General features: G+C 61.1%; 206 protein-coding genes and 7 tRNA genes (2 of these 213 cut by a window edge). 124 read left to right on the top strand and 89 right to left on the bottom strand.

All coding sequences use genetic code 11. From position 1 onward, the window contains the following. Positions 1–836, top strand: partial view of a hypothetical protein gene (locus KQ659_RS18370; RefSeq protein ID WP_216679754.1) — the 3' portion only. It extends 4 nt beyond the left edge of the window; only the last 836 of its 840 coding nucleotides appear in the window; the start codon falls outside the window, past its left edge; it ends in the stop codon at positions 834–836. 62 nt (positions 837–898) lie between these two features. On the opposite strand, the gene KQ659_RS18365 is transcribed toward KQ659_RS18370, so the two are convergent. Both KQ659_RS18365 and queA read right to left on the bottom strand, forming a co-directional pair. Next, complete coding sequence (locus KQ659_RS18365) at positions 899–1,627, bottom strand: 2-C-methyl-D-erythritol 4-phosphate cytidylyltransferase (protein WP_216679755.1); 729 nt, start codon at positions 1,625–1,627, stop codon at positions 899–901. Between the two features lie 151 nt (positions 1,628–1,778). Then, a complete protein-coding gene (gene queA / locus KQ659_RS18360; protein ID WP_216685888.1) occupies positions 1,779–2,828 on the bottom strand; it encodes a tRNA preQ1(34) S-adenosylmethionine ribosyltransferase-isomerase QueA in 1,050 nt (349 codons plus the stop codon). A gap of 317 nt (positions 2,829–3,145) precedes the next feature. On the opposite strand from queA, the gene KQ659_RS18355 reads away from it, so the two are divergent. Together KQ659_RS18355 and KQ659_RS18350 are read left to right on the top strand one after the other, a co-directional pair. Beyond that, on the top strand, positions 3,146–4,408 hold the full coding sequence (locus KQ659_RS18355; RefSeq protein ID WP_216679756.1) for an ABC transporter permease: 1,263 nt from the start codon (positions 3,146–3,148) through the stop codon (positions 4,406–4,408). A gap of 166 nt (positions 4,409–4,574) precedes the next feature. Next, a complete protein-coding gene (locus tag KQ659_RS18350; protein ID WP_216685889.1) occupies positions 4,575–5,693 on the top strand; it encodes a mechanosensitive ion channel family protein in 1,119 nt (372 codons plus the stop codon). A 118-nt stretch (positions 5,694–5,811) separates the two neighbouring features. Here KQ659_RS18350 and KQ659_RS21605 read toward each other — a convergent pair whose 3' ends face one another. Next, the gene (locus tag KQ659_RS21605; protein WP_216685890.1) at positions 5,812–6,714 is read right to left on the bottom strand and encodes a TerB family tellurite resistance protein; all 903 of its coding nucleotides are present in this window, start codon (positions 6,712–6,714) and stop codon (positions 5,812–5,814) included. A 254-nt stretch (positions 6,715–6,968) separates the two neighbouring features. Here KQ659_RS21605 and KQ659_RS18340 point away from each other — a divergent pair. Next, positions 6,969–7,043 (top strand) — tRNA-Val (locus KQ659_RS18340). 106 nt (positions 7,044–7,149) lie between these two features. Further along, positions 7,150–7,224 (top strand) — tRNA-Val (locus KQ659_RS18335). A gap of 51 nt (positions 7,225–7,275) precedes the next feature. Here the strand turns inward: KQ659_RS18335 and KQ659_RS18330 are convergent. Together KQ659_RS18330 and KQ659_RS18325 are read right to left on the bottom strand one after the other, a co-directional pair. Then, positions 7,276–7,944 (bottom strand): DUF6134 family protein, encoded by a 669-nt coding sequence (locus KQ659_RS18330; protein ID WP_226915733.1) that lies wholly within the window; start codon positions 7,942–7,944, stop codon positions 7,276–7,278. Continuing rightward, on the bottom strand, positions 7,934–8,632 hold the full coding sequence (locus KQ659_RS18325; RefSeq protein WP_394370837.1) for a DUF547 domain-containing protein: 699 nt from the start codon (positions 8,630–8,632) through the stop codon (positions 7,934–7,936). Before KQ659_RS18325 ends, KQ659_RS18330 begins: the two co-directional genes overlap by 11 nt. 364 nt (positions 8,633–8,996) lie before the next feature. Here KQ659_RS18325 and KQ659_RS18320 point away from each other — a divergent pair, with 364 nt between their 5' ends. The 5 genes from KQ659_RS18320 to KQ659_RS18300 all read left to right on the top strand — a co-directional run bounded on the left by KQ659_RS18320 (position 8,997) and on the right by KQ659_RS18300 (position 14,486). After that, positions 8,997–9,689 (top strand): TIGR04283 family arsenosugar biosynthesis glycosyltransferase, encoded by a 693-nt coding sequence (locus KQ659_RS18320; RefSeq protein WP_216679760.1) that lies wholly within the window; start codon positions 8,997–8,999, stop codon positions 9,687–9,689. After that, a complete protein-coding gene (locus KQ659_RS18315) occupies positions 9,689–10,678 on the top strand; it encodes an NAD-dependent epimerase/dehydratase family protein (RefSeq protein ID WP_216685892.1) in 990 nt (329 codons plus the stop codon). The genes KQ659_RS18320 and KQ659_RS18315 overlap by 1 nt, the downstream gene beginning before the upstream one ends. After that, the gene (locus KQ659_RS18310) at positions 10,671–11,510 is read left to right on the top strand and encodes an SDR family oxidoreductase (RefSeq protein WP_216679762.1); all 840 of its coding nucleotides are present in this window, start codon (positions 10,671–10,673) and stop codon (positions 11,508–11,510) included. The genes KQ659_RS18315 and KQ659_RS18310 overlap by 8 nt, the downstream gene beginning before the upstream one ends. 78 nt (positions 11,511–11,588) lie before the next feature. Next, positions 11,589–13,229, top strand: a complete 1,641-nt coding sequence (locus tag KQ659_RS18305; RefSeq protein ID WP_216679763.1) for a hypothetical protein — start codon at positions 11,589–11,591, stop codon at positions 13,227–13,229. A gap of 87 nt (positions 13,230–13,316) precedes the next feature. Then, complete coding sequence (locus KQ659_RS18300; protein ID WP_216688080.1) at positions 13,317–14,486, top strand: hypothetical protein; 1,170 nt, start codon at positions 13,317–13,319, stop codon at positions 14,484–14,486. A gap of 99 nt (positions 14,487–14,585) precedes the next feature. On the opposite strand, the gene tamL is transcribed toward KQ659_RS18300, so the two are convergent. Together tamL and KQ659_RS18290 are read right to left on the bottom strand one after the other, a co-directional pair. Next, the gene (gene tamL / locus KQ659_RS18295) at positions 14,586–16,997 is read right to left on the bottom strand and encodes a translocation and assembly module lipoprotein TamL (RefSeq protein ID WP_216688081.1); all 2,412 of its coding nucleotides are present in this window, start codon (positions 16,995–16,997) and stop codon (positions 14,586–14,588) included. 77 nt (positions 16,998–17,074) lie between these two features. Continuing rightward, positions 17,075–22,324: a translocation/assembly module TamB domain-containing protein gene (locus KQ659_RS18290; RefSeq protein WP_216688082.1), complete on the bottom strand. Its 5,250-nt coding sequence runs from the start codon at positions 22,322–22,324 to the stop codon at positions 17,075–17,077. Positions 22,325–22,565: 241 nt separating this feature from the next. On the opposite strand from KQ659_RS18290, the gene KQ659_RS18285 reads away from it, so the two are divergent. Then, entirely contained in the window at positions 22,566–25,382 is a 2,817-nt protein-coding gene (locus KQ659_RS18285; RefSeq protein ID WP_216688083.1) for a 4-alpha-glucanotransferase, read from the top strand. A 233-nt stretch (positions 25,383–25,615) separates the two neighbouring features. Here KQ659_RS18285 and KQ659_RS18280 read toward each other — a convergent pair whose 3' ends face one another. Further along, the gene (locus KQ659_RS18280) at positions 25,616–26,170 is read right to left on the bottom strand and encodes an RNA polymerase sigma factor (RefSeq protein ID WP_216679768.1); all 555 of its coding nucleotides are present in this window, start codon (positions 26,168–26,170) and stop codon (positions 25,616–25,618) included. Between the two features lie 434 nt (positions 26,171–26,604). Here KQ659_RS18280 and KQ659_RS18275 point away from each other — a divergent pair, with 434 nt between their 5' ends. Then, entirely contained in the window at positions 26,605–27,312 is a 708-nt protein-coding gene (locus tag KQ659_RS18275) for an alpha/beta fold hydrolase (RefSeq protein WP_216679769.1), read from the top strand. A gap of 40 nt (positions 27,313–27,352) precedes the next feature. Here the strand turns inward: KQ659_RS18275 and KQ659_RS18270 are convergent, their stop codons facing one another. The 5 genes from KQ659_RS18270 to KQ659_RS18250 all read right to left on the bottom strand — a co-directional run bounded on the left by KQ659_RS18270 (position 27,353) and on the right by KQ659_RS18250 (position 32,727). Next, positions 27,353–29,662: a patatin-like phospholipase family protein gene (locus KQ659_RS18270; RefSeq protein WP_216685898.1), complete on the bottom strand. Its 2,310-nt coding sequence runs from the start codon at positions 29,660–29,662 to the stop codon at positions 27,353–27,355. Positions 29,663–29,916: 254 nt separating this feature from the next. Further along, positions 29,917–30,582, bottom strand: a complete 666-nt coding sequence (locus tag KQ659_RS18265) for a response regulator transcription factor (protein ID WP_216688084.1) — start codon at positions 30,580–30,582, stop codon at positions 29,917–29,919. Between the two features lie 7 nt (positions 30,583–30,589). After that, positions 30,590–31,297 (bottom strand): efflux RND transporter periplasmic adaptor subunit, encoded by a 708-nt coding sequence (locus KQ659_RS18260; protein WP_226930137.1) that lies wholly within the window; start codon positions 31,295–31,297, stop codon positions 30,590–30,592. 54 nt (positions 31,298–31,351) lie between these two features. After that, positions 31,352–31,501 carry a hypothetical protein gene (locus KQ659_RS18255; RefSeq protein WP_216688085.1) on the bottom strand — a complete coding sequence of 50 codons (150 nt, stop codon included), beginning with the start codon at positions 31,499–31,501 and terminating at the stop codon, positions 31,352–31,354. A gap of 209 nt (positions 31,502–31,710) precedes the next feature. Continuing rightward, entirely contained in the window at positions 31,711–32,727 is a 1,017-nt protein-coding gene (locus KQ659_RS18250; RefSeq protein WP_216688086.1) for an ATP-binding response regulator, read from the bottom strand. A 227-nt stretch (positions 32,728–32,954) separates the two neighbouring features. Between KQ659_RS18250 and KQ659_RS18245 the strand changes: the two genes are divergently transcribed. Further along, positions 32,955–33,863: an ion channel gene (locus KQ659_RS18245; protein WP_216679774.1), complete on the top strand. Its 909-nt coding sequence runs from the start codon at positions 32,955–32,957 to the stop codon at positions 33,861–33,863. Between the two features lie 81 nt (positions 33,864–33,944). Here KQ659_RS18245 and KQ659_RS18240 read toward each other — a convergent pair whose 3' ends face one another. The 3 genes from KQ659_RS18240 to ruvX form a co-directional block, all read right to left on the bottom strand. Beyond that, positions 33,945–34,922, bottom strand: a complete 978-nt coding sequence (locus KQ659_RS18240) for a zinc dependent phospholipase C family protein (RefSeq protein ID WP_226915735.1) — start codon at positions 34,920–34,922, stop codon at positions 33,945–33,947. Between the two features lie 143 nt (positions 34,923–35,065). Further along, positions 35,066–35,674 (bottom strand): peptide deformylase, encoded by a 609-nt coding sequence (gene def, locus KQ659_RS18235; protein ID WP_216679775.1) that lies wholly within the window; start codon positions 35,672–35,674, stop codon positions 35,066–35,068. A 135-nt stretch (positions 35,675–35,809) separates the two neighbouring features. After that, on the bottom strand, positions 35,810–36,235 hold the full coding sequence (gene ruvX, locus KQ659_RS18230; protein ID WP_216679776.1) for a Holliday junction resolvase RuvX: 426 nt from the start codon (positions 36,233–36,235) through the stop codon (positions 35,810–35,812). Between the two features lie 429 nt (positions 36,236–36,664). On the opposite strand from ruvX, the gene KQ659_RS18225 reads away from it, so the two are divergent. Together KQ659_RS18225 and KQ659_RS18220 are read left to right on the top strand one after the other, a co-directional pair. Beyond that, positions 36,665–38,338 carry a S41 family peptidase gene (locus tag KQ659_RS18225; protein WP_216679777.1) on the top strand — a complete coding sequence of 558 codons (1,674 nt, stop codon included), beginning with the start codon at positions 36,665–36,667 and terminating at the stop codon, positions 38,336–38,338. Positions 38,339–38,405: 67 nt separating this feature from the next. Continuing rightward, complete coding sequence (locus KQ659_RS18220; protein WP_216679778.1) at positions 38,406–39,611, top strand: homogentisate 1,2-dioxygenase; 1,206 nt, start codon at positions 38,406–38,408, stop codon at positions 39,609–39,611. A gap of 96 nt (positions 39,612–39,707) precedes the next feature. Here the strand turns inward: KQ659_RS18220 and KQ659_RS18215 are convergent, their stop codons facing one another. The 5 genes from KQ659_RS18215 to KQ659_RS18195 all read right to left on the bottom strand — a co-directional run bounded on the left by KQ659_RS18215 (position 39,708) and on the right by KQ659_RS18195 (position 43,810). Next, a complete protein-coding gene (locus KQ659_RS18215) occupies positions 39,708–40,439 on the bottom strand; it encodes a hypothetical protein (RefSeq protein ID WP_216679779.1) in 732 nt (243 codons plus the stop codon). 215 nt (positions 40,440–40,654) lie between these two features. Next, the gene (locus KQ659_RS18210; protein ID WP_216679780.1) at positions 40,655–41,401 is read right to left on the bottom strand and encodes a hypothetical protein; all 747 of its coding nucleotides are present in this window, start codon (positions 41,399–41,401) and stop codon (positions 40,655–40,657) included. A gap of 42 nt (positions 41,402–41,443) precedes the next feature. Beyond that, positions 41,444–43,006, bottom strand: a complete 1,563-nt coding sequence (locus KQ659_RS18205; RefSeq protein ID WP_216679781.1) for a hydroxymethylglutaryl-CoA reductase — start codon at positions 43,004–43,006, stop codon at positions 41,444–41,446. A gap of 75 nt (positions 43,007–43,081) precedes the next feature. After that, a complete protein-coding gene (locus KQ659_RS18200; RefSeq protein ID WP_216679782.1) occupies positions 43,082–43,534 on the bottom strand; it encodes an energy transducer TonB in 453 nt (150 codons plus the stop codon). Positions 43,535–43,549: 15 nt separating this feature from the next. After that, a complete protein-coding gene (locus KQ659_RS18195) occupies positions 43,550–43,810 on the bottom strand; it encodes a hypothetical protein (RefSeq protein ID WP_216688087.1) in 261 nt (86 codons plus the stop codon). A 374-nt stretch (positions 43,811–44,184) separates the two neighbouring features. Between KQ659_RS18195 and KQ659_RS18190 the strand changes: the two genes are divergently transcribed. Next, complete coding sequence (locus KQ659_RS18190; RefSeq protein WP_216688088.1) at positions 44,185–45,000, top strand: phytanoyl-CoA dioxygenase family protein; 816 nt, start codon at positions 44,185–44,187, stop codon at positions 44,998–45,000. Positions 45,001–45,165: 165 nt separating this feature from the next. Next, the gene (locus KQ659_RS18185) at positions 45,166–45,948 is read left to right on the top strand and encodes an SDR family NAD(P)-dependent oxidoreductase (RefSeq protein WP_216679785.1); all 783 of its coding nucleotides are present in this window, start codon (positions 45,166–45,168) and stop codon (positions 45,946–45,948) included. 64 nt (positions 45,949–46,012) lie between these two features. On the opposite strand, the gene KQ659_RS21940 is transcribed toward KQ659_RS18185, so the two are convergent. Next, complete coding sequence (locus KQ659_RS21940; RefSeq protein ID WP_216685907.1) at positions 46,013–46,693, bottom strand: phosphatase PAP2-related protein; 681 nt, start codon at positions 46,691–46,693, stop codon at positions 46,013–46,015. Positions 46,694–46,847: 154 nt separating this feature from the next. On the opposite strand from KQ659_RS21940, the gene KQ659_RS18175 reads away from it, so the two are divergent. The 3 genes from KQ659_RS18175 (at position 46,848) to KQ659_RS18165 (ending at position 53,105) form a co-directional block, all read left to right on the top strand. Continuing rightward, on the top strand, positions 46,848–48,170 hold the full coding sequence (locus KQ659_RS18175) for an amidohydrolase (RefSeq protein ID WP_394369617.1): 1,323 nt from the start codon (positions 46,848–46,850) through the stop codon (positions 48,168–48,170). A 229-nt stretch (positions 48,171–48,399) separates the two neighbouring features. Beyond that, on the top strand, positions 48,400–50,820 hold the full coding sequence (locus tag KQ659_RS18170; RefSeq protein ID WP_216688089.1) for a M4 family metallopeptidase: 2,421 nt from the start codon (positions 48,400–48,402) through the stop codon (positions 50,818–50,820). 269 nt (positions 50,821–51,089) lie between these two features. After that, positions 51,090–53,105: a M4 family metallopeptidase gene (locus tag KQ659_RS18165; protein WP_216688090.1), complete on the top strand. Its 2,016-nt coding sequence runs from the start codon at positions 51,090–51,092 to the stop codon at positions 53,103–53,105. A 218-nt stretch (positions 53,106–53,323) separates the two neighbouring features. On the opposite strand, the gene KQ659_RS18160 is transcribed toward KQ659_RS18165, so the two are convergent. Both KQ659_RS18160 and KQ659_RS18155 read right to left on the bottom strand, forming a co-directional pair. Next, positions 53,324–54,058, bottom strand: coding sequence for an outer membrane beta-barrel protein (locus tag KQ659_RS18160; RefSeq protein WP_216679789.1), 735 nt, complete (start codon positions 54,056–54,058; stop codon positions 53,324–53,326). An 81-nt stretch (positions 54,059–54,139) separates the two neighbouring features. Next, positions 54,140–54,907 carry a tetratricopeptide repeat protein gene (locus KQ659_RS18155; RefSeq protein WP_216679790.1) on the bottom strand — a complete coding sequence of 256 codons (768 nt, stop codon included), beginning with the start codon at positions 54,905–54,907 and terminating at the stop codon, positions 54,140–54,142. Between the two features lie 199 nt (positions 54,908–55,106). Between KQ659_RS18155 and KQ659_RS18150 the strand changes: the two genes are divergently transcribed. After that, positions 55,107–55,997, top strand: coding sequence for an alpha/beta fold hydrolase (locus KQ659_RS18150; RefSeq protein WP_216679791.1), 891 nt, complete (start codon positions 55,107–55,109; stop codon positions 55,995–55,997). Between the two features lie 132 nt (positions 55,998–56,129). On the opposite strand, the gene KQ659_RS18145 is transcribed toward KQ659_RS18150, so the two are convergent. From KQ659_RS18145 to KQ659_RS18130, 4 genes are all read right to left on the bottom strand, one after another. After that, positions 56,130–56,618: a methylated-DNA--[protein]-cysteine S-methyltransferase gene (locus tag KQ659_RS18145; protein WP_216679792.1), complete on the bottom strand. Its 489-nt coding sequence runs from the start codon at positions 56,616–56,618 to the stop codon at positions 56,130–56,132. A 53-nt stretch (positions 56,619–56,671) separates the two neighbouring features. Continuing rightward, positions 56,672–57,865: an amine oxidase gene (locus KQ659_RS18140; protein ID WP_216679793.1), complete on the bottom strand. Its 1,194-nt coding sequence runs from the start codon at positions 57,863–57,865 to the stop codon at positions 56,672–56,674. Positions 57,866–58,013: 148 nt separating this feature from the next. Next, positions 58,014–58,952, bottom strand: coding sequence for a cation diffusion facilitator family transporter (locus KQ659_RS18135; RefSeq protein WP_216679794.1), 939 nt, complete (start codon positions 58,950–58,952; stop codon positions 58,014–58,016). Between the two features lie 44 nt (positions 58,953–58,996). After that, positions 58,997–59,944, bottom strand: a complete 948-nt coding sequence (locus KQ659_RS18130; RefSeq protein WP_216679795.1) for a cation diffusion facilitator family transporter — start codon at positions 59,942–59,944, stop codon at positions 58,997–58,999. A gap of 143 nt (positions 59,945–60,087) precedes the next feature. Here KQ659_RS18130 and KQ659_RS18125 point away from each other — a divergent pair, with 143 nt between their 5' ends. Both KQ659_RS18125 and KQ659_RS18120 read left to right on the top strand, forming a co-directional pair. Next, positions 60,088–61,488 carry an APC family permease gene (locus KQ659_RS18125; protein WP_216679796.1) on the top strand — a complete coding sequence of 467 codons (1,401 nt, stop codon included), beginning with the start codon at positions 60,088–60,090 and terminating at the stop codon, positions 61,486–61,488. Between the two features lie 27 nt (positions 61,489–61,515). Continuing rightward, a complete protein-coding gene (locus tag KQ659_RS18120) occupies positions 61,516–62,202 on the top strand; it encodes a hypothetical protein (RefSeq protein WP_216679797.1) in 687 nt (228 codons plus the stop codon). Positions 62,203–62,272: 70 nt separating this feature from the next. On the opposite strand, the gene KQ659_RS18115 is transcribed toward KQ659_RS18120, so the two are convergent. The 8 genes from KQ659_RS18115 to KQ659_RS18080 form a co-directional block, all read right to left on the bottom strand. Then, the gene (locus KQ659_RS18115; protein ID WP_226915904.1) at positions 62,273–62,944 is read right to left on the bottom strand and encodes a DUF92 domain-containing protein; all 672 of its coding nucleotides are present in this window, start codon (positions 62,942–62,944) and stop codon (positions 62,273–62,275) included. A 47-nt stretch (positions 62,945–62,991) separates the two neighbouring features. Further along, complete coding sequence (locus KQ659_RS18110; protein ID WP_216679799.1) at positions 62,992–63,498, bottom strand: GNAT family N-acetyltransferase; 507 nt, start codon at positions 63,496–63,498, stop codon at positions 62,992–62,994. 56 nt (positions 63,499–63,554) lie between these two features. Next, entirely contained in the window at positions 63,555–64,751 is a 1,197-nt protein-coding gene (locus tag KQ659_RS18105; protein WP_216688092.1) for a transglutaminase domain-containing protein, read from the bottom strand. A gap of 97 nt (positions 64,752–64,848) precedes the next feature. Beyond that, the gene (hemB, locus tag KQ659_RS18100; RefSeq protein ID WP_216679801.1) at positions 64,849–65,835 is read right to left on the bottom strand and encodes a porphobilinogen synthase; all 987 of its coding nucleotides are present in this window, start codon (positions 65,833–65,835) and stop codon (positions 64,849–64,851) included. 95 nt (positions 65,836–65,930) lie between these two features. Then, positions 65,931–66,482, bottom strand: coding sequence for a hypothetical protein (locus tag KQ659_RS18095; protein ID WP_216679802.1), 552 nt, complete (start codon positions 66,480–66,482; stop codon positions 65,931–65,933). A 57-nt stretch (positions 66,483–66,539) separates the two neighbouring features. Continuing rightward, positions 66,540–67,679 carry an NAD(P)/FAD-dependent oxidoreductase gene (locus tag KQ659_RS18090; RefSeq protein WP_216679803.1) on the bottom strand — a complete coding sequence of 380 codons (1,140 nt, stop codon included), beginning with the start codon at positions 67,677–67,679 and terminating at the stop codon, positions 66,540–66,542. Between the two features lie 108 nt (positions 67,680–67,787). After that, positions 67,788–69,041 (bottom strand): ornithine--oxo-acid transaminase, encoded by a 1,254-nt coding sequence (rocD, locus tag KQ659_RS18085; protein ID WP_216679804.1) that lies wholly within the window; start codon positions 69,039–69,041, stop codon positions 67,788–67,790. A 164-nt stretch (positions 69,042–69,205) separates the two neighbouring features. Further along, positions 69,206–69,718, bottom strand: a complete 513-nt coding sequence (locus tag KQ659_RS18080; RefSeq protein ID WP_216679805.1) for a hypothetical protein — start codon at positions 69,716–69,718, stop codon at positions 69,206–69,208. A gap of 80 nt (positions 69,719–69,798) precedes the next feature. Here KQ659_RS18080 and KQ659_RS18075 point away from each other — a divergent pair, with 80 nt between their 5' ends. The 8 genes from KQ659_RS18075 (at position 69,799) to KQ659_RS18040 (ending at position 74,728) form a co-directional block, all read left to right on the top strand. After that, complete coding sequence (locus tag KQ659_RS18075) at positions 69,799–69,981, top strand: DUF5522 domain-containing protein (protein WP_216679806.1); 183 nt, start codon at positions 69,799–69,801, stop codon at positions 69,979–69,981. 87 nt (positions 69,982–70,068) lie between these two features. Then, positions 70,069–70,308, top strand: coding sequence for a 50S ribosomal protein L28 (rpmB, locus tag KQ659_RS18070; protein ID WP_168674977.1), 240 nt, complete (start codon positions 70,069–70,071; stop codon positions 70,306–70,308). Positions 70,309–70,558: 250 nt separating this feature from the next. Further along, positions 70,559–72,199, top strand: a complete 1,641-nt coding sequence (locus KQ659_RS18065; RefSeq protein WP_226930046.1) for an aminopeptidase P N-terminal domain-containing protein — start codon at positions 70,559–70,561, stop codon at positions 72,197–72,199. A gap of 256 nt (positions 72,200–72,455) precedes the next feature. Continuing rightward, the gene (gene rpmG, locus KQ659_RS18060) at positions 72,456–72,638 is read left to right on the top strand and encodes a 50S ribosomal protein L33 (protein WP_168674975.1); all 183 of its coding nucleotides are present in this window, start codon (positions 72,456–72,458) and stop codon (positions 72,636–72,638) included. 8 nt (positions 72,639–72,646) lie between these two features. Further along, on the top strand, positions 72,647–72,811 hold the full coding sequence (locus KQ659_RS18055; RefSeq protein ID WP_072008680.1) for a DUF4295 domain-containing protein: 165 nt from the start codon (positions 72,647–72,649) through the stop codon (positions 72,809–72,811). A 220-nt stretch (positions 72,812–73,031) separates the two neighbouring features. Further along, entirely contained in the window at positions 73,032–74,003 is a 972-nt protein-coding gene (gene ftsY, locus KQ659_RS18050) for a signal recognition particle-docking protein FtsY (RefSeq protein ID WP_216679808.1), read from the top strand. A 129-nt stretch (positions 74,004–74,132) separates the two neighbouring features. Then, positions 74,133–74,543, top strand: a complete 411-nt coding sequence (locus KQ659_RS18045) for a Rieske (2Fe-2S) protein (RefSeq protein ID WP_216679809.1) — start codon at positions 74,133–74,135, stop codon at positions 74,541–74,543. Positions 74,544–74,654: 111 nt separating this feature from the next. After that, positions 74,655–74,728: transfer RNA gene (locus tag KQ659_RS18040), tRNA-Asn, on the top strand. Between the two features lie 174 nt (positions 74,729–74,902). On the opposite strand, the gene KQ659_RS18035 is transcribed toward KQ659_RS18040, so the two are convergent. Next, positions 74,903–75,862: an IS3 family transposase gene (locus KQ659_RS18035; protein WP_226930044.1), complete on the bottom strand. Its 960-nt coding sequence runs from the start codon at positions 75,860–75,862 to the stop codon at positions 74,903–74,905. An 11-nt stretch (positions 75,863–75,873) separates the two neighbouring features. Continuing rightward, complete coding sequence (locus tag KQ659_RS18030) at positions 75,874–76,050, bottom strand: hypothetical protein (protein WP_216688094.1); 177 nt, start codon at positions 76,048–76,050, stop codon at positions 75,874–75,876. Between KQ659_RS18030 and KQ659_RS18025 the strand changes: the two genes are divergently transcribed. Further along, positions 76,031–76,909, top strand: coding sequence for a HipA domain-containing protein (locus tag KQ659_RS18025; RefSeq protein ID WP_226930043.1), 879 nt, complete (start codon positions 76,031–76,033; stop codon positions 76,907–76,909). The two genes, KQ659_RS18030 and KQ659_RS18025, sit on opposite strands and share 20 nt — an antisense overlap. A gap of 54 nt (positions 76,910–76,963) precedes the next feature. Here KQ659_RS18025 and KQ659_RS18020 read toward each other — a convergent pair whose 3' ends face one another. From KQ659_RS18020 to KQ659_RS18010, 3 genes are all read right to left on the bottom strand, one after another. Beyond that, the gene (locus KQ659_RS18020) at positions 76,964–78,373 is read right to left on the bottom strand and encodes a T9SS type A sorting domain-containing protein (protein ID WP_216688095.1); all 1,410 of its coding nucleotides are present in this window, start codon (positions 78,371–78,373) and stop codon (positions 76,964–76,966) included. 222 nt (positions 78,374–78,595) lie between these two features. Continuing rightward, on the bottom strand, positions 78,596–81,895 hold the full coding sequence (locus tag KQ659_RS18015; protein ID WP_216688096.1) for a beta strand repeat-containing protein: 3,300 nt from the start codon (positions 81,893–81,895) through the stop codon (positions 78,596–78,598). A gap of 295 nt (positions 81,896–82,190) precedes the next feature. After that, entirely contained in the window at positions 82,191–82,355 is a 165-nt protein-coding gene (locus KQ659_RS18010) for a helix-turn-helix domain-containing protein (RefSeq protein WP_216688097.1), read from the bottom strand. Between the two features lie 24 nt (positions 82,356–82,379). Here KQ659_RS18010 and KQ659_RS18005 point away from each other — a divergent pair, with 24 nt between their 5' ends. From KQ659_RS18005 to KQ659_RS17950, 12 genes are all read left to right on the top strand, one after another. Next, positions 82,380–82,580, top strand: coding sequence for a hypothetical protein (locus tag KQ659_RS18005; protein ID WP_216688098.1), 201 nt, complete (start codon positions 82,380–82,382; stop codon positions 82,578–82,580). A gap of 630 nt (positions 82,581–83,210) precedes the next feature. Further along, on the top strand, positions 83,211–84,548 hold the full coding sequence (locus KQ659_RS18000; RefSeq protein ID WP_216679815.1) for a DUF2254 domain-containing protein: 1,338 nt from the start codon (positions 83,211–83,213) through the stop codon (positions 84,546–84,548). Positions 84,549–84,677: 129 nt separating this feature from the next. Continuing rightward, on the top strand, positions 84,678–85,358 hold the full coding sequence (locus KQ659_RS17995; protein WP_216688099.1) for a response regulator transcription factor: 681 nt from the start codon (positions 84,678–84,680) through the stop codon (positions 85,356–85,358). Between the two features lie 69 nt (positions 85,359–85,427). Continuing rightward, positions 85,428–86,804 (top strand): sensor histidine kinase, encoded by a 1,377-nt coding sequence (locus KQ659_RS17990; protein ID WP_216688100.1) that lies wholly within the window; start codon positions 85,428–85,430, stop codon positions 86,802–86,804. Between the two features lie 254 nt (positions 86,805–87,058). Next, complete coding sequence (locus tag KQ659_RS17985; RefSeq protein WP_216679817.1) at positions 87,059–87,289, top strand: hypothetical protein; 231 nt, start codon at positions 87,059–87,061, stop codon at positions 87,287–87,289. Between the two features lie 33 nt (positions 87,290–87,322). After that, complete coding sequence (locus tag KQ659_RS17980; RefSeq protein WP_216679818.1) at positions 87,323–87,688, top strand: four-helix bundle copper-binding protein; 366 nt, start codon at positions 87,323–87,325, stop codon at positions 87,686–87,688. 54 nt (positions 87,689–87,742) lie between these two features. Continuing rightward, a complete protein-coding gene (locus tag KQ659_RS17975) occupies positions 87,743–88,039 on the top strand; it encodes a hypothetical protein (RefSeq protein WP_216679819.1) in 297 nt (98 codons plus the stop codon). Positions 88,040–88,114: 75 nt separating this feature from the next. Beyond that, positions 88,115–89,272 (top strand): efflux RND transporter periplasmic adaptor subunit, encoded by a 1,158-nt coding sequence (locus tag KQ659_RS17970; RefSeq protein ID WP_216679820.1) that lies wholly within the window; start codon positions 88,115–88,117, stop codon positions 89,270–89,272. 150 nt (positions 89,273–89,422) lie between these two features. Further along, complete coding sequence (locus KQ659_RS17965; RefSeq protein WP_216685927.1) at positions 89,423–92,581, top strand: efflux RND transporter permease subunit; 3,159 nt, start codon at positions 89,423–89,425, stop codon at positions 92,579–92,581. Positions 92,582–92,767: 186 nt separating this feature from the next. Further along, a complete protein-coding gene (locus tag KQ659_RS17960) occupies positions 92,768–94,183 on the top strand; it encodes an efflux transporter outer membrane subunit (protein WP_226915740.1) in 1,416 nt (471 codons plus the stop codon). Between the two features lie 106 nt (positions 94,184–94,289). Then, positions 94,290–94,610, top strand: coding sequence for a DUF202 domain-containing protein (locus tag KQ659_RS17955; RefSeq protein ID WP_216679823.1), 321 nt, complete (start codon positions 94,290–94,292; stop codon positions 94,608–94,610). 326 nt (positions 94,611–94,936) lie between these two features. Next, complete coding sequence (locus KQ659_RS17950) at positions 94,937–97,117, top strand: bifunctional alpha,alpha-trehalose-phosphate synthase (UDP-forming)/trehalose-phosphatase (RefSeq protein WP_216685929.1); 2,181 nt, start codon at positions 94,937–94,939, stop codon at positions 97,115–97,117. A 238-nt stretch (positions 97,118–97,355) separates the two neighbouring features. Here the strand turns inward: KQ659_RS17950 and KQ659_RS17945 are convergent, their stop codons facing one another. From KQ659_RS17945 to KQ659_RS17900, 10 genes are all read right to left on the bottom strand, one after another. After that, the gene (locus KQ659_RS17945; RefSeq protein WP_216679825.1) at positions 97,356–97,952 is read right to left on the bottom strand and encodes a carboxymuconolactone decarboxylase family protein; all 597 of its coding nucleotides are present in this window, start codon (positions 97,950–97,952) and stop codon (positions 97,356–97,358) included. Positions 97,953–98,256: 304 nt separating this feature from the next. Further along, positions 98,257–100,044 (bottom strand): glycoside hydrolase family 15 protein, encoded by a 1,788-nt coding sequence (locus KQ659_RS17940; RefSeq protein ID WP_216679826.1) that lies wholly within the window; start codon positions 100,042–100,044, stop codon positions 98,257–98,259. A 190-nt stretch (positions 100,045–100,234) separates the two neighbouring features. Next, on the bottom strand, positions 100,235–101,116 hold the full coding sequence (locus KQ659_RS17935) for a mechanosensitive ion channel family protein (RefSeq protein ID WP_216679827.1): 882 nt from the start codon (positions 101,114–101,116) through the stop codon (positions 100,235–100,237). 103 nt (positions 101,117–101,219) lie between these two features. Then, positions 101,220–101,600, bottom strand: coding sequence for a mechanosensitive ion channel family protein (locus tag KQ659_RS17930; protein ID WP_216688101.1), 381 nt, complete (start codon positions 101,598–101,600; stop codon positions 101,220–101,222). Further along, positions 101,584–102,210 carry a mechanosensitive ion channel family protein gene (locus KQ659_RS17925; protein ID WP_216688102.1) on the bottom strand — a complete coding sequence of 209 codons (627 nt, stop codon included), beginning with the start codon at positions 102,208–102,210 and terminating at the stop codon, positions 101,584–101,586. Before KQ659_RS17925 ends, KQ659_RS17930 begins: the two co-directional genes overlap by 17 nt. 76 nt (positions 102,211–102,286) lie before the next feature. Then, complete coding sequence (locus KQ659_RS17920) at positions 102,287–102,568, bottom strand: hypothetical protein (protein WP_216679830.1); 282 nt, start codon at positions 102,566–102,568, stop codon at positions 102,287–102,289. A 58-nt stretch (positions 102,569–102,626) separates the two neighbouring features. After that, positions 102,627–103,613 (bottom strand): endonuclease/exonuclease/phosphatase family protein, encoded by a 987-nt coding sequence (locus KQ659_RS17915; RefSeq protein ID WP_226930035.1) that lies wholly within the window; start codon positions 103,611–103,613, stop codon positions 102,627–102,629. Positions 103,614–103,949: 336 nt separating this feature from the next. Next, on the bottom strand, positions 103,950–104,177 hold the full coding sequence (locus KQ659_RS17910) for a hypothetical protein (protein ID WP_216688104.1): 228 nt from the start codon (positions 104,175–104,177) through the stop codon (positions 103,950–103,952). A gap of 164 nt (positions 104,178–104,341) precedes the next feature. Further along, positions 104,342–105,754: a DUF389 domain-containing protein gene (locus KQ659_RS17905; protein WP_216679833.1), complete on the bottom strand. Its 1,413-nt coding sequence runs from the start codon at positions 105,752–105,754 to the stop codon at positions 104,342–104,344. A 45-nt stretch (positions 105,755–105,799) separates the two neighbouring features. Continuing rightward, complete coding sequence (locus KQ659_RS17900; protein ID WP_216679834.1) at positions 105,800–106,702, bottom strand: mechanosensitive ion channel family protein; 903 nt, start codon at positions 106,700–106,702, stop codon at positions 105,800–105,802. Positions 106,703–106,825: 123 nt separating this feature from the next. Here KQ659_RS17900 and KQ659_RS17895 point away from each other — a divergent pair, with 123 nt between their 5' ends. Together KQ659_RS17895 and KQ659_RS17890 are read left to right on the top strand one after the other, a co-directional pair. Then, positions 106,826–107,215 (top strand): COG3415 family protein, encoded by a 390-nt coding sequence (locus KQ659_RS17895; protein WP_216688105.1) that lies wholly within the window; start codon positions 106,826–106,828, stop codon positions 107,213–107,215. Positions 107,216–107,217: 2 nt separating this feature from the next. Next, positions 107,218–107,775 (top strand): IS630 family transposase, encoded by a 558-nt coding sequence (locus KQ659_RS17890; protein ID WP_262905480.1) that lies wholly within the window; start codon positions 107,218–107,220, stop codon positions 107,773–107,775. 473 nt (positions 107,776–108,248) lie between these two features. On the opposite strand, the gene KQ659_RS17885 is transcribed toward KQ659_RS17890, so the two are convergent. Further along, a complete protein-coding gene (locus KQ659_RS17885) occupies positions 108,249–109,490 on the bottom strand; it encodes a cation:proton antiporter (protein WP_216679836.1) in 1,242 nt (413 codons plus the stop codon). Positions 109,491–110,377: 887 nt separating this feature from the next. Here KQ659_RS17885 and KQ659_RS17880 point away from each other — a divergent pair. Further along, a complete protein-coding gene (locus KQ659_RS17880; protein WP_216688107.1) occupies positions 110,378–112,840 on the top strand; it encodes a TonB-dependent receptor in 2,463 nt (820 codons plus the stop codon). Between the two features lie 69 nt (positions 112,841–112,909). On the opposite strand, the gene KQ659_RS17875 is transcribed toward KQ659_RS17880, so the two are convergent. Continuing rightward, positions 112,910–113,395 carry a DUF305 domain-containing protein gene (locus KQ659_RS17875; protein ID WP_226930029.1) on the bottom strand — a complete coding sequence of 162 codons (486 nt, stop codon included), beginning with the start codon at positions 113,393–113,395 and terminating at the stop codon, positions 112,910–112,912. A gap of 178 nt (positions 113,396–113,573) precedes the next feature. Between KQ659_RS17875 and KQ659_RS17870 the strand changes: the two genes are divergently transcribed. Together KQ659_RS17870 and KQ659_RS17865 are read left to right on the top strand one after the other, a co-directional pair. After that, positions 113,574–114,977, top strand: a complete 1,404-nt coding sequence (locus KQ659_RS17870; RefSeq protein ID WP_216679838.1) for a chloride channel protein — start codon at positions 113,574–113,576, stop codon at positions 114,975–114,977. Positions 114,978–115,136: 159 nt separating this feature from the next. Beyond that, positions 115,137–115,844 carry a GAF domain-containing protein gene (locus KQ659_RS17865; RefSeq protein ID WP_216688108.1) on the top strand — a complete coding sequence of 236 codons (708 nt, stop codon included), beginning with the start codon at positions 115,137–115,139 and terminating at the stop codon, positions 115,842–115,844. Between the two features lie 231 nt (positions 115,845–116,075). On the opposite strand, the gene KQ659_RS17860 is transcribed toward KQ659_RS17865, so the two are convergent. From KQ659_RS17860 to KQ659_RS17845, 4 genes are all read right to left on the bottom strand, one after another. Beyond that, the gene (locus tag KQ659_RS17860) at positions 116,076–116,954 is read right to left on the bottom strand and encodes a DNA/RNA non-specific endonuclease (RefSeq protein WP_216679840.1); all 879 of its coding nucleotides are present in this window, start codon (positions 116,952–116,954) and stop codon (positions 116,076–116,078) included. Between the two features lie 206 nt (positions 116,955–117,160). Then, the gene (locus KQ659_RS17855) at positions 117,161–118,093 is read right to left on the bottom strand and encodes an NAD-dependent epimerase/dehydratase family protein (protein ID WP_216679841.1); all 933 of its coding nucleotides are present in this window, start codon (positions 118,091–118,093) and stop codon (positions 117,161–117,163) included. 8 nt (positions 118,094–118,101) lie between these two features. Beyond that, on the bottom strand, positions 118,102–119,262 hold the full coding sequence (locus KQ659_RS17850) for a DegT/DnrJ/EryC1/StrS family aminotransferase (protein WP_216679842.1): 1,161 nt from the start codon (positions 119,260–119,262) through the stop codon (positions 118,102–118,104). 50 nt (positions 119,263–119,312) lie between these two features. Then, positions 119,313–119,570 carry a hypothetical protein gene (locus tag KQ659_RS17845; RefSeq protein ID WP_216679843.1) on the bottom strand — a complete coding sequence of 86 codons (258 nt, stop codon included), beginning with the start codon at positions 119,568–119,570 and terminating at the stop codon, positions 119,313–119,315. A gap of 250 nt (positions 119,571–119,820) precedes the next feature. On the opposite strand from KQ659_RS17845, the gene KQ659_RS17840 reads away from it, so the two are divergent. After that, entirely contained in the window at positions 119,821–120,318 is a 498-nt protein-coding gene (locus KQ659_RS17840) for a hypothetical protein (protein ID WP_216679844.1), read from the top strand. Positions 120,319–120,424: 106 nt separating this feature from the next. Here KQ659_RS17840 and KQ659_RS17835 read toward each other — a convergent pair whose 3' ends face one another. Next, positions 120,425–120,883: a BLUF domain-containing protein gene (locus tag KQ659_RS17835; RefSeq protein WP_216679845.1), complete on the bottom strand. Its 459-nt coding sequence runs from the start codon at positions 120,881–120,883 to the stop codon at positions 120,425–120,427. Between the two features lie 760 nt (positions 120,884–121,643). On the opposite strand from KQ659_RS17835, the gene KQ659_RS17830 reads away from it, so the two are divergent. The 11 genes from KQ659_RS17830 (at position 121,644) to KQ659_RS17785 (ending at position 136,403) form a co-directional block, all read left to right on the top strand. Continuing rightward, positions 121,644–123,041, top strand: a complete 1,398-nt coding sequence (locus KQ659_RS17830) for an exopolysaccharide biosynthesis polyprenyl glycosylphosphotransferase (protein WP_226915742.1) — start codon at positions 121,644–121,646, stop codon at positions 123,039–123,041. A gap of 156 nt (positions 123,042–123,197) precedes the next feature. Further along, complete coding sequence (locus KQ659_RS17825) at positions 123,198–123,938, top strand: WecB/TagA/CpsF family glycosyltransferase (RefSeq protein ID WP_216679846.1); 741 nt, start codon at positions 123,198–123,200, stop codon at positions 123,936–123,938. Between the two features lie 109 nt (positions 123,939–124,047). Next, positions 124,048–124,941 (top strand): glucose-1-phosphate cytidylyltransferase, encoded by an 894-nt coding sequence (gene rfbF / locus KQ659_RS17820; protein WP_216679847.1) that lies wholly within the window; start codon positions 124,048–124,050, stop codon positions 124,939–124,941. A 163-nt stretch (positions 124,942–125,104) separates the two neighbouring features. Beyond that, positions 125,105–126,211: an NAD-dependent epimerase/dehydratase family protein gene (locus KQ659_RS17815; protein ID WP_216685936.1), complete on the top strand. Its 1,107-nt coding sequence runs from the start codon at positions 125,105–125,107 to the stop codon at positions 126,209–126,211. A 191-nt stretch (positions 126,212–126,402) separates the two neighbouring features. Continuing rightward, positions 126,403–126,966 (top strand): dTDP-4-dehydrorhamnose 3,5-epimerase, encoded by a 564-nt coding sequence (gene rfbC / locus KQ659_RS17810; RefSeq protein ID WP_216679849.1) that lies wholly within the window; start codon positions 126,403–126,405, stop codon positions 126,964–126,966. 188 nt (positions 126,967–127,154) lie between these two features. Further along, complete coding sequence (locus tag KQ659_RS17805; RefSeq protein WP_216679850.1) at positions 127,155–128,513, top strand: NAD(P)H-dependent oxidoreductase; 1,359 nt, start codon at positions 127,155–127,157, stop codon at positions 128,511–128,513. Between the two features lie 59 nt (positions 128,514–128,572). Next, positions 128,573–129,781: an ATP-grasp domain-containing protein gene (locus tag KQ659_RS17800; protein WP_216679851.1), complete on the top strand. Its 1,209-nt coding sequence runs from the start codon at positions 128,573–128,575 to the stop codon at positions 129,779–129,781. A 106-nt stretch (positions 129,782–129,887) separates the two neighbouring features. Continuing rightward, a complete protein-coding gene (locus tag KQ659_RS17795) occupies positions 129,888–134,813 on the top strand; it encodes an InlB B-repeat-containing protein (protein ID WP_216688109.1) in 4,926 nt (1,641 codons plus the stop codon). A gap of 152 nt (positions 134,814–134,965) precedes the next feature. Next, complete coding sequence (locus KQ659_RS21595) at positions 134,966–135,088, top strand: hypothetical protein (RefSeq protein WP_262905500.1); 123 nt, start codon at positions 134,966–134,968, stop codon at positions 135,086–135,088. A gap of 129 nt (positions 135,089–135,217) precedes the next feature. Beyond that, the gene (locus tag KQ659_RS17790; RefSeq protein WP_216688110.1) at positions 135,218–135,655 is read left to right on the top strand and encodes a hypothetical protein; all 438 of its coding nucleotides are present in this window, start codon (positions 135,218–135,220) and stop codon (positions 135,653–135,655) included. A 469-nt stretch (positions 135,656–136,124) separates the two neighbouring features. Next, positions 136,125–136,403, top strand: coding sequence for a T9SS type A sorting domain-containing protein (locus tag KQ659_RS17785; protein ID WP_216688111.1), 279 nt, complete (start codon positions 136,125–136,127; stop codon positions 136,401–136,403). Between the two features lie 58 nt (positions 136,404–136,461). Here the strand turns inward: KQ659_RS17785 and KQ659_RS17780 are convergent, their stop codons facing one another. The 18 genes from KQ659_RS17780 to KQ659_RS17695 all read right to left on the bottom strand — a co-directional run bounded on the left by KQ659_RS17780 (position 136,462) and on the right by KQ659_RS17695 (position 162,908). Continuing rightward, positions 136,462–137,835, bottom strand: a complete 1,374-nt coding sequence (locus KQ659_RS17780; protein WP_216679855.1) for a T9SS type A sorting domain-containing protein — start codon at positions 137,833–137,835, stop codon at positions 136,462–136,464. 299 nt (positions 137,836–138,134) lie between these two features. Then, complete coding sequence (locus KQ659_RS17775) at positions 138,135–139,142, bottom strand: glycosyltransferase family 2 protein (protein ID WP_216679856.1); 1,008 nt, start codon at positions 139,140–139,142, stop codon at positions 138,135–138,137. 169 nt (positions 139,143–139,311) lie between these two features. After that, on the bottom strand, positions 139,312–140,541 hold the full coding sequence (locus KQ659_RS17770; RefSeq protein WP_216679857.1) for a glycosyltransferase family 61 protein: 1,230 nt from the start codon (positions 140,539–140,541) through the stop codon (positions 139,312–139,314). A 55-nt stretch (positions 140,542–140,596) separates the two neighbouring features. After that, positions 140,597–141,805, bottom strand: a complete 1,209-nt coding sequence (locus KQ659_RS17765; protein ID WP_216688112.1) for a glycosyltransferase family 61 protein — start codon at positions 141,803–141,805, stop codon at positions 140,597–140,599. A 111-nt stretch (positions 141,806–141,916) separates the two neighbouring features. After that, positions 141,917–142,867: a GDP-L-fucose synthase family protein gene (locus KQ659_RS17760; RefSeq protein ID WP_216679859.1), complete on the bottom strand. Its 951-nt coding sequence runs from the start codon at positions 142,865–142,867 to the stop codon at positions 141,917–141,919. Positions 142,868–142,919: 52 nt separating this feature from the next. Further along, a complete protein-coding gene (gene gmd, locus KQ659_RS17755) occupies positions 142,920–144,035 on the bottom strand; it encodes a GDP-mannose 4,6-dehydratase (RefSeq protein WP_216679860.1) in 1,116 nt (371 codons plus the stop codon). A gap of 248 nt (positions 144,036–144,283) precedes the next feature. After that, positions 144,284–148,492, bottom strand: coding sequence for an Ig-like domain-containing protein (locus KQ659_RS17750; RefSeq protein WP_216685944.1), 4,209 nt, complete (start codon positions 148,490–148,492; stop codon positions 144,284–144,286). Positions 148,493–149,131: 639 nt separating this feature from the next. After that, on the bottom strand, positions 149,132–150,439 hold the full coding sequence (locus KQ659_RS17745) for a right-handed parallel beta-helix repeat-containing protein (protein ID WP_216679862.1): 1,308 nt from the start codon (positions 150,437–150,439) through the stop codon (positions 149,132–149,134). Continuing rightward, a complete protein-coding gene (locus KQ659_RS17740) occupies positions 150,436–151,365 on the bottom strand; it encodes an alpha-1,2-fucosyltransferase (protein ID WP_216688113.1) in 930 nt (309 codons plus the stop codon). The genes KQ659_RS17745 and KQ659_RS17740 overlap by 4 nt, the downstream gene beginning before the upstream one ends. 41 nt (positions 151,366–151,406) lie before the next feature. Then, entirely contained in the window at positions 151,407–152,246 is an 840-nt protein-coding gene (locus tag KQ659_RS17735; protein WP_216679864.1) for a glycosyltransferase family 2 protein, read from the bottom strand. A gap of 39 nt (positions 152,247–152,285) precedes the next feature. Further along, complete coding sequence (locus KQ659_RS17730) at positions 152,286–153,293, bottom strand: nucleotide-diphospho-sugar transferase (protein WP_216679865.1); 1,008 nt, start codon at positions 153,291–153,293, stop codon at positions 152,286–152,288. Beyond that, positions 153,259–154,590: an O-antigen ligase family protein gene (locus tag KQ659_RS17725; RefSeq protein WP_216679866.1), complete on the bottom strand. Its 1,332-nt coding sequence runs from the start codon at positions 154,588–154,590 to the stop codon at positions 153,259–153,261. The genes KQ659_RS17730 and KQ659_RS17725 overlap by 35 nt, the downstream gene beginning before the upstream one ends. A 51-nt stretch (positions 154,591–154,641) precedes the next feature. Further along, positions 154,642–155,772, bottom strand: a complete 1,131-nt coding sequence (locus KQ659_RS17720; RefSeq protein WP_216679867.1) for a glycosyltransferase family 4 protein — start codon at positions 155,770–155,772, stop codon at positions 154,642–154,644. Between the two features lie 95 nt (positions 155,773–155,867). Then, positions 155,868–156,980 carry a glycosyltransferase family 4 protein gene (locus KQ659_RS17715; RefSeq protein WP_216679868.1) on the bottom strand — a complete coding sequence of 371 codons (1,113 nt, stop codon included), beginning with the start codon at positions 156,978–156,980 and terminating at the stop codon, positions 155,868–155,870. Positions 156,981–156,994: 14 nt separating this feature from the next. Further along, on the bottom strand, positions 156,995–158,659 hold the full coding sequence (locus KQ659_RS17710) for a lipopolysaccharide biosynthesis protein (RefSeq protein ID WP_216679869.1): 1,665 nt from the start codon (positions 158,657–158,659) through the stop codon (positions 156,995–156,997). A 122-nt stretch (positions 158,660–158,781) separates the two neighbouring features. Next, positions 158,782–161,166 carry a polysaccharide biosynthesis tyrosine autokinase gene (locus tag KQ659_RS17705; RefSeq protein ID WP_216679870.1) on the bottom strand — a complete coding sequence of 795 codons (2,385 nt, stop codon included), beginning with the start codon at positions 161,164–161,166 and terminating at the stop codon, positions 158,782–158,784. Between the two features lie 104 nt (positions 161,167–161,270). Then, positions 161,271–162,053: a polysaccharide biosynthesis/export family protein gene (locus tag KQ659_RS17700; RefSeq protein WP_226915743.1), complete on the bottom strand. Its 783-nt coding sequence runs from the start codon at positions 162,051–162,053 to the stop codon at positions 161,271–161,273. A gap of 372 nt (positions 162,054–162,425) precedes the next feature. Then, entirely contained in the window at positions 162,426–162,908 is a 483-nt protein-coding gene (locus KQ659_RS17695) for a carboxypeptidase-like regulatory domain-containing protein (RefSeq protein ID WP_216679871.1), read from the bottom strand. A 275-nt stretch (positions 162,909–163,183) separates the two neighbouring features. On the opposite strand from KQ659_RS17695, the gene KQ659_RS17690 reads away from it, so the two are divergent. From KQ659_RS17690 to KQ659_RS17680, 3 genes are all read left to right on the top strand, one after another. Next, positions 163,184–163,978: a hypothetical protein gene (locus tag KQ659_RS17690; RefSeq protein ID WP_216688114.1), complete on the top strand. Its 795-nt coding sequence runs from the start codon at positions 163,184–163,186 to the stop codon at positions 163,976–163,978. Positions 163,979–164,001: 23 nt separating this feature from the next. Next, the gene (locus tag KQ659_RS17685) at positions 164,002–164,643 is read left to right on the top strand and encodes a hypothetical protein (protein WP_216688115.1); all 642 of its coding nucleotides are present in this window, start codon (positions 164,002–164,004) and stop codon (positions 164,641–164,643) included. Between the two features lie 279 nt (positions 164,644–164,922). Further along, positions 164,923–166,236 (top strand): alpha/beta fold hydrolase, encoded by a 1,314-nt coding sequence (locus KQ659_RS17680; RefSeq protein ID WP_226930028.1) that lies wholly within the window; start codon positions 164,923–164,925, stop codon positions 166,234–166,236. A 13-nt stretch (positions 166,237–166,249) separates the two neighbouring features. Here KQ659_RS17680 and KQ659_RS17675 read toward each other — a convergent pair whose 3' ends face one another. After that, positions 166,250–166,606, bottom strand: coding sequence for a glyoxalase superfamily protein (locus KQ659_RS17675; RefSeq protein WP_216679875.1), 357 nt, complete (start codon positions 166,604–166,606; stop codon positions 166,250–166,252). Positions 166,607–166,755: 149 nt separating this feature from the next. Here KQ659_RS17675 and KQ659_RS17670 point away from each other — a divergent pair, with 149 nt between their 5' ends. Next, entirely contained in the window at positions 166,756–168,252 is a 1,497-nt protein-coding gene (locus tag KQ659_RS17670) for an amidase (RefSeq protein WP_216679876.1), read from the top strand. 70 nt (positions 168,253–168,322) lie between these two features. On the opposite strand, the gene KQ659_RS17665 is transcribed toward KQ659_RS17670, so the two are convergent. From KQ659_RS17665 to KQ659_RS17655, 3 genes are all read right to left on the bottom strand, one after another. Further along, a complete protein-coding gene (locus tag KQ659_RS17665; RefSeq protein ID WP_216679877.1) occupies positions 168,323–171,157 on the bottom strand; it encodes a M36 family metallopeptidase in 2,835 nt (944 codons plus the stop codon). A 212-nt stretch (positions 171,158–171,369) separates the two neighbouring features. After that, positions 171,370–174,120, bottom strand: a complete 2,751-nt coding sequence (locus KQ659_RS17660; protein WP_216688116.1) for a T9SS type A sorting domain-containing protein — start codon at positions 174,118–174,120, stop codon at positions 171,370–171,372. A 521-nt stretch (positions 174,121–174,641) separates the two neighbouring features. Further along, the gene (locus KQ659_RS17655; RefSeq protein WP_216688117.1) at positions 174,642–175,451 is read right to left on the bottom strand and encodes a S1/P1 nuclease; all 810 of its coding nucleotides are present in this window, start codon (positions 175,449–175,451) and stop codon (positions 174,642–174,644) included. Between the two features lie 228 nt (positions 175,452–175,679). Here KQ659_RS17655 and KQ659_RS17650 point away from each other — a divergent pair, with 228 nt between their 5' ends. The 4 genes from KQ659_RS17650 (at position 175,680) to KQ659_RS17635 (ending at position 180,218) form a co-directional block, all read left to right on the top strand. Next, entirely contained in the window at positions 175,680–176,075 is a 396-nt protein-coding gene (locus tag KQ659_RS17650; RefSeq protein WP_216679880.1) for a hypothetical protein, read from the top strand. Between the two features lie 75 nt (positions 176,076–176,150). Further along, on the top strand, positions 176,151–177,137 hold the full coding sequence (locus KQ659_RS17645; RefSeq protein WP_216679881.1) for a glycoside hydrolase family 43 protein: 987 nt from the start codon (positions 176,151–176,153) through the stop codon (positions 177,135–177,137). 99 nt (positions 177,138–177,236) lie between these two features. Next, complete coding sequence (locus KQ659_RS17640) at positions 177,237–177,992, top strand: hypothetical protein (protein WP_216679882.1); 756 nt, start codon at positions 177,237–177,239, stop codon at positions 177,990–177,992. Between the two features lie 102 nt (positions 177,993–178,094). Then, positions 178,095–180,218, top strand: a complete 2,124-nt coding sequence (locus KQ659_RS17635; RefSeq protein WP_216688118.1) for a T9SS type A sorting domain-containing protein — start codon at positions 178,095–178,097, stop codon at positions 180,216–180,218. A gap of 26 nt (positions 180,219–180,244) precedes the next feature. Here the strand turns inward: KQ659_RS17635 and KQ659_RS17630 are convergent, their stop codons facing one another. The 3 genes from KQ659_RS17630 to KQ659_RS17620 all read right to left on the bottom strand — a co-directional run bounded on the left by KQ659_RS17630 (position 180,245) and on the right by KQ659_RS17620 (position 182,419). Continuing rightward, the gene (locus KQ659_RS17630; protein ID WP_216688119.1) at positions 180,245–181,357 is read right to left on the bottom strand and encodes an IS4 family transposase; all 1,113 of its coding nucleotides are present in this window, start codon (positions 181,355–181,357) and stop codon (positions 180,245–180,247) included. Positions 181,358–181,467: 110 nt separating this feature from the next. Next, positions 181,468–181,998 carry a GNAT family N-acetyltransferase gene (locus tag KQ659_RS17625; protein ID WP_216679884.1) on the bottom strand — a complete coding sequence of 177 codons (531 nt, stop codon included), beginning with the start codon at positions 181,996–181,998 and terminating at the stop codon, positions 181,468–181,470. A 190-nt stretch (positions 181,999–182,188) separates the two neighbouring features. Continuing rightward, a complete protein-coding gene (locus tag KQ659_RS17620) occupies positions 182,189–182,419 on the bottom strand; it encodes a hypothetical protein (protein WP_216679885.1) in 231 nt (76 codons plus the stop codon). A gap of 115 nt (positions 182,420–182,534) precedes the next feature. On the opposite strand from KQ659_RS17620, the gene KQ659_RS17615 reads away from it, so the two are divergent. The 6 genes from KQ659_RS17615 to nadD all read left to right on the top strand — a co-directional run bounded on the left by KQ659_RS17615 (position 182,535) and on the right by nadD (position 186,930). Beyond that, positions 182,535–183,302 carry a glycosyltransferase family 2 protein gene (locus KQ659_RS17615; protein WP_216685959.1) on the top strand — a complete coding sequence of 256 codons (768 nt, stop codon included), beginning with the start codon at positions 182,535–182,537 and terminating at the stop codon, positions 183,300–183,302. Continuing rightward, the gene (locus tag KQ659_RS17610) at positions 183,299–184,351 is read left to right on the top strand and encodes a glycosyltransferase family 9 protein (protein WP_216688120.1); all 1,053 of its coding nucleotides are present in this window, start codon (positions 183,299–183,301) and stop codon (positions 184,349–184,351) included. Before KQ659_RS17615 ends, KQ659_RS17610 begins: the two co-directional genes overlap by 4 nt. A gap of 287 nt (positions 184,352–184,638) precedes the next feature. Then, complete coding sequence (locus KQ659_RS17605) at positions 184,639–185,283, top strand: sigma-70 family RNA polymerase sigma factor (protein WP_216688121.1); 645 nt, start codon at positions 184,639–184,641, stop codon at positions 185,281–185,283. 73 nt (positions 185,284–185,356) lie between these two features. Then, complete coding sequence (locus KQ659_RS17600) at positions 185,357–185,647, top strand: hypothetical protein (RefSeq protein ID WP_216688122.1); 291 nt, start codon at positions 185,357–185,359, stop codon at positions 185,645–185,647. An 18-nt stretch (positions 185,648–185,665) separates the two neighbouring features. Beyond that, positions 185,666–186,250, top strand: coding sequence for a guanylate kinase (gene gmk / locus KQ659_RS17595; protein ID WP_216679890.1), 585 nt, complete (start codon positions 185,666–185,668; stop codon positions 186,248–186,250). Positions 186,251–186,345: 95 nt separating this feature from the next. Next, positions 186,346–186,930, top strand: a complete 585-nt coding sequence (gene nadD, locus KQ659_RS17590; RefSeq protein WP_216688123.1) for a nicotinate (nicotinamide) nucleotide adenylyltransferase — start codon at positions 186,346–186,348, stop codon at positions 186,928–186,930. 84 nt (positions 186,931–187,014) lie between these two features. On the opposite strand, the gene frr is transcribed toward nadD, so the two are convergent. From frr to KQ659_RS17570, 4 genes are all read right to left on the bottom strand, one after another. After that, the gene (frr, locus tag KQ659_RS17585) at positions 187,015–187,578 is read right to left on the bottom strand and encodes a ribosome recycling factor (protein WP_168672203.1); all 564 of its coding nucleotides are present in this window, start codon (positions 187,576–187,578) and stop codon (positions 187,015–187,017) included. 99 nt (positions 187,579–187,677) lie between these two features. Then, on the bottom strand, positions 187,678–188,475 hold the full coding sequence (pyrH, locus tag KQ659_RS17580; protein WP_216679892.1) for a UMP kinase: 798 nt from the start codon (positions 188,473–188,475) through the stop codon (positions 187,678–187,680). 185 nt (positions 188,476–188,660) lie between these two features. After that, positions 188,661–188,900, bottom strand: coding sequence for a hypothetical protein (locus tag KQ659_RS17575; protein ID WP_216688124.1), 240 nt, complete (start codon positions 188,898–188,900; stop codon positions 188,661–188,663). Between the two features lie 30 nt (positions 188,901–188,930). Continuing rightward, positions 188,931–189,434, bottom strand: a complete 504-nt coding sequence (locus tag KQ659_RS17570) for a biotin/lipoyl-containing protein (RefSeq protein ID WP_216679894.1) — start codon at positions 189,432–189,434, stop codon at positions 188,931–188,933. A gap of 147 nt (positions 189,435–189,581) precedes the next feature. Between KQ659_RS17570 and KQ659_RS17565 the strand changes: the two genes are divergently transcribed. From KQ659_RS17565 to rpsN, 35 genes are all read left to right on the top strand, one after another. Further along, on the top strand, positions 189,582–192,116 hold the full coding sequence (locus KQ659_RS17565) for a M1 family aminopeptidase (RefSeq protein WP_226930027.1): 2,535 nt from the start codon (positions 189,582–189,584) through the stop codon (positions 192,114–192,116). A 171-nt stretch (positions 192,117–192,287) separates the two neighbouring features. After that, positions 192,288–192,370, top strand: a tRNA-Tyr gene (locus tag KQ659_RS17560). 79 nt (positions 192,371–192,449) lie between these two features. Beyond that, positions 192,450–192,522, top strand: a tRNA-Gly gene (locus KQ659_RS17555). A gap of 15 nt (positions 192,523–192,537) precedes the next feature. Next, positions 192,538–192,609 (top strand) — tRNA-Thr (locus KQ659_RS17550). A gap of 171 nt (positions 192,610–192,780) precedes the next feature. Beyond that, on the top strand, positions 192,781–193,971 hold the full coding sequence (gene tuf, locus KQ659_RS17545) for an elongation factor Tu (RefSeq protein ID WP_216679896.1): 1,191 nt from the start codon (positions 192,781–192,783) through the stop codon (positions 193,969–193,971). Positions 193,972–194,121: 150 nt separating this feature from the next. Then, positions 194,122–194,192 (top strand) — tRNA-Trp (locus KQ659_RS17540). A gap of 64 nt (positions 194,193–194,256) precedes the next feature. Beyond that, positions 194,257–194,451: a preprotein translocase subunit SecE gene (gene secE / locus KQ659_RS17535; protein ID WP_168672196.1), complete on the top strand. Its 195-nt coding sequence runs from the start codon at positions 194,257–194,259 to the stop codon at positions 194,449–194,451. Between the two features lie 12 nt (positions 194,452–194,463). Continuing rightward, positions 194,464–195,030, top strand: coding sequence for a transcription termination/antitermination protein NusG (gene nusG, locus KQ659_RS17530; RefSeq protein WP_216679897.1), 567 nt, complete (start codon positions 194,464–194,466; stop codon positions 195,028–195,030). A 226-nt stretch (positions 195,031–195,256) separates the two neighbouring features. Beyond that, on the top strand, positions 195,257–195,700 hold the full coding sequence (rplK, locus tag KQ659_RS17525; protein ID WP_216679898.1) for a 50S ribosomal protein L11: 444 nt from the start codon (positions 195,257–195,259) through the stop codon (positions 195,698–195,700). Between the two features lie 19 nt (positions 195,701–195,719). Then, the gene (rplA, locus tag KQ659_RS17520; protein ID WP_168672193.1) at positions 195,720–196,418 is read left to right on the top strand and encodes a 50S ribosomal protein L1; all 699 of its coding nucleotides are present in this window, start codon (positions 195,720–195,722) and stop codon (positions 196,416–196,418) included. Between the two features lie 15 nt (positions 196,419–196,433). Then, the gene (gene rplJ, locus KQ659_RS17515) at positions 196,434–196,982 is read left to right on the top strand and encodes a 50S ribosomal protein L10 (RefSeq protein WP_216679899.1); all 549 of its coding nucleotides are present in this window, start codon (positions 196,434–196,436) and stop codon (positions 196,980–196,982) included. Positions 196,983–197,047: 65 nt separating this feature from the next. Beyond that, a complete protein-coding gene (rplL, locus tag KQ659_RS17510) occupies positions 197,048–197,428 on the top strand; it encodes a 50S ribosomal protein L7/L12 (RefSeq protein ID WP_216679900.1) in 381 nt (126 codons plus the stop codon). Between the two features lie 290 nt (positions 197,429–197,718). Next, on the top strand, positions 197,719–201,564 hold the full coding sequence (gene rpoB / locus KQ659_RS17505) for a DNA-directed RNA polymerase subunit beta (protein WP_394369642.1): 3,846 nt from the start codon (positions 197,719–197,721) through the stop codon (positions 201,562–201,564). A gap of 391 nt (positions 201,565–201,955) precedes the next feature. Beyond that, positions 201,956–206,308, top strand: a complete 4,353-nt coding sequence (rpoC, locus tag KQ659_RS17500; protein WP_216679902.1) for a DNA-directed RNA polymerase subunit beta' — start codon at positions 201,956–201,958, stop codon at positions 206,306–206,308. Between the two features lie 76 nt (positions 206,309–206,384). Next, a complete protein-coding gene (locus tag KQ659_RS17495; protein WP_216679903.1) occupies positions 206,385–206,849 on the top strand; it encodes a hypothetical protein in 465 nt (154 codons plus the stop codon). 54 nt (positions 206,850–206,903) lie between these two features. Next, entirely contained in the window at positions 206,904–207,227 is a 324-nt protein-coding gene (locus KQ659_RS17490) for a DUF3467 domain-containing protein (RefSeq protein ID WP_035567389.1), read from the top strand. Positions 207,228–207,531: 304 nt separating this feature from the next. Further along, on the top strand, positions 207,532–207,954 hold the full coding sequence (gene rpsL / locus KQ659_RS17485) for a 30S ribosomal protein S12 (protein WP_035567920.1): 423 nt from the start codon (positions 207,532–207,534) through the stop codon (positions 207,952–207,954). A 96-nt stretch (positions 207,955–208,050) separates the two neighbouring features. Next, positions 208,051–208,518: a 30S ribosomal protein S7 gene (gene rpsG, locus KQ659_RS17480; RefSeq protein ID WP_035567919.1), complete on the top strand. Its 468-nt coding sequence runs from the start codon at positions 208,051–208,053 to the stop codon at positions 208,516–208,518. Between the two features lie 108 nt (positions 208,519–208,626). Further along, complete coding sequence (gene fusA, locus KQ659_RS17475) at positions 208,627–210,765, top strand: elongation factor G (RefSeq protein ID WP_216679904.1); 2,139 nt, start codon at positions 208,627–208,629, stop codon at positions 210,763–210,765. Positions 210,766–210,804: 39 nt separating this feature from the next. After that, positions 210,805–211,110, top strand: coding sequence for a 30S ribosomal protein S10 (rpsJ, locus tag KQ659_RS17470; protein WP_035567915.1), 306 nt, complete (start codon positions 210,805–210,807; stop codon positions 211,108–211,110). Between the two features lie 96 nt (positions 211,111–211,206). Further along, positions 211,207–212,475: an O-antigen ligase family protein gene (locus KQ659_RS17465; protein WP_216688126.1), complete on the top strand. Its 1,269-nt coding sequence runs from the start codon at positions 211,207–211,209 to the stop codon at positions 212,473–212,475. 187 nt (positions 212,476–212,662) lie between these two features. Continuing rightward, complete coding sequence (rplC, locus tag KQ659_RS17460) at positions 212,663–213,283, top strand: 50S ribosomal protein L3 (protein WP_216679906.1); 621 nt, start codon at positions 212,663–212,665, stop codon at positions 213,281–213,283. An 8-nt stretch (positions 213,284–213,291) separates the two neighbouring features. Further along, positions 213,292–213,930 (top strand): 50S ribosomal protein L4, encoded by a 639-nt coding sequence (gene rplD, locus KQ659_RS17455; protein ID WP_168672184.1) that lies wholly within the window; start codon positions 213,292–213,294, stop codon positions 213,928–213,930. Then, on the top strand, positions 213,930–214,217 hold the full coding sequence (gene rplW / locus KQ659_RS17450) for a 50S ribosomal protein L23 (RefSeq protein WP_216679907.1): 288 nt from the start codon (positions 213,930–213,932) through the stop codon (positions 214,215–214,217). Before rplD ends, rplW begins: the two co-directional genes overlap by 1 nt. Positions 214,218–214,268: 51 nt before the next feature. Continuing rightward, complete coding sequence (rplB, locus tag KQ659_RS17445) at positions 214,269–215,096, top strand: 50S ribosomal protein L2 (RefSeq protein WP_168672182.1); 828 nt, start codon at positions 214,269–214,271, stop codon at positions 215,094–215,096. Positions 215,097–215,099: 3 nt separating this feature from the next. Beyond that, a complete protein-coding gene (gene rpsS / locus KQ659_RS17440; protein ID WP_068191730.1) occupies positions 215,100–215,378 on the top strand; it encodes a 30S ribosomal protein S19 in 279 nt (92 codons plus the stop codon). A 1-nt stretch (position 215,379) separates the two neighbouring features. Beyond that, entirely contained in the window at positions 215,380–215,826 is a 447-nt protein-coding gene (gene rplV, locus KQ659_RS17435) for a 50S ribosomal protein L22 (protein ID WP_216679908.1), read from the top strand. A gap of 6 nt (positions 215,827–215,832) precedes the next feature. Continuing rightward, on the top strand, positions 215,833–216,723 hold the full coding sequence (rpsC, locus tag KQ659_RS17430; RefSeq protein WP_092676431.1) for a 30S ribosomal protein S3: 891 nt from the start codon (positions 215,833–215,835) through the stop codon (positions 216,721–216,723). 106 nt (positions 216,724–216,829) lie between these two features. Further along, the gene (gene rplP / locus KQ659_RS17425; RefSeq protein WP_035567899.1) at positions 216,830–217,255 is read left to right on the top strand and encodes a 50S ribosomal protein L16; all 426 of its coding nucleotides are present in this window, start codon (positions 216,830–216,832) and stop codon (positions 217,253–217,255) included. Between the two features lie 3 nt (positions 217,256–217,258). Then, positions 217,259–217,471 (top strand): 50S ribosomal protein L29, encoded by a 213-nt coding sequence (rpmC, locus tag KQ659_RS17420; protein WP_035567897.1) that lies wholly within the window; start codon positions 217,259–217,261, stop codon positions 217,469–217,471. Positions 217,472–217,476: 5 nt separating this feature from the next. Continuing rightward, on the top strand, positions 217,477–217,776 hold the full coding sequence (gene rpsQ, locus KQ659_RS17415; protein ID WP_168672178.1) for a 30S ribosomal protein S17: 300 nt from the start codon (positions 217,477–217,479) through the stop codon (positions 217,774–217,776). Positions 217,777–217,785: 9 nt separating this feature from the next. Then, positions 217,786–218,154, top strand: a complete 369-nt coding sequence (gene rplN, locus KQ659_RS17410) for a 50S ribosomal protein L14 (protein ID WP_188561967.1) — start codon at positions 217,786–217,788, stop codon at positions 218,152–218,154. A gap of 3 nt (positions 218,155–218,157) precedes the next feature. After that, positions 218,158–218,502: a 50S ribosomal protein L24 gene (gene rplX, locus KQ659_RS17405; RefSeq protein WP_216679909.1), complete on the top strand. Its 345-nt coding sequence runs from the start codon at positions 218,158–218,160 to the stop codon at positions 218,500–218,502. 15 nt (positions 218,503–218,517) lie between these two features. Next, positions 218,518–219,072, top strand: a complete 555-nt coding sequence (gene rplE / locus KQ659_RS17400) for a 50S ribosomal protein L5 (protein ID WP_216679910.1) — start codon at positions 218,518–218,520, stop codon at positions 219,070–219,072. 12 nt (positions 219,073–219,084) lie between these two features. Then, positions 219,085–219,354: a 30S ribosomal protein S14 gene (gene rpsN / locus KQ659_RS17395; RefSeq protein ID WP_035567891.1), complete on the top strand. Its 270-nt coding sequence runs from the start codon at positions 219,085–219,087 to the stop codon at positions 219,352–219,354. Between the two features lie 296 nt (positions 219,355–219,650). Here rpsN and KQ659_RS17390 read toward each other — a convergent pair whose 3' ends face one another. Further along, entirely contained in the window at positions 219,651–220,301 is a 651-nt protein-coding gene (locus KQ659_RS17390; RefSeq protein ID WP_216679911.1) for an IS630 family transposase, read from the bottom strand. Next, positions 220,298–220,762 carry a helix-turn-helix domain-containing protein gene (locus tag KQ659_RS17385; RefSeq protein WP_216688127.1) on the bottom strand — a complete coding sequence of 155 codons (465 nt, stop codon included), beginning with the start codon at positions 220,760–220,762 and terminating at the stop codon, positions 220,298–220,300. The genes KQ659_RS17390 and KQ659_RS17385 overlap by 4 nt, the downstream gene beginning before the upstream one ends. Positions 220,763–221,103: 341 nt before the next feature. On the opposite strand from KQ659_RS17385, the gene KQ659_RS17380 reads away from it, so the two are divergent. From KQ659_RS17380 to rpsD, 14 genes are all read left to right on the top strand, one after another. Continuing rightward, the gene (locus tag KQ659_RS17380) at positions 221,104–222,669 is read left to right on the top strand and encodes an aldehyde dehydrogenase family protein (RefSeq protein WP_226915744.1); all 1,566 of its coding nucleotides are present in this window, start codon (positions 221,104–221,106) and stop codon (positions 222,667–222,669) included. A 370-nt stretch (positions 222,670–223,039) separates the two neighbouring features. After that, positions 223,040–223,438: a 30S ribosomal protein S8 gene (gene rpsH / locus KQ659_RS17375; protein WP_168672173.1), complete on the top strand. Its 399-nt coding sequence runs from the start codon at positions 223,040–223,042 to the stop codon at positions 223,436–223,438. 27 nt (positions 223,439–223,465) lie between these two features. Further along, the gene (gene rplF, locus KQ659_RS17370) at positions 223,466–224,020 is read left to right on the top strand and encodes a 50S ribosomal protein L6 (RefSeq protein ID WP_168672172.1); all 555 of its coding nucleotides are present in this window, start codon (positions 223,466–223,468) and stop codon (positions 224,018–224,020) included. A 9-nt stretch (positions 224,021–224,029) separates the two neighbouring features. Beyond that, positions 224,030–224,380: a 50S ribosomal protein L18 gene (gene rplR / locus KQ659_RS17365; protein WP_168672171.1), complete on the top strand. Its 351-nt coding sequence runs from the start codon at positions 224,030–224,032 to the stop codon at positions 224,378–224,380. Between the two features lie 90 nt (positions 224,381–224,470). After that, positions 224,471–224,962 (top strand): 30S ribosomal protein S5, encoded by a 492-nt coding sequence (gene rpsE, locus KQ659_RS17360; protein WP_035567955.1) that lies wholly within the window; start codon positions 224,471–224,473, stop codon positions 224,960–224,962. A gap of 5 nt (positions 224,963–224,967) precedes the next feature. Continuing rightward, the gene (gene rpmD / locus KQ659_RS17355; protein WP_168672170.1) at positions 224,968–225,147 is read left to right on the top strand and encodes a 50S ribosomal protein L30; all 180 of its coding nucleotides are present in this window, start codon (positions 224,968–224,970) and stop codon (positions 225,145–225,147) included. A 12-nt stretch (positions 225,148–225,159) separates the two neighbouring features. Then, entirely contained in the window at positions 225,160–225,609 is a 450-nt protein-coding gene (rplO, locus tag KQ659_RS17350; RefSeq protein WP_168672169.1) for a 50S ribosomal protein L15, read from the top strand. A 16-nt stretch (positions 225,610–225,625) separates the two neighbouring features. After that, positions 225,626–226,945, top strand: coding sequence for a preprotein translocase subunit SecY (gene secY, locus KQ659_RS17345; RefSeq protein ID WP_216679913.1), 1,320 nt, complete (start codon positions 225,626–225,628; stop codon positions 226,943–226,945). A 9-nt stretch (positions 226,946–226,954) separates the two neighbouring features. Next, positions 226,955–227,740: a type I methionyl aminopeptidase gene (map, locus tag KQ659_RS17340; RefSeq protein WP_168672167.1), complete on the top strand. Its 786-nt coding sequence runs from the start codon at positions 226,955–226,957 to the stop codon at positions 227,738–227,740. 5 nt (positions 227,741–227,745) lie between these two features. Next, positions 227,746–227,964 carry a translation initiation factor IF-1 gene (infA, locus tag KQ659_RS17335; protein WP_035567874.1) on the top strand — a complete coding sequence of 73 codons (219 nt, stop codon included), beginning with the start codon at positions 227,746–227,748 and terminating at the stop codon, positions 227,962–227,964. Between the two features lie 175 nt (positions 227,965–228,139). Further along, positions 228,140–228,256 carry a type B 50S ribosomal protein L36 gene (gene ykgO, locus KQ659_RS17330; protein WP_035567872.1) on the top strand — a complete coding sequence of 39 codons (117 nt, stop codon included), beginning with the start codon at positions 228,140–228,142 and terminating at the stop codon, positions 228,254–228,256. Positions 228,257–228,367: 111 nt separating this feature from the next. Further along, entirely contained in the window at positions 228,368–228,745 is a 378-nt protein-coding gene (rpsM, locus tag KQ659_RS17325) for a 30S ribosomal protein S13 (protein WP_035567870.1), read from the top strand. 133 nt (positions 228,746–228,878) lie between these two features. Continuing rightward, complete coding sequence (rpsK, locus tag KQ659_RS17320) at positions 228,879–229,271, top strand: 30S ribosomal protein S11 (protein WP_035567868.1); 393 nt, start codon at positions 228,879–228,881, stop codon at positions 229,269–229,271. 26 nt (positions 229,272–229,297) lie between these two features. Beyond that, on the top strand, positions 229,298–229,518 hold the beginning of the coding sequence (gene rpsD / locus KQ659_RS17315; RefSeq protein ID WP_168672166.1) for a 30S ribosomal protein S4. 385 nt of this gene lie beyond the right edge of the window; only the first 221 of its 606 coding nucleotides appear in the window; its start codon is at positions 229,298–229,300; its stop codon lies beyond the right edge, outside the window.

Raw genomic sequence — 229,518 nt, 5'->3', positions numbered from 1 at the left:
GTACCGCAACTCTCCGTTCCTTCGCCCTGGCCTGCCTGGCCAGCGCTGCCCTGCTCACCACTGGCTGCAACCGCAACAACGACGCTACGCCCACTGACGACATCACCACGGCCGAAGACCGCACCGACGACAACTCCGAAACCGGCATGAGCTCCGAAGCCGCCCAGATGGCCGGCCCCACCGACCCGCAGGTGCAGGGCTCAACCAACATCATCGGCGATGCCGATTTCCGCGCCCGCTTCGGCAGCTGCGCCACCCGCAGCTATGATTTTAACACCAAAACCCTCACCATCGATTTCGGCACTACCAACTGCCTGTGCGCCGATGGCCGCTACCGCCGCGGTAAAATCCTGGTGCGCTTCACCACCGACATAAACCGCCGCACGGCCGGCGCCGTGGTTACCCGCGTCGATTACTTCGTGAACGATAACCAGCATACTGCCACCCGTATCTTCACCGACATGGGCAGCGGCTCGTTCACCGTTGATGTGACCAACGCCAGCATCATCCGCGCCAACAATGGCGGCACCCATTCCTGGACCGCCAACTGGACCTTTACCCGCACCGCCGGCTTCGGCACCCCGCAGGTTTCCGACGACGTGTACAGCGTAACCGGCTCGGCCACCGGCACCAACCGCAAAAATGTAGGCTACACCGCCACCATCCAGAACCCCCTCATCAAGCGCGCCGACTGCCCCAAATACTTCGTGCAGGGCACCACGGTCATCACCAACACCAGCAGCAAGTCGATGACGCTGGACTATGGCACCGGCACCTGCGACAACGTGGCCACCGTCACCGTGAACGGCCATACCCGCACCATTGCCCTGCGCTAGTTGCGGGGTTGAGTTTCGCGCGAAACAAAAAAGCCGCCCCGATGAGGGCGGCTTTTTTGCGTTTAAATGCCCGCTGCCAGCAGGGCTTCGGCCACCACTAGGTCATCGGGCGTCGTTATTTTCAGGTTGCGATAGTCGCCTTCTACCAGCTGCACGCGGCACAGGTCGTCTACCACCGTCGCGTCGTCGGTGAAGGTGGCCAGTTCGGGCATGGCGTAGGCGCGGCGCAGCAGGTCGATTTCGAAGGTTTGAGGCGTTTGCATCAGGCGCAGGCGGCTGCGGTTCTGGGCCGCCGAGTCGTGCTGCGACACCAGTCGGACCGAGTCCTTGGGCATCACGGCGGCAGCGGCGGCGGCGTGGGTGGCGGCGGCGGCGTAGGTACGTTCCACCACCAGGCGCGACACTAGCGGCCGCACGCCATCGTGCACCGCCACCAAGCCTTCGGGGTGCCCTTGTAGCGCCGCCAGGCCCGCCTTCACCGAGGCCCAGCGCGTGGCCCCGCCCGCCACCAGCCGGTGCGGAACAGCAATGCTGAACTGCGCGCATAGCGCCTGCCAGATATCAAGCTGGTCGGCGGGCAGCACCACCACAATGTCCGCCACGCCCAGGGCTGGCTCGGCAAAGCGGCGCAGTGTGTGCAGCAGTACGGGCTCGCCGCGCAGCAGCAAAAACTGCTTGGGCCGGTCGGCCCCCATGCGGGTGCCGCTGCCGCCCGCCACCAGAATGGCAAACCTGGGGACTTGGTTGTAAAGGGACTTAGGGTCTTGGGAACTTGGGGACTTGGGTTTCATTGGTGCGAAGTTCTGACAAAAGAAAAGCGCCGACGTTCCGGAAAGAACATCGGCGCTCAAAAAAAGCGGCGCTCAAAAAAGTCAGTAGTCAGTCAATAGGAAAGACGGGCCGGAAAAAAACCAAGTCCCGAAGCCTCTAAGTCCCCAAAAACTACAGAATCAGCATCGCGTCGCCGTAGCTGAAGAAGCGGTACTTCTCCTTGATGGCCTGCTTGTAGGCTTCCATCATCAGGGGGTAGCCGGCGAAGGCCGCCGCCAGCATGATGAGCGTGCTCTCCGGCATGTGGAAGTTGGTAAGCATGCAGTTCGCGATTTTGAAATCGTGGGGCGGGAAGATGAACCGGTCAATCCAGCCCTGCGTGGGCTTCATGCGGGCATTTGCCGACACCGAGGCTTCCATGGCGCGTACGGTGGTGGTGCCCACGGCGCACACTTTCTTCTTGGTATCGAGGGCCTTGTTCACTATCTCGCAGGCCGGAGCCGTCACGATGAAGTTCTCCGAGTCCATTTTGTGCTTGGTCAGGTCTTCCACATCTACCGTGCGGAACGTGCCCAGGCCCACGTGCAGCGTCACAAACGCCGGCTCGATGCCCTTGATTTCCATGCGCTTCATCACCTCGCGGGTGAAGTGCAGGCCGGCCGAAGGAGCCGCCACGGCGCCAATGTTCTCGGCGTAGATGGTCTGGTAGCGCTCCTTGTCGGCGGGCTCGGTTTCGCGGTTGATAACCTCTTTCGGAATCGGGGTTTCGCCCAGCTCGTACAGCGCCTTACGGAACTCCTCGTCGGTGCCATCAAACAAAAATTTGATGGTGCGGCCGCGCGAAGTCGTATTGTCAATTACTTCGGCAACCATGTCCGACTCGCCGAAGTACAGCTTGTTGCCGACGCGGATTTTGCGGGCGGGGTCCACCAGCACGTCCCACAGGCGGAGCTCCTTGTTCAGCTCGCGCAACAGGAAAACCTCGATTTTGGCACCGGTTTTTTCCTTATTGCCGTAGAGGCGGGCCGGGAAAACCTTGGTGTCGTTGAACACCATTACATCGCCCTCGCTGAAATAGTCGAGAATATCCTTAAAGTTACGGTGCTCAATTTGGCCAGTGGCGCGGTGCACCACCATCAGGCGGCTCTCGTCACGGTTGCGGGCGGGGTGCAATGCCACCAGCTCCTCAGGGAGTTCAAATTTGAACTCGTGCAATTTCATCGCCATAGGGCAGTATTTGGGGGAATATACGGAAATTTGGGGAGGCAAAAGTACGGCTTTTATTTGGATATTGTTTTTTTGGTGAAAACGGTTCGTTCCTTATCCATCTGTCATCCTTTAATCTGGCCTCCGCGCAGCGAAGGACCTTGGTAGGTTTGCTCGGCCTGAATTAATCCAAACTGCTCAAACGTGATAAGGTCCTTCGCAAGCTCAGGATGACAGATGGACGATAGCCGCAAGCCCTCGTCGGCGCAACTTCCCCGTAGGTTTCCGTCTTTTGAGCTCGGAAGCAGCTTTATCCGTGTCCGCCCTCCCTTATGCTGAACCTGCGCCTCACCCTCGAAAGCTTTCTGTTTGCCTGGGATGCTTTGAAATCCAACCTGTTGCGTACCATTCTGTCGCTGCTGGGCGTCACGGTCGGCATCTTTGCCATCATTGCCGTCTTCACCATCGTCGATTCGCTGGAGGCCAACGTGCGCAGTAGCCTCGACTTTGTGGGCGACAAGATTATCTACGTGCAGAAATGGCCCTTTGAGTTTAGTTCCGATTTTCCATGGTGGAAGTATTTCCAGCGGCCCGTGCCCACGCCGCGCGAATACCAGCAGCTGCGCCAGCAGCTGGGCCCCAATAACAAAGGCATTGCCATCTTCGCCGCCAATAGCGGCAACACCCTGAAATCCGGATCTAACTCGGTGTCCGACTGCGTACTGCAGGGCGTGAGCTACGATTTTCGCGTGGTGAGCAACGTGCCCATCAAGGAAGGCCGCTACTTCACCAACCAGGAAATGGACGCCGCCCGGCCCGTAGCCATCATCGGGGCCACCATTGCCGAAAACCTGTTTCCGAACGGCAATGCGCTGGGCCGGCAGTTCAAGGCACGCGGCCAGAACTTCACGGTGATTGGCGTGATGGAAAAGGAAGGCAAAAAACTCATCACCATTTCCAGCAACGACGCCAACTGCATCATTCCGTTCCCGATGTTCATGAAAATGTTTGCGCTCAGCACCACCGGCTTCGGCGGTGGTCCCAGCGCCAGCATTGCCGTGAAAGGCCGCGACCAGGACGAGGGACTGCTCGATTTGGAGTACGAAATGCGCGGCGTTATGCGCAACATCCGCGGCCTGAAGCCCCGCGAAGATGACAACTTCGCCCTGAACCGGCCCGAAATGATTGCCTCGGCCGTGGGCAAGCTCTTCAGCGTCATTGGGTTGGTGGGGGGCGTTATCGGCTCATTCGCCATTCTGGTGGGCGGCTTCGGCATTGCCAACATCATGTTTGTGAGCGTGCGCGAGCGCACCAACATCATCGGAATTCAGAAGTCGCTGGGGGCCAAGAACTTCTTTATCCTGTTTCAATTTCTGTTCGAAGCCGTATTTCTGTGCCTGATTGGGGGCGCGGCGGGCATTGCGCTGGTGTGGCTCGTGACCCTGATTCCGCAGGATGCCCTGCCGCTCACCATGTCGGCGGCCCGGGTGATGCTGGGGCTGCTTATTTCGGTGGCCATCGGCATCATCGCCGGCATTGTGCCCGCCGTGCTGGCTGCTAATCTGGACCCGGTAATTGCCATCCGGGCCAAGTAGGGAAGGCCCCCGTCTCGTAACCGGCTGCCCCAAACGAACGTCATAAAGCAAAAAGAACGCGATGCTGAGCGCAGTCGAAGCATCGCTACCGCAGTAGTAATTACTCGCATGGTGGCGATGCTTCGACTACGCTCAGCATCGCGTTCTGAATTCAGCAAACCCATACATGACGCTACCTCCCTTTCTGAGCTATGAAATACTGGGCAACACGCTCGGGCAATACCTCATCGCGACGCTCATCCTGCTGGTAGGCAGCGCGTTCCGACGCCTTTTTTCGCGGTTACTGAGCAAGCTGCTGTTTTCCCTCACCAAACGCTACACCGCCGGCGTAACGGAAGACGAGCTGCACGAGCTGCTCATCCAGCCGCTGTCTACGCTGCTGCTGGTGGTGACGCTGCAGCTGGCCGGAGCCACGCTGATGTATCCGCACAGCCCCACGGCCGGCCCGGGCGTGCTGCCCTGGCACGAGGTGCTGCTGCTGCGCATTCTGGCGCTGGCCTTCATCGTAGCGGCGGCGCGGGTGGCCCTGCGCCTCGTCGATTTTGCCCTGCTAGTGATGGCCCGCCGGGCGGCGCTACGCACGACAGCCCACGGCCCCACGCGCCTCGACAACCAGTTCCTACCCTTCGCTAAAGACTTGCTGAAAGTGTTTTTCATCATCATCGCGGTGCTGGTGGCGCTGGGGCAGGTGTTTGGGGTGAATGTCACAGCCCTCATCGGCGGCCTGGGCATTGGCGGGCTGGCGGTGGCTTTCGCGGCCAAGGAAAGCCTCGAAAACCTCATCGCCTCGTTCACCATCTTCCTCGACCAGCCCTTCGGCGTGGGCGACCTCGTGACTGCCGGCAGCGTGAGCGGTACCGTGGAAAAAATCGGTTTCCGCAGCACCCGCCTGCGTACGGCCGAGAAAAGCTACGTCACCGTGCCCAACAAAAGCATGATTGACAAGCCGCTCGATAACCTCTCGCTGCGCACCTCGCGCCGGGTGGGCTTCACCCTCACCTTCGACCAGAAAACCACCAGCGCCCAGCTCCACGCCATCATCGCGGCCGCCGTGGCGGCTATGCAGGCGCACCCACTCGTGACCCCCGACGCCCAAATGAAGTTTAGTGCCCTCACGCCTGCCGGCAAGGAAGTGACCGTGCAATACTTCGTGCAAACCACGAGCTACGACGAATACCTCAACGTGAAAGAAGACCTCAACTACAGCATTGTGGAAGTGGTGGAGCAGCACGGTGGCTCTTTCGCCGGCGCACCCATGGTGGTGGCCTCCGCCGACAAAGCCTGAGCCGGGAAGGCCGGCTGCCGCCGCTCCACAACGGCGAACCGAAGTGATGGCTACCCTACTAAAAAAGGCTTACCGGTTGGCAAGCCTTTTTTAGTTTCTTGCTGATTCGGCGAGGATGCTACCGGCCACCAAACAGGCCGCCGAGCATTCCGCCCAGGCCGCCGTTCAGCAGTCCACCCAGACCCGAGCCGCCCGCGCTGGCCGGCTGCGAGTTGGGCCGGCCACCCAGGCCGCCCAGAATAGACATCATCGAGCCCAGCCCACCGCTGCCGATGGCCGAGCCCTGCTGTGGCAGATTGGCCGTTTCGTTGGAGTTGCTCCCGCCCAGCAGCCCGCCCAGCATGCCGCCGCCGAGCAAGCCACCCAGCAGGCCACCCATGCCGCTCTGGGCCGCGCCACCCAGCAGGCCACCCATGCCGCTGCTGAGCAGGCCGCCGCCGGAGCTGCTTTGGTTGCCGTAGCCGTTCTGGCTGCCGCCGCCCATTACTTTTGAAATTACCATGGGGGCTACCACCCCCAGCAGGCCAGCCATGAGGGCACCTTTGGGAATGCCCACGCTGGAAAGTTTGTCGCCAATACCGTTCAGGAAGCCGGTTTTGGCTGGGTCCTGCGGGTCGTGGGGCACGCTGGCGGCCTGGTCGACGACTGTTTCGAGGGTTTGCTTCTGCTCGGGGTTGATGCCGAGGTATTGGGCCATTTTGCTAATCATAGCTTCCTCGTCGTTGGCATAGGAGCCATCGGCACGCGCGAAGCTGATGAGGTCGGTAACGAGCGAGAAGCGCAAGTCGCTGTTCTTAAGCACGTCCAGATTCTGCTGGATGCTTTGGTTATTAGCATCCTGGGCGGCGGCCATCACCTGCTGGGTGGCCCCGCCCGAGAGGCCGGCCTGCTGCGCCAGCGCCTGCAGGAATTGCCCTTCAGCTCCTGAGGCCTGCCGGTCGGCAGTAGCCAGGCTGGCAATGGCGCTCAGGTAAGCAGTTTTTTCCTGTTCCGAATAATTCTGGAGGAGTTTGGTATCCATCGGGAAGCGAGTACTGAGTGAGAAAGGTTTTTTAACTCGTTAACGAAGCGGCCCGGAATACGTTGCCTCCGGTGATTAGGGCTGGTAAAACAAGTTTTTTCTAAAATTATCCGAAATTTTCTTGCGCTGAAAATGAATTTGTTGCTGCCGGATTTGGGCGAAAAACAAAAAAATATGCGCCCAAATGCAGCAGCAGGTTTTGTGTTTCCAAAAAGTCCCCCCATCTTTGCAATCCCAAACGGAAACAACTACTCGGGGGATTAGCTCAGCTGGTTCAGAGCATCTGCCTTACAAGCAGAGGGTCACTGGTTCGAACCCAGTATCCCCCACACTGAAAAAAAGCCACTTAGGTTAGAAACTAGGTGGCTGTTTTTATTCTGATTTAAACGTTGGTTTAAATCAACCCCTTGGCTGCTTGTTAGCCAAGTATTATTTGGGAGGTTAGCTCAGTTGGTTTAGAGCGCTTGCTTCACACGCCAGAGGTCGAAGGTTCGAATCCTTTACTTCCCACACCGAAAAACAGCCACCTGGTAGCAATACCAGTTGGCTGTTTTTTTTGGGCTACGGCAGCAGGCGGATAACGAAGTTTTTCAGCGGGTTCTTCTTGATGAGCGTTACCAGCTGGCCGTTGGCGTAGCGGTACTCGTCTTCGCGGCCGTCGCGGTGGGCGCGGTAGGTGCCATCGGGGGCATGGGCCACGGTGAAATAATCGCCGAAATATTCGGCAAAGGCGGTGGTATGGCCGCCGGGCTCACCAAAAAACATGTCCGTGACGGTGTAGGTGATGGGGTGCTTTTCGGTGGCCTGATAATGGTGCTTGTATTGGTCGGCGCGAATGTCGTAATGGTCGCCTTTCCACTCGGCACGGGACGAAAAATCGCCCTGGTTGGTGTGCGCCTCCACCGTGGAAAGCTGTAGCTGGCCACCCCGCACGCGGTTGGTAACCTTGTAGTAAATCTTCAGGTGGTAGAACAGAAACGTAACCTGCACATCGCTGATGAGCGTGGAAACTACTTCGGTGGTGCCGGGCTGGGGCTGGCGCGTGGCCGTCATGGTGCCCACGCGCAGGCCGGCCACCTCAATGGCGTAGTGGCGGGTTTCGGTGGGGGCCGCCGGGCGCGGGGTTGTACCCGGCAGGGCCTGGGCGTGCGCGGCGCCGGCCGGCCCCAGCCACAATAGCACCAGCAGCTGGCCGGCGCGGAGTGGTACCCGGTAGGGCCTATTGCTCATTCAGGCTCCAGTTGTAGTCGAGGTAGGAAACCTTGGTTTTGGCGTCGATTTTGGTGGTCGAATACTTGTTTACCCACTTCTCTACCGACTGGCCGTTCTTCTCCCAGTCGCCCTTGTACCAGTCAAAATACTTGGAAAGCTGGGCGCTGGCGACGCTGATTTTGTTCTTGGCGGGGTTGTTCAGGAAATCGCGGGCCTGGTCGTCGAGCTGGCTTTCCAGCTTGGCGGCGGTATAGGCCTCGGGGCGCAGGCTGGGGCACGACATGGAGGCGCACACCAGCGCGAAGTGAATGCGCGGGTCGTTGTATTTTTTGCGCAGGATACCGTGCTCAATGTTATCGAGGCTCATTTTTTCGCCGCCGATGCTGAAAAACTTGATGGCCCAGGGCGTTGTCACGAAGGGAATCTTGATTTTCGAGCCAATGTCCTTGATGCTCGAAACGGGGTAGTGGTCGAGCACCAGGCGGATGGTGTACGCGTTGTAGGCGTTAATCCAGAAGGCCATCTGGTCGGCCTTGCTCCACGAGGCGGCGGGCGCACTCTTGCTGAGCAGGTCGAGGTAGCTGTTGAGCTCCTGCTGGTTCGCCTTCAGGCCCTTGTAATTGACCAGGCCTTTGGCGCTCACGTATTTCTTGAGGAGCTTGTCGTAGCTGCTATGGTCTACTGCGGCGGGGCTGGCCGTAGCCATGCCGGCCAGGGAGTGGGCCGGGGCCGAAGCAAAGGCGGATGAGTCCACGAACAGGGCTCCGAGCAGGGCAATGGTGAAAAATGGAGTGGTTTTCATGGGAAAATACTGGCTGAAAAGCGCGTGGATGCCCGAATGTGGGCCCGAGCTGCGGCAATAGACGCAGCTCGGTTCGTTATTTTACAGCATACGAGAAATAAAGCTGTGCCGATTGACGAGATTAGCGGGGCGCAGCATTGTTCACTGTAACGATAAAGATTTCGCCTGTAGCAAACTTCCGGCCACGGCCTTTGCGTAAGCACAAAGAGCTGCCAGTAGCGCGAGCGCGGCGAAATGAGGAAATTATACCCTCGTCCCTTCCCTGATTATGAAACTGAGTGTTATTATTCCCACCTTCAACGAAGCTGCCAATATTGCCCGCCTGGTGGGCGAGCTGCGCCGCCACGCCGCCGACCGCCCGGTAGAAATAGTGGTAGTAGATGCCCACAGCCCCGACGGCACCGCCGAACTGGCCCGCCAGGCCGGGGCCACCGTGCTGCTGCCGCCCCGGTCCGGCCGCGCCTTCCAGATGAACTACGGGGCTGCCCACGCCACCGGCGACGTGCTCTACTTCGTGCACGCCGACGTGAGCATTCACCCCGACTACGTGGCTACCCTTGGGCAGGCTGTGGCGCAGGGTCACGCGGCGGGCTGCTACCGGTTTCGGTTCGATTCTACCCGTCCGCTGCTGCGCATTAATAGCTACGGAACTCGCTTTAAAGGAATTATGAGCCGGGGTGGCGACCAGACCCTGTTTGTTACGCGGGCGCTGTTTCAGCAGCTGGGTGGGTTCAACGAGCATTTTGTGGTGATGGAGGACTTTGAGATTATCCAGCGCATCCGGCGGGTGGCCTCGTTTCTGATTGTGCCGCAGGATGTGCTGGTTTCGGCCCGCAAGTACCAGAACAACAGCTGGCTGCGCGTGCAGGCGGCGAACCTGACGGCTTTTTCGCTGTATTTTCTCAAGGTGTCGCCGGTGCGAATTGCCCGCACCTACAAGGCCATGCTAAACACCTACTAATGGCCGAAACCGTGCTTGTGACCGGTGCCAATGGCTTTCTGGGCCGGCACCTCGTGGCTGGGCTGTGCCGGCGCGGCTATGCTGTGCGGGCGCTGCTGCGGCCCGGCACGCCCGCGCCGTTTCCGGCCGAATGGGGCATCGAATACCGCGAGGCCGACCTTACCCGGCCGGCCACGCTGGCCGGCGCGGCCGACGGCTGCGGGGCCATCATTCACGCGGCGGCGCTGGCCCAGGTGAACCCTGCCCGCAATCCCGCCGTGTGGGCGGCCAACCTGGGCGGCACCGAGGCGGTGCTGGGGCTGGCGCGGCAGGCGTGCGTGCGCCGGCTGGTGTGCGTGGGCACCGCCAACGTCTTCGGCTTTGGTACCAAAGCAAACCCCGGCGACGAAACCCGGCCCTACGCCGGCCAGCACTACGGCCTCGACTACATGGACAGCAAGCGGGCGGCTACCGACCTCGTGCTGCGCGCCGTGGCGCAGGAGCAGCTGCCGGCCGTGCTGGTACATCCCACCTTCATGCTCGGCCCGCAGGACGCCAAGCCGACGTCCAATGCCCTGCTGCTGGAGCTGTTGCGGGGCCGGCTGCCGGGCTACCCGCCGGGCGGCAAAAACTATGTGCACGTCCGCGATGTGGCCACGGCTACCGTCAACGCCCTCACGCAGGGCCGGGTGGGCGAATCGTATATTCTGGGTAATGAAAACCTGAGCTACCGCGAGGCGTTTGGACTAATGGCGGGCGTGCTGGGCGTGCGGCCACCGCGCTGGCCCATTCCGGCGGGCCTGGCGGTACTCTACGGTGATATTTGCGACGTGAAAGCGTGGCTCACCGGCCGGCCGGCGCAGCTGAATTCGGCCATGGCGGCCGTGGCCAACGACGGCCATTATTTTAACGTGCAGAAGGCTCGCCAGGAGCTGGCCCTGCCCCAAACTGCCATCGGGCAAGCCGTAACTGAGGCGCTCGACTGGTTCAAAACCAACCATTATGTTTGATTCAAACCCGGCCAGGCGCCCGGAGCCGCTGGCCGGCAAGGTGGCCATTGTTACCGGCTCGGAATCGGGCATTGGCCGCGAAACGGCCCGCGCATTGTGCGAAAGCGGGGCCGCCGTGGTCCTCAACGGCCGCAACGGCGAGTGGCTGGAGCACACCCGGCAGGACCTGGCCGCCGCCGGCCACACCGTAGCAACCTGCGTGGCCGATGTAACCGACTACGCCGCTTGTGAGCAGCTCGTGCAAACGGCCCTCGACCACTTCGGTCAGCTCGATATTCTGATAACCAACGCCAGTATTTCGATGCGGGCCTACTTCGCCGACATGGCCCCGGAGGTGTTTCGGCAGGTGCTCGACAGCAACGTGTACGGCACAGTTTACCCGCTCAAGGCCGCCCTGCCGCATTTGGTGCGCACGCGGGGCAGTGTCACATTTATCTCGTCCATTTCGGCGCTGAATGGGATGCCCAGCGGCTCGGCCTACTGCGCCGGCAAGGCCGCCGTGGCCAACCTGGCCCACACCCTGCGGTTGGAGCTGGTGGATACCGGCATTCACTTCGGCGTGGTCCACATCGGCTTCACCCAAAATGACTCCGAAAAACGCGTACTCGATGCCGCCGGCCAGCCCGTACCCATTGCGCACCGCCCGCCGCGCTGGCAGAAATCGCAAGCTGAGGTGGCCGCCATCATTGTGCGGCACGTGCGGAAGCGGCGGCAGCGCACCGTGATTTCGGCCCTGGGCCGGCTCATCTTGCTGGTGCACACCTACCTGCCGCGTCTGGGCGACTGGGTGGTGCTGTCCACTATCCGGCGGATGCGGAAATTTTATGAGTAGTGGCCGGGAGGTGTCGGCACGACCGTAGTTGGGGCTACATTCGTGGCTATTCCATGCCGTATTTATCCCCGCGCCGCTTTGCCTGACTCTGTTTTTCCTGCCTTTATTCGTTCGCGTCGCTGGGTGGTGGGCGTCTTTTTTGGCCTGCTGGCGCTGCTGGGTGTGGCTCTGCATCGCGACTACGGCATGGGCTGGGACGAGCCTGCCGAGCGCCTCAACGCCTTCGTGAGCGCCAAGTACGTGGCCCTGAAACTCGCCCCTGAGCTGGCCCGCCGCCAGCCCCGCCTGGTCGACATCCCCGACCTGCGCCGGCACCGCGACGCCGACCACGGCGTGTTGTTTATGCTGCCTTGGGTGGGCCTGGAGGCTCTGCGGCCCGGTCCCGACCCCGCCGAATGGGCGTACCGGCGGCATCTGGCCGGTTTCCTGCTGTTTGCGGTTGGGGCCTGGAGTGTGTACCGGCTGGGGCGGGCGCGGCTGGGCAACTGGCGCTGGGGCCTGGTGGGCGCCGCGCTGCTGGTGCTGTCACCGCGCATCTTCGCCGAGGCGTTTTACAATTATAAGGACGTTGTTTTTCTGAGCCTGTTTGCGCTGGCCGTGCTCACGCTCACGCGGCTGCTGCGGCGGCCCACGGCAGGACGGGCGCTGGTGCACGCGCTGGCCACGGCGGCGGCCATCGACGTACGGGCCATGGGCGTGCTGCTGCCGCTGCTCACGCTGGGTTTTGGGGCGCTGGAAATGTGGGCGCGGCCGGTGCGGCGGCGCGGGCTGGCGGCGATGCTGGCCTTGTACCTGCCCGTGCTGGCGGCGCTGGTGGTGCTGGGCTGGCCCTACCTGTGGGAAAGCCCCTGGGACAATTTCCGGGCAGCACTCAGCAGCTTCGGGCATTATGCCAAGCCGCTGGAGGTGTTTTACCTGGGGCAGTTTGTGTCGATTCAGGCTTTGCCGTGGCACTATGCGCCAGTGTGGCTGCTCATCACTACGCCGCTGCCCTACGTGCTATTGTTCGCGGTGGGGCTGGTGGGCGAGGGGCGGGGGTTGCTGAAAACCGGAGTTGGGTGCTGGCTGCGGCGCACGGCCAGCCGCCGCGATTTGCTGGTGCTGGCCTGGTTTTTTGGCCCGCTGCTGGGCGTGATGGTGCTGCATTCGGCCGTTTATGATGGCTGGCGGCATCTTTATTTTATCTATCCGGCTTTTGTGCTGCTCGTGGTGCAGGGCTTGCGGCTGCTCTGGCAAGCGTGGCAGCAACGTAGTGCCTTCCTGCGCTGGCGGCCTGCTCCGGCGGCGGCCGGCGCGGCGCTGTTGTTCGTGGCCGCTGGCACTGCGCAAGTAGCGTGGCGCATGGCCACGGAGCATCCGTTCCAGTACGCCTATTTCAGCTTTCTGCCCGGCCACGTTATCGAGCAAAACTTCGAGCGCGACTACTGGGGCCTCTCCGTGAAGCAGGGGCTGCAATGGGTGCTGGCCCACGATGCCCGCCCGGCCGTACCCGTGAGCATGGACAGCCGCACCGAAATGACCCTGCGCATCAACGCCAAAATGCTGCCGCCGTCCGCCCGTGCCCGCCTGCGTATCGTGCCGCCGGATTCGGCGGCTGGCGGGTATTTCCTGAGCATTCACCGCTGGCATCCGGGGGCGTACCCGGCCAGGGCGGGGCAGCCGGTGCACGTCATTCGGGTGGGGGGAGCGGTTATTCTCACGGTGCTGCGCCGGCCCTGAACGACGGCGCGGACGTTTCTTTGCGGCCCCGTTGGGCCTTTTTTGCTTGTGGTTTGTTGGCCGGCGGGGCCTTTATTGTTTTAGCTTATGCCGCTGCTTGAAGTTACAGATGCCCGCCTGGCGCGGCAGTTTTTGGAGTTGCCCGCCCGCTTGCACCAAGCGGTGCCGCAGTATATCGGGATTCTGGAAAACGAGATGGAGGTCGTTTTCGACCCTGTCAAAAACCCGAAATTTACCAACGGTGAGGCCATCCGCTGGGTGCTGACCGATGCCACGGGCACGGTTATCGGCCGGGTGGCGGCCTTCCTCAACCGCGACGCGGTGGACGTGCAGAACGCCGACCTGCCCACTGGCGGCCTGGGCTTTTTCGAGTGCATCAATGACCAGTCGGCGGCCAATGAGCTGTTTGATGCCGGCCGGCAGTGGCTGGTCGCGCGCGGTATGCAGGCCATGGACGGCCCCATCAACTTCGGCGAGCGCGACCGCCTCTGGGGCCTGCTCATTGACGGCTTTGACCGGCCGCCCAACTACGGCATGTTCTGGCACCCGCCGTACTATCAGCAGCTGTTTGAGCAGTATGGCTTTCAGCTCTACTTCAAGCAATACACCTGCTACCGCACTACGGCCGCGCCGCTGCACGCCCGCTTCGCGCAGCAGGCCCAGGAGCACGCGAAGGAATTTCGGTTTGAGCACGCCCGCGTGGCCGATGCCGAAAAGCTGGCCTACGACTTCCATCATGTGTATAACCTAGCCTGGGCCAAGCACTCGGGCGTGAAGCCGATGACGCTAGACCAGGCCCGCAATATCGTGAAGGAAATGAAGCCCGTAGTGGACGAGCGCCTGCTCTGGTTTGCCTACCACGGCTCCGAGCCGGTGGCGTTTTTCATCAGCTTGCCCGAGCTCAACCAAATTTTCCGGCACGTAGGCCGCCGGCTGAATCTGCTGGGCAAGCTGCGCTTTCTGTGGGCGCGCTGGCGCTTCATGCGCCGCTCGGACAAGCGCCTGTTCGGCATTATCTACGGCGTGGTGCCCGAGTACCAGGGCAAGGGCGTGGACGCGGCCATGCTGACGTATGCCCGCCCGTCGTTCGTCGACGCGGGCTACGCCGATATTGAAATGAATTGGATTGGCGATTTCAACCCGCGCATGCTGGTGACCACGCGCTCCATTGGGGCCACCATCGTGAAAACCCACGCCACGTTCCGCTACCTGTTCGACCGTGAGCGGCCGTTCGAGCGGATGCCGATAATTCGGTAGGTGGTGAAATGGTGAAATGGCGAGGGGGTGAGTTTGATGTTTAAACTGCGCTAAATACGCCATTGAAACATCAAACTCACCCCCTCGCCATTTCACCACTTAGAATGGGTACCCGATGGCCAGGTTTAACCTGGGCGCTTTATCGGGACTGCGGGTGCCGTCATTATTGAGCTTAGTGGGCGTGCCGTAGGGTGCCTGTATCGGAAAGGCCAGGTCGAAGCGGATGACGAAAAACTGCACGTCGATGCGGATGCCGGCCCCGGCGCCCACGGCCAGCTGGTTGAGGAAGGAGCTGGCTTTGAACTCGCCGCCCGGGCGGCCGGGGTCGGGGTTGACCAGCCATATATTGCCCGCATCCACAAACAGTGCCCCTTTCACGTAGGGAAACAGGTCCTGGCGGTACTCCAGGTTACCTTCGAGGCGGATGTCGCCCACCTGGTCGTAGAACTGGTTGGCTCTTTGGTCGGCGGTTTGGGCCTGGTACACGCCGGGGCCAATGCCGCGGGCGGCGAAGGCTCGCACCGAGTTGGGGCCGCCAATTCCGTACTGCTTGGGGTAGGGCAGCACCCGCGAGTTGCCGTAGGGGTTGCCGATACCGGCCAGCAGGCGGCCCACAATGCGGTTGCCGGAAGTGGGGTCGGCGCTGATGCGGTAGTATTCGCGCACCTCCAAATCGAGCTTGAGGTACTGGCTGTACTCCTTGCCCAGAATGGTGTTGCCGCCTGAGGGCCCTTTGGGCGTGCCAATGGACGTGGCGATGCCCTGGGCCAGGTTGCCACTGCCTTCAATCTGGCCGCTGAAGTAAATCTGCTGGCGGCGCTGCTCCAGCGACTGCTGGTTGTAGGTGTAGCGGTAGGAGCTGGCCAGGATAAACTGCTGCTGGAAGGCGCTTTTCAGGAAGCTTTTCTCCGGCGTGTTCAGGATTTCGGTAAACGTCTGGGAAGGGGTGAACTGGACGTAAGTAATGTCGATGGGCCGGATTTCCTGCTCGTTGGTTATCTTGGTTTTCCAGGTGTAGCCGTAGTTCACGTTGAAGAAATTCTGCGAGAAGTAGCTGGCGCGGGTCACGGCCCGCACGCCTACCGCGATGCTGGTGCGGGGCTGGAAGTCGGAGTTGGGCAGCTTCACATCGAGCAGCGGCAAATCGGGCGTCACCAGGCGCGGGATGAGCAGCTGGGCGTTGATGCCGTACTCGAAGCTGGTGAGGCCCAGGGCCCCGTTGCCACCGCCCGTCTGGGTTTCGGTCGAGGCCAGGGCGTTGATGAGCAACTGCTCAGCGCCGCGCAGAGCTGAGCGGTTGCGGAAGGTCACTTTCAGGGCCGGGCCGGTGAAGCCGTTGGTTTTAGTGGTGAGCTGGACCTCGGCGCGCAGGCTTTTCTTTTTGAGCTGGGTCATGAGCACCTCGGCATCGAGGCGGTTGCGCAGGCCCACCGAGCGGTTGCTGCCGGGCACGGCATCGGCCGGTACGGTTACGGTGGTGTCGCCGGCGGCGGCCGGCTTGAAGCGGATTTCCACGAAGCGGAACGTGCCCAGGCTCATGAGGCGGCTCAGGGTCTGGTCGCGGCGGTGGCGACGGAACACGCTGTCGGGGTACAGGAAGGTGGCGCGGGTAATGGCCTGCGCCTTAAATATTTCCTCGTCCGGAAAATACTGGTAACCCCGGAAAAGCATGGGGTTGCGCATGGTGGTATCCGTGAGCACGTAGCTGGTATTCAGCTTCACCTGGTCGAGCCAGTAGGGGCGTACGGCCTTGGGCGGCGCGCTGGGCTTGAGGCGCACGTCCACGGTGGCCTTATGGTCGAGGGTGCTATCAACCTTGAAAACGATGTAGTCCGGCGCGAAATAGTAGTAGCCGCGCTCCTTCAGGGCGGCATCTATGCGCACACGCTCGTTGGTGAGCGTGGCGAGATTATAGGCGTCGCCCACCTTCACCAGGCTTTCGCCTTGCGTGGCCCGAATGGCCGCCCGCACCAGCGAGTCGCCCTGCGGGAACGTGACCTCCGTGAAACGGTAGACCTTGCCCGGCAGGGCCGTGTAGTCGATTTCGGCCGTTTTCTCCTGCTTTTTTACTTCGTAGGAAGTGGTGCCGTTGAAGAAGCCGTTGTTGTGCAGGCGGTTGGTTATCAGGTCGCGCACGGCGGCGGGCTTGGCCTGCGACAGGTAAATGGGCGGCTCGCCAAACTTGTCGGCGAAGAACTTGCCCAAGCCTTTTTTCTTGTTCATGCCCATGTGCCAGAAGTAGAGCTTAGGCCGCAGCCCCAGAATGGAGCTATTGGGCTTGGGCCCCAGCACCGACACCAGCTCGGTTTGCAGGGCGCTCTGGTTGTTCACCGTTTTCTCGTCGGCCGGTGGCTTAATGGTCACCTTGCTGCCGGTGTAGAGGCGCTCGCCTTCGGGCACAAATTTCAGACCCGAGCAGGAAGCCAGCAGCACCACAACCGGGGCCAGCAACAGGGTAGCCCAGGTGAAAGAGGGGATAAAACGCTTCGTTAACTGGCGAACTGGAATCAAAACGGTAGAATTAAGATATCGGCCAACCGAAAGCTGGCGGTGTTGGAATGAGGGGCGGGAGGGGCGGAGCAGCTGTCTCATTTAGTCTTGCTGCTGGTGGTTTTGCTGCTGTCGAGGCGGGCTGTGGGCGGGGTTTGCAGGGAATTCTGCAAGGCCTTTTTATCGGCTTTTTCCTCCTTGCGCTGGCGCTTGCGCTCCTCCTTCACGGCGGGCGGCAGCTTGGCAAACAGCTCCTGCAGGTTGTCGTACTCGCGCTGGAACACCAGGGCCGCGCCGGTCTTAACCAGCTGGCCGTCGATGTCCTCGTAGGCATTCTGTCGGAAGGCGCGCAGGCGCAGGCGGCCGTCGCGCAGAATGCTGTATTCAATGCTGATGTCGCCGGCAAAGTTGCTGGCCGAGCTGCTGCCCTGTGTGGCCTGCGAGCCCGCGCCGCCCAACGGAATATCGGTGCCGAGGCGCACGGACAGGCGATTGTTCAGGAACTGGCGCTTCACAGCCACGTTCAGGTCGGTGCGGCTTTTGGCCGAGCCGCTGCTGTAGTCGGCCTGGTTGGTCACGCCCAGGTCGAGGCCCAGACCCGACAGGTACTTGCCGGTCAGGTTGTTCAGTTGGTCGGTGAGCACGGCGCTGGCCGAGCCTCGTAGCTGCGTGGCCACGAAGCTCTCCCTGGCACTGGCATCAAACGGGTTTTGCTGCAGGAAGCGGCCCAGAATCAGCAGCGAGAATACCTGCTTGTTCTGCTCCGAGGTCTGGTTGGGCAGGCGCAGCTGGGCCAGCTTGGCTTCCACCTGGCCCCCGAGCGCCCCACGCTGGCTTTCGGGTAGAATGATGTCGAACCCGATGAGCGGCTTGCTGAGACTCTCCGTCACGTTCAGCAGTACGTTGAAAGGGAGGCGGTTGCGGGCAGTGGTGTTGGCCACGGCATTGTCGAGGCCCTGGGCGGCCAGCAGGTCGGCGGGGGCAGCTTCTACCTTGTACACGGCCGTCACGTCGAGGTCGGCATTGTAGGGGTCGCCGCTCCACGTCAGGCTGGAGCCGGGCCGGATGATGAAGTCGCGCGAAGCCAGGTCGTAGAGTGACAGATGGTAAGAGCCCCGCGCCACTTCCAGCCGGCCGCTGAGCGTGATAGCGCCCGTGGGGTCGATGTTGGTATTGAGCGTACCGTTGGCCCGCACCTTTAGGTTGTCGCCGCTGATGGGGTCGATAACCACGGTGAAGGGCGTTTTTTCGGTCACCGTCACCACGGCCGTGATGTCGTAGCCGGTGGCCGTTCTCGCGGTGTCCAGCGCCAGCTGCCGCTGCAGCATGGTGTCCACGGGCGCGCTCTTGTCAATCCACTCCACAATGCCTTCGGAGGCCACCTTGTTGGCATCCGTGCCCGGCGATTCAATGGTCAGGTTGGAGCCCTCGACCACCGTCACGTTGGTGTCGATTTTGAGCAGCTCCAGCGGGCCGGTAATGCGGGTGCGGGAGTCCACCACCAGCTTGCCGTAGAACAGCTGGTTGTTCTTGCGGGTGCTGTTCACGGCCGTGAAGTTGTCGGTGGTGGCCGTGAGGTCGAAGGCGTAATTGATGAAATCCTTGGTCAGCAGGTAGCCGTTGGCCACGGCCTGGTTGTCGGCCGAGTCGCGCACCGTAAAGTTGTCGAACCTGATGCCCCGGTCGTCAAACGTCAGGTCCTGGCCCGGCAGGCGGTAGAGCGCCCCGAGCTGCGTCACGGTAAACGCCGCTTCGGGCGACGTAGTGAGTGTGCCGCGCACCACCGGGGCCGAGGGGGAGCCCTTCACCGTGAGTTGGCCGCGCACGTAGCCCGCCGCCTGCTGGAGCTGGCCGGCCGAGAAGGCCTGGGCCAGCTTCAGCGTCAGGCGCTGGGCATCCACGGTCAGGTTGAGGGGCTCCTTGCTATCGGCCTGGTAGTAGCCGGCTATGCGCACATCGTTGCCCTCGCCGCCAATAGAACCGCTGGCCCCGCCGGTCAGGCGGGCATCCAGGTCGTAGCGGTTGGGCGTGGGGTTGGTGGCTTTCACGGCAATATCGCCGATGAGCACCTTCTGGAAGGCCAGGCCCGTGACAGTGGCATCGGCAGTAAAGGCCATGTTTTTCTGGCCCAGGTTGCGCAGCTTGGCCTGGCCGTTGAGGGTGCCGGCCACCAGCGAGTCGGTGCCCTGCAAGGCTTTGGCCAGCTCGGCCAGGTCGAAATCGGTGAAGCGCACGCCCAGCGGCGAGGTTTTTACCCGGGGGTTATCGCTCTGCACGGCCAGCGAGCTGCGGCCGTTGGTCAGGTTCAGGGCGTCGGCCACGATGGCGCCACTGGGGAAGTAGCGCACGTAATTGTTGGCGCCCGCCGTCCAGTTTTCGTAGTTGATAATCTGCTCGGGCGCGGCTTCAAACTGGTACACCACGCCTTTTTCGCCGGGTAAGGTGCCGTCGGGGCGGGTGCTAAGGGTGCCGGCCACGGCCAGCCGCTCGCGGTTGGCCGAGTCGCCGAGGATGGCCACGCGGGTGAAAACCTTGTTGTTCGCAATGTTGCCCACGATGCTGGGCCGGCGCAGCTTCAGGGTTGTATCCTGCGCGGCCTTGGCCATTCGGAGGCCGTAGTCGAGCTTGCTCGGGTCCGAATCCACGGCCAGCTTCAGCGAATCGATGCGGTAGTTGGCGTAGCGAATAATGGGAATGCTGGTATTGGCCGTGAGGCGGGCCGCCTGCCGCGAATAGTCGCCGGAGAGCGTGAAGGGCGAAATCTGCTTCAAATCCTTCACCAGCTTGGTGGCCAGGTTGGGGTCTTTCAGCTGCAGCGAGTAGGTGAAATGCCGGTCGGCGTTGCTGGCCACGTACTTCACGCCGGGCACGTCGAAGTAGCGGTCCAGATGCTGCTGCAATTCGGTGGCGAGGTCGCCGAGGTGCACGTTGCCATCAAGGCGCACATTGGCAATGTCGGAGGTGATGACGGCCAGCGTGCGGTTGGCGTTCTGCACAATGCGGCCGTTGAGCGAGTCGAGCGGAAACTTCTGGTTGTCGCGCACAATCACAATCTTAGTCCCGCTGAACGTGCCGTTGATAGAGTTCAAATCCGAGCCGCGCAGGTTGGCCACCAGGTTGCCCTGCACGCGCAGGTCGCCGCCGGTATAAAAGCCCAGCGCCGTAAGGTTAGCCCCGCGCAGGTTTAGCTTCGTGACTTCGTAGGTGGGGTTTTTGGCGTCGCGCAGGTTCACCACGGCCGTCAGGTCGAGGTCGAGGTTGGGGTCGTCCTTGCTGCTGGCGTTGATGACGTAGCGGTTGCGGTCGAGGTCCACCGTGGCTTTCACGCCCTTGTAGGTGTAGCCGTTGTAGCGGGCGCTCTGCACGTTGGCATTCACCTGGCCCACCAGCGTGCCGGGGTCTTTCAGGTTGCCGGTGGCGTTGATGCGGCCCGTGGCCGTGACGCGCCCGATGGTGGGGTCCTTCAGCAGCTTGCCGAAATCGAAGGCCTTCACCGCGAAGGTGCCCACCAGCGGCTGCCGTCCATTGGCCTGCGCCTTGCCCAGGTTGCCCGAAAAGGCCAGGTCGCCGTAGCTGGTGCGGGCCTGTAAGTTGGTGTTGAACTGCAGCGTGGTGGGGTAGCCCTTAAAAGTGCCGTTCACCGCGAACGTGGGCGGAATGCTGATATTGTTCGGGATGCTGCCCTTCGGCGCAAGGCTCATAATATCGGCTCGCGAGGAGCTGAACTGCTTTAGATTCGCATCAACATAGAGTCGCCCGTCCACTTCCGGCAGGCCGGTGATGTGGATGCGGGGCGCTTTCACAATGGTGTTGCGCAGGCCCACAAACTCGAAGTTGCGGATGGTCATGTCGCCCACGCGGCCGGCAATCAGCCCGTTCACCAGCACGCTCTGGTTGGGGCCGGTGTTGAAAGGCGGCGTGCCGGCCAGCTGCGGGGCCAGGTACAGAATGTCGCGGAAGCCGATACGCACGTCGCGCAGGTCGCCTTCAATCTTCAGGTTCGCCAGCTGCTTGGTATCGCTCAGAGCTGCCAGGTTTTTGTAGCCAATGGCCAGCTTGCGCCGGATGCGGGTGTGCGGCGTAATCAAATCGAGGCTATCGAGGCGGATTTGCACCGAGTCGTACACCACATTCGCTCGCCACGACGTGATTTCAAAACCGCTCTGCTCCTTGCCGGCCAGGTTGTCGACCTTGGCGGTGGTGCGGTTTTCGGTGTAGTTCAGGTCGTGGGTGTTCAGCACCAGGTCGCTGAAGGCAAGGTGGTTGTAGTCCAGCGCCGGCAGGCGGGTCTTCTGTTTGGGCTCGTTGAAGTTGTCGAATTTCACGTCGAGCCCGCTGATGTCAGACTCGTTCAGCGTCACCTTCCAGGCCAGGCGCTGGCCGGTGGCGGCCTTGTTCTGGTCGGCAGCCTCATCAAGCTTGCGCACCACCTCGGCGGGGTTCACCACGCGCTCTTCCACCGCAATGTCCTTGTTCTGGGCGTAGGCAAAAGTGGTGTTTTTGAGCGTGAGCTTATCCAGCGCCACCAGCTCTTTCTGCAGGTCGATATTCTTAGCCGTGATGTCGGCCAGGCCGATGGTGGTGCTGATATACTGGCCCGAGGGCGCGTTTTTATACACAAACCCCACGCTGTCGAGCGTGGCCTGGTTGATGCCGAACTGTACCTCAATGGGCGTAGATGGGGCGGGGTTATCCACCTGCGGGGCCGTTTTGGTCTGCACGATGCTGATGGCCGAGCGGTGTAGCGCGGCTTTACCCACCTTGTAGATGGACTTATCCACATCTACCTCGTCCATGTTGGCCGCAAACTCGCCGATGCGGGCCCGAATGTCGGAGCCTGTCACCTGGTCGAGCTGCGTGAAGTAGATATTCGTGAGCCGCGCCTTGCCGATGTTGTACTTCAGGGTCGATGCCGTGGTATCGACCGGCGCATTCGGGTCCACGAAGGCATCGATGATGAAGTCGTAGTTGTTCACCGAGTCGGGTTCGGTGCGCGTGAGGCGCACGCGGCCGTCGTTTAGCTCAACATTGGAAATATTTATCTGGCTGTGCAGCAATGCCCATATATCAATGTCGACGCCGAGGTGGCCCACCGATAAAAGCGTGTCGCGCTGCTGGTCGGCCAGGTACACACCGTCGAGGTTGATGGCGTGGCGAAAATCAGTCCGGAATTTCCCGATTCTGACCTCCGTCTTGAGCTTGCCGCGCAGGTAGCTTTCGGCGCGGCTGGCCACAAAGTCCTGGCCCGATGGGAATTGTAAGAACACCACCACCCCGATAACGAGGAGTAGCACCAGAGCTATTAACCCTAGAATTCCGTAGAGGGCACGACGCAGAAAAGTGGACAAAGCAGGAGGTAATTAGCGGCAACACAAAGCAGAGGCATCTTCCAAACGCAAAACCAACTGCTGGGGTTGGCTGGCGCCGCGCCGCCCTGCCGGCCGAACGCGACCCGGCTCAGCTGCGTGAGCCCTGGCCCGTTTGGCTGTCCGTGCGCAACCGTTTGAGCATAATTACTCCCGCGCTGCTTCGTAAATCCTCTCTTGGTAAGTCCCTATCTTGCATCTCCCAAACCCCACCGCGTGCCCCATGATACTACGTTTTTCCCTTCCCTACCGCACCGTATTCGGCCAGCATCTGGCCGTGTGCGGCTCCCATCCCGACCTCGGCAACTGGCAGCCCGCCGCCGCTGCCGACATGCACTACGACGAAGCCAGCACCTGCTGGAGCATTGAGTTGACCGTGCCCGACGCCGCCGGCGAGCTTACCTATAAGTATGTGCTGCGCGACGCCAACACCAGTGGCGAGCACTGGGAGGCCGGCCCCAACCGCGCCATCGCCTACGATGCCGCCCGCACGCCTCGCCTGCACCTGGCCGACTACTGGCGCGCCCCCGGCCAGCCCGAAAACGAGCTGCTGACCGCCGCCTTCACCAAAGTTCTGTTCCGCCGCCCTACCGGGTACGACCCGGCCAAAGCCCCCGCCGAAACCCCGGCCGCCAAAGCCAAAAAAGCGCCCGCCGCCAAAACCAAGACTGCCAAAGCTGCTGCCGAAACAGTTGTAGCCGGGCCAGGCACCACGTATCCCGCCGCTGGCCAAACCACCTTCCGCCTCTTGGCCCCGCGCGTAGCGCCGCAGCACGGCCTCTGCATCCTCGGCTCCGACCCCGCCCTGGGGGCCTGGGACAACACCAAAGCCCTCGTGCTCGCTGATGCCGACTACCCCACCTGGAGCGGCACCGTGACGCTGCAAAATCCCGGCGAGGACTGCCACTATAAATACGCCATGTGGGACGCCGCCGCTGGCCACGCCCTCGACATGGAAGGCGGCGAAAACCGCGTGGTGCCCGCCACGCAGGACTACATCGTAGCCCGCGTCTTCAACGACGAGGCGTATCAGTACGCCACCACCTGGCGCGGGGCCGGCGTGGCCCTGCCCGTGTTTGCCATGCGCAGCGCCGCCGGCCTCGGGGTAGGGGAGTTCTCCGACTTGATGCTGCTCACCGATTGGGCCGTGCAAACCGGTCTCAAACTGGTGCAGATTCTGCCCATCAACGACACCACGGCTACGCATACCTGGGTCGATTCGTACCCCTACGCGGCCATCTCGGTGTTTGCGCTGCACCCGCAGTTTATTCACCTCGAAGGCATTGCCGCCCTCAAAGACAAGAAAGCCGCTAAGGAGCTGGCCACGCTCAAAGTCGAATTCAACGCCAAGGATTTCGTAGACTACGAGCCGGTGATGAATGCCAAGTGGAAGTTCCTCAAGCTGCTGTACAAGCAGGAGAAAGCAGCCTTTCTGTCCGATGCTGAGTACCGCGAGTTCTACGCCAGTCAGGCCGACTGGCTGGTGCCCTACGCGGCCTTCTCGGCCCTGCGCGACCGGTACCACACCGCCGATTTCCAGGAGTGGCCCGCGCAGTTCCGCACCCCGCAAAACCTGGCCGAGCTCACCGCCGAAACCGCGCTGGACTACGACGAATACGGCCTGTTCTTCTTCACCCAGTACCACCTCGACAAGCAGCTGCGCGCCGCCGTGGCCTATGCCCGCTCCCGTGGCGTGGTGCTGAAAGGCGACCTGCCCATCGGCATCTACCGCCACTCCGTGGACGCCTGGACCCAGCCCGAGCTCTACCACATGGACAGCCAGGCCGGTGCCCCGCCCGATGATTTCTCCACCACCGGCCAGAATTGGCGCTTCCCCACCTACAACTGGCAGCGCATGGCCGAAGACGGCTACCTGTGGTGGAAGCAGCGCATGGGCCACCTCGCCCGCTACTTCGACACGCTGCGCATCGACCACATCCTGGGCTTCTTCCGCATCTGGGAAATGCCCATTGAGTCGGTGGAAGGCCTGCTGGGCCACTTCGCGCCCGCCCTGCCGCTGCACCGCCACGAGATTGAGCGCCGCCTGGGCTGGTTCGATTACTCGCGCCTCTGCGAGCCCTACATCCGCTGGCACATGCTCCAGGATATCTTCCAGGGCGAGGCCCAGGCCGTGTTCGACGAGTACCTTAACGATGCCAGCTTCGGCCGCATTCACCTCAAGGAAGCCGTAAGCGACCAGCGCAAAATAGAAGCCTACATCGCCCAGAAAGTATCCGCCCAGCCCGAGCACGCCGAGTATTTTGCCTGGCTGCAAAAAGGCCTGTTTGCTTTGGTGAACGAAGTATTGTTCGTACCCGCCGGCGACGACTTCTACCACCCGCGCATTACCCTGAACAAGAGCTACTCGTTCCGTGAGCTGGACGCCGACCAGGACCGCCGCCGCCTCTACGACGACATTTACGTGGACTTCTTCTTCCGCCGCCACGAGGAATTCTGGCGGCAGCAGGGCCTCGTGAAGCTGCCGCCCGTGCGCTACGCCACCGACATGCTCATCTGCGGCGAAGACCTGGGCATGGTGCCCGCCTCGGTGCCCGGCGTGATGAAGGAGCTCGGCATCCTGGGCCTCAACGTGCAGCGCATGCCCTCGAATCCCGAAACCGAGTTCAGCCACCCCAACGATGCCGCCTACCTGAGCGTGGTCACGCCCAGCAGCCACGACACCAGTACCATCCGCGGCTGGTGGGAAGAAGACCGGGTGCGCACCCAGCGTTTCTTCGAAACCATCCTTGGCCACTGGCGCGAGGTGGCCCCGTTCTACTGCGAGCCCTGGGTGGCCCGCGAAATCCTGGTGCAGCACCTGCACTCGCCGGCCATGTGGGCCATCTTCCCGCTCCAGGACCTACTGGCCATGGACAGCCACTTGCGCCGCGCCAACCCGCACGAGGAGCAAATCAACGTGCCCAGCAACCCCAATCACTTCTGGAAATACCGCCTGCACTTCCCGCTGGAGGAGCTGGTGGACGCCGTCGGCTTCAACGAGCCGCTGCGGGCGCTGGTGGCCGCCAGCGGCCGGGGGTAACTTCAGGCGGATGCTAGCGGTTGCGCCAGACCAGTGTGCAGCAAGGCCCCTTTAGTTAGTAAAGGGGCCTTGCTGCGTTTTGCTCGGTTGAGTTGGAGGCAAAGAAGCTGTTTAGAAAGTCCTCAAACGGTCATGCAGCGCGCAGCGAAGCATGACCGTTTGAGGACCTTTTGCGACTTTCTAAACAACTCCGTTATATCGTTGCGAAGGATGATAGATGCCTTGCTGTCTGTTTACCTCGCCATGTGGGCCAGTACTACCAGGGCGGCACGGGCGCGGGTTTTCACCGTGGCCAGGGGAATACCGAGCTGCTCGGCGGCTTCAACCTGCGTGCAGCCGCCGAAGTAGAGCAGGTCAATTACCTCGCGCTGTTTGGGCTTGAGCTTGAGGGTGAGCTCGCGCAGACCGATATGCTCGGGGTTGAAGGAAGGGGGCGCCTGGGCGCGTTGCGCTCCGCCTACTTCCAGCGACTTGGTGCCGCTGTTGAAACGGTGCCGGGGGCTGCGCATGGCGTCGATGGCCTGGTTGCAGCACACCCGAACCATCCAGGTAAACAGGCGGCCCCGCGCGGCATCGTAGCGGTCGATGCTCAGCCAGACCTTGAGCAAGCCTTCCTGCAGCACATCCTGAGCCAGGGATTCATCGCGCACCAGACGCACGATAACTGCCAGCAGATTGCGGGAATACCGGTCGTGTAGCTCGCGCAGGGCTTGCTCGTCGCGCCCTATCAGGCGCTGCACGAGCAGCTCTTCGTCCGTTGCGGGCAGCAACGTCGGAGTTGTGTTCATACAGGGGAAGGATGAAGGAGCCTGGCTGGTCGCCCACAATCAATCATGGGCCGGGTCAAACGCCTGAGGGTTAGGATAAGCGGAAATAAATAGTAGCTTGTACGGGAATAAGTGGCGGGGTGAGGGGTGAGAAGAAGGTAATTATCGAATAGTCAATTGGTAATTGAACCAGAACCCACGGTACTTTCCCAAAGCCGGATTGTGCTGGCGTGGCAGTAGCGTGAGCGGCAGCCCCCAATCACGCCTTCTAATATAAGTTAATTCAATGATTAATATAGATTAAGCCTGGAACGCTATTGCATCGGGAACAAAGTAAAAAAAGCATTGCCGGGTTTTGGCAAGCAGTTCTGCGTAAGCGCCTTGCTATTGTTGCGTTCGCATTTTCAACTGCTGCTAGCGTACTGCCGTACAGCTTTGCATACTGCTTCATCTTTATGACTCCTACGCTCATTGCCCTTCACTATTGGGCCGGCTCCGGCCGCGAATACGACGTGCTGCGCCCGCTCCTGCCCGGTGCCAACCTGCTGGCCCCGGACCTGCCTGGCTTTGGCGCGCAGCCGGTGCCACCGGGCTTCGACTACTCGGTGCAGGCCTATGCCGATTGGATAGCCGCCTATATTCAACAGCAGCAGGTAACGGATTTTACCCTCATCGGGCACAGCATGAGCGGCAAAATGGCCCTGGCCCTGGCCGCCCGGCAGCCAGAAGGCCTGCGCCAGCTGGTGCTGCTCTCGCCCTCGCCACCGGCGGGCGAGCCCATGTCCGAAACGGCCAGGGCCGCTGCGCTGGCCGCCTACGGCAAACCGAATGAAGCGGAAAAAACCTTCCGCGAAATCACCCGTCAGCCCCTGTCGGCGCTTGTGCGCGACCACGTAATTGCCGATAACCTGCGCAGTACCGAAACCGCCTGGGCCACCTGGCTGCTAAAAGGTGCCCGCGAGGACATCAGCTCCCTGATGCCGCAGCTGCGTGTGCCCTGCCATTTGCTGGTGGGTGCCGGCGATACGTCCATCACGCCAGCCACGCAGCAGCGCCTCACGCTGCCGCTGCTGCCGACCGGCACTTCGTTCGAAGTGGTGCCGGCTGCCGGCCACCTGCTGCCGTTGGAGGCCGCCGCCGAAGTGCGCCAGGTGCTGGGCTGAACAGCTGTTCAGCCCAGCACTTCAGGCCAAACCCGGCCGCCTATTCCAGCGCCCGGCTGCGGAATAGCAGGAAGCCAAGGTGCCCGTAGATGCCGAATCGCTCGGCCGGGTCGTCGTAGAAGCGGGCGTGCACGGCCAGCGGCCCTACCGGCGTCTGGAAAATGAGGCCCGTGCTGGCCGTGATGCGGGGGCGGTCGAAGCCCGACTTGCGCACGGCCACCTGCTGCTCGCCCTGCACCAGCGGCTGGGCATTGAGGTGCACGTACACTTCGGTGCGCCATTCCAGCTTTTTGAGGAAGGGCTGGGTGTAGCGCAGGCCCGCCGCCGCGTAGCGCGCCGAGCGGTACGTGTCCAGAAACAGGGTGCGCGAGTCGGTCAGTGGCGCAAACACCGGCGCCATGGTTTGCGACGAGCGGTAGTTGGTGAACGTGGGCTGGTTGCTGGCCATCAGCTCGCCAAAATAACCCCAGGCGTGGCGGTCGCCCTTCAGGGCGAAGAAGCGCTCTACGGTGGCCCGAAACTGGAGCCACTCGCGGTGTTGCGAGCTGCTGGGCTGCTGGGCCGTGGAGCCCGGCGTGTAGGTAGCCGCCCCCGTTACGCCGCGCAGTATGTACACGTAGCGGTGGCCGCTGGTCGAGTACTGCTTGCGGTTGAGGGTGTTGCGGGCCAGGCGCAGGGCCCCGGTCACGCCCCGGAACACGGTGGCGTCGAGCACGTCGGTGGTGTTGATTTCCTTGGAGTTGGTGTATTCATCCTTGGTCACGAAGGTGGCCAGGTCCACCAGCAGCCGGCTGCGGTAGGTGGGGCTGATGCCGAACTGCCCGCCCAGCTTGGTGTCCTGCTGCCGTACCTGGGTGTTGAGCACGTTGCGGCCCAGCACGCCGCCCGTGTTCTGAAAATCCCACTGGTTATACGTCACCTCGGGCTCGAAGAAAAACGGTAGCCGGGCCGGCACGTTGATGCGAAACGAGCCGTGCGCACCGGTGTAGAAGCGGCCCAGGCTCACATCGGCCGAAGTGGTGTAGAGCAGGCTGCGCAGGTAGCGATATTCCACGCCGAGGAAAATATTGTCGATGGGCCGGTTGCTGAGCACGAAGCCGATTTCGGTGCTCACGTTGTTGTTGCGCTGCGCATCGACGCTGAAAATGTAGCCCTTGCGCGCCGCGTCGTAGCGAATGCGCGGGTAAATATTCTTGAAAAAATCATCCGACGCCAGCCGGTAATAGCCCTCCTCAATGTCGTCGAGCGAATACTCCCGGCCCGAATGCGGGAAAAAGCGCGCCGCGTACTCGTTCTGGTCGGGGCGCAGGCCGTTCACCTTCACCTCAATAAAGCGCGGCTTGGGGGCCAGGCCCTGAAATGCCAGCCGCCGCTTTTGCAGCGTCACCGAGTCGATACGGCGCGGGATGCGCTGCTTAATCAGGGCCATCTCGCGCAGCGCGGCGGTGTCGCCTTCGGCAATAAAGTCTTTTACACGGTCGAAATCGCCCACGCCCAGGCCATCGAGGTTGGGCTGAATGTATATACCGTTTTTGCCCACGCTGCTCGTGTCGGCCACGCTGGTGCCCAGGAAAGCCACCGTGCTGGCCAGCAGGGCATCATCGTTTTTGGGGTATTTCTTGAAGGCCACATCGCCCACGTTCACCCCGATGATGATGTCCGGGGCGAAGGTTTTCTTCATCGTGTTGGTGGGGAAGTTATCGTACACCGCGCCGTCGTAGTAGTACTTGCCGTCGAGGTTGCGGATGGGTCGGAACGCCAGCGGAAACGACATCGAGTTGCGGATGGCATCGGACAGCGACCCGCTTTTCTGCTCCACCAACTGCCGCGTAAACACCTCCGACGCCATGCAGCGAAAGGGCACAAACAGGTTGTTGAAGTTGTAATCCGCGCTGGCTCCGGCCGGGGCCAGCAGGCGCGTCAGGGCTAGGTTCAGGTTCAAATCGTTCACTAGGTTGGTGCTGATGCGGGCCTGGAATGAAGAGTCGATGGCAATGCCCAGGCGCAGGGCCGAGGGCGAAGGCTCGGCCGTGAGGAAATTGAACGTTTTGCTTTCCAGTGGCTTGCCTGATGTCCAGCGCTGAAACTCGGGGCTAAGTACAATCTGCTCAATCTCATCGGGTGAGTAGCCGGCCGCGTACATGCCGCCAATCACCGCGCCCATGCTCGTACCCACGATGTAGTCGATGGGAATGTGGTTTTTTTCGAGCTGCCGCAGCACGCCCACGTGGGCCAGCCCTTTGGCCCCGCCGCCGCTGAGGACCAGCCCTACCTTTTGGGCCGAAACGGTGAAAATAGAAAACGCCGCCAGCAAAAAAGCCAGCGGTAAGCGAGTACAGAAATGACGCATAAAGAACCAAAAATAACCAGCGCCGGAACTGCGCTGCTGCCGCTGGTACGCCGGGCCGGGCCGTGGGGTTTTTGCGGGTTGGGCGGGCGGCGTTTTTACTTCTGTTATGGTTGGGTAAAATGCTTGTGATTAGACGTGTCAGGTAGGGGCGGGGCTTGCCCCCGCCCGGCGTTCGTACTGTGTTCACGATTCCGTGCAACGCCGGGCGGGGGCAAGCCCCGCCCCACCTCATATGAGCCCGAAAATGACAATCCTTACGCCGCCTGATACCCGATGCCGCGCACGGTTTGCAGGAAATCGGGCGGGGCGAAGCGGGCCAGCGCCCTGCGCACGTTCATACTATGTACGTCGATGTAGTTGGAGCCCTCGGAGCCTTTGCCGATGTGCGCGCCCAGCTGCTCGCGGGTGAGGGGCCGGCCCCGGTGCCGTAGCAGGTGGTGCAGCAGGTCGAACTGCGAGCGGCTCAGGTCCACGGCGTGGGAGCCGTGGCGCAGGCGGCGGCCGGCCAGGTCCAGCTCAAACCCCGCCCCGAAGCTGATGCGGGGCCGGGGCCGGCCAAATCGCTGCCGGGCAATGCTGCGCAGCCGCCGCCCCAGTTCCAGCAGGGTGGTGGAGCGGGCCACGCAGTCGTCGGCCCCGGCGGCGAAGCCGTGCAGGCGGTCCTCCACCGCGTCGGTGGCCATGAGCAGGATGAAGGCGGCCGCCTGGTAGTTGCGGCGCTTGGCTTCGTGCAGCAGCGTTAGGCCGTTGCTGTCGGGCAGGGTTTGGGCCAGCAGCACAAATTCGTAGTGCCGCACGGCCAGCTTGGTGGTGGCGGCGGCCAGGCTGGGGGTAAGGTCGGTGAGGTAGCCGGCGCGCTGCAAAAACCGGTGCACGGTGGCGCGGCGGCTTTCATCGGTTTCAATAATGAGAATGGCCATGTGATGCTTAGTTGGCAGGGGTGGCCAGCACGCGCACCTGGGCGTGCATGCCGGGCTTGAGCAGGTGGCCGGGATTGGGCAGGGTGCAGCGCACTTTCATCACTTTGCTGTCGTGGTCGAGCAGGTGAAAAAGCTGGTCGATGCGGCCCCGCAGGGGCTGGTTGGGGTAGCTCAGGGTGGTGATTTCCACGACCTGCCCCCGGCGCACCTGGGTCAGGTCCGACTCAAACACGTTGGCCATCACCCACACGCTGTCGAGGTTGGCCACGGTGAAGGCGGCCGGCACATGGGTCGCGTTGAAACGCATGCCCGTCGCCAGGTTTTTCTCAATAATGTAGCCTCCTACCCGCGCTTTCAGCTCGTACTGCCCGCCCCGGGCCAGGCCGTACACGTCGAGCTGGCGGTGGTTGCGGGTGGCGGTGCCGGTGGCGCGGGCCAGCTCGGCGCGGGCCCGAAACACGTCCTGCTCGGCCCCGAGGCCGCTTTGCATCAGCTCTTCGGCCACGGTCAGGTTCTTGCGGGCCACGGCCAGGTCGGCGGTGCCGGCGGTGCTTTGGTTTTCAAGCTCGGCAATTTCGCGGCTTTGCAGCACGGCCAGCACCTGGCCCTGGCGCACTTCATCGCCCAAATCAACCCCCACGCGCAGCACCTGCCCACCCACCCGGGGGAACACCCGCACCGTGCGGTTGGCATCGGCCGCGATTTCGCCGCTCAGCAGCAGTTCGGGGGCCGCGGGCTCGGTGGTGGCTTTTGCTTCGGTGCTGGCTTGCTAGGGCGCGGGCTCGTCCAGCGCATCGGCCTCGGAAGAAGTGCAGGCAGAGAAGGCCAGCAGCCCGAGCATCGTGCTGAACGCGAGCATGCTGTTGCGGTAGGGGAGGCGGCTGCGGCGGGTCGCAAGCGGCTGGGTAGTTGGGAACATGGAGCGCGGCAGTGGTTAAACTGCTGCAAGGCTACCGGCAAGTCATTCAGAATGCGATTAGAAACGCATTAATAGGTGACCTAAGTGCCGAACCATTAGCTTTTAGCTGATAGTCCTTGTATTTCTTGTTTACTATCAGTTAGTTATGTAAAATGTATCAACTGTTTAATTTGGAGCAAGCACTTAAACGCAGCGTTCATGGTACAGGGTTAGGCCGTAGGCAGGTGCACTTCCACGGTGGTGCCGTGGCCCAGCTGCGAGGTTAGCTCCAGCTGGCCGCCGTGCTGCTCAATGATTTTGCGGGCCAGCGGCAGGCCCACGCCATGGCCCGTCACCGGCCGGGCATTGCCGGCCCGGAAAAACGGCTGGAACACCTGCGGCAAATCTGCTGCCGCAATGCCGATTCCTTCGTCGCGGATGCGCAGGCGCACGCCCCCGGGTTCGTATTCCAGCTCAACGGCCACGGGCTGGGGCTCCGAGTATTTCAGCGCGTTTTCGAGCAGGTTGATGAGGGCACTGTTGAGCAGGGTGCGGTTGCCGGTAAGCTCCAGCTGCTCGGGCTCGGCGGGGAGGTGGCCGGTGTGCAGGCGCAGGCGCGGGCGCTGGTCCGGGGCAATGGCAGCACAGGCCTCGGCCAGTAGCTCATCAACCCGAATGCGGGTGTTGTACTCGGGCAGCGGGGTTTCGGCCTGGGCCAGCTCCAGCAGGTGGTTGAGCAGGGCGTTGAGCTGGGTGAGGTCGGTGAGCAGCGCGTGCAGGGCGGCGCGGTAGGCGGCGGGCTCGCGCTCGCGGGCCAGTGCCAGCTGGGCCTCGCCGATGCTGGCGGCCAGCGGCGTGCGCAGCTCGTGCGAGGCATTGCGCACGAAGGCGCGCTGGCCGTCGAAGCTGCTTTCGAGGCGGTCGAGCAGGCGGTTGAAGGTGTGGGCCAGGCGTGAGAGTTCGTCCTGCTCGCGGCCCGATAGGTTTTCGGCCACCCGCCGGTGCAGGTCGTGGGCCGAGATGCTTTCCATCTGGCCGTTGAGGGCCGCGATGGGGGCCAGCACCTCCAGCCCGCTGCGGTGGGGCAGAATCACGTCGAGAATAATGAGGTCGAAGGGCTGCGCGAGGGCCAGCTCCTGGCCGCGCTCGCCGTCGGCGGCCACGGTCACGGTCAGCTGTTCTTCCTCCAGCCCCCGCTTGATGAGGGTCGAAAGCCGGGGGTCGTCTTCAATCAGCAGAATGTGCATGCGCGGCCAGGGTAAGTGGTGATTGGAGCCTCAAAGGTCGGCAGCGAACCCTATGCCAGGAAACCTGCGCCTGCGCCAGTGTCTTTCCTGCTGCAATAAGCTGATTGAGATACCAAAACGACGTAGCTGCTTTGGCGACGCGAACGTGTGACGAGCAGCGCGTTCTTTTGTACAATTACTTTTGGCCGGGTATTTACCAGTTTCATCCAACGTACGCACCCCCTCACATGCCCACCCTCGACCCCGGTATTGGTGAAAAATTCTCGCGCCGCACCCGGCGGGCCATCAACCACGACGGCTCGTTCAATGTGCGGCGGCGCGGCGGCCCCCACCGCCACGACCCCTACCAATGGCTAATCCAGATGGACTGGGGGCCGTTTATTGGCATGGTCGTGGTGTTTTTTACGGTGCTGAATGTGGCCTTTGCCGGGGCCTACATGGCCCTGGGCCTCGAAGACCTGCTCGGCGTGGCCGCCCCGCGCGGGGCCATGCAGGATTTCCTAAGTGCCCTGTTTTTCTCCATCCAGACGTTCACGTCCGTCGGCTACGGGCATGTGTACCCGGGCACCAATGCCACCGGCTTCCTCAGCAGCGTAGAGGCGCTGGTGGGCGTGCTCACCTTCGCACTGGCCACGGGCTTGCTGTATGGGCGGTTTTCGCGGCCCACGGCGCGCATTCATTTCAGCCGCACGGCCATCATCAGCCGCCGGGCCGACGGCACGCCCTGCCTGCAGTTCCGTATCGCCAACCAGCGCAACAATATCCTCATCGACCTGCAAGCCCGCGTACTGCTCAAAACCGTGCACCCCACCACCAATGACCAGGCCTACGCCCTGCTGCCGCTCGAGCGCAGCGCCATCAGCTTTTTCCCCCTAAGCTGGACCATCGTGCACGACATCACCCCCGAAAGCCCGCTCCACGGCTTGCTAGTAGTTGATTATGAGCGCCTCGACATCGAAATCATTATCCAGCTCAAAGCCTACGACGACACCTTTGCCCAGGACGTGCACGCCCGCAACTCCTACACCCACGACGAGATTGAGTGGCACCGCCGCTTCATCCGCGCCTACGAAGTGGGCAACGACGGCATCGCCGTGCTGGACCTGGATATGGTGCACCGGACGGAAGCCTTGTAGCACATGCTTTAGCTTGTGCCCGAATGAACGGATAAATCGCTCCTGCTCCATGCCGGCACAAGCTAAAGCATGTGCTACAAGCTACTCGTCGTGGCCCGGCGCGGCCGACACCGGCGTGCCGGCCGTTTGTTTGGCTTCCAGCTCCAGCCGCTGCTGCTCTTTGGTCGAGGGCGTGTAGGGCAGCTGGCGCAAATCAGGCGAGCCGCCATCTACCCAGCAGGTAAACCAGAAATCGCCGATGAGGGCCGCCGCGTAGCGCAGCTGCCGCTCGACCTGGCCATTGAGCCGGGCGTGGTAGGTCTTGCTGAACTCGCGCGAGTAGGCCCGCACCGTCTGGCTGCCGCGCTGCTCATAGCCAAATTTCTGGTCCTCCTGGTACTCGGCGGTGAGCTGTTTCTCGAACCGCAGGACCGAATCGACGGCCGCGTGCGAGCGGACGATGGCGGCCCAAATCGCGTCGCTGGGCCGCTCCAGGTATTCAGCCTTGCCGCTGAACAGGTCGTAGTCGGCGCTCAGCAGCTCGGGCAGGCGCGATTCCCACAGGCCATGGATGCCGCGCTGGTTCGTGAGCTGGCCGTTGTAGTTGCGGGTGGTGTGCAGCGGCACGCAGGCATCGGCCACGTAGTGGCCCATATCAGCCGAAAGGCTCAGAATGCGGTCGGTATCCTTGGCCTTGAAGGCGGCGGTGAGCTGGTTTTTCATGCTCACCACGTTCCAGGGCACAATGCCGTGGCGCAGCAGCGAGTCCTCGCCGTAGTGGGCCACGGCATCGGCATACTTGCGCGGCAGCTTAAACTCGGCGCTGTCGCCGTAGCGGTCCACGTCGAGGAAGTGCTTGGGGGCCTCGCCCGGTACCACCGTACGCCGCGAGTCGGGCCGCGTGGCGTTCACCGTTAAGTAGTCAATATTGGCCTTGTAAAAGCCAATCATGCCCGGCGGCAACGTGTACACAGCCAGCCGGTTCAGAAGGCGGTGGCCAAAAAAGCCCCACGCCTGCGCCTGGCGGGCAACAAAGAGCAGGGGCAAACAAATCAGGAGCAGGTAGCCGTATTTTTTCACGGCTAACAAGGTACGGAACGTGGGCCGGAATCATGCTTTCAGTTAGTGCTATCGCCGGATATGCCAGTAAAAACGAAAAAAACTGGCATACCGCCCAGGGTATGCCAGTTTTGCTGTCATAGTAATTTGACCGGCTTTACGGCCTACCGCCGCCGCCCGTCACCCACGAACTTCATGCGGTACTCGTGCCGCACATCGCCCTTGCTAATGCGGGCCAGCTTGCCCTTTAGCAGCTGCTTCTTAAAGCCCGAGAGCTTGTCGGTGAACAGGATGCCTTCCAGGTGGTCGTACTCGTGCTGAATGACGCGGGCGGCCATGCCCGAGAAAGCTTCCTCGTGCACCTGGCGGTTTTCATCCTCGTAGCGCAGCACGATGTCGGCGTGGCGCGTCACCAGCTCCCGCACCCCCGGGATGCTCAGGCAGCCTTCCTCGAAGCCCCATTCCTCGCCGGTTTCGCTCACCATTTGGGGGTTGATGAAGGCGCGCTTCACGGCCGGCTCGGGCACTTCGCCTTCTTCCAGCTCGGCCAGGTCTTCCTCGTCGAGGTCCACCATCGGGCCCGAATCCATCACGAACAGGCGCACGGCTTTGCCCACCTGGGGCGCCGCCAGGCCTACGCCGCTGGCCGAGTACATGGTTTCGTACATGTCGGCAATCAGCTGCTTGAGCTCAGCGGCCGGCAGGTCGGGGGCAATGTTTTTGGCTTTGGTCTTGAGGACGGGGTCGCCGATGGCAACAATGGAGTAAATCATGGTAATGGTCAGTTTTAAAACAGAACGTCATGCTGAGCACAGCCGAAGCATCTCTACTGCTTCGTTGTGGTTAGCATTGATACTTCAGCATGCGAGATGCTTCGGCTGCGCTCAGCATGACGTTTAACGAAACAACTATACTTCCCGCATCAGCGGCGATTCGAGGAATGACTGGAGAATAATGGTGGCACTGATGCGGTCCACGGTGGCCTTGTCGCGCCGGGCCTTCTGGCCGAGGCCGCCGGCCAGCATGGTGGCGTGGGCCATGCGCGAGGTAAACCGCTCGTCGAGCTCATGAACGGGCAGCTCGGGCAGCTCGCGGCGCAGCGTGCGCAGCAGGCCTACCACGGCGCTGGTCACATCGGTAGGCTCGTTGAGCAGCGTGCGCGGCATGCCCACTACCACGGCGCGCAGTGGCTCGCGCAGGTGGTAGGCCTTCACGTAGGCCAGCAAATCTTTGCTGTGAATGGTTTCCAGCGGCGAGGCAATCATGCACAGCGGGTCGGTCACGGCCAGGCCCACGCGCTTATTTCCGTAGTCGATGGCAAGGATGCGACCCATGTGGCGGCGGTGTAAAGCGAGGGAAATGAAAAGAGCCAGTCGGTGCGGCCGGGCGCAAAGATACGGCGGGCCGAAAGGTCCCAATCCAGCGGGCCGCCCCGGCCGTAGTTGCTTCGGGGTCTGGTGGCTGCCGCACTCAAACCGGAAAAAGCCGTGTCCAACGGGTAAACACCCGGCCTGATCGAAGTCCATCTAAAAAATTATGGGTAAAATTATAAATTGTATCGATATTAAAAGGGGGGTCAGCAAGCGAAAAATTGTAATTTGCCACTAAAAATGTTCTTTTTTGCTCTTTTATCGTAAATTGTTGTATTTATTATAGAAATCTGAAAATGGCTACCTTTCGGCACTTGAAACTGGGAAAATTTCAATAATTTTGAATTCTATCTAATACTATCCTATTGATTATTAACGCTACGCTTATCTCGCATGCCCACTTCTACCCCTGCTAACCAGGCAACTGGTGTGCTCGTCGGCTCCGGGCGGCGCGGCTGGCTGCGGCAGGCATTATTGCTGGTGCTGGCCATGGGCTGCGGCGTGTTGGTGGCCAATAATCCCTTCCAGCCCTCGTCGGAAAACCCCGATGCCACGGCCCGGGGCTACCTGCGCTTCAAGGAAATACTGAGCTACGTGGACCGCGACTACGCCGATTCCGTGGATACCGAAGGCCTGGCCGACTACGCCGTGGCCCAGATGCTGGAAAAGCTCGACCCGCACTCCGTCTACATCCCGGCCCGCGACCGCGAAAAAACCGATTCTTTCCTGCAAAGCGACTACGACGGCATCGGGGTCGAATTCAACACCTTCCGCGATACCGTGACGGTAGTGGCCCCGCTCAGCGGTGGCCCGGCCGAGCAGGCCGGCGTGCAGGCCGGCGACCAGATTCTGAGCATCGGCGGCAAGCGGGTTTCGGGCGCGCATCTCACCTCCGGGCAGCTGTCGCAGCTATTGCGCGGCCCCCGGGGCAGCAGCGTGGCTATCGAGCTGCGCCGCCACCGGCTGGCGCGCTCGCTGAGCTTCAGCATTGCCCGCAGAAGCATTCCCAATAGCTCGATTGATGCCGCGTACCTGGTTGATGACCAGACCGGCTACATTAAAGTAAGCCGCTTCGCTTCCAATACCTACGACGAGTTTAAGGCCGCCCTGGCCGACCTGCGCCGCCAGGGCCTCACCCGCCTCGTGCTGGACCTGCGCGGCAACCCCGGCGGCTACCTCGACCGTGCCACCCGCCTGGCCGATGAGTTCATCGCCGGCTCGCGCAAAATCGTGTACACCGACGGCAAGGGCGACCAGTACGACTCGCAGACCTACGCCAAAGTAGCCGGCGAATTTGAGGAAGGCTCCCTGGTTGTGCTCGTGGATGAAGGGAGCGCCTCGGCCGCCGAAGTAGTGGCCGGTGCCTTGCAGGACCACGACCGCGCCACGCTGGTGGGCCGTCGCACCTTCGGCAAAGGCCTCGTGCAGCAGCCTATCGCCCTGAGCGACGGCGGCGAGCTGCGCCTCACCATTGCCCGCTACTACACGCCGGCCGGTCGCTCCATCCAAAAACCCTACGGGGCCAACTACGCCGAATACAGTGCCGAGCTGAGCGGCCGCTCCGACCGGGGCGAGCTGCAATCGGCCGACAGTATCCACTTTTCCAACAAGCTGCGCTTTCGCACCGACCACGGCCGCACCGTGTATGGCGGCGGTGGCATCATGCCCGATGTGTTCGTGCCGCGCGATTCGGTGGCCCATTCCGTTTACTATACCAAGCTGCTGAGCCACGGCGTGGTCCGCGCCTTCGCCCTGAGTTTCTACCAAGGCCACAAGGCCGAGCTGGAAGGCCTGCGCTTTGAGCAGTTCAACGCCACCTTCCGCATCACCGATGCGCAGCTGCTGAGCCTGACCGCCCAGGCCACCCAGGATGGCGTGAAGGCCGACGCGGCCGCCGTGCGCCGCTGCGCGGCGCTGCTGCGCAACCAGCTAAAGGCCTACATTGCCCGCAGCGCCTACGGCACCGTGGCCTACTACACCGTGCTCCGCGAGCAGGATGCTGAATTGCAGCGCGCCCTGCACGTGGTGAGCGACAGCACCGCGCAACTGGCCCTGCTGGGGAAGTAGGGGAGGAGTTTCGCGCGGGCAGAGCCGTGTTCCGTAACTTCACAGCTCCATCCCACCCTCGTTTGTTATGTCGCATTACCACCGCCTCGGCCAGATTCCGCGCAAGCGCCACACCCAGTTTCGCCAGCCTGACGGCTCCCTGTATTCGGAGCAGCTGGTGGGCACGCTGGGGTTTCACGGCGTGTCGTCGCTGCTCTACCATGTGCATCCGCCGACCCAGATTAAGCACGTCGGCACGCCCCGGCCTTTTGCCCCGAAGCTAATTAAGGACCGGCCGCTCCAGCCCGAGCACCTGCGCACCTTGGCCCAGACCAGCACCGGCGGTGACTACCTGGCCGCCCGCCAAACCCTGCTCGGCAATGCCGACGTGACGATGAGCATCTGCAATCCCACGGAGAAGCGGATGGACTATTACTATAAAAATGCCCAGGCCGACGAGGTGATTTTCGTGCACGAAGGCCGGGGCGAACTGTGGAGCCAGATGGGCAAAGTAGCCTTCGAGCCCGGCGACTATGTGGTGGTGCCGCGCACCGTTATCCACCAGCTGCACTTCGAGGAAGGCCCCGTGCGGCTCATGATTATCGAGTCGTTCAGCCCCGTGGAAACCGTGCGGCGCTACCGCAACCACTTCGGCCAGCTGCTGGAGCACTCGCCCTACTGCGAGCGCGACATGCGCCCGCCGAGAGAGCTCATTACCGAAGAATTCCCGGAAGGCGATTACCTGGTATATACCAAAAAGGAAGGCCTGCTGCACGAGTTGACCTACGCGCACTCGCCGTTCGACGTGGTGGGCTGGGACGGCTATTTCTACCCCTACGCCTTCAGTATCCACGATTTTGAGCCGATAACCGGCCGCCTGCACCAGCCGCCGCCCGTCCATCAGACATTTGAGGGGCATAATTACGTTATCTGCTCCTTCGTGCCGCGGCTGTTCGACTACCATCCGCTCAGCATTCCGGCCCCCTACAACCACTCCAACGTCGATTCGGATGAGGTGCTGTACTACGTGGCCGGCAATTTCATGTCGCGCAAGGGCGTCGATTTGGCCTCTTTCACCTGGCACCCTACCGGCCTGCCGCACGGCCCGCACCCCGGCACCGTGGAGGCCAGCATCGGCAAAAAAGAAACCCACGAGCTGGCCGTGATGCTCGACACGTTCCGCCCGCTCTACCTCACCGAAACGGCCCTGCAATACGTGGACGGCCGCTATCCCATGAGCTGGAACCCCGGCTTCGTGCCCGACCCACCCCGCTCAGCCGATATGATGGACTAGGCGGTGAGGTGTGAGAGATGGTGAGTTTGATGTTCGATTGATGCAGTTGGCGCAAGTACAACATCAAACTCACCATCTCACCATTTCACACCTCACCTACTTTACCACCGCCACGCGGTTGTAGTGGTCCAGCATCTTGGCCACGTCGGCGGGTTGGTCGTATTGCAGGTGCTGGGCGTTGGCGAAGGTGCTGATTTCGGTATCGCGCTTGCCAAACAGGCGCAGCACGTCGCCTTGGTTGAGGGTGATGGGGTGCAGCGGCTCCGTGGGCTCGTTGCCCACGCCCACCAGCAGCATTGGAGCCATGGAGAGGCGGCCGGCCGTGGCATCGGCTCCCGAGGAGTAGAGGCGGGCCAGCAGCAGCGGGCCGGCATCCACGGCCGTGAGCACTTCCACGAATTCGCGGCGGGTGCCGGCGCTGCCTTCCTTCACCAGGCGGGGGCGGAAGCGGCGCAGGGCATCGGCCCCGGTACCGCCCATCTCGCCTATATCGAAGCCGCGCAGGCTGCCCACCGGCCACAAGTGCGTCGAATCGGTATTGATGGAATCCTGGGCTTCGAGCAGGCGCATGCCGGCGTGGAAGCGCACGCCCGGCACGGGCCGGTAGCGCCCGTCGAAGGTGCGCAGGGCGCCCAGCTGAAAGGTGCCATCGCCGAGGAAGCCGGTGGCCTGGGTTTTCAGGCTAGCCCGCAGGGTGGCGGTGGTGGGGTTGCGGTTGCTTTGAGCGTAGATAGTGCGGGCTTCAGCCTGTTCCTTCGCGGCCTGCGCGTTTGCTTGTTGCCCGCTGGCGAGTAGGAAAATAGCAAATAAGTAAGGATGAAGTTTCACTAAAGACAATAAAAGAAGGTGAACGTTACAGAGGACGTCAAAAATACGATAATTAGGCGGTTACGCACTGTTTAAGCCTCGATTTCAAGCACCGTGCCAGTCCGGGGCCAATTGTTATTCCGGCAAAGCAGGAATCTGGATGCAGTCGTCGAAACACAGTCCTCAGGTTCCTCCTTTGTCGGAATGACAAGTCCTGCTCGGCTATGCAAAGCACTTCAGGGTTGTTTGAAGGATATCTGATTATAATATTCCACCATGCGCAGCACCTGGCCCAGGTCGGTGTAGCTCAGGTGCTGTTTGGCGGCCCAGGCCGCTACTTCGGGACCGCGGCTGCCAAAGAGCTGGCTCACATTTTTTTGGCTGAGGGGCAGTGCCCGCAGGGATTCTTTGGCCACAAGGTCGGTGCCGGCCAATACCGTTTGACCGATTTCGTTGCGCTCCGGCTGAATTTCGGTGCGCAGGATGGGGTCGAGGCGGGCATCTTGGTGCCGGTAGCTGTGTAGCACGGCCAGGGCCAGGGGGCTGTTGTCGGACTGCGTCAGTACTTCCACAAAATCGAGCCGGGTGCTGCCGTTGCGCACCAGCTTACTGCGGAAGTGCCGCGCCTCGCTGCCCCGGCCCAGGTAGAAGCCGTCGAGGCTGCCGGGCGGCCATACGTGGCTGCCGGTCGAGTCGCGCACTTCGAGCAGGCGCAGGGCCACGTTGTATTTCAGGGCCGGCACCCGCACCCGGCGCTTATCGAGCAAGACCAGGGTGCCGGGCTGCTCCGCGCCCTCCAGATAGGCTTCGGGGGCACTCACTAGGTCCTTGCGCATCCGGGCCAGGGCATCGGGCGAATTGGCCCGCTGGTATAGGTCCATCCCGAGCTCCCCAAGCTCGCGCGAGGATTGCATCTGCGCTTGCGCACGGCCTGCCCCCAGCCACAGGCCAACGACCAGGAAGGCTAGTTTTTGCAGTTTCATTGAGTAGAGGTAGGAAAGGGTAACTGTTTGTATCAGATGCTTCTACCGGTTGCGGCCGTACTGCTCGTGGCTGCTCACCCAGTCGGAGCTGCTGATGGCCGCGCCCAGGCTTAGCTCGCCGGCCAGCACCACGCCGGCCACTATCTCGGCAAACTTGCGCACCGTGCCCCGGCCCACGCAGCCCAGCATTTGCAGGCACTCGTTTTGGGTGGCCAGGCCGGTGCCGCCGCCGTGGGTGGCCACAATCAGCGACGGAATGGTGATGCTGATGTACAAATCCCCGTCCTTATTCACTTCCGAATACAGGATGCCGGCCGAGGACTCGCTCACGTTGGCCACGTCCTGCCCCGTGGCAATGAACATGGCCGTGATGCCGTTGGCCGAGTGCGCGCCGTTGTTGTTGGCCCCCGAAATGAACGCGCCCACGTTGCTCACCTGCCCGTGGTAGGCCAGCTGCTCGGGCGTCACGCGCATGCGTTGCATCAGGATGTCGCGCTTGATGACGGCTTCGGCCACCACGCGCTTGCCCCGGGTGCGCATTACGTTGATTTGGGAGGCCTTTTTGTCGGTGGCGAAGTTCGATTCGAGGTAGAAATGCTCCACTTTCGCGCCCTTGTAGTTTTCCAGAATCCAGGAGCAGGCGGCGAAGGTGGCGCGGCCCACCATGTTCTGGCCGGCTGCGTCGCCGGTGCTGAAATTGAAGCGCAGGTAGGCGAATTTGTTGCTCAGGTACGTGTCGATGTACTGCAGCTTGGCCACGCTGGAGGTGCTTTCGGCCTGCGGCCGAATCAGGCCAATGTGTTCTTCCACCCACAGGCCAAAGTCGCGCGCCCCGCGCGCATCCTCGAACACGAACACCGGAGCCCGCTGCATGGCATCGCCCACCACGGTGCACTTCACGCCGCCGCACAGGTTGAGCACCTGCATGCCGCGGTTGTAGCTGGCCACGAGCGTACCCTCGGTAGTGGCCATCGGAATCAGAAAATCGCCCTGGGCGTGCTCGCCGTTCACGGTCAGCGGCCCGGCCAGGCCCACCGGAATCTGGGCCACGCCCAGGAAATGCTCGCAGTTGCCCTGCAACTGGTGGGCATCGAAGGAATAGTGCTTGAGGTGCTTAAATTCTTTGTCCGCAAATTGCTCGGCGAAGCGCTGCCGGGCCGCGATGGCGGCTTCGGAGTAGTCGTCTTCCTCGGAGCGCGGAATGCGGGGCTGGGAGCTGGCCACGCCCACGATGGCATCTTCCACTTCCACATGAAGGTCGCCGAAAACGTCGGTCGAAAACCACATCTGCACCGGATGAATGCCCTCGGGCAGGGCCGGCATGTCGACCATTACCGTGATGGCGCGGCCCACGGGCAGCTCCACGGCCTGCCCGTCGGCATCGATGGCCGTGGCAGCGCGATGCTCGCCATTGCCCAAATCAACCCGGATTTTCTCGGCCGGCACCACCACATCACCAATCTGCACTTGCTTGAACGCCGTCACTTTCACGGTGTCGAGCCGGTTTTTGAGGCTGAAGGCCACACCTGCGTTCTCGGGCAGGTTGTGTAGGCTGCCACGGGTGTAGAGCAGCTTGAGAAGCATGGGGCTGGGCGTGAAAATCATTGCGGGGAGGGTGGGGGTTAGGTGTGGAAGGGTGAAGGTGGGGAATTTTGGTCGGAATGCGTAAGCAGGTCGGGTTTATTTCAGTTTGAAGGTAATCGGCAACGTCATACCCACAGGCACAGGTAGTCCGTTTTGTGAGCCAGGCCTGAACGGCGGTAGGCTCCGTACCACCAGTAACACAGCGTCATCAAACTTGGGATTGAATGTTTTGATAACCCTTGCATCACGAACCTGACCAGTAATATCTATGGTAAAAGAGACGAAAATCCGGCCTTCTGCTGCTACGATTTTGCCATTTTCCTGGGGCCATGCTATTCGCTGCTGGATATAGTCAATTACCTCGCGGTTGCTGCCACCGTGCTGAAATACGGGCATTGCTTCTGTCATTTCTCCATACACTCGGTCTTCAGACTTGGGCGAGGCTAACACTGCCTTATCAGCTCTTGGCAAGGATGTTTGCTGTTTTACCGGCCGCCGCACCTGCGCCAGCGCCTCCCGCGCCGTCAAGCCCTGGCCCACTACCAGCACCAGCGCCAGCAGGAACTACTTTAGGCACCGCGTCAGTGTTACCGGCACCTGCTGCACCTGCTGCACCTGCGCGGACCGAAAGCTGCCGCAGACCCGGCCATCGGGGGCGGCGGAGCGGGCGGCAGCCAGGTCAGCCACGGGGTTTGCCGACTGGCTGAAATCCTGCACCACCCGCTGGCAGCTGGCGCAAAAATGGCCTTGTGCGTGGGCCTGGAAAGCCGCTGGCCCTACGGCATACGGCTGTAAAACGGCGTTAAAAGTGGGCAGCAGGAGCATCGGCCGGGCAGATTGGAGGGAGAAAAGATAGGAGTTTTCGCGATTAGTACCCTCTTCCCAACGCCGTTGCGGCCGTTTCCTTGCGTGCGACGGCCCCGGCTCCGTACTCCCGGGTCGGGGCCGGTATCAGAAGAAGGATTGAGCGTTAAAGCATTGCAGGCCGGTAGCCGTTAGCGCGCGGGAGCACCGGGGCGGTAATTCATCATCGGTTCACGTGCCTAACGCGTATTTGCCGCATCGAAACTACTGCGCGGCGGCGCGGTTATAGCCGCCGTGCTGCTCCCGGTCCGTGTCCAAAAATCGGCACAGGCCACGCCGGACGTATTACCTTTGCGTGTCGCCCGGGAATACCCGGCGGCCGCCAAATTTCTGTTATGGCCTTATCCTCTGATTATCCACGCTTCACGCTCGGCAGCACTCTCACCGCCGAGCAACGGGCCTTTTTTACTAAATACGGTTTCCTGCACTTCCGGCCTTTTGCCTCGCCCGAATATGTTCAGCAAATCCTTCAGGCTACCCAGGAAGTGCAAGCCAGATGGCTGGCCGAAGGCGTAGAAAAGGTGAACGGCGTACCCATTAAGTACGGCCACGACGTGGACGGCTCGCGCATTGTGCAGCGCTTCGCCTTTGCCTCGCAGCACCATCCTGTGTTGCACGAGTTGCTTCAGGACGAGCGTTTCGAGGCCCTTTTTCCCCTCCTCGAGGCCGAAGGCGGCCGCGTGGGCGAGAATGAAAAGGACGGCCTTGTGGTGAACCATTACGTGAACGTGCCCGGCTCCGAATTCAGCCAGATGGGCTGGCATACCGACTCGCTGCGCGACGTATTCTACGGCAAGCGCATCGGCCCCATGCTCAACGTGGGCCTGCACCTCGACGGCACCAAGGCCACCAACGGCGGCCTGCGCGTGATACCCGGCACTCACCGCCAGGGCCTGCACAAGATGCTGTTTCGCAAGAAGTACTACAAGGACGTGTACTACGACCCCAACGAAATGGCCATCGAAACCGAGCCCGGTGACCTCACCGTGCACGATGGCCGCATGTGGCACCGCGTAGCTCAGTCGCCGCTCATCGGCCTCGAAAGCCGCCGCCGCGTGATGTATGTGCCCATCATCTCGGGCAAGTACCAGCCCAAGAGCGAGGACAGCCCCACGCCGTTCTACCTGCGCTTTTTGCACTTGGTGAAGTAAGCTGGACGAAGAAAAAAGGCCGTCATGCTGAGCGGAGTCGAAGCATCTCTACAGCGTAACTAATCCCAATCGACAGGATTTAGTATTGAGGTAGAGATGCTTCGACTCCGCTCAGCATGACGGCCTTATAGCAATACTAAATACTGCATTATCCCCATCGAAAAAATGGCCTACGCTCTCGTTACCGGCGCTTCGCGCGGCATTGGCCGGGCCATTGCCCTTCTTCTGGCCCAGCGCGGCTACGACCTGCTGCTGGTGGCGCGGTCCGAAGACCAGCTCACCAACCTGGCCCTCGAAATCGGCACCCGGCACAAGCGCCAGGCCCACGTACTGGCCACCGACCTGGCTGCCCCCGCCGCCGCCGAAACCGTGGCCGCCTGGGCCATTCAGCAAACCGAGCAGCTGGCCGTGCTGGTGAATAATGCCGGCTACGGCCTCTGGGGCCGCTTCGAGCAGCTCAGCCTGGCTGAGCAGCAGAATATGCTGCAGCTGAACATGCACCTGCCCGTGGCTCTTACCCACGCCCTGCTGCCGGCCCTGCACAAAACTCCCAAAGCCTACATCCTGAACGTGGCCAGTACCGCCGCCTACCAGGCCGTGCCTTCGCTGACGCTGTATGCGGCCAGCAAGGCGTTTTTGCTGAGCTTCAGCCGGGGTTTGCGCTACGAGCTGAAAACCAGTAATATATCCGTTAGCTGCCTGAGCCCCGGCGCCACCACCACCAGCTTTGCCGACCGCGCCGGCATGGGCGCCGAGCTGCAAGCCACCGCCAACAAAGTGTCGATGACGCCCGAAGCCGTGGCTACCGCCGCCGTGAACGGCCTGCTGGCCGGCGAGGCAGAAATCATCCCCGGCGTACTCAATAAAGTGTCGGCCGGCCTTACCAGCGTGGTACCCAAAGGCATTGTGGAGAAGATTGCCGCCGGGATTTACGAGAAGTATTTGTAGCGCGGACTTTTAGTCCGCGAGTAGCCCGGTTCAGGCCATTCAACTCGCGGACTAAAAGCCCGTGCTACTTCCGGCACACGCGCCCGGCCAGCCAGTAGGCGGCCCCGGCGAAAAACGGCGCGGCCAGCACATCATACGAGTAGTGCACGCGCTGCACCAGTACCAGCACGCCCACGGCCACGCTCATCAGGCCCAGCACCCAGCGCCAGCTGCGGCCCCGGCCTACCAGTGTGAGGAGCACCATGGTGGCGGTGTGGCCCGAGAAAAACAGGTCGCGCACGATGGGCTGGGTGGTTACTTCGAAAATGCGGTCCATCACCGGGTCGTGCAGAATGACCAGCGTGGTGGGCGGCTCCAGCGGCAGCAGCCACAGCGTGCCCATGCGCAGCAATTGCAGGAAATAATAGGCCCACAGCGCCGGTAACAGCCGTTGCGGCCGGGGCAGCAGGTAGGCCAGCGTGGCCGCGATGGCCCCGTAAATGAGCGCAAACGTGAGGGCCGAAACATCGTGCACCGGCAGCAGCTCCAGCAGCGGGTCGGGGAGCCGCTGGCCGGGCCGCGCCTGAATGAAATGATAGAAGCCCGGCACCACCGGCAGCAGGCACAGCAGCAGCAGCACCACTGCGCCCAGCCGCAGGCGGAAACCCTTTGATGCCCAGGCCGCCGGCCAGGAGCGTGGGCGGCCCGGCTGATGCGGGGCACTCACGGGGTGGGGCAGGGGGGCAGGCGTCAGAATCGTAGCCACAAAAAATAACGGGTTCAGATAATGGAAAGGCAATAAACCAACGCGCAAAAATACGTCCCGGGCTGAACAGTAGCGCGCTGGTTGGCCACGGTGGCGTAACATTGCCTACCGGCCGAAACGTGCCGCCCGGCTTTCATTCCTCATTCTTGATTTTATGATGCGCTTTTTACTTTCTGCTTTGCCGGCCGGCCTTGTGCTGGCGCTGGCCGCCGCCCCCACCGCCCACGCCCAGAATGCGGCCCTCGATGCCCGTATTGCCCAGCTGGCCACCCAGGAAGAAAGCAAGGTCATTGCCTGGCGGCGCGATATTCACGAGCATCCCGAGCTGGGCAACCAGGAAACCCGCACCGCCGGCATCATCGCCGCGCACCTCAAAAAGCTGGGCCTGGAAGTGCAGACCGGCGTGGGCCGCACCGGCGTGGTGGGTATTTTGCGGGGCGGCAAGCCCGGCCCCGTGGTGGCCCTGCGCGCCGATATGGACGGCCTGCCTCTCACCGAAAACAACGACTTGCCCTTCGCTTCCAAGGTTAAAACCACCTACCTGGGCCAGCCCGTGGGCGTGATGCACGCCTGCGGCCACGATACCCACGTGGCCATGCTCATGGGCGCGGCCGAGGTGCTGAGCCAGGTGAAGGCCGACCTGCCCGGCACCGTGAAGTTCATTTTTCAGCCCGCCGAGGAAGGCTCGTTGCCGGGCGTGGAGGGCGGGGCCAAGCTCATGGTGCAGGAAGGCGTGCTCGACAAGCCCAAGGTCGATGCCGTGTTCGGGGTGCACATCAGCGCCGGGACCGAGGTGGGCAACCTCACGTACCGCCCCGGCGGCGAAATGGCCAGCTCCGACCGCTTCACCATCAAGGTGCACGGCAAAGGCTCGCACGGGGCCTACCCCTGGAACAGCGTGGACCCCGTGGTGACGGCCGCCCAGATTATCATGGGCCTGCAAACCATCGTGAGCCGGCAGGTGAAGCTGATTGACGATGCGGCCGTGGTCACGGTGGGCACCATCAACGGCGGGGTGCGCTACAACGTTATTCCGCCCGATGTGGAGATGTCGGGCACCATCCGGGCGCTGAACCCGGCCGTGCAGCAGCAAATATGGGCCAGTATCCGCCGCATTGCTACCAACATTGCCGAGAGTGCCGGGGCCACCGCCGACGTTACCATCGACCCCTACGTGCCCGTGACCATCAACGACCCCGCCCTCACGGCCCAGATGCTGCCCACCCTGCAAGCCGCCGCCGGCCCGGCCCACGTGCGGGAAATAAAAGCCGTGACCGGGGCCGAGGATTTTGCCTTCTATCAGGAGAAGGTGCCCGGCCTGTTTCTCTTCGTGGGTGGCATGACCAAAGGCCAGGACCCCGCCACCGCCGCCGACCACCACACGGCCGGTTTTCGCATCGATGAAAGCGGCCTTACGCTGGGCGTAAAAACCCTGGCCACGCTGGCCGCCGACTATCTGAATGCTGGTAAACGGTAGCAAAAATCAAACCATGTAATGGTTCTGGCTAAAGGAATATTACAATTTGGTTAAGTGCAATTGTGTCTTCATTGTTTTTTCATGAAACGTACAAAATTCGGGTATTATTGTCGAATTAATGGTAATTGAGGCCTTTCGCTAATAAAGTTGCCTATGTTGCGGCAGGTTTAGTGCAAAACGTTAAAAAATTGCTAAGCCTCGATTTCTCACCATTAACCTGAATAGTTGCATGAAAAAACAATACTCAGCTGCTGCATTGCTGATGCTCAGCTCACTGGCTGTCAATGCCCAGGATGCGTCGCGCATTCAAAGTAAGGTACTGGGCGACGACAGCCAGCCATTGCTGGTTGCGTTCAATGCCGAAGGCAAAATGGCCCTCCGTGGGCTGGACGCCAACCAGGTGCTGCGCCAACAGCTGGCCCTCACGCCAGCCGACGAAATGCGCGTAGCCCGCGTCGAAACCGACCAGCTCGGCTTCACGCACCAGAAATTTGCCCAGTACTACCAGGGCATTCGCGTAGAGCACGCCGACTATACGGTACACGCCAAGGGCGGTACGGTGGAAAGCATCAGCGGCGACTTTGAGCGCATTTCCAAGCTCAATACCACGCCTGGTATCAGCGCCACCGCCGCCCTCACCCAGGCGCTGGCCTCGGTGGGCGCCCGCAAATACATGTGGCAAACCACCGAAGCCGATGCCGCTTCGTATGCTCCGAAGGGCGAGCTGGTAATTGTGCGCGACACGCGCACCAGCTCTACCGGCCCGCTCGTGCTGGCCTGGAAATTTGACGTGTACGCCCAGCAGCCCATCAGCCGCGCCTACGTTTATGTAAATGCCAGCACCGGCGAGGTGGTCCTCACGGATGCCATCATTAAGCACACTGCGGCTACGGGCACGTTTGCCACGGCCTACAGTGGCAGCCGCTCCATCAACGACGGCACTACTACGGGCGGCTATTTCCTGCGCGAAGGCACTACCCGCGGTCTGGGCATCGAAACCTACAACTGCAAAAAGGGTAATAGCTATACCTCTGCTACCGACTTCATCGACGCCGACAACAACTGGACGGCCGCCGAATACAACAACACCAACTTCGACAACGTGTCGGGCGATGCCCACGCGGGTGCTCAGGCCACTTACGATTACTGGAAAAACGTGCACGGCCGTAATTCCTACGACAACGCCGGTGCCAAAATCAAGAGCTACGTGCACTTCGATGATACCCCTGGCGACGGTGTGGGCTACGAGAATGCGTACTGGAACGGTTCGGTGATGACCTACGGCGACGGCGCAACGCGCTTCCGCCCCCTGACGGCGCTGGACGTGTGCGGCCACGAAATCGGCCACGCCGTGTGCGAAAAAACGGCCAACCTGACCTACTCCAACGAGTCGGGCGCGATGAACGAAGGCCTGTCCGATATCTGGGGTGCTTCGATTGAGGCCTACGCTGTGGCCAGCCTGGGCTTCACTTCGGGCGGCGTGAAAGCGAAGTCGACCTGGCTCATTGGCGAGGAAATCGACAAGCAGCAGGCTGCTTTGCGCTCGATGAGCGACCCCAAATCCCTGGGCCAGCCGGCCTACTACAAGGGGGTTAACTGGTACACTGGCACCGGCGACAACGGCGGCGTGCATACCAACTCGGGCGTGCTCAACCACTGGTACTATATCCTCGCGGCCGGCGAGTCGGGCACCAACGAAGGCGGTGGTACCTACAGCGTGACCGGCCTAGGCCTCGACGCGGCTGCCAAAATTACCTACCGCATGGAGAGCGTGTACATGGTCGCTTCCTCGACCTACGCCCAAGCCCGGACCTACTCCATCCAGGCCGCGACCGACCTCTACGGAGCCGGTTCGGCCCAGGTAATAGCCGTGACGAACGCGTGGTTTGCCGTGGGTGTGGGCGCTGCTTCGGGCGGCACCACTACGCCTACCTATTGCACCATCAAAGGCACCAGCCAGGCGTTTGAGTGGATTGACCTCGTGAATATCGGCAGCATCAACCGTACTTCGGGTTCCGATGCCGGCTACTACAACGGCACCGCCCTGAGCACCAGCCTCGCTGCCGGCTCCAGCAATACCATCTACTTCAGCGCCGGCTATGCCTCTACGGCTTACACCGAGTACTGGAAAATCTACATCGACTACAACAAGAATGGTGTCTTCACCGATGCGGGCGAACTGGTTGTAAGCGGTTCGGCCGCCAGCACCGGTACCCTTAGCAGCACCTTCACGGTGCCCACAACGGCCCGCAACGGCACTACCCGCATGCGCGTGGTGATGAGCGACAACTCGGCCACTACCAGCTGCGGCACTTTCAGCTACGGCGAAGCCGAAGACTATACCGTGAACATCACCGGCGGTGCGGCGCTCACCGGCGTGGCTACCCTCAGCGGCAGCAGTGCTACGCCGCTCGGCAACGAGGCTGCCCGCACCTTGGAAGTGTACCCGAACCCCGCTTCGGAAATGCTGAACATCTCGGTACCCGGTGAGGCTACCAGCGTGCAAATCTCGGACGTGCGTGGTGCTCGCATGAGCGATGTTTCTTTCGCCAATGGCCAGGTAAACATCAGCCGCCTCGCGAAGGGTATGTACACCATCACCGTGAGCAACGGCGAGAAAGTGTTCCACCAGCGCTTTGTGAAAGAATAGTCACTCTTTCACAATTTATAAAAAGGTCCGCCAGCAATGCTGGCGGACCTTTTTTTCTTTTAGTAGCCGATAATATTTTTTAGTGGTTCAATTTTATCTAGTTGAAATTCAATTTATTGAGTTGCTGGTAATAAAATTCGGACATTACTGTAATTATGATGTTAACATGAAGTATTTAATGAAAAAATCATTAAGTTGCGGCGTAAACACTGATGAAATCTGACCCTCAGCGTTGCCAACAAATTCCACCACCATCTTTCCCATTCGTTATGCTTAATAAATACTCTGCTGCCACGCTGCTGCTGCTTAGCTCGCTGGCTACTAATGCCCAAGCGCAGGATGCCCGCCGCATCCAAACCAAAGTTTTGGGCGACGACAACCAGCCCGTGCTGGTGCAGTTCAGCGCCGAAGGCAAAGCCGCCTACCGTGGTGTCGAAAGCAGCCAGGTACTGCGCCAGCAGCTGGCTCTCACCGATGCCGACCAGATGCGCGTGGCTCGCGTGCAAACCGACGAGCTCGGCTTCACGCACGAGAAGTTTGCCCAGTACTACCAGGGCATTCGCGTAGAGCACGCCGACTACACGGTTCACGCCAAGGGTGGCACCGTGGAAAGCATCAGCGGCGATTTTGAGAAGATTTCGGGCCTGAACACCACGCCTGGCCTGAGTGCTTCGGCCGCCTTGGACCGGGCACTGGCTTACGTGGGGGCCCATAAATATATGTGGCAGGACCTGGGCGAGGAAACGCTGCTGAAGCAGGAAACGGGCAAGTCGTCGGCCAGCTACTACCCTCAGGGCGAGCTGGTGATTGTGCGCAACGAGCGCTCGACCAAAGCGGAGGTGATGAACAAGCCGGTACTGGCCTGGAAGTTCGACGTGTATGCCCAGGAGCCGGTGAGCCGGGCCTTTGTGTACGTAGATGCCCGCACCGGCGAAGTCGTGCTACAGGACAACATCATTAAGCATACCAGCGCCACGGGCACGTTTGCCACGGCCTACAGCGGTAGCCGCTCCATTGGCGACGGCACCACCACCGGCGGGTATTTCCTGCGCGAAACCGGCCGGGGCCTGGGCATCCAGACCTACAATATGAAGAAGGGCACTCAGTATGCCCGCGCCACCGACTTCATTGATGCCGACAACAACTGGACGGCCGCCGAATACAACAACGCCAACTTCGACAACGTGGCCGGCGACGCCCACGTGGGAGCCGAAGCAACCTACGACTACTGGCAGAACGTGCACGGCCGCAACTCCTACGACAACGCCGGCGCCATCATCAAGAGCTACGTGCACTACAGCCGCAGCTACGAGAATGCCTACTGGGACGGCACGCGCATGACTTATGGGGACGGCGCCACCCGCTTCCGCCCCCTGACGGCGCTGGACGTGTGTGGCCACGAAATCGGCCACGCCGTGTGCGAAAAGACGGCCAACCTGACTTACTCCAACGAATCGGGCGCGATGAACGAAGGCCTGTCCGACATCTGGGGTGCTTCGATTGAGGCCTACGCCGTGGCCAACTTAGGCTTCACCTCCAGCGGCCCCAAGGCAAAGTCAACCTGGCTCATTGGCGAGGAAATCGACAAGCAGCAGGCCGCTCTGCGCTCGATGAGCGACCCCAAATCGCAGGGCCAGCCCGATTACTACAAAGGCATCAACTGGTACACCGGCACCTCCGATAACGGCGGTGTGCACACCAACTCGGGTGTTATCAACTACTGGTACTACCTCATTGCCGACGGCAAAGCCGGCACCAACGAGAAAGGCGTGGCCTACTCGGTAGCCGGCCTCGGCCTGGATGCCGCCGCTAAAATCACCTTCCGCATGGAAGACGTGTACATGGTGGCCAGCTCGACCTACGCCCAGGCCCGTACCTACTCCATTCAGGCCGCTACGGACTTGTACGGCACCGGCTCGGTGCAGGTGCAGTCGGTAACCAACGCCTGGAACGCCGTGGGCGTGACCACCGGAGCCGCCCTTGTAGCCCAGACGGGCCCTACCGGCGCCCCCGCCATCAGCGGCGCGGCTTCGCTGACGGGCGTGGCTTCGGCCCATGCCCTGAGCCTGTACCCAATGCCGGCTACCAGCGAGCTGCATCTGCTGCTCGACGGCAATGCTGAAATCGTGCGTGTGAGCGTGAGCGACCTGCGTGGTGCCATGGTGGCCACCACCCGCTACAATGGCAGCGGCACCCTCGACGTGAGCAGCCTGGGCAAGGGCATGTACGTTATCAACGTGAGCGACGGGGTGCAGACCTTCCATCAGCGCTTTGTGAAAGAGTAGTTCTCTTTTTGAGTTAGTGAAAAAAGGCCCGTCAGCATTGCTGGCGGGCCTTTTTTTCTATCATCCTGAGCTTGCGAACCGAAGGTCGGCGTAGCCAAGGACCTTATCACGTTTTGCCCGTTTGGATTACTGTAAACTGAGCTCCGGCGATAAGGTCCTTGGCTACGCCGACCTTCGGTTCGCAAGCTCAGAATAATATACGCAATTAAACCAGGAACTTACTTCAGCGCATAGTCCAGCTTTAGCATTACCGTGCCAAAGCCGTCTTTGCTGGCCGAAGCCCCGCCGAGACGCAGGTTGATGTCGTCGAGCTGGTCGGTGGTGGTGAAGTAGTAGTTGCCTTCGAGGTTGGCGCGCAGCTTATCGGTGAGGCGCACGCCGAAGCCCGCGCCCACCGGGAACGCGCCGGCCAGGGCCGGGTAGTCGTTGCGCTCGGGCGGTAGGAAGGACGTGGCATCGTTGGCGCGCTCCGTGCCGTAGTAAGCCTGCGGATTGTAGAGCAGCAGCCCCGCGCCGCCCTGCACAAACACCTGGAAAACGGGCGCTTCGGCCATGGAGGACGCGAAAACGGACTCGTCGGGCAGTAAATCGAACCGGAAGAAAACCGTGCCCAGGCCGTTGGTGCTGGTGAAGGCCAGGCCGCGCTCCTTGGCTTTGTCGCGCGCGCCCATCTGCACGTAGGAAAACTCACTGCCCAGGTGCAGGTGTGGCGTGAGGCGGTAGAGCACGCCCAGGCTCAGGGCCGGGCCCAGGAAATTATCGCTGGGGCTGTTGCCCAGGTCGCCATTATAGAGGGCCGTGCCGCCGCCGAGCGTGACGTGCAGCGGCCCCCGGAAGTAGGCCCGCTCCTGGCGGTTGTAGTGCCGCACGGGGCGGTGGTACTGCGCCAGGGCCGGGTGGCTGCTAAGTGCGCCAGCCGCCAGCCCTCCAAAAATCAACGAGCGAAACCGCATACTATCCAACTAAAGTGAAGCAAAAAATGCCTATTCGGAACCCAACGCCCAAACCGCTGAAATCCGTCTGCCGGCCGGGGTTTATTTGAAGATGCCCTGCGGGTCGGGTAGCTTGGTCAGCAGGTCGGTGACGAGGTCGAAATCGAGGCTGCCGACGCTGGCGTTCTGGCCTTTGTGCACAGCATCCCAGGCTTCGGCATACTTTTCCTGGTAGTAGAGGCCGCGGGCCAGCTGCTGCCAGCCGTTGGCGTTGGTGGGGTCGGCGGCGGTGGCGCGCTGCAACAGGGTCAGGCCCATGGCGAGGTCCTTTTTCTTCTTGGTCTGGCCGTAGCGGATGAGGTAGCTCGCGCCCAGGTCGCTCATGAGCAGGGTGCTGGTGGGGGCAATGCCGAACCCCTTGCTCAGCAGGGTAATGGCGGCGTCGGGGGTGGGCTGGCCGCTGGCAATAATGCCCAGGCCGCGGTAGGCTTCGGCATTCTGTGGGTTGAGGAGCCAGGCCAGGTTGAAGCGGTAGGCAGCGGTGTCGGGCTGGTTTTCGCGCAGGTATTCGTAGCCCTTATTGGTGAAGAACGTGCTGGCTTCGGTCGTGGAGGCGAAGCTGGCGGCAATGGCCTTGAGCTGCGCCTCGCCGATAACCTGAGTGGCCTGCGTGGGGCTGAGGCCACCGAACAGGGGCTGCAGGCGCATGGGCTTGCTCGGGGCCGGGGTGGCCAGGCTGCCATCGGCGTTCACGGTGGGGGCGGCCGCGCCCTTGCGCTGGGCCTGGGCGGGCGCGGCTCCCAGCAGGCCTGCCAGCAGCAGGGCGGCCAGGGCCGCCGAAATATTCTTAGGCAAAGCAGAAATCGACACGGGTGCGAATAAATAAATGAGGGAAGCCCGGCCCGGCAAAAGCCAGCCAGCAGCCGTTCTGACAAAGATAAAGCCAATGCTGCCAAGCACCCGACCCCGGTGCCACGCCACTGCCGGGCAAACTGCCGTCCCGGCCCGGGCGTAGGTGTAGCTCCTGCGCCGGCATTCGGCCGCAGGCCCCTCTGCTTAATCCCCGCGCATGCGTCGTTTCTCTTTGCTGACCCCCATGGTCGTACTGCTGGCTGTTGTGGTCATCATGCTGGCCACCGAATACGTGGTGGCCCGCCCCAGCCACCGCACCAAAGACGTGGCCTACGTGCCCGCCACCGCCCCCGATTTCGACAAGGAGCGCCATATTCTGGATGTGTATTCGCCCAAAAAAGCCGCGCCCAACGGGGCCGGGTATCCAGTCGTGCTGTTCATCCACGGCGGGAGTTGGACGAGTGGCAACAAGAATATTTACACCTTCATTGGCCGGCGGCTGGCCAAGCAGGGCGTGATAGCCGTGGTGATTAACTACCGCCTCGCTCCGCCCGTGCACGTGCCCGAGCAGGCGGCCGACTGTGCCCGCGCCCTGGCCTGGACGGTAAACAACATCAAACAATACGGCGGCGACCCGCAGCGCGTGTTCGTGATGGGCCACTCGGCGGGCGGCGGTCTGGCCGCCCTGCTGGCTACCGATGATGAATTATTAGCGAAAAATGGCTTGCCTCAGAATCCGGTTAAAGGGGCCGTCATGGACGACCCGGCGGGGCTGGATATGTATAGCTACCTCACGGAAATGAAGTACGAGGGCGACGCCCAATACCTCGTGCCCTTCGGCAAGGACCCGGCCGTGTGGAAGGAAATGTCGCCCATCTATAAGATTAAGCCCAACCTGCCGCCGTTCATCTTCTACATCGGCGGCGAAACGTACCCAAGCATCAGCGGCAGCTCGGGGCGCTTCCGGGACCGGTTGAAGCCGACGGGGCAGCCCGCGCCGTACACTATTATTCCCGGCCGGCACCATATTCCCATGGTGCTGCAGCTGTACTGGCAGCACAACATTATTTATAAGGGGCTGCTCAAGCTGGTGGGGGCACCGGGATAAACGGGGGTGGGGGAGAACGTCATGCTGAGCGAAGTCGAAGCAACTCTACCGCGAGAGTAAATGAATTACGTGCACGGTAGAGATGCTTCGACTTCGCTCAGCATGACGTTTTTTATTCTGAATAAGGGCACCTTACCCAAACAGCCCGCCCTGCCTGACCGGCTGCTCAAATTCCAGTAGCCACTTCTTGCGGTGCATGCCGCCGGCGTAGCCCGTGAGGCTGCCATCGGCCCCGATGATGCGGTGACAGGGCCACACAATGGCCAGCGGATTCTGGCCGTTGGCCGCCCCCACGGCCCGGACGGATTTAGGATTGTTCAACACCTTCGCCACGTCGAGATAGGAGGCCGTGCGGCCGTAACCGATGCCCAGCAGCGTCTGCCACACTTGCCGCTGGAAATCGGTGCCGAAATCGGAATCATAAGTAAGGTCAAACTCCCGCAGCTCGCGGCCGAAATAAGCTTGCAGCTGCTGATGCGCCGGACGCAGACAGGCGGGCACGGCGGCAAACGGTGTGGTGGCTACTTCAGCATCAAGAAACGAAACGGCCCGAAGGCCCGCATCGGAGCTAATGATAGCGAGCGGGCCGAGGGGCGAAGGGAGGTAAACTGTAGCATCCATGGGCTGAAAATACGGCCGGGCCGGCGGCCAAAACACAAGCTGTGCAGTTTGCGCTACACCAATATTGCCCGGGGACGGCGCTGGGGTACGGCTTCGGTTACCAGAGCCTGGGCAGCCAGCAAAGCCTCGGCGCTGGGCTGGTGCAGCACGCGGGCGGGGCCGGGCTGGCTGAGGTCGGCATCCCAGAGGCCGGACTGGTGCCACTGGTCGAGGTGGTCCCAGTCGGGCCGGTCGATGATGGGGTAGAGGCAGATGCCTTGCAGCGGCAGGCCCTCGCGGAGCACGGCGGCGCATTCTTCGGCAATCATGCGCAGCCACTGGGGGCGGTCGACGCCGGGGTGGCTGGTTTCGGTGAGGGCGAAGGGGCGGTGGTAACGCTTGTGGGCCGAGCGCAGCAGGTTGCGCAGGGGCACCCAGCGCGGGTCGGGCACGTCGTCGCGCCAGCCCAGCTTGTTGGGCGTGCCGTTCTGCCACTGGTTGTCGTAGTAGTAGTTGAAGCCCACGATATCGAGCAGGTCTTCGTGGCCGCCCAGCTCGGGACACAGGCGGCCGGCGAGGATGTCGGTGGCCTGAAACTGGTTGTCGTGGGCTTCGCGGGCCCAGCGGCGCTCGCGGGGCGTGGCGTGCAGCGGCGGCACAATGTGCACCAGCGGCTCGGTGCTGAGCATGCGGATGCTGGGGTCGGCCTCGCGCAGGGCGTGAGCCCCTTCGATGTAGGCGCGCATGAGGCCGTATTTCACGTCCCAGCCCTGGCCATGGCAGTAGGGGGTAGTGCCGCGGGCATCGCCCCCAAGCCAGCTGATGAAGCTAACCTCGTTGATGGGCGTGACGATGAGCACATCGTCGGGTCGCACAGAGCGGTAGAAATCGACGAAGGCGCGGCACAGCGCGGCAAAGCGCCGGGCAAATAGCGGGTGCAGCGGCGAGAGGTCGTCGGGGTAGCCGAAGTGACACAAGTCCCACACCTGCTGAATGCCGTGGCGCTGCCCGGCGTCGAGCATGATTTTTACCGTGCTGAAATCGTATTGATAGGGCGTTTTTTCAATCTGCGCCCAGCGAATGCCCTCGCGCACGGTGCGGACGTTGAACGGGTCGAGAGCGGTATAATCTTCGTCAATTAGCTGCAAATGGCCCGTGAGGGGCAGGAAATCGACGCGGTGGCCGAAGGCGTTAAGCTGGTCGGTGCACTCGTAGCCGCCCCACCAAAAGGAGCGAAACGGCGAGGCAACGGGGGTAGGAACTTTCATAGCAAAGGGGCTGTGTGGAACAGGCGGCCGCCCGCGTCAGCCCGGTAGCTGCGGCGGGCGCACCGGGGGTTTACCGCGAAAGTGGGATTGGGGTTAATATTGGGCTTATTTTGATCATCATGCTTCGGCTCCGCGCGGCATGATGGTTTTATTTTATCCCTACCGGGGCCGCATTTGCCAGGTTTTTGGCCTCGATGAAAATGCGCTTTACCTCCGGATGCTCCACCCGAATAGCATCCTGCAAGCGCTCGACGGCGGTGGCTACTTCGCTCGACGTCAGGTTGTCCGCAAAGTCAACATCGAGGGCCAGCATCACGTCGTTTGGGCCGAGGTACATGGTGAGGGGCGAGCGGATGTTGCGCACCTGCGGCTGGTCGCGGGCAATGCGCTCCAGGTTGGCCAGCGTGGCGGCATCTACGCCGGTGCCCACCAGTAGGCCCTTGGTGCGGCCCACCAGAAACATGGCCACCAGCATCAGCAGCAGGCCGATGGCGATGGACGCGCCGCCATCGAAGTAAGGATTGTTCAGCAAATGCCCCAGGAATACCCCCAGGCCCGCCAATGCCAGGCCCACGAGGGCCGCCAGGTTTTCCATCACCGAGGCAAATACTGCGGGGTCTTTGCTCGTGCGCAGCATTTTTACGAAGCCCACGTTGGCATCGGCCTGGGCCAGTAGCGCTTTCACCGAGAGATAAAAGGCAATGCCTTCGAACAGAAAAGAAATGCCCAGCACCACGTAGTTCCAGCCCGCGTCTTCGATGGGCTCGGGGTGCTGAATGTGCTTGATGCCCTCGTAAAACGACATGCCGCCGCCGATGGCGAAGATGAGCACGGCCACAATCAAGCCCCAGAAATACAGCTCCTTGCTGTGGCCGAAGGGATGCTCGGCATCGGGCGGGCGCTGGCTCTGGGCGGTGCCGTAGAGCAGCAGGCCGCTGTTGCCGGTATCCACGAGCGAGTGAATGCCCTCCGAGAGCATGGCCGATGAGCCGGTGAAATACGCCGCCACAAATTTGCTGATGGCAATAGCCACGTTGGCAGCAACGCCGCCGTAGAGGGATATTTTGGATGCGTTCGCGTCTGACATAGATGCGCAAGTACGCAGGAAATGGGGTTGCCGTTGGCAGAAGTCTAGCCAGGAGTTAGCGGAGAGGCCTTCTGGCGCTGCTGGCCATTGAGGGACGAGGCTTCGATGAAGACGCGCTGGAACTCGGGGTACTTGCCTTTGATGGCGGTTTGCAGGCGCTCCACGGCCTGCTCTATCTCCACGGCCGTAAGGTGGTCGTGAAAGGCAATGTCGAGGGCCAGGATGGCATCGGTGGGGCCGAGGTACATGGTAAGCGGCGCGCGCAGCTTCGTGACGGCGGCGTCCTGGCTGGCCAGGGCTTCGAGCCCGCGTAGCACCTCGGGGCTGGCCCCTTCGCCCACCAGCAACCCCCGGGCTTCGCGCAACATGAATATCGACATGCCCACCAGCAGCGCGCCAATGGCCACGGAGGCGGCCCCGTCGAAGTAAGGATTATTGAAATAATGCCCGAGAAATATGCTGGCCAGCGCAATCACCAGGCCGACCAGGGCGGCCATGTCTTCGAGCAGAATGGCAAATACGGCTGGGTCGCGGCTGTCGCGCAGGGCTTGCCAGAAACCTGCCGCGCCCTGGGTTTTGCGAAATTCGCGGTAGGCCAGCGCGCAGGCCGTGCCCTCAAACAGCATGGCCAGGCCCAGTACCCAGTAGTTCCAGGTGGGGTCGGTGAGGGGCGCGGGGTGCTGCAGGTACTGGTAGCCCTTGTAGAGCGACATGCCGCCACCCACGGCAAAAATCATCACCGCCACAATCACCGTCCAGAAATACAGGTCCTTGCTGTGGCCAAAGGGGTGCCGGGCATCGGCCGGCCGCTCGCTGCGGTTCAGCCCGAAAAGAATCAGTCCGCCGTTGCCGCTGTCCACGAGCGAGTGGATACCTTCCGACATCATGGCCGCGCTACCGGTGAAATAGGCCGCCACAAATTTGGAAATGGCAATGGCCACGTTAGCCCCAATGGCTCCGTAGACTACGATTTTAGAAGAGTTGCCAGCCATTGGTTTTCGATGAACATTGTATGAAATGATGCATTGGGGTACGAAGGTGGGCGGGCGGAGGTTGGTAAAATGTAGCGCGGACTTTCAGTCCGCGAGGGGGCCAATGCAGTCGCGGACTGAAAGTCCGCGCTACTTTCGTTCCTATGTCCGCACCTACTTTGCAGCGCCGTCTGGGCCTGGTTCAAGCTACCGCCCTCAATATGATTGACATGGTGGGCATTGGCCCCTTTGTCACCCTGCCGCTCGTGATGGGCTTTATGGGCCCGAATTTCCTGCTGGCTTGGCTGGTAGGCGCGGCCCTGGCTTCCGTCGATGGCCTGATTTGGAGCGAGCTGGGCGCAGCCTACCCCGAAGCCGGCGGTAGCTACCGTTTCCTCAAGCTGGCGTATGGCGAGCAGAAATGGGGCCGCTACATGTCGTTCCTCTACGTGTGGCAAACGCTCATTCAGTCGCCGCTGGTGCTGGCCTCTGGCGCCATCGGCTTCGCCCAGTACTTCGGCTACCTCGTGCCCATGACCGAGTGGTGGCAGCCCAAGGCCGTAGCCGGCACGGTGGTTTTGCTGCTGGTGGCGCTGCTCTACCGCCGCATCGAGGACATTGGTAAGCTGGGCGTGGCCCTGTGGGTGGGCGTACTGAGCCTCATGGGCTGGCTGATTTTCGGCGGCGTTACGCACCCCAACCACCACGTCGATATTTTTCCGGCCGGCGGCTTTTCGGCCCTGCCGGGGCTGCTGATTTCGGCCGCCATGGGCCAGGCGGCTGTCAAAACCATCTACTCCTACCTCGGCTACTATAATGTGTGCCACCTCGGGGCCGAAATCAAAAGGCCGGAAAAGGTTATTCCGCGCAGCATTTTCCTAAGCATTCTGGGCATCGCGGTGCTGTACCTGCTCCTGAACTGGAGCGTGGGCACCGTCATTCCGTGGCAGGAAGTGCAGAGCTGGCAGGCCGGTGCCGGCGACAAGTCGCAGTTCATCATCAGCGTATTTATGGAGCGGCTGTACGGGCCCACGGCGGCCAACGTGGCCACGGCCATGGTGCTGCTGGTGGCATTTGCCTCGCTGTTCGCGGTGTTGCTGGGCTACTCGCGCATTCCCTACGCGGCGGCGGCCGATGGCGAGTTCCTGCCCGTGTTCGGCAAGCTGCATCCCACCAAAAACTTCCCTTACGTATCGCTGCTGCTGCTGGGCGGCGTGGGCTTTGTATTCAGCCTGCTGTTCCGGCTGGGCGAGGTCATTTCGGCCATTCTGGCCATGCGGATTCTGGTGCAGTTTGTGGGCCAGGCCGTGGGCCTGATATTGCTGCGGAAGCGGCGTGGCACCAGTGCGCTGCCGTTCAAGATGCCGCTCTACCCGCTGCCCGTCATCCTGGCCATCATCGTGTGGCTGTTCGTGTTCGTGGGCATCGCGCCGGCCGAGGTAGAGTGGTTTGGGGTGACCTTCAAACTCTACTTCCAAGTGGCCGCGCTGGGCATGATGGCGCTGGGCACCGGCGCATTCCTGCTCTGGAGTCGGCGGCTGGGCCGGTGGCCGTTTGCGCGGTAGCTTAGCATTTTCGCCACTTCGAACACCATGATGCAAAAAATGCGCTACGCTGTGATTCTGGTAACGCTCACGGGGCTGCTATCATCCTGTGCCACCACTTCTGGCATCCTGCGTCCCGGGTTTCAGCCCAAGGCTATCCTTGAAATGTCCTTTGCTTCGCCAGTAGTGCAAGTATCTACTATTCAGCGTGGTAATCAGCCGGAATTCAATCCGGAAGCATCAGCTGAGTCGGTGCGGCTGATGCGAAAATTATTGGTTAATCATCAGGTCGAGCTGCATCTGCGAAATGAGCTGGTGATTCCTGATTCGCTTCAGCAACAGGCCAGACAAGAGATTTACCGGGCGGTGAACGGGATTGAAAAGCGTCAGCGTTTGGATACGGGAGCACATTTGCCGGTGCTGGACCATCTATTGGCAAGTCAGAATCAACGTTATGTACTGGTAGCGGCAACTCAAGGCTTCACCCGACTGGAGGGTAATTACGGCAATCAATTGGCCAAAAGTATTGGGGTTGGGCTGCTGACAATGGGAATGATGGTGCCGATAGCCATCAAGGCCAAGTCAGATATCTGCTTGTTTATCTATGATGGGGAGCAAAAGAATATCGTTTACTATAACCATACGCCTCCGCCCGCCGAGCGGGAACCATTAAATGAAGCGGTGCTGGAGAAACAATTGCGCACGATGGTGGCAAAGGATTTCCCGATGCGCTAGCAGCACTCACCGCAGCCAGAAAATATAGTTCTGGCCGAGGTATCGGCATTTTTTCGCTTGTAAAGCTCAGCTAACCCAACCACTTCATCAGCCCACCCGCCACTAGCGCGCCGGTCAGGGTATTGATAAAATTGACAGCGTTATTACTCAATAATCCGCGCCGCTCCAGTGTAGCGCCCAGCACCGAATCGACCAGATTGCCGGCCGTGCCCGCCACCAGCAGCCACCCAAACGCCGCCCCCCAGCCGAAGCCCAGGCAGTAGGCCGTGGCGATAACGGCCGTGCCCGCCAGCCCCAGCGCCGTGCCCTCCAGGCTCACCACGCCGTTGAGGCCGCGCGTGTCGGGCCGCAGGGTGAGGATGTTGTAGTAGCGGCGGCCATACACGTTGCCTAATTCTGAGGACAACGTGTCGGCGGTGGCGGCGGCGAGGCTGCCCGCCAGCATGAGCTGGGCCAGCGGAGCGGCGGGCGGATATTGCCAGGCCAGTAGCCCCAGCAGGCCCGCCACGCCAGCATTGGCCACTACCTGCCCGGCGGTGCGGCGGCCCCGGTTTTCCTCAGCCAGCCCGAGGCGGCGCTTGTCGGCCACGCGCCAGCTGGAAGCCGCCGTGCCGAGGCCGAAGAATAACGCCAGCAGCGCCAGCCCCGCAAACCCGCTGCCCAGGTAAATCAGCAGTTCCAATGCTCCGCCAGTTCCGGCCGCGGCCGCAGTCAGTTTGCCCGCTCGCTCGCTGTAAAGCATGCCTAGCCCGAGCAACACCACTACCAAGCCGACCCGAAATAAATCCATTACCCCAGCCGCTTTTCGTAGCAAAAAAATCGCAGCCCCGGCCGAAATGCCAGCGTAATCTCGCCCGCAAATCGGTAGCCCAGCTTCGGAAACAGCCGTTGCGTGGCGGCATTCTCCGAGTTGGTGTCCACGCGCAAAAACTTCAAACCTTGCGCCACGGCCTGCCTTTCGGCCTGCGCCATCAGGGCCAGCGCCACGCCCCGGCCCTGGGCCGCGGGGTCCACGGCCAGGCGGTGCGTCACCAGGGCAGGCTCGGTCACGTCCCAGTCGGCCTGGGCGTATTCGGCATCTTGGTCCTGGGTGAGGGCGGCCACGCCGGCCACTGTGCCAGCCAGCTCGGCCACCCACAGGTGGTTGTGTGCGATGTCGGCGATGAATACGGCTTCGTTGGGGTAGTCAGCCGACCATTGGAAGTTGCCGCTGGCGTGCATCAGCGGCACGGCCCGCCGGATGAGGGCCAGAATGGCCGGCAGGTCGGCAGCGGTGGCGCGGCGGATGGTGGGCATGAGCAGTGAAATGGGAGTGCGGTTGCTAGAATAGTGCTGCTTGCTACTTGGTCCGCTCAGTGCGACAGCGACCCCGTAGCGGCCGGATTAGCAAAGAGCATGAGCCGCAAAAGTTTGTTGGTGCGTTGGTAACGCGCCACGAAGGCCTGGCCATCATGGAGCTTGGTTTCGAGTAGCTGCACCGAAACAAGAAATTCCGTCAGCGAAGCCTGTTGGACTGGGGCAACCGGCTGGGCCGTAGCTAGTAAGCGACGCACCTCGGCCAGCTGCGCGGCCAAAGGCACCAGCACCTGCTGCAGCTCTTGGTCGGTCCGGCGGGGCAGAAATTGATGATTGAAAAAAACGATAAACGCATTAAACTCCTTGGTGCTCACGTTGAAGGCATCGATGGCACTGTTGTACGCATCGACAAATTGGTTGGACTTCTGCTGGCGAATGTGAAGCAGAAAGCTATACGTCAAGTCGTTTTTCACGCCGTTCTGCTCCACCCGGCGCGCCGTGGCTCGTAGTCGTTGCTCCGGGCTTTGCAAGGCGTAGGCGGCTACTGAGTCGGCAAAGGCGAAGGGGAGGCCGGGCGGGGCGGGGCGCGTGCCTTGCTGAAACTGTTGGGGCGTGCGCGGCGCTGGTAGCAACTGCCATAGCGGGTCGAAGGGCATATGGGTAGCGATGAACGTGGCCGGTGCTACCCGGAAAAAGTAGTTGTTCAAGCGAAACGCGAACTTCTCCTTTTCCAGGTAGCCTGCTGCCCAGGTAGGGTCCATCAGCCACCACTGGCTGGCTATGCGGCTGGCACACCAGGCATGACCCACCGGGGCGCGCAGGCTGGTGTAGCCGGTTACCACGTAAGTCAGTACGCCCACTTGGTTGGCCAGCGCACTATACAATTCGGCGTAGTGCTCGCACGTCCCGCGTCGTTGGTCCAGCGTTTGCTGCGCAGAAATGGGGTGTTCGCCCTGCAGGTCCGGCACATACATGTCCTCCACATCGTAGCGGATGTTGCGGGCCACCCACACGAAGGCCGCCCGGGCCCGGTCGCCTTCCGTCGGAAACGAGGCCGTGATGAAGCGTGCCAGCCCGCCCACCGTCCGCGCCGACGAATCGGGCACGGCCCGCATCCGGGCATCCACGGCCTGATAGGGCACCGGGACAGCCGGGCGGGGCTTCGGCTTGCTCCCCTGCGCCCGCACGGGCTGGGCCAGGCCAGCCCACGCCAGCAGCGCCAGCAGCACACAACGGTAGAAAAACGATGTCATAAGGACAAACAGGTACACTGCCCACCAACAAAATTGGGCAAATCCGGTGGTATTACCCACTGCATTTGCCCAACGCTGCTAAATAATACAAGCCGTGCTACCCGCGCCGCAGCACGGCGGCCGCTTCCTTGGCAAAGTAGGTCAGGATGGCATCGGCCCCGGCGCGCTTGATGCTGGTCAGGACTTCCATCATCGTCTTTTCGCCGTCGAGCCAGCCGTTTTGGGCGGCGGCTTTCACCATGGCGTACTCCCCCGATACGTTGTAGGCCGTCACGGGCAGGTGGGTGCGCTCCTTCACGGCATGAATCACGTCGAGGTAGCTCAGGGCGGGCTTTATCATCACCATGTCGGCCCCTTCGGCTTCGTCGAGGGCCAGCTCGCGCAGGGCCTCGCGCTTGTTGGCGGGGTTCATCTGGTAGCTTTTTTTGTCGCCTTTTTTGGGGGCCGAATCCAGGGCGTCGCGGAACGGACCGTAGAAAGCCGAGGCGTACTTGGCCGTGTAGCTCATGATGCTCACGTGGCTGAATGCATTCTCGTCCAGTACCCGCCGAATCCAGGCCACGCGGCCGTCCATCATATCGCTGGGCCCGATGATATCGGCCCCGGCGCGGGCCTGGGCCAGGGCCATCTGGCCCAGTACTTCCAGGGTGGCATCGTTGAGGATTTCGCCCGATTCGGCATCTACCACGCCGTCGTGGCCGTCGCTGCTGTAGGGGTCCATGGCCACATCGGTCATCAGCACCACTTCCGGGAACTGGCGCTTGATGTCGGCCACTACTTTCAGGTACAGGCCTTCGGGGTTGGCCGATTCCTTGGCCAGCCGGTCCTTCAGCGCATCATTGATGCTGGGAAAAGGGGCGAAGGTTTTGATGCCCAGCTCCACGCACTGGCCCACTTCTTCGATAATGCGGTCGGCCGAAAACCGGTAGATGCCGGGCATGGACTTCACTTCCAGCTTTTGACTCTCGCCTTCAATAATGAAGAGCGGAAAGATGAAATCGTGGGTGGTGAGGCGGGTTTCCTGCACCATGTCCCGAATAACTTCGGACTTGCGGTTGCGGCGGGGGCGGTGGGTTGGGAGCATATATCGATGACGCCGGGCCTGCGCCCGGAACGTGAAAAAAGAAAATCAAACGTTCTGTAAAAGCAAAACGAAGCCACAAAGTTCGGCCCGAAACCCTACCGCCGCCCAAACGGGTCGATGTACGCCACCAGCACCGCCAGCGCCGCCGCGCCCGCCACAATGCCCCACACCAGCCCGCCACCGCTCAGCAGCAGGCCCAGCAGGGCAATGGGCAGCACCACCAGCCCCAGCACACCCAGCACCGTGGTGCCCAGCCCGGCCTCGGCCGGGGCGTGCGCCCGGGCCAGCAGGGGCCGCCGGTGCGTGGCGGCCGGGCGCACCATCGGCAAAGTCGCAATATCAGCGGTTTTTGTTGATGCCATCAATGGTTCAGGCTGCGGCAATGCACGGCGGTATTCTCGGGCAGCGGGCAAAGCAAGGATTGGCTGAGCGGCCGTTTTGGCTGCGGTCACGGCCAGCGGCGCGGCGGCTGCTTCCGGCGTGGCAGCAGCTGCGGCGGCGGCTTTCACCGCCTGCACCCGCCCCGGCATCGGCTGAAACGAGAAGCTGCGCCGGCTACTCTGGCAGCCACTGGCCAGGCCGCCAATGACCACCAGCAAAGCCAGCAAACGGGAGTGAAACAGGCGGGGGCGCGTAGCAAAAAGCATAGAGGAAAGCCGGAAGTGAGGTCTGAGCAGGGCTGTACGAATATTGGCCGGTTTCCGCTACCCGTCGGTCAGCTTTTGCGCCGCCTCCCAGCCAATGCCCGCTCCCAGGGCCACACCCATGCCGTTGCAGCGCACGGCGGCCAGCACGCCCGGCCGCACCCAGTCGATGATGGGCGCCAGCGCCGGCCCGAACCCCATCACCCCGCTCCAGCGGTAGTCGATGCGGGGCCGCTGGCCGGCCACAATCACCTCATGCAGCAGGTTTTCGAGGTAGTGCTGCACCGTGGGCGTGAGGCCGGACGCGGTGGTTTCTTCGGCCGGAAAATCCAGGTTGCGCCCGCCTCCCAACAAGATGCGGTGGTCGGCCAGCTGGCGGAAATAGGTGTAGCCGTGGTCGTAATGAAAAGTGCCCGGCAGGCGCACGTCTGGCAGCGGCTCGGTCACCAGCACTTGGCCGCGGCCGGGCGTCACGGCCAGCTCCGGCAGCAGCTCTGTAGCGAAGGCGTTGGTGGCCAGCAGCACCTGGCCGGCTGTCACGGCCACGCCATTGGCCAGGAATAAGATGTGGCCGGCGGCGGTGCTTTCCACGCTTTCCACGGCGCAGCTGGTGAGCACGGGCATATCGGCGGCCCAGGCGCGGGCCAGCAGGGCGCGCATCATGCGGCCGGCGTCGAGGCTGCCTTCGTGCTCGTTTTTCAGCAGTGTGCCCACGCCTCCGAAACCGAATTGCCCGGCTTCGGCACTGGCGTCGCGAAAGGTGCGGGCGTGGCCCACCACCGGCGCCAGCAGGGTGTTGAAATAGTCAATTTTATCCCGGCACTCAGCTGCCAGCGGTGCTTCCTCGTGCCGAAATAGCTCATAGCCGCCCACCGGCTGATAGTCCAGCGCGGCATCGCCCAGCAGCGCACGCAGCCGGCCTAGTCCGGCCCAGCGGGCGGCCACCACGGCCTGCAAGTCGCCCCGCTTTTCCTGCTCCAGCAATTCCGAAATCGACCCAAAGCACGCGAAGCCGGCGTTTTTAGTCGATGCGCCGCTGGGCAGCGCGCCGCGCTCCAGCACCACCACGCGCCAGGTGGGCCGCTGCTGCTTCAGGTAGATGGCCGCCGTGAGGCCCACCAGTCCCGCGCCGATGATGGCGACATCGGCCGGGCCGAAGAAGGACCGTTGTTCCCAGTAGGAAAGGTTGGTGTTGGGCATGAGGACACAAAAAACGGTCATCCTGAGCGCAGCGAAGGACCTTGGCACATCTGAACGTTTTGTTCGGGTGTGCCAAGGTCCTTCGCTGCGCTCAGGATGACAGACAGCTTAAAACGCCAGAATCACTTCCTCAATCACATCGCAGGCGGCGTGCAGCTGCTCCTCGGTAATCACCAGCGGCGGGGCGAAACGGATGATGTCGCCGTGCGTGGGCTTGGCCAGCACGCCGCGCTCCATCAGGGTCACGCACACGTCCCAGGCGGTGCGGCCGTCCTCGGCGGGCATAATAATTACCGCGTTCAGCAGGCCCTTACCGCGCACTAGGTCCACCGTTTCGGGGCGCTGGGCCTGGATTTGGCGCATGCGCTGGCGGAATATCTCGCCCAGTCGGGCGGCATTCTCGGCCAGCTTCTCGTCGATGAGCACATCCAGCGCGGCGCGCATCACAGCGCAGGCCAGGGGGTTGCCGCCAAACGTAGAGCCGTGCTGGCCCGGCTGAATGGTGAGCATGATGTGGTCGTCGGCCAGCACCGCCGACACCGGCAGTACGCCGCCGCTCAGGGCCTTGCCCAGGATGAGAATATCGCCGCGCACGGCCTCGTGGTCGCAGGCCAGCAGCTTGCCGGTGCGGCCCAGGCCGGTCTGGATTTCGTCGGTAATCAGCAGCACGTTGTGCGCCTTGCACAGCGCCGCCGCCTGGGCCAGGTAGCCCACCGAGGGCACCATCACGCCCGCCTCGCCCTGAATGGGCTCAATGAGAAAGCCGCACACGTGCGGGTCCTGCAAGGCCTCTTCCAGCGCCTCCATATCGTTGTAGGGCACCACCCGGTAGCCGGGCGCAAACGGCCCGAAGCCGCCCGTGCTGTCGCCGTCGGTGCTGAAGGAAATAATGCCCGTGGTACGCCCGTGGAAGTTGTGCTCGGCCACGATGATTTGGGCCATGTTCGGGGCAATGCCTTTTTCTTGGTAGCCCCACTTGCGGGCCAGCTTCAGGGCGGTTTCCACGGCCTCGGCCCCGGAGTTCATCATCAGGGCTTTTTCGTAGCCAAACAGTTCGCACAGCTGCTTTTCGGCCGCGCCCAGCTGGTCATTAAAAAAAGCCCGCGACGTGAGCGTGAGCTGCTGCGCCTGCTTGGTCAGCGCATCAATAATGCGCGGGTGGCAGTGGCCCTGGTTGACTGCCGAATAGGCCGAAAGGAAGTCGAAATACTGCTTGCCGTCCACGTCCCACAGGTACACGCCTTCGCCCCGGTTCAGCACCACAGGCAGGGGGTGGTAGTTGTGCGCGCCGTACTGGTCTTCGAGCTGCATGAGCTGCTCGGCGCGGCTGGACGTGGCGGTGGGGGAGGCGGTGGTTGACATGGCACGGGCGGGAGTTGGTGAAGCCCGAAATTACGGGTTTTCGGCCCATACTATTTGGTGTAGAGCCTGTCATTCCGACGCAGGAGGAGTCTGAGAACTGTGCGTGACCGTTTTACTCAGATTCCTCCTGCGTCGGAATGACAAGCAGCCCGCTTACCAGTCTACTAGCGAAGGCGCATGCCTTCCACCTGGCGCGCGGTGTCGGTGTAGCGGCCCACGTAGTTGCCTTCTTCGCGGCCGCTGGCCCGCAGCAGGGTCCAGTCCACCACGGCGGTTTCGGGGAAGGTCACCGCCGTGGGCTCGGCCGGAGTAGTGGCTACAGCAGCTTTATCGGGCAGCAGCAAGGCCTGCACCGTATTGCCGTGCCAGCCCAGCACCCGCACCGAGGCCTGTCGGAAGCTGGTATCCGTGGCAATCACCCGCACCGACAGCAAAAACTGGTCGCCGATGGGCAGGCCGGCCAGGAATTTTTTCTTGGCTTGAGGCAGCGTGCGCAGGGCCTCGCGCACAGGGTCGGCCAGGGCCGTTTCGTCGCGGGCCAGGGCCGGGCGTACCCCGGCCGGGGCCGTGGCGATAGTTAGTACTACTGGCGTAGCAACCTGGGCCACAGCCGGCAGGGCCAGCAATACGGCGGCCGCAGCTAGGAGCGACAGCGTGAAACCAGTAGGCGTTTTCATGGATTTAATTAGAAATTTCAGTAGCACAAGGTACAACACCTCAGCTATTCAACGCCACCGGACCTACCTTTGATTCCCCGATGCCCGCTCCCGTACCCCAGCCGCTCCAGCCCGGCGATTTTTACTACACGCCCGAAGGCTACCTCGTCTTCACCGAGCAGTACCACCGTCGTCGGGGGAGCTGTTGCCAGAGTAGTTGCCGCCACTGCCCCTGGAATTTTAAGCCCAAACCAGGCGCTCAGGGCGCATCCGACCAGAAATAAGGGTGGGGTGTTTGGTGAATGCCAGACTTTTGCCGATATTTGCGGCCCGTTTACCTGCTTTGCAATAAAATTTAACCCTCCGATATCATGGCCCGTGTTTGTGATTTGACCGGCAAGCGTACCCGCGTTGGTAACAACGTTTCGCGCGCTAACAACAAGACTAAGCGCAAGTTCTATCCGAACCTGCAGAAAAAGCGCTTCTACATCCCCGAGCAAGATGCTTGGGTAACCCTGAAAGTAGCTACCTCCACCATCCGCACCATCAACAAGAACGGCATTATGGCCGTCCTGAAGAAGGCAAAGGAGCAGGGCTTCATCGTTTACTAGCAATTTAGGTTGCTCGTTTCCTGTTTCCGGTCCGACTAAAATAGTCTGAAACCAGTCACTGAAAACGCTAATCTGATTTAAAGCCAGCGCCGATACGTTTGCCCTCCAGGGCAAACGTATCGGCGCTGGCTTTGTCTGTTGGCGGCTACCTTGCATGGTAGTCTGATTGTTATCATAATTCCTGATGCTCATGCGGCTCCGGCTCTCTCCCCGTTTTTGGTCGCTCCGGCCGTGGCTACAAGCTTCCTCAGTGGTTTTTGTCGGTTTACTGGGGCTGCTGGGCTTCGCGGCTTCGGCCCAGGCGCCCACTTCCATCCCCGAGCCGCTGACGAACAACCCGGCCCCCGCCCGGCCCACCAATTTCCTAACGCCCGCCTTCCATAAGCAGCGGCGCGAGCTGCTCCGGGCCCAAATGCCCGCCAATAGCGTGGCCGTGGTGTTCGCCGCACCTGTCCGCAATCGGGCCAACGACGTGGACTACATCTACCACCAAAACCCCGATTTTCACTACCTCACCGGCTATGAAGAGCCCGATGCCGTGCTGCTGCTTTTCAAGGAGCCGCGCACCGTGGGTGGCCAGCCCGGCGTGACCGAAGCCCTGTTCACCCAGCCCCGCAACCCCGCCCGCGAGCAGTGGACCGGCCGCCGCCTGGGCGCTGCCGGGGCCAAATCGCAGCTGGCCCTGCAATATGCCGCCGACAATAAAGACTTCGCCGCCGCCGGTATCAAGTGGGCTGGTTTTGATAAAATACTGGTTCCCAACCTGCCCGCCGACACCCGCGATGACTTCGCCAACCCCGCCGATTTGCACAGCCTGGTGGCCACCTTCCGCCAGCAGGCTGGTGTGCCGGCCGACTACAACCCGGCCGTCACCGAATTCAACAGCATCATCCGCCGCAACGGCATGCGAAATGCCAGGCGCGTTGCCGAATACCTGAGCAGCCAGGTGAAGGAAACGCCGGCCCTCGGCACCACGCCGCTCATCGGCGCCTACCTGGCCGCCACCACCGATGCCGCCCGTCAGGCGGCCATCGCCGCCAATCCGCCCGGCCGCCTGGACGATGCCACGCTGGGCGAAAAGCTCGGCGACCTGCGCGCCATCAAAACGCCCGAGGAGCTGGCCCTGCTGCGCCGCGCCATCCGCATCAGCGCCCAGGGCCAGCGCGAGGTGCTGAAGCTGCTGCGCCCCGATATGGGCGAAATGGCAGTGCAGGGCCTGCACGAGTACGTGTACCGCCGCTACGGGGCCGAGTTTCAGGGCTACCCCAGCATTGTGGGCGGCGGGGCCAACGGCTGCATCCTGCACTACGAAACCAACGACCGCCAGCGCCTCGACAACGACCTCGTGCTCATGGACTGCGGGGCCGAATACCACGGCTACTCCGCCGACGTCACGCGCACCGCGCCGCCCTCCGGCACCTTCAGCCCCGCCCAGCGCCAGATTTACGAGCTGGTGCTGGCCGCCCAGGAGGCAGGTTTCGACGCCTGCCGGCCCGGCGCACCCTTCGATGCCCCCAACAAAGCCACCCAGGAAGTAGTAGCCGCCGGCCTGCAAAAGCTCGGCATTATCAAAAAGAAAGAGGAATTTCGTAACTATTACCCCCACGGGGCCAGCCACTACCTCGGCCTCGACGTGCACGACAGCGGCAGCTACGGCCCGCTGCAAGCCGGCAACGTCATCACCGTCGAGCCCGGTATCTACATCCCCGCCGGCTCGCCCTGCGACCCCAAGTGGTGGAATATCGGCGTCCGCATCGAAGACGATGCCCTGATTACCGCCACCGGCTACGAGAATTTATCGGCCGAAGCCCCGCGCACCGTGGCCGACATTGAGAAGCTAATGGCCGAACCCAGTGCCCTGGAAGGCTTCAAACTGCCGGAATTGAAGTAGCTAGTGGCCGGGTGCTGGGTGTCACTGAACGTCATGCAGAGCGCAGCGAAGCATCTTGCTCGCAGTAAGTAAGTCATTAGATTGGTTTAGTGGTGGCGGGCAAGATGCTTCGCTGCGCTCTGCATGACGTTGTTTGGCACACATTTACCTCCGTTCTGCTTCTCCAACTGAAAGTTGCGGCTGAGTCCTTTGGCATTTCCAAAAATCCCCGTACCTTTGCAGTCCTAAATTTTAAAACACATACACCCCCGTCGAGATGGCCAAGAAAGGAAACCGGGTGCAGGTTATCATGGAGTGCACCGAGCATAAAACCTCGGGCCTGCCGGGCACCTCGCGCTACATCACCACCAAGAACCGCAAGAATACCCCCGAGCGCATCGAGCTGAAGAAATTCAACCCGATTATGCGGAAAATGACTGTTCACAAGGAAATTAAATAACCTGAACAATGGCTAAGAAAGTAGTAGCAACGCTGAAAACCGTTGAAAACGCCAAGAACTGGGCGAAAGTAATTCGTGCCGTTAAATCGGAGAAAACCGGAGCCTACACCTTCCGCGAGGAAATGGTGTTGCTCGACAAAGTGCAGGACTACCTGGCTACCGGCAACAAATAGTTGCCAGCCTGCTTCGGCTTTGTAAAAGTTTAAAAAGTCCCACCTTCGTGGGACTTTTTGCGTGTAATACCTTTTGGTATGCTCACTTTTGTTCTGCTGACGAGCCGAAGGTCGGCGTTAGCCAAGGAAGCATCTCAGCCGGGGTGCTTTCAGTAGAGTTACCAATCCGAGTGCTGCGAGCGTGATAAGTTGCTCCGCAGGCTCAGCATGACAGAACCCCATGGGCCTCTTCGATTTTTTTAAAAAGGACAAGGAAACTCCTGCCCAGCAAGCCTCGCTTGATGCTGGCCTGGAAAAAACAAAGACCAACTTCTTCGAGCAGCTGAGCAAGGCCGTGGTGGGCAAAAGCACCGTGGACGAGTCTGTGCTCGACGACCTGGAAACTCTGCTGGTGCACGCCGATGTGGGCATCGACACCACGGTGAAGGTCATCGACCGCATCGAGGCCCGGGTGGCGCGCGACAAGTACGTGAGCACCGGCGAGCTCGACCGCATACTGCGCGAGGAAATCGTGGCCCTGCTGGAGGATAATGACTCCGGCTCAACCGCCGTGCTGGACCGCGCCGGTAGTACCGGCCAGCCCTTCGTGATTATGGTGGTAGGTGTGAATGGTGTGGGCAAAACCACTACCATTGGCAAGCTGGCCCACCGCTTCCACTCGGCCGGCAAAAAGGTGGTGCTGGGCGCGGCCGATACCTTCCGCGCCGCCGCCGTCGACCAGCTCATCATCTGGGGCCAGCGCGTGGGCGTGCCCGTGGTGAGCCACGGCATGAACACCGACCCCGCCTCCGTGGCCTTCGATGCCGTGAAAACCGGCGTGGAAATGGGGGCCGATGTCATCATCATCGACACGGCCGGCCGCCTGCACAACAAGGTGAACCTGATGAACGAGCTGAGCAAAATCAAGCGTGTGATGCAGAAGATGATTCCCGACGCGCCCCACGAGGTGCTGCTGGTGCTCGACGGCAGCACCGGCCAGAATGCCTTCCTGCAAGCCAAGGAGTTCACGAAAGCCACCGAAGTTACGGCCCTGGCCATTACCAAGCTCGACGGCACGGCCCGTGGCGGCGTGGTAATCGGCATTTCGGACCAGCTCAGCATTCCGGTGCGCTACATCGGGGTGGGGGAGAAGATGACGGATTTGCAGCTCTTTGACCGGCATACGTTCGTGAACTCGCTGTTTAAGAAATAAGCAGGGCTGGTTTGCGTTTGCAGCAAGCGGCCTCGCGGAAATTTGCAGCCCTCGGCAAACGCTTCGCAAGCCACTCATTTAGTTCATCCTCCTATGCAGCGCCTCTCCGTATTTATAATTTTGTGCCTAATGCTAGGCACAGCAGCATGCGGCGCTAAAAACGATGACCAGCCGCTCATTCCCTACGCCCCGGTAAACCTGAGCCTGGTGCTCACCAACCAAGAGTACGTGAACCTACGTGCCAATAACGGGGCCGTGACGCTGCCCGTGCAGGGCCCGGCTGGTACCGGTGGCGTAAAAGGCGTCATCGTCGTGCGTCAGAACGCAAACAGCTATTTAGCCTTCGAGCGCAACTGCCCTTACCGCCCGTACGATGCCTGCGCGACGGTCAGCCTGGACAAGTCGCGGCTTTTTATGCGCGATTCGTGCTGCAACTCGCAATTTGATTTGCAGGGGCAAATAACGGGCGGCCCCGCCCCGCGGCCACTTAAACAATACAGTACCAGTCTGCAAGGCAATATTCTCAATATTACGAACTGAGCCGGCGCATATTTTTTTGAAAAAAAATGGGCGAAGGCTTGCGTTTCTTTAATAGCCCGTTGTAAGTTTGCACTCCGAAACAACAACAACCGGTGTTTCGGCTAGAAAAAAGCTTCCTTAGCTCAGCCGGTTAGAGCATCTGACTGTTAATCAGAGGGTCCCTGGTTCGAGCCCAGGAGGGAGCGCTACAAAGAAAAACCCCCATGTAAACCAAGCGTTTACATGGGGGTTTTTCTTTGTGTGCTCGTTGGTGTGCCTATATGCCCTCAGCGCCTCGCCACATATTCACCTGACGGGCATCTACTCCGCGGCCACTTTAATGAACAAGCTTGCTTTTGGTCCATCACCTCTGCTTTCGTTTAGTGCCTTACCCACACCCACGGTTTTAAGTATCCAGCGTAACTACGATACTCGAGGCCTGGGGTGGTCCAATAAAAACGGATAGTAAGCGAAGGCAGGTTGCTTTTGAAGTCGCATTCAAATTGATGCGGTGAGCGGTCGTCAAGGGCGGAGTGGCGGCGGTCGAGATTGAAGTAGGTGTCGAGGTAATGGGCGACCTCCAGCCGGGCCTCTTCCAGGGAAGTAAATGGGCTGCCGCCGGGTAGTAATTCGGTTTTGAGGGTGCTCCAGCCCGCTTCGGCCTGGGCATTGTCGTAAGGGTTGCCCGGCCGACTAAAGCTGGGCAGGGCCCCGGCTTGTGTGATACGGGTGCGGCAAGCGGCGCTGGTGTATTGGCTGCCGCGGTCGGCGTGGATGATGAGCCCGGGTGCCGGCTGGCGTAGCGGCAGGGCTTGTTCGAGCGCGTGGAGCACGAGCTCGGTGGGCATCTGCGCGGCCAGGTGCCAGCCCACGACCCGGCGCGAACAAGCGTCGCGCCAGGTGGCCAGGTAGCACCAGCGCCCGGCCACCAACGGCAAATACGTGATGTCGCCGACCCAGACCTGGTTGGGGGCGGTGGGGGCCGGCTGGCCCAGCAGTCGGTTTTCGGCCACGATGGCCGCTGGGTCAGCCACGGTCGTGCGGAGACGTTGGGGCCGGGTGCTCAAGGCCCACAATCCCTGCCGGTACAGCCACGAGCGTAGCGCGTAGCGGCCGATTGCGTGGCCTTCGGCGCGTAACTCCGCCCGCAACCGGCGGGTGCCGTAGCGGCCGGCATGGCGCGTAAAGGCCTGTTGGGCCGCAATATGCCAAGGTGCCGGGGCCGCAGCGGGCCGTTGGCGCCACTGGTAATACCCGGCCGTGCTCACGGCCAACAAGCGGCAGAGCACCTGCACCGGCCAGGGCTCGGCGCAGTCCTCGATGAACTGGTAACGCCTCATGATTGAGGCGCTTACGCAAAGATGGTTACGGCTTTTTTTAAAATATCGCGCTCCATTTCCACGCGCTGGAGCGCGACGCGCAGCTGCTTGATTTCGTCACGCTCGACGCTACTGGGCACGGCTTGCTCCAGCGCCTGGCGCTGCCAGCAGCCCAACAGGGCGGGCGAAATGCCCTGGGCACGGGCCACGCCGCCGGCCTTCCCCTACTCGGAAGCGCAGATGCTGGGTTTGGCTGAGGAGATAGTACGCCAGCACATGACGGTGACAGGCGTGCAGCCCAAGCTTTCGCTATCCCTGGTGCCGGGCAGCGCCGCGGATGGTCCGGCCCGGCTGACCATCGTGGGGGCCCTGGGCGGGGAGTATATTCTGAAGCCGCCGACTTCGCGCTACCTGCACCTGCCGGAAGTAGAAGACGCCACCATGCACCTGGCCGCGCTGGCCCGCATTACCACCGTGCCGCACGGCCTGCTGCGGCTGCAGGACGGGGCCTTGGCCTACGTGACGCGGCGCATCGACCGCCGGAAGGGTGAAAAGCTGCACATGGAGGACATGTGCCAGCTGACCGAGCGGCTGACCGAAAACAAGTACGACGGCTCGCATGAGCAGATAGCCCGCGCCCTGCGCACCTACTCGGCCAATCCCGGTCTGGACGTGGTGAATTGCTATGAGCTGATGTTGTTCAGTTTCCTGACCGGCAACGCCGACATGCACCTGAAGAACTTCTCGCTGCTGCACACGTCGGGCCTGGGCTACGGGCTGGCCCCGGCCTACGACCTGGTGGCCACGGCGCTGGTGAATCCGGCCGACACGGAGGAGCTGGTCTTGACGCTGAACGGCAAAAAGAAGAAGCTGCGGCAGGAGGACTTCCTGGCGGCGGCGCGGCGGGCTGGCGTGGAGGACAAGGTGATGACGGGGGTATTTACCCGGTTTGTCCGCGTCCGGCCGGCCTGGGAGAAGCTGCTGGCGGAAAGCTTTCTAACGCCCGAGTTGAAGGAGGGCTACCTGGCGCTGCTGCAGCGTAAATTTGAGCAGCTGGGGCTGGCGTAGATGGCGGGCGGCTATTGTTGAAAGCTTTCGGAGCTGCTCAAATGTCAGTATATCTTACTCCACCGTGAGGCGCAGGGCTTTACTGCCCGCACGCACCACGTATACGCCCGTGGCAAAGCCGTTGGGCAAGGTGAGTACGGCGGTGCCGGCGGCATCGGCCGGGAGGGTCAGTACCAGCCGGCCCACGGCATCGAACACGGTGACGGCCACGCCCGGCTCCGCGCCGGTGAGCGTGGCGGCCTGTTTGGTCGGGTTCGGGAACAGGGCCAGCCCGGCCAGCCCACGCACGGCCACGGTGCGCACGGGCGAGTAGGCGAACGTGCCGTCGGCATCAACCTGCCGCAGGCGGTAGTAGACCAGGCTGGCGGCGTAGCGGGCAATGGCCGGGTCGACGAGCTGGTACTCGTGGGGCTGGCTGCTGCTGCCGTGGCCGGGCACCTGGCCGATGCGCCGGAACGTGCGCCCGTCGGCGCTGGCTTCCACCTCAAACCGGTCGTTGTTCTTTTCCGAGGCCGTGGCCCAGCGCAGCAGCGCGTCGGCCCCCAGCGGCTCGGCCGTGAAGCGGGCCAGCTCGACGGGCAGCGGGTTGGCCGTGTTGCTGATGGTGAGGCGGCCCAGCGCGGCGGCGGCAAACGAGAAGCTGCGGCTGCTGCCGGCTACCGTGGCGGCGGCCGGGCTGCCGGCCTTGCCCCAGGCGCTGGTGCCGGGGTCGGCGCGCCAGGCCTGGGCGGCCGCGAAGCTGCTCAGGCTGTTGTCGTCGTCGGCCAGCCAACTCAGGGTCACGGGCACGGGGGCGGCGGGGGCGGCGGCGGTTTCCACGGTCCAGATGCGGTCGATGCCTTGGTAGGCGGTATTGCCCAGGTTCACGCCCCGGCTCAGGTTGTCCGTCAGCAGGCCGGCGGTGCGGGTGGCCGTGACCTGACCCAGGCCGCTGCGGTCCAGGCTCAGGCCGTGGCCGAAATCGAGCACTCCGGTGCCGGCGGCCCGGATGATGCGCAGGTTGCCCTGCACGTACTGGCCGGGGCCTTCGCCGCTGAGCGTAGCGCCGTCGGGCAGGGTGAGGGTGGCGGCGGGGGCGGTGCGCAGCAGGCCACTTTGCAGCGTCAGGGCGGTGCCCACCACCAGGTTGGCGGGCAGGGCGAGGGTGCGCTGACCGGCGGCCCCGGTGTTATTCAGCACGAGCGTGGCCACGGTAGCCGTACCGGGCGTAAACACCTGGTTGGCGGCCCCGCCAAACAGCAGCGTGCCGGTCGAGGCGAGGGTGCCGGCGTTGGTCAGGTCGCCGGTGAGCTGCACGGTGCCGTCGTTGAGGAGGGTGCTGCCGGCGTTGTTCTGCACGGCACCGGCCACGTAGAGCATGGTGCCGGGGCCGACGCTCAGGGTGGCCCCGTCGTTGGTGAGGGTAGGCTGAGCCAGGCCGGCGAGGGCGGGCAGCAGCAGGGCGAGGGTGAGTGCTATTTTCATCGGAAGCAGTTGATGACAAGTGGAGGAAAAGCGCCGGGGCAGCTCGGCCGTGAGGTGCGGCGGCCTGGGTTAGCGTTGGGCTTGCCCTTGCCCCGCTTCGAGCCGCCGCCTCGTAGCGTACCCCCCGGTTCAGCCGGAGAGCACCTGAGGCGGCCCGTACCCTACCTTCCGGCTGAACCAGGAAGTAGGGTACGGGCCGCCGCCGGCCTCCCGGCTGGCCCCTTAGGGCGTAAACACCGAGAAGGAGAAGAGGTAGGCTGAGCTGGGGGTGGGGGTAAGGCCAGTGTTGAAAGTCCGCACCCTGATGAAGCCCGAGCCAGCGTCGTAGCTGATGAAGCCAGGTGCGCCGCCGTAGAGGCTCACGTTGACGGCGGCGAAGCGGAAATCGACTCCGTTCAGGCCACTGCTGGCCGGGAAGGTGATGGTGTACACCCCCGGACTGGTGACGGTCACCGTGTAGTTGCCGCTGCTGCCGAACACGTCGGGGGCGTTATTGCCGGCCAGGCCGTAGGCCACGGCCAGCATGTTGTTTGTGCCGGTAGTGTTGGTGAGTATCTCGCCTACGGTGTTGGCGGCGCCCACGCGTACGTTGCCCACCACGTCGAGCTTGGTGGCGGGGGCCGCGCTGGTGCCGATACCCACGTTGCCGCCGTTAGTAAGCACAAACTGGTTGGTCACGGCCCCATTGGCGGCCAGGTAGAGGTTGCCTGCGGTGGTGTAGAAGCCCACGTTGTTGTCGGCGTTGAGGGTGGGGAAGCCGCGCTGGATGCCGTGGCCGGTGTTACCGAAGGCAATGCCGCCGCCCGTGTTGGCGGTGGTGCCCACCACGATGCGGGCCGTGCCGTCGCTCGTGCGCACGTCCAGGCGCTGGTTGGGGCTGGCCGTGCCCACGCCCACGCTACCGCTGCTGCTAATGACCAGGCCGGTGCTGCCGCCGTTGCCCACCAGCTGGTTCGCGCCGAGCTGCACATTGCCCCCGGCTATGATGGTGCTGGCCGAAGTAATGGCCCCCGTGCTGCTAATGACCAGGCCGGTGCTGCCGCCGTTGCCCACCAGCTGGTTCGCGCCGAGCTGCACATTGCCCCCGGCTGTGATGGTGCTGGCCGAAGTAATGGCCCCCGTGCTGCTAATGACCAGGCCGGTGCTGCCGCCGTTGCCCACCAGCTGGTTCGCGCCGAGCTGCACATTGCCCCCGGCTGTGATGGTGCTGGCCGAAGTAATGGCCCCCGTGCTGCTAATGACCAGGCCGGTGCTGCCGCCGTTGCCCACCAGTTGGTTCGCGGCCAGGTTGAGGTTTTGGGTGGCGGTGTGGTTGCCCAGGTTGTCGCCGGGCACGTTCACGAAGTTGCTGCCGTCGAGGACCGGGGCGGCGTACACGGTGCCAGGGCTAGGGGTGAGGATGAGGCTGCCGTCGCCGGCATTGGCCCCGGCCGTGAACGCGGTGGCCGAGATGCCCGTGAGCGTCACCCACGACGAGCCGCCGCCGCCGCCGCCGCTGTTGGTGCCGCCACCGCCGCCGCCGTAATAGCCGCCGCCGCCGCCGCCGCCAAGGCGGCCGCCCGTGCTGCCGCCCGTGCCCAGCCCGCCGCCCGTGCTGCCGCCCGCCGCCTGGGTGCCCCCGGTGCCCGAAGTGGTAATGCCGCCGCCGCTGTTCGTGTAGCTGCCGTTGCCTCCGTCCGGCGCCCCGCCCGCGCCCCCTAGCGAGCTGCTCGGGTTCCCGTAGTAGCCGCCGCCGCCGCCGCCGCCCGCCACCAGCAGGCGGTCGGCGAGGGTGCCACCGGAGCCGCGCAGGTCGGTGGCCCCGCCCCCGGTCCCGCCGGCACTGGCGGACCCGCCGCCGTTGTAGCCGCCGCTAAGCACGGCGCCCGTCGTGTAGCCCCCGCCTGCCCCCACCAGAATTTGCAGCACCTGGCCCGGACTCACGCTCAGGGTGGCTTGCACCCGCGCCCCGGCCCCGCCCACGTTGAGGCCGAACGTCGACCCGCTCCCGGTGCCGCCCGCCGCACCTTTGGCATCCACTTGCAGGCTGGTCACGCCCGCCGGCACGGTGTAAGTCTGCACCGTGCCGGTGTAGACGAAGGTGACGCTGGGATTTATAATGGGCTGCTCGGTGGCGCTCAGGGCCGCGTCCCAGCTCGTGCCGTTCCAGGTGTTGAGCTTGCCGGTGGTGGTGTTGTAAAGGGTCAGGCCGGCTGCCGGGCTGGCGATGGCATCGCGCTGGGCCGTGGTCAGGCGCGGGGGCAGCAGGCCCTTGTTGGCGCTGCTCACTTCCAGCGCGGCCGAAGCCGCGGGGGCGGTGGTGCCGATGCCCACGCTGCCGGTGCTGCTCACGGCCAGGCCGGTGCTGCCGCCGTTGCCCACCAGCTGGTTAGCGGCCAGGTTGAGGTTTTGGGTAGCGGTGTGGTTGCCCAGGTTGTCGCCGGGCACGTTCACGAAGTTGCTGCCGTCCAGGTTCGGGGCGGCGTACACGCCGCCAGGGGTGATGGTGAGGCTGCCGTCGCCGGTATTGGCCCCGACCGTGAACGTTGGGGCCGAGCTGCCCGCGGGCGTCACCCACGACGAGCCGCCGCCGCCGCTACCGCCGCCGCCGCCGTTGGTGCTGACGCCACCGCCGCCGCCATAGTAGCCGCCGCCGCCGCCGCCGCCGGTGCTGCCGCCGCTGCCGCCCATGCCCAGCCCGCCGCCCGTGCTGCCGCCCGCCGCCTGGGTGCCCCCGGTGGCCGAAGTGGTAATGCCGGTGCCGTTGTTGAAGGTGCCGTCGCCCCCGTTCGGCGCCCCGCCCGCGCCCCCTTGCGAGCGTCCCGGGCTCCCGTAGTAGCCGCCGCCGCCGCCGCCGCCCGCCACCAGCAGGCGGTCGGTGAGGGCGCCACTGGGGCCGCGCAGGTCGGTGGCCCCGCCCCCGGTCCCGCCGGCACTGGCGGACCCGCCGCCGTTGTAGCCGCCGCTAAGCACGGGGCCGTTCGTGTAGCCCCCGCCTGCCCCCACCAGAATTTGCAGCACTTGGCCCGGACTCACGCTCAGGGTGGCTTGCACCCGCGCCCCGGCCCCGCCCACGTTGAGGCCGAACTGCCCGCCCCCGCTCCCGGTGCCGCCCGAACCTGCCCGCGCATCCACTTGCAGGCTGGTCACGCCCGCCGGCACGGTGTAGGTCTGCACCGCGCCGGTGTAGTTGAAGGTGGCGCTGGGGCCCTGAACGGGCCGCTCGGTGGCGCTCAGGGCCGCGTCCCAGCTCATGCCGTTCCAGATGTTGAGCTTGCTCGTGGTGGTGTTGTAAAGGGTCAGGCCGGTGGCCGGGCTGGCGATGGCATCGCGCTGCGCCTGGGTCAGGCGTGGGGGCAGCAGGCCCTTGCTGGTGCTGCTCACGTCGAGTGCGGCCGAGGTAGCGGGGGCGGTGGTGCCGATGCCTACCGAGCCGGTCTGGGCGAAGGCGGCGGGCGCGGCGGCCAGCAGCCCGCAGAGTAGCACCAGGAACCGGCCAAGACCGCGCCGCGGCGGGGCCGTAATTTGTAGAAAGTGCTGCATAGAAAACATGAAAGTGAGATGAGCAAAAAGCAGTTGAGCGGTGGTGCGCGCGCACGTTACAAACCGTCGGCGCGCGGAATATCGGACCTTGGTCCCCGAAAAAAGAAACCTCGACAGTTAATTATTGTTTTATAAAATTGGGTATAGTGATATTGGGAACAGGTTAAATTCCTGACAATTTTTGCCCAATGCCCCAATTTCAATCATTTTGACAAGGATTTACCCCTCTTTGACCAGCGGATGGGCGGATTTTCCACCAGCGGGCCCGGGCCCGCTGGCGCGGCTCCACGTTCCGTCAGAAGCGCTGGTTTTTGGGCGCTCGGTAGTCGCTGGGCCGGCGGCCAAACCGCTCGGCGTAGAGGTTGCTGAAGTGCTTGGCCGAGGCAAAGCCCACCGCGTCGGCCACCTGCGCCACCGTGCCGAAGTCGCGGGCCTCCAGCCGCTGCCGGGCCAGGGCCATGGGCTGGCTCCGGCCTACGACCTGGTGGCCACGGTGCTGATGAATCCGGCCGACACGGAGGAGCTGACGCTGACGCTGAACGGCAAAAAGGAGAAGCTGCGGCCGGAGGACTTTCTGGCGGCGGCGCAGCGGGCTGGCGTAGATGAGAAGGTGATGACGGGGTATTTAGCCGGTTTGTCCGCGTCCGGCCGGCCTGGGAGAAGCTGCTGGCGGAAAGCTTTCTAACGCCCGAGCTGAAGGAGGGCTACCTGGCGCTGCTGCATCGTAAATTCAAGCAGTTGGGGCTGACGTAGGTGGTGGGGTGGAGAAATATGATATTTTAGTGAATTGTATTTATCAGGGACCGGAGCGGGCACACAAAACCGGGATACAACCTGATTTCGGGACATAAACCGGGACAAAATCGACCTGAAAACCGCGTTTTTGACTGCATTAGGGCATATGGCGCACCCAGGAGGGAGCAAAGAAAAGGCCCGCTAACAAACTGGTTACAGTTTGTTAGCGGGCCTTTTCTTTGCTCAGGTCACACCTACTGACTTCACGCCAAACCCGGGCCTGTGAAGGCGATGCCGAGGCGTATATACCCCATAATTATGTGTGGAATTCCAGACCGGAAAACGCACTGTTACTTCTTGGGCCTATGGAGTTGGTTAGAAAGGTACTCAAACGGTCATGCTTCGCTGCGCGCTGCATGACCGTTTGAGTACCTTTTGTGACTTTCTAAACAGCTTCTATACATCTAGCCAAATGGGCGCGCCAGGTTTGACATCAATTCAGGTGTCTGAGGTTGGCAACACCGCACCGCCGGCCCCGCCCGCACAACCGTAAGGCCGGGGAGGCAGTAAACCGGAACATATGAATAAACTGAAAGCCTTGTGGCTGAAGCTGGATTCCAGCCTCTGGTTTGTGCCGACGATGATGGTCGTGGCCTCGCTGTTTGCCGCGTACTGGCTGGTAGTGTTCGACGTGTACATCGGTGCGAAGTGGACGGCGCGGTTTCCGCTGCTGTTTGGGGCGGGGGCCGATGGCGCGCGCGGCATGCTTGCGGCCATTGCCGGCTCCATGATTACGGTGGCGGGCCTCACCTTCTCGCTCACGCTGGCCACGCTGGCGCAGGTGGCCAGCCAGTACACCTCGCGCCTGCTGCACAATTTCATGCGCGACCGTACCAACCAAGTGGTAATGGGCTTTTTTGTAAGTATTTTCGTGTACTGTCTGGTGGTGCTGCGCACCATTCGTGGGGGCGACGAAGGTTCGTTTGTGCCGCCCCTGGCCGTGGCCTTCGGGCTGGTGCTGGCCTTGGTGAGCATCGGCATGCTGATTTTCTTTATCCATCATATTGCCACCTCCATTCAGGCGGCCAACATTGTGGCGGGCGTGGCGGCCGAAACGGAGAAGCTGCTCGACAAGGTGTTTCCGGCCCGGCTGGGTGAGCCCGCCACCCCCACCGAGCGTGCCGACCTGGCCGCCGGCCCGGACCTGCGCTGGCAGCTGGTGCCGGCCCCGGTCACGGGCTACATTCAGGGCGTGGATTATGATGCGCTGCTGGCTTTTGCCGAGCAGGCCAATGTGGTGGTGCGCATGGAGCAGGCCATTGGCAGCTTTATTGTGAAGGGCGCGCCGCTGGTAGCGGTAGCCAGCCCCGACGGCCACACCCTGCCCCCGGCCGATGAGCTCGCCGACCGCCTGGACGACAGCTACCGCTTCGGCGACCAGCGCACCCTCGACCAAGACGTGGGCTTCGGCCTGCGACAGCTGGTGGATATTGCCATGAAAGCCCTTTCCCCGGGCATCAACGATACCACCACGGCAGTGATGTGCGTGGACCGGCTGGGTGCGCTGCTGCGGCTGCTGGCCAATCGGCAGCTCGCCAGCCCGCTGCGGGCGGCGGAAGGGCAGGTGCGCGTGCTAACCACGGGGCCCGACTTTGCCGGTTACCTGGGCACGGCTTTCGACCAGATTCGCACCAACGCGGCGAACGCGTTGGCTATTTACCTGCGCCAGCTGGTGGCGCTGCGCACCATCGCGGCCGAATGCCACGCAACGGCCAGCCGTGCTGCCCTGCGCCAGCAGGCCGACCTCATACTGGCAGCGGCCGAAGCCACCCTCACCACCAGCTACGACCTTGACCAGGTACGGGCCGACTACCGGGAGCTACGCGACGATTTAATGGGGTTGTCGGCGGCTGTTTAGTAGCGAAGCTGTTTAGAAAGTCCCCGAACGGTCATGCTTCGCTGCGCTCTGCATGACCGTTCGGGGACTTTCTAAACAACTCCACCATGACGTTCCGACCTTTCGCTCTTCAGCATATTTTTCTTTGCCATGAAACTACTACTCGTTGAGGATGAGCCCAAGCTCGCCACGTTTGTCAGCAAAGGCTTTCGGCACGAAGGCTACGAGCTGGATGTGGCCTACGACGGCCAGATGGGGCTCTCGATGGTGCGGCAGCAGCCCTACGACCTGGTGATTCTGGACGTGAACCTGCCCCACATCAACGGCTTTGAGCTGTGCCGGTTCATCCGGGCCGACTACCCGCGCCTGCCGGTGCTCCTGCTCACGGCCCTAGATAGCCTCGACGACAAGGTGACTGGCTTCGAGGCCGGGGCCGACGACTACCTCGTCAAGCCCTTCGAATTCAAGGAATTGCTACTGCGTGCGCGGGTGCTCACCCGGCGCGGCACCGAGGCCACCGCCGTGAAGCAGGTGCTGCGCCTGGCCGATTTGGAGCTGAACCTCGACACCAAGGCCGTGACCCGCGCCGGCCAGCGCATCGAGCTCACCACCAAGGAATATGGCTTGCTCGAGTACCTGCTCCTGAACCGCAACCGGGTGATTTCGCGGGTCGACATCGCCGAGAAAGTCTGGGATTTGAACTTCGATACCAACACCAATATCATTGACGTGTACGTGAGCCACCTGCGCAAGAAGATGGACAAGGGGTTCGGGATGAAGCTGATTCATACCGTGGTGGGCATGGGCTACGTGGCCCGGGAGGGTGGGTAAAGTAGCGCGGACTTTTAGTCCGCGAGTTGAACAACAATACTCACGGACTAAAAGTCCGCGCTACAATTCATGCTGATTCGCAACAAGTTGATTCTGCGCTTTACGCTGCTCGTGCTGGCCATTCAGCTCGGGTTTTCGGCGTTTGTGTACTACTTCCACGCGGCGGCGCGGGAGCAGCGCTTCACGCGGCGGCTGGCGGGCAAGGCAATTATGACGGCCCGCCTGCACCTGCGCACTGCGCCCGCCGACTCGGCCGGGGCCGTGCGCCGCACCTTTAGCCGCAGCGACTTGCTCACCATCGAGCAGGAGGAAATCAGCATTTACGCGCCGGATAACCGGTTGATTTACGTGAGCGCCGACACCGTGCCGCAGCAGGCTAACCAGAGCCAATTGCCACGCTTGGCCACTGGCGCACCGCTGGTGCGCTTCCGCGCCGGGCCACTCGATGCGGTGGGTTTCAATTACGGACCGGCGGGGCAGTCCTACCGGCTGTTTGCGGCCGGCTACGACGAGCTGGGCTGGGCCCAGCTGGCCAGTCTGCGGCTGATTTTGCTGGCCGGCAACGTGGGGGCGCTGGTGCTTATCATTCTGGCCGGCTGGTACTTCGCCGACGAGTCGCTGAAACCCATTGCCCGGGTGGTGAAGCAGGTGAAAAAAATAACCGCCCGCGAGCTGAGCCGCCGCGTGGATGAAGGCAACGGTACCGACGAAATCGCGCAACTGGCCATTACCTTCAACCAGATGCTGGGCGGACTGGAACAGGCTTTCGAGGCCCAGCGCAGCTTCGTGAGCCACGCCTCGCACGAGTTGCGCACGCCCCTCACCGTGGCCCTGGGCACCCTGCAAACCGCCCTGGCCTACGATGAAACTCTGCCCGACGCCCAAGAAAGTATGGCCTCGGCCGTAGAAGATTTGCGCCAGTTGGTGGGCATCACCAACGGCCTGCTGGCCCTGGCCCAGGCCGGCGAGATGGGTGGCCGCCGCGAACCCGTGCGCCTCGACGAGTGCCTGACCCAGGCCGTGGCCCAGTGCCAGGCCCGCCACCCCGGCCGGCTGGTGCAGGTGGCTTTCGGCGATGTGCCCGACCAACTGGATACGCCCTTTGCCGTGGCCGGCAATGCTCAGCTCCTCACCACGGCCCTGCTCAACCTGCTCGACAACGCCTGCAAATACTCGGCCGCTGAGGTGCGCGCCACCCTGGGCTACGCCAACCCCGAAACCGTGCAGGTAGCCGTGGCCGATACCGGCATCGGCATTGCCCCCTCTGATTTGGCGCGGGTGTTCGAGCCGCTGTACCGAGCCGAAAACGGCCGCCAGCAGCCTGGCTACGGCATCGGCTTGGCCGTGACGCAGAAGATTGCGCAGCGCCACGGCGGCACGCTGGTGCTGGCCTCGGAGCCGGGGCAGGGTACCACGGCCACGCTGCGCCTGCCGGTGGTGGGGTAGGGGGTAACGGAAAACGACTGTCATCCTGAGCATTCTGCGATTAAAGCAGAGACGAAGGACCTTATCATGCTGGAACGGCTTGCAGTAATTCTGTCGGCGCGGACGTGAGAAGGTCCTTCGTCTCTGCTTTAATCGCAGAATGCTCAGGATGACAGTCGTTTTCCGCGCACATTTTAATGTTTTTTAATCTCGCATTCAGGCCAGGTTAATACCGGTTGGGGTCCTTTGTAGCCAACACTGCCACTGGCTTTGCTATGAAGAGAACCGCTCAAACCCGTCCGCGCATGCTGCTCTACCTGTTGGTGGGGGCCCTGGTGCTGTCGACGGCGTTCAACTTTTACTGTTTGCTGCGGCTCGAAACTCATGCCTTTGACCAGGAGCTGGAGGCCCAGCTGCGTGTGCCCACTGCCTTGCTGCTGCCGCCCGATTCGCTGCGGCAGCCCGCCGCCGCACCGGCCGATTCGCTACTGGCCGTCCGTCCCTGATACCTCACGCTATTCTTAACCCCGCCCAACACCATGTTTCCTCCTTCCTATTCGACTGCTCCGGCACATGCCGAAATGCTGCCCCGCCAGCAGGTGCTGCTCGATGCCCTCTTTACCTGCGCCACGGCCTGCAACGAGTTCATTGCCTACAGCTGGAATGAGCCCGACCTCCCGAGCCGGGCGCGCAGCATGCGCCTGGGCCGCGACTGCGCCGACCTGTGCCAGCTGGCCGGCGTGTTCGTGGCGCGCGGCTCCGAGCACTTCCGCTACATCCTGCGCGAGTGCGCTGAGCTGTGCCGCGCTTGCGCCGACGAAACCACCCAGCATCCCGGCGACTTCAGCCGCCGCTGCACCGATGCCTGCCGCATGGCCGAAGACGCCTGCCGCACCAGCTACTAGCGCTTCATTTCTACTCCCTTCTCCTTTCTCATTCATCCTTTTTCCGCCGTTGCCATGACGACCACCAGCTTCTCCGCCCTTTCGCCCGCCGCCCAGTGGCAGGCCGTTATCCAACTGCGCTGCGACATGGTGCGCCGTCTGGGCCGTTCGGCGGCTTCGCTTTCGTGGTGGCACCGCGCCATTCTGGCCGCCGACCCGGTGGTGGAATGGTCGGCCGACCAGCACACGGCCGTTGTGCACCAGGGCCAGGTGCTGCTCGATTTCATGGCCCGCTGCTACTTGGTCACGCCCCGTGCCTCGGCCGTCCGGCCCGATGCCGTGGATGAGGAGCTGCTGGCCCTGCTGCCCTGAGTACGAGTATATCGATTCTTCCATCTATTTTGATGTAATGATACCCAAGCGTCTAAATTTTTCGTTATTCCCTCTATGTCTGTACCATTGCCCAGCTTATTCCGCCACTGCCTTGTTTTACTGCTGCCCGTGCTGGGCGGGGCCGCTCTCACCGGCTGCGGCAGTGGGGAAGGCAACACGCCCACTAAAGACGACCAGCCGCTGGAGTTGCCCGTGGTGCGCCTCGTAGCCCACGATACCGTGCTTACCCGCGAATACGTGGCCGAGATTCAGGCCGAACGCAACGTGGAGCTGCGAGCACGGGTGAAGGGCTACATCGAAAAAATCTTTGTTGATGAAGGCCACGTGGTGAAGAAGGGCCAGCCCCTGTTCCAGATTTCGGCCGCCGAATACCGCACCAAGCTGGCCCGCCTGCACGCGGGCCTGAGCAATGCCATTGCCCAGGCCCGCGTGGCCGCCCTGCAGCTGGACCGCGTGAAGATGCTCACCGCCAAAAACGTCATCACCGCCTCGGAGCTCGACGTGGCCCGCGCCCAGCTGAATGCCGCCGAAGCCAACGTGGCCCAGGCCCGCTCGGCCGAAAGCAATGCCGCCCTCATGCTCAGCTACACGCTGGTACGCGCCCCCTTCGACGGGGTGGTAAACCGCGAGCTGCTGAAAGTAGGCAGCCTCGTGGACGATGGCACGCTGCTCACGACGGTATCGGACGCGAGCGAGGTATTCGCCTACTTCAACGTGTCGGAAGCCGATTACCTGGAGTTCATCAAAACCCGCGCCCAGGACTCGGCCCGCAGCACGAATATGGTGCGGCTGGTGCTGGCCGACGGCTCCCTCTACTCGCCCCCCGGCAAGATTGAAACCGTGGAAAGTGAGTTCGAGTCTAACACCGGCGCCATTGCCTTCCGGGCCCGTTTCGGTAATCCGAAGCGCATTCTCAAGCACGGCGCGACCGGCAAGGTGCGCCTGGCCAACACCGTATCCGATGCCGTGCTGGTGCCGCAGAAAGCGGTGTTTGAGCAGCAGGATAAATACTACGTATATGTGCTGGATGCCAAGGGCATCGTGCATCAGCAGAGCTTCCTGCCCAAAAGCCGCCTGGCGGCCTACTATGTGGTGAAATCCGGGCTGAAGCCGGGTGAGCAGGTGGTGTGCGAAGGCATCCAGGACCTGCGCGACGGCACCCACATTGCCGGGCGTGCGGTGACGCTGAAGAGCGTGGCGGCGAACGAGTAAACGCTTCGCATCGCCCTAAAAGAACGTCATGCTGAGCGTAGTCGAAGCATCTCGCGTGCTACCACTAATCCATTTCTCACGATTGAATTACTACCCTATGCGAGATGCTTCGCTGCGCTCTGCATGACGGTCTGATAAAATCCCGATTCTATGTTCAATATCTTCATCCGGCGGCCGGTTTTATCGCTCGTTATTTCCCTATTCATCACCCTACTGGGGGTGGGGGCACTGTTTGTGCTGCCGGTTACGCAGTTTCCCGACATTGTGCCGCCATCCGTCACGGTGCGGGCCAAATACAATGGCGCCAATGCCGAAGTCTGCGCCAAGGCCGTGGCCACGCCGCTGGAGCGCGCCATCAACGGCGTACCGGGCATGACGTACATGAATACGGTGACGACCAACAACGGCACCACGCTGGTGGAGGTATTCTTCGAAGTGGGCACCGACCCCGACCTGGCTGCCGTGGCCGTGCAGAACCGCGTGACCACCATTATCGACGAATTGCCGGAGGAAGTTATCAAGGCCGGCGTGACCACCGAGAAGGAGGTAAACTCCATGCTACTCTACCTGAACGTGGTGAGCGACGACAAGAGCGTGGGCGAGAAGTTTATCTACAACTTTGCAGATATCAACGTGTTGCAGGAGCTCAAGCGCATCAAAGGCGTGGGTTTGGCTGAGATTATGGGCAGCCGCGAATACGCCATGCGCGTGTGGCTCAAGCCCGACCGGATGCTGGCCTACAAGCTGGGGGCTGATGAGATTGTAACCGCCATTCAGGCCCAGAATATTGAGGCGGCTCCCGGGCGTTCGGGCGAAAGCTCGGGCCAGGGCGCCCAGGCGCTGCAATACGTGCTGCGCTACACGGGCAAGCTTTTCGAGCCGGAGCAGTACCGCCAGCTGGTGGTGCGGGCCAACCCCGACGGCTCGGTGCTGCGCCTGCAGGACGTGGCCGACGTGGAATTCGGCGCGCAGACCTACCGCATGACTTCGAAATCGAACGGCCAGCCCTCGGCCGCCATCATGCTCAAGCAGCTGCCCGGCTCCAATGCTTCGGACGTAATTGACGCCGTGAAGGCGCGCATGGCCGAGCTGCAGAAAACCAACTTCCCGCCCGGCATGCGCTATAGCATCAGCTACGATGTATCACGCTTCCTCGATGCCAGTATTCACGAAGTGCTGCGCACGCTGGTCGAGGCATTTTTGCTGGTGTTCGTGATTGTATTCCTGTTTTTGCAGGACTGGCGCTCGACGCTGATTCCGGCGCTGGCCGTGCCGGTGGCGCTGGTGGGCACGCTGTTTTTCATGAAAATCATGGGCTTCAGCATCAACCTGCTCACCCTGTTTGCGCTGGTGCTGGCCATTGGCATTGTGGTCGATAACGCCATTGTGGTGGTGGAGGCCGTGCACGCCAAGATGCACGAGGAGCACCTCAGCGCCATGGACGCCACGTTGGCGGCCATGGGCGAAATCGGTGGGGCCATCATCGCCATCACGCTGGTGATGTCGGCGGTGTTTATTCCGGTGTCGTTTATGAGCGGGCCGGTGGGCGTGTTCTACCGGCAGTTTTCGCTCACGCTGGCCATTGCCATTGTCATTTCGGGCGTGAATGCCCTGACGCTCACGCCCGCCCTTTGTGCGCTTTTGCTGAAAGAGCCTAAAGAAGACAGCGAGCGCACGGGCCTGATGGGCCGGTTTTTCGCCGGCTTCAACCGCCGCTACGAAGCCTTTGCCGACCGCTACCAGGGGCTGGTGCGCACGGTGGCTTCGCGCCGCCTGATTACGGTGGCCATGCTGCTGTTCTTCTTCGCCGCCACCTGGGGCGTGAGCCGGATTCTGCCCACCGGCTTCATCCCGAGCGAGGACCAGGGCATGGTGTACATCAACGTAACCACGCCGCCCGGCGCCACCGTGGAGCGCACCCAGCGCGTGCTCGATAAGGTGCAGCGCGTGGCCAGCAAGCTGGGTCCGGTAGAGTCGGTTTCGACCCTGGCCGGCTACAGCTTGCTCAACGACGTGTCGGGCGCCAGCTACGGCATGGGCATGATTAACCTCGCCGCCTGGGACAAGCGTGAGCAGTCGACCACCGACATCATCAACGAGCTGAAAGCCAAAACCCGCGGCATCACCGATGCCCAGATTCAGTTCTTCACGCCGCCCACGGTGCCGGGCTTCGGCAACGCCGGCGGCTTCGACTTCCGGGTGCTGGACCGCACCGGGCGCGGCGATTTGCAGCAGACCGCGAAAGTTACGCAGCGCTTCATCAAGGCCCTGAACGCTACGCCGGCCATCGAGGGCACGTTCTCCGGCTTCGACCCCAATTTCCCGCAGTACCTCATCCACCTCGATACCGACCTGGCCGCCAAAAAAGGCGTGACCGTGGAGCGGGCCATGAGCACCCTGCAAACCCTGATGGGCGCGAACTACGCCTCCAACTTCATCCGCTTCGGCCAGATGTATAAGGTGATGGTGCAGGCCCTGCCCAGCGCCCGCACCCAGCCCGAAGACGTGCTGAAACTGTACGTGAAAAACGACCGGGGTGAGATGGTGCCCTTTGCCACGTTCCTGCGCCTGGAGCGCGTGTACGGCCCCGAGCAGCTCACCCGCTACAACATGTACACATCGGCTCAGGTGAACGGCGACGCCGCCCCCGGCTACTCCTCCGGCGATGCCGTGAAGACCATTCAGGAAGTGGCCGCTAAGGAATTGCCGCGCGGCTACAGCTACGAATGGAGCGGCATGACCCGCGAGCAAATCATCTCCGGCAACCAGGCACTCTACGTGTTCGGCGTGGTGCTCATTTTCGTGTACCTGCTGCTGGCGGCGCAGTACGAAAGCTTCCTGCTGCCCCTGCCGGTGCTGCTGAGCCTGCCCACGGGCATTTTCGGCGCCTTTCTGGCGCTTAAGCTGCTGGGCCTCGAAAACAACATTTACGCCCAGGTGGCGCTGGTGATGCTGGTGGGCCTGCTGGGCAAAAACGCCATCCTCATCATCGAATTCGCGGTGCTGCGCCGCAAGGAAGGCCTCTCGGCCCTCGACGCGGCCGTGGAAGGCGCCCGCTCCCGCCTGCGCCCCATCCTGATGACGTCGTTCGCCTTCGTGGCTGGCCTCATCCCGCTCTGCATTGCCGATGGCGCGGGCGCGATGGGCAACCGCTCCATTGGTACCGCCGCTGCCGGCGGCATGTTCATCGGCACCATCTTCGGGGTAATCCTGATTCCGGGGCTGTACGTGCTGTTTTCGCGTGGGAAGAAGGAGAAAGTGGAAGAGCCGCTTTCAGAGGAGGAAGTGCGCGAGGCAGCCCACGCGTAACCTCACCCCCCGGCCCCCCCTCTCCCGCAGAGAGGGGGAGCCAGACGACTTGTAGCACATGCTTCAGCTTGTGCAATAGAAAACTAAAACTGATTTATGTCTCTGATTCACTCATTCCTTTTTTCTGATACAAACTCAACAACGAGTCGTCAGGCTCCCCCTTTCCAGCGGAGAGGGGGCCGGGGGGTGAGGCGAACGTTAGGTGGCCTCCTGCTTTTCTTAACAAGCTGCACTGCCTCCCTCCCCCTCGTCACCCAGCCCCGCGCCACGGCCGTCCCCACCGCCTTTCAGAACCCGGCCACCGACACCGCCACCATCGCCCGGCTCGACTGGCAGCGATTCTTCGCCGACTCAGCCCTGGTTTCCCTCATCGACACCGCCCTCCGTGCCAACCCCGACCTCGCCATTGCCCTGCAACGGGTGGAGCAGGCCCGCGCCGGCCTGCTGGCCGCCCGGGGTGCCCTGTACCCGCAGGTGAGCGCCGGCGGTGTGGGCAGCCTCGATAAGTTTGCCGACTACAGCGGCGTGGGCAACACCGACACCAACGACGGCCGCCGCCTGCCCAGCCTCGTGCCCGACCTGTTTGTGGGCTTCCGCAGCACCTGGGAGATTGACCTCTGGGGCAAGCTGCGCAGCCGTCGCAAGGCCGCCTACGCCCGCTTGCTGGCCACTGAGCAGGGCCGACGCCTGGTGCAAACTGCGTTGGTAGCCCAGGTGGCCAGCGGCTACTACGAGCTGCTGACCTACGACAACCAGTTGGCCGTGCTCGAAAAAAACCGCGCCTACCAGGAGCGGGCCCTCGAAGTGGTGAAAATCCAGAAGCTGGGTGGGCGGGCCACCGAGCTAGCCGTGCAGCAGTTTGCCGCCCAGCTGCTGCGCACCCGCAGCCTGGCGGCTGAGGCTCGCCAGCGCATTGCCGCCGCCGAGAACACCATCAACCGCCTGTTGGGCCGCTACCCGCAGCCCATTCGGCGCGGCCGGGCCCTCACCATGCAGGCGGTGCCCGCTGCGGTATCGGCTGGCCTGCCTGCCACCATGCTCCTGCGCCGGCCCGATGTGCAGCAGGCCGAGCTCCAGCTCACCGCCGCCCGCGCCGACGTGGCCGCCGCCCGCGCCGCCTTCCTGCCCTCGCTCACGCTGGGGCCCTACCTCGGCGTGAATGCCTACACGCCGGCTCTGCTCTTTAGTGCGCCCGGCTCGCTGGCCTACGGCCTGCTGGCCGGCGTGGCCGCCCCGGTATTCAACCGCAGCGCCGTGCGGGCCAACTATGCCCGTAGCGCCGCCGAACAGCGCGCCGCCTACCTCAACTACCAAAAAAACATTCAAATCGGCTTTGAGGAAGTGACTACCAACCTGCGCGGCCTCGAAAACTACCGCGAAGTAGCCGACCTGCGCCAGCAAGAGGTCAACGCCCTCACCAATGCCGTGGCCACGGCCAACGACCTCTACCGCGCCAACTACGCCACCTACATCGAAGTCATCACCGCCCAGCGCAGCGTGCTCGATGCCGAGCTGAACCTGACGGCCGCCCGCCGCCAGCAGTTCCTGCTGCTGATTGACCTATACCGCGCCCTCGGCGGCGGCTGGACGGCCGCGCAGTAACCGCCTGATTTGCCCACGCTTTTGCCTGCGTATGCTACCAGCACGCGCCGGCAAAAGCGTGGGCAATCCGTTTCTGATGGCCAATATCCCGTATACCCTTTTTCCTATGCCCACTTTGCCTCCGCTGCCTGCTCCCCACCTCACCCTCCGCGACGAGCTGGCGTTGGAGCGCACCAACCTGGCCAACGAGCGTACCTGGCTGGCGTACCTGCGCACGGGCATGGCGCTGGTGATTGCGGGCCTGTCGCTAATTAATTTCTTTCGGGAGTATGTTTTTGTGTGGATTGGGGCCTTTTTCATCCCATTTGGGCTGGCCCTGGTGGCGCTGGGCTGGGTCCGGTTTCGGACCAAGTACCGCCGCATCAACGCCGCATTGCGGGCCCGGCAGGTACGTGAAGCCGCGTATGCTTCACTGGCTCCGGTCTGACCGCCCCAGGCGGTCTGACTGGTTGTTGTAACAACGATTTCGACCTCACTTCAACCGGTCTGACCGCCTGGGGCGGTCAGACCGGTGGTCCTGCCACACTGATAATTAAAACGGGCTTCCGCCCGCTCCTTTTTTTCTCGCGTTCTGTCTTTGAAGCTGTTTAGAAAGTCCCCGAACGGTCATGCAGCGCGCAGCAAAACATCTTGCTCGCATCGTCAGGCCCGTTCAACGATGCGAGCAAGATGCTTCGCTGCGCGCTGCATGACCGTTTGAGTACCTTTTGTGACTTTCTAAACAACTCCTTTGGCTGATTCAGCCCTTCTGCTATGTCAAAAACGATTATTGTTTCTAACCGTCTTCCCACCAAAGTTCAGCGTACCGACGACGGCCTCACTTTTCAGCCCAGCGAGGGCGGCTTGGCCACTGGCCTGGGCTCCATCTATCGCCAGGGCGACAACGTGTGGGTGGGCTGGCCCGGCCTGTTTGTGCACGACGAATCCGAGGAAAGCTTCATTACCCAGGAGCTGCACGCCGACAACATGGCCCCGGTTTTCCTCACCGAAGACGAAATCAGGGACTATTACGAGGGTTTCAGCAACTCCACGCTCTGGCCCACTTTTCATTATTTCACCGAGTTTTCTACTTACGTCGACGAGCACTGGGACGCCTACGTGGCCGTGAACGAGAAATTTTGCAAGGCCGTGCTGGCCCAGTCCGGCCCCGACGACATTATCTGGGTGCACGATTACCAGCTGCTGCTGCTGCCCGAGCTGCTGCGCCGCGCCCGGCCCCGGGCCACCATCGGCTTCTTCCTGCACATCCCGTTTCCGTCGTACGAGCTGATTCGGGTGCTGCCCTGGCGCACGGAGCTGCTGCGCGGCATGCTGGGGGCCGATTTGATTGGCTTTCACACCTTTGGCTACATGCGCCACTTCCTCAGCGCGGTATCGCAGCAGCTGGGCCTGCCCAACCAGAACGGCCAGATTGAGACGCCCAGCCACACCGTGCGCGTCGATGCTTTCCCGATGGGCATCGACTACGAGCGCTACGCCACGGCCGCCGCTTCGGAAGAAGCGCAGGCCCACACGGCCGAGTACCGGCAGGCGCTGGGCAACACCCGCGTCATCCTCAGCATCGACCGCCTGGACTACACCAAGGGCATTCCGCAGCGCCTGCGGGCCTTTAATGAGCTGCTGGAGCGCTATCCCGAGTGGCGCGGGCAAGTGAGCCTGATTATGGTGGTGGTGCCCTCGCGCGACCAGGTAGCGCAATATGCGTCGCTAAAAGAGGAGGTCGATGAACTGGTGGGCCGCATCAACGCCCAGTACCGCACCATCAGCTGGAGCCCGGTGCACTACTTCTACCGCTCGTTTCCGTTGCCCGAGCTGGCGGCACTTTATGCCATGGCCGACGTGGGCCTGGTAACGCCTCTGCGCGACGGCATGAACTTGGTAGCCAAGGAGTACGTGGCCAGCCGGCTCGACCATCGGGGCGTGCTCATCTTGAGCGAGCGCGCCGGCGCGGCCCGCGAGCTGTCCGATGCCCTCATCATCAACCCGACCGACACCCGCGCCCTAGCCGAATCCCTGCACGAGGCCCTGGTGATGCCCGACGACGAGCAGGAACGCCGCATGCGCAACATGCAGGCGCTGGTGCAGCGCTACAACGTGTTTGCCTGGACCAAACTTTTTATGAACCAGCTGGCCTATACCAAGATGAAGCAAGAAACCCTGGCCACGGCCAACCTCGACGAAGCCGCCACCGCCATGCTGCTGGCCGATTACCACGCTGCCGAGCAGCGCCTGCTGCTGCTCGACTACGACGGTACGCTCGTGCCCTTCCACCCCGACCCCACCCGCGCCGCCCCCGACCAGGAGCTGCGCCTGCTGCTGCGTGCCCTCACCGACAACCCGCAGAACCGCGTGGTGGTGATTTCGGGCCGCGACCGTAACACCCTGCAAAAGTGGCTGGGCCACCTGCCGCTGCACTTCATTGCCGAGCACGGCGTGTGGCTGCGCGGGGCCGAAGCGACCGAATGGGAGCTGTTCCAACCCCTGCGCAACGACTGGAAGCGCGAGCTGCGCCCGGTGCTGGAAGTGTACGTGGCCCGCACCGCCGGCTCCTTCATCGAGGAGAAGGACTACTCGCTTGTCTGGCACTACCGCCGCGCCGATGCCGAGCTGGGCCCGGTACGCGCCCGCGAGTTGCTCAGCCACCTCAGCTTCATCACCGCCAACACCGATTTGCAGGTGCTGGAAGGCAATAAAGTGCTCGAAATCAAGAATGCCGGCATCAACAAAGGCACAGCGGCCGTGCGCTGGCTGGGCCAATACGAGCCCGGCTTCATGCTGGCCATCGGCGACGACCGCACCGACGAGGATACCTTCCGTGCCTTGCCGCCCGAAGCCTACACCGTGCGCGTGGGTCAGGCCCAACACTCGGCCGCCCGCTTCCACATCGCCTCGCCCACGGATGTGCGGAAGCTCCTGCGACAATTGATTGTGTGATAACGAGGTAGAGACGCGACACTTCGCGTCGCGTCGTTGAACAATTCGAGTTGAACGACCAAAACCATGACGGATACAAACGACATCAGCAACGAATAGAGGCGTGATACTTCACGTCTCTATTCGTTGCTGATGTCGTTTACACGCTGGTTGAATCAGTGCGTTTAGCTCATTGGCTGCGTCAAATGGCCAGCCTTCGTTCAACGATGAGACGCGAGGTGTCGCGTCTCTACACCGTTCAGGCGTGCTTGCCGGGCGTCCAGCCGTGGCTGGCCAGCTGCTGCTCGCCCAGGGCCACGGCGCCGGGCTCCAGGTGCGTGCCCATTGAGTCGTTCCAGCGGTTTAGGTAGCCAAAGAGGCTGACGACGCCCAGTATTTCCACGATTTCGCCCTCGTTCCAGTGCTGGCGAAGGTTGCTGGCAATGGCCTCGTTCACGGCGTTGGGCACGGCCGAGGCGGCCACGGCAAAGTCCAGGGCCGCGCGCTCGGCCGGCGAGAAGGCGGCGTGCGTGGCATATTCCCAGATGTGGTCCATCTGCTCCTGCTCGGCTCCGTAGCGGCCGGCAGCCAGCATGGTGTGGGCTTGGCAGTACTGGCAACCCGCCGCCAGGCTGCTCACGTAGCCGATGAGGCGCTTGAGGGCACTGCTCACGCGGCCGTGGTTGGCCATCACGGCCTTATTCAGCTCAATAAACGCCGTGGCAATGGCCGGCCGGTGCTGCATAGTAAGCACGCTGTTGGGGCAGAAACCCAGCGTTTCGTTGAAAAAAGTGGCCAGCTGCGCTACTTCGGCATTGGCATCGGGAGGCAGGGGCGCTACGAGGGGGAGGGACATGGGAGGAGAAATAATGGCAACGAATGGCCGCGCAAAGCTGCGTCAAAATAAGCGTTTCCGCTTTAGTCCGGCAGATTGCCAGTCCATGAAGCTATTTAGGAAGTCGGCGCTGGTTCGTTGCTCCGGTCCGACCGCCCTAGGCGGTCCGACCGGTTGCCGCCAGAACGCCGCCAGCGGTTGTGCGACCGATGCTAACGACAACCGGTCGGACCGGAATAACGCGACGTCCTAAACAGACTCCAACAAAAAGGACGTCCTGCTGAGCCAGTTCAGCAGGACGTCCTTTTTTATTGGTCTACTCACTTCAGCCCACGAAGCTCGGTTTATCCAACCGCTGAGCGATGCGGTAAGCCGCATTCACCAGCCCCACGTGGCTGTAAGCCTGCGGGAAATTGCCCCACTGCGAGCCAGTTTTGGCGTCCACGTCCTCGCTCAGCAGGCCGAGGTGGTTGGCGTAGGACGTGAGGTGCTCAAACTCGCGGATGGCCTCGTCGAGGCGGCCGACGCAGGCCAGGGCCTCCACGTACCAGAAGGAACAGATGAGGAACGTGGTTTCGGGCGTGCCGAAATCGTCGGGGTGGCGGTAGCGGTAGAACAGGCCCTCGGGCGTCATTAGCTCCTTTTCCAGCTCGACGAGGTGGTTTTTGGCCTTTTCTGATGAAGGGTCGAGGTAGCCCATGGTGATGAGCTGAATGGTGCTGGCATCGAGGTGCGGCGAGCCGATGGCGTTGGTGTACACGCCGCGCTCGGCATTAAAGCACTCTTCCAGACGCGTTTGGGACTTCTCCATCAGGCCGGTGGCCCGGATTTCCATTTCGACATCGCCCAGACTTTGGGCCACGCGGCGGGCGGCGTGGCTGCCAGCCCAGTGAAAAAGGTAGGTGTAGCAGTGCTTCTGGGCAATGTGGCGGAACTCCCAGAGGCCGGCGTCGGGCTGGTCCATGGTGGTTTCGATGAGGCGCAGGCACTCCTCCACCAGGCCCAGCGGGGCCACGCGCTCGGGGTCGCGGAAGCGGCTATCCACGTACAGCGGCAGCAGCGCCACCAGCACCTGCCCGTACACGTCGTTCTGAATGTGCGTGTACGCATCGTTGCCGATGCGCACCGGCTGGTTGCCGAGGTAGCCGGCCAGCGGCAGTTCCGTTTCCGTCAGCTCCGAGGCCCCGCCGATGCCATACAGCGGCTGAAACTTATCCTTCACCTTGGTGCTGATATTGGCAATGAAGTGGAAATACCGCTCCAACTCCTCAAAGTGGCCGATGTTGTTGAAGGCCGTGAGGATGTAGTACGTGTCGCGCATCCAGCAGAAGCGGTAGTCCCAGTTACGGGTGCTGCCGGGGGCTTCGGGCAGGCTGGTGGTGCTGGCCGCAATCACGGCCCCGGTGTCTTCGTACTGATGGATTTTCAGGGCCAGGGCCGAGCGAATGACCTGCTCTTGGTGGAAGCTGCCGATACTGGTGCTCTTCACCCAGTCGCGCCAGTAGGCGGCGGTGGCCAGCAGAAACCGCTCGGCAGTGCTTTCCAGGGGAGCTTCCAAAGGCGCGCCGTAGGTGAGCACGAGGTACTTGGTTTCGTTCAGCACGAAATCTTCCTCGTCGAAAATGTAAGTGAGCGGGATATTGGTGGTGAGGCGGATTTCCTCTTCCAGACCCAGAAAGGCAATGTGGTTAGAGCTGCGGCGGGGCGTGAGGGCGAGCTCGCCGTACTTGCCCACCGGCCGGCAGGCCACCCGGATACGGGGCGCGCCACTCAGCGGCTCCACCTTCCGGATAAACATCAGCGGCTTATAATACCGCTCATACTGCGGGAAGCGGGGCGCGAAGTCGGTGACGCGGTAGCGGCCGTCCTCGGTTTCGATTTCGGTACACAGCACGTTGGTGTTGGGCTGGTAATACTGCCGGCCCGGCCCGGTAATGCCGGCGGCGGGCCGGATGCTGTACTCACCGCCCTTGTCCTCATCGAGCAGGCTGCCAAACACAAAGCTGCTGTCGAAGCGCGGCCAGCAAAGCCAGCGCACGGCCGTATCGGTGCCAATGAGGCCCAGAAAGGCGCAATTGCCAATCAGGCCCATGTCATAGGTATGTTTCGTCATCAGGTTGCGGAGTTGGTATGCGTGGGCCCCGCGGTGCGGGGCTAGTTCCTTATAGGGTACCCCGTTCGGGGGGCTGGGGTTGTGGTTGGAGCGCTGACCCGCGTGTAGCTCCGGTGCATTGCGCCGGTCCGACCGCCCTAGGGCGGTCGGACCGGCGCAATGCGACTTTCTAAACAGCTTCGCTATATGGCTACACGGCGCCGCCCAGGCGGGCCAGCACTTCGGCCGGCAATTCCAGGGTGCGCATGGGGAAGGGGATAACGATGCCGGCCGCGTCGAAGGCTCGCTTAATGCGCATAATGGCCTCGCTCTTGGCCCCCACGTAGTCGACCTGCCGGCGGTACGGAATCCAGAAGCGCAGGCTGAACGTGATGGCGCTGTCGGCAAAGCCGGTGAACATTACCTGCGGCGGTTGCTCGGTGAGCAGCTCAGGGAAATCTTCCATCGCGGCCAGCACCACGGCGCGCACTTGGTCCAGGTCGGAGCGGTAGGCCACGCCGCACTCCACGTCCACGCGGCGGCGGGTGGTGACGCTGTAGTTGGTCACGGCGCTTTCGAACACCTTGCGGTTGGGCATACGCACCAGCTCGCCGGTTACCTGGCGCAGGTCGAGCGTGCGCAGGTTGATGCACTCGATGGTGCCAAAAAAGGCATCGGTCTGAATCACGTCGCCCACCGTGAAAGGGCGCTGCACGGCGATGATGATGCCGCTGATGAAGTTGGCCGCAATGTCCTGAAACGCAAAGCCCAGCGCCAGGCCAATAATCCCCACGCCGGCCAGCAGCGACGTTACCGTTTTATCGAGCCCCAGCACTTCGAGCCCGAAAAAGATACCCACCAGCAGCACCGCCACATACGCCAGCGTGCTGATGAGGCTATGCAGCGTGACAGCCCCCGGCGACATCCGGGGCAGCACGCTGGCCAGTGCCCGCCGCGTGAGCCGGGCGGCAAATACCGTGGCCGTGAGGACCAGTATAGTAATGAACAGGTTGGGCAGCAGTAGGATAAACTGCTCCACCCAGCTCATAACCTTGTTGGAAAGCAAATTAAAGGTGCGGTGAATCTCAAGCATGCAGTAAAAATAGAAGTGTATGGTACCCGTTGATACGTGGCCGCGCTCGGCCCCGGTTTATTCGGGTCGCATCGGCGGGCCTGTTGCGGGTAGGGGGCAGGCTTCAGCCGGCAGCTTTTCCCGCTTGCTCCGGTGGCGCGGCGGCATCGGAGGCGGCTTGCTGTTCCTGCTGCGCGGCGGCCCACGACTGGGGCACGTCGCCTTTACCGGCGGGCCAGCCTTCGCGCTGGCTTTTGCGGTCGCCGTCGGTGGCTTCGGTCTGGTCGTGCCACAGAATTTGCTGGGTGGGGAAGGGCAGGTCGATGCCGTGGGCGGTGAGCGTGTTTTTGATGGCTTCCAACACCCGGTCCTGCGCGCCCATAATGTCGGCGCGGCGCGGCGGGTTAATCCACCAGCGGGCGCGGATGTTGACGCTGCTGCCGGCCAAATCCACTACCAGCGCCTCGGGGACGGGGTCGGCCAGCACGCTATCCACGTCCTTCATGGCCTCCATAATAGAGCTGGCGGGTCTTGTCGATATCGTCGCCGTAGCCAATGCCGATGTCGTATTGCAGGCGGCGCTTGTCGTAGGCCGTGTTCACCGTTACGGCGTTGATAAACAGCTCGGCGTTGGGAATAACCACCCGCCGGCCGTCGTAAGTTTTGATGGTGGTGGCTCGCGTCTGAATCGTTTCGACCGTGCCCTCAAAGTCCTTGTACTTAATCTGGTCATCGATTCGGAAGGGCTCGGTAACCAGCGGCAGCACCCCAGCCAGGAAGTTCTGAAAAATGTCCTTGAAGGCAAAGCCGATGGCCACGCCCCCCACGCCCAGCGCGCTGATAAGGCTGGCCGGCGTGAAGCTGGGCACCATGATGGTAACCGTAACCAGGATGCCCAGCAGCAACGCGGCCACGTAGGATAACTGGCTCTGCAGCAGCTTCAGGCTTTGGCTTTGGCCCCGGTTCTGCACCAGCCGCTCGACCAGTGCTTTCACCCCGCGGACAATGAGAATAAACACCACGAACACCACCAGCCCAAAGAGCAGGTTGGGCAGTAGGGCCATGAAATTGCGGCCCATCTGGTTGATTTTCTGCCAGGCGATGGAAAAGTCCATGTAGCTAAATAAGGAGGTGCAGGGAAACAGCGAAGTGCGGAAAATATTTCTGCGCCAGCCGCAGTAGCGCGGGCCGTTAGGGAGTAGCCTGTACTTCTTTTTTGATGCCTTCCAGGTTCTGCTTCGACCCTTCCAGCTGCTGCTCGATGGCGGTGAGCTTATTTTTCTCGGTTTCGATAACGGCCTTTTGCTGGGCAATCTGGGTGGTTAGCTCCTGCACTTTACGGGCCTGCTCGGCCACGGCCGGGTTAGCCGAATTGAGGTCGGCCGCTACGGGTGCTTCGGTCCCCGATTGGCAGCCCGCCAAGGCCAGGGCGCCGACCAGGAGTAAGATGCTGGAAAAAGAAGAGGTGCTCATCGGTTGGGTGCGTTAGAAGGTTGAGTAAATATAACGTGATGCTTATCAGTGAAAAGGCTTATCGGTCAGGCAGCGCCAGCTCGATGTACAAAGGGAAATGGTCGGAGCCCACATCAGGCAGGCGCTTCAGCGCTACTACCTGAAACGGCTCACTGACAAAAAAGTGGTCGAGCGGCCAGCGGGCCAGCGTCGAGCGGGCATCAAACGTGTTGTAGAGGCCGCGTCCGAGGCGCACGTCGTGCAGCTCGCCCTCGCGGGTGAGCTGATGAATGGTACCCGACCAGCTCACGTCGTTGAAGTCGCCGGCCACGATGGTGGGGCGCTCATTCTGCCGCACCGCATCGGTTACCTTCTGCAATGCCTTCCCGCGCAGGCCCACGCCGTCGGGGTAGGTATCGGGGATGGGTGGCGTGGGGTGAATGCCAAAAAACGTGACCTGGCGGCCATCGGGCAGCCGCAGCCGCGTGCGAATGGACGGCACGCCGTGCTGGAGCAGGTTTTGCACCTGCGTATGGGCCAGCGGCAGGCGCGAGTAGAGTATCATGCCGTAGGCATTATCGCGGGGCAGTTCTACGCGGTAGGGGTAGGCGGGTTGCAGGGGGCGCAGGGCCCGTGCCCACCAGGCATCGGGTTCCAGGGCCAGCAGCACATCGGGCTGCACGGCCTGCACCAGCTGCCGTAGGCGCTCGTCCTGCCGGTTTTTCATCAACACGTTGATTATCAAAATGCGAATCCGAGTGCTGGCTCCGGCCGGGGCATTGGGCACCTCTTTGGGGGCAAAGGGCAGGTAGGGCCACAGAAAAAAGACCTGCACGCCAATGCCTGCTCCCAGGCCGATAAGCAGCCCCTGCCGCACCCGCCAGTGCGCTGGCCAGCGCAGTGCCAGCCACCCCAGCAGCAGTGCCGTCAGCACCACCAGCGTCTGGAATCGGGGGAAGCCCAGCATCTGCACCCACCATTCACTCGACGGCACCACCGAAACCAACGTCAGCAGCAGTGCCAGGGCGCTCAGCATGGCCAGCAGGTAGCGGAATCCGGTCAGCAAGTGCCTCATGGATAATGGTTTGGATGTAAGTTAATGAAGCTATTTAGAAAGTCCCCGAACGGTCATGCAGCGCGCAGCGAAGCATCTTGCTCGCATCGTCAGGCCCGTTCAACGATGCGAGCAAGATGCTTCGCTGCGCGCTGCATGACCGTTTGAGTACCTTGTGACTTTCTAAACAACTCCAATGGGTATCCATTATCAAGAATGCTTATTTCCTGGCAACCGGCCACTCTATAACCGACAATCGATACCCGCCCGCTACTGGGTTTTGGCCTGCGTTTTCACGCCTTTTAGGTTCTGTTTGGCACCGTCGAGCTGGCTTTTCAGGGCATCGAGTCACTTCTTATCGACATCGGCTTCCTCTTTCTGTTTATCGACGGCTCGTTCCCGGTCTTTCACGGCGTCTTTCTGGTCGCTGTAGGCTTTCTCCTGCGCATCTACCTGCTGCTGGAGGTCACCCACCTTTTGGGCCTGCAGGACCACGGCGGGATTCGTCGATTTGAGGTCGTCGCTGGCCGAATGGCCCAGCGAATAGCCGCTCCCGGCAAGGCCAAGCCAGGGCAAATAAGCAGCTGAAGCCTGTGGGAAAATGCTTCATAGTGTGAGGGGTTATTTTTTGAGAATGAGAATAGAAGCCTGTATGACTCTTTAGCTTTACGCGGTTGGGGCCGGCAAGTTCGTTTCGGCGCCCGTAGGGGTACATCCCTGGCCCATTTGCGACGTTGCGCCTACCTGCGGCGCGACGATTTCCGGCGGGTTGGGGACGGTCGGGGGGGCGGGGCGTTCTGCGGCTCAACGAGCAGGCGCACGTGCTGGCGGTTGCCGGCCCGCAGGCTCAGCCAGGCGGCCAGGCGGCGCTCCTCGGCGGTGGGCAGCGGGCGGCGGGTGCGCACGGCTACCAGCACGGTGGTATCGGCCCGCAGCGAGTCGGCGGCGGGGCGCACCAGGCGGCTCAGGCCCAACTGGCGCACGGCGGGGTGCTCTATCTGCACTTCGCGCAGCAGCGAAACCGCGCCGGGCAGGCCAACGGCGGCGCTATCGGGGTTGGATAGCAGCTTTTGGAGCTGGGCCAAACGGGTTTCGTAGCCCACCAGGGTTTGCTCCTGGCGGCTGCGCACGTCTTCGAGCACACTGCTGCGCAGAGCCTGCGTGTCGGTCGAGTCGAGGCGGGCCAAGCCCTGGCGCACGGTGAGGCCAGCACCGGCCAGGCGGTAGCTATTGAGTTGCGTGCGGGCCTTTTGCAGCTGCGCCGCCGTGAGCCGCTGGCCGGCCAGCAGCACGTTGATGGTGTGCGCCCGGGGCTTGATGCGGCTGGTGACGACGTAGGTGCCGGGCAGGTTCAGCTGCTCGTCTACGAAGCGCTGGGCGTTGTGCGTAAAGGTGCCGTCGCGCACGATGCCCACGGCCAGGTACACGCTGGGCGCGGCCGTGAGCAGCGCCACCGCCCAAATGCCCAGCTGCACCCGCCGCGCCCGCTTCACGCTCACGAAGGTGTGCTTGGGCAGCGGCAGCACCCGGCACACCAGAAACGTGGCCAGGGCAATGAACACGCAGTTGATGGAAAATAAATACAGCGCTCCAAACAGAAACGACCAGTGCGCCGTGGCCAGCCCGTAGCCGGCCGTGCACAGCGGCGGCATCAGGGCCGTGGCAATGGCCACCCCGGGGATGGCGTTGGTGTGGCCCTTGCGGGTGAGGGCCACGGCTCCGGCCGCCCCGCCAAACAGGGCAATGAGCACGTCCCAGGTGGTGGGCACGGTGCGCGACAGTAGCTCGGAGCCGGCATCGGTGAGGGGCGTGAGGCGGAAATACAGGGCCGAAACCAGCAGGCTGAACGTCGAGGCCGTGAACAGGCTTTTGAGCCCGCGCTGAATCAGGTTCAGCTCCAGCGTGGCCGCCCCGTAGCCGATGCCCACGATGGGGCCCATCAGCGGCGAAATCAGCATGGCCCCGATGATAACGGCTGTCGAATTCACGTTCAGCCCCACCGATGCCACCAGAATGGCGAAAATCAAGACCCACAGATTGGTGCCCCGAAACGCAATTCCGGCCTCTACGTCCGCCTGAATCTCGGTCGGCTCGGCCATGTCATCGGTGAGCAGAAAGCGAATATGCAGAAAGCGAAGCAGGACGTCAAACATGCGGCAAGATAGGCGCGGGAGCCGCACCGGAGGGTAGGGGCATATTTAAGCAGCGGGCGGGCCGGCCGGGGCCTGGTCTATTATCCGTACGCGTAGCTCGGGCAGGTTTTTGGGGAATTGCATCTCCACAATGTCGGCGGGCAGCGACACATTGTCGGCGGCCATGAGTACGGTTTTCACGCGGTTCATCACGCGCGAGCGCAGCTCCAGCACGCCGCGTCGGTATTCTTCCGATTCCGTCCAGAAAAACACTTTCAGGTTTACGGTGCTGGTAGCCAGCTCGTGCACGATAATAAAGGGCTCATGCGGAATCGTCTGAAGCACTTCGTCCTCCTGCCGCAGCTGGCCGCTGATGGCTTCTATCACGGTGGGCACGTCGGCATCGTAGTCGATGCCGACCAGGAAGTTCTGCCGAATGAAACCGTCGCGGGTGAAGTTCGTGACCGATTCTTTCAGCAGCACCGAATTGGGCACGTAAATATCCTTGCCGTCGTAGGTTTTGATGCGCGTCGTGCGCAGGTTCAGCTCCATCACCCGGCCCATGTGGTCCTTCACCTGAATGCTGTCGTTGACGTTGAAGGGCCGGTTGAACGCCAGAATGACGCCGGCTAGGAAGTTCTCCGCAATGTCCTTAAAAGCGAAGCCAACCAGGAATGCCGACAAGCCCAGCCCGCCCAGCAGCCCGCCCACCACGCCCGAAAACCCGATGATTTGCAGGGCCAGCAGTAGCCCGCTCAGCACCAGCAGCCAGCGCCCCACTTGGGTGAGGAAGTTGGTGAGCAGTGGGTCGGCCGAATGAGCCGCGAGCCTGGCCGTAAGGAAGCTGCGCAGCCGGCTCGAAGCCAGCCACGTCACGGCCAGCAGCACCGCCGCCATCACCAGGCGCGGCAGCACAAACAGAAACTGCGTCCAGTAAGTATGGAATACAGTGGTAAATTCCGCTAGCATAGATGCAACTGGTTGAGGGAGTGGGGCTCGTTAAAATCTAGGAAAATCAACGGGAACAACATGCTCATCGGGTGCCTAGAGCGGTTTCCAATTTAGTGTACAGAATCTGATGCACCTTGCGTTATGAAAGCATATTCGATTGATTTGCGGGAACGGGTAGCGGCGGCATGTGCCGCACCGCAGGCCCGGATTTATCAGGTGGCGGCGCAATTTAGCGTCTCCATCTCCTTCGTGGACAAGCTTTTGCGCCGGCAGCGCACGAGCGGTTCGCTGGCGGCCCTGCCCGCGAACGGCGGCCCACTGCCGCGCCTGGACCCGGCTGGCCAGGACCTATTGCGGGCCTGTCTGGTGGCGCAGCCCGACGCGACCCTGGCCGAACTGGCCACGGCCCTGCTCGCCGCCGACGGTCCGGCCCTGAGCCGCACGAGTACGTGGCGGGCGGTGGAGCGCCTGGGATGGGGGCGCAAAAAAAAAGCGTCCACGCCGCCGAGCGTGACACCGAACGCGTCGTAGCCATGCGCCGCTTATTTTTGGAAGCCATTCAGGAAGAAGATGTGCGCCGTTTCGTGTTCGTGGACGAGACGAGCACCAACCTCACCTACTGCCGCCGTTACGGCCGGGCCCCGGCCGGCCAGCGCCTGGACCAGGCCGTGCCGTTGCACGGCGGCCCGAACGTGACGCTCATCGCCGCCCTGACCCCGGACGGGCTCGGAGCCTTGTTGAGCGTTAACGGGGCCGTTAATGGCGACGTGTTTGCCGCCTACCTCGACCAGGTGCTCGGCCCCAACCTGCGGCCGGGCGACGTAGTAGTGCTCGATAATCTGTCGGTACACAAGGTGGAAGGCTTGGACGAAATCGTGAAAAAGTACGGGGCTCGGCTGCGCTACCTGCCGCCCTATTCGCCGGATTTCAATCCCATTGAACTCGCTTTTAGCAAACTCAAGACCTGGTTGCGCACCGCGAAAGCCCGCACCCGCGACTTGCTGGAGGAAGCCATCCGGACCGCCGCCGACTGGATAACCGAACAGGATGCCAAGAACTGGTTTGACCATTGCGGATATCATGTACAGTGATTTGGAAACCGCTGTAAACGGCCTTATCCGCTCGCAGCCATTCTGTGGCGGGCGGAATCTCCTCAAAAAAGGCCGTGGTGACTGCCCGGCGCATCTGCGCGGCCATGGTGGGCGTGTGCAGGCGGGTTTCGGGCGTGAGGGTGGGCACCACGGCGTAGCGCTCAAGGGCGGTGTCTTCCAGCACGGCCGGCAGCCAGGTATTCAGCAGCCAGTCGCGGTCGGCGGGGTCGGGGGCGGCGGGCATGGCGCGGTGGTCGGCCAGGAGGCCGCGCAGCGGGTAGCGGCGCAGCAGGTTGTGGGCATGCGTGTAAAGGGCCCGAAACTCGAGGCTCGTCATGGACGTGCCCGACCAGTGCAGGTGCACGTAGCCGTCTTCAGGGGAGAAATCGACCGAGCCAACGGCGTTGGCAAAATAATTTTGGGTGGGGAGCATTATAAAGGGGACAAAAACAAACGCGGGCCCGGTGGCCCGGTTAAGCTGGGCGGCTGGTGAGCCAGCCTAATAGCCTCTTTAACGTAAGCCCCTGCACAACGGCCGAAAACAGCACCACGGCAAACGTCATGGGCACAAATACTTCGGGGTGCATGCCCGTGGGCAGGCCCAGGGCCAGGGCCAGCGAAATGCCCCCGCGCAGTCCGCCCCAGCTCAGAATGGCCAGCGTGCGCGGCGGCAGCTGCCGCGACAGGCCCAACAGCCCCGTGGTAAGCGTGAGCACCACGTAGCGCACCAGCAGGGCCAGCACGGCCGCCGCCACGCCCAGCCCCAGGTAAAACGGGCTGACCCCAATCACGACCAGCTCCAGGCCCATGAGCACGAAGAGCACGGCGTTGAGCACCTCGTCGAGCGCCTCCCAGAACTTTTCCAGGTAGTCGCGCGTGGTGTCCGACACCGCCCCGCTGCGGCTCACGTTGCCAATGGCCAGGCCCGCCACCACCATGGCCAGCGGCCCCGACACGCCCAGCGCGTGGCACAGCGCGTAGCCGCCCATTACCAGGGCCAGGGTCAGCATGACTTCGGTCTGGAAGTGGTCCACGGTTTTGATGAGGCGGTAGCCCACATAGGCCAGCACCCCCCCGGCCAGCAAGCCGCCGCCGGCCTCGCGCAGCAGCAGCAGGGCCGCCGAGCCGGCGCTGGGCGTGTCGCCGGGCGTGGCCAGCTCCAGCAAGGTCACAAACACCACTACCCCGAAGCCGTCGTTGAAGAGCGACTCGCCGGCCAGGTTGGTTTCAATGTTCTTATCGAGGTCGGTGGTTTTCAGAATGCCCAGCACGGCAATGGGGTCGGTGGGGGCAATGAGCGCCCCAAACAGCAGGCAGGGCAGCAGCGGCAGCTCCACGCCAGCCAGGTTCAGCAGGGCATAGGTGCCCAGGCCTACCAGCCCGGTAGCCAGCAGCACTCCCAGCGTGGAGTAGGCCGCAATGCTGCGCCACACCGCTTTCAGGGCATTTACCCGCACGTGCAGCGAACCGGCAAAGAGCAGAAAGCTTAGCACCGAGCCCATGAGAAACTCCGTGAAATCGAACCGTAGCAGCGCCCCGCGCACGGCAACGGTGAAGCTCGGCACAATGTGGCCCCAGGCCAGCACGCCCAGCGCCACGGCCACGCCCAGCAGCAAAAACATAATGCCCGCCGGACGGCGCATAAACCGGGCATTCAGATAGGAAAATAACGCTGCTAGCGTTAGTAGCGAGGCGGAAAAAGTAAATAAGCTCATCAAGAAAAAAAAGTAAGTGGGGGGTGCCGCCCACCGGCCGCCTGCCCGTGCGCTGCCAGTGGCAGCAGGTTTGCCCGGCTGGCAAGTTAACAGCCCGCCCGCCCGCCGGACAGTAAAGCGCCGGCCCGGAGCTTTCCGGCTACTGAAGGCGTGGCCGCGGCCGGCGGCTTTGTGCCGGGCAGGGCCTGCCTGTTCCGGCCGAGCGGTTGCTGCAGGGCCCGCAGAGTAGCCGGCCCGGCCTAGGTGGTGGCTTGCAGCCGTTGCACCCTACGGGCCTGGGTCATCAGGCTGGGGTTGTTCGAGTTAAGGTCGGCGGCCAGAGTTGCTGTGTCTTCGAAACGGAATTTCGGGTACTAAAGTTGTATGAACCGTCGAAGCCGGCAACGCTCCGTTTTTGCAGCATTTCGATAATATGCGATGGCTTGTTGGCGTGAGTCTGGGCTGATTCGCGCCATTTATCGGCTTATTATAAGTGGATTAGGGTGCGGAAACCGATTTCTGGTGTTAAGGGGAGGGCACAGTCATAAAAGCAGAACCCATCGGGAGGCCCACAGGGCAGGTGCCTCAACTGATTCGGGTGCGCCAGGGCTCCAATTGTCCCGCCATGCTGCCTTCGGGCTAAGAAAAAACAAGGGTTGCGCATTTGCACAAGTACCCAAACATCAGCAGCAACGACGAGATGCAAAGGGTTACGTGTTCAGTATTGTTTGATTTGCGTAATATTCTGTATAACAATATTATGAGGTCTTTTATCAACGCCATTAGATATAATTTTTAGTACATGCTAAATTAATTTTTAGACTAACCTAAAAAATGTACGTACTTTTGTTCGGCTTGTTAGTAGGGCAGGGGCACTCCTTGGTTTTTTACGCCAAGCCATGCCTGCCATGTCTGTTAAGTGCTTGTATCTGTTTGTTCTGCTGTTTGTATGCCCATTTGCCCTGCGGGCCCAAAGCCTGAGCGGGCAGGTGCTGGACGCGGCCGGCCGGCCGCTGCCCTTCGCCAGCGTGGCGGTGCCGGTGCTGAGCCGGGGCGCGACGGCCGACGAAAACGGCCGCTTTGCCCTGCCCAACCTGCCCGCCGGCTCCCACCAGCTGCAAGTGAGCGCCGTGGGCTATGCCACCGCTACGCCCTCGGCAACGGTGCCCACCGATAAGCCCCTGACCATTCGCCTGACTGCCGAGGGCAAAACCCTGAGCGAAGTGGTGGTGACGGGCGTGAGCCGGGGTACCGAAATCCGCCGTTCGCCAGTGCCCATCGCGGCCCTGTCGGGCCGGGAAATCCGCCTCAATGCCAATGCCAATGCCATTGATGCGGCCGTGCGGGGCATTCCGGGCCTCAGCGCCGTCACCACCGGCCCCAACGTCAGCAAGCCGTTTATCCGAGGGCTGGGCTACAACCGGGTGCTCACCATGTTCAACGGCCTGCGCCAGGAGGGGCAGCAGTGGGGCGATGAGCACGGCATTGAAGTGGATGGCTACGGCGTGGACCGCATTGAGGTGGTGAAGGGCCCCGCCAGCCTGCTCTACGGCTCCGATGCCGTGGCCGGGGTGGTGAACTTGCTGCCGGCCCTGCCCGCCGGCCCCGCCGGCCAGCTGCACGGCGAGGCGCTGACCGAATACCAGAGCGTGAACGGCTTGATTGGCAACTCGCTGGCCTTCAACTACCAAAAAAACGGGTTTCAGGCCAGCCTGCGCGGCAGCCACCGCCTGGCCCGCGACTACCAAAACCCGGTGGACGGCCGCGTGTACAACACCGGCTTTGCCGAAACCCAGCTCACCGGCATGGTGGGCCTGGCCAGGGCCTGGGGCGGGGTGCACCTCTGGCTGACCAGCTACGACGACCGCCAGGAAATTCCCGACGGCAGTCGCGACTCGCTCAGCCGCCGCTTTACGCGGCAGGTGTTTGAGGCCAATAGGGATGATATCGGGAACCGCCCGCTGGTGAGCGACGACGAGCTGATAAGCTACCGCATTGCCGACCTGCGCCAGCGCATCCGCCACTACCGGGCCTTTGCCACCAGCGAGGTGAAGCTGGGGGCCGGCGAGCTGCGCCTGCTGCTGGGCGTGCAGCAAAACCACCGCCAGGAATTCAACCACCCCACCGCCACCAGCCAGCCGGGCCTCGACCTGCAGCTCACCACCGTGAACTACCAGGCCCGCTACCTGCTGGCCGCCGTGCGCGGCTACGAACTGACGGTGGGCGCCAACGGCATGAGCCAGGCCAACCAGCACCTGAACGCCACCGATTTCGCCATTCCGCCCTACCAGCTGTTCGACCTCGGCGGCTTCGGAGTGCTGAAAAAAACGTTTGGCGGCCTGGAGCTGACCGGCGGCCTGCGCTATGACGTGCGCCGGGTGCGCTGGGACGACTTTTATGTGGCCCCCAACCCCGCCACGGGCTTCGATGCCGTGGCCGACCCGGCCACGGCCGGCGCTGACCTGCAGTATCCCGGCTTTGGCCGTACCTACACCGGGCTGTCGGCCAGCCTGGGCGGCAGCTACGCGCTAGGCGAGCGCCTGGTGCTGCGGGCCAACGTGGCGCGGGGCTACCGCGCCCCGAACGTGCCCGAAATCGGCTCCAATGGCCTCGACCCCGGCGCGCACATCGTGTACCTGGGCAACCGCGACTTCACCCCCGAATTCAACGTGCAGGAAGACCTGGGCATCCTCTACAAAACGCCCGGCTTTGAGGGAAGCGCGGAGGTTTTTTACAACCACGTCGATAACTTCATTTACCAGGCCCGGCAGTACGATGCGCAAGGCCAGCCCCTGCGCGACGCGGTGGGCAACTCCACCTACCAGTTTCAGCAGGCGGCGGCCAGCCTCTACGGCGGCGAAATAGCGCTCAATTTCCACCCCACGGCCCTGCCCTGGGCCAGCCTGCGCACCGGGGCGGCCCTGGTCATCGGCCTCAACGAAAATGCGGCCCTGCGCGAGCGGGTGGGCGATGCCGGCCGCTACCTGCCCCTGATTCCGGCCCCCACCTCGCGTTCTGAGCTGCGCTTGGTGGCACCCGAACGCGCCGGCCGCCGCCTCACCAACAGCTACTTCCGCTTCACGGTGGATGTCACCGCCGCCCAAAATCGCTTCTACGCCGTGGACGGGGCCGAAACCCGCACCCCCGGCTACGTGCTGTGCGGCACCGGTGTGGGCACCACTTTCCGCACCAAAGCCGGCCGCGAAGCCATGCAGCTGGTATTGCAGGCCGATAACCTGTTCGACGTGGCCTATCAGGCCCACCTCAACCGCCTGAAATACTTTGAGTACTACCGCGCTTCGCCCACCGGCCGGCTGGGGGTTTTCAGCCCCGGCCGCAGCCTGAGCGCCAAGGTAGTAGTGCCGTTCTAGCAAAGCTGTTTGGAATGCGTCACTGCATCGGCCCGGCGAATTGCCAAACCGGTACCAGACTATCAACGGCTATTGCTGCTCCAGGCGCTTTATCATGGCCTGCATCTTGGAGATTTCCCGCTTTTGGGCGGTGATGATGTCATCGGCCAGCTTGCGTACTTCGGGGTCCTGGATGTTGGCCCGCTCGCTGGTGAGAATGGCAATGGAGTGGTGCGGAATCATGGCCTTCATCCAGCGCGTGTCGTTCACGAAGGTCTGGCTGCGCACCATTATCAGGGCACCCACAAACAGCGTCAGGCTGGCTCCCATGATGATGCCGTTCATGGTTTTGTTGGGGTACATCATGGGCATCATCAGCAGCATGACCACGGCCATCACCGTCACCATCAGTACCGTCATGTAGAAGCGGGTGAGGCTGAAATAGACGTGGCCGAGCGCGTAGGTGTTGAGGTACATTACCACGTACATGATGACGAAGGAAATGGCCATCATCAGCAAAAACTTGCGATAGTGGCCCTGGGGCGCGGGGGTAGTAGATGTAGTGGGATGCATCATCGGGAAAAATGGATAATTGGCAAACGCGCGCCGATTCTAACCCTTGGAACGGCGGCCTCTGGTAGCCAAACGGACGATAGATAACGTTGGTTGTGTCACTATCCAGCCGCCAAATCGGTTAGAAACAGGCGGTGGCTGGCGGCTCCCCGCTCGATTTACCTGCACCTTTGTACAGTATATGCCCGATTCTCCCTTCCGATACGCCCGCGTCCTGGCCTGGTTCGACCACGTTTTCATTCAACCACTGTACACGGCGCGGGTGCGGCGTCTTATCCTGCAAAGCTTCCCCTTCTGGATTGCTTCGCTGTTGACCGGGCTCATGGCCGTGGGCTACGAAAAAGTATTTGCCTGGGCCGAAGAAATTAGTTTTTCCTGGCTGCGCCGCGAGCCACTGCTGGCCTTCGGGCTCACGCCGCTGGCCTTTCTGGCCTCGTGGGCGCTGGTGAAGTGGCTGGCCCCGGCGGCGCGGGGCAGTGGCATTCCGCAGGTAATGGCCGGCATCGAGCTCTCGACGCCCGTGCAGCACCGCCGCACGGCCTACCTGCTCAGCCTGCGGGTGGCCGGCGTGAAGGTGCTCAGCAGCGTGGTGCTGCTGCTGGGGGGTGGCGTTATCGGCCGCGAAGGGCCGACGATTCAGGTTTCGGCGGCCATTTTCCGGGCCATCAACCGGCTGCAGCCGGCGGGCTGGCCCCAGCTCTCGCGCCAGATTGCGCTGGTGACCGGCGGCGCGGCCGGCCTGGCGGCGGCCTTCAACACGCCCCTGGGCGGCATCGTGTTCGTGGTAGAGGAGCTGACCCAGATTCACATCTCGCGCTTTCGCATGGCCGTGTTCAGCGCCGTGATTATCGCGGGCCTCACGGCCCAGCAGTTTCTGGGTTCCTACCTGTACCTGGGCTTTCCCAAAATTACTTCGCCGGCCGGCTGGTACCAGGCCCTGGTGATGGTGGCAGCCGTGGCCTGCGGGCTGGCAGGTGCGTATTTTGCCAAAACCCTGCTCTGGCTGAACAGCTACCGCAAGCGCTTCACCACGCCGCTCACGCAGGCGGGCTGGGTGGTGGGCTGCGGCCTGCTGCTGGCCGCAATGGCCTACCTGGTGGGGCCCGATGGCGTGGGCACGGGCAAGCCCATCATCAACCGGCTGCTGTTTCAAAACAGTGGCGTGATGCCCGGCTACCTGTTTCCGGTGCGCTTCGTGGGCATGGCCCTGAGCTACAGCAGCGGCGGGGCGGGCGGCGTGTTTGCCACTTCGCTGAGCGCGGGTGCGCTGCTCGGCGACGGCATTGCGCAGCTGGCGCACGTAGCCGTGGCCGACCGCAACCTGCTGATTCTGGTGAGCATGGTGGGCTTCCTGACGGGGGTGGTGCGCTCGCCGTTCACGGCCGCTATTCTGGTGCTGGAAATGACGGACCGGCACTCGGCCATTTTCCAGCTGCTGATTGGGGCCATGCTGGCCCAGGCCGTGGCCGCGCTCGTGGACCCGCACTCGCTGTATGAGCACCTGCGCCAGGGCTTCATCCGCGAGACGCTGAGCCAGGAAGCCGCCACGCCCGCGCCGGAGCCGGAAGCCGTGCTACCTTCCTGAAACCAGGGAACTGAGGAGCCGATAATGCATTAGGAAGCAGATTTATCCGTATCAGGAAATAAGCCTGTCCTCGACTGGCCGGCGTTTATTCATTGAGCCCGGAAAGCTATTGGCCTCAGTAGCCGCTATGTTTGCAGGCTTTCCATTCGCCCGTCGCCCATGTCCGCTATTCCTGCCCATTTGTTGCCCGCCAACGAACCCGAGCGGCTACAAAGTATTCGCGCATATGATGTGCTGCCCACCCTCAGCGAGCCGTTGTTCGATGAGTTTGTGGCCCTCACCGCCCAGGTATTCAGCCTACCCATCTCCCTCATTGCCGTGGTTGAGGAAGACGAGGTGCACTACCCCGCCAACCACGGCATGCCCGGCAACGACCAGCAGCCCCGCGTCGAAGCCCTGTGCTCTACGGCCATTCAGCAGGCCCGCACCGTGGTTTACCACGACCTGCTCCTCGAAGACAGTGCCCGGCTCACGCCCGAAGCCGTTCGCGCCGCTCAGGATAATAAGCTGCGCTTTTATGCCGGGGCCCCGTTGCGTCTGCCCGACCAGCGCCTCCTCGGCACGCTCTGCATCATCGACCGCCAGCCCCGCACCTTCAGCGCCGATGAGCAGCAGGTGCTCGACCATCTGGCTGCCGTGGTTGGCCAGTTCATTGCCGTGCGGCACACCTGCCTGGCCCGGGCTGCCGTGGGCGCGGCGCAGTGGGAGCAGCTCCGCACCATTCTACAGGAAGAACTGCGCGAGCTCACGGCGTTGGTGCGGTACCTCTTTACCCGGTATGGCATTCAAATCCCCGTGCCCGCCGACCTGCTGGCCCAGGTAAAGCGCCGCCTGTTCGACCTGCAACACTTGCTTGAGGAGGCGTAGCGCTGATTGAGTTTTTGCTGATTTTCAGCTATCTAAATACTTATGCAGAAGTGCTTGTATGCTCCGGTCGGACCGCCCTAGGCGGTCCGACCGGTTGTCGTAAGGACGAAATCGAAGGTGCTTCAACCGGTCCGACCGTCTAGGGCAGTCGGACCGGCAGGCCCGTTTTCGCCAGCATCCCGCAACAATGGCGCTGTATGCCAGTCTGCAAGCCGCTCTAGGCACGCCCGCTCAGTTGGTAGGGCCGTTATCGACGCGGGCTTCGATGACCTGCTGTACGGCGGTGGGCACGGCCGAAAGCAGGTCGAGGCCCGTGGCCGTTTCAATGGCATCGACGCTGGTGCGGTAGGTATCCCACGCCGTGCTGAGGGAGTTGTCGTTGGGGGTGTCGATGGCAATAATGCGGGTGCTGGCGCTGACGCGGGCGGCATCGTTGGTGCCGGTGGGCAGCACCACGATGACTTTCCAGCAGCGGGCCGGTACCGTCACGCGGCCCTGGTCGAGGGTGGTGGCGTAGCCGTTGCTGCCCGTGCCGCCGCGCCCGTAGCTCCCGCAGATGAGGTAGACCTCATTGCCGGCGTCGAGGAAGGTGCGGCAGTAGTTTTCCAGGGTGGCCCACGTCTGCTGGTTGTTACGCGGGGCCTGGGGCATCATGTTGGTCATGAGAAACGTGGCCGAGTTATCGGCCACGGTGCTGGTGCGGTCGGCGCTAGGGCAGTTGTGGCCGCGGTCGAAGCCCGAGCCGGTGTAGCTGTTGGCCTGCACCTGGTACCAGCCGGCGGGCAGGGTGTTGTCGGGCCGGAAGTCGTCTTGGCGGGCGGCGCTGCCGCGCCAGTCGGCGCTCAGGTGCCAGCTCACCCAGTTGGGAATGCCCCGGTCGCGGTGGTAGCTGAGCGCATATGGAGGTTTCATCAGCAGGTAGTTAGTGGGCTGCGCGATGTCGGCGGTAGCTCCGCTGGGGTTGCCCATTGTGAGATGCTCAGGCAGCGGCTGGGTGGTTGCGGTGGGGTTGCCGGGCGTGGGGGCCACGGCTTCTTTCTGGCAGGCAGCCAGCAGCAGGGCCAGCGCTAGGGCGGGCAGGCGGAAGTACCGCAGGAGAGTGTTGTGCATCGGTTGGCAAGAGGGTAATGGCCCTTACTACGTGAACAGGGGGCAAAAAAGTCCGCGTATTCGCCAAGCTGAGCTATTTTGGAGATTCCATTCTGGTTTTGAGGGCGCTTCGTTAATGAAGCCATTTAGCAATTCGGCTGTTGCGCACATTTGTCATCCTTCGCAAGCTCAGGATGACAGGTCGTTTTTGCGGCATTCCCGGCAACTCAATACGGAAACACCGACTCGTAATACTTGACAGTCTCGGCGATGCCGTCCTGAAAATCGGTGAAGCGGAACAGCGGGAATACCTGGCGGAATTTGGCGTCGTCCATCACCTTTTTGGGCGCGCCATCGGGTTTGCTGGCATCCCAGCGGAGTTGGCCGTGGTAGCCGAATTTGGCCTGGATGATGTCCACCAGCGCCCGCACGCTCAGGCCGTCGTTCTGGGCTAGGTTGGTGGGCTGGTCGAGGCCGGGGCGGGCAGGGTTTTGCAGCACTTCCCACACCAGGCGGGCAAAATCGGCCGCGTAAAGCCACTCGCGGATGGGCAGGCCCGTGCCCCAGATGGAGAGCTCGGGCTGGCCCAGCTTTTCGGCCTTCACAAACTTCGAAATCAACGCGTTGAGGGCGTGCGCTTTGTTGGGGTCGGTTGAGTCGAACGGCCCGTACATGTTGGGCGTGAGCAGGTGGATGCTGCGCACGCCGTATTGCATCTCGAAGCACTCGGCGGTGGCCCATAGCAGGCGACGGCTGGCCCCGTAGCTCAGCACCGAGCGGTGCAGGTGGCCGTTCCACCAGCCGCTTTCCTCAAACACATCGGCCTCGGCCGGGTAGGCGCAGTTGGCGATGGGGTTCACCACTAGGGCGTCCGGACATTCCTGTGCCACGGCTTCGTACATGCCCAGAATCATGCGCGAATTATCAGCAATTACCGTGGCGGCCTTCTCCGTCACGTAGTTGAGGCTGCCTACGTGGGCCGCGCAGTTCACGATGTGCGTGGGGCGCTGGGCGCGCAGAAAAGCGGCCGTGGCCGCCGCATCGCGCAGGTCGAGGCCGGTGCTGAGCGACGCGCCCACGTAGGCCACGCCGCGCTGGCACAACTCCCGGGCCATGTTGCGGCCGGCAAAGCCGGTATGGCCAAACAGTACGACTTTCATGGCCGGGCTCACCATCCTTGCTTGATTACATCCACGATATAAGCGGCCTGCTCGGCGGTCAGGGCATCGTGCAGGGGTATGTGAATCTGGGTTTCGTCGAAGTGGCGCTGCCGGGTCAGGTCGGGGCGCTTGCCCCCAAACAGCGCGTTGTGGTCGATGCCATCGTGCACCACCGATGCCGCTACGCCCCGGGCCCGCAATGCCCGAACGAAGCCCAGTCGGTTCTCGACGTGGAAGCCGAACAGCCAATGGGCGCTTTCGCGGTCGGGCTGGTGCACAAAATGCGTGAGGCCCGGCACCCGGCACAGGCCGTCGCGGTACTGCTGCACGCGGGCGCGGCGCGCCGTCATGCGCCCGGCAAAGCCGTCGAGGTTGGCCAGCCCAAGGGCGGCGGCGTAGTCTGATAGATGGTATTTGTAGCCCACGTCGGTGAGGTCGTATTCGCGTTCGCCCAGCTCATTCACCGGCGAGTGGGCCCGGTCGATGCCAAACCAGCGCCGCCGAAACACCTCGCGGGCCAGCTCCGGCGAGCGGGCGCACAGCGCGCCCCCATCGCCGGTGGTGAGGTGCTTGATGGCCTGAAACGAGAAGCAGGTGAAATCCGAAATGGCCCCAATGGCCTGGCCCCGGTAGCTGGCCCCGGGGCTGTGGGCCGCGTCCTCAATCACCACCAGCCCGTGCCTGTCGGCCAGGGCCTGAATTTCGGCCAGGTCGCAGGGGTAGCCGCTCCAGTGCACCGCCATAATGGCCTTGGTGCGTGGCGTGATGCGGTGCTCGATGTCGGCCGGGTCGATGTTGCCGGTTTCGTACTGAATATCGGCAAACACCGGCCGGGCCCCCACCTGCACTACCGTGAGGGCCGAGGCGATGAAAGTCTGCGGCGCCAGGATAACCTCATCGCCCGCCCCGATGCCGGCCACTTCCAGGGCCAGGTGCAGCGCACTGGTGCCCGAGTTCAGGGCCGCCGGGTGGCGCATGCCCAGCTCGGCACTCAGCCGGGCTTCGAATTCCTGCACCAGCTTGCCCTCGCTCAAGTAGGTGCTGGCCAGCACATTGCCAACACGTTGGGCTGCACTGGGGTGTACAAACGTGCTGAACATGGGCAGCAGTTGGCCCGCCGCCAGAGCCGGAGCCCCAACGGATGGGGCAGGGAGGTAAGGGTTAATCATGTGGATAATGTAGAAAGGTATAGTTTAAATGTAATAATATATTTTTATATTTATCTTCTGATTATGCGCATTTGCTTTTTTAATGAAAAAATAGTGGTCTGGTATGAGCGCCCGCCTGTTGGTGCCGCGCCATGCTTTGCCACGAAACAGGTCGGCGACTTGCTACAACACTGCACCGTGGGGCTGGCCTTGGGCCGGCCAGGGCTGCCGGCCGCCGGCACACTGCCGCTGCGTAATAATAAAAGTGGATTTAAAACAAAACCAATATCACCATAAGAGAAATGTAAGGTAAATTGGCTGATAGCCATATTTTGTACTTATAATGTGCTGCAATAGAGCCTTTTTATCTAAAAATATTCAATGTAACTTTCCAAATAGAAAATTCTAATAATAGGCTTTTTCCGCGAATGGCTGAACCAAAATAAAATGAGAAAAGTTAGGCTCCCGAGTGTCAGATATAGTCCTGATGCTGAATCCGAATGCTTACCCGTTAAATAACTAGATGTTTCACTATGTTCGTCCCTGTTGCGGGACGGCGTAACCCCAAAAGTTGTTTGCATGAAAAAAATGCCCCTATTCCTGGGTGTAGCCCTCGCCGCGCTGACCTTAGCTTCCTGCGAAAAAGAGCTCGAGCAAGTAAATAGCTCGCCTCAATCGTCCACTGCGGCCTCCACGCTGGCCAAGCCGGACCTGCTCACCACCGGCAACTGGCGCCAGACCGGCCTCACCGTGAGTGCCCCCGCCGAAGGCACGGCCCCGGCCGCCACCTCCGACCTGTTTGCCCAGGTCCGGCCTTCCATGCTGGTGCAAAATGCCATGTATAAGTCGGACGGCACCTATACGCTGCTGCGCGGCCCGCGCCCCGGCAAGCAAACCGCCGAGCCCGTGAGCGGCACCTGGCGCCTGACGGCTTCGGCCGACTCGCTCATCCTCACGCAGGCCGACCGCACCCGCCGCTTCGCCGTGGCCGAGCTGACGGCTACCACGCTGCGCCTCGCTTATTCGGAAGGCGATGCCGGCAAAGCCTCAGTGTATACGTCGGTGTTCTCGCGCTAAGCCCGCCTTCATTTTTCTGGGTATGCTGCACCGCCCGGCCAATTTGGCCGGGCGGTATTTTTTTGGTCCCTACTCGCAGTATCTACGGTACAAACCGGGGTTGAGCTTAGCGCCGGCTGCCAATCATGCTCTCAGCCATGGGGCTATCGTCGTAGCCCGCCGTGAAATCCAGCAGCAGGCGCTTGAGCTCGGGCAGGACGTGGGGCAGGTTGCTCACCCGGAAGTAGGCCGCGCTGGGGGCCAGGTAGCCCGGTACCGCCAATGGCCCGGCCCCGGAGCGAAAACTCATGCTCCAGTCCGAAAACACCCGCTTTATGTTGTGGCCCTCGCTCAGCACGATGAGGTGCTCGTGGCGCGGGTCGGTGGCAATGCGGTGGTAGTACAGGTGCTGCACGGCCGCTTTTTCGCCTTCCAGCAGCTGCAGAAACTGGCCGTTGGGGGCGTGCAGCAGAATGCCCGTGATGCCCCGTGCCACATTGTACGTGTGGGATTGGTGCAGCAGCTCCAGCAGCTCTGGCAGACTGAAGCTGGCCAGAGCCTGGCTTTGGTATAGAAGGTGATACAAGCCCATGGTAGGAAAGCTGCTGAGGCCGCCGTGGCGGCGATAACAAATACGAAAGGCTTACCTGGAAAGGGCTGGCGGGGCTTCCGGCGACGCTGGCAGTGGCCCTGAATGCCATTGCCGGCCCATACTACACGCTTTAGACCAGACTGCTGCCTACTGTGAGCAGAATAGAAGGGCAACAGATGCTTAAGGCTGAAAATCCCTCAAATGTACATATGATTTTACGAATTACATATTGTATATTAATGTTAATGCGGGAAAAATGCTTATATGCACAAACAGACGATTTGCAACAATGCGTCTTGGGATGCTTTTCGGCCACTGCTGAATCTCGCGCATCAATCTAACGCATTATTCCGCACAAGCTTTATTAAATTGATTCAAAAATAAATGTGTGCTGTTGTGATGTCGGTAGTAGAAATAAGCCCTGGATTGGCAATGCCCCCGGGCACCCTGGCCGCGCCGCTGGGTAGTGAGCCCCGACGGTGATAGCCATGCCAGAAAGCAGTAAAGCCCTGAGGATGCGGGTAGTACGCATTTAATTAGAAAAATAAATATATAAACTAATTAATATTAAAAGAGATAATGCTCTGTGCTTCAATTATAAGACGTATAACTATTTCTACAACTAAGATTATTAAACTAATATTTAATCATATTTAATATTGGTAACTAAATATTAAAGCATTATCTTACTTCTATATTCACCCCGGAGCAGCTGCCGGCTGGGGGCAGTGAGCAACTTGTTACTTCCTGAGCTATGGAACGATATGTACGGTACTCGGATACTTCCCGCTTTATTCTGCTGGCCATGGATGGCATCCTTATCTGGCTGGCCTTTCATGCGGCGCAACTGGTCGTATGGCACTCGTGGGCGATGAGGAGCGACATGCCCTTTTTCATCATCACATTTGCGCTGCTGTGGTGGCTGCTCTCGCGGCAGTACGCCAACGTGTACCGCCGCGACCGCCGCATTTCCTACGGCGAGAAGCTGCGGCACCTGCTGAAGGCGTTTCTGCTGCACGGCGTGCTGGTGGTGGGCACGGTGGTGGCGCTGCGCATCGATTACCTGTCGACGCGCTACCTGGCGGCCATTTATGGGTTTTCGGTGGTGGGCGTGGTGGTGGGGCGCTTCGGCATCACGTTTGGCTACCGCACCTGGCTGCGGTACTTTGCCCGGCTGCACAACCGCTTTGTGATAGTGGGGGCCAGCCAGAGCGGGCAGGAGCTGTACCACGCCCTCACGGCCGACGACTCGACCAGCTACCAGTTTAAGGGCTTTTTTACGGATGAGGCGCTGCCCACCAACCTGCGGGCTCTGCGGCGCGGCGCGGTAACGGACCTGATGAGCTACTGCCTGAGCACGTCGGTAGACGAAATCTACTACGCGCTGCCGCTCGACCGGCACGACCTGATTGAGGAGCTGTCGCGCTTCGCGGAAGACCATTTCCTGGCCTTCCGCATCGTGCCCGACTACCAGGGCACGGTGGGCCAGGATGTGGGCGTGTATTTCCACGACCACCTGCCCATTCTTATGGTGCGGCAGGAGCCGCTGGGCTTTCGCACCAACCAGGTGCTGAAGCGGGGGTTCGACCTGGCGTTTTCGCTGCTCGTGATTTTGGGGCTGTTTCCCATTATTCTGCCGGTGCTGGCGTTGCTCATCAAGCTCGATTCGCCGGGGCCGGTGTTTTTCAGGCAGATGCGGCCGGGCAAGCGCAATAAGCTGTTTCCGTGCTACAAGCTGCGCACCATGCGCGCCGACCACCGCCAGACCGAGTTGCAGGCCACCAAGGCCGACCCCCGGGTGACCCGCGTGGGCGCTTACCTGCGCAAGTATAATCTCGATGAATTGCCGCAGTTTTTCAACGTGCTGCTCGGGCATATGTCGGTGGTGGGGCCGCGGCCCAATATGGTGTCGCAGCTGGAGGAATACTCCAAGCGCGGCCGCACCTACCAGCTGCGCCACGCCGTGACGCCCGGCATCACGGGCTACGCCCAGGTGAACGGCTTCCGGGGCGAAACCCGCGCCCCCAACGCCATGGAAAAGCGCGTGGAATACGACCTGAAATACGTGCAGAACTGGTCGTTCGTACTCGATTTGCAGATTATCGGCAAGACCGTGCGCAACATGGTGAAGGGCGAGGAAAACGCTTATTGAAAAATATGAAAATATTAAAATATAAGAATGTGAAAATGTGAAGAGTGTGAAAATGAGGCTATATGATAGTGTTGATAGTCAATGTATTCCCGCATTCCCCGCATTCCTACATTTCCCACATTCCCCACATTTCCCACATTCCCACATCAAAAAATAATGCTGCCAAAACACGCTGTATTGCACGCCAACATCTCGACAGGGTGCACCGCCGATTTCGTCGACGCCATTCTGGGCTTGGGCGCGGCGCGGGCCTCGGCCTACGTGTGCTTTGCCAACGTGCACATGTTGGTAGAGGCCGAGCGCAACGCCGAGTTCCGGCAGATTTTGAACAACGCGGCCGTGGTCGCGCCCGATGGCAGCCCGGTAGCGGCGGCTGTGCGCTGGTTTCGGGGGCCGGCGCAGGAGCGCATGGCCGGTATGGACCTGCTGCCCGCGCTGCTGCGCGCCGCCGCCGAGCGAGGGCAGTCGGTGTATTTCTACGGCACTACCGACGATGTGCTGGAGGCCATGGTGTGGCGGGCGCGCAGGGAACTGCCCACCCTCCGAATAGTAGGGGCGTATGCGCCGCCCTTCCGCGAGCTCACGGATGCGGAGGATGCCGCCGAGGTAGCGGCCATCAACGCGGCCGACCCGGATTTACTGTTTGTGGCGCTGGGCTGCCCGCGCCAGGAGCGCTGGATGGCGGCCCACCAGGGGCGCATCGGGGCGTGCATGCTGGGGGTGGGGCAGGCCTTCCGGGTGTATGCCGGCCTGGAGCCGCGCCTGCCGGCATGGGCCCGCAAGCTGTGGCTGGAATGGGCGTTCCGGCTGTGGCAGGAGCCGCGCCGCCTGGCCCGTCGCTACTTCGTCACCAACACCCGCTTTATCTACCTGATGGCCCGCGCCACGCTTGGATAGTGGTGAAATGGTGAGGTGGCGAGATGGTGAGTTTGTCTCATTTGCCACCTCGCCACCTCGCCACCTCGTCACCTCGCCACCTCACCACTTCACCAACTCACCAACTCACATGAAAGCAGTGATACTAGCGGGCGGCTACGGCACCCGAATCAGCGAGGAAAGCGGCGTGCGGCCCAAGCCCATGGTCGAAATCGGCGGCAAGCCCATTCTGTGGCATATCATGAAGATTTATGCCCACCACGGCATCACCGATTTCGTGATTTGCTGCGGCTACAAGGGGCACATGATAAAGCAGTATTTCTCGGATTATTTCCTGCTGAACTCGGACGTGACCTTCCGGATGGACCGCAACGAGATGCAGATTCATCGCAACAACGCCGAGCCCTGGACCGTGACGCTGGTAGATACCGGCCTGGAAACCATGACCGGTGGCCGCCTGCGCCGCGTGCAGAAATACCTGGATGATGAAACGTTTTGCCTGACCTACGGCGACGGCGTGAGTAACGTCGACATCGCGGCCAGCATCGAATACCACCGGGCGCAGGGCGTGCTGGCCACGCTCACGGCGGTGCGGCAGCCGGGCCGCTTCGGCGTGTTCAACCTGGGCGACGGCGACAGCCACGTGAGCAACTTTATGGAGAAGCCCGAGGGCGGCGAAACGCCCTGGATAAACGGCGGCTTTTTCGTGCTGGAGCCGGGCATTTTCGACTACCTCGACCACGACCAGACGGTGTGGGAAAAGGCCCCTCTAGAGCACCTCGCCGCCGCCGGGCAGCTGGCCGCCTACCGCCACGCCGGCTACTGGCAGCCCATGGATACCCTGCGCGACCGCAACATGCTGGAGGAGCTCTGGCAGGCCGGCAAGGCCGAATGGAAGCTGTGGGACCAGGCCCCCGCTGCCCCCGCAACCGCGCCCGAGCTCAAAACCATTCTGGCCGCGCCGCTGGCCGAGCCGGCCGGCCGTGGCCGCGCCGCCGCTACCTGCCTCATGCCCAGCGACTAAAAACACCAGCCATGAACGCCGTGCCGGGTGCCGCTGGCGCATTGCCGCAGCTCCGCTAAGATAGAACGGAGCCCCTTCCCACGGTCGCGATGGGTTGGCGAGTCCGGCACGATATTCTGGTCGATTTATGACTGTATACACCTCACCAATAACTGACTGTGCTATGAAACCTGCCCGCATTCTCATCACCGGCAACATGGGCTACGTGGGGCCTGGCGTGGTGCGCCACCTCCGACAAACCTACCCCAACGCGGAGCTGATTGGCTACGACATGGGCTTTTTTGCCCACTGCCTCACTGGGGCTACCCGCCTGCCCGAGTCGCGGCTTGACCGCCAGGTTTTTGGCGATGTGCGGATGCTGCCCTCGGGCCTGCTGGCCGGCGTGGATGCTGTGGTGCACCTGGCCGCCATTTCCAACGACCCCATGGGCACCGCCTACGAGGACGTGACGATGGACGTGAACTACCGCGCCGGCATTGCCCTGGCCCAGCGCGCCAAAACCTACGGCGTGAAAAGCTTCGTGTTTGCCAGCTCGTGCAGCATGTACGGGCTGGGCGGCGAGGATGCCAAAACCGAAACTTCCGCGCTGAACCCGCTCACGGCCTACGCCCGCTCTAAAGTAGCCAGCGAGCGCGACCTCGCCCCGCTGGCCGATGCGAACTTCCGGGTGACCTGCCTGCGCTTTGCCACGGCCTGCGGCTGGAGCGACCGGCTGCGCCTCGACCTGGTGCTGAACGACTTTGTGGCCGGCGCGGTGGCCACCGGCGAAATTAGCATCCTGAGCGACGGCACGCCCTGGCGGCCGCTCATTCATGTGCTGGACATGGCCCGCGCCATTGGCTGGGCCGTGACGCGGGAAGCCAGCAACGGCGGGGCTTTCGTGGCTGTGAACGCCGGGGCCAACACCTGGAACTACCGGGTGCGCGAGCTGGCCGAGGCCGTGGCCGCCGCCATCCCCGGCACCACGGTGCGCCTCAACCCCGACGCCGCCCCCGACCTGCGCTCGTACCGCGTTGATTTCAGCTTGTTCCGCCGCCTTGCGCCCGACCACCAGCCCATTCATACCCTGGCCGATACCATCAGCGAGCTGCAGCGCAAGCTGGTGGAAATGGGTTTCCGCGACCCCAATTTCCGGGCCTCGCGCCTGATGCGGCTGCGCGTGCTGGCCGCCCTGCGCGAGCAGGACGAGCTGACCGAGGACCTGACCTGGGCGCTGTGCCCCACCAAAGCCGCCGTGCCGCTCTACCGGGCTGAGCTGATGGTGGTGTGAGCCATCTGAGCTAGGAGAACGTCAATCAAAAGAACGTCATGCTGAGCGTAGCCGAAGCATCTCGCGTGCTTCAGCTAATCAATACGATTGGATTACTAATCCACGCGAGATGCTTCGGCTACGCTCAGCATGATGGCCGAAACCAAGAATCAACTGCCAATAATCAACCCTTCAACCTTGCTTTTGATACGATGAAATTTACCGAAACCAAACTCTCCGGGGCCTTCATCATCGACGTGAACCGGCTGAGTGATGAGCGCGGCTTTTTTGCCCGCTCCTGGTGCGAAGACGAGTTTGCTGCCCACGGCATTGCCATGCCGCCGCAGCAGGCCAACCTGTCCTTCAACCCGCGCCGGGGCACGCTGCGCGGCATGCACTACCAACTGCCCCCCTACGAGGAAACCAAGCTGGTGCGCTGCACCCGGGGCGCGATTCTGGACGTGATAGTGGACCTGCGCGAGGAGTCGCCCACCTTCCGGCAGTGGATAGGGGTGGAGCTCACGGCCGACAGCTACCGCATGCTGTTTGTGCCCGGCCGCTTCGCCCACGGCTTCCTCACCCTGGAGGATAATACCGATGTATGCTATCAGGTATCGGCCAAATACACGCCCGGGGCCGAGCGCGGCCTGCGCTGGGACGACCCCGCCATCGGCATCCGCTGGCCCTTTGAGCCCGTGCTCATCTCCGAAAAAGACCGGGCGCACCCCGATTTTCAGGGGCTGGCCGTGCCGGGGCAGGAGCTGGTGACTGCTTGAGCCGGGCGCACCGGTCTGACCGCCCTCGGCGGTCAGACCGGTGCGCCCGGCCAAACGAACCCCGAACCAACCCAGCGGCGCAAGCTCGGGCGAACCCTAATGGCGCTTGCACCAACCGGTCTGACCGCCCCAGGCGGTCAGACCGGTTGGTGCCCCCAAATTGCTTTTCTCACCTCTCTTTCTGCATCATGATACTCGTTGACAATGCCTTGAAGAAACGCCAGCAGGCCGGCCAGCCCATTCGGGTGGGCATGGTGGGCGCGGGCTTTATGGGCCGGGGCGTGGCCCTGCAAATTTGCCGCTATGTGCCCGGTATGGAGCTGGTGGCCATTGCCAACCGCACCATTGGGCAGGCCCGCCGGGCCTACCACGAGGCCGGCGAGCTGGGCACTACCGAGGTAAGCTCGGTGCACGCGCTGGAAGCCTGCATTGCGCGGGGCGAGCGCGCCATCACCGACGATGCGCTGCTGCTGAGCCGCGCCGAGGGCATCGATGCCATCATCGAGGTGACCGGGGCGGTGGAGCACGGCGCGCAGGTGGTGATGGAGGCCATCCGCCACGGCAAGCACGTGGTGCTGCTGAATGCCGAGCTGGACGGCACGGCCGGCGCCATTCTGAAAGTGTACGCCGACCGCGCCGGCGTGGTATACACCGTGAGCGACGGCGACCAGCCCGGCGTGACCCTTAATCTGGCGCGCTTCGTGCTGGGCCTGGGCGTGAAGCCGGTGCTGTGCGGTAACATCAAGGGCCTGCACGACCCCTACCGCAACCCCACCACGCAGGAGGGCTTTGCGAAGCAGTGGGGCCAGAACCCGAGCATGGTCACGAGCTTCGCCGACGGCAGCAAAATCAGTTTCGAGCAGGCCGTGATTGCCAACGCGCTGGGCATGGAAGTGGCTCGGCGCGGCATGTACGGCCCCACCGTGGCCCCGGGCACGCCCATTAGCAAGGCCGCCGAATGGTACCCCCAGGAGCGCCTGCTGGACGGCGGCCCCGGCATTGTGGACTACGTGGTGGGGGCCGAGCCCGGCCCCGGCGTGTTCATCCTGGGTACGCACGACGACCCCATTCAGCAGCACTACCTCAAGCTGTACAAGCTGGGGCCGGGGCCGCTGTACTGCTTCTACACGCCCTACCACCTGTGCCATTTCGAAACGCCGAACTCGGTGGCGCGGGCGGTGCTCTTTGGCGATGCCTGCCTGGCCCCCGCCGGCGCGCCCAAAGTAGAGGTGATAACGGCCGCTAAAATTGACCTGCGGGCCGGCGATATGCTCGACGGCATCGGCCATTACATGACGTATGGGCTGGCCGAAAACTATGCTGTGGCCCGCACCGAAAACCTGCTGCCCATTGGCGTGGCCGAGGGCTGTCGCCTGCTGCGCGACATTCCCAAAGACCAGGTGCTGACCTACGACGACGTGGCGCTGCCCCCCGGCCGCCTCATCGACCTGCTGCGCCGCGAGCAGGAGCTCTATTTCAACCCGCCCATGCTGGCTGCCACTACCGCGCCGCTCGTGCCCGCCGGTTTTGCCCTGGCCAACCTGTAGCCATCAACCAGCAACTAACGCTGCCTTTTTTTCTGCCCTTTTACCGAAGCCTCATTGCCATGAACCCCGCTCTGGTTGAATTTTTGAAACACCCCGGCCAACTACCCGCGCGGCCGGATGCCGCCGCTGCCGCTCCGGCCAAAACCGCCGTTCCGCGCCCCGCCACGGCTCCGCTCACGGTGCTGGTGCTGGAGGGCGAGTACCGCCTCACCGGGGCCGTGCTGTTTTGCCTGAGCCGGCAGCCGGGCGTGCGGGCGCATCTGCTGTCGCGCGATGCGCGGAGCCCGTACCAGTTTTCGCACTACGTGCGCTCGTTTCACCTGCTGGGGCCCGAGAGCCCGGCGGAGGTATTCGTGGCCTTCGTGCAGAATGCCGCCCATGCCACCGGGGCCGAAGTGCTGCTGCCGGTGGATGTGGCCGGCATGCGCTTCGTGATTGAGCACCGCGCGGCGCTGGCGGCCGCCGTGCCGCTGCTGCCGCTGCCGGCCGCTGCATACTACGAAATTGCCACCGACAAGGGCCTGCTGGGCGTATTCATGCAGGAGTACAACATTCCCGCGCCCGATACCATCGTGGATATCTGGCACAACCTGGCGGCCAAGCTGGCGCAGTTCGAATTTCCGGTGCTGCTGAAACCCATTGAGGGGGCCGGCGGCCGGGGCATTGTGTGCTACGCCACGCCCGAGGCGCTGCTGGCCGCCGTGGCCGCGCTGCCCGACGGCAGCCGCTACATTGTGCAGAACTGCATCGAGGGCTACGACATCGACTGCAACGTGCTGTACCAGAACGGGCAGCTCGTTGCTCATTCCATTCAGAAGGGCCTGGTGGCTACCGGCGACGAGTACGCGCCCACCGAGGCCATCGAATTTGTGCACCACGATGCTGTGCTGGCCGTGGTAGACCGCCTGATGAAAGCCCTGCGCTGGAACGGCGTGGCCCACCTCGACCTGCGCTACGATGCCCGCGCCCGCCAAATCAAGGTCATCGAAATAAACACCCGCTTCTGGCTCACGGTAGTGGGCTCGGCACTGGCGGCGGGCGTGAACTTTCCGCTGCTGGCCTGCCAGGTGGCGGCCGGCCGGGCGGTGGCCCCCGCACCGTTTCGGGAGGGACGCTACATCCCGTTTGCCAACTACCTGAAGTACCGCTACGGCCGCCGCGTGCGCCGGGCCGATGACGTGCAGTTTGCGCTGCGCGATACCAGCGTGGGCGCTTTTCTGGGTGACCCACTCACCAAGCTTTACCGCTTCCTCACCGACGAGGACTAGGCCCGCGTGGCCCCGGCTATGGCCGGGCCACGCGGCAGCCGCCGATACCCATTCATTTTTTTACCCACCTCACGCTTACCTCCGATGCAGTTGCACCCTTTCCGTTATGAAAAATATTTTTACCGCCATTTTCTGCGCGTTGCTGCTGCTAGGCAACGCGCAGGTGCAGGCCCAGACGCCGCCCACGGGCTTCACTTCCACCACCGTTTCCTCGGGCTGGAATGAGGCGGTGGGGCTGACTTTCAATAGCAGCGGCAGCAAGATGTTTGTGTGGGAGCGGCCGGGCAAAGTCTGGGTGGTGGTGAACGGCCAGCGCCAGCAGCTGATTGACATTTCGCCCGAAGTAGGGGCCTGGGCCGACCACGGCTTGCTGGGCTTCGCCCTCGACCCGAACTTCGACGCCAACGGCTACATGTACCTGCTGTACGTGGTGGACCGGCACTACCTGCTGAACTTTGGCACGGCCAGCTATAGCGCCACGACCAACAACTACTACAGCGCCACCATTGGCCGCATCACCCGCTACACGGCTACGCCCAGCGGCACGGGCTACACCGTGAACCCGGCCAGCCGCAAAATATTGCTCGGGGCCACCAAGTCCACGGGCATTCCCTCGACCCACGACGGCCACTGCACCGGCTCGCTGGTGTTTGGCACCGATGGCACGCTGCTGGTCTCAACCGGTGACGGGGCCCACTGGGCGCCGGATTTAGGCAGCTACAACGAAACCTACTACGCGGAGGCGTTGGCCGATGGCATCATCTCCGCCAAGGAGAACGTAGGCGCCCTGCGCGCCCAGCTGGTAGACTGCCTAAGTGGTAAAATCCTGCGCCTGGACCCCGCCACCGGCAACGGTGTGGCCAGCAACCCCTTTTATGACGCCGCCAGCCCCGGCGCGCCCCGCTCCAAAGTCTGGACCCTGGGCCTGCGCACGCCCTTCCGCATGAGCCTGCGGCCCGGCACCGGCAACCCCGACCCCGCCCAGGGTAACCCCGGCACGCTCTACGTGGGCATGGTGGGTGCCTCCACCTGGGAAGAAATAACGGTGGTGGACCGCGCCCGCGTGAACCTGGGCTGGCCGCTGTTTGAGGGCCTGACGCCCTATTCGGCGTTCACCAACTCGAACGTGTATAACCTCGATGCGCCCAACCCGCTCTACAACACGGGCGGCTGCACCAAGCAGTTCTTCTACTTTCAGGACCTGTTGAAGCCGGCCACGCCGAACGGCACGGCTACGTTCACTAATTCGTGCAATACGTCGCAATCGATTCCGGCCAGCATTCCCACGTTTGTGCACACCCGGCCGCTCATCGACTGGGGCCACGGGCCGGGGCCGTCGCGCACGGGCACCTTCAGCGGGCAAACGCCCACCACGGTTAATATCGGGGCGGCGGACTCGCCGGTGAGCGGGGCGCAGTTCGGGGGTAATTCGGTGACGGGCGGGGTGTTTTATCCCTACAGCGACTTTCCGGCCCCGTACGCCAACTCCTACTTTTTTGGGGACTACGTGGGCGGCTGGATTAAGAGCATGACCGTGAACAGCAGCAACCAGCCTAGCGCGGTGCGCAGCTTCGTGGACAGTGGGGCCGTGCCGGTGTTTTTTGGCACCAGCCCAAGCGAAACGGGCCTGTTCTACGTCAACTTTTACCCTTCGGAAATTCGCAAAATCAGCTACGTGACTACCGGCAGCCCGCCGGTGGCGGTGGCTACGTCCAACAAAACCTATGGCCCCGGCCCGCTCACGGTGCAGCTCACCGGCAGCAATTCGACCGACCCCAACGGTAGCCCGCTCACCTATAGCTGGAATTTCGGCGATAGCACGGCCACCAGCGCGGCGGCCAACCCCAGCCACACGTTTTCGCCGGCTACTTCGGCCGCCACGCAATACACCGTCATGCTCACCGTGACCAATTCCCAGGGCCTGACCAACCAGGCTTCGCTGACGATTTCGGCCAACAATACCCCGCCGCAGGTCACCATTACCAGTCCGGCGGCGGGCACAGTGTACCCGCTCACGGGCAACACCACCTACCAGCTGCGGGCCACCGTGGTCGACAATGAGCAGAGCGGCCACCTACTATTCTACAAGTGGCAAACGGTGCTGCACCACCTCACGCACCTGCACCCCGACCCCGTGGACACCATCCGGCAAACCAGCACCATTGTGGGCCCCTACGGCTGCGGGGCCGAAGCCTACTACTATACCATTGCCCTGACCGTGACCGATGCCGGCGGGCTTTCGACCACCCAGCAGGTGCGCCTCGACCCCGACTGCACCACGCCCAGCTTCACGCTCGTTGATGCCGACGCCGCTTCCGACGCCGACATTCAGCCCCTGACCAATGGGGCCATTCTCAACCTGGCCACGCTGCCCACTCGCCACCTGAACATCCGGGCCAATGCCGACCCGGCCACTACCGGCAGCATGGTGTTTTCCCTCACCGGCCCGCAAACCCAGGCCGTGACCGATAACGCGGCGCCCTTCGCGCTGTTTCTGGATGTGAACGGCGACTACAACTCCTGGACGCCGCCGGTGGGCAACTACCAGCTCACGGCCACCGGCTACAGCGGGGCCAATGGCAGCGGCACCGCCCGCCCGCCCCTCACCATAAACTTCACGGTGACGGATTCGAACGCTCCCGGGCCGTTTGCGCTCACCACGGCCACGGTGGGCACCGGCACCGTGACCAAAAACCCCAATGCCGCTACCTATGCCAGCGGCAGCACGGTGAGCCTCACGGCCACGCCGGGGGCGGGCTACACCTTCGCGGGCTGGAGCGGCGATGCCAGCGGTACGGCCAACCCCCTTGCCGTGACGATGACGGCTGACAAATCCATCACGGCTACCTTCACGGCTACCTCGGGCGGGGGCGGCTATACTTTCTACCGGGCCATCAACCTGGGCGGGCCGGCCCTCACGCTGGATGGCAACGCCTGGGGCGGCTCCACGGCGGCCAACTATTCAACCAACGGCTCAACCTTCGAGAACCAGGCCGTGGCGCTGGTGCCCACCACCGATGCCGTGCGCGCGGGCATGATTCGGCAGGCTGTTTTCGGCCCCGACCTGAGCGTGGCGCTCTCGGCCGTGCCCGCCGGCACGTACCAGGCCTACCTGTACGTGTGGGAAGACAGTGGCCCCGAGGTAATCAACCTCTCGCTGAACGGGCAGGTTAAGCTGAGTAACTACAGCACCGGCCCCGCCGGTACCTGGAACCGGCTGGGGCCCTACAACGTGACGCTGGCGGCCACGGGCTCGGTGCAGTTCACCAGCACCGGCGGCTGGCCCAATTTTTCGGGCATGGAGCTCTGGCAGCAAACCGGCGGCACGCCCACCAGCTACACCCTGACTACCGCCATGGTAGGCAGCGGCACGGTGACGAAAAGCCCGAATGCGGCTTCCTACGCCAGCGGCAGCACGGTGAGCCTGACGGCCACGCCAGCCGCCGGCTACCAATTCAGTGGCTGGAGCGGCGATGCCTCGGGCACGGCCAACCCGCTATCGGTGACGATGACGGCCAACAAGAACATCACGGCCACTTTCACGGCCCTTCCGGCCGGGCAAAGCGTGACGAGCTACACGCTGATAAACGCCGACACGAATGGCGACATTCAGGCCCTTGCCGCCGGCACGACGCTGAACCTGGCCACGCTGCCCACGCGCAACCTGAACGTGCGGGCTAATACCAACCCGGGCACCGTGGGCAGCGTGGTATTCACCCTCAGCGGCGCAGATACGCAGAACCAGACCGAGTCGGTCGTGCCTTACGCGCTGTTTTCGGACAATGGCGGGGTGTATAATTCCTGGACGCCGGCGGTGGGCAGCTACACGCTCACGGCCACGCCCTACACCAGCGGCGGGGGCGGGGGCACGGCGGGTACGCCGCTCACGCTGGCCTTCAGCGTGATTGACCAGGCGGGCGGCACCAGCTACACGCTAACCACCAGCACGGTGGGCACGGGCACGGTGACGAAAAGCCCCAATGCGGCTTCCTACGCCAGCGGCAGCAGCGTGAGCCTGACGGCCACGCCGGGGGCGGGTTTCGCCTTCAGCGGCTGGAGCGGCGACGCCACGGGCAGCACTAATCCGTTGTCGGTAACAATGACGGCCAACAAATTCATCACGGCCACTTTCGTGGCCACCACCACCAGCTACACGCTCACCACGGCTGTGTTTGGCAGCGGCACCATCACCAAAAGCCCCAACCAAAGCACCTATCTCAGCGGCAGCACGGTGACGCTTACGGCCACGCCGGCCGCTGGCTACGCCTTCACCGGCTGGAGCGGTGGAGCCACCGGCACCGTCAATCCGCTCCCGGTGACAATGACGGCCAATAAATCCATCAACGCCATCTTCACCGCCAATGGCCCGCAGGTGACGAGCCTCACCCTGATAAACGCCGATACCGACCTCGACCTGCAAGCCCTGACCACGGGCGCGGTGCTGAACCTGGCCACCCTGCCCACGCCCAACCTCACCATTCGGGCCAATACCAGCCCGGCCACGGTGGGCAGCGTGCTCTTCGTGCTCGGCGGCACCCAGTCGGTGAATCACAACGAAAACCTGGCTCCGTACGCGCTGTTTGCCGATTCCAACGGCGACTACAACCCCTGGACGCCGGCCATTGCGGTGGGCAGCTACACGCTCACCGTCACGCCCTACACCGCCGCCGACAATGGCGGTACGGCCGGCACGCCGCTCAGCATCAGCTTCACGGTGACCAACCAGGCGGCCCGCGTCGCGGCGGCTACGGCTGCTGCGCCCGCCCGGGCAGGCCTCGTTCAGACGGCCACCGCCTACCCCAACCCCTCCGCCGACGGCCGCTTCTTCCTGCGCCTGCCCGAGGTCTTGCAGGGCGCGGTGCATTACCGCCTGCTCACGGCCCTGGGGGCCACGCTGGCCACCGGCATCCTCCCGGCCGAGGCCCCGGTGCAGCACCTCGATTTCGCGCACGAAATCAATGCCGCCGGGCTCTATTACCTGCTCCTCGAAAATAACCACGCCGCCGCCCGGCTCAAGCTGCTGCGGCAGTGATGGCGGCTTGGCACATCGCCGGCCAGGGGAGTATCGGAATGATGATTTTCTTCTCGAATCGGATAGTCTATTACTCTCTTTACCCTCGCGGTCCGGTCCGGACCGCGAGGGATTTTTTCGCCCGTTTCAGTTCTCTTCTTCAGTCCCCCGATATGGCGCACCGCTTATACTCCTGCTGGCTGCTGAGCTGCTGCTGGGCCGCACTGCTGGCTGGCCCGGCTACCGCCCAAACACGCATTCTATTCGTCGGCAACAGCTTCACGCACGGCATGTGAGCCGGTGCTGAACTACAACGCCGCCGCCATCACCGACGAAAACCACAGCCAGCCGCCCGGCAGCCCGCGCTATCAGTTAGACCCCGCCACGCCCGGGCCCTGGGGCGGCGTGCCGGGCATCTTCAAAAAATGGCCGACCAGGCCGGCCGGCCCTATGATGTCCCCATCGAATTAGTGAATGGTGCCTCGCTCGTGTACCACTACACCAACGCCCTGGTCGTAGTGCAGCCGGGGCCGTGGGACCAGGTGGTGCTTCAGGAAAGCAGCACGCAGCCCCTGCTCGTGGCCCGCACCGGCCAGCCCGCCAGTTTTCTCACCTACGCTACCCGCCTCGAGCAGGCCGTGCACACCGGCAGCCACGCCGCCCGGGTCTACCTGTTTCAGACCTGGCCCCGGGCCGACATGACCTACCCGGCCGGCCAGCCCTACTCGGGCCTGCCCCTCGATGCCATGATGCGCGACCTGCGCCGGGCCTATGCCTACCTGGCTGCCCAAAACTCGTGCTTCGCCGCCGTGGCCCCCGTGGGCGATGCCTGGCTGCGGGCCATACAGGCCGATGTGGCCTAGCGCAACCCCTATAATCCCAGCCCCGGCCCGCTGAATCTGTGGGGCCCCGACCATTTTCACGCCAGCAAGTGGGGCTCCTGCCTGGCCGTCTTCGTGTTGTTTGCCCAGCTCACCAGCCTCGACCCGCGCCTGCTTGGCCCCACCGAGCAGGCCGCCGTGGCCCTCGGCATCACCGCCGCCGCCGCCGTGGCCTTGCAGCAAATTGCGTTTCAGCAGGTATTCGCGCCCGCCGGACCGTTGCCCGTGGTGCTCACCGCGTTTGCCGCCCAGCGCCAGGCCACCGGCGTGCACCTGCGCTGGGCCACCGCTAGCGAACAACAAAATGCCCGTTTCGAGGTGCAGCGCAACGCCGATGGCCGGGCCATTGCCACCTTGCCGGGGGGCGGCACCATGTTTCAGCCCACCAGCTATACCCTAACTCGATGCCGCCGCCCTGCCGGCCCTCTACTACCGCCTGCGGCAGGTAGATGTGGGCGGCACGTCCACGTTGTCGCCGGTGGTGGCGATGGGGCCGGGGGTCGTAGCGCCGGTGCTGCTCTACCCCAACCCGGCCCGGGAGCGGCTCCTCATCACGGGGGTGGCCGCTACGGCCTACCGCATGCACAACCACCTCGGCCAGCTATTGCGCCAGGGCAATATGCCCGCCGGGCCGGCCACCGTAGAGCTGGGCGGCCTGCCCGGCGGCCTCTACCACCTGGAGCTGGAAACGGCCAGCGGCCCCGTACGGCGCACGTTTGCGCGCGAGTGAGGTCGGTGCGAATCAGCGCAAACCGTCATTGACGGCCTTACTTGTTTCTTGGGTCCCGCTACGGCAGCACGAAACGCCCCGCGTAGCTGCCGCCCGCGTTCACGAGGTGCAGCACGTAGGTGCCGGCTGCCAGCCCTGCCACCGGCACGGTGCCGGTGCCCGAAGCCGCCAGCGGATACCGCCCCAGCCGCTGCCCCATAATGGAATACAGCACCAGCTCCTCGGTTCCGGTGGCCGGGCCGGCGAAGGTGTAGTGCAACTGGCCGTCGGCGGGCGTGGGCACAAAGGCCTGGAGCATGGCCGGGGCCGCGCCGGGCACCACGGCCACCACCCGCACCGGCGAGTAGGTGCGCGTGCCATCCACATCTACCTGCTGCAGGCGGTAGTATAGCTTGGTGAGGTTGGCGGGCAGTTGCTTGTCGTTGTATTGATAAGCCTGCGGCAGCGTGGTGTTGCCGTGCCCGGGCAGGTGGGCCAGGGCGATGAATTCCCGCCCGTCGGCGCTGCGCTGCACCACAAATTCCTTGTTCTGCTCCTCGGTGGTCGTGTTCCAGTGCAGCTGCACCGCGCCCGGCCCTAGCGGCTCGGCCAGAAACGCCGTGAGCCGCACCGGCAACGGCGGGGCAACGACTACGAAGCTGATAGTCAGCCCTGAGCCCTGGGTGCCGCCGCCCTGCGGCGCATCAAAAACCGTGGCCGTGAGCGTGTAGGTGCCACCCACCGGGGTCCAGGCGGTGTAGTTGCCATTTAAGTCGCTGTACAGCGCGTACGGAGCTACATTTTCGATGCCCGAGTGAGTTTGGGGGCCGGTGAGGTCGAAAACCACGCTGCCCACCGTGGCCGGTGTGGTATTGGCCCGAATGTTCAGGTTGCGGGTGGGCAGTGTGGCCAGCGTGAGGATTGTGCCGGACGTCAGGGGCTGGATGTCGCCATTCGTATCAGCATTCACTAGCGTGAAGCCCGTGATGCCGCCCACCGAATTCACCACCGTGAAGCTGAGCGTGAGGGGCGCGCCGCCGGCCCCCGTCCCATCGGGCCCATCAAACGGGGTAGCCAGCAGCGAGTAGCTGCCCACGGGCGGCGACCACGGGAAGTAGTTGCCCTGGAAATCGCTGAACAGCGCGTAGGGCACGATATTTTCCGTCGCGTTGCGTGTTTGGGCTCCGCTTAGGGCAAACACCACGCTGCCCGGCAGGGGCAGGTCGGTATCGGCCCGGATGTTGACGTTGCGGGTAGGCAGCGTGGCCAGGTCTATCACGATGCCCGGCGTCAGGGCGAAAAGGTCCAGGTTGTTATCGGCATTCACCAGCGTGAAGCCGATAATGGAGGCCGCTGCCACCGTGGTGCCCGTACCCGCTACCCAAGCCGGCAGCAGTGGCGTTGCCCAGGCAAAAAAGCTGATTAGCAGTGATAAGTAGACCTTGATTTTCATAATGCGGAAAGCGTTAAAGTGAGTACTTCATCGGCCCAGCCGGGCACGGGTTTCCAGGGGTATTGCCAATCGATGGTTTATAACAAATATAATATATATAATTAAGTAATAAATATCAATTTTTCTGATTTTTATTTTAGTTAGTGTGAAATTTTTTAGGTGATTGGTCCGGTAGTGGCAGGCAGGCTGCGTGCTGCCCTGGCTACACTAGCCCACACGGCTACTGCCAACTGTGCAGGCGTTTAAAATCGACCTGATAAACAGAGTATTGCTCTAATAACGAGGTGTTTATATCGCCGCTAAACAGCAGTGGCCGGGGCGTGCGCCGGCCGCCGGGGAGCCACCGCCACCCGCGCCGCCGGCCCCGGCTGTGCCGCCCGCGCCTGAATGAGCGCCCGCGTGGCCCAGATGCCGCCCCGGTGCTGCCATACATACCGGTAGGCGCGCAGCGAGGGCCGCTCCAGCAGCAGGCAGTAGAGCAGAATGCCCAGCTGCCGGGGCAATGCCCGCAGCCACAGGCCTGGCAGCTGCCGGGCCGGCGGGTTCTTGAGCAGCAGCAGCCACTGGTTTTTCACGGCATCGGCCTTGATGGTGCCATTCAGGCGCAGGCGGCGGCGCAGGTCGGCGGGTCGGAACTCGCGCGGGTGCAGGGCCCGGCAGGCGGGCTCAAACACGGTGCTCCAGCCGTAGAGGCGGCCCCGCCAGGCAATGTCCCAGTCCTCCTTGTGGGCAAAAAACCGTTCGTCGAAAAACTGCCCGTTCACCCGCAAATCATCGATAAAAGCGCGGTGGTAGAGCGGCAGCGCGCCATCGGCCCCGTCTACCGGGCCGGCCGTGAGGACGGTTTCGGCCAGCGGCTGGCCGTGGTGGCGCAGCCGGAAGCGGCCGTCGGGCAGGGCATCCAGCCCGGTGCTGTCGATGCGTGGGGCGGCCCCGGAGTTTTGCAGCAGCAGGCCGCATACCGTGCCCGCGCCGGGGTGGGCACGCAGCGTGGCCATGGCTCGGTCCAGGTAGCTCACGGCCATTTCAATGTCGGGGTTCACCAGCAGCACGGCCTCCGAGATGGTGCGGTCGAGGGCGTAGTTGTGGCCGCCGCAGAAGCCGGTATTGCGCGGCAGCGGGTGCAGGTGCACGCGGGCATCGGTGGCGGCCAGGGCGGCCACGCGGGCGCAGGTATCATCAGCCGAGGCATTATCGACCACCCACACCTCAAAATCGGCATACGTTTGGGCCAGTATCGAGCGCAGGCAGGCTTCGATGACGTCGGCGCTGTTCCAGCTGACGACGGAAATCAGAACGGATGGCATGGTGAATTTGGGCGAAGGCTTGAGGTTGGGCTGGCGTTGGCCCCGGTCCGACCGCCCTAGGTGGTCCGACCGGTTGTCGGCAGCGCACTGTCGGCGGGGGCTGGGCGAATGAGCATCGGTGGTGCTTCAACCGGTCGGACCGCCTAGGGCGGTCAGACCAGACCCGGGTTTACGCATTCACCGGCTGGCGCAGGGCGGCTTCCACGGTTTGGCGCAGGGCTTTCAGGTCCACGGTGAGGTCGTCCTGGCGGTCGGCGGTGGCGCGGTGGCGCGAGCCCGCGTCCGGCATGCAGATGATGGGATAGTGCGGCATGCCCAGGCGGGCCGTGAGGTCGAGGTAGTCGGGCACTACCAGGTTGCGGGGCAGCAGCTCGATGAGCGGCGTGCCCTCGGCACAAAACAGAATGTTGGCCAGGCCCGCGCCCACCGGTCCCACCACCGCCCGCGCCCCGGAAAACAGGGCCGCCTTCTCGCGAAAGCTCAGCTCGGTGAGGGCGTAGCTCTCGAAGCCGTATTCGGCCAGCAGGTCCTCCACCTCGGCCTCGTTGCGCACCCGCCGAAAGGAGGCATCGCGCCGGCTCACGTACACCAGCGGGCTGAAGTGGGTGGCGTGCGCCGCCGTGGTGGCCAGGGGCCGGAAGGCATCCTTCATAAACTCGCCCACCCAGCGCGGGGCGTGGTGGCCGGTGCCGCGCACCGGCGAGGTAAGCAGCAGCCGTTGGGCATGCAGGTGGGTGGTGGTTTGCAGGTCGATAATCTGCTCGTTGCGAATGCCCAGCGCCAGCAGGGTTTCCATCACGAAGTGCTGCTCGCGGTTGTAAATCAGGAAGTAGTCGATTTCGTCCCACAACCCGGCTTCTTCCACCAAATGCAGGCGGGGCAGCGAGTCGAGCAGCCAGTGGTAGTAATTGCCCACGGCCGTGCCGCCGCCCGACAGCAGGCTGCACACCGTGCCCGAAACCTGGCCCGGCGGCCGGAAGTAGCGCTGCCGGAAAATGGGGTTTTCCGCCGGTGGGGCCACCGCGAAGCTGCCTGCCGAAAATTGCAGCGACACATCGCCCACCAGGTAATTATCGGCCGCTATCACGGCCAGGCTGCCAAAATGGTCGGCGTTGATGCGGGCGTCGGGCAGCAGCAGCACGAATGCGGCTGGTACTTCTTCCCGTTCGGCAATGCACTTGTAGTAGGGCGGAGCCAGGGCCACAAACGCGTCGGGCACGGTGAGGTGCGAAGTGTAGCCGGGGTATACTTCCACGTAGTGCGCGCCGCTGCCGGGCTGCTCGGCCAGGGCTTTGGCAGTGGGGTGCACGCCGGTGGGGCGCAGGTGTTCGTTGTGCGGCACCAAGCCCCGCAGCAGGTGGCCGGTGTGCCGTTGGGCCCGGGTAAATAGTTCTTGCATAATAAGATAGGTTAACTGGTGGGAAGCGTTAAGCTCGACGGGGGCTGGCCCGGCATCACAGCACCTGGTGCAGGCAGCTGCTGAGGGCGTTGAGGTCCACGGTGAGATTTTCGCGCCAGCCGGCGCGGCGCGAGGTGAGCGGGCCATTGGCGGCATCGGCCACCAGGTAGCGGTGGGGCAGGCCCAGGCGGAAGCACAGCTCGGGGTATTCCACTACCGTGAAGTGCTTGGGGAACAGCTCGACCACCGGCGTGCCGGCCGGGGCAAACACCAGGTTGGCCAGACCCGCGCCGGTGGGGGCCACCACGGCCCGCGCCCCGGCAAACAGCGCCAACTGCTGCCCAAAGCTGTAGTCGCCCAGCACGTGCGTCTCGAAGCCGTAGGGGCGCAGCAGGGCTTCCACATCGGGCTCGTTGAGAACGTGGCGGGCGGGGGCGTCGCGCCGGCTTAGGTACACGTAGGGGCTGAAAGTTTGGGGCGCGGCGGCGGCGCGCAGCTCGTCGCGCAGGAAGGAGCAGGCCCATTGCGGGGTGTGGGTGCCCGCGCCGCGCACGGGCGAAGTCACCAGCAGGCGGTCGGCCACGAGGTGGCGGTGGGTGCGCAGGTCGAGCACCTGCTCGGGCCGGATGCCCAGGGCGCGCAACGAGTCGGCCACGAAGCGCCGCTGCCCATCGTACACCAGAAAATAGTCGATTTCGTCCCAGAAACCTGCTTTTTTCAGCAGGTGCAGGCGCGGCAGCGAGTCAATCAGCCAGTGGTAATAGTTGCCCATCGCCGCCCCGCCGCCCGACAGCAGGCTGGCCACCGTGCCGCGCACCCGGCGCGGCTCCGAAAACCAGCGCTGGGCAAACACGTTGTTTTTCTCGGGCCGGGCCAGGTCCGAGCGCCGGGGGTCGTACTGAAACGAGGCATCGCCCACCAGCCGGTTGTCGGCGCTGATGACGGCCACGCTCAGGGCGTTGTCGGCCAGCAGGCGGCCCTCGGCCAGGGCCAGCACGAAGGCCGCCGGGGTCTGCTCCAGGCGGTTGGGCTTGGCATGCAGGCCGCCGTAGTCGGTGGTGTGGGCATACAGGTCGGGCGTCACATTGAGGTGCGATATCTGCGTGGGGTACACCTCGGTGTAGCGCGCCCCGCTGTCGGGCCGGGTGGCCACGCCCCGGCTGCTGGGGTGCACGCCCACGGGGCGGTAGTGCTGGCGGCGGGGCAGCAGCTCGCGCAGCAGGCGGCCCGCCCGCTGCTGCCCACGGTTCAGAATATCAGTCATTTTCACAGCGGAAAAAGGATGAAGGCGGATGGTGGTCAGGAGGTGTATTGGTTTAGCCCGTCATGCCGAGCGCCGCCGAGGCATGACGGGCCTTTATCGCCAGTCTACCGGCTACTGCACGGGCACGGCCTGGTTGGCGGCCTGCCACTCGGCCGAAGCCAGCACCTGGCGCAGGCCGGCGTGCAGCGAAATGCGGTGGCGCCAGCCCATTGCCTCTATCCTGCTCACATCGAGCACCTTGCGCATGGTGCCGTCGGGCCGCGAGAAGTCGAAGTAGATTTCGCCGGCAAAGCCCGTGAGGTCGGCAATGAGCTCGGCCAGCTCACGGATGCTCAGGTCGTCGCCGGTGCCCACGTTCAGGGGGGCGGCTTCGTCGTAGTGGTCCATCAGGAAGAGGCAGGCCTCGGCCAGGTCGTCCACGTGCAGGAACTCGCGGCGGGGGGTGCCGGTGCCCCACACGTCCACGCGGGGCCGGTGGTGCTGCACGGCTTCCTCAAACTTGCGGAGCAGGGCGGCCATCACGTGCGAGCTTTCCAGGTCGTAGTTGTCGTTGGGGCCGTAGAGGTTGGTGGGCATCACCGTGATGAAGTTGCACCCGTACTGGTCGCGGTAGGCCTCGCACATCTTCACGCCCGCGATTTTGGAAATGGCGTAGGGCTCGTTGGTGTGCTCCAGCGGGCCGGTGAGGATGTACTCTTCGCGGATGGGCTGCGGGGCCAGCTTCGGGTAGATGCACGACGAGCCCAGGTACAGCAGCTTGCGCACGCCGCAGCGGTAGCTTTCGTGTAGCACGTTGGCCTCAATCATGATGTTTTCATAGATGAAATCGGCCCGCAGGGTGTTGTTGGCGTGGATGCCGCCCACCTTGGCGGCGGCCAGTAGCACGTACTCGGGCCGGTTTTTGGCAAAAAAGCGGGCCACGGCGGCCTGGTTGGTCAGGTCGAGCTCGGCCGAGGTGCGGGTGATGAGGTTGGTGTAGCCCCGGCGCGTGAGCTCGCGCAGCAGGGCCGAGCCCACCATGCCCCGGTGGCCGGCGATGTATATGCTGGAAGTCTTTTCCATGAGTAAAAAAGCGAAGTCGGAACGGAGGAAGGGTGTACGGGGCCGGGGCCGGCTACTCGTCGTGGTAGTTGAGCACGGCGTGACCGGCTTGCAGCAGCACGGTATCGCGCCGGAACAGCGTCAGGTCGCTCTGCACCATGTCGCTCACCAGGCCGGCCAGGTCATACTTGGGCACCCAGCCCAGCTCGGCTCGTGCCCGGCTGGGGTCGCCGATGAGCAGCTCTACCTCGGTGGGGCGGAAGTAGGCCGCGTCCACGGCCACCACTTCCTGGCCGGCCCGCAGCTGGAAATCGGGGTTGTGGCAGGCTACCACGTAGCCCACTTCGGCCACGCCCTCGCCCGCAAAGTCTATTTCTACGCCCAGCTCGGCGAAAGCCAGCCGCACAAACTCGCGCACCCGGGTGGTTACGCCGGTGGCAATCACGTAGTCGCGCGGCTCGTCCTGCTGCAGCATGCGCCACATGGCCTCCACGTAGTCCTTGGCGTGGCCCCAGTCGCGCCGGGCGTTCAGGTTGCCGAGGTGGAGGCGGTCCTGCAGGCCCAGCGCGATGCGCACCACGGCCCGCGTAATTTTGCGCGTGACAAAGGTTTCGCCCCGGCGCGGGCTTTCGTGGTTAAACAGGATGCCGTTGCAGGCATACAGGCCGTAGGCCTCGCGGTAGTTCACCGTAATCCAGTAGGCATAAAGCTTGGCCACAGCGTAGGGCGAGCGCGGATAGAAGGGCGTGCTCTCGCGCTGCGGCACCTCCTGCACCAGCCCGTACAGCTCGGACGTGCTAGCCTGATAGAGCCGGGTTTTTTTGCCCAGGCCCAGAATGCGGATGGCCTCCAATAGGCGCAGCGTGCCCAGCCCGTCCACATCGGCCGCGTACTCGGGCGTGTCGAACGAAACCTTGACGTGTGACATGGCCCCGAGGTTGTAAATCTCGTCGGGCTGCACTTCCTGCACGATTCTAATCAGGTTCGTGGCGTCCGACAGGTCGCCGTAGTGCAGCTTGAAGCGTACGTCCTTCTCGTGCAGGTCCTGGTACAAGTGGTCGATGCGGTCGGTGTTGAACATCGACGAGCGGCGCTTGATGCCGTGCACTTCGTACCCTTTAGCCAGCAGCAGCTCGGCCAGATAGGCCCCGTCCTGGCCCGTAATTCCAGTAATTAATGCACATTTCATAAGCAGCGATGAAAATTAGGGGAGAAATGACCTTCAGATACCTCGGATAGCCTTGGTGATAGCAAGATAGTAAATTATATCAAGATTCATATATTAATAATGTTTTAAAATATGCTATCGACAAAAAAAACCTGTTATACTACCGGGTATACTTCCGGGTAGGGCGGGCGGCCCGAAACCAAAAAAGCCTGGCCGCAGGGGCCAGGCTTTTGAGCAGGTGCGCGTTGCGCGATAATCAGGCGTGCAGACTAGGGCAGCGGGGTGGCTTGTTTCCAGAGTTCGATGCCCGAGATGTTGGCCATGCCGCCGGTGGTGCCAATGTTCACGGTGCCATCGGTCACGTTGGCCGTGAAGGGGCCGAGGCGGTCCCAGTGGCCGGCCGAACCGGAGTTGTAGTTGCTCAGCACAGTCTTGCCTTCGAGGGAGATGCTGAAGTTTTCCGCATTGTTGTCCTCCCACACGTATAGAAACACGCTGTAGGTACCGCTCGATACGCCGCCCAGGGCCAGGCCCGTGTCGCCGCCGTACATCGATGCGCGAATCATGCTGGCGCGGGTGGCATCGGTGGAAGGCGTCAGGGTCACGTTCTGGTTGGCAAACGTGGTGAGGCCGGTAGCTTTGAAGTTAGAAGCGCTGGCGCTGGCCGCCCAGCTCTTGCCATCGAGGGTGATGGCCTTGCCCCCCAGGTTCACGGCACGCACAAAGGTGGGCGGCGTGGTAGTAGGCGGCGTGGTTGTAGTAGCGGCCGTCACGGTCACCGAAGAAACGGCGGTGGAGGTAGCGGCGCCGGCGTTGTTGGTGGCGCGGGCCGTTAGGCTGAGCGTGCCGGCCGCAGCGGGCGTGAAGCTGAGGGCGTAGGGAGCCGTCAGGTCTTCGCCGAGCTTGGTGGCGCCGCTGAAGAACTCGACTTTGGTGATGGTGCCGTTGACGGCCGCAGCGGTGGCCGTCAGGTTCAGGGCCGTGCCCACGGTGCCGGTGCTCGGGGCGCTCAGGCTAACGGTGGGGGCGCTGGGTGCGGTAGTGCCCGCGTTCTGCTTCCAGATTTCGATGCCCGAGAGGTTGTTGTTATTGCTGCTCACGGTGCCGATGTTGATGGTGCCGTCGGTGATGTTGGCCGTGAAAGGGCCGAGGCGGTCCCAGTGGCCACCGTTGCCGCTGCTGTAGTTCGACTGCACGGTCTGGCCTTCGAGGGTAATGTCGAGGGTCACCGGGTTGTTATCCTCCCACATGTAGAGGTACACGCTGTAGGTACCGCTGGCCACGCCGCTCACGGCAGCGCTAATGTTCGTGTCATACACCGAAGCGCGAATCATGGCCGCACGGGCGGCGTCGGTGGCCGGGTTCAGGGCGACGCCCTGGTTGGCGAAGGGCGAGCCGTTGATTTGGAAGTTGCCGGCGCTGTTGCCGTCTTCCCAGCTCAGGCCGTCGACGGTGGTGGCCGTGCCGCCTACGTTAATGGCGCGCACGAAGGTGGCGTTGGTCGGCGTGGTGCCGGTGCCCGTGGTGGTCGGCGTGGTTGTAGTAGCGGCCGTCACGGTCACCGAAGAAACGGCGGTGGAGGTAGCGGCGCCGGCGTTGTTGGTGGCGCGGGCCGTTAGGCTGAGCGTGCCGGCCGCAGCGGGCGTGAAGCTGAGGGCGTAGGGAGCCGTCAGGTCTTCGCCGAGCTTGGTGGCGCCGCTGAAGAACTCGACTTTGGTGATGGTGCCGTTGACGGCCGCAGCGGTGGCCGTCAGGTTCAGGGCCGTGCCCACGGTGCCGGTGCTTGGGGCGCTCAGGCTAACGGTGGGGGCGCTGGGTGCGGTAGTGCCCGCGTTCTGCTTCCAGATTTCGATGCCCGAGAGGTTGTTGTTATTGCTGCTCACGGTGCCGATGTTGATGGTGCCGTCGGTGATGTTGGCCGTGAAAGGGCCGAGGCGGTCCCAGTGGCCACCGTTGCCGCTGCTGTAGTTCGACTGCACGGTCTGGCCTTCGAGGGTAATGTCGAGGGTTACCGGGTTGTTATCCTCCCACATGTAGAGGTACACGCTGTAGGTACCGCTGGCCACGCCGCTCACGGCAGCGCTAATGTTCGTGTCATACACCGAAGCGCGAATCATGGCCGCACGGGCGGCGTCGGTGGCCGGGTTCAGGGCGACGCCCTGGTTGGCGAAGGGCGAGCCGTTGATTTGGAAGTTGCCGGCGCTGTTGCCGTCTTCCCAGCTCAGGCCGTCGACGGTGGTGGCCGTGCCGCCTACGTTAATGGCGCGCACGAAGGTGGCGTTGGTCGGCGTGGTGCCGGTGCCCGTGGTGGTCGGCGTGGTTGTAGTAGCGGCCGTCACGGTCACCGAAGAAACGGCGGTGGAGGTAGCGGCGCCGGCGTTGTTGGTGGCGCGGGCCGTTAGGCTGAGCGTGCCGGCCGCAGCGGGCGTGAAGCTGAGGGCGTAGGGAGCCGTCAGGTCTTCGCCGAGCTTGGTGGCGCCGCTGAAGAACTCGACTTTGGTGATGGTGCCGTTGACGGCCGCAGCGGTGGCCGTCAGGTTCAGGGCCGTGCCCACGGTGCCGGTGCTTGGGGCGCTCAGGCTAACGGTGGGGGCGCTGGGTGCGGTAGTGCCCGCGTTCTGCTTCCAGATTTCGATGCCCGAGAGGTTGTTGTTATTGCTGCTCACGGTGCCGATGTTGATGGTGCCGTCGGTGATGTTGGCCGTGAAAGGGCCGAGGCGGTCCCAGTGGCCACCGTTGCCGCTGCTGTAGTTCGACTGCACGGTCTGGCCTTCGAGGGTAATGTCGAGGGTCACCGGGTTGTTATCCTCCCACATGTAGAGGTACACGCTGTAGGTACCGCTGGCCACGCCGCTCACGGCAGCGCTAATGTTCGTGTCATACACCGAAGCGCGAATCATGGCCGCACGGGCGGCGTCGGTGGCCGGGTTCAGGGCGACGCCCTGGTTGGCGAAGGGCGAGCCGTTGATTTGGAAGTTGCCGGCGCTGTTGCCGTCTTCCCAGCTCAGGCCGTCGACGGTGGTGGCCGTGCCGCCTACGTTAATGGCGCGCACGAAGGTGGCGTTGGTCGGCGTGGTGCCGGTGCCCGTGGTGGTCGGCGTGGTTGTAGTAGCGGCCGTCACGGTCACCGAAGAAACGGCGGTGGAGGTAGCGGCGCCGGCGTTGTTGGTGGCGCGGGCCGTTAGGCTGAGCGTGCCGGCCGCAGCGGGCGTGAAGCTGAGGGCGTAGGGAGCCGTCAGGTCTTCGCCGAGCTTGGTGGCGCCGCTGAAGAACTCGACTTTGGTGATGGTGCCGTTGACGGCCGCAGCGGTGGCCGTCAGGTTCAGGGCCGTGCCCACGGTGCCGGTGCTCGGGGCGCTCAGGCTAACGGTGGGGGCGCTGGGTGCGGTAGGCGCGGTTGGGGTAGTGGGTGTGGTAGCGCCGGGGTCCAGCGTGATGCCATTCTGTTGCAGCTTTTGGTTCCAACGCGTGAACTCATCCCGCTCGGTTTGGAGGGTGATGGGGTTCGGCAGGTGGATGGTACCGGTGGCAATTCGAAAGCCGTAGTCGCCCTCATCCTGACGGTCCTGAAAAGGACTATTGCGGCCCCATTGCACGTAACCAATCGTGTTGTTGGTTACGGACTGGTTCGTGAATGTTCCGCTCTGACCGTAGTAGTCGAATACGGCAACCCCGGTGTAAGTGGCATTCAGGCGCGAACCGTCGGGCATCAGGCCGCTGGTCACTAGGCGGTTGTCGTAGTAATGTACATCATGGCCGCCGGCGATGTTCATGGCCGAGTTGCAGGTAGATACGAACTGGTTGTTGTACGACTCAAAGAAGCCTTGGGTGTTACTCTGAGTACCGTCGATTATCATGCCGGTGCCCGTAAAATCGCTGCCGTTGGCCGGGTAGGGGTACGCTCCCTGCACGTAGTTGTCGTGGATGCGGACGGGGCTGGCCGCAGTGCCCCCGGAGTTGTAGAAGTTGATATTGTCCTCTACAAGCGACTGGTTGGGCTCGTTGATGACCTGATTCCAGGCCACTTCTACGTTCGCCAGGTTCGGCACCTTGTCTGCCCCCAGGAAGTTAGAGAATTCGCTGCCGCTGTTGTTGCGGAAGCGGCCGTCGATGTTTTTGGCCGAGTTGTACCGAACCGTAAGGGTTTGGGCCGTCGAACCGTTGCCGCTCCACTGGTAGATGGCAATGCCAGTGGTTTGTTCGAGGTAATTGTGCTCAATTACCACCGACTTAGCCGAGTTAACCTCCACGAAGCGGCCGTGGCGAACCCCGTCGGCGCTTTGGGTGAGGCCATACGCTTTGTTGTTGCGGACAGTGATACTGCTGCCGCCGTTCTTCGCATCAATGATGTCGCCGGCGCCCGCCAGCACACAGTTCTCGATGATAACAGGCTGGGTGGTCTGAATAGTGATAACGGGCACCGAAGAGTTGGTGCTGCGATAATTGCCGGAATAGGTGCCGCCCTGTGTAATAACCAAGGGGCTGGAGTACGTAATGTTGGGAGCCTGTGCGAAGGCTGGTTTTAGGCCCGGTAATAGGGCGAGGAGCGCAACAAGAGCAGTTGAAAGAATGCCGGCCAAAGGATGCGGCGCAGAAAGAAGAGCGGAGGTGTGCTTTGAAATTTTTTGCATTCTTGAAAAACTTGAAACGAAAAGAATGATTGGCGATGGCCCCCTCAACCTAGCCAAAAATCTATTTGTTCCAAGCGTTCGAATTGTATTTGTTATATATCATAAAATGCAATTTTTTATTGTACATGCGTAAGCTGTCCTGATTTGAAAAGCTTTCCAAGTTTGAGAATGCGTTGTTGGATGCCCGTTAATAAATGGCTGGCCTCTGGGGAAATCAATCCTTTGATGCCGTAATCAACATAATTGGCGGATTTTTTTCATTCTGCCCGACAACGAAATGAGCGGCTGGCGCTAATGAGAAACTCGCAGGTGCAATCCTTGATAACGGAAGGTTTTGAAGCGGTAAACTTCTCAAAAAGCTAAGTATATGAGAAAAATAAAATATCAATTAATTGAAAAAGTGCAATAATATGTTTTGGTGAATATAAATAATATACAATATAATTTATATTTATTTTTTGCCGCTCAAAGCATTCTTTAATATAATTAATTAAACAATATATTATAATATGATAGTTCTGGTGCGACGGGCGCGAAGTGCCCGTTGGTGGGGTAATAAGTGGCACCAGATGTTATGAGCGCATTTTTGCGTGCCGGTAGGGCCGGGAGGGGACCTACCCGCAGCCGGTGCGTGCGGAGCTTCAACTGCCAGCGGGTCCACTCGGCCTGTTCCGTTTGCAGGGTGATGGGGTTGGGTAGGTGCAAGGTGTTTGAGCAGGCCCCGCAGGCTTCGGGCCGGATATCCTGGCGGTTGGGATAAGGAGTGGTGCCGCCTTCGAAATAGAACCCGATAGTATTGTTGCTGAAATCGTTGTTAAAGAATACGTCCTTGGGCTGATGGTAGGCATTCCAAAGGCCTGCCCCGGCATAGTTCGCCGCCAGCCGGGTGCCGTCGGGCAGCAAGCCGCAGGTAACGAGGCGGTTGTCGTGAAAGTGGTTGTCGTGCCCGGCGGCTATGTTCATGCCAATGCAGGCGCTGACTACCTGGTTGTGGGCTCCGTCCACGTAAGCGGTGGCCGTCAAGGCGGCGCGGCCACTGCCATCGAGCGTAATGCCCGAGCCGGTGAAATCGGAGCCGGTGGCCGGATAGGGGTATGCTCCCTGAATATAATTGTCGTGGATACGGACCGGGCTGGTGCGGGTGCCTCCGGAGTTATAAAGATTGATATTGTCCTCTACAAGCGACTGGTTGGGCTCGTTGATGACTTGGTTCCAGGCGATTTCCATGTTGGCTACGCCCGGCAATGCGTTCAGACCCAGGAAATTCGCCTTCGTGCCGCCGCCGTCACGGTAGCGGCCATCAATATTCCGGGCCGAATTGTAGCGAACGGTGAGCGTTTGGGCTGGCGTGCCGTCGCCTCCCCATTGGTAAATGCTGATGCCGATGGTATGCTCAAAGTAGTTGTGTTCGACCCGCACAGAGCGCCCGGAATTGACCTCTAGGAAGTGCCCGTGGCGGGTTTGGTCAGCCGATTGCGGCAGGCCGTATCCCCGGCAGTTCACAACCGTAAGCGTAGCCCCGCCGCTGGTGGCCCGAATCAAGTCGCCGGCCCCCATCAGGGTGCAGCCGCTCAGGGTAACGGGTTCGGTGGTTTCGATACGGATGCAGGGCACGTCGGAATCGGAGCTGCGGTAAGAGCCGGTATAAGTGCCCCCAGCGCGAATAATCAACGGTTTCGAGCTGTTATCTGCGCCGGCAGAGGAAGGCTGACACCCGGCCGTGATGGCCGCCAGGCCCACCCCGGCGGCCAGCTGCCAGCGGCGGACCGCCGCTCCGGTGGCCGGGCGGCTCATAGCGCTTGCGCCATCTGCGTGCTCCACTGCACGGTTTCCTGGTCCTCAAACATCACGAATTCGTGTAGCGACGTGATGGGCTGGTCGTGCTGGTGCAGGTGGCAAAGCGGGACGCGGCCGTAGAACGAGGCCCACATGGAGTAGGTGCTGAGCGGCCCCACAATGTAGTCGCAGCCGGCCATGGCATACAGGTCCTCCACGGGATGGTTGGTGGAGCGGCCGGTGTCGAATTCGGCAAAATCGGCCGCCGGAATGGGCTCGTTCGAAAATAACAGGAACCGGACCCGGGTTTCTTGGGGGAATAAGGCCACGACTTCGTGCATGGCCCGCACGTAGGTGGCATTGCTGTAGAGAAAGGCCCCACCGTACCAGCCGGCATAGTCGCCCCGGCGAATGTGGATGCCCACCAGGACATCGGCCCGTTCGCGGTTGGTGGCCAGTACCTGCTCTACGGCCTGGCGGTGGAGCCTGATGGGCCGAAAGAACTGCCGGAGCAGGTTGCCGTGCTTGGCAAAGTTGGTTTTGTCGCGAAACTGCCAGCCGTTTATGAGCAGGGTGCGCGTGTGGCGGGCCTGCACGAGGTAGCCAGTGCTGTTGAGGTCGACATCGTCGGGGCCGGAGTCGTCGAGAATCGGGGCACCCAGGCTGCGCGGCAGCCAGGGAAGGCGTCGAAGCAAGGCCTCGCCCCACTGCCACTGCAGGGCGCTATACAACGCATTGGTCACGGCACTGCCGAGATGCAGCTGCACGGGCAGCCCCCCAAACGAGGCCACCTGCTGGCCGGCAGTGCCTTCAAAAAAGGCGTAATGTGCCCCGAACGAGGGGATGGCCAGCTGATAGTTGTGCTCAAGGGCATTCACTAAAAAATGAGAGCTTATCAGCAGCTGGTTACCGAAGCCGTTGAAATCTTTTGTAAGAATGACCATGGGTATTGTGGCTTAAAAGTGGTGGATGTGGGACGTAGCGCTTAGTGCAGAAAATAGCCGACCAGCCGACGGGCGTAGCCGTTCAGCAGGTAATAGGGGAGGTAGGGCCGGGGGCAGTTTTTGAAGGTGAAATGCGTGAAATTGACCAGATTGCCGCCGCCCCGGATGCCGAACAAGTGCTGGTAATAGCCGCGCAGGCTACGCTGGCGCCGGGTTTGTTCCTGGCCGCTTTCCTCGGGGTAGGTGCTCAAGCGGGCATCGTAGTTACAAAACACCGGGAAACCATGGCGGCGGGCCACGCTGGTGTAGTCAAAATCAGCGAGGTAGTGCGGCAGGCGCTGCTCGTCGAACAGGCCAATGGCTTCAATCACGGCCAGCGGCACGAGCAGGCCCCGGCCCGGCAGGTACGTCACCGGATGCAGGCCGTGGCGCTCGGCGGGGGCCAGCTCGGTCAGTAAGTCGCGTCGGGTATTGGTGCGCCAGTCCAGGCGTTCGCCACCGTACACGGGTTCGCCGGTGCTCACGTCCAGCTCCAGTGGCCCCAGCAGGGCGGTGGGGTGGCGCTCGGCGGCGGCCAGCATTTGGGCCATAAAATTGGGCAGCGCCAGTACGTCGTTATTCATCGTCATCACGCAGGTGGCTTTTAGGGCCAGGGCGCGGCGAATGCCGGCATTCACGCCAGCCGTCCAGAACAGCTGGCCGTTCCCGGTCACTACTTCTACTTCCGGAAACTCCTGGGCCAGCATCTGGGCGGTGCCATCGGTGGAGCCGTCGTCGACGACGACGACGCGGAAATCGGCGCGGGTTTGCTGCCGGAGCGAAAGCAAGCAGTCGCGGGTGTACTGCTTGCGGTTGAAAACGGGAATGACGACGTAGAGCATCGGGTGCAGAATAGAAGGGTACGATTTGATTATAGCAGCTCAGGGCGTGGCCGCTACGGGCTGCGATACGGGCTCGGCCGTTGCAAAGGGGAGCAACAGCCGGGCAGTGAGCCGCCGGACCATGGCCAGGGCGCGGCCCGTCAGGTGCTCGCGGAAGTACCGCTGGTCGCGCCGGGCATCGCGCAGCACCACGGGGGGGTGGTGCAAGGGAAACGGCAGCCGGTACACCACCGGGTGCACGAACTGGTCGTGGGGGTCGAACGTATGGGTCGCATCCTCGCCGAAGCCGATGTTGGTAACCAGGTTCACGGCCGGTATCACCGTGAGGCCACCGTGCGCGGCCACAGCGAAGTGCCACTGGTAGTCCCAGATATGAGCCGGCTGCGGCCCGGTGCGCACGGTTTCAAACTTGCGCAGCCAATACTGCCGCTCCATCAGGGCCGGGTACACGTTGGTCAGCGCTCTGCGGCGGCGCAGCTCAGGCAGCAGGGTCAGGTCAAAATCGAAGTACTGCCACGCGCGACGCCAGGTGGCCCAGCCCCAGCTGTGCACCCTGCCCGAAAAATGGTACGAGTCGGCCCCGGCCGCTACCGGGCGCCGGGCCTCCTGCGCCAGGTTGTTGCCGCTGATATGCATCACGCGGGTATCGTGGCGGTAGTGCCGCAGCAGCTCATCGCAAAAGTGGAAAAAATCGGGCGTCGGGAGGCAGTCGTCTTCCAGGATAATCCCTTCGGTTTCGTGCTTGAAAAACCAGGAAATGGCAGATGCCGGCCCTAGGCCGCACCCCAGGTTTTCGTCCCGAAACAAGGTGAGGACTTCGCACGGCCAGGGCTCGCTGTTGGTAACCATGGCGCGGGTGAGGGCGCAGCGCAGGGCATCGGTGGCGTGGTGGGGGCGGGGGCCGTCGGCCGCCACGTAGAGGCGCGCCGGATGCGCCCGGCGCACGGCTTCCAGCACCCGCTGCGTGAGGTGCGGCCGGTTGAAGACGATGAGCAGAACGGGCGGGGCCAGCTCAGCGGTGGGTGGTGGAAGTGGCGGCGTCGGCATGGTTCAAGGAAGGAATGGACACAAAAGCCGGCCGCACAGCACGGGCGGCCATGGGCAGGCGCACTGCCACGCGGCCAGGAGCTGCGGCGGCGGCGGCCAGAGACAGCCCGAGGATGCCGAAGAAATACAGGGGCCAGTCGTACGAAACGCTGTATACCAGCGAGCTGAGCGAGAAGATGACGAAGGTGGCCGTGGGCGGGGTCAGGGGAATAGGGCTCAGCAGGCGGCGGCCCAGCAGCAGCACGGGCACCAGCACCGTGAGCAGCAGCCCGGTAATGCCGAAGTAAAAAATGCGGTCGACGTAGAAACTGTGGAAGTGATGCCCGGTCCGGTCTTCCCACACGGGCACCTGGCTGCCGCCATCGTCGGCCAGCGTGTAGAACTGCACCGGCAGCTCAAACCCTTTCAGGCGCATGCCCGCAATGGGGTATTCTTCCAGATAGGGCTTGTAGGCTTTGAACTGCTTGAGTCGCCAGCCACCCGTGCCCTGCTGGCTGGGGCGCATGATGTCGTTGATACTGCCTTCCAGCTTCTTCACTACGTGTGGGTCGCTGAGGGCCACGAGGCCCCCGGAAACCAGTACGAGCAACGGAATGAGAAACATGGGCAGCAGGCGAGTAGAGCTCAGGCGCGCGCCCGTAACCCGGCCCAGGGCCATCACCAAGGCATTGAGGGCCAGGGCGACGCCCATTGATAGCCACACCGAACGGTGCTGCAGGAAAAGGATGAGCGCCGTGCCCAGAAAAAATATCAGCAGACGCGCCATCCCGCCGTGCGCCATGTACTGGTTGAAGTAATAGAGGGTAGGCAGCAGGAGCAGCATGGCCGAAGTGGAGCTGAACCCCCGCTCGTTATCCAAAAATGCCGATAAGCTCAGCGCGTCCCGGTGGTAGAATGCCAGGTTGGCGGCCAGGCCCAGTACCAGCAGCCCCATCAGCTGGCCAAATGGCGGCGGCCCAAACCGGCGGTGAAACCCGTAAATCGCAAACACATGCACCATGACCAAGAACTTGGCGAATACGTGCGGATACACCGCCCACGTCTGCCATCCGGCGTAAGATTCGAGGGATAGCGCCCCCAGGGCGGCCACCACCAGCAGCAGCCAGCGCTGCATAATGGTGCCCATGTACCGGTAGCAGAGCACGACAATGCCCATCGAGCAGGCCAGCATCAGCCGCCCATATAGCTGGAGCATGGGCGAACTTTCATCGAAAAACACGAACTCGGTGAAGGCCCGGTCCGTGGCGATGATGCCCAGCACCGGCAGCAAATACAGAAAGCGTAAACTGAGTTTCATGGGATGTTGCGTGGTTGGTAGTTGAATAGTGGCCGGGTTGCCCCGTACTCCTCAGGAGAACAGCTGGGTTTCAGGGGTTAAAACCAGGGCATCCTGTCGGGCTTCTTCGTACACCTGCCGGGTTTGGGCCGCCGCTCGCTCCCAAGTGAAGTCGCGCACCCGCGTCAGTGCTCTGTTGACCAGCGTATGGCGCAGCGCGCGGTCGCAGAGCACGCGGTCGAGCTGTTCGCGCAGGTCGTCGGCATCGTACGGATCAAAATACTGGGCCGCATCCTGCGCGATTTCGGGAAAGCACGAGGCATTGCTGAGTACCACGGGGCATTGCTGGCCGAAGGCTTCGAGAATAGGAAACCCGAACCCTTCATACAGCGAGGGAAACACAAAGGCCCGCGCCCGGTGGTATAGCTGGTTGAGTTGGTCATCGGTGAGGTAGCCGAGCTGGTGGGTGCGCTTGGCCACGCCAGCCTCGCGCAGCATCACCAGCTCGGCTTCGCTGAAGGGGCCGCCCCCGGCGCACATCAGGTGCAGGCCGGGGTATTGTTGGTGCAGCAGGCCGAAGGCCTTTACCAAGCAACCGAAATTCTTGTAGTCCCGGCGCGTGCCCGTGAAGAGCAGGTAGTCGTCGGGGGCGGCCACGGGCACTGGGGACGAGTTGTGGTGCACCACGTGGCCGTGGTGCACCACCACCACCCGCTCGGGCCGCACGGGCAGCAGGCGCAGCACGTCGGCCCGGGTGTGTTCCGATACGGTGATGATGCGCGCAGCCCGGGCAGCCAGCAGGCCCAGCTCGGGCCCCCGCGACTGGAAATACTCGCTGAACAAGGTTGAAATCATATCATGGATGGTGATAACCAACGGCTTGTCACCCATAATATCCAGAAAATAAGCTTGGTCGTTGCCCGTCGGGTGCAGCACATCGTAGTCCTGCCGCGCAATGGCCCGCCGGGCCGCCCGCCGGTTAAAGTACTGCATCACCCGCCAGCGCCCGCGCACGGGCAGGCCCGGCAAAAACTGGCGGTGCCGGGTGTGCTCCCGGTCGCGCAGGTACAGATTGTTGCTCAGCACCACTGGCAAGTCGCAGGTCAAGCCGGGCCCGGCATGATGGATAAGCTCGTAGAAGTAGCGCGATACTCCACCGTAGTCCTGAATAGAGAATGTTTCGGGTTCGTAGAGTACTTTCATCGGGCAAAGGCTAAAGCAGCGAAGCTGCCGATTGAGAAAAAAGGGCTAAGCCGGGCGCTGGCGGCAATTCGGTGAGCGCAACGGCCGCACGCTCGTTAGCAGGCCAGCATCGGCGAGTCCTCCCGCGCCTCCTCGTACACGCGGTGGGTATCGGCCACGGTGCGGGCCCAGGTGAAATCGCGCACCCGGTCCTGGCCCCGGCGCACCAGAATCTGGCGCAGGGCGTGGTCGTAGAGCACACGGTCGAGCTGCTCGCGCAGGTCGTCGGCATTGCTGGGGTCGAAGTAGAGGGCTGCGTCCTGCGCGATTTCCGGGAAGCACGAGGCGTTGCTGAGCACCACCGGGCACTGCTGGCCGAATGCTTCGAGAATAGGAAACCCAAACCCCTCATAAAGCGACGGAAATACGAAAGCCCGCGCCCGGTGGTATAGGTGGTGCAACTGGCCATCGGAGAGGTAGCCGAGCTGGTGGGTGCGCTCGGCCACGCCGGCTTCGCGCAGCTGGGTCATTTCCTGCTCGGTGAAGGGGCCGCCGCCGGCGCACATCAGGTGCAGGCTGGGATATTTGGCGTGCAGCATCCCGAAGGCCTTCACCAGGCACCCGAAATTTTTATAGGTCCGGCGGCTACCGATGAACAGCAGGTAGTCGTCGGGGGTGGCCACGGCGTCCTGGTAGGGGTAGTGGCGCACGGTGTGGCCGTGGTGCACCACGGTTACGTGGTCGGGGGGCACGGGCAGCAGGCGCAGCACGTCGGCCCGGGTGTTTTCCGAAACCGTGATAATACGGGCGGCCCGGCTGGCCAGCGTGCTCAGCTCGGTACCGGAACGCTGGTAAAATTCGCTGAATAGCGCCGGAATCATGTCGTGAATGGTGATGACAAACGGCTTCTTGTTCAGCAAATCCAGAAACCAAGTCTGGTCGTTCGTGGTGGGGTGAAACACGTCGAACTTCTGCCGCTGAATGGCTTTGCACGAGGCCCTGCGGTTGGCATATTGCATCATGCGCCACAGGCCGGGCACCGGTATGCCGGGCAGCAGCCCCAGGTGGCGGGTGTGCTTGCGGTCCTTCAGGTAAATGTTGTTGCTGAGCACCACGGGTAGCTCGCAACTCACCTCCGGCCCGGCGTGGTCGATGAGCTCGTAGAAATAGCGGGAAACGCCCCCCACATCCTGGATGGAAAACGCCTCGGGTTCGTACAGGATTTTCATGGCCAGGGCGGGAGCTAGACGAGCTCAGTTTCAGCGGTGGAAAAATGGGAGGGGTGGGATTCGGCCGGCATTTCAGCATCCAGCTCGATGGCCAAGGCGGTAGTGGGCGCTGGCACTGTGGCTGGTGCCTCACCGGCCTGCCGGGCCAGGCGGGCGGCCAGGGCATGCAGCAGGCGCGGAACCAGGCGGTCGGTGGCCGTGGCGTGGGTGCCGGTGAGACGGGCCAGCAGGGCGCGCATCACGGTGCGCAGCTGCACGGGCGGGCGCACCAGCACCAGGCTACCCAGTACCCCAGCCCCGGTCAGCATTTCGGCAATGAGCATGGCCAGGGCGGGCGCGTGCAGGGCCAGCAGCCCCAGGCGCACCACCCCAATGGCCCCGGCGGCCACGGCACCCGCCAGCACGCCCGGCCCGTAGGCGCCCAGCACCGCGAAGGGGGGCGTGCCCAGCTCGCGCCGCATAATGTTGGAATACAGGGCCGTGCGCAACAGCTCGCAGCCTACCATGGCCCAGGCCACGCCCACCAGCCCAAATTTGCTGCCCCCATACAGCAGCACCGTGAGCGCCGCCAGGGATACCAGCGAGAGCAGCAGCTTGCGGCTGAGGGCCGCCGTGGCATCGCACACCACCCCGGCAAACATGGTGATGGCGCTCAGCACATACGTCACGCTGATGACCTGCAGAATGGGCACGGCGGCCATCCACTTCTCGCCCAGCATCACGCGCACTATTTCCGGGGCGGCTACCATGGCACCGGCGCACACCGGCGTAATAATCATGGCTACCAGCGTGATGCTGCTCAAATAAACCTCGCGCAGCCGCGCCCGGTTGGCTTGCATCTGGCTGAAGGACGGGAACACCACCTTGGCCACGTTGCTCGACAGTAGGTACACTGGCAGCCCAATCAGCAGCCCGCCGCGGGTGTAGATGCCCAGCGCCGCCGGCCCTAGCAGCCGCCCAATCAGCAGCGTGTCCAGCGACTGCGTCACGAATTCCACGAAGCTGATGGCCGACATGCGGCTGCCGTACGCCAGCAGCGGCTTGTAAGCGTCCCAGCTGAATAGCGGCCGCAGCGTGTGCCGCACCACGCCGTAGGACAGTACGCTCATTATCAGGCCCTGTCCTAGCGTGGCGCCCACTAGCGCCCATACTCCGAAGCCCTGCCAGGCCAGCACCATGCCCAGCCCCAGGTAGCTTATCAGAAACGAAGCCATCTCGAAAATAGCCAGCGCCCGGAAGCGCATGGCCCGGTGCAGCAGGCTCATGGCCGTGCCGTTGAGGCCGCTGAAGAGGATGCCCAGCGCCAGCGCCCGCACCACGGGCACCACCTCGGGCTGCTGCACTATATTGGCCGCCAGCGGCGCGCCCGCCACCAGCAGTCCCGCAAAAAACACCCCCAGCACCACCGACGACGTGAACGCCGCCCGTACATCACGCTCCGTCAGGTCGGGCTTCTGAATGATGGCCCGCTCCATGCCCATCTTGGCGAAGTATACCCCGAAGCGCAGTATTACGCCCGCCAGCGCCACCAGCCCGAAGGCGGCGGGGCTCAGCAGCCGGGCCATCACGGCGGTGTAGCCCACTTGCAGCACCGAGTTGACGATGGTGGCCGTCATCGTCCACTTCACACCATTGACGGTGACCACGGTCAGGTTTTGCGGTTCGTTGGTGGAGGCCATTGGGGTGGTGGTTTTGGATGGTAGGCGAGTGAGTGTCATGCCGGGCATTCTGCTTGATGCGCAGAATGCCCGGCATGACGGGCTTTGCTATGACGTTCTATTTCCGTTAGTTGCTTCCCGTCTCAATACCCGTATTCATAAGCCTTCTGCTTATACCGATACTCGTAGTTGTGGTTGAAGTGCATGTCGTTGATAATCATGTATAAATGCTTGATGCGCTGCGACTGGTGCAACTCGTTTATCTGGTGCATCAGGGTGCGCTCGGTGTAGTTGTGGCGCACCACGTAAATGTTGGCATCGAGGAAGCGCACCAGCACGAAATATTCGGCCACGAAGCCTACGGGCGGCGTGTCGAGCACCACGTAGTCGTATTCGGCGCGGAGCTGGGCCACGAGGTCGGCCATGCGTTGGCGCTCCAGCAGCTCGGTGGGGTTGGCGGGTATCTGGCCGCAGGTTATCACATCGAGGTGGGGCACGCCGCTGGGCCGGCAGGCTTCGTCCAGGGTGCTTTCCTCGCGCAGGTAGCTGGCCAGGCCGTGGGCGGGCACGGGGTCGAGGTTGAAGTAGCTGGCTACGGTGGGGCGGCGCAGGTCGGTTTCCACCAGCATCACGCGGCGGCCGGCCATGGCCAGTTCGGTGGCAATGTTCACGGCACAAAAGGTTTTGCCCTCGCCCGGAATCGACGAGGTCACGCCCAGCACCTTCTTATCCATCCCCGCCGACAGGTACTGCAAATTCACCCGAATGGAGCGAAACGACTCCGCAATCGGCCCTTTGGGGTCTTGCAGCATCGTCACTTTGTCGTGTTTTGAGCCGTGCGCTACTACGCCCAGCAGCGGAATGCTCGTGACTTCGGCCAAGTCCTCGCGGCCCTGAATGCGGCGGTTGGCCTTGTCCAGCAGCAGCACCAGGCCGGTGGGCAGCAGCACGCCCGCCAGCGCGGCCATCAGCCAGGCCAGCATCGGTTTCGGCGACTCGGGGCCGGGGCTGGTTTGCTGCGCCGGGTCGATAACTTTCTTGTCGGTCGCATTCGTGGCCAGTGCAATGGCCGCCTCGTTGCGCTTATCAACCAGGAAGTTGTAGTTCTTCTCGTTGAAGTCGCTGGTGCTTTTTAACGAGGTTAGCTGGCGCTCACTTTCGGGCATCTGGCTCATCTGGCCACGCACCTGGCTCAGCTGGCTGTCCAGGTCGCGGAGGGAAATATCGTTGGCCTGGCTCATGTTGGCCAGCGTTTGAATCAGCGATTCCTTGGTGTTGCGGATGCGGCCGTCGAGCACCGTTAGCAGCGGGTTTTCGCCGCTGGCGGTGGCGCTCAGCTCGGCTCGCTTCTCGTTCAGGTTGCTCAGCTGCATAATCAGGCTGTTGAGTACGGGGTCCTCGATGCCCGCGCTGCTGGGCGAGGCCACCTGGCTGGCGTTGCGGTTGGCGCGCAGGTAGCCCAGCATGTTCTGGTAGTATTTGCGGCGGGTGGCAATCTGGGCGCGGTCGGTCTCGAGCCCGCTCATGCGCTGGATGCCCGTGCTCGACTGGGCGGCCACGTCCAGCACCCCGCGCGTGGCTCGGAAGGTGGCCAGCGCCTCGGCCGACTGCCGCCGTTGGCCCGAGAGCTTATCAATCTCTTGGTTCAGGAAAGTCAGCGTTTTGCGGCCGGTCTGGTCCTTCTCGCGCAGGTCTTCGGCAATGTACTGCGTCATAAGCGTGTCCAGAAACTGCGTTCCCTTGGCCGGAACCGTGTTTTTGGTGGTCAGCTCGATAATGAGCGACTCGTGGTCGATGGGCCGCACGGCCAAGCTGCCTTGGTACTGGCCGGCCGCGCCGTTCAGGTCGTTCAGCACGAAATAGTAGGCCGCCGGCTCCTGCCCAAACGGCATGCCCGGCTCGGGCTGCAGTACCGCCGTGAGCAGGCGCGAGCGCAGGGTATCGCCCCAGGCACCGGTCTGGTCCACGCTCACATCGGTGATATCCGAAATCCGCTCGCTGGTGGGCAGGCTGAAAAGCGTGCCTTTTTTGGCCGTGGCGTGCAGCCGGAAGCGCCCCGGTCCGGCCGGCTCCACGTAAATGGGCACGCCGGCCAGCTGCGGCGCCTGCAAATCGACCCAGACACGAAACGGCACCGCGCCCGCCGCCCGCTCGCGCACCTGCAACGGCCGCAGCTTGTTCAGCCAGGTGGCTGGCTGGGCGTAGTAGCTCACGGCGTAGGGCAACCGGGCCACGGCCTGCCGCACAAACTCAGTCGAGGTGAGCACGCCCAGCTCGTCCTCCATCTTGGGCCCTTTTTCGTGCACCTGCAGCATCTGGAGCAGCTCCTGGGCCTGTTTCGAGCCGCTGCCCTGGTCGCCGAGCAGCATGGTAGACCGGAAAGCGTACACCGGGGCCTTCACCTGCAGGTACAGGTAGGCGCAGCCGCCCGCCAGCAGCATGGCCAGCACAAACAGCGGCCAGCGGGTGCGCAGCTTAAAAAACAGCGCGTGCAAATCAATCTCGTCAGGAGCGGGCTGGGTTTCCATAGATTAGGAGTAGAAAAATGGTAGGCTGATTGAGTTAAGATTTAGAAGTTGAGAGTTAGGGGTTTAGATTCTAACCACTTGATTTTTAACTATTAATTCTTAACTCAATTAGCCTTAATGAAGCTCAGGAGCAGAATAATGGTCGAGAGGCCGCCGAATACCAACCCTAGGTTGTTGGCGTTGCCACGGCTGGTGCGGGCCTTCAGCGGCTCCACGTACAGGGCGTCGTTGGGCAGCAGATAGTAGTACTTGGACCGTAGCAGGTTGGGGTCGGTCAGGTCGAGGAGCACCACTTCCGAGCCCTTGGGCGTCTGCCGTATCAGCTTGATATTGGTGCGGTTGCCAAACTCGCCGATGTCGCCGGCCAGGCCCAGGGCCTCCAACACGGTGGCTTGCGAGTTGTATACGAAGTAGCGCCCCGGTGCCCGTACCTCGCCCAATATGGTGAGCTTGAAGCTGGTAAGCTTCACTAGGACGTTGGATTCGCGCATGAAGCGGGCCACTTCCTTCTGGATAAGCTGCTGGGTTTCTTCCACCGTGAGGCCGGCCACTTTCAGCCGTCCCGCCGTGGGCAGGTTGATGCTGCCGGTGTCATCCACGGAGTACCCGGAGGAGAAAATGTTGCCCGGGTCGCCGCTCTGAATGTTTTGCCCGCTGGTCACGCTGAACAAGTCGTTCAGGGCCGGCTGCACGCTCTGCACCCGGATGCTGAGCACGTCGCCGGGCTGCAGCCGGTACACCTGCCGCTCATTATCGACCTGCACCGCCGCCCGGGTCGAGTAGTCCTTGCCCTGCAGGTATGGCAGCTGCTGCTGCGATACGCACGAGCCCAGCCCTGCCACTACCAACCCCAGAACCCACACGCGGAAGTAAAACAATGAGTTCATAGACTGGCCGTAACGAAGCAGGTTCCTGGCGCAAAGCCGACGCTTCGTGCGTTGGTTTCGAGTGTCGGTTCCTACCCCGGGTAGTGGAGAATAATAGCTAATCTAGTTATTTATTTTGCATATATAGCACAAATTATTTATTTTTCTGTATTAATAAATTTTTAATGTATCTTTAATCTTGCTATAAATCAATAATATCAAGCGACCCGATTCGGCTCCTTCTCACCTCATTCGCTCACCCGATGGTCAAAAAAAGAGTGGCACCCCGACCCTGAAGCCGTGGTACCACTCTTTTTCACCAGGTATTCCGCACCTTATCCGGGCGATGCGTGAACCCGGCCTAAGTCCAAAAACCGGCCCGCCCGAAGCTTTTTATTTCAGATTGGTGCTCCGGTTGTTGAGGCGTACTACCTGGCCAACGCGCTTACCGTTGCGCTTAATGCGGGCACCGTTGGCCTGCTCCAGCACCAGGCGCGGCAGCGTGCATTCGGTGAGGGCAATTTCCTGGGGCGTGTAGCCGGCCGCGCCCACCACCAGCGTCTGGCCCTGGTACACGGGGTCGGTGAGGTGGAACTTGCCATCCGCATCGGTTACATATACATCGTGGGTGCCTTTCACGAGCAGCGTGGCGCCCACTAGGGGCCGGCCGTTGGGCTCATAAATGGTTCCGGTGAGGGGCGCGCACGCCAGGCGCATGGGCCGGGCCGCGCTGCTGGCTGTTGGTCGCGACGACATGGCGATGTGGTCCTGGGCATTGCCGGCCGGTGCCAGCGTGCTGGCGCTTTGGGCGGCCACGGTCTGGCTGCTACCCAGGGCAAAAAAAGTTACTGCGGCGGCGAGAAAAAATGGGCGCATAGGTAAGCGGATTAAAACGAGCGTGCAGGAATGAATATGAAGTTATTAATTAATAATTAACCCGTAATGGTAATAGGTATATTTTTTTACCGGAATAGCATAATTTTAGTGCGGCTTTTCGTGCGAGCCGAGGCCGGCCAAATGGCTGTACTATTCAACTGGCCTGGTTTTTACTTAGTTTCAAAAAGGAAAATTTTACACCCTATTCACGCAGTCGGGAGCAAGTTGTTGCCTCAATTAACCAGTATGCCCAAATTTCATAAACCTTCTTTTGCTTGCCTGCGCCCGGTTCGCGTGCTTCACCTGTTGGCCTGAGCTTGTTGCTGCTGCCGGTTACCAGCTGGGCGCAGGGCCTGGTGGCGTTTCCGGGGGCCGAGGGTGCGGGGCGCTTCACCACCGGCGGGCGGGGCACGGCGGCAATGCCCACCACGGTGCTCGAAGTCACCAACCTGCTCGATGACGGCCAGCCCGGCAGCCTGCGCTACGCCGTGCAGCTGAACCTCGCTAAAGCCCCCGTGCGCACCATCGTCTTTCGGGTGTCGGGCACCATTCACCTGTTGTCGCCGCTCACCATCAGCAAGGGCAACACCACCATTGCGGGCCAGACGGCCCCCGGCGGCGGTATTTGTCTGGCCGATTATCCGGTATCGGCGAAGGCCAATAATGTGATTGTCAGCTTCATCCGCTTCCGGATGGGTGATAAGAACCAGAACCAGGGCTTCGTGGACGGCGGGGGCGGCGATGATGCCTTTGGCGGCACCCGCAACAACCACCTCATCGTAGACCATTGCTCGATGAGCTGGAGCACCGACGAGGCCATGTCGGTGTACGAGGGCGACAGTACCACCCTGCAATGGAACATCATGGCCGAGCCACTGAACTACGCCTACCACTACGAAGCCGGCGACACCGATTTCGAGCGCCACGGCTTCGGCGGCATCTGGGGCGGTAGCATTCCTCGTTCCACCACAACCTGTTTGCGCACTGCAAAAACCGCACGCTGCGCTTCAACGGCAGCCGCTACACGCACGCGGCAGGGTTCGAGAATGTCGATTTCAGCAATAACGTAATTTACGACTGGGGCGAAAACAACGTGTACGCCGGCGAGGGCGGCAACGACAACGTGGTGAACAACTACTACAAGCCTGGCCCCAGTACCAACCCCAAGGTGCAGGCCCTGGTGCTGAACCCGTATAAAATAGACAAGGAAAAGGGCCGCCTGCCCTACGGCAAGTTCTACCTCACCGGTAACTACGTAGACGGCTCGCCCGCCGTGACGGCCCGTAACTGGTGCGGCGTGGTGATGAACGGCGGGACCCCCGCCGATACCGCGCAGTCGAAAGTAACCACGCCGTTCGACCTGGGCCCGCTGGCCCTGCAAGCCGCGCCCGCCGCCTACGAGGCCGTGCTGAACGGCGCGGGGGCCATCTGCCCGCAGTGCGACACGCTCGACCAGCGCATTGCGCGCGAGGTGCGCACCCGCACCGGCACCATCATCGACGTGCAGGGCCACTACCCGCACGGCACGCCCTACCGCATCTCGCAAAAAGCCTGGCCGGTGCTGAAATCAACCCCCGCACCCCTCGATACCGACCACGACGGCATGCCCGACGCCTGGGAAAAAGCTCATCACCTGAACCCTGAAAATGCTGCCGACCGCGCCCTGCGCGCTACCGATGGCTACACCAACCTGGAAAGCTATTTGAATAGCCTGGTGGCGTTGGGAGGGAAGTAGCAGGAAGTCAGGAATAACAAAGCAACGGTCATGCTGAGCGCAGCCGAAGCATCTCTACCGCACCAGTAATTCCAATTGTCAGGATTAGTATCGCGGTAAAGATGCTTCTACTGCGCTCAGCATGACCGTTATGCTTTGAGCCAGTGCCGCATTCGCCATTCAGCCGCCATTTCGCCCGTTCAGCGGGCCGGAATACCGTTCGCTTAAATTTCGTTTCGACCGCTGATGGGGACCGGTAAGTTTGGGTCATTCAATCACCAACAACCCCATACTTACCCGATGAAAACTGCTGCTTTCGCCCGCCGCCTGTCCTTGGCGCTGTTGCTGCTGAGCGCGGCCGGCGCTGCTTTCGCCACCAATCCGGCCGCCGCGCCTGCCGCAAAAGTCGTGGCCGATAATCCTGCGTTGCACCCCACCTTCACGGTGCGGGTGGTGGGCAAGGGCCAGCCCATGCTGCTCATTCCCGGTCTGAACTGCCCCGGCGCGGTGTGGGACGAAACCGTGGCCCACTACCAGACGCGGTACTGGTGCCATATCATCTCGCTGGCAGGCTTCGCCGGCACGGCTCCCGTCGCCCCCCTGGCCGACCCGCTGCTGCCCGCCGTGCGCGACCAACTGCTGGCCTACATCAAAACCCAGAAGCTGAGCAAGCCCACCATCGTGGGCCACAGCCTGGGCGGCTTTATGGCGCTGGCCCTGGAGCGCGGCCCAGCCCGAGGCCATCGGCCCGCTCGTGATTGTGGATTCGCTGCCCTTCATGGCCGCCATCCAGAATCCGGCCGCTACCGTGGAAACCGTGCGGCCCATGGCCGACAAGATGCGCCAGCAGATGAAGCAGGGCCCCTGCCCGCCGCCCAACGCCAGATGGTGGCCGGCATGGCCACCGACACCGCCCGCCAAACCCAGATTGCCCGCTGGGGCACGGCCTCGGACTCCGCCACCACCGCCCAAGCCATGTACGATATGTACACCATTGATTTGCGGAACGACGTCGGCCGGATTCAGCAGCCCGTGCTGGTGCTGGGGGCCTGGGCCGCCTACGCGCAGTATGGCTCGACGAAGGAGAGCACCCGCGCCATCTTCACGCAGCAATACGCCCTGCAGGCCTTCGCCGTCAACGCCCTCGACTACCTGCTGAAACCCGTGCAGGAAGCCCGCCTGGCCGCCGCCCTGGCCAAGGCCCGCGCCCATTGCAGTGCCCCGGTGCCGGCCGCAATGACTCCCGCCGGCCCGGCCGAGGAAGCCCCGCTGGCCCCGCTCACGGTCCAGGACCAGGTGTTTGTGAAGGACGGCGAGCGGTGCTGGTTCGTGAAGCTGGCCGACATCAAGCTCTTCGAAATCAACGGCAGCTACCCCCGCATTCATTTCGAAAGCCACCAGCCACTCATTCCACGCACCTTGCAGCAGTTGGAAGCGCGCCTCGACCCCAAAGTGTTTTTTCGCGTCAATCGCCAGCAGATTATCAACCTGAAATGGATTGCCGGCATCGAGCCTTGGTTTAGCAACACACTGAAGCTGAAGCGGCGCGGCGGCCCCGAGGTGGAAGTGTCGCGGCAGCAGTCGGTGCGGTTCCGGGAGCTGCTGAGCCTGTAGCGGCGGCGGTGGGTTACGCGCAGAGCTCGGCGAACACCAGGATATTGCCGAACGGGTCGGTCACTTCCACCTGCATCACTTTGTCGCTCCAGTAGGTTTTTTGCAGCACCGGGCTCGGATAGGCTGAGGCCTTCTGCGTGAGTAGGTAGTGAAAGGCAATCAAGCCATTGATTTCGGCCATAGCCTTGGCGCCGGCGCAGCTTCCCTCGGGGTGGCTGGTGAGGTGCAGCACGATGCCGCCGCGCGATACCTGCATGTACAGCGGCCCGCGCGCCGACTGCTCCTCCCAGTCAATTCGAAACCCCAGCCAGTCGATGTAGAAATCGACGGCCTGCTGGTAATCTAAAATCTGAAAAACGGGCGTGACCATTGAGGCGGTTGGCTAAATAGCAGCGGTTGGCTTTGTGCTGATATTCGTTGAAATATAGTCCAAAATTGGCGATGTTTCTTGCTGTTGCCTCACCTACGCCAGCCGCACCCGTTTCAGATTACCCGGCCCGGTTCGCCTACATTTAGCCCATGATTTCACCTGCCGAATATGACCGCCTCGACGGCCTGGCTCAGGCTGCCCTCGTGCGCGCCGGCCAGCTCACGCCCGCCGAGCTGTGCGCCGCCGCCATTGCCCGTGCCGAGGCCGTAAATCCTCAAATCAACGCCGTGGTGCACCCGTTGTATGAGCCCGCCCGGGCTCGCGCCGCCGCCGGGCTGCCGGCTGGCCCATTCGGCGGCGTGCCGTTTCTGCTGAAGGATTTTGGCGCGCAGTATGCCGGCGCGCCGCACACCTCGGGCAGCCGGGCGCTGCGCCATTTTGTGCCCCACGAAGATGCCGAGCTGGTGCGCCGCTGGCAGGCTGCCGGCCTCAACATCCTGGGCAAAACCAATACCCCCGAGTTTGCCCTGATGGGCGTGACTGAACCCTTGCTGCACGGCCCCGCCCGCAACCCCTGGCACCTGGGCCACACGCCCGGCGGCAGCAGCGGCGGGGCGGCGGCGGCCGTGGCGGCCGGCATTGTGCCGGTGGCCGGGGCGGGCGACGGCGGCGGCTCCATCCGCATTCCGGCGGCCTGCTGCGGGCTGTTTGGGCTGAAACCCAGCCGGGGCCGCGTGCCCACCGGCCCTGAGCAGGGCGAAAAGTGGCAAGGTGCCGCCGTGGAGCACGTGGTGTCGCGCTCGGTGCGCGACAGCGCGGCCCTGCTCGATGCCACTCTGGGTCCCGATGCGGGTGCGCCCTACTTCCTGCCCAAGCCCGCCCGGCCTTATCTGGAAGAGGTGGGCCGGGAGCCCGGCCGCCTGCGCATCGCCTTCAGCCTGGGCCACCCGCTGGGCAGCGCCTTGCACCCGGAGTGCGCTACGGCCGTGACGGAGGCCGCCAAACTGCTCGAAAGCTTGGGCCATGAGGTAGAAGAAGTGCCGCTGCCGTTTGATGGCCGGGCCGTGGCCTCGGCGTTCCTGATGCTGTATTTTGGCGAAACCGGGGCCAGCATCGCGGCCCTGGCCAAACACCTGGGCCGCCCGGCCCGGCCCAGCGACGTGGAGCCCACCACCTGGCTGCTGGGCCTACTGGGCCGCACGTATTCCGCCGCCGATTTCGCTGCCGCCCGCCATACCTGGAACGACCATGCCCGCGCCTTCGGCCGCTTCCATCTTACCCACGACCTGCTGCTCACGCCCACGCTGGCCACGCCGCCCGTGCGCATCGGCGAGCTGCAGCCCAAGCCGCTGGAGCAAAAGCTGCTGAAGCTGGTGAATACCTTTGGCCTGGGTGGTCTCATCCGCCGCTCGGGCATCGTGGAGAAGCTGGCCGAGCAGAGCCTCGAAAAAACGCCCTACACCCAGGTGGCCAACCTCACGGGCCAGCCCGCCATGTCGGTGCCCCTGCACTGGACCGCCGACGGCCTGCCCTGCGGCGTGCAGTTCATCGCGAAGCTGGGGGCTGAGGACGTGCTGTTCCGGCTGGCCGGGCAGCTGGAGCAGGCCCGGCCGTGGTTCGATAAGCGGCCGGCGCTGCTGGGGTAGGGGTAGGAGCCAGTACACAAAAAAGCCCGGCCGAAGCCGGGCTTTTTTGCAAACGTAGGGACCGTGAAGCTTAGTGCTGCACGCTCACCTTGGTGCTGTACGTGCCACCGCTGGTCGTTACGCGCACAATGTAAATGCCCGATGCCAGGCGGCTGGTGTTCAGCTCCACGCCGCTCTGCTGCATCTGGCCGGCTGGTACTGGCACGGCGCGCAGCACGGTTTTGCCCAGCAGGTCGAGCATGTCTACCTGCATGGGTACGGTGCTGGTGAGCTGTGTGCGCACGGTGAGCACGTTCTGCGCCGGGTTGGGGTAGGCTTCCAGCGCATTGCCGGCGGTAGCGCCATTCTTGCTGGACAAGGCGATGGCCGGAGTGCCGGGGGGCAGGTCAAATGCCTGCACAATGCCCGTAACGAGTGGCGCACCGTTCACACGGTTGCCCTGCACGGCGCTGTAACCCATGCCCCGACGGGCAAACACGTTCCAAATCAGGCCGGCGTTGGCGGCGCGGTTGGTGAGCGAGTCGGCCCGCAGCAGGCCATCGCGGCCGTCGAGGAAGCCGGGGTTACACACCTGCAGCTTGCAGCCGTCGAGCACCAGCTTCAGGGCTTTGTTGTTGCCGCCGGTAGCGCTGAAGAAGTCGGCGTTGTAGCCGTAGCGGTAGATGAACTGCCAGTTCAGGTCCCACAGCACGGTAGCCCACACTTCGCCCACGTCGTGGGTTTCCTGGAAGCGGCCGGTGGCGGTGCCCAACTGGGCGTAGGTGTAGTTGTTCTGCGCGAAGTTGGTGGAGTACGGCTTGCGGCGGAAGCCCGGGCCCACGGCGTAGGGGTTGCCGTTGTCGTAGGTCGCCACGTAGCGGTTGTTTGCACCATCTTCGCCAGGGCGGGTGGTCATCCAGAGGGCAAAAAAGTCGCTCCAGCCTTCGCCCATGGTTTGGTTGCCAGTGGCGGAGTTGAGGCAGCTGGAGTTAGCCGGGCCGCCGGTGAGGCGGTTGCTGATGCCGTGGCCAAACTCGTGCGATACCACGCCGTTGTCAAATGAGCCGTCGAAGTCGGCACCCAGCGTGGCGGTCGCGTTCAGCGTAGCCCCGGCCAGAATGGCCGTGCGCAGCCGGAAGCCATCGGCCCCGCTGATGAAAATGGCCGGAATGCGAATGCCCACGGTATCGGTGCCGCCGAAATTCATCAGGTTGGTGGTGGTGCCCAGCGAGTCGAACACGATAACGGAAGTAGCACCGTTGTCCTGGGCACGCTTCACCTTGGTGGCAAATGCGTTGGTAGCCCGGGGATTGAGCGTGGTGAGCTGGGGGCAGCCGCCGCGCTGAATAAAGGCAATATTGCCGGCCACCGCCGCCGCGTTCACGAAGGGCGAAGCGCAGCCGTGGTCGCCGCCATCGGCCGATACGCCATCGTTCACGAGCACCAGCCGGCCCGTCAGCGGCCGCTTGGTGAGGCGTGGGCCAAAGGAAACCGCCGCAAAGCGGTAGCTGCCGGCCGCGCTGGCCGCGCCGGTTACGGTCAGGGCATTGGCCCCGGTGTTATCAAACAGGTACATCTGCATCCGGCCGTTGCTGCCGTCTGCCGGAGTCGAGAAGTTGGCGTTGTTGCGGCCGCTGCCGTCCTGCGATTCGGCCCGCACAAAGTCGTTGCCCAGGCCCTGAGTACCAATGTTCTTGTACTGGAAGTTGCCCGATACCTCATCAAACCCCTTGCTCATCATCACGTCGTGGAGCATGTTGTTCCAGTAGAACAGGTTGGTGATGCCGGCCGCGAGGTTGCCCGGGTCGCGGGGCCCCAGTGGCTGGTTGAAGGCAAAGTCGAAGTCGCGGTTGGCCCCGCCATCGGGCGAGTTGGTAGTAGAAGCCACGTTGCCGTTGCCCGATACCGTCGTCGCGTTGTCGTCGTAGGCCGCCACGTTGTTGCCTCGCGTGAGCTGCTTGCCGCTCGAAAGCAGCGAGTAGGCATCGGCGTAGAACGCGCTGGGGGCGCGGGCGTCGCTCACCTGCCAGCCGTAGGGTGAGTACAGCGGGTTTGCCGAGCTGAAGGGCACCACCACGCGGGGCGAAAGGTCGGGGCTTTCGAACGGCACGGGGATAACCGTCATGCTGTTGGCTACGCCCGTGGTGCCTTTCGCGCCTTTGGCGTTCTTCAGCGCCTTGGCGGCTTTCACGTCCAGGGCAATGGCGGCCGTGGTGGGCACCAGCTTGCGCCGGGCCTGCTCCTGCATCACATGCTGGCGGAAGGTGGTCTGCTCGCTCACGGTGTAGTCGTTGCGGTCCAGCAGGCGGCCGGTTTGCGCATCCACGCGGGCGTTCCAGTAGTGCTGCTGGTCGAGCTGGGCAATGGTCACGTTCCACACGAGCACCAGCTTGTTGTCAACGCGCAGGTACATCAGCCGCACCGGAATGTTTTCTTCCGAAATACCGCCTTTGTTGAACACAATGCCGTCGGCCACGCGGCCTTCCGTCACGCGTTGCAGGGCTACGGGCATGGGCAGGCTCAGGCCCTTCGCGGCCGCTCCCACGGCTTGCTCCGGCGTGAGGCCCGGCGTGGCCGAAGGGGCTACTGCCGCCGCGCCCGCCAGAAAATCCTGGTTGAAATACACCACCTTGCCGCTGGCATCGGTGTGCACGGCCCCGTTGGCGTTAAACACCGTCAGGCCATTCACCCGCTGCTGCAGGTAGGTGTGCGTGAGGCCCGTGCTGGCGTCAGCATACGAGCTGGTTACCGTAGGATTGGCCACATCGGCCTCCGTCAGGTGGCCCTGGGCCCGCGCCTTCACGGCAAACGAGGCCAGCACCTGCGCGGCCGGGGTAACCTCCTGGGCCAACACCAGCCCCGGCATAGCCAGCGCAATGGCCAGTGCCAGCTTACGATAGCCTGAATTAGTAGGTAATACGTTCATATAGAGTGAAGAGTGGGAAGACAAAAACGGTTGGGCAACAGCTTTTAATTGCTGCGAATGAATGAGGGATTTCCCGAAAAACAGTTGCGTTGCCCGGGTGCGCCAGGTTTGGGAATTGAAGGTTGGCACCGAAGCGCAATTGCCAGGCAAATGCCTTCAGTGCCAACTTCTCAACGGGCAGTCGATGGGGTGAAATAGTGCGGCTGCGCGCGTTATTTCACAATGCTTACCTGGCTGGTCAGGCGCTCATCGCCGTTGCGCACCTGGAGGTAGTAAATGCCGGCCGCGAGGCCGCTCAGGTCGAGCCGGTTGGTGTAGTTGTCGCGGGCCGCACCCGTGTACACGCGCTGGCCCAGGGTGTTGGTCACCTGCACATCGAGGCTGCCTTTGGCATTGGCTCCGTGAATTTCGAGGTCAAATACGCCCGTGGTCGACGGGTTGGGGAACACGCTCACAGCGCGCAGCAGCGCCTCCGAAGTAGCCGTGATGGAAACGGCCGTCACCGCCACGTCGTCGATGTAGAGGTTGCCCTGGTTGGCCAGGCTCTTCACATGGAAGCCCACGTACTGCGTGCTTGCGCCCACGGGCAGCAGGGCCACCACGGGTACCGAAGTGCCGTTGGCCAGGGCATAGTTGGTGTTGGTGATGGCTGTGTTGTTGTACAGCAGGTTGGTTTGGGCGGCTACCGTGGCGGCCGTGCCCGATTTCACTTCCAGGCTCTCCGTGTAGTTCGAGGGGCTGTTGGCAATGCCTTCGCCACGGTAGCGGAACGCCACCTGATAGCGCGAAGTAGCCAGCAGCGCCAGCGGCGGCGTGAAGAACCAGTCGTTGGCCACCACGTTGTTCAGCACCAGGCCCCGGTAGCGGATGCTGTTGGCGCCCGAGTTGGGGTTGGTGGCCGATACGGCCCAGGTAGCACCGTCGGCGTTGGCATCCAGCACGCTGAAGCCGCAGGGCAGCGACTGGCCCGGAATCAGGGTGTCGAAGTCTTGGCTGTAGGGGAAGGCGGCCACCGTCTGGGTGGGGCTGCAGGGCGTGGTGAACGTGACGGGCGTAGCATAGCTGCTGCTGCCGCCGGCGGTACAGTTGCTCCGCACATATACCTGGTAGGTGGTGGCGGGCGTCAGGCCGCTCAGCGTCACGGGGGCGTTGGTACTCGTGACTAGCGTGCCGGTAGAGAGGGCGAAACCAGCCGGGCCGTACAGCACTTCGTAGTTGGTGGCACCGCTGGCAGGGGCCGTAAAGAACACGCCGGCGGTAGTGGCGGTGATGTTGCTCACGGCCAGCGTAGTGGGCGGGGCGCAGTTCGGGGTGATGGTGCCAAACTCAATCGCAAAGCGGAACGAGTTGTTGGGGGCGAAATCGAGCCAGGTGGCCGTGCCGCCCGGCAGGTAGAAGAACGTGCCGGGGCGAATGGGGGCCTCAAGCTGGTAAGAAAGCGACATGTTGGTGGCGCTGGTTTCTTTCACACCCACAAAAAAGCTGGTTGGTACGGCGATGTTGGGTACCGTTAGCGTAACGGTGCCGCCGGCGGTGGTACGGTTCTGCGTGGGCGAGGTGTAGAGCAGCGCGCCGGGCAGGCCCCCTGGGGCCGAAGCATCATAGATAACCAGCTGGTACGGAGCCGTGTTGGTCGTCGTGCCGGCGGCCGGGGCAAAGGTTAGCACCACATCGCCAATGGTGGTGGCCGCCGGCAGCGTGTACTTCGAAGCCAGAATGGCGTTGCCGAGGCCAATGCCTCCCGTAGCCGCAGCTGCCTGGTCGGTATACGACACGCGGTTGGCCGTTACCAGCTGGCCGTAGGTGGCGGTGTTGTTGGTGTTGTTGCCATCGGCCGGCACGGTTACGGTAATCGTGTTGGTGCCCGCCGCGAGCGTGGCCGGGTAGCTGGCAAACGTAACCGTAGTGGAAGCGCCCGCCGCCAGCGAGGCCACGCGCTTGGTATCGGTGAAGGTGTTGGCCCCGGTCACGTTCAGCGTCACGTCGAGGTTGGTCTGCGCCGAGACGCCGGCATTGGTCACCACGGCCCGCACGGCGTGCGGCAGCGCATCCGGGCTGGCTATTTTGCCCAGCGTATAAATAACCGATACCGCTGCATCGCTGGTCGGCGTAGGCGCGAAGCGGTAGGTGCGGCCCACATCCGGCAAAGCCGTTTGACGGACGTTGTGGGCGTTGCCCGCGCTCGATGCCAGGTAAGGGCCCACAATAAAGGTGGCCGCCGACCAGAGCCCCGTAGACGGCTTGGTGGCCAATACCGACGATGCCGGTACCGCGCCCTTGATGCCAATGGCCGCGTATTTGATATTCGATACGCCGGTGCTGGCCATGGCAGTACCGTACACAAACTCCACGTTATTGGTGGTTTCGTAGAGCTTTACCTGGAAGGAAAAGTTATCGAACTGCGTGGCGATAACTGTCGCAATGGTCGAAGAAGCGGCCTGGGGCTTGTCGGCCACGTTTTTCCACTGAATGGTGCACACCCGGTTGGGGGCTGTGCCGGTGGTAACCACGCGGTACTCGGTGCCGCCGGCGGTGCCGGGGCCCAGGTCCAGGTTGAACGGTGCAATCAGGTTGATATCTGCCGCGTTGGTGCCGGAAATCGGGCCGGATTCCGGCGTTTGAGCAAACGGTGGAAAGGCTGCCACCGACGAAGGCGCTGCGCTGCCCAGCCGAATCAGACCGTTCGTGTTCAGCACAAACTGCGTGAACGCGATGCCATTGAAGTTGAAGCTGAACCCAATGGCCTGCGCCGCCGAGTTGTCATCGTCGGTGTTGGCCGTGGCAATGGCCGTACCGGTGGTGCCCAGGTCGGTATAAGTGCCGGCCACGTTCACGGCCGTGCTGGGCGTATAGTTCAGCGCCTGCGCTTGTGCGGCTCCAGCGGCCCCACCCGCCACCAATATAGCTAAACCAGCCTTCTGCAAACGGCTCGCCCAGGTTTTTCGATTGTAAGATTCTATCATGAAAAAGGGTAACAGAGAAATATGACTATTGAGAGTGCTGCAATCTTTACTCAACTTGCATAGTGCAGGCAAATCGATTGCGCATGCAATATCCTGCATTTTTTCATCAACTGTTTTAAGAATTCGTCATCAAAAACATCATACTGTAGTAATTGCCCTGATACATCGCTGATAGACAGCTGAAAAAAGGTCGACACGCTACGAATAATTTCAGGAAAAACAGGTGCTGAACCTACTATTTTGATAATGAAGCTGTTTAGAAAGTCCCCGAACGGTCATGCAGAGGGCAGCGCAGTATGACCGTTTGAGTACCTTTTGTGACTTTCTAAACAACTCCAATACCGGTTATGGACTCCTAAGCGGTAGCCCCCGCCAGGTCGTATCCGGCAGGGCGGCATACCGGTAGCAAAGCCAGTAGTACAAGGGGCGGAGTCACGTCGGGGCGCAAAAAATGCCCCCTAAAAAGAGCCTCGGCGCTGGTGGGGCCGGGGCTTCAGAAATGAGCGTTGGAAGGTGCCGGCTTACTTGTCGAATACCTCGTTGAGCACACCAGCCAGGCGGATGCCGGCTTTCAGCACCTGCTGCTCCACGGTGGGGCCGAAGGTGGGGTAGAAGTGCCAGTCGAGCTTGGTGGGCGAAACGGCCGCGCTGGCGTAGATGGGCGTGCAGAGCTGGTACGACTCGAAAAGCCAGGTCGTCATGTCGTCCCTCTGCCACTGCTTGATTTGGGCGGGCGTGGCGTGGTCGTAGGCCGTGGCCATTTCGCTATAGGTGAAGCCGGGGTATTCTACCAGGGCGGTATCCCACACGCTGTGCAGGTTGGTATCGTCCTTGGCGCGCCAGTTCACCATGATGCTGTTGCCGCCTTTGTCTTCGGCGTGGCCTACGTGCAGGGGCTGGTGCACATCGCCCACCAGGTGAACCACAAACTTGAGGGCCACGAGCTTTTCCTCGGCGGTTTTCTTGGGGTCTTTCAGGTCGCGGCGGGCTTGCAGCAGGGCCGTGTAGGCGTTGGTGGGCGCGGCGGGGGCGGCCAGGGCGGGGTCGTTCAGCTGCTTCACAAAGGCGGCAAAATCGAGGCCCACGGGCACGTTGAGGTAGTGCCAGGGTGCCGTGTCGCGGAACTGCGGGTCCGAGCGCAGCTCATCGGCCCAGGTGCTTACCAACGGCATGGTTTCGTGGCCCAGGATGCGGGCTACTTCGCGCCTGGCCGTGGAAGAGAGGTAGTTTTCGGCAATTTTGGCCACGGCCCGGTGGCCTACCACGCCCCAGGCCAACAGGCTAAACGGCGCACACAACAGCGCCAGGAGGGCAACACTTTTTTTGAACATCAGCGAACAGGGTGGGAGTGAGGCGAGAGCAAGCGGTTTGCCGGGTTTTCGGGCACCTTCCGGCGCAAGCAGAACCACAAAGCTAGTGCCCGGCCGCAGCAGATGAATGCGCGGCCGGCAAAGTATTTGTGCCCGCGAGTAAGAAGGCAGAATCCAGGACCGGGAAGGCTTATGTGTCGTTCTTTGAGTGCGCAAAAGGTCGTTGCCAGCCCCGCGCTCCGCCTATCCATGCAAACTGTTTTCGATTCTCCCACCCTGTTCATCGGTCACGATGAGCCGAACCGCTGGCTCTACGTGGACCTGCGCGGCAGCTACGATGCCTCCCTGGCCCAGGCCGCCTGCGAGCAGATGTTGGCCAGCCTGCGCCAGTGGCCCTGCCAGAAAATCCTGACCGACGGCACCAATATCCTTGCCGTACACATGCAACGCACTCACTGGGGTGCGCGGTGGCTGGAAGAGATGCAGACCGCCGGCCTGCGCTACTTTGCCTGGGTGCTGCCCCTAAGCCTACAGGCCCGCCACGCCACCGAAGAGCGGATATATCCCATTACTACCCCATCAGTAGGCACTTTCGATGATGTTGCCTCGGCCTACCTGTGGCTGCAGCAGCAGCGGGAGCAATAGGGGAGTTAGGAATTAAGAGTTAAGAGTTACGAGGAACGTTATGATTGAAACTCTTAACTCTTAATTAAAGCCGCCATGTTCACCAATCCCGTCCTCGACGACAACTTTCCGGACCCCACCATTATTCGCGCCGCCGATGGCTGGTACTACGCCTATGGTACCCAAACCAAGCGCGCCGGCCTCATTATCAACCTGCAAGTGGCCCGCTCCCGCGATTTGGTGGCTTGGGAATACCTCGGCGAAGGCCTGCCCGAAAAGCCCGTCTGGGCCACCGAAAGCCAGAAAATATGGGCTCCGCACGTGAGCGAGCACGGCGGGCGCTATTATCTGTACTACTCGTCCCGGCCCGATGGCGCCGACTACTTCAGCCTGGCCGTGGCCGTGGCCGATGCGCCCGCTGGCCCGTTCGTAGACTGTGCCCGGCCCATGTTGCCCGGCCCCGGCTTCACCTGCATCGACCCCATGGCGTTTGATGACCCTGCCACCGGCCGGCGGCTGCTGTACTGGGGCTCGGGGTTCGGCCCCATCTGGGTGCGCGAGCTGGCCCCCGACCGCCTGCGCTTCGCCCCCGGCAGCGAGGCCGTGGCCGTGCTGCACCCCAGCGCTTCCGACGACCCCGCCAACTACCACCGCCTCATCGAAGGGGCCTGGGTGCACTACCGCGCCGGCTGGTACTACCTGTTTTTTTCGGGGGACAACTGCTGCGGCCCGCACGCCCACTACGCCGTGCTGGTGGCCCGCGCCCGCCACGCCACCGGCCCCTTCGAAGCCTACGCCGCCGCCACCGCCAATCCCCACGCCGCCTTGCTTGCCGCCAATGCCCACTGGCATGCCCCCGGCCACAACTGCGTGGTGACCGATGCCGCCGGCCAGGACTGGCTGGCCTGCCACGCCATCGACCCCCGCCAGCCCACCTTCGACGCCATCGACGATTCGGAGGGCTACTCGCGCCGTGTGCTCATTCTGGCCCGCCTGGACTACACTGCCGACGGCTGGCCCGCCGTGGCCGGCGGCTCGCCCCAGTGGCTGCCCCAGTCCGCGCCAGCCAGCCCGGCTAGTTAAACTGCCAGCGCCGGCCTCTGTCTTTGTTGTCGGCTATCATGCGTAGCTCACGTTAATGGCTTAGCTTTAGCCCGATTGCGCCACTGCTACTACTTTACTATGACTCGTTACATCGGGGCCAGCTTGCTGGTTGCCCTGCTGCTGAATGCCTTGGTGGGAGCCGCCCAGACCCGGCCCGCCGCCGATTCGGCCGGAGCCACGGAGGCGGGACCGCCTTGCCCGGCCCCCGTGGCCCCGCGCCGCCGGGTGGGCTTTGTGATTTCGCTCGATAACCGCGAGTCCTTCGTGCAGTCGTCGGCCGTGCACATCATTGGGGTCAATGCCGGGGTGCTGCTGCCCGGCCGGCGCTGGCGGTTGGGCCTGGGCGGCTACACCCTCAGCCGTGACTATGCCGCGCTCTATATCTACCAATACCGAAACGGCAAGCGTACCAAGAAAATCACCGATACCCTCACGCCTCAGCTCGGCCTCACGTACTTCACGCCCAACGTGAGCTATATTTTCTTCCAGCGGCCCTGGCTCGAAATCAGCCTGCCGCTGGAAGTGGGCCTGGGCCGCAGCCACTACACCATTACCAACCAAAGCGGCTCCACCACTACCGACCACCGGGGCCTGTTTGTGCCCGTCGAGGCCGGGCTTTCCATCTTGGTCAAGCCGTTTCGCTGGGTGGGGGTGAGCGGCAGCGTGGGCTACCGCAAATCGGTGCTTGAAGTTGATTATGAGGACGATTTCGACGGCATGTACTTCAGCTACCGCCTCAACGTGTTTGTGGGCGTCATCTGGCGCGATGTGCGCCAGTACCGCCAGAACCACCGGTTCGCCCGCGAGCTGGCCGAAGCCCGGCGTGGGTACTAAGCTGCCATCCGAACAGCCGGCAGCCAACTTGTTGGGCCAGGCACTAAGGCCCTTCATCCCGGTTTGCCGTATCTTCGGCAGCACTCGTTTTTTTCCTTGCTTATGCCTGCTGCACTACCATTTCTTCGTTTCGTGAGCCGCAAGTGGGCGAGTACATTGGGGCTGCTGATAGCGGGAGCCGGCCCGGCACTGGCCCAGGCCCCGGTGCCCGCCGAAACCCGCTGCCTGATGCTGCCCCTGGAGCCGGCCCGCCGCGCCCGGCAGTCGGCCCTGGTAGTTGAAGCGCAGGTACTCGACGCCCGCAGCTTCTGGGATGCCGGCCACCGGCACCTCTTCACCCGGCACCGGCTACGGGTCTTTTCGCTGCTGAAAGGCCCGGTAGCCGATACCACCGGCCTCACCGTCCTCACCGAAGGCGGCCGGCTGGGGCTCGACCAGCAAATCCTGACCAATACCCTGCAGCTCACGCCCGGCCAGCAGGGCGTTTTCTTCCTGATGCCCGCGCCCTGGCCGGGCCTTCCGGTCGTTGGCCCCGCCGCCTTCACCCCAGTGGGCAGCGAGCAGGGTTTCATCCAATTCAACCCCACTGAGGGCACCGCCTCCGAGCCCTTTCGTGTTTACAAGGCGCTGGATGCGGGCTTTTATCAGGAAATAGCCCAGCTCACGGGGCAGGCGCGCCAGGTGTTGCAGGCCAACCCGGCGCTGGCCCAGGCGGCGGCGCCCGCGCAGCGGGGCACGGCGGCCCCTACCATTGCGGGCTTTGCACCCACCAGCCTCACGGCGGGTACCGGGGCGGTGCTCACCATCACCGGCGACGGCTTTGGCAGCACCCGGGGCAGTGGCTTTGTTGAATTCAGGAATGCCGACGATGGCGGTGCGACCCGCGTGAAAGCCCGCGACGACGATTACCTCAGCTGGACCAACAACCAGATTCAGGTGCGGGTGCCTTCCACGGCCAGCGGCGGCAGCCCGGTGAGCAGCGGCCACCCTGCCGGCTCCGGCCCGGTGCGCGTCACCACTTCCGACCAGCTCAATGTCGAAAGCAGTAGTGCCGTTACCATCGTCTACGCCCTCACCAACGTGGAGAGCACCGATGGCAAGCTGCTCCAGCGCCCGAACCACATTGCCCTCAATGCCACCGGGGGCATCACCTTCCGCTTCGGGCCCAACTTCACGGCCACGCCGGCTGCGGCTTGGCAGCGCGCCCTGGCCACCTGGCGCTGCCAGACGGGCATGAACTGGGAAGTGGGCCCCGCCAGCGCCACCAACACCATCGCCGACGACGGCCAGAACGTCGTTGCCTTCGACCAGGGGGCCGAGCTGCCCGCCCGCGTTCTGGGCCGCACCACCAGCTACTACAAAGGCTGCTACGCGCCGAATGGCGAGGTAATATTCTGGGTGAAGGAAATCGATATGCAGTTCGACGATGCCTCGCCCTTCCAGTTTGGTCCGTTGCCGGCCGCCATCAACCAGGTCGATTTTGAGTCGGTGGCCGTGCACGAGCTGGGCCACGCCCAGCAGCTCAACCACCTCAACCTGCCCCGCGCCATCATGCACTACGCCCTGGCGCTTGGTCAAACCACCCGTTCGTTGAACCCCCTCAGCGAAGTGGCCGGTGGGCGGCAGGTGCTGCGGGTGCGCAGCTTTCGCAACCTGGGCTGCAGCGGCCCGGCCCTGCTGCCCGCTCCCCTCACCGGCCTCACCGGGCAGTACACTGCCGGCACCGGCGCCACTCTCAGCTGGGCCACCCGCGACGAGTGCTTCCTGAGCCGCTTCGTGGTGGAGCGCAGCCTGAGCGGCGATACCACCGCTTGGACGCCGCTGGCCACCATCGCCCCGCGCCCCCCCGCCAGTCAGTACCAGTACGTAGATGCCCAGCCACTCACCGGCCTGCACTACTACCGCCTCCGCCTGCAGCGCCCCGATGGCTCACTCGACAACGCTGTTCCCGTAGTCATAAGCTCGGAAAGCGCCAGCGTCAGCATCTTCCCCAACCCGGTGACGGACTCCCGGCTACGCCTCCAATATCCCGCCTCCGCCGATGGCACGGTAATTTTCTGGGTGTATGACATGCTGGGCCGCCGCATCATGGCCACCGCCCTCAGCGTACCTGTTGGCCTGAACGTGCTCACCCTAAATCTGCCCGCTACGCAGCCCGGCCTGTATGTATTGCGCTGGCAGGATGCGCAAGGCCGCACTGGCAGCCAGAAGTTCACCCGGCTCTAGGTTGTTGAGGATAACCGCCAACTACTCTACCCTACTATTTTTAGTAATTGATTTTTAGCAAGTTGCCTCGTAATCCAGTTCAGTAGCGTTTCAACCAAGCGGGCCAATGGGTCCTCGGGCAGGGTCAGCGGGCGGGCGAGTTGGCGGAGCAGATTGAGGCCGTGGCGGCTCAGGCTGGCGGCCCGGTAGCCGTGGTTTTTGCGGGCAATGGGCTGGCGGCCGCCGTGGGCGGCCGCGCCCACGCCCAGACAAAACGCGTAGGCCAGGCTGACCAGGGCCACGAGCTTGCGCAGCTTTTGGAAACAGCGCAAGTGGGTGGCTTCCAGGTTAAAGCCCCGCCCTTTCAGATTTTGAAAGCATTGCTCAATCGTCCAGCGCTTGGCATAGAGTTGCTCGAGGTGGTTCAGACCGGCCGTGGCAAACAGGAAGACAAACGCGTCCGCCGCCACGGCCTTGACCCAGACCTGCCCCCAGACTCCGTCGACCTGCACGTGGGCGAAGCGGCGCACCTGCCCCGGCACCAGGCCCAGGTCGGCCACGGCCTGCCGCCGGCCGTCGGCGTGGGTCAGGCAGTGGTGCTTGGGCAGGCGCATGACAAAATTAAGCCCATTGTCTTTGAGCCACTTGAACCACGCATGGCCGACAAATTCCCGGTCGCCCACGACCAGGCCGATGCGGTCTTTGCCCAGCAAGGCCAGGCACTTTTCGAGCACCGCGATGCGGTCGGCGGCGTTGGAGTTGCCGCTGCGGTTGTCGAGCAGGTGCCAATAAAGGGGCACGTGGACCTCGCCCGTGCCGACGGTGACGAGCAGGATGTTCACTTGGCACTGGCCGAAGTCCCACTCCGTGCGGTCGAGGCATAAGCGCAGCTTGCCCTGCGCAGGCAACAAACTCAGTAAAATCCTGGCCACCAGTACGTAATTGAGGTCTACTTCGCGGAAAAAGTCCTGAATGCGCGTTTCGTTCGAGGCGGGCTTGGCCGCGTCATTGAGGTGCTGGGCCACCTCGCCGAATTGCACGTTGCGGCTCTTTATCAGGCCAAGAATAAACTGGCCCACAAACTTTTGGCGGGACAAGTGGCCCACAAACGGGGCCTGCTGCAAAAGCGTCGTAATTTTAGCGGCGAAGTGTTGCTTCACGGGGCAGAACGGGTTTTTGGTGGTGTCGTAACCCCAAAGGTCGGGCTGCCCCGTTTTTGTACCTGAAAAATAGTAGGGTAGAGTACCGCCAGCCTTTGCCGCTACAGCAGCTACAAGCTGCGCCCCGTAGCCGGTGCGGCTGCAGCCGTGGCCACCGCCGCCACCTCGTAGCGCCCTAGCTGGGCCTCGTCCAGGTTGCCATTTAGCCATTCGTCCTCAATGGTCGCGCCCAGCTTTTTGTAAAAGCCGATGGCGGGCTCATTCCAGTTCAGTACCTGCCATTTCATCCGCACGGCGCCGGTGGCGCGGGCTTCGGCCACCACGGCATCGAACAACAGCCGGCCCAGGCCGCCGCGCCGGCCCGCCTCCGTCACCACCAGGTCTTCGAGGTACAGCATCCGGCCCTTCCAGGTAGAGTAGGCCGTGTAAAACAGCGCCAGCCCGATGATTTCGGCCCTCTCATTTTCCAGTACGAAAAAGCCGAAGATGGGGTCCGGCCCAAACCCATCGCGCTGCATGGCCACCAGCGTGTTGGTCACGGCCTCCGGTGCTTTCTCATATTCGGCCAGCTCCTGAATCAGGCCCAGCACCTGCGGCAAATCGGCTTCCACGCCCCGGCGCAGCACAATGTTATTTTCCATGGTAATTAAATCAGAAGAAAAAGAAATTGGGCCGCTACCGCCTCAGCAGTAACGGCCCAATCAATTAAAAGCAGAAAACCTAATGAATGGCCCGAGTCAGCGCGCCCCCAACCGAAGGTCAGCGTCCACAAAATCCGTGAACCGAAGGTCGGCGTAGCCAAATTCGCTAAAATCCGAGCCAATCCGTGGTCTACATCTGCGGCTGCATTTTCTTGATATCTTCCGTGGCGTTCACAGAGTTCAATTCGCGCATCTGCTCGGGCTGCTTGGCACCCTGGGTGGTGTCGGGGGCAGCGGGCAGCGGGGGCAGGGCGGTGGTGGCTACGTCATCGTCGCCCTCGGCGGCAGAAGGGCCGCACGAAGGCAGCGTGAGCGACAGCAGAGCAGCGGCCAACAGGCCGGGGAGGAGCGTTTTTTTCATGTGTTGAGAAACGAATTCGGGTGCAAGTTACGCACGCCCGGTGGGTTGCGGTACGAAAATATTGCAAAAACGGTCCATGCTTCAGTCAACAAAAACGCCGGATATTTGCCCGCCCATGCCCATCCCTCTCTCTGTCGTTATCATCACCTTCAACGAAGCGGCCAATATTGCCCGCTGCCTCCAGGCCCTGGGCGACGTGGCCGACGACGTGCTCGTGGTCGATTCCTTCTCTACCGATGCTACTGTGGAAATCTGCCGCCAGCACGGGGGTCGCGTTATCCAGCACGCCTTCGCCGGCTACGTCGAACAGAAAAACTACGCCACCAGCCAGGCGAAATTCGACCACGTACTCCAGCTCGATGCCGACGAAGTCCTCACCGACGAGCTGCGCCAGTCCATCCGCGCCGTTAAGGCCGACTGGCAGCACGCCGCCTACTCGCTGGCCCGCCTCACCAACTACTGCGGCCACTGGGTGCGCCACGGCGGCTGGTACCCCGACCGCAAGTTGCGCCTCTACGACCGCCGCCTGGGCCGCTGGACCGGCCTGCTCCTGCACGAGAAATTTGAGGTAAACCCCGGCCAGACTACCGGCCCACTCGCCGGCGATGCCCTGCACTACAGCTACCACAGCATTGCGCAGCACGTCAGCCAGCTCAACAAGTTCACCAGCATCACGGCCCAGGAATTGGCCCTGCGTGGTCGTACCCACGTCAGCCTGTTTCACCTGCTGCTCAAGCCGCTCTGGAAATTCGTGCACGGCTACTTCTTTCGCCTTGGTTTCCTTGATGGCTTTGCCGGCCTGTGCATCGCCGGCATCTCGGCCTGGGGCGTGTTCCTGAAATTCGCCAAGCTGAAAACCCGCACCGAACAAGCCGAAGCATGAGCCCGGAAAAAACCTTCACCTTCCTCGTCTCCCGCACCGACGCCATTGGCGATGTGGTGCTCACCCTGCCGGTTTGTGGCCGGCTCAAGCAGCTGTTTCCCGGCTGCCGGGTGGTGCTCATCGGCCGCACCTACACCGCGCCCATGGCCGCTGCCTGCCCGTGGGTCGATGACTTCCTGAACCTGGATGAGCTGCTTAAAGAATCCGTAACGGCTCAGCTCGAAACCTTGCGCGCCTACGCCGCCGCTGCCATCATCCACGTCTTCCCCAATAAAATTCTGGCCCGCCTCGCCCAGAAGGCCAGAATCCCGCTGCGCATCGGCACCCGCAACCGCTGGCAGCACTGGCTCACCTGCAACCAGCTCATCGCCCTCAGCCGCCGCCACTCTCCTCTGCACGAAGCCCAGCTAAATGTGAAGCTGCTGGAGCCCCTCGGTGATACTTCCACGCCCACTACAGAGGAAGTGGCCCAGCTGGTGCGTCTGCGCGCCACCGAGCCGCTGGCCCCGCCGCTCCAGGAGCTGCTCCAGCAGCGCCAGCCCGGCCAGCTCAACGTCATCCTGCACCCGCGCAGCCGGGGCAGCGCCCGCGAGTGGGGCCTCGATAACTTCGCCCAGCTCGCCAAGCTGCTGCACCGCGCCGGCCACCGCGTCTTCATCACCGGCACAGCTGCGGAAGGGGAGGAGCTGGCCCCCTGGCTTCAGGAAAATGCCGCCTTCCTCACTGCCGACCTCACTGGCCGGCTCAGCCTGCCGCAGTTCATCGCCTTCATTGCCGCCGCCGATGGCCTTGTGGCCGGCAGCACCGGCCCGCTGCATCTGGCCGCCGCGCTGGGCCGCCACGCGCTGGGCTTGTACCCGCCCATCCGGCCCATGCACCCCGGCCGCTGGGCCCCATTGGGCCCGTACGCCGAATTCATGGTCTTCGACAAGCCGAATTGTGACGACTGCCGCCAGCAGCCTGCCGCCTGCACTTGCATCCGAGCCATTGCGGCGGCGGCGGCGGCGGCGCGGGTGGCCGCGTGGGCGCCGCTACTGGTCGAGCAATAAATGCTATATGGCGACGAACAATGGCTGATTCGTCTAGTTAATTTGCTGCTTGTTTGCCATATCGCAACCTAGCAGCCGATGCAATCCGTACATCGGGCAATGCGCCGCACGTTGCGTTGCGCTACTTTTGGTCTTTCCGGGCTGCGGGTAGCGTCGCACAATGAGCGGTTATTGGCATGGATTAACCCGGTCAGCCCCACTGTCGAGTTGCTGCCTCACCTGCTTCTATTGTCATAATCCCCTATTCCTTCGTAGGTTTCGGCCTGCAATTTCCCCCGCCCACGTGTATGAGCGATTCTCCCGAACGGGTTAAACTGAGCAAAGAGGAAAAAGACCGGCGTTTTCAGGCCGAGCTAATGCCTGTGCTCGACCCGCTCTACAACTTTGCCTACCGCCTCACCCTCGATGAGGATGATGCCAACGACTTGGTGCAGGAAACCTACCTCAAGGCGTACCGTTTTTTCGAGTATTTCGAGGCCGGTACCAATGCCAAGGCTTGGCTATTCCGCATTCTTAAGAATTCGTTTATCAACGACTTCCGTAAGAAAAGCAAGCAGCCCGCCAAGGTCGATTACAGCGAAATTGAGGGCTATTACAACCCCGACGATGTGGAGGCCGAAGGCGAAATTGGCGCTTCTTCGTCCGACATGCGCCAGCAGTCGACCCGCGACCTCATCGGCGACGAAGTTGCCAGCGCGCTAAATTCTTTGCCGGTCGATTTTCGTACCGTCATCATCCTCTGCGACCTCGAAGGGTTTACCTACGAGGAAATGGCTAAAGTGCTTGATATTCCGATAGGTACGGTGCGTTCACGGCTGCACCGCGCCCGCAATTTTCTTAAGGATAAGCTGGAGAAATACGCCCAGTCAATGGGATATGGCAATGATGCAATAGACGATGAAACGGAACTAACCGAGGCCGAGAATAATTAACGTCTTCAACAAGGGCGCATTATTCCCGGCCTTGTACTGCATTGCTCCTCACCCCTTTCCTACATTTTCAATTATGAACCAATCCGCTACTAAAGAAACCAATACGTCGGCCCCCATTTTGGCTAATGGCCCCGACTGCGAACGAGTGAACACTGTACTAGAACAACTCATCGAAGGCCAGCCCCTGACCGCCGAGGACGAAGATTACCTCTTCGACAACGCCACGGACTGCTCGCCTTGCTTCGACGACATCGAGAAGCAGCGCGTATTTATTGGTTTTCTGAACCAGCGCGTAACCCGGCAGCCCATCCCGGCCACCCTGCACGATGCCATTTTGGCTCGCGTAGGTGTGCAAATGGCCTAATACCGGTAGCTTTGCGCGATGCAAGGCAAAATCATTGTGTTTTCGGCCCCCTCGGGCGCTGGCAAAACCACCATCGTGCACCGCCTCATGGACCGGTTGCCGGAACTTAGCTTTTCCATTTCTGCCTGCACCCGCGACCGTCGCGGCCGGGCCGAAGTGCAAGGCAAGGACTACCATTTTATCTCCGTTCAGGATTTTCAGGATAAAATCAGCAACGACGAGTTCGTGGAGTGGGAGGAAGTGTATGAGGGCGCTTTCTACGGCACCTTGAAGTCCGAAATCGAACGCATCTGGGAAGGCGGTAAGCATGCCATTCTCGATGTCGACGTGAAGGGTGGCCTCAGCATCAAGGAGTTCTATAAGGACCGGGCGCTGGCTATTTTCGTCCGTCCGCCGTCCATTGAGGTTTTGGAGCAGCGCCTGCAGGCCCGGGCTACCGACTCACAATCCAGCATTTCTTCGCGGGTGTACAAGGCTAATTTCGAGCTTGGCTTCGAAAACCGGTTCGACGTGACCGTCGTCAACGATAACCTCGACGAAGCCTCCGACCACGCCGAAAAGCTGGTGCGCCAGTTCATCAGCGGCGAGCCCGCCATCGTCTAGCTGAATAAAGGCTGTCATCCTGAGCGTGCGAAGGACCTTATCACGTTCGCTGCGTCGGGTATTATCATGTGATAAGGTCCTTCGCACCGCTCAGGATGAGAGTTTCTTCCCGCATCGGCCTGCTATTTGGCTCGTTCAATCCCGTGCACACCGGCCATCTCATCCTGGCCGAACATTTTGCCACACGCACCGATTTAGCTGAAGTCTGGCTCGTCGTCACGCCCCACAACCCCTTCAAAGCCGCTGCCGACCTGCTGCCCGATACCCAGCGCCTCCGCCTCGTGCAGCGCGCCATCGCCGATAACCCCCGCCTGCGCGCCGAGGACATCGAATTCGGCTTGCCCCGCCCCAGCTATACCATCGCCACGCTCGACGCCCTGCGTCAGCGCCACCCCACGCACGATTTCGTGCTCCTCATGGGTAGCGACAATCTCCCCGGTCTGCCGCGCTGGCAGGAGGCGGCCCGCCTGCTTTCGGAAGTCGATATCTACGTATATCCCCGTTCCGGCTCGCCCATTCCCGATTTAGCGCCCTTTCCCCGCGTGCAAGTCATGACCGCGCCGCTGCTTGACATCTCGGCTACCTACATCCGCGAAAGCCTGCGCCAGGGCCACAGCATCCGCTACCTGGTACCCGCCGCCGTCGAAGAGACGCTCCAGCCTCCGCGCACCTCCGCATAGCCACTGCGAGCCTCTGCGAGAATTACGACCCACAAAAAAGCCTGACGATAATTCGCCAGGCTTCTTCGTCATTAAAAGGCCAAATCAGATGGTCATAATCTCGGACTCCTTCCTGCTGAGCGTCTTTTCAACCTCTGCAATATAATTATCCGTCGTTTTCTGCACCTTCTCTTCGGCGCTCTTCACGGCATCTTCCGAAGCGCCTTCTTTTAGCAGCTTGCGCAGGCTCTCGTTCACATCCTTGCGGATGCCCCGCACCCGCACCTTACCGGCTTCCGATTCGTTCTTGGCCTGCTTCACCAAATCGCGGCGGCGCTCCTCGGTCATGGCCGGAATGTTGAGGCGTACTCCATCTGCATCCGATACTGGGTTCAGGCCCAGGTCACTGTTTTTGATTGCTTTGGCTACCTCGCTCACCATGTTTTTTTCCCAGGGCTTGATGAGGAGCGAGCGCGCATCGGGTGCGGTAATGTTCGCAATCTGGCTCACGGGCGTGGGGGTGCCGTAGTAATCCACGCGCAGGCCATCGAGCATCGCCGGTGAGGCCCTGCCCGCCCGAATGCGGCTCATTTCAACGTTTACATGCGCCAAAGCCTTGCTCATCGATTCGGCAAGCTCATCAAGGTAAAACTGAATTTCTTCGTCCATCTCGTTAGAAGGGTTGAATTTTGAGGGTTGAATGTTGAATGACGTTGAGTTGAGGCCGAAATAATCATTCAACCCTCAAAACTCAACATTCAAAATTTCTTAAGCTTGCTCCGGCTGGTTGCCCACCAGCGGCTGCAACAGGCTTTGGGCGGGGTCGATGAGGGGCTTGCGGCCATCGCGGCCGGTACCGCCGGCGCTCACCAGCGTGCCCATGGCCTCGCCGTTCAGCAGACGCTCCAGGTTGCCCGGGGTGTTCATGTCGAACACGATGATGGGCAGGTTATTTTCCTTGCAAAGTGTGAAGGCCGTCATGTCCATCACGTTCAGATTCTTGCTCAGCACCTCGTCAAAAGTGATTTCGGGGTAGCGCGTGGCCGTGGGGTCCTTCTCCGGGTCGGCCGTATAAATGCCGTCCACCCGTGTGCCTTTCAGTACCACGTCGGCCTCAATCTCAATGGCCCGCAGCGAGGCCGCCGAGTCCGTAGTGAAATAAGGCGAGCCGATACCAGCCCCGAAAATCACCACGCGGCCCTTTTCCAGGTGCCGCACCGCGCGCCGCCGGATATACGGCTCACACACCCGCTGAATGGTGAGGCCGGAGAGCAGGCGCGTGCTCACTTCCAGCTTCTCCAGGGCGCTTTGCAGGGCCATGGAGTTGATGACCGTGGCCAGCATGCCCATGTAGTCGCCCTGCACGCGGTCGAGGCCGAAGGCTTCGGCCTGCACGCCCCGGTAAATGTTGCCACCGCCAATCACGACGGCCACCTGCACGCCCGTCGCGGCCACGCTTTTAATTTCGGAGGCGTACTGCATCAGCCGTTCGGCGTCGATGCCGTACTGCTGCTGGCCCATCAGCGCTTCGCCGCTGAGCTTGAGGAGAATGCGATTGTATTTCAATTTCGTGGTTTTCAGGCAAGCCTTCTATTTAAGGCCGCGAATTAAATCGATAATTTGAGTCAAGCCAGCTGTTGTTTCCTGCTGAAATTTTTCCGTGTCCCGGCGTAGCTCCAACACGTTGCGACTTACGTCTTCCAACTTTCCTTCCACGCGTTCGATGCGGTTTTCGACGCGCACTATTTTAGTTAGGACTTACGCAGTTGAAACACTAACCAACTGAAAAACAGCAATATAACAAATATACGTCTTGAATGCAAGTCGTTGATTTTCAGGTTACATAGCTTTTGAAGTGCGTAAGTCCTATTAGTATTCAGCTCGCTCTGTCCTTCTCGCATACGAGCGAGTTCTTCAACCGTACGGTCTTGCTTGCGTAGCATTTCGACCATTACATTTTCCAGCTGCTTGAATCTTTCGTCGATATTCATGAGGGATGAAATAAAATGAAAGACTAAGAACTACGAAAACTGCACCAGCACCTGGCCTTTCTGCACGTTGTCGCGCAGGTTCACTTTCAGGTTGCTCACCGTGCCGTCGGCGGGCGCTTTCAGAATGTTTTCCATTTTCATGGCCTCCAGCACCAGCAGCGGGTCGCCCTTCTGCACGGTCTGGCCGGGCGTCACCCGAATGTCTACGATGAGGCCGGGCATGGGGGCTTTCAGCTCGTTTACTTTGGCTACGGCGGCATTGCTCATGCCCAGGCGCTCAAGCAGCAGGTCGAACCGGTCTTTGGCTTGCATCACCACGCGCTGGCCGTTCAGCTTCAGCACAATGTTTTTGGTGGCGTAGTCAATTTCGACAACTTCTGCATTGTAAGAGCGACCTTCGTAAAGCACATGAAATCGTCCTTCGCCCAAATCCGCTACATCCCAGGCCAACGGCTGGCTATTGAGCGTGATAGCGTCGGTGGCGCGATAGTCTACTTCCCAGACTTGGTCGGGGGCGGTGCTGATTTGGAACATCGAAAGCGGATGGGGTGGGGGGAAAGCGATGTTAAAGGTAGCCCAAATCTCAAATTAATTCAGAAATTGAGGCGTTTTTCGCCTGTTGCTGCTGGCATGAAGTATCTGGTTCCGGGCCTTACCAGCCTGTTGTTGTTCGCACAATTTATGGCGGTTGCCCAAAGGGGCACGTCTGGCTCGGGCAAGTTGCCCATTAAAGCCCCCATTCACAAAAAAATCGCGCCCGAACCGCCGCCCGCTACCACGTCGGCCGGTCTTGTCGTACCGTCCTGGCTGCCTTCAGAAGCATCCATCCAGCCCGCCGCCACCATCCTCACCGATGTCGTGGACACGAAGCTTGATGTTCGTTTCGATTACAAAAAGCAATACTTGCTGGGCACGGCCATTCTCACGTTGCGCTCGCATTTCTATCCGCAGGGAGAAGTGGTGCTCGATGCCAAGGGTTTCGATGTGCAGAAAGTAGAGTTAGTTGGTGAAAAGAAGAATAAAAGCCTCACCTATAACTACAACCGTCGCAAGCTCGTCATCGCGCTCGACCACCCGTACCCGCGCAACACGCCCTATCAGGTGCGCATCGTGTACCTGGCAAAGCCCAACGAGCTGCCGCAGGGCGGTTCCGCCGCCATCACCAACGACAAGGGCCTGTACTTCATCAACCCGCTGGGCCTGGAGAAGAATAAGCCCCGCCAAATCTGGACCCAGGGCGAGACGGAGTCCAGTTCCTGCTGGTTTCCCACCATCGATAAGCCCAACCAGCGGATGACCCAGGAAATTAGCATGACCGTGGAAAAGCAGTTCAAAACGCTTTCCAACGGCCTGCTCACGGCCTCTCACGCCAACCCCGACGGCACCCGCACCGATACCTGGAAGCTGAGCGCGCCCCACGCGCCCTACCTGGCCACAATGGTGGTGGGCGACTTTGCCGTCGTAAGCGACTCCTGGCACGGCAAGCCCGTCGACTATTACGTGGAGCCCAAATACGCCGGCACCGCCCGCGCCGTCTTCGGCCACACGCCCGAGATGCTGGACTTTTTCTCCAAAAAGCTGGGTGTGGAGTACCCATGGGAAAAATACGCCCAGGTGGCCGTGCGCGACTACGTAAGTGGGGCCATGGAGAATACCACAGCTTCCACCTTCGGCAGCTTCGTACAGGCCTCCAGGCGCGAATTGCTCGATGCCAATTTCCAGACCAACGAGTTTGTGATAGCCCACGAGCTGTTCCACCAGTGGTTCGGCGATTATGTGACCTGCGAAAGCTGGGCCAACCTCCCCCTCAACGAGTCCTTCGCCGACTATTCCGAATACCTCTGGGCCGAGCACAAGTATGGGGCTGACGAAGCCGGCCTCGTGCAGGAAATCAAAATCAATAACTACCTCGAAGAGGCCCAGAGCAAGCGCGAGCCCCTCATCCGCTACCGCTACAACAACCGCGAAGACATGCTTGACCGGCATTCTTACGATAAAGGCGGCCGCGTGCTCCACATGCTGCGCAAATACGTGGGCGACGAGGCATTCTTCGCTTCCCTTAACCGCTACCTGACCCAGAACAAACTCTCAGCCGCCGAAATCTCCAAGCTGCGCACCGCTTTCGAAGAAACTACCGGCGAGGACCTGATGTGGTTCTTCAACCAGTGGTTCCTCAGACGCGGCCACCCCGAGCTCCGCATCACCCACAGCTACGCCAACGGCCAGGTAGCCCTGCGCGTGCAGCAAACGCAGGATACCCTGTTCCAGCCCGTCTACCGCCTGCCCGTCACCGTCGCCGTCTGGACCGGTAGCAACCAGCCCACCGAACACCACATCACCGTCACCAAAGCCGACCAGACCTTCCAGCTACCTGCCGGTCAGAAGCCGGTTTTCGTTAAGTTCGATAGCGAAAGCCAGCTTCTGGCCCAGTTCGACGAAGAACGTACCACCGATGAGTTGGTCTTTCAGTTCTACCACGCCCAGAGCTACCAGCAGAAGTCGGAAGTGTTAGAGCTGCTCCAGAATAAAACCGACCAGATGGCCGTGAGCAGCCTGCTACGCAACGCCCTCAACGATAAATTCTGGAACGTGCGCCGCCTCGCTCTCGACCACCTCCGCCGCTACCGCGGCCCCGAGCCCGCCGGGATGCGCAAAGACATCCAACGCCTCGCCGCCGACCCCGCTTCCCGCGTCCGGGCCCAGGCCATCACCACCCTGGCCACCTTCCCCGATGGTAATTATGGCGCTATTTATGAGAAAGCCGTCGGCGACAGCTCTGCCCTGGTAGCCGCCGCCGCGCTCGTGGTCCTCGCCAAAAGTCCCGAGCCTACCACGCAACAGCAGGTCGCCTCCATCGAAAACACCACGAGCAGCCCGCTCCTTGTCGCTATCGCCAGCTACTACGCCCTCAACGGCGGCCTCGATCAATACCCCTGGTTTCTGCGCCGCCTGCCCGATGTCACCGAAGCCGACCTCTACGCCTACTTCCAGTCTTTCGGCACTTTCATGGCCCACATTCCGCCCGTAGAGCGCGATAAAGGCGTCAAGATTCTCGAAGACTATGCCCGAAATTCCCCACGCTACGAAATCCGTTTAGGTGCCTACAAGAGCCTCGCGCTCCTGCTTCCATCCATGCCCAGCCTCAAAGCCACCCTCCAAAACATCCGCGAGAAGGAAACTGACGACCGACTGAAGGCATTTTATAACCTTATGTAAAAGCAACTTCCGTGAATAGCGCAAAAAAAGAACAACCTTTTTTTGCGCTACCCCTTGCCTTGTGTCAAAAAACCTCTAATTTTGCGACTCCTTACGAAACACTACTACTACGGTAGCAGCGAAACATAAGGGGTTACGCCACCCGGCAATCGGCCGGGCAGCACCAAAAATGGGGGTATCGCATAGTGGCAATTGCGGGTGACTGTAACTCACCTCCTTCGGGTTCATAGGTTCGAGTCCTGTTACCCCCACCATTTTGAGTTAAAAGTTAGGAGTTAAAAGTTAAGAGATTTTAACTCCTAACTTTATACTTTTAACTCTTAACTCCCTTCTGCGGGAGTAGCTCAGCTGGTAGAGCGGCAGCCTTCCAAGCTGCAGGTCGCGGGTTCGAACCTCGTCTCCCGCTCATTTTTCAGAATAAGCCGTTTTAGCTCAGTGGTAGAGCACTTCCTTGGTAAGGAAGAGGTCATGGGTTCAAATCCCATAAATGGCTCAGATTATTACACAAGTCCAGCAAATCGGAATTATTCCGGTTGCTGGCTCGGTTCTCTCAGGCAAGCGACGCACAGTTTTCTATTTCAGTAGGGGCTGAGTCTCGCTTTCTTCGTGTAGGTTCCGATTTTACCTTCAAATTCACTTCACCACCTCTTTTTTACTCTTTACAATGGCTAAAGAAAATTTCGACCGGTCCAAGCCGCACGTAAACATCGGTACCATCGGTCACGTCGACCACGGCAAGACCACTCTGACTGCTGCTATCACGCAGGTGCTGGCCGGCAAAGGCTTGGCCGAGAAGCGTGATTTCGGTTCGATTGACAACGCCCCCGAAGAGAAAGAGCGTGGTATCACCATCAACACCTCGCACGTAGAGTACTCGACGGTTCTCCGTCACTACGCTCACGTTGACTGCCCCGGTCACGCCGACTATGTGAAGAACATGGTAACCGGTGCTGCCCAGATGGACGGTGCTATCCTCGTGGTAGCTGCCACCGACGGCCCAATGCCCCAGACCCGTGAGCACATCCTGCTCGCCCGTCAGGTAGGTGTTCCCCAGCTGGTGGTGTTCATGAACAAAGTAGACATGGTGGATGACCCCGAGCTCCTCGAGCTGGTGGAAATGGAAATCCGTGAGTTGCTCTCGTTCTACGACTTCGACGGCGACAACATTCCGGTTATCCAGGGTTCGGCCCTCGGCGGCCTGAACGGCGATGCCAACTGGGTTCCCAAAATCGAAGAGCTGATGGACGCGGTTGACTCGTTCATTCCGATTCCTGCTCGTCTGACTGACCTGCCCTTTCTGATGCCTGTTGAGGACGTATTCTCGATTACCGGCCGTGGCACTGTTGCCACCGGTCGTATCGAGCGCGGTATCATCAACTCGGGTGAGCAAGTTGACATTCTGGGTATGGGCGCTGTTGCCGGCCTGAAGTCGACTGTTACGGGTGTGGAAATGTTCCGCAAAATCCTCGACCGTGGCGAAGCTGGTGACAACGTAGGTCTGCTGCTCCGTGGTATTGAAAAAGAAGCCATCCGTCGCGGCATGGTTATCTGCAAGCCCGGTTCGGTAACTCCTCACCAGAAGTTCAAGGCTGAAGTTTACGTTCTCTCGAAAGAGGAAGGTGGCCGTCACACGCCGTTCTTCAATAACTACCGTCCGCAGTTCTACCTGCGTACCACCGATGTTACCGGCATCATCACCCTCCCCGAGGGCGTTGAAATGGTAATGCCCGGCGACAACATCACCATCACCGTTGAGCTCATCAACAAGGTGGCGATGGAGAAAGGCCTCCGTTTCGCTATCCGTGAGGGTGGCCGCACGGTAGGTGCCGGTCAGGTAACCGAAGTTCTCGACTAAGCTCCGGCTTAATCAGTAATAAAAGCCGCTCTCGACTTCTTCGGGGGCGGCTTTTTTACGCTGAAACAGAAGCAAATATTTGTTTTCTCTTCTGTTTCTCTTACCTTTGCACTCCCTTTAGCGAAATGCGCTTTGCGGGAATGCCAATAAACGAGTGTGGTGCAGCGGTAGCATACGGGTCTCCAAAACCTTTGACGGGAGTTCGAATCTCTCCACTCGTGCAATCTGGGTCAGTTGGCCCGCTCCATGTCGTCATCAGCGGCAACGCTGTTATTTCTTCAACCAATGGACAAACTGAGCAATTATTTTCGCACCACCATCGAGGAGATGCGTTACAATGTAACGTGGCCCACGACGACGGAACTGCAGAAAAGCGCCGGCCTCGTGCTGATTGGTTCGCTGGTTTTTGCCATTGTGGTAGGCGTCATGGATATCAGCTTTGAGTCGGTACTTAAAGCGTTTTATAACTCGTTTCGCTAATCAACAGTCAAGATGGGCGAATTGAAATGGTACGTGGTCCGCTCTGTGAGCGGCCAGGAAAAGAAAGCCAAAAACTACCTCGAAACAGAGCTCGGCCGGCATAGCCTGACCGAGCTTGTGCCGCAGGTACTGATTCCGGTAGAGAAGGTGTTTGAGATGCGCAACGGCAAGAAGCGCGTCCGCGAGCGGAACCTCTACCCCGGCTACATCATCATCCACGCTGACCTCAGCCACGGTGAAGTTGACCACATCATCACCAGCACGCCCGGCGTGATTGGTTTCCTTGGCGACAAGGACAAGAAGGACGCTTCGAACAACAAGCCCGTCCCGCTGCACATCACCGAAGTGAACCGTATTCTCGGTATCGTGGATGAAGCCGAACAGCAGGTTGATGCCGCCCTCGACAAGCCTTACGTAGTGGGCGAACTCGTGAAAGTGGTAGATGGCCCCTTCAATGGCTTCTCCGGTAATGTGGATGAAGTATTTGAAGAGCGTAAGAAGCTGAACGTAGTTGTGAAAATCTTCGGCCGCTCGCAGCCAGTAGAGCTCAGCTATACTCAGGTAGAAAAAGAAATATAGAACGTCATGCCGAGCGAAGCCGAGGCATCGCGCTCGCATCGTCTGACGATTTAGTTAGTAACACACACGAGATGCTTCGGCTTCGCTCGGCATGACGTTCTAACTGATTCATATAAAAACACCACGCCGGCTAATTGCTCCGGGTCGGCGGGGCTTCCAAACAAGGAGTTTACTAAACTGAGGCAAGCGCGAGTTACGACGCAGGCGCCACAGCCAACACAATCAAATGGCCAAAGAAATCAGAGGTTATCTGCGTCTGCAGATAAAGGGAGGCTCAGCGAACCCATCGCCGCCGGTAGGACCTGCACTTGGTAGCAAAGGCTTGAATATCATGGAGTTTTGCAAGCAGTTCAATGCTCGCACCCAAGATAAAGCCGGCCAGATTTGTCCTGTACTTATCACCATGTACACCGATAAGTCGTTCGACTTCGTGGTGAAGACGGCACCGGCTCCGGTGTTGCTCATGGAAGCAGCTAAGATTCAGAGCGGTTCGAAAGAGCCGAACCGGAACAAGGTTGGCTCCGTGACGTGGGACCAAGTACGTACTATTGCCGAAACGAAAATGGTTGACTTGAACGCCTTTAAGGTGGAGTCGGCGATGAAGTCGGTGGCTGGTACGGCCCGCAGCATGGGTATCACCATCAGTGGCACTTCTCCTTTTGCTGAATAATTAAACGGAGAACCTACACATGGCACAAGTAAGCAAAAAGCGCAAGGAAGCCCTTGCCAAACACGACCTGACGCAAATGCGCAGCCTCGTGGAAGCCGCAATCGTGGTGAAGGATATTACCTACACCAAGTTCGATGCTTCAGTAGATATTGACGTTCGCCTCGGTGTGGACCCTCGCAAAGCGGACCAGATGGTTCGTGGCGTGGCTACCCTGCCCCACGGCACCGGCAAAACCGTTCGCGTTCTGGCCTTGGTTACTCCCGACAAGGAGGCCGAAGCCCTCGCCGCCGGCGCCGACTTCGTTGGTCTGGACGACTATATCGCTAAAATCGAGAAAGGCTGGACCGACATCGACGTAATCATCACCATGCCCGCCGTAATGGCTAAGGTAGGTCGCCTGGGCCGTGTGCTCGGCCCCCGTGGTCTGATGCCGAACCCGAAGTCGGGCACCGTTACGACCGACGTCGCTAAGGCGGTGCAGGAAGTGAAGGCTGGTAAAATCGACTTCAAAGTTGACAAAACCGGTATCATTCACTGCTCCGTGGGTAAAGTATCGTTCGACCCAAGCATGCTGGCCGAAAACGCCCTGGAGGTAATCCAGACGTTGGGTCGCCTGAAGCCGTCGTCTTCGAAAGGTACCTACATCAAGAGCATCACGCTCAGCAGCACGATGTCGCCCGCTGTTCCGGTGGACAGCCAAGTAAATTCCGCTAGCTAATTAACCCAACCAAACATGACTCGGGAAGAAAAACAAACCCTCGTGGATGAGTTGAGCGGAAAAATGCAATCGCACAACTCGTTCTACATTGTCGATGCTTCGGTAATGTCGGTGGCGAAAATCAACGACTTCCGTCGTATGGCGTTCACCCGCGGTCTGGAATACAAGGTGTACAAAAACACCTTTATCCGGAAAGCGCTGGATACCCTCGGCCACGATACGTCGGAGATGAACTCCGCACTGAAAGGCCAGTCGGGCGTACTATTCTCTACGGAGAGCGGCTCGGCTCCTGCCAAGATGCTGCGTGACTTCTACAAATCGCAGGCTTACGGCCGCAACGTAACGCCCAAGCCCGTGCTGAAAGGCGCTTATGTGGATGCTAGCATCTACATCGGCTCCGACCAGCTCGAAGGTCTTACGACCCTCAAAGGCAAGCAGGAACTGCTCGGTGAACTCATCGGTCTGCTCCAGTCGCCCGCTAAAAATGTTATCTCGGCTCTTCAGAGCGGTGGCAACAAACTGGCCGGCATCCTCAAAACCCTCAGCGAAAAAGAGGCCGCTTAATTAGCTGCTTTTTCGCCCCCCTAATCAAATTTTCAACAACACATTTTTTTTAACAATCTACAGAAATGGCAGATTTGAAAGCATTCGCTGAGCAGCTTGTAAACCTGACGGTGAAAGAAGTAAACGAATTGGCAACCATCCTGAAGGACGAGTACGGCATCGAGCCCGCTGCTGCTGCTCCCGTAATGATGGCCGGTGGTGGCGCTGCTGCCGCTGACGAGGCTCCCGAGGAGAAGACGTCGTTCGACGTTATCCTGAAGGCTGCCGGCGGCGCTAAACTCGCTGTTGTGAAGCTGGTGAAAGACCTGACCGGCCTTGGCCTGAAGGAAGCCAAAGAGCTGGTTGACGGTGCTCCTAAGGCCGTGAAAGAAGGCGTAACCAAGGACGAGGCTGAGTCGCTGAAGAAGCAGCTCGAGGAAGCCGGTGCTGAAGTAGAAGTTAAGTAGTTTCTGCTCCTGAAGCATCTCCGGACCCGCTTCGAATAAGGATAGACCTGGCAACTTAGCCAGGTCTTTTCCTGTTTGTAGCGTGTCAACCGCGCGAGCCACCCAGTTCGCGCTTTTGTTATGTCAGCTAACTATCTTGTTGCATAGATAGTTAGGGAGTGCGTTGTACCGCTGACAAGTCGCTATTGCGGCTTCCTTTTTTACGCTTCTGTGTCCATCTTATAATCCCCATCGCATTGGCTACACCGAAAGCAAAGACGGCCGCGCTCAAAAAGGCCGCCGACGCGCGAATCAATTTCGCCAAGATTAAGAAGGTTATCGAGTACCCGGACTTTTTGGACGTGCAGGTTCGCTCGTTCCAGGAATTCTTTCAGTTGGAAACTGCTGCTGAGCGTCGTTCTAACGAAGGATTGTTCAAAGTGTTTGCTGAGAACTTCCCAATTTCGGATTCGCGCGAAAACTTCGTACTGACCTTTATCGACTATCACGTTGACCCACCGAAATATTCGGTCGACGAATGCATTGACCGTGGTTTGACTTATTCAGTTCCGCTGAAAGCAAAGCTCCGTCTGGTTTGCAATGATAAGGACAACGAGGACTTCGAAACGATTGAGCAGGAGGTGTTCCTCGGGAACATCCCTTATATGACCGTAAAGGGTTCGTTCGTTATCAACGGTGCCGAGCGCGTTATCGTATCGCAGCTGCACCGCTCGCCGGGCGTATTCTTCGCCCAGAGCAAGCACACGAACGGTACCAAGCTGTATTCGGCCCGGATTATCCCGTTCAAAGGCTCGTGGATTGAATTTGCCACGGACGTGAACAACGTGATGTACGCGTATATCGACCGCAAGAAGAAATTCCCGGTGACGACGCTGCTGCGCGCCATCGGCTATGGCACCGACAAAGACATTCTCGACCTGTTCGGGCTGTCGGAGGAAGTGAAGTCCGACAAGAAAAATCTCAAGAAAGCCGTTGGTCGCAAGCTGGCTGCCCGGGTGCTCCGCACCTGGACGGAAGACTTCGTGGACGAAGACACCGGCGAAGTTGTATCGATTGACCGCAACGAAGTGTTGCTGGAGCGCGATGCCACGATTGAGGAAGCGGATATCGACGTGATTCTGGAGGCCGGCGCGAAGTCGGTTATTCTGCACCGCGAGAACGTGAACATTGCGGATTTCGCAATCATTTACAACACGTTGCAGAAGGACAACTCCAACTCGGAGAAGGAAGCTGTTGAGCAGATTTACCGTCAGCTCCGGAATACGGAGGCTCCTGACGAAGAAACTGCCCGTGATATCATCCAGAAGCTGTTTTTCTCGGACAAGCGCTACGACCTCGGAGAGGTAGGCCGCTACCGGATTAATAAGAAGCTCCAGATTGGCATGGACCAGGAGTCACGGGTGCTGACCAATCAGGACATTGTCTTGATTGTGAAATATCTGATTGGCTTGAGTAACTCGAAGGCCATTGTCGATGACATTGACCACTTGAGCAACCGTCGCGTGCGTACCGTGGGCGAGCAGCTCTACGCTCAGTTCGGCGTGGGTCTGGCCCGCATGGCACGTACCATTAAGGAGCGCATGAACGTGCGCGACAACGAGGACTTCAAGCCGGTTGACCTGATTAATGCCCGGACGCTGTCCAGCGTTATCAACTCGTTCTTCGGTACGAACCAGCTGTCGCAGTTCATGGACCAGACGAACCCGCTGGCCGAGGTGACGCACAAGCGTCGCGTATCGGCACTCGGGCCGGGAGGTCTGTCGCGCGAGCGCGCTGGCTTCGAAGTACGTGACGTACACTACACGCACTACGGTCGTCTTTGCACCATCGAAACGCCGGAAGGACCTAACATTGGTCTGATTTCGTCGCTGTGCGTGCACGCCCGCGTGAACGCAATGGGCTTTATCGAAACCCCTTACCGCGACGTGAAAGGCGGCAAGGTGGACATGAGCCCTAATGTGAAATTCCTGACTGCTGAGGAAGAGGATACCCACCACATCGCACAGGCCAACTCCCTGCTGGATGAGGGCGGTAACCTGACCCAGGAGCTGGTGAAAGGCCGTTTTGAAGGTGACTTCCCGGTAGTTAATCCCTCGGAGTACTCCTACATGGACGTGGCCCCGAACCAGATTGTATCGGTAGCTGCTTCGCTGATTCCGTTCCTGGAGCACGATGACGCCAACCGTGCGCTCATGGGCTCGAACATGCAGCGCCAGGCGGTGCCGTTGCTCCGCCCCGAAGCTCCGATTGTGGGCACGGGTCTGGAAGCACGTATCGCAAGCGACTCGCGTACGCTGATTATGTCGGAAGGCGAGGGCGTGATTGACTACGTGGACGCCAACAAAATCGTGGTGAAGTACGACCTCACGGAGGACGACATCATGGTGAGCTTCGATGCTGAGCGTATTACTTACGACCTCATCAAGTTCCGTCGCACCAACCAGGATACCTGCCTCAACCTGACGCCACTCGTGAAGCGCGGCGAGCGGGTGACCAAGGGCCAGGCCCTCTGCGAAGGCTACGGTACCAACAAGGGCGAACTCGCCCTGGGCCGTAATATGCAGGTGGCATTTATGCCATGGCAGGGCTACAACTTCGAGGATGCCATCGTCATCTCGGAGCGTGTGGTTCGCGACGACATCTTCACCTCGATTCACATTGAGGAGTTTGAGCTGGAAGTGCGCGAGACCAAGCGTGGCGAAGAAGAGCTGACCTCGGAGATTCCGAACGTGAGCGAAGAAGCTGTGCGTAACCTCGACGATAACGGCATCATCCGCCTCGGCGCGGAGGTGAAGGAAGGCGACATCCTGATTGGTAAAATCACGCCGAAAGGCGAGACAGACCCCACGCCGGAAGAGAAGCTGCTCCGCGCCATCTTCGGCGATAAGGCCGGCGATGTGAAGGATGCTTCGCTCAAAGCGCCGCCCTCCCTGCAGGGTGTGGTTATCGGTACCAAACTCTTTTCGCGTCCTAAGAAAGACAAAAACCTCCGGGCCAAGTCGAAGAAGGAAGTGGAAGACCTGAAAGGTACTTACGCGCAGGAACTGCGTGGCGTGAAAGCCATCATGATTGATAAGCTGGTGCAATTGCTGGAAGGCAAGACGAGCCAGGGCATCAAGCACCGCTTCGGCGAGGAGATGATTTCCAAGGGCGTGAAGTTCAACCGCAAGAACATCAACGAGGGGATGTTCCCCGAGAAGAACCCGTACAAGGACGAAAGCAACTACGCCGTTCCGGAAGAAGTGAACCTGTTTAAGGACCTGATTCTGGAAGGCTGGACGGCTGATGCCCGCGTAAACGGCCTCGTGCTGGAGCTGGTGCGTAACTACGCCAAGCGCCGCAACACCATTACCGCGAAGTTCAAGCGTCAGCGCTTTACCCTGGAAGTGGGCGATGAGCTGCCCGCTGGCATCGTGCAGTTGGCTAAGGTTTACATCGCCAAGAAGCGCAAGCTGAAGGTGGGTGACAAGATGGCCGGCCGCCACGGTAACAAGGGTGTGGTAGCCCGCATCGTGCGCGATGAGGACATGCCCTTCCTGCCCGACGGTACGCCGATGGACATCGTGCTTAACCCGCTTGGTGTACCAAGCCGGATGAACATCGGTCAGATTTACGAGACCGTACTGGGCTGGGCTGGTCTGAAAATGGGTCGCACCTATGCTACCCCGATTTTCGACGGCGCAACCGAGGATGAAGTTGCACACGAGCTGACCGAAGCCGGCCTGCCGGACTGGGGTCGTGCGTACCTGTACGACGGCTTGAGCGGCGACCGTTTCGACCAGCCGGTAACCGTGGGCGTGATTTACATGCTCAAACTCGGTCACCTGGTTGACGACAAGATGCACGCTCGTTCCATCGGGCCGTACTCGCTCATCACGCAGCAGCCGCTGGGTGGTAAGGCGCAGTTCGGTGGCCAGCGCTTCGGCGAAATGGAAGTGTGGGCACTGGAGGCCTTCGGTGCTTCCAACGTGCTGCAGGAAATCCTCACCATTAAATCGGACGACGTGGTGGGCCGCGCCAAAGCGTATGAAGCCATTGTAAAAGGCGACATTCTGCCCAAGCCGAATATCCCCGAGTCGTTCAACGTGCTGCTCCACGAATTGCGTGGTCTGGCACTGGAAATCACGATGGAATAGTGAATTGCTGCCGGTTGCGGCTGAGGCGTAAGCTTTGGCCGCAACTCGTAGTTTGCCTGCCGGCAGGCAGCAGAAGGCTCTGATTGAGTGCCTCTGGTAACAAAAGATGAGAAAACGCTTCGGTGAAAGAGGAGCGGGGGCTGTTCCGAGATATGGTCAGTGCAGCATTCAACCCCCAGTGAATTTTAATCGAAGGCCTTCCCATCAGTCAGTACTGCCCAACGGTCTTAATAATTCGACCTTTTAAAAGTGCCTTTGCCCAACATACCTATCTGTTCCGCAAAGGCACTTTTTGAAGTGTCAACCTGTTCTGATTCTCTTGCGCCCTTCTGGCGAACGGCGAAGAATCAGGCAGCTCAAAGCCAACAGCTACTAGCTTAACCCCAATCAAATGGCTTTCGCAAAAAACAAGAAAGTAGTTCAGGACTTCTCCAAAGTCACGATTTCGCTGGCCTCGCCCGAAGCAATTCTGGAGCGTAGCACCGGCGAAGTGGTGAAGCCTGAAACCATCAACTACCGCACGTACAAGCCCGAGATGGGTGGTCTGTTCTGCGAGCGCATTTTCGGTCCCGTGAAGGACTGGGAGTGCCACTGCGGCAAGTACAAGCGGATTCGTTACAAGGGCATTATCTGCGACCGTTGCGGCGTGGAGGTGACCGAGAAGAAAGTGCGTCGTGAGCGCATGGGCCACATCGAGCTGGTGGTGCCCGTTGCCCACATCTGGTACTTCAAGTCGCTGCCTAACAAAATTGGCTACCTGCTGGGCCTGCCCACCAAGAAGCTCGACCAGATTATCTATTACGAGCGGTACGTAGTCGTACAGCCCGGCTCGCTGGCGGAAGAAGGCGTACAGATTCTCGACTTCCTCACCGAAGACGAGTACCTGGACATCATCGATAAGCTCCCCCGCGAGAACCAGATGCTGCCCAATGAGGACCCCAACAAGTTCATCGCCCGCATGGGTGCTGATGCTCTGCACATGCTGCTGGAGCGCATCAACCTGGACGAGCTGAGCTACTCGCTGCGTGACTCGGCTGCCCACGAAACTTCGCAGCAGCGTAAGGCTGAGGCGTTGAAGCGTCTGCGCGTAGTAGAGGCGTTCCGTGATGCCGCTACCCGCGTGGAAAACCGCCCCGAGTGGATGGTTATCCGCATGGTGCCCGTTATTCCCCCGGAACTGCGTCCCCTCGTTCCGCTCGACGGTGGCCGTTTCGCCACTTCCGACTTGAACGACCTGTACCGTCGCGTTATCATCCGTAACAACCGCCTCAAGCGCCTGATTGAAATTAAGGCTCCTGAAGTGATTCTGCGGAACGAGAAGCGCATGCTGCAGGAAGCCGTTGACTCCCTGTTCGACAACTCGCGCAAGGTGAACGCCGTGCGCGCCGAAGGCAACCGCGCTCTGAAGTCGCTGTCCGACATGCTGAAAGGCAAGCAGGGCCGTTTCCGTCAGAACCTGCTCGGTAAGCGTGTCGACTATTCGGGTCGTTCGGTAATTGTGGTTGGTCCTGAGCTGAAGCTGCACGAGTGCGGCCTGCCCAAGAACATGGCGGCCGAGCTGTTCAAGCCGTTCATCATCCGCAAGCTCATCGAGCGCGGCATTGTGAAGACGGTAAAGTCGGCTAAGAAAATTGTGGACCGCAAGGACGCTGTGGTATGGGACATCCTGGAGAATGTGCTGAAAGGCCACCCAGTGCTGCTCAACCGGGCTCCTACGCTTCACCGTCTGGGTATCCAGGCATTCCAGCCGCGCCTCATCGAGGGCAAGGCTATCCAGCTGCACCCCCTCGTTTGTACGGCCTTCAACGCTGACTTTGACGGTGACCAGATGGCTGTGCACGTGCCCCTCGGCCCGGCCGCTATCCTGGAAGCCTCCATGCTCATGCTGGCTTCGCACAACATCCTGAACCCCGCCAACGGCGCGCCCATCGCGGTGCCGTCGCAGGACATGGTTCTGGGTCTGTACTACGTTACCAAAGGCAAGCGCAGCACCGAAAACGAGAAGATTGTCGGTGAAGACCGGGTATTCTATTCGGACGAAGAAGTTGTTATCGCCATCAACGAAGGCCAGCTTTCGAAGCACGCTTTCATCAAGGTACGGACGCAGATTCGGGACGAAAACGACGACTTGGTAACCAAAATCGTCGATACCGTAGCCGGCCGCGTGCTGTTCAACCAGCTCGTGCCGGAAGAAGTAGGTTTCGTGGATGAGCTGCTGACCAAGAAGAAGCTCCAGCAAATCATCTCGACGGTGTTCAAGCGCACGGGCATGGCTCGTACGGCGCAGTTCCTAGACGAAATCAAGACTCTTGGCTTCCAGTCGGCCTATAAAGGCGGCCTGAGCATGGGCCTCGGTGATATCAAAATCCCGATGGAGAAGGACGTGCTGGTAAAGCAGGCGCAGAACGACGTGAAGGCCGTAACCCAGAACTACCAGATGGGTCTGATTACGGACAACGAGCGTTACAACCAGGTTATTGACATCTGGACGCGCATCAACAACCAGATTACGGAGACGCTGATGGGCCGCCTGGAAAAGGAGGACCAGGGCTTCAACTCCATCTACATGATGATGCACTCGGGAGCCCGTGGCTCGCGCGAGCAGATTCGTCAGCTGGGCGGTATGCGTGGCCTGATGGCCAAGCCGCAGAAGTCGCTGCAAGGTTCGATTGGCGAGATTATCGAAAACCCGATTCTGTCGAACTTCAAAGAAGGCCTTGACGTAATCGAGTACTTTATCTCGACGCATGGTGCCCGTAAAGGTCTGGCTGACACGGCTCTGAAGACGGCTGACGCCGGCTACCTAACCCGTCGTCTGGTAGACGTTTCGCAGGATGTAATCGTGAACGAGCCGGATTGCGGCACGCTGCGCGGTATCGAAACCTTTGCGTTGAAAGACAACGAAGACATCGTGGAGCCGCTGGCCGAGCGTATCCTGGGCCGTGTAACGGTGCACGATATCATTGACCCGTTGACCGGCGAAGTACTCCTGACTTCGGGTTCCGAAATCAAGGAAGACACGACCCGTCGTATTGATGCCACTAGCATTGAATCGGTGGAAATCCGCTCGGTGCTGACTTGCGAAAGCAAGCGCGGTATCTGCGCCAAGTGCTACGGCCGCAACCTGGCTTCGGGCCGCATGGTGCAGCGTGGCGAGGCAGTAGGTGTTATCGCCGCTCAGTCGATTGGTGAGCCTGGTACGCAGCTCACCCTGCGTACCTTCCACGTAGGTGGTACGGCTTCTAACATCGCCGTGGAGTCGAACATCAAAGCCAAATTCGCTGGTGTGGTGGAGTTCGAGGACGTTCGTACCGTAGCAACCATGACGCCGGAAGGCGTGAAAGGTGCCGTGGTAATGGGCCGCTCGGGTGAAGTTCGCATCGTGGAGAAAGGCACGGGCCGCGTCTTCACTTCCAACCACGTTCCCTACGGCTCTTTCATGCTCGTAACGGAAGGCCAGGAAGTGGAGAAAGGCACCGAGCTGAACAACTGGGACCCCTACAACGCCGTTATTTTGGCCGAGTTTGATGGTACCGTGCAGTTCGATGCCATCACGGAAGGCGTGACCTACCGTGAGGAATCGGACGAACAGACCGGTCACCGCGAGAAGGTAATCATGGAGTCGAAGGCGAAGGACCAGAACCCGTCCATCATCATCCGCCCCGGCAAAAAGGGCGATGCCGAAGGTCAGAAGGGCTACAGCATTCCGGTGGGCTCGCACTTGAACGTCGAGAACAACGAGAAAATCACGGCTGGTCACATCCTCGCCAAGATTCCTCGCTCGGTGGGCAAGACCCGCGACATCACCGGTGGTCTGCCGCGGGTAACGGAGCTTTTCGAAGCCCGGAACCCGTCGAACCCCGCCGTGGTATCGGAAATCGACGGCGTGGTAACCTACGGCACCGTGAAACGCGGCAACCGTGAAATCTACGTTGAGTCGAAAGACGGTGTCAAGAAGAAATACATGGTGCCGCTGTCGAAGCACATTCTGGTGCAGGACAACGACTTCATCCGCGCCGGCATGCCGCTGTCGGATGGTGCCATCACGCCTTCTGACATCCTGAGCATTCAGGGCCCCGGTGCCGTGCAGGAGTACCTCGTGAACGAGATTCAGGAAGTGTACCGCTTGCAGGGTGTGAAAATCAACGACAAGCACATCGAGGTGGTAGTCCGCCAGATGATGCAGAAAGTTGTGATTCTGGATGCCGGTGACACGTCGTTCCTCGAAAATCAGGTGATTGATAAAATCATCTTCATGGCCGAGAACGATATGATTATCGACATGAAAGTGGTGACCGAAGCCGGTGATTCGAGCAACATGAAGCCCGGTCAGATTGTGACAGCCCGTCGCCTCCGCGACGAGAACAGCAGCCTGAAACGCCGCGACCTCACCCTCGTGCAAGTGCGCGACGCGCAGCCTTCGGTTTCGCGCCCCACGCTGCAAGGCATCACGCAGGCGTCGCTTGGTACTGCTTCGTTCATCTCGGCCGCATCCTTCCAGGAGACGACCAAGGTGTTGAGCGAAGCCGCCATCCGCGGCAAGGCCGACCAGCTGCTGGGCCTGAAGGAGAACGTAATCGTCGGTCACCTCATTCCGGCCGGTACCGGTCTGCGCGAATACACGCGTCAGATTGTCGGCTCGAAAGAAGAGATGGAAGCTGCCCAAGCCGCGCAAGCAGCCGAAGCTGCCGTTCCCGCCAAGCGCCCCAGCCGTGCTGGCAAGCGCGAAGTGTCGGCTGAGTAATCCGCCGTAGGTTTGTAATGGAAAAGCCGACTGGGGTATCCCGGTCGGCTTTTTTTGTTTATTGCATTCCAGTTATATGAGCAAGACTAAAATGAAAAACCGATTAAGCGTTGCTCTGGCGCTTCTAACGGGAGCTTTGAGTTTCACAGGATGCACGACCTTCCAGATTCCGGTTCAAAGTTTTCGGCAGCAGTTTGCTGGAGTAGACATGAACAGTCTGCAACAAGTAAGAGTAAGTGGACCTTATGGAATGCCGATAAGCTACCTTGCAAACGTCGGCAGAATTCCGATAATCAAGTGTGTTGACTCTAATAATAAGGAAGTAACTCTGCAAAATAGCCCTTCAATTGAGGTTCGCTTCACCCACAATGGCAAAAGGAATATCATGTATTTTGACCGCCTTTTTATAAAAGACAGCGCAGTTATTGGTAGTCCTTCGACCTTTATGCTAGGTTTAATGAATGTCATTCCATTGCGCGACATCACGAAGATTGAAGTGCAGGATGGGCACAAGAATTTTCATTATGTGGACAGGCGGTAGAGCTGTTTGCAAATATTGATAAAGCCAAACATCTAAGTTTATAAAGCCATTCAAATGCAACCAACCGACCAAAATCCGGACCCCAACGCCATCAATATCGAGCTTTCCGAAGCCATGGCCGAGGGCGAATACGCCAACCTTGCCATGATTGCGCACAGCAACAGCGAGTTCGTGATTGACTTCATCCGCATGATGCCCGGCCTGCCCAAGGCCAAGGTGAAGGCGCGCATCGTCGTCACGCCCGAGCACGCCAAGCGCCTGCTGCAAGCCCTCACCGAGAACATCGAGCGGTTTGAAGCCGCCTTTGGCCCTATTAAGATGCAGAACGAAGCCCCGAGCTACCCGATGAACTTCGGCGGCGCGGTAGGTGAGGCGTAGGGTGAGACAGATAATTAGGATGCATAAGCACCTTCATGCAATAATGGAGGTGCTTTTTGCTGCCCAGCCGTCAACCTCACCCCCTGACCCCCTCTCCAAAAAAGAGGGGGCACCGGTCTTGCTTCTTATGGCGTCAGGCTCCCCTCTCTTTTGGAGAGGGGCCGGGGGTGAGGTGACCCGCGAGGATAATTCCGCAGCTATCTGAAAATTAACATCCTCACGCTGTTTGCTATTGCGGCGAAATAATCTTACCTTTGCAAGCCAAATTTTAGGGGCAAACGGCTCCCAACAAACCATTCCTTAAATGCCAACCATCAATCAGTTAGTACGGAAAGGCCGTGAGGCTTTGACTACCAAGTCGAAGTCGCCCGCCCTTGATTCGTGCCCGCAGCGTCGGGGCGTATGCACTCGTGTGTATACCACCACGCCTAAGAAGCCGAACTCGGCTATGCGCAAAGTGGCCCGTGTGCGCCTTACCAACGGTAAGGAAGTAAACGCATACATCCCCGGTGAAGGCCACAACCTCCAGGAACACAGCATCGTGCTGATTCGTGGTGGCCGGGTTAAAGACTTGCCAGGTGTTCGCTACCACATTATCCGTGGCGCCCTGGACACCGCCGGTGTAAGCGGCCGGACCCAGCGTCGTTCTAAGTACGGTGCCAAGCGTCCGAAGCCCGGTCAGCCCGCCGCAGCAGCGAAGGGTGCACCCGCTAAGAAGAAAAAGTAATTTATTAGTTGTCGGTTGCTAATTGACAGTTTGAAGGGAATTAATGTCCTCAATGACTGACAATTAGCAGCTAACAACTGACAACTAAATAAACTCATGAGAAAGTCAAAACCAAAAAAGCGCATCTTGCTGCCGGACCCTAAGTACAAGGAGACGCTGGTAACCCGCTTTGTGAACTACATGATGTACGATGGTAAGAAAAACCTGGCGTACACCATTTTCTACGATGCCTGTGACCTCGTGGAGCAGCGCACCAAGGAGAGCGGCCTCGAAATGTGGCGCAAAGCGTTGAACAACGTGATGCCCACCGTGGAAGTAAAGAGCCGCCGCGTAGGTGGTGCCACCTTCCAGGTTCCGATTGAAGTGCGTGCTGACCGCCGCATCTCGGTGGGTGCCAAGTGGATGATTCAGTACGCTCGTCGTCGTGGTGAGAAGACCATGAAGGACAAGCTGGCTGGCGAAATTATCGCCGCTGCTAAAGGTGAAGGTGCTGCCGTTAAGAAGAAAGACGACACCCACCGCATGGCTGAGGCCAACAAGGCCTTCTCGCACTTCCGTTTCTAAACTGGAAATTTGAGTTTGGGGTCTTAGGGACTTGGATTTATTTGACGGATTGTTCTGTTAAACGGCCCAAGACCTGAGACCCCAAATTTATAAGCCTTAACCAAAATCATGGCCGTTAACAAAGAACTTCAATACCTCCGTAACATCGGGATTATGGCGCACATCGACGCCGGTAAGACCACGACGTCGGAGCGTATTCTGTATTACACGGGTAAAACCCACAAAATCGGGGAAGTGCACGATGGTGCCGCCACGATGGACTGGATGGAGCAGGAGCAGGAGCGCGGCATCACGATTACCTCGGCTGCCACCACCACGTTCTGGAACTACCCCACCGACGTGAAGGGTGACCCCACGCCGGATACCCACCAGTACAAAATCAACCTCATTGACACCCCCGGCCACGTTGACTTCACGGTAGAAGTAGAACGTTCGTTGCGTGTGCTCGATGGTGCCGTGGCATTGTTCTGCGCCGTTTCGGGCGTTGAGCCGCAGTCGGAAACCGTATGGCGTCAGGCTGACAAGTACAGCGTGCCCCGTATCTGCTTCGTGAACAAGATGGACCGCGCCGGTGCCGACTTCTTCAAGGCCGTTAACGAAATTAAGGAGAAGCTGGGTGCTAACCCCGTGCCGCTGCAGATTCCGATTGGCGCTGAAGATACTTTCAAAGGCGTAGTTGACCTGCTCACTGGCAAAGCCATTGTGTGGGACGATGCTACCGAAGGTAAGTCGTACAGCGAAATCCCCGTTCCTGAGGACCTCGTTGAGACGGTAGCCGAGTGGCGTCAGAAGCTCGTTGAGAGCGTAGCCGAGTATGATGACGCGTTGCTGGAGAAATTCTTCGACAACCCCGATTCCATTACGAAAGAGGAAATGATGGTCGTTATCCGCCAGGCGGTTATTGACATGAAGTTCTCGCCCGTATTGTGCGGTTCAGCCTTCAAAAACAAGGGTGTACAGACGATGCTGGATGCCGTCATGGCTTACCTGCCGTCGCCCCTCGACATGCCCGCCATCATCGGTACCGACCCCGACACCGGGGCCGAAATTGAGCGTCACCCCGATAACACGGAGCCTTTCACCGCACTGGCGTTTAAAATTGCTACCGACCCGTTCGTAGGCCGTCTGTGCTTCTTCCGCTGCTACAGCGGCGTGCTGGATGCTGGCTCGTACGTGCTCAACAACCGCACCGGCAAAAAGGAGCGTATCTCGCGCCTCATGCAGATGCACTCCAACAAGCAGAACCCGATTGACAAAATCCAGGCGGGCGACATTGCGGCAGGTGTTGGTTTCAAGGATATCCGCACCGGCGATACGCTGAGCGAAGAGAAGCACCCCATCGTCCTCGAGTCGATGAGCTTCCCCGAGCCGGTAATTGGCTACGCTATTGAGCCAAAAACCCAAGCTGACGTTGACCGGATGGGCATGGCCATCGCCAAGCTCATCGAGGAAGACCCCACGCTGAAAGTGAACACCGACCCTGAAACGGGCCAGACCGTTCTCCGTGGCATGGGTGAGCTACACCTTGAAATCATCATCGACCGTATGCGTCGTGAATTCAAAGTGGAAATCAACCAGGGTGCCCCGATGGTGGCTTACAAGGAGATTCTCACCAAGAAAGTCGACCACCGCGAAACCTACAAGAAGCAGACCGGTGGCCGCGGTAAATTCGGCGACATCGTGTTTGAGCTCGGTCCGAAAGAGACCGACCCGGAAAAGCCCGGCTTCGAGTTCGATAATGCCATTGTGGGCGGTGTTATCCCCCGCGAATTCATTGCCCCCATCCAGAAGGGTTTTGAAGAAGCCATGAAGCAAGGTCCGTTGGCCGGCTTCCCGATTGAGGGCATGAAAGTGCGTCTCTACCACGGTTCCTTCCACGACGTTGACTCGGACGCCCTGTCGTTCGAACTCGCCGCCCGTGGTGGTTTCCGCGAAGCTGCCCGCCAGGCTGGTCCGAAATTGCTCGAGCCTATCATGAGCGTGGAAGTGGTGTGCCCCGACGAGTATACGGGTCCCGTAACTGGTGACTTGAACCGTCGTCGCGGTCTGATGAAAGGCATGGACACCAAAGGCGGTGCCCAGCTGATTAAGGCTGACGTTCCGTTGTCGGAGCTGTTCGGCTACGTAACTGCACTCCGTACGATTTCGTCGGGTCGGGCTTCGGCTTCGCTCACGTTCTCGCACTACGAGCAGGTGCCGACCAACATGGCCGAAGCCATCATCGCTAAAGTAAAAGGAAGTAAATAATACCGGTCACTAACTTGGTCAATCGGACCAAAACCCCCAATGAACCAGAAAATTCGCATTAAGCTGAAGTCCTACGACCACAACCTCGTAGACAAATCGGCCGAGAAAATCGTGAAAGCTGTGAAGGCCACCGGTGCCATCGTAAGCGGCCCGATACCTTTGCCGACCCAAAAGGAGAAGTTCACCGTCCTGCGTTCGCCCCACGTGAACAAGAAGAGCCGGGAGCAATTCCAGCTTTGTACCTACAAGCGCCTCGTGGACATCTTCTCGACTTCGTCGAAGACTGTTGATGCCCTCATGAAGCTGGAATTGCCCAGCGGCGTTGACGTAGAAATCAAAGTCTGAGGATTCGATTTCAGTATTAATTGAGTTAAAGCCCCACCATGATTCGTCGTGGTGGGGCTTTTTCTTTCGAACTTGCGGTGCCACTATATACCATTCATGCTTTCTGTATTTTCCATTGCGCGCCTACATCGTTCAGCTTTCTTCTTCTGTGCCTGCATTATCATCAGTGTTTTCCTGGTCAATTGGCTGAGGGTAGCATTGGGTATTGCCATGGGAGGGCTGGCGGTGACAAGTGTGGTTTTCGCCTTGGTGCATAAGCGTATTGCCAATCGTTCATTGTGGCCCGTGTTCGGAAGCATTGCAATGGTATTTGTACTCCACCTACTGGCTGGAATTCACACCCAGGCGGTAAACATGGATGAATATCGGTTTGACCTGGGAATGCAGCTGCCTTTTCTGATGCTGCCGCTCTCTTTCTGGTTGTTGCCACCGCTACCCAGCCGCTACCTGCGTGGGCTGTGGTGGATATTTATTGCCATGACGGTGCTGGCAGCTTCGGGAGCTACAATTAACTATTTGCTGCATGCACAGCAAATCAACGAGTCATACATGCACTCCAAAGTGATGCCGACGGAGCCGGACCACATCCGGTTCAGCATCATGATTACCATGGCAATTGCCGCTGCCGTACTGCTGGTTGCTCATCATACGGTGGCACCACGGTGGCGCACCTGGGCAAAGGCTTCCATCGTAGGAATGGCACTTTTCTTACACTTGCTGGCCGTACGAAGCGGAGAAATGACCTTCTATGCTTTGGGCGGACTAGCAGTGTTGTGGTTGGCATTTGGTAAAAAGCAATGGCGAAAAGCTATAGTGCTGGCCACTGTGCTGATAATGTTGCCAGTAGTAAGCTATTTCACCTTTCCCACTTTCCGCAATAGGGTCTACAATACCCAGGAAGATGTGAGCAAAGTACAGGAGAGCTCCGAAGGCAAGAACTTCTCTATTTCGGCTCGGGTATATTCATACCAGGCGGCGCTTGCGGTGTGGCGTGATAATAAGCTGACCGGAGTAGGGAAGCCAAATCTGGAAGGTGAGATGGCCAAGCGCTATGCAGCGTTGTACCCCCAGCTCACGTCGGATTTTTACATCATGCCCCACAACCAATACTTGTATAACCTTGCGGCCTACGGTAGTATTGGGCTGCTGATATTCTGCCTGAGTCTGTTCTACCCCGCCTGGTGGGCCCGAAAGAAACACGCCCCACTACTATTGGCCCAGTATGTTAGTATTGCCTTGTCCTTCTTGGTCGAATACACGCTGGAAACGCAGATTGGCCTTGCCTTCGCGGTATTCTTCCTGCTCTTGGCTCTGCAGGGTTCGTTACCCCACGACGACCCAGACCCAACTTGGCGTCCCGCCTGATATTCCCAATTCCCTGCAAGGATAATAGTGAGCAGGGGAGGGGCCTTCTAAAAGAGCTAACAGCCTCACTGAGAAAATATTTCTCTGTATCATTGGGATGCCCCAGCCTTTTTTCCTATCTTTGCACTCCCTTAGCGAAAACGGCACTCGGCCGTTTTCTTTTAGTGTTCATTAATAACCAAATAGAATGCCTGGCATCATCGGTAAAAAAATCGGTATGACAAGCCTCTTCACTCCGGATGGGAAAAACATTCCCTGCACGCTCATCGAAGCGGGTCCGTGCGTAGTGACGCAGGTTAAGACTATCGCGAATGACGGTTACACCGCCATTCAAATTGGGTACGGCGAGAAAAAAGAGAAGAACACCACCAAAGCATTGGCTGGTCACTTCGCTAAAGCCGGTACAACTCCCAAGAAAAAATTGGTTGAATTCCGCCTCGACGCTGAATCGACCTACGCCGCTGGCGCTATCATCGACGCGACTCTCTTCGCAGAGGGCGAGTTTGTGGACGTAGTAGGCACTTCCAAAGGCAAGGGTTTCCAGGGTGTTGTAAAGCGTTACAACTTTCAGGGTGTTGGTGGCCAGACCCACGGCCAGCACAACCGCCTGCGTCACCCCGGTTCAATTGGTGCTTGCTCTTGGCCTTCGCGCGTGTTCAAAGGAATGCGCATGGGTGGCCGGATGGGCAACGACCGCGTGAAAGTGCAGAACCTGAAGGTGATGCGCGTAGTAGGCGACAAGAACCTGATTCTGGTGAGCGGCTCGATTCCCGGTGCTAAGAATTCTTACGTGGTAATCGAGAAATAGACGATACGATGGAACTCGCAGTATATAGCCTCAAAGGCGAAGACACCGGCCGCAAGGTGACCCTGTCTGACGCCATCTTCGGTCTCGAAGTAAACGAGCACGTGATGTACCTGGACGTGAAGCAGTACCTGGCCAACCAGCGCCAGGGCACGCACAAGTCCAAGCAGCGCAACGAGGTGCACGGCACCACGAAGAAGCTCAAGAAACAAAAAGGTACGGGCGGCGCCCGCGCCGGCAGCATGAAGTCGGGTGTGTTCGTTGGTGGTGGCCGCATGTTCGGTCCCCAGCCCCGCGACTACGGCTTCAAGCTGAACAAGAAGACCAAGCGTGTAGCACGCCTCTCGGCCCTGTCGAGCCTGGCGAAGGATGGCAAAATTTCCATCGTGGAGAACATTGCCATGACTGCTCCCCGCACCAAGGACTTCGTTGCCATCATGGACGGCCTCAAGCTGAACACTGGCAAAAAGACCATGCTCGTGACCGGTGAGGTCAATAAAAACGTGCTCCTGAGCGCCCGCAACCTGCAGAAAGTGAAAGTGTCGACGCCTATCGGCCTCAACACCCACGACCTGCTGAATACGGACACGCTCCTGATTTCAGAAGACGGCATGGCTTCATTGGTTGAACTCTATAGCACCGCCGAATAATGAGCACGCTGAAACGCCCCATCATTACCGAAAAGGCCACTGGCCTCAACGAGAAAGGTCGCTACACCTTCGAAGTGGAGCGTACCGCCAACAAAGTGCAAATCAAGAAGGACATCGAATCGCTGTACGGCGTGACGGTAACCGACATCAACACGATGCGCACCATCGGCAAAATCAAGTCGAAAGGTACCAAAGGCGGCCAGGTTTCCGGCCGTCGTTCCAATGGCAAAAAAGCCATTGTAACGGTTAAAGAAGGCGATGTAATCGACTTCTATAGCAACCTCTAGGCCTTTCGCCAGCAAAAGATTCTCTCGCCGCAAAAGCACAACTAGCTAGTAATGGCACTTAAAAAACTCAGACCAACAACCCCAGGGCAACGCCATCGCGTTGCGCCGGTGTTCGACGAGATTACAACGTCGACCCCGGAGAAGTCTTTGATGACTTCCCTCCCCAAATCGGGTGGCCGGAACTCTTCCGGTAAAATGTCCAACCGCTACATCGGCGGTGGTCATAAAACCCAGTACCGTATCGTGGACTTCAAGCGTGACAAGGCCGGTGTGCCTGCCACGGTGAAGACCATCGAGTACGACCCCAACCGGACCGCCCGCATCGCCCTGCTCAGCTACGCTGACGGCGAGAAGCGCTACATCATCGCTCCCGCCGGCATGCAGGTAGGCGCGAAGATTGTATCGGGCCCCGGCGTGGCTCCCGAAGTGGGCAATACCTTGCCGCTGCGCGAGATTCCCCTCGGTACCATCCTCCACAACATCGAATTGCAGCCCGGTCAGGGTGCGGCCATGGCCCGCTCGGCTGGTACCTACGCCCAAATCGTAGCCCGCGAAGAGAAGTACGCCACGCTCAAATTGCCTTCCGGCGAAATGCGCATGGTCCTCGTTACCTGCATGGCTACCGTTGGTACCGTGTCGAACGGCGACCACATGAACACCGTGATGGGTAAGGCTGGCCGTAACCGGTGGGCTGGTCGTCGTCCCCGCGTTCGTGGTGTGGTAATGAACCCTGTCGACCACCCCATGGGTGGTGGCGAAGGCAAATCGTCGGGTGGTCACCCGCGTAGCCGTAACGGCATTTTGGCTAAGGGCCAGAAGACCCGTAACAAGAACAAGTATTCGGAGAACCTGATTGTGAGCCGCAAAGGCAAGAAGTAATATATGGCACGTTCACTCAAAAAAGGGCCGTACATTGACTTCCGGCTGGAAAAGAAAGTCACGGCACTCGAAACGGCCGGTAAAAAATCAGTGGTAAAGACTTGGTCGCGCCGCTCGATGATTTCCCCCGATTTCGTTGGCCACACATTCGCTGTTCACAACGGCAATAAGTTCATCCCGGTGTATGTGACTGAGAACATGGTAGGACACAAGTTGGGCGAATTCGCTCCTACTCGTAACTTCCGTGGTCACGTCGCCAAAAAAGATAAAGGCAAGCGCTAAGATGGAAGCAGTAGCAAAACTCCGCAATGTGCCGACCTCGCCTCGTAAGATGCGACTGGTGGCCGACCTCGTGCGCGGCAAGAAGGTAACGCAGGCCCTGGGCCTGCTGCGCTTCGAAGCCAATATCGGCGCTGAGAAGATTGAGAAACTGCTCCTTTCGGCCTTGGCCAACTGGCAGCAGCACAACGAAGAAGAGCGGATTGAGGACGCAAACCTCTACATCAGCGAAATCTTCGTGGACGAAGGACGCCAGCTGAAGCGCCTGCGCCCCGCCCCCCAGGGTCGTGGCCACCGCATCCGCAAGCGCAGCAACCACGTAACCCTGAAAATCGACACGAAAGTGGAGAAATCCGGTTCGAAAGCTGCTCGTGCTCAAGCTGAAACTACCACCGAGCACGCAAAGCAAGTTGGTACTACCGATAACCCTAAGGCCGACGCCAAATCCTAATTTAATATGGGACAGAAAGTAAATCCGGTTGGCTTCCGCTTGGGAGTCATCAAAGGCTGGGACTCGAACTGGTACGGCGGCAAGGACTTCGCCGAGAAATTGGTGGAGGACGAGAAAATCCGCAAGTACATCAACGCTCGCATTCAGAAAGGTGGCATCAGCCGCATTGTGATTGAGCGCACCTTGAAGCGCATCACCATCACTATCAACACGGCTCGTCCGGGTGTGGTAATTGGTAAAGGCGGCCAGGAGGTTGACAAGATTAAGGACGAGCTGAAGCAAATCACCAGCAAAGACGTTCAAATCAACATCTTCGAAATCAAGCGTCCGGAGTTGGATGCCAAGCTGGTAGGCGAGAGCATCGCCCAGCAGCTGGCCGCTCGTATCTCCTTCCGTCGCGCCATGAAAATGTCGATTCAGGCTGCAATGCGTGTTGGTGCTGAAGGCATCAAGATTCAGTGCGGTGGCCGTCTCGGCGGTGCTGAAATTGCCCGTTCGGAGCAGTACAAAGAAGGTCGTACGCCGCTGCACACGCTGCGCGCCGATATCGACTACGCTTTGTCGGAAGCTCAGACCGTGTATGGCAAAATCGGCATCAAGGTGTGGGTAATGCGCGGTGAGGTGTTCGGCAAGCCCGACCTCTCGCCCAACCAGCAGCTCACCAACCCCGGTGGCGATGCCGGTGGACGTCGTGACGACCGTGGCCCCCGTGGCGAGCGTCGTGAAGGCGACCGCGGCCCGCGTCGTGACGGTGGTGCTGGTGGCCGTGGTGGCAACGACCGTGGCGGCAACGCCGGCGGTGGTGCTCCCCGCGGCGACAACGCTGGTCCCCGCCGCAACGGCCCCGCCCAAGGTGGCGGTGCTGCTGGCGGTGCCGCTCGCGGCCCGCGTCGCTAGAACCAAGCCTAGTCATTTCGCTTCGTTTGCCGCTTTGGTGAACGAAGCGAAATGTTCGGCTGTTCGACCCTCTCTCTTACAGAACACTCTCTTTATTTAAAATCAAATGTTACAACCGAAAAGGACCAAGTATCGCAAGATGCAAAAGGGTCGCGTAACAGGCCTCGCCTACCGCGGCAGCTCCATCGACTTCGGTTCGTTCGCTATCAAGTCGCTGGAAGTGTCTTGGATTACGGCTCGCCAAATTGAGGCTGCCCGTATTGCCATGACCCGCGCCATGAAACGCGAAGGGCAAGTATGGATTCGCATTTTCCCCGATAAACCTATTACCAAGAAGCCTGCTGAAGTGCGGATGGGTAAGGGTAAAGGTTCACCCGAGTATTGGGTAGCCTGCGTGAAGCCGGGTCAAATTATGTTCGAGTCGGACGGCGTATCGCTGGAAGTAGCCAAGGAGTCGCTGCGTCTCGCGGCTCAGAAGCTGCCGGTTCGTACTTCATTCGTGGTTCGCCGCGACTACACGGACGCCGCCTAAGTCATGAAGAACAAGACCGACCACAAAGGCCTTTCCGCCGACGCGCTGAAAGAGCAAATTAAAACCGAGCAGGCTACGGGTCAGCAGCTGCGTTTCGCTCATGCGATTTCGCCCCTGGAAAATCCGGCCCGCCTCAAGGCCAACCGTAAAAACGTCGCCCGCTTGCTCACCGAGCAGACTCGTCGGAACAACGAGCAGGCCTCTAACCCCGCTTAATTCCGATGGCAACCGACGTAACAACCCAAGACCAAACTGCTGCTGATGAAGCTTCGCGCAACATGCGCAAAGAAATCACTGGCAAGGTGACGAGCAGCAAGATGGACAAGTCCATCACCGTGGCTGTGGTGCAGAAACAGAAGCACCCCAAGTACGGCAAGTTCGTGACCAAAACCACGAAATTCCACGCCCACGACGAGAAAAACGAGTGCGGCGAAGGCGACACGGTCCTCATCATGAGCACCCGTCCGCTGAGCAAAACCAAGCGGTGGCGCCTGGTGGAAATTATTGAACGCGCTAAATAAACTAACTCGATGATACAGCAAGAATCTCGCCTGACGGTGGCCGACAATAGCGGCGCTAAGGAAGTCCTCTGCATCCGCGTTTTGGGTGGCACGGGCAAGAAATACGCCAGCGTTGGCGACAAGATTGTGGTGGCCATCAAGTCGGCTATCCCTTCGGGCAACGCTAAGAAAGGCACCGTAAGCAAGGCCGTAGTGGTGCGTGTGAAGAAGGAGATTCGTCGTAAAGACGGTTCGTACATCCGCTTCGACGACAACGCCGCCGTGTTGCTCAACAACAACGACGAGCCCCGCGGCACGCGTATCTTCGGCCCAGTGGCCCGTGAGTTGCGTGAGCGTCAGTTCATGAAAATCGTATCCCTAGCACCAGAAGTACTCTAAATCATGGCTATCAGAAAAGCAGACCCCGTGCAGCTGCACGTAAAGTCGGGCGATACCGTGAAGGTGATTGCTGGCGACGAAAAGGGCAAAACCGGCAAAATCGTGTCGGTAAACCGGGTAACCCAGCGCGTAACCGTTGAGGGGTTGAACCTAGTGACGAAACACAATAAGCCGAGCGCCAAATCGCCCCAGGGCGGCATCACCAAGATGGAGGCGCCCATGCACGTGAGCAACGTGCAGGCTATTAACCCCACCACTGGTGAGCGGGTGCGTAAGGGCGCCGCAGCTGACGCAGCTCCGGCTGCTGCTCCTGCTAAAGCCATGCGTGCCACTGCCAAAACGGCTTAAGCAGCCCCCCGCATCATGGCCCGTCTCAAAGACATTTATAAAAAAGACATCGTACCCGCGCTCCAGGAGAAATTCCAGTTCAAGAGCATCATGCAGGTACCCCGTGTCACCAAAATCTGCATCAACCGTGGCATCGGCGCTGCGGTAGCTGACAAGAAGCTGGTTGACAACGGCGTGGAAGAACTGACGGTTATCACCGGCCAGAAAGCCATTGCCACCATCGCCAAGAAATCGGTGTCGAACTTTAAGCTCCGCGAAGGCATGCCTATCGGTGCGAAAGTGACGCTGCGCGGCGAGCGTATGTACGAGTTCATGGACCGTCTTCTGACGGTGGCCCTGCCCCGCGTACGTGACTTCAAAGGCATCAACGACAAAGGTTTCGATGGTCGTGGCAACTACACGCTCGGCGTGAAGGAGCAAATCATCTTCCCCGAAATCTCAATTGACAAAATCAAAGGCATTTCGGGCATGGACATCACGTTCGTGACCAATGCTGAGAACGATGAGCAGAGCTACGAATTGCTGAAAGCTTTCGGTATGCCTTTCGCCAACGCTAAAAAAGACGCTTAATCCCTACCTCTTATGGCTAAAGAATCCATCAAAGCACGGGAGCGCAAGCGCATTGCCACCGTGGCCCGCTACGCTGAGAAGCGCAAGGCTCTGAAAGCTGCCGGCGACTACGAAGGTCTCGACAAGCTGCCCAAAAACGCTTCGCCCGTGCGCCTGCACAACCGCGACATGATTGACGGCCGCCCTCGCGGCTACATGCGCAAGTTTGGCATCAGCCGCGTGCGTTTCCGCGAAATGGCCCTCGCTGGGAAGATTCCTGGTGTGACCAAGTCGAGCTGGTAGTATCCAGTTAGGCTTTTCGCTAAGCAATTGAATAGGCGCTTCCACTTTGGTGGGAGCGCCTATTTTTGTTTCCAGACCTGTAAATATGATTCAAATGCACTTCTCCGTAAAGCTTGCTTCAATGTGTCTGTTGACCTTCCTGTTTGGGGCAGGATGTGCCGAAAAGTGTAGAGTAGGAGAGGCGGAAATATTAGGCGCGTGGGAAAACATTATGTTGCCAAATCATAGATACGGTAAACTATATCATGACCGTATGATGCTTTCCAAAATGCGCGGCCAACTACTGGTCAAAAACATTAAATAGTCGGGTATAATCGGTTTAATTTGATGCGGGCATCAGCGGTTTTGAATTGCCAGTTGCGCGGTTTTAGGTTGGCATTTTGCTTGTTTTTCCACCGTTCGATGACCGCCTGCACGGCTTCTTTGCTCGAAAAGGGGCGGTCAAGCACTTGGCGCGTGAGGACGGAGAATTCAATTTCAGCCATATTCAGCCACGACCCGTGGACGGGGGTGTAAATGATTTCCATCCGCTGCACATAGGCCCGGGCGACTTCCGGTGGGAAGTGGGCGTAGAAGTTGCTGATTCGGTGCGTACTCAGGTTGTCCATCACCCAGCGCACTTTTTTCGCTTCCCGGTAGGTCGTATCCATTAGCCGGGCCACAAACTGCACCCACGTGGCGGCTTTGTGGTCGTTCTCCACGGTCAACTCGCGCCAACCGCGCAACGGTTCGGTGGCGACGAACAACTCCACCACGCCCCGGCGCACGTATTCCGAATCGCGGTGTGGCTGCCCGTTGGAAGCAGTAAATTCTTGGTAATCGAGTAGTTGTTTAGGCGATTCGTCCAGGCACACAACGGGAAAATCCGCGTCGTAGGGCTGCTCGTACACGTCGAGCACCTGCTCCATCTGGCACACAAAGGCCGCGTTCTCTTCGGCCGGAATCACCCACTGCGTGGGGCCCTGAAAAGGCTTAAGTTCGTTTTTTTTAGCAGCCGCGCCACCATCGTGGTCGAAATATGCTCGACCACCTGCAACTCCACCAGCCGGTTGGCCAGCATCCCCAACTGCCAGCGCGGGTGGTCGTCGGGGGGGCTTTGGCAGAGCAAGACCGTCAGATGGGCTTCTACCCGACCATCTATCTTCTTGTCAGAGCGTGTTTTACGTACTTTCGGCTCGAACATCTTCAGGCCTTCCTCGCAGAACTGACGGCGTACCCGTTCCACCGTGCGCGTGCAGATGCCCAGCACGGCAGCCAGTTCCAGGGCCGGGCGGCGCCCGGTCTGCTCGTCGCTGTTCAATAAAATTTGAATGTCCCGAAGCTTAGCCGAATGGGCTTTATACTTCTTCTGCCACCCCTCTAGGGTCTGGCGTTCGTCGGCGGTCAGGTAAAGGCGATAAAGGGTCATAACGAAGGACTTAGTCATCCTTAATCCGATACGACCAATTAAAGTTTTTGAACCACTAGGCCGCCGACAAGCCGGTGAAATGCGTTTAGTAATGCGCTTAGTATTGCGCATAAAGAGGATAATCTAATTGGGCGGTGTCGTGAAGTTCGCAGGACATAGAATCTGTTTAGAAAGTCCTCAAACGGTCATGCTTCGCTGCGCGCTGTATGACCGTTTGAGGACTTTCTAAACAGCTTAAATAGCTTTCATTGGAGTAGTGGATGCATATGGGTAATTATTGCTGGAAAACAATTTGTTAAACTCGTGCTTGATGTCAGTATTCATCACTCACCTACTGTTTTTTGCAAACCAGTACCCAGCTCATGCCCAAAATCATTTCTCCCCAGGTAGAATACGCCACCCTGCTGGCTCAGGTGAAGCAGGTGACTCCGGAAATATTCACCGCCGAGGGTGGTTTCCTTAATCTGATGGAGGGGCATTGGCAGGAGCCCGGCCGGCCCCGGGAGTTTCGCTCGCCCATTGATGGTACCGTGCTGGGCAGCCTGCCCATGCTGAATCAGGATGCGGCTGTCCGTGCCGTGGTGGCCGCCAAGAATGAAGCTGCGCCCTGGGCCGCTATCAGCCACGATGAGCGCCGGACCAGGGTGCAGGCCGCGCTCGACCTGCTGCGGCCGCAGGTAGAGCTCATCGGCAAGCTGCTGATGTGGGAAATCGGGAAAACCTACAAGTTGGGCTTCACCGATATCGACCGGGCCGTAGAGGGGGCGCAATGGTACGTCGACAACATTGACTCGATGCTGGGCAGCCGCACCCCCTTGGGTCTGGTGTCCAACATTGCCTCTTGGAACTATCCCATGTCGGTGCTGCTCCATGCCGTGCTGGTGCAAGCCCTTTGCGGGAATTCCGTAATCGCCAAAACGCCTACCGACGGTGGCTTCATTTCCCTGAGCCTGGCGTTTGCCTTAGTGCGCCGGGCCGGCCTGCCCGTGACGCTGGTGAGTGGTGCCGGCGGCGAGCTAAGCGACGCCCTGGTAAAGCATCCTGCCATCGACTGCCTCAGCTTTGTGGGAGGGCGCAAAAATGCGCGCAACATTGCCGATGCGCTTTCTACTACCGACAAACGCTACATGCTCGAAATGGAGGGCGTCAACGCCTACGGCATCTGGGACTACAGCGACTGGAATGCCTTGGCCGACCAGCTCAAAAAAGGCTACGACTACGGCAAGCAGCGCTGCACTGCTTATGTGCGCTTCGTAGTCGAACGCCGACTATTTCCCCAGTTCCTCGAAACCTATACCGAAGCCGTGCGCAACCTGAAAGTGGGTAATCCTACCTTGGTGGACAATGCGGGTGATAAGCTACCCGACCTCGCCTTTGGCCCGGTCATCAATACGGCGCAGGTCCAGGACCTCGACCGCCTCTACGCTGACGCTCTCAAAACTGGTGCTACGCCCATTTACGAAGGTAAATTCGACGACAGTCTCTTCCTGCCCGGCCAGGACCGGTCGGCCTATGCCATGCCCCGTGCGCTGGTGAATCTGCCCCGTCAGAGCGAGCTTTACTTCAAGGAGCCTTTTGGGCCCATCGACAGCATCGTGCTGGTTGACCGCATGGAGGAGCTGGTAGGCGAAATGAACATTTCGAATGGTGCCTTGGTGGCCGCGATTGCCTCCGACGACGAAGAGCTGGCCCGCCGCACGGCCCGCGAAATACGCTCCTTCAAAGTGGGCGTAAACAAGCTGCGCTCGCGCGGTGACCGTGAGGAAGTATTCGGTGGTTTGGGTGAATCTTGGAAGGGAGCATTTGTGGGAGGTAAGCTACTGGTGGAAGCCGTAACCAACGGTCCGGCCGGTCAGCCTGTGCTCGGAAATTACCCCGATGCCACTTATCTGCCCGAAAAAGCTTAGCAGCATATACTTCACTTTTTAAGTGCAAGCAGAGAAGATGAAAAAAGCTATGAAGAAGCCCGGTTGCTAACGCGACTGGGCTTCTTCATGTACCGGTTATGTAGAAGTCGGCCGTGCACTACTGTAGCCAGCTCAAAGGAAACTTCGGGGCAAAGCTTGCAAAAGCCCTGTGAGCCTGCTACCTTTGCACTCCGAAAAAGTATCGAGGCTTGCCTCAAAACCATTTGGCAGGTTGCCAAAAGAAACCATTGGCCGTGCCGTCGCCGGACGTGCCAAGTAGTCTTAACCGAAATTTCGTTGGTCCCGTTGGGCACCCGGCGAAATTTTCTTATCTTTGCGCTCCGAAAAAAGCGGACGTATTTAATAAATAATGAACACTGACCCCATTGCCGACTACCTCACCCGGGTACGTAACGCCATCAAGGCGAACCACCGGGTGGTAGAAATCCCGGCCAGCAACATCAAAAAGGAAATCACGAAAGTGCTCTATCACAAGGGCTACATTCAGTCGTACCGTTTTGATGATTCGTCGGTTCAGGGCACCATCAAAATTGCTCTGAAGTACAACCCGACCACGAAGGCACCCGCCATCACCAAGCTGCAGCGCGTTTCGACGCCCGGCTTGCGTCAGTACGTGGCTTCCGACAACCTGCCCCGCGTCCTCAGCGGCCTGGGTGTGGCCATCATTTCCACCTCGAAGGGTGTGATGACGGAGAAAGAGTGCAAAACCGAGAACGTGGGCGGCGAGGTGCTGTGCTACGTGTACTAGTCCGGAACCGCTTTAGCAAATTCAATTATGTCACGTATTGGTAAACTGCCGATTTCCGTCCCCGCTGGGGTCGCTATTTCGGTCGACAACGACAACGCGGTGACGGTGAAAGGCCCCAAGGGCTCGCTCACTACGCAAGTAGACCGCGACATCACCGTAGCCATCGAAGACGGTGTTCTCACCGTAACCCGTCCAACCGAGCAGAAGCGCCACAAGGCCATGCACGGTCTGTACCGCTCGCTCATCAATAATATGGTAACCGGTGTTAGCGCTGGTTTCGAGAAGAAGCTTGAGTTGGTAGGTGTAGGTTACAAAGCCTCGCTCGTAGGCAGCACGCTGGAGCTGGCCCTGGGCTACTCGCACAACGTGTACATCGCCCTCCCCGGCGAAGTAACCGCCACTGCCGTTACCGACAAAGGCAAGAACCCGATTGTGACGCTCAACAGCATCGACAATCAGTTGCTTGGCCAGGTAGCTGCCAAAATTCGTTCGCTGCGCAAAGTGGAGCCTTACAAAGGCAAAGGTGTGCGCTTCGTGGGTGAGATTATCCGTCGCAAAGCTGGTAAAACGGCCTCTAAATAAATTCGCATCATGGCATTTGATAAAGCAACTCGCCGCAAGCGGATTCAGCGCATCATCCGCACGAAAGTGTCCGGCACTACGGAGCGTCCGCGCCTGTCGGTGTTCCGCAGCAACACGGGCATTTATGCTCAGATTATCGACGACACGACCGGCCACACCTTGGCCTCCGCAACGTCGAAAAAAGTAACCGCCGAAGGTGGTAACGGTGTGGCTCTGGCTGCTGCCGTAGGTCGGCAGCTCGCCGCCGTCGCCCAAGAGAAAGGCATCACGAAAGTGGTGTTCGACCGCTCGGGTTACCTCTACCACGGTCGCGTAAAATCATTGGCTGAAGGTGCTCGCGAAGGCGGCCTCAATTTCTAAATTATCATGGCGCAAGAACGCGACAACAATCGTCCTGGCGGAGACCGTCAGCGCAGCAACGACCGCGACCGGAACAAGGATAACTCCCGCATGGGTGCTGACTCCGACTTCAAAGAAAAAGTAGTAGCCATCAATCGCGTAGCGAAGGTGGTGAAAGGTGGTCGCCGCTTTAGCTTCTCTGCCATCGTGGTAGTGGGCGACGGCAACGGCAACGTAGGCTACGGCCTCGGCAAAGCCAACGAAGTAACCGACGCCATTGCCAAAGGTATTGACGACGCTAAGAAGAACGTGGTGAAAGTGCCGATGTATAAGCACACCGTTCCTCACCTCATGGAAGGCCGCTACGGCGGTGGTTTCGTGCTCATCCAGCCCGCAGCGGCTGGTACGGGTGTAATCGCCGGCGGTGCAATGCGCGCCGTGTTCGAGAGCGCCGGTATCAAGGATGTGCTGGCGAAGTCGAAAGGCTCGTCGAACCCTCACAACGTGGTTAAAGCTACTTTTGCAGCCCTCGCTAAAATGCGTGACCCGTTGCAAATCGCTCAAGCCCGTGGTATTTCTTTGGCCCGCGTTTTTAACGGTTAATTGACATGGCACAAATTCAAGTAAAGCTCGTGCGCAGCGCCATTGACCGCCCCGAGCGTCAGAAGCGCACCGTTCAGTCCCTCGGCCTGAACAAACTCAACAGCACTGCTACCCACGAAGTAAACCCGTCCGTTATGGGCATGGTTAAGAGCGTGCAGCATTTGCTCCAAGTAACCGAACTGTAAGCTATTATCGTCATGCTTAATCTCAGCAATCTATCGCCCGCCTACGGCTCGACTAAAAACGAGAAGCGGATTGGCCGGGGCGAAGGCTCTACGCGTGGTGGTACGTCCACCCGTGGTCACAAAGGCGCCAAGTCGCGCTCGGGCTACAAGCGCAAGTCCGGTTTTGAAGGTGGCCAGATGCCCCTCCAGCGCCGTGTGCCTAAGTTCGGCTTCACGAACATCAACCGTGTAGAGTATAAAGCCATCAACCTTGATGCGCTAGCTACCCTCCTCGAAAAGAACAGCGCTACCACTATGGATGCTGCCTACTTCGTTGCCAACGGCCTGGTTTCCAAGAACGCCAAAATTAAAATCCTCGGTCGCGGCGAAATCGCCACGGCTGTAGAAATCCATGCTCACGCATTCTCGAAGTCGGCTGTTGAAGCCATCGAGAAGGCCGGCGGCAAAGCGGTTACGCTCTAAAAAGCTACCTTCGGCAATGAATAAGTTTATCGAGTCGATAAAAAACATTTTTGCGATTGAGGATTTGCGTACGCGAATCCTCAATACGCTATTTTTCATTGCCATCTATCGCCTTGGCGTGTACGTGGTGCTGCCGGGCGTAGACCCTACCCAACTAAAGACGGGTGCGGCTGGCCTGTTCGGTATCTTGGATACGCTGCTTGGCGGCGCATTCAGCCACGCGTCGATTTTCGCGCTGGGCATCATGCCGTACATCTCGGCGTCTATCGTGTTGCAGCTGCTCACGATTGCCGTGCCCTACTTCCAGAAGCTCCAGAAGGAAGGCGAGTCGGGCCGTAAGAAAATCAACCAGTACACCCGGGTTCTCACGATTCCGATTGTATTGGCCCAATCGGTAGGCTTCATCGCCACGATTAACGCTGAGGCCATCATCAACCCCGGCACATTCTTCACCGTTTCGACCATGATTATCATCACGGCTGGTACGTTGTTTTGCATGTGGCTGGGTGAGAAAATCACGGATAAAGGTATCGGCAACGGTATCTCGATGCTGATTATGATTGGTATTGTGTCGCGTCTGCCCGGTGCTATCATTGGTGAGGCTGCGGCTAAAGGCGTGAACAAGTCCCTGATTTTCCTGCTGGAAATGGTGGTTTTGTTCCTCGTGGTAATGGCTGTTATCGTGCTCACGCAGGCGGTTCGCCGTATTGCGGTGCAGTATGCTAAGCAGGTTGGCGGCACTACACAGCTGGATGCACAACGGCAGTTCATTCCCCTCAAGGTGAATGCTGCCGGTGTAATGCCCATCATTTTCGCGCAGTCGCTGATGTTCGTTCCCGCCATCGTAGCATCGGTATGGCAGAACCAGAGTGATGCCGCCAGCTATATCGGCGTGAAGTTCTCGGACTACACTTCGTGGCAGTACAACCTGACTTTCGCCCTGCTGATTATCATCTTCACCTACTTCTACACGGCCATCAGTGTCAATCCTAATCAGATTGCTGACGACCTGAAGCGGAGTGGTGGTTTCGTGCCCGGCGTGAAGCCAGGCCGCGACACTTCGGAGTTTATCGATGAAATCCTGACGCGTGTTACCCTTCCGGGTGCTGTAGCGCTAGCTCTTATCGCCATCTTCCCTGCTATCGCGCTGCTCTTGGGTGTTACGCGTCCGTTTTCGGCTTTCTATGGCGGTACGTCGCTCATCATTATGGTGGGTGTAGTGCTCGACACGGTGAACCAGGTGCAGAGCTACTTGTTGATGCAGCACTACGATGGTATGATGAAATCGGGCAAGCTGCGCGGTCGCACGGCACAGCCCATTTCAGTCGCTTCGTAAATAGCAGCAATGGCAAGCGGTAGCATTCAATACAAAACCGAAGAAGAGATTGACCTCATCCGTGCCAGCGCGCTTGTGCTGGCCAAGGCTCACGGCGAAGTCGCGAGCATGGTGAAGGAAGGAGTGACGACGCGGCAGCTTGATAAGCGCGCAGAGGAATTCATCCGGGACCATGGTGGAGTGCCATCCTTTAAAGGGTATAATAAGTTTCCCTACAGCCTGTGCCTCTCGCCGAACTCGGTGGTGGTGCACGGGTTCGCTACCGACGAGCCCCTGAAGAGTGGCGATATTCTCTCGGTGGATTGCGGGGTTTATCTGAATGGTTTCCACTCAGATAGTGCTTACACCTACCCAATCGGGGAGGTAGCGCCGGAAATACTCACGTTGCTGCGGGAAACCAAAGCTTCGCTGTACAAAGGCATTGAACAAGCCGTGAGCGGCAACCGCGTGGGCGATATCAGCTACGCCATCCAGAACCATGTGGCCCCGATGGGCTACGGGGTTGTGCGCGAGTTGGTCGGCCACGGAGTTGGTGCGAAGTTGCATGAGAAACCTGAGGTGCCGAACTACGGCAAGCGGGGTTCCGGGCCGCTTTTGCAAACGGGCTTGGTCATCGCCATCGAACCGATGGTGAATCTGGGTAAAAAAGACGTGGTACAGGAGGCGGATGGCTGGACTATCCGTACCAAGGACCGCAAAGCATCGGCGCACTTTGAGCATACCGTTGTTGTTAGAAAAGAAAAGGCGGAGATTCTCACCTCCTTTGAGTACATCGAAAAAGCATTGCAGCAGTAGCCCTTATGGCAAAACAAGCCTCGATTGAGCAGGACGGAACCATCCTGGAAGCCCTCTCCAACGCCATGTTCCGCGTGGAACTGGAGAATGGTCACCAGCTGATTGCCCACATTTCGGGTAAGATGCGGATGCACTACATCAAAATTCTGCCCGGCGACAAAGTGAAGCTGGAAATGTCTCCTTACGACTTGTCGAAGGGCCGCATCAAGTATCGCTACAAGTAATATCCTTGCTTCTAGACGAGTTCAATGATAACTGGAAGCCATTCTTTTATGGTTCTAAAGCAGTTGTTACTTTTGTTCTTGCCTTGGTTGTTTTCGGTATTACAAAGCAGCCAACTTCTTCCACAGAAATTCTAGAAGCAAAACCGCAAGTAATAATAAGTAACTCTTTTCAGCAATGAAAGTCAAAACCTCCATAAAAAAGCGTAGCGTTGACTGCAAGATTGTGCGTCGCAACGGCAAGCTCTACGTTATCAACAAGAAAAACCCACGCTTTAAGCAGCGTCAGGGTTAATTCAATTTTTAGAACCCTGGAACCTTGGGTACTGAGTCGTTGGTTATTCGCCCCCGGCCCGCCTTCCAAGTAGTTGCCGGGTTTCTGTCCGCAAACACATAACCATCCAATATGGCTCGTATCGCAGGGGTTGATATCCCGGACAACAAGCGCGGCGAAATTTCGCTGACCTACATTTTCGGCATTGGCCGGAGCAACGCCAGCAAGATTCTGGTAAAAGCTGGCATCGATGTCAACAAGAAGGTGAAGGACTGGACTGACGAGGAGTCGGGTGCCGTCCGCGCTATCATTGCTGCCGAGCACAAGACCGAAGGCGTGCTGCGCTCGGAAGTAACGACGAACATCAAGCGTTTGATGGACATCGGCTGCTACCGTGGTCTGCGTCACCGCAAAGGTCTGCCAGTTCGTGGTCAGCGTACCAAGAACAACTCGCGTACCCGCAAGGGCAAGCGCAAGACTGTGGCCGGCAAGAAGAAGGCAACTAAATAAACTTAACCGGGAATCAGGGTAAGTTAAAAGTGAAGAGTTAGGAGTTAAGAGTTGGCTGTTTAATCAACTTTTAACTCTCAACTTTTAACCCTTAATTTACACTAACACCTCCCGCATTTTTTGCGATAACCAAATGGCACAAAAAAGAAAAGACAAAGCCAAGAAGCGCGTTGTCGTGGTGGAGCAGGTTGGCCAGGTACACATCCGTGCCTCGTTCAACAACATCATCATCTCGATTACGAACAATAACGGTCAAGTGATTTCGTGGGCTTCGGCCGGCAAAATGGGCTTCCGTGGTTCGAAGAAGAATACGCCTTACGCCGCCCAAATGGCGATGAGCGACTGCGGTAAAGTAGCCCACGACTTGGGCATGCGCAAAGCCGAAGTCTTCGTAAAAGGCCCGGGTTCGGGCCGTGAGTCGGCCATCCGCGCCCTCGGCAACGTGGGTATTGAGGTGACCACCATCCGCGACGTAACGCCGCTGCCCCACAACGGCTGCCGCCCTCCCAAGCGTCGTCGCGTTTAGTTTTTCACTTCAGAAATTAGATTACAATGGCACGTTATACCGGCCCAACCTCAAAAATTGCCCGTCGCTTCAACGAGGCGATTTTCGGCCCGAGCAAAGCGCTCAACAAAAAAGCCTATCCTCCGGGCCAGCACGGCCGTGGCCGTCGCAAGAAGCAGTCGGAGTATGCGGTCCAGCTGATGGAGAAGCAGAAGGTGAAGTACATGTACGGCATGTTGGAGAAGCAATTCGAAAACCTGTTCCACAA

The organism is Hymenobacter siberiensis (genome assembly GCF_018967865.2).
Classification (GTDB): Bacteria; Bacteroidota; Bacteroidia; order Cytophagales; family Hymenobacteraceae; genus Hymenobacter; species Hymenobacter siberiensis.
Note: the sequence above shows the minus strand (reverse complement) of the source record. Positions and strands in the feature narration are given on the sequence as shown.

Coding starts and splice junctions, on each gene's coding strand:
- KQ659_RS18105 (WP_216688092.1), bottom strand. CDS start 64,751: ATGACATCGTTTTTCTACCGTTGTGTGCTGCTGGCGCTGCTGGCGTGG.
- KQ659_RS17840 (WP_216679844.1), top strand. CDS start 119,821: ATGAAAAAAATGCCCCTATTCCTGGGTGTAGCCCTCGCCGCGCTGACC.
- gmd (WP_216679860.1), bottom strand. CDS start 144,035: ATGAAATGTGCATTAATTACTGGAATTACGGGCCAGGACGGGGCCTAT.
- KQ659_RS18145 (WP_216679792.1), bottom strand. CDS start 56,618: ATGGATGCTACAGTTTACCTCCCTTCGCCCCTCGGCCCGCTCGCTATC.
- KQ659_RS17965 (WP_216685927.1), top strand. CDS start 89,423: ATGTTCAATATCTTCATCCGGCGGCCGGTTTTATCGCTCGTTATTTCC.
- rpsG (WP_035567919.1), top strand. CDS start 208,051: ATGAGAAAGTCAAAACCAAAAAAGCGCATCTTGCTGCCGGACCCTAAG.
- rpsJ (WP_035567915.1), top strand. CDS start 210,805: ATGAACCAGAAAATTCGCATTAAGCTGAAGTCCTACGACCACAACCTC.
- KQ659_RS17490 (WP_035567389.1), top strand. CDS start 206,904: ATGCAACCAACCGACCAAAATCCGGACCCCAACGCCATCAATATCGAG.
- rplC (WP_216679906.1), top strand. CDS start 212,663: ATGCCTGGCATCATCGGTAAAAAAATCGGTATGACAAGCCTCTTCACT.
- KQ659_RS17670 (WP_216679876.1), top strand. CDS start 166,756: ATGATTTCACCTGCCGAATATGACCGCCTCGACGGCCTGGCTCAGGCT.
- ykgO (WP_035567872.1), top strand. CDS start 228,140: ATGAAAGTCAAAACCTCCATAAAAAAGCGTAGCGTTGACTGCAAGATT.
- KQ659_RS18315 (WP_216685892.1), top strand. CDS start 9,689: ATGGCCGAAACCGTGCTTGTGACCGGTGCCAATGGCTTTCTGGGCCGG.
- KQ659_RS17780 (WP_216679855.1), bottom strand. CDS start 137,835: ATGAAAATCAAGGTCTACTTATCACTGCTAATCAGCTTTTTTGCCTGG.
- tuf (WP_216679896.1), top strand. CDS start 192,781: ATGGCTAAAGAAAATTTCGACCGGTCCAAGCCGCACGTAAACATCGGT.
- KQ659_RS18250 (WP_216688086.1), bottom strand. CDS start 32,727: ATGCACATTCTGCTGATTGAAGACGACCCCCGGCTTTCGACCCTCATC.
- KQ659_RS18330 (WP_226915733.1), bottom strand. CDS start 7,944: ATGAGCAATAGGCCCTACCGGGTACCACTCCGCGCCGGCCAGCTGCTG.
- KQ659_RS17855 (WP_216679841.1), bottom strand. CDS start 118,093: ATGAAAGTCGTACTGTTTGGCCATACCGGCTTTGCCGGCCGCAACATG.
- KQ659_RS18190 (WP_216688088.1), top strand. CDS start 44,185: ATGGCCTTATCCTCTGATTATCCACGCTTCACGCTCGGCAGCACTCTC.
- rpsN (WP_035567891.1), top strand. CDS start 219,085: ATGGCTAAAGAATCCATCAAAGCACGGGAGCGCAAGCGCATTGCCACC.
- rpmB (WP_168674977.1), top strand. CDS start 70,069: ATGGCCCGTGTTTGTGATTTGACCGGCAAGCGTACCCGCGTTGGTAAC.
- KQ659_RS17465 (WP_216688126.1), top strand. CDS start 211,207: ATGCTTTCTGTATTTTCCATTGCGCGCCTACATCGTTCAGCTTTCTTC.
- rpsE (WP_035567955.1), top strand. CDS start 224,471: ATGGGTGCTGACTCCGACTTCAAAGAAAAAGTAGTAGCCATCAATCGC.
- fusA (WP_216679904.1), top strand. CDS start 208,627: ATGGCCGTTAACAAAGAACTTCAATACCTCCGTAACATCGGGATTATG.
- KQ659_RS17650 (WP_216679880.1), top strand. CDS start 175,680: ATGCAAACTGTTTTCGATTCTCCCACCCTGTTCATCGGTCACGATGAG.
- queA (WP_216685888.1), bottom strand. CDS start 2,828: ATGAAATTGCACGAGTTCAAATTTGAACTCCCTGAGGAGCTGGTGGCA.
- rpmG (WP_168674975.1), top strand. CDS start 72,456: ATGGCCAAGAAAGGAAACCGGGTGCAGGTTATCATGGAGTGCACCGAG.
- KQ659_RS18310 (WP_216679762.1), top strand. CDS start 10,671: ATGTTTGATTCAAACCCGGCCAGGCGCCCGGAGCCGCTGGCCGGCAAG.
- KQ659_RS17970 (WP_216679820.1), top strand. CDS start 88,115: ATGTCTGTACCATTGCCCAGCTTATTCCGCCACTGCCTTGTTTTACTG.
- KQ659_RS17900 (WP_216679834.1), bottom strand. CDS start 106,702: ATGCTAGCGGAATTTACCACTGTATTCCATACTTACTGGACGCAGTTT.
- KQ659_RS17845 (WP_216679843.1), bottom strand. CDS start 119,570: ATGGCTATCAGCCAATTTACCTTACATTTCTCTTATGGTGATATTGGT.
- KQ659_RS18010 (WP_216688097.1), bottom strand. CDS start 82,355: ATGGCCCTGGCCCGGCAGCGGCTGGAGGCCCGCGACTTCGGCACGGTG.
- rpsM (WP_035567870.1), top strand. CDS start 228,368: ATGGCTCGTATCGCAGGGGTTGATATCCCGGACAACAAGCGCGGCGAA.
- KQ659_RS18090 (WP_216679803.1), bottom strand. CDS start 67,679: ATGCCCAACACCAACCTTTCCTACTGGGAACAACGGTCCTTCTTCGGC.
- rpoC (WP_216679902.1), top strand. CDS start 201,956: ATGGCTTTCGCAAAAAACAAGAAAGTAGTTCAGGACTTCTCCAAAGTC.
- def (WP_216679775.1), bottom strand. CDS start 35,674: ATGATTTACTCCATTGTTGCCATCGGCGACCCCGTCCTCAAGACCAAA.
- KQ659_RS18115 (WP_226915904.1), bottom strand. CDS start 62,944: ATGCTTTACAGCGAGCGAGCGGGCAAACTGACTGCGGCCGCGGCCGGA.
- KQ659_RS18280 (WP_216679768.1), bottom strand. CDS start 26,170: ATGAACACAACTCCGACGTTGCTGCCCGCAACGGACGAAGAGCTGCTC.
- rplW (WP_216679907.1), top strand. CDS start 213,930: ATGAGCACGCTGAAACGCCCCATCATTACCGAAAAGGCCACTGGCCTC.
- KQ659_RS18140 (WP_216679793.1), bottom strand. CDS start 57,865: ATGAAAGTTCCTACCCCCGTTGCCTCGCCGTTTCGCTCCTTTTGGTGG.
- ftsY (WP_216679808.1), top strand. CDS start 73,032: ATGGGCCTCTTCGATTTTTTTAAAAAGGACAAGGAAACTCCTGCCCAG.
- rplO (WP_168672169.1), top strand. CDS start 225,160: ATGCTTAATCTCAGCAATCTATCGCCCGCCTACGGCTCGACTAAAAAC.
- KQ659_RS18220 (WP_216679778.1), top strand. CDS start 38,406: ATGTCGCATTACCACCGCCTCGGCCAGATTCCGCGCAAGCGCCACACC.
- secY (WP_216679913.1), top strand. CDS start 225,626: ATGAATAAGTTTATCGAGTCGATAAAAAACATTTTTGCGATTGAGGAT.
- KQ659_RS17605 (WP_216688121.1), top strand. CDS start 184,639: ATGAGCGATTCTCCCGAACGGGTTAAACTGAGCAAAGAGGAAAAAGAC.
- KQ659_RS17695 (WP_216679871.1), bottom strand. CDS start 162,908: ATGCGCCCATTTTTTCTCGCCGCCGCAGTAACTTTTTTTGCCCTGGGT.
- KQ659_RS17875 (WP_226930029.1), bottom strand. CDS start 113,395: ATGATGCATCCCACTACATCTACTACCCCCGCGCCCCAGGGCCACTAT.
- KQ659_RS17980 (WP_216679818.1), top strand. CDS start 87,323: ATGTTTCCTCCTTCCTATTCGACTGCTCCGGCACATGCCGAAATGCTG.
- KQ659_RS17865 (WP_216688108.1), top strand. CDS start 115,137: ATGTCCGCTATTCCTGCCCATTTGTTGCCCGCCAACGAACCCGAGCGG.
- KQ659_RS17620 (WP_216679885.1), bottom strand. CDS start 182,419: ATGAAAAAAACGCTCCTCCCCGGCCTGTTGGCCGCTGCTCTGCTGTCG.
- KQ659_RS17610 (WP_216688120.1), top strand. CDS start 183,299: ATGAGCCCGGAAAAAACCTTCACCTTCCTCGTCTCCCGCACCGACGCC.
- rplB (WP_168672182.1), top strand. CDS start 214,269: ATGGCACTTAAAAAACTCAGACCAACAACCCCAGGGCAACGCCATCGC.
- KQ659_RS17660 (WP_216688116.1), bottom strand. CDS start 174,120: ATGATAGAATCTTACAATCGAAAAACCTGGGCGAGCCGTTTGCAGAAG.
- KQ659_RS17985 (WP_216679817.1), top strand. CDS start 87,059: ATGAAGAGAACCGCTCAAACCCGTCCGCGCATGCTGCTCTACCTGTTG.
- rfbF (WP_216679847.1), top strand. CDS start 124,048: ATGAAAGCAGTGATACTAGCGGGCGGCTACGGCACCCGAATCAGCGAG.
- KQ659_RS18185 (WP_216679785.1), top strand. CDS start 45,166: ATGGCCTACGCTCTCGTTACCGGCGCTTCGCGCGGCATTGGCCGGGCC.
- KQ659_RS17760 (WP_216679859.1), bottom strand. CDS start 142,867: ATGGAAAAGACTTCCAGCATATACATCGCCGGCCACCGGGGCATGGTG.
- gmk (WP_216679890.1), top strand. CDS start 185,666: ATGCAAGGCAAAATCATTGTGTTTTCGGCCCCCTCGGGCGCTGGCAAA.
- KQ659_RS18150 (WP_216679791.1), top strand. CDS start 55,107: ATGCGTCGTTTCTCTTTGCTGACCCCCATGGTCGTACTGCTGGCTGTT.
- KQ659_RS18020 (WP_216688095.1), bottom strand. CDS start 78,373: ATGAAAATAGCACTCACCCTCGCCCTGCTGCTGCCCGCCCTCGCCGGC.
- KQ659_RS17575 (WP_216688124.1), bottom strand. CDS start 188,900: ATGAATATCGACGAAAGATTCAAGCAGCTGGAAAATGTAATGGTCGAA.
- KQ659_RS17925 (WP_216688102.1), bottom strand. CDS start 102,210: ATGGACTTTTCCATCGCCTGGCAGAAAATCAACCAGATGGGCCGCAAT.
- KQ659_RS17675 (WP_216679875.1), bottom strand. CDS start 166,606: ATGGTCACGCCCGTTTTTCAGATTTTAGATTACCAGCAGGCCGTCGAT.
- KQ659_RS17795 (WP_216688109.1), top strand. CDS start 129,888: ATGAAAAATATTTTTACCGCCATTTTCTGCGCGTTGCTGCTGCTAGGC.
- KQ659_RS18275 (WP_216679769.1), top strand. CDS start 26,605: ATGACTCCTACGCTCATTGCCCTTCACTATTGGGCCGGCTCCGGCCGC.
- rplV (WP_216679908.1), top strand. CDS start 215,380: ATGGAAGCAGTAGCAAAACTCCGCAATGTGCCGACCTCGCCTCGTAAG.
- KQ659_RS17920 (WP_216679830.1), bottom strand. CDS start 102,568: ATGAGCACCTCTTCTTTTTCCAGCATCTTACTCCTGGTCGGCGCCCTG.
- rplX (WP_216679909.1), top strand. CDS start 218,158: ATGGCTATCAGAAAAGCAGACCCCGTGCAGCTGCACGTAAAGTCGGGC.
- map (WP_168672167.1), top strand. CDS start 226,955: ATGGCAAGCGGTAGCATTCAATACAAAACCGAAGAAGAGATTGACCTC.
- rplN (WP_188561967.1), top strand. CDS start 217,786: ATGATACAGCAAGAATCTCGCCTGACGGTGGCCGACAATAGCGGCGCT.
- KQ659_RS17890 (WP_262905480.1), top strand. CDS start 107,218: ATGCGCCGCTTATTTTTGGAAGCCATTCAGGAAGAAGATGTGCGCCGT.
- KQ659_RS17825 (WP_216679846.1), top strand. CDS start 123,198: ATGCTGCCAAAACACGCTGTATTGCACGCCAACATCTCGACAGGGTGC.
- KQ659_RS17635 (WP_216688118.1), top strand. CDS start 178,095: ATGCCTGCTGCACTACCATTTCTTCGTTTCGTGAGCCGCAAGTGGGCG.
- KQ659_RS17570 (WP_216679894.1), bottom strand. CDS start 189,434: ATGTTCCAAATCAGCACCGCCCCCGACCAAGTCTGGGAAGTAGACTAT.
- rplE (WP_216679910.1), top strand. CDS start 218,518: ATGGCCCGTCTCAAAGACATTTATAAAAAAGACATCGTACCCGCGCTC.
- KQ659_RS17815 (WP_216685936.1), top strand. CDS start 125,105: ATGAAACCTGCCCGCATTCTCATCACCGGCAACATGGGCTACGTGGGG.
- KQ659_RS17990 (WP_216688100.1), top strand. CDS start 85,428: ATGCTGATTCGCAACAAGTTGATTCTGCGCTTTACGCTGCTCGTGCTG.
- KQ659_RS18165 (WP_216688090.1), top strand. CDS start 51,090: ATGCTTAATAAATACTCTGCTGCCACGCTGCTGCTGCTTAGCTCGCTG.
- KQ659_RS17565 (WP_226930027.1), top strand. CDS start 189,582: ATGGCGGTTGCCCAAAGGGGCACGTCTGGCTCGGGCAAGTTGCCCATT.
- KQ659_RS17720 (WP_216679867.1), bottom strand. CDS start 155,772: ATGAAAGTACTCTACGAACCCGAAACATTCTCTATTCAGGACTACGGT.
- KQ659_RS17955 (WP_216679823.1), top strand. CDS start 94,290: ATGCCCACTTTGCCTCCGCTGCCTGCTCCCCACCTCACCCTCCGCGAC.
- KQ659_RS18110 (WP_216679799.1), bottom strand. CDS start 63,498: ATGCCCACCATCCGCCGCGCCACCGCTGCCGACCTGCCGGCCATTCTG.
- KQ659_RS17700 (WP_226915743.1), bottom strand. CDS start 162,053: ATGAACTCATTGTTTTACTTCCGCGTGTGGGTTCTGGGGTTGGTAGTG.
- KQ659_RS17885 (WP_216679836.1), bottom strand. CDS start 109,490: ATGAGCTTATTTACTTTTTCCGCCTCGCTACTAACGCTAGCAGCGTTA.
- KQ659_RS17385 (WP_216688127.1), bottom strand. CDS start 220,762: ATGACCCTTTATCGCCTTTACCTGACCGCCGACGAACGCCAGACCCTA.
- KQ659_RS18080 (WP_216679805.1), bottom strand. CDS start 69,718: ATGAAAACGCCTACTGGTTTCACGCTGTCGCTCCTAGCTGCGGCCGCC.
- hemB (WP_216679801.1), bottom strand. CDS start 65,835: ATGCTCCCAACCCACCGCCCCCGCCGCAACCGCAAGTCCGAAGTTATT.
- nusG (WP_216679897.1), top strand. CDS start 194,464: ATGGGCGAATTGAAATGGTACGTGGTCCGCTCTGTGAGCGGCCAGGAA.
- KQ659_RS17800 (WP_216679851.1), top strand. CDS start 128,573: ATGAACCCCGCTCTGGTTGAATTTTTGAAACACCCCGGCCAACTACCC.
- rplR (WP_168672171.1), top strand. CDS start 224,030: ATGGCATTTGATAAAGCAACTCGCCGCAAGCGGATTCAGCGCATCATC.
- KQ659_RS18300 (WP_216688080.1), top strand. CDS start 13,317: ATGCCGCTGCTTGAAGTTACAGATGCCCGCCTGGCGCGGCAGTTTTTG.
- KQ659_RS17945 (WP_216679825.1), bottom strand. CDS start 97,952: ATGTCCCTCCCCCTCGTAGCGCCCCTGCCTCCCGATGCCAATGCCGAA.
- KQ659_RS18055 (WP_072008680.1), top strand. CDS start 72,647: ATGGCTAAGAAAGTAGTAGCAACGCTGAAAACCGTTGAAAACGCCAAG.
- KQ659_RS17715 (WP_216679868.1), bottom strand. CDS start 156,980: ATGAAAATCCTGTACGAACCCGAGGCGTTTTCCATCCAGGATGTGGGG.
- KQ659_RS18170 (WP_216688089.1), top strand. CDS start 48,400: ATGAAAAAACAATACTCAGCTGCTGCATTGCTGATGCTCAGCTCACTG.
- rplF (WP_168672172.1), top strand. CDS start 223,466: ATGTCACGTATTGGTAAACTGCCGATTTCCGTCCCCGCTGGGGTCGCT.
- frr (WP_168672203.1), bottom strand. CDS start 187,578: ATGGACGAAGAAATTCAGTTTTACCTTGATGAGCTTGCCGAATCGATG.
- KQ659_RS18205 (WP_216679781.1), bottom strand. CDS start 43,006: ATGATTTTCACGCCCAGCCCCATGCTTCTCAAGCTGCTCTACACCCGT.
- ruvX (WP_216679776.1), bottom strand. CDS start 36,235: ATGGGTCGCATCCTTGCCATCGACTACGGAAATAAGCGCGTGGGCCTG.
- KQ659_RS17655 (WP_216688117.1), bottom strand. CDS start 175,451: ATGTTCAAAAAAAGTGTTGCCCTCCTGGCGCTGTTGTGTGCGCCGTTT.
- KQ659_RS17860 (WP_216679840.1), bottom strand. CDS start 116,954: ATGCACAACACTCTCCTGCGGTACTTCCGCCTGCCCGCCCTAGCGCTG.
- rpsH (WP_168672173.1), top strand. CDS start 223,040: ATGAACACTGACCCCATTGCCGACTACCTCACCCGGGTACGTAACGCC.
- KQ659_RS17645 (WP_216679881.1), top strand. CDS start 176,151: ATGTTCACCAATCCCGTCCTCGACGACAACTTTCCGGACCCCACCATT.
- rplP (WP_035567899.1), top strand. CDS start 216,830: ATGTTACAACCGAAAAGGACCAAGTATCGCAAGATGCAAAAGGGTCGC.
- KQ659_RS17930 (WP_216688101.1), bottom strand. CDS start 101,600: ATGAAGGACGTGGATAGCGTGCTGGCCGACCCCGTCCCCGAGGCGCTG.
- KQ659_RS17870 (WP_216679838.1), top strand. CDS start 113,574: ATGCCCGATTCTCCCTTCCGATACGCCCGCGTCCTGGCCTGGTTCGAC.
- KQ659_RS17680 (WP_226930028.1), top strand. CDS start 164,923: ATGAAAACTGCTGCTTTCGCCCGCCGCCTGTCCTTGGCGCTGTTGCTG.
- rplK (WP_216679898.1), top strand. CDS start 195,257: ATGGCCAAAGAAATCAGAGGTTATCTGCGTCTGCAGATAAAGGGAGGC.
- rplL (WP_216679900.1), top strand. CDS start 197,048: ATGGCAGATTTGAAAGCATTCGCTGAGCAGCTTGTAAACCTGACGGTG.
- KQ659_RS17995 (WP_216688099.1), top strand. CDS start 84,678: ATGAAACTACTACTCGTTGAGGATGAGCCCAAGCTCGCCACGTTTGTC.
- KQ659_RS17740 (WP_216688113.1), bottom strand. CDS start 151,365: ATGGTCATTCTTACAAAAGATTTCAACGGCTTCGGTAACCAGCTGCTG.
- rfbC (WP_216679849.1), top strand. CDS start 126,403: ATGAAATTTACCGAAACCAAACTCTCCGGGGCCTTCATCATCGACGTG.
- KQ659_RS18225 (WP_216679777.1), top strand. CDS start 36,665: ATGCCCACTTCTACCCCTGCTAACCAGGCAACTGGTGTGCTCGTCGGC.
- KQ659_RS17790 (WP_216688110.1), top strand. CDS start 135,218: ATGGCCGACCAGGCCGGCCGGCCCTATGATGTCCCCATCGAATTAGTG.
- KQ659_RS18025 (WP_226930043.1), top strand. CDS start 76,031: ATGCCCTGGGCACGGGCCACGCCGCCGGCCTTCCCCTACTCGGAAGCG.
- KQ659_RS18210 (WP_216679780.1), bottom strand. CDS start 41,401: ATGAAACTGCAAAAACTAGCCTTCCTGGTCGTTGGCCTGTGGCTGGGG.
- KQ659_RS18130 (WP_216679795.1), bottom strand. CDS start 59,944: ATGGCTGGCAACTCTTCTAAAATCGTAGTCTACGGAGCCATTGGGGCT.
- nadD (WP_216688123.1), top strand. CDS start 186,346: ATGAGAGTTTCTTCCCGCATCGGCCTGCTATTTGGCTCGTTCAATCCC.
- rocD (WP_216679804.1), bottom strand. CDS start 69,041: ATGTCAACCACCGCCTCCCCCACCGCCACGTCCAGCCGCGCCGAGCAG.
- rpsK (WP_035567868.1), top strand. CDS start 228,879: ATGGCACAAAAAAGAAAAGACAAAGCCAAGAAGCGCGTTGTCGTGGTG.
- rplD (WP_168672184.1), top strand. CDS start 213,292: ATGGAACTCGCAGTATATAGCCTCAAAGGCGAAGACACCGGCCGCAAG.
- KQ659_RS17710 (WP_216679869.1), bottom strand. CDS start 158,659: ATGGCCTCCACCAACGAACCGCAAAACCTGACCGTGGTCACCGTCAAT.
- rpsQ (WP_168672178.1), top strand. CDS start 217,477: ATGGCAACCGACGTAACAACCCAAGACCAAACTGCTGCTGATGAAGCT.
- KQ659_RS18175 (WP_394369617.1), top strand. CDS start 46,848: ATGATGCGCTTTTTACTTTCTGCTTTGCCGGCCGGCCTTGTGCTGGCG.
- KQ659_RS18365 (WP_216679755.1), bottom strand. CDS start 1,627: ATGAAACCCAAGTCCCCAAGTTCCCAAGACCCTAAGTCCCTTTACAAC.
- KQ659_RS18095 (WP_216679802.1), bottom strand. CDS start 66,482: ATGCTTTTTGCTACGCGCCCCCGCCTGTTTCACTCCCGTTTGCTGGCT.
- KQ659_RS17745 (WP_216679862.1), bottom strand. CDS start 150,439: ATGAGCCGCCCGGCCACCGGAGCGGCGGTCCGCCGCTGGCAGCTGGCC.
- KQ659_RS21605 (WP_216685890.1), bottom strand. CDS start 6,714: ATGGATACCAAACTCCTCCAGAATTATTCGGAACAGGAAAAAACTGCT.
- rpsS (WP_068191730.1), top strand. CDS start 215,100: ATGGCACGTTCACTCAAAAAAGGGCCGTACATTGACTTCCGGCTGGAA.
- KQ659_RS18160 (WP_216679789.1), bottom strand. CDS start 54,058: ATGCGGTTTCGCTCGTTGATTTTTGGAGGGCTGGCGGCTGGCGCACTT.
- rpmD (WP_168672170.1), top strand. CDS start 224,968: ATGGCACAAATTCAAGTAAAGCTCGTGCGCAGCGCCATTGACCGCCCC.
- infA (WP_035567874.1), top strand. CDS start 227,746: ATGGCAAAACAAGCCTCGATTGAGCAGGACGGAACCATCCTGGAAGCC.
- KQ659_RS17895 (WP_216688105.1), top strand. CDS start 106,826: ATGAAAGCATATTCGATTGATTTGCGGGAACGGGTAGCGGCGGCATGT.
- KQ659_RS18245 (WP_216679774.1), top strand. CDS start 32,955: ATGCCCACCCTCGACCCCGGTATTGGTGAAAAATTCTCGCGCCGCACC.
- KQ659_RS18000 (WP_216679815.1), top strand. CDS start 83,211: ATGAATAAACTGAAAGCCTTGTGGCTGAAGCTGGATTCCAGCCTCTGG.
- KQ659_RS17725 (WP_216679866.1), bottom strand. CDS start 154,590: ATGAAACTCAGTTTACGCTTTCTGTATTTGCTGCCGGTGCTGGGCATC.
- KQ659_RS18015 (WP_216688096.1), bottom strand. CDS start 81,895: ATGCAGCACTTTCTACAAATTACGGCCCCGCCGCGGCGCGGTCTTGGC.
- KQ659_RS18075 (WP_216679806.1), top strand. CDS start 69,799: ATGCCCGCTCCCGTACCCCAGCCGCTCCAGCCCGGCGATTTTTACTAC.
- rpmC (WP_035567897.1), top strand. CDS start 217,259: ATGAAGAACAAGACCGACCACAAAGGCCTTTCCGCCGACGCGCTGAAA.
- KQ659_RS17665 (WP_216679877.1), bottom strand. CDS start 171,157: ATGAACGTATTACCTACTAATTCAGGCTATCGTAAGCTGGCACTGGCC.
- KQ659_RS18320 (WP_216679760.1), top strand. CDS start 8,997: ATGAAACTGAGTGTTATTATTCCCACCTTCAACGAAGCTGCCAATATT.
- KQ659_RS17880 (WP_216688107.1), top strand. CDS start 110,378: ATGTCTGTTAAGTGCTTGTATCTGTTTGTTCTGCTGTTTGTATGCCCA.
- KQ659_RS17850 (WP_216679842.1), bottom strand. CDS start 119,262: ATGATTAACCCTTACCTCCCTGCCCCATCCGTTGGGGCTCCGGCTCTG.
- KQ659_RS17775 (WP_216679856.1), bottom strand. CDS start 139,142: ATGCCATCCGTTCTGATTTCCGTCGTCAGCTGGAACAGCGCCGACGTC.
- KQ659_RS17600 (WP_216688122.1), top strand. CDS start 185,357: ATGAACCAATCCGCTACTAAAGAAACCAATACGTCGGCCCCCATTTTG.
- KQ659_RS17950 (WP_216685929.1), top strand. CDS start 94,937: ATGTCAAAAACGATTATTGTTTCTAACCGTCTTCCCACCAAAGTTCAG.
- KQ659_RS18120 (WP_216679797.1), top strand. CDS start 61,516: ATGATGCAAAAAATGCGCTACGCTGTGATTCTGGTAACGCTCACGGGG.
- KQ659_RS17905 (WP_216679833.1), bottom strand. CDS start 105,754: ATGTTTGACGTCCTGCTTCGCTTTCTGCATATTCGCTTTCTGCTCACC.
- rplA (WP_168672193.1), top strand. CDS start 195,720: ATGGCACAAGTAAGCAAAAAGCGCAAGGAAGCCCTTGCCAAACACGAC.
- KQ659_RS17770 (WP_216679857.1), bottom strand. CDS start 140,541: ATGCAAGAACTATTTACCCGGGCCCAACGGCACACCGGCCACCTGCTG.
- KQ659_RS18285 (WP_216688083.1), top strand. CDS start 22,566: ATGATACTACGTTTTTCCCTTCCCTACCGCACCGTATTCGGCCAGCAT.
- KQ659_RS18355 (WP_216679756.1), top strand. CDS start 3,146: ATGCTGAACCTGCGCCTCACCCTCGAAAGCTTTCTGTTTGCCTGGGAT.
- KQ659_RS18045 (WP_216679809.1), top strand. CDS start 74,133: ATGCTAGGCACAGCAGCATGCGGCGCTAAAAACGATGACCAGCCGCTC.
- KQ659_RS18135 (WP_216679794.1), bottom strand. CDS start 58,952: ATGTCAGACGCGAACGCATCCAAAATATCCCTCTACGGCGGCGTTGCT.
- rpsC (WP_092676431.1), top strand. CDS start 215,833: ATGGGACAGAAAGTAAATCCGGTTGGCTTCCGCTTGGGAGTCATCAAA.
- KQ659_RS17805 (WP_216679850.1), top strand. CDS start 127,155: ATGATACTCGTTGACAATGCCTTGAAGAAACGCCAGCAGGCCGGCCAG.
- rpsL (WP_035567920.1), top strand. CDS start 207,532: ATGCCAACCATCAATCAGTTAGTACGGAAAGGCCGTGAGGCTTTGACT.
- KQ659_RS17625 (WP_216679884.1), bottom strand. CDS start 181,998: ATGGAAAATAACATTGTGCTGCGCCGGGGCGTGGAAGCCGATTTGCCG.
- KQ659_RS17615 (WP_216685959.1), top strand. CDS start 182,535: ATGCCCATCCCTCTCTCTGTCGTTATCATCACCTTCAACGAAGCGGCC.
- KQ659_RS18325 (WP_394370837.1), bottom strand. CDS start 8,632: ATGGCTACGGCCAGCCCCGCCGCAGTAGACCATAGCAGCTACGACAAG.
- KQ659_RS18265 (WP_216688084.1), bottom strand. CDS start 30,582: ATGGCCATTCTCATTATTGAAACCGATGAAAGCCGCCGCGCCACCGTG.
- secE (WP_168672196.1), top strand. CDS start 194,257: ATGGACAAACTGAGCAATTATTTTCGCACCACCATCGAGGAGATGCGT.
- KQ659_RS17940 (WP_216679826.1), bottom strand. CDS start 100,044: ATGACGAAACATACCTATGACATGGGCCTGATTGGCAATTGCGCCTTT.
- KQ659_RS17830 (WP_226915742.1), top strand. CDS start 121,644: ATGGAACGATATGTACGGTACTCGGATACTTCCCGCTTTATTCTGCTG.
- KQ659_RS18195 (WP_216688087.1), bottom strand. CDS start 43,810: ATGCTCCTGCTGCCCACTTTTAACGCCGTTTTACAGCCGTATGCCGTA.
- KQ659_RS18255 (WP_216688085.1), bottom strand. CDS start 31,501: ATGTTCCCAACTACCCAGCCGCTTGCGACCCGCCGCAGCCGCCTCCCC.
- KQ659_RS17495 (WP_216679903.1), top strand. CDS start 206,385: ATGAGCAAGACTAAAATGAAAAACCGATTAAGCGTTGCTCTGGCGCTT.
- KQ659_RS17730 (WP_216679865.1), bottom strand. CDS start 153,293: ATGCCGACGCCGCCACTTCCACCACCCACCGCTGAGCTGGCCCCGCCC.
- rplJ (WP_216679899.1), top strand. CDS start 196,434: ATGACTCGGGAAGAAAAACAAACCCTCGTGGATGAGTTGAGCGGAAAA.
- KQ659_RS17735 (WP_216679864.1), bottom strand. CDS start 152,246: ATGCTCTACGTCGTCATTCCCGTTTTCAACCGCAAGCAGTACACCCGC.
- KQ659_RS18035 (WP_226930044.1), bottom strand. CDS start 75,862: ATGAGGCGTTACCAGTTCATCGAGGACTGCGCCGAGCCCTGGCCGGTG.
- KQ659_RS18350 (WP_216685889.1), top strand. CDS start 4,575: ATGACGCTACCTCCCTTTCTGAGCTATGAAATACTGGGCAACACGCTC.
- KQ659_RS21595 (WP_262905500.1), top strand. CDS start 134,966: ATGGCGCACCGCTTATACTCCTGCTGGCTGCTGAGCTGCTGCTGGGCC.
- KQ659_RS18125 (WP_216679796.1), top strand. CDS start 60,088: ATGTCCGCACCTACTTTGCAGCGCCGTCTGGGCCTGGTTCAAGCTACC.
- KQ659_RS17975 (WP_216679819.1), top strand. CDS start 87,743: ATGACGACCACCAGCTTCTCCGCCCTTTCGCCCGCCGCCCAGTGGCAG.
- KQ659_RS17640 (WP_216679882.1), top strand. CDS start 177,237: ATGACTCGTTACATCGGGGCCAGCTTGCTGGTTGCCCTGCTGCTGAAT.
- KQ659_RS18270 (WP_216685898.1), bottom strand. CDS start 29,662: ATGCGTCATTTCTGTACTCGCTTACCGCTGGCTTTTTTGCTGGCGGCG.
- KQ659_RS17705 (WP_216679870.1), bottom strand. CDS start 161,166: ATGGAAACCCAGCCCGCTCCTGACGAGATTGATTTGCACGCGCTGTTT.
- KQ659_RS17935 (WP_216679827.1), bottom strand. CDS start 101,116: ATGCTTGAGATTCACCGCACCTTTAATTTGCTTTCCAACAAGGTTATG.
- KQ659_RS17765 (WP_216688112.1), bottom strand. CDS start 141,805: ATGACTGATATTCTGAACCGTGGGCAGCAGCGGGCGGGCCGCCTGCTG.